Source organism: Hyphomicrobium sp. B1 (assembly GCF_049532635.1).
GTDB lineage: Bacteria > Pseudomonadota > Alphaproteobacteria > Rhizobiales > Hyphomicrobiaceae > Hyphomicrobium_B.
On sequence record NZ_CP134871.1, the window covers coordinates 570,966 to 775,000 of the forward strand.

Here is a 204,035-nt window from a genome sequence, read left to right on the forward strand (position 1 = left end):
CTTAAGCTCGGCATCCGAAGCGAGCGGCGAAACGTGCAGCACCTCGTACGGGCTGTCGGCATCGAAGACGAAGCCGCGGCGCACGCAGCGGAACTCCCCTTTGCTCAAGCCGAAGATCTCGGCGACGCGCTCAAGGTACTTGTCTTCGCCGGGGTGCAAAACGCCGTCTGCGCTCGCGATATGGAAGAGGCTTTCAAGCACCGAGACCTTGATCTCGGGCTGGCCTTCGAGAATGTGCGCGATCTGCGAGGCGTACGTCTCGTATCCGGCCACATCCCGGCTCGCGAGTTCATAGAGCTTGCGTACGTGCGCGCACTCGCTTTCCGGCACCTGGAATTGGCGCTTGAACGCTTCCGCTTCAATCGGCAGCGAAACGCCGTCCGCCTTGCTCATCTTGGCCGCCAGCGCCACCACCGCGATCGTAAATGCAACGCGTGATTGTCCAGGCGTCTGCGCGCCGTCGAAGCCGAACGCCTCCTTGAGGTGTTCAAGCGCCGAGCGCAAGCCTCCACCATACGCAACAACTGCGTTTTTCAAAAATTGCCAGGCCATGATCGTCCGTGATTTTCGCCTCGAACAAGCCCGTCCGCCGTGACGGCCCTAGCGTTCAGCATAGCCGAGCCGGTACGGTAACTCCCCTAAAATATCAGCAACATGGGCGGAAAATGGGGAATTTCTGCTATGCAGACGGGGCGCGTCGCCACGCCCCGATCGTCAGGCCGCTGGCCCGTTTTCTGCACGCCGCGATTTAAGAAACGCCTCGAACGCGGCAGCGTCGGCCGCACGCCGCAACCCATCGAGATACTTGCGGAATTCCTCCGCCTCAGCCTCGAGCTTCCGCAAAGTCGCGCGCCGATAATCATCGAACGCCTCATTTCCGAAACGCGCCGGCCGTGTTGCCTCCGGCCTCTCCATCATGCGAGAGGCGCTGCCGCGCCGCCGCCTGCGGAACGCCTTCGTCAGAATCACCGCTGCAAACGCCAGGAAGAGAAAGCCGACGACATGAAACAGAACGAAAAACGGCAAGAAGATCAGATGGTGAAGATGAAACATCGAGTCCGCTCCGCGTGGTTGGGCACACCGAATGAAAAGCCGGAAAAGATGAAGCAGGGCGGCCACGACAGCCACCCTGCCTTATGTCATGGAAATCAAGTCGTGGGACTGGTACCGGGTTCCTGTCCAGGTTCCGGACGATCGCGCCTTTCAGCCATGAACTGGTCGAACTCGGACTTGTCCTTGGCCTGCCGTAAACGCTCCAGAAATTCCCGGAATTCGCGCTCTTCGTCTTCGAGCCGTTTCAGCGTTGCTTCGCGATAATCGTCGAAGGCCTTGTTACCGCTGGAATAACCGCCGCCTCTAGGTCCATGGCCGAAAGCGCCGAATTTCTCTTCCATTCGGCATCGCGCCCGCTCGAAACGTTCCGCCATCCGATTTTCCCAGCGTTCGCGACCCCGACCACCGTGCCATCCGCAGTTCATGCGTCCACTCCAAAGCATATAGGCCAGGATGACAGCCCCAACCGGCCAGAAGACGATGAACCCCAGAACCATCGCGGCAAGCCACGCGGGCCTGCCGAAGTCATCGAGTGTCTGCACCACTTGCGTCATTGCCACCCTCTCCTCATTCAGGATGTAAATGTATTTTACATTCACATACGTGGGACGGCAAGGGGTGAGTTCAAGGGCTGGCCGCAGCTATCAAGTAAAAAAAGGTTCGCGACAGGCTCACCGGCCGCCGCGCATCCGCTTCATCACTTCGATGGCGATCTCGTTCTTGAACGCATAGGGATCGACCGCGACCCCCAGGATCGTCTGGCAATGCGGGCAAACGTAGCTCGCCCCGCTGAAGGTATTGCCCGCCATATTGGTGATGCCGATCTGCTCGGCACGAACGTTGCCAACGACGTTTTGACATTTCGGGCATTTGCCGGGCATTGCGAACTCCTGAAGACGTTTTTAAAAATCGCATTCAAAAAATCAGACACGTCTGAGAAACGAGGATCAGACGACGGCGATTCAGCCGTTACCGAGTATGCGGATCATCGCGGGAGCGGCAATGATCCCAAGGGGGAAACCGCGCAGCTTTAAGCGGGCTATCAACCGCTGTTTGCTTTTCTAATGCCCAGCCCGTCGAGATAGATCAGGACGGCAGCATCAAGCAGGTCTTCGGGCGTCATCGGGATCGGCCGGCGCGCCTCGTCGCCACGGGCAAAGAGCGAGGCAATCCCGTGCGCCTCAGCCCAAATGTGAAGCGCCATCATCATCACCGGCGGCCGATTGGCCTCCGGCATCGTCGCGACCAGGGCCGCACATCCGTCCTTCAGCACATCAAACGCCCGCTCCCCTGCCACATGCAGATCAGGAAAAGCGGCGAACGAAAGACCTGATTCGAACATCGCCGAATATTGCGCCGGTTCCTGCCGCGCGAAATCGAGATACGCCTTGCCAACGCGCTCGAATGCCTTGAACGGATCAGGCGCACCGCCCGCCCAGGCTTGCCGCAGCTTCGCTTCGAACTGCTCGAACGCATGCCGCGCGACATCTGCCATCAGCGCGTCGCGGTCGCGATAATGCCGATAGGGTGCCGCGGGGCTCACGCCAGCCGCCCGCGCCGCTTCGGCAAACGTAAATCCGGACGGCCCCTTTGCCGCGATCAAATCAAGCGCCGCCTTCATCAAGGCTTCGCGCAAGTTGCCGTGGTGGTAGCCGCGCCGGTGGCCGCGCGGTGGCGGATCGTGATCCCAAGTCATGGGGCGCTTCTAGCGGATTTGCGCGCACTCTGCACGCGGACCCTACTTGCAGATATGCATCAACCCGTCGCGGCCGTGGTGCGCCAGGTCGAGATGAAAATGATTGCTGTGCAGACTGTTGTAGTTCGGACCGAGCACTGTCGTGAAATAAGCGCACGATCCGTCATGCACGACCCTCAGAAAGGCTTGTTCCGCCCGCGACCCATTCCAGCCGCGCTGGACGCTGATCGTCGTGCCGTCGGCGAGCGTGAAACCGCCGACGTCGATGGCATTCGCATAGGCATGCTCCGAGATCATCGCCCCTTCGACGTTGTTCATTGGCCGGCAGGAATAAGAGGCGAGCACTTTGATGCCGACAAGCTCCTGCCGGAATTGATAACGCGCCGCCGGTTCGACGACTTCCTTCACCCAGCGGTCGAGCTGCGGAATCATCGGACAGCGCAATGCCGCCGGCGGATTGAACGCGACCCGGCCGTTGTCCGCCGCCGACATCTCGAATGGTTCGACAGCGCCGCAAACGCTAGGACCACCCAGCGCCGAGCGCGCTCGCACGAATGCCGTCTGCCGCACCACGCCGGATGCCAAACAGGCGCGCTCTTCTGGTGTGCGCCACGGATCGTCTCGGACTTGAAAGCTCGGCCCTGTCGTTCCGCAGCCCCAAAGCAGACCGAGCCCTGAAATCATCAGGACGGCCGTGGGCACAAGAACTCGGATACGACGCGGAACCATGACGGCGAGTAAGCGGCGTTAACGTTAACGGCCGGTTAAGGAAGTGTGAGATCCACCCGGAAAACAGTTATATCGCTGGCTTTTCAGACGGATTTTGGCCGCCGGCTTGACGATGAAAAGACAGACTGCGGCGGTCCGGAGGCGGCGCCGTCATGTGGCAGTCAAGTCGCACAAAGTTGCAGCGCCAAAGTTATCCACAGTTAAAGCCGCGCCGACACACGCCTGAAATCGCCGCGTCATTGAGCAAGGCTATTTCGCAAGCGCTCCCGGAGGCGCTACCGGCCTCGAACTCGTATCGCGTGCGAGACCGGAATGAGTGCCGTCCCCGCGTCTTCGATCGGACTAGTACCGCGTACCGGTCCGAAGACGCACCATCGGGACAGATAAGCGCTTGCCGAAGCCACTCGCCTCGGCAGGAGCGTGTGCCCTGAGGACCTTCGAATCGGCCTAAGCGATCAATCCCCCGTGCCGGTCCGGTTCATCGGTCCCCAGGGCCACCGTTTCCCTCGAAAAATGCCAGCGCCTCGGACTTGAACGATCGGTCGCCGACGGCCCGATTGTGATCCTTGCCCGGAATTGTATAGGCCCTCGCACCGGAAATGAGCTTGGCAAGCTCCTCCGCCGATCCGCCAATGACGTCCTCGTCTCCCACGGCAACCAGTACCGGAACCGAGATTTCCCCGATCATCTCCGCCGTGATCGGCGCACGCGACGACCGTATGCACGCCGCCAGCGCCTGCAGATCGCTCTTCGTCTGCTCGGCAAAAGCGCGGAACGTTCGCGCCGTCGGGTTGGTCACGTCCGCGATGCTCGGCGCTTCGAGCGCCCGCGCGATGGGACCGGTCCCGGCCATTCCACGCACCATGTTGATGCCAAGTCCGCCGAACACGACGCGCGCCACCCGATCGGCATGCGTCAACGCCAGAAACGCTGAAATCCGCGCGCCCATCGAATATCCGATGACGTTCGCTGTCCTCACGCCGACATGGTCAAGCAACCGCCGCGCATCTTCCGCCATCAGCGGCGCACCATAATCGACAAGCTCGTAAAGCTTCTGACTTTGCCCATGACCGCGGTTATCAAGCGCGATGACGCGATATCCGGCGCGCGTCAGAAATGTCACCCAGCCGGTGTTGACCCAGTTGGTCTCAACGTTCGACGCAAAGCCATGGATGAGCAGAACCGGGGGTTTGTCGCCGCCGCCTCCGGTGTCGAGAAATGCGATGTCGACCCCGTCGCTGTCGAAATGGTCCATGCTGCCGCACTCAATTGCCCGAAAGTTTTTTATGTCCCCTACCATCCCCGCCGCCACGAGGATATGGTGCGGCCAAACATCTCCCATCGCGGAAGGATGAAGCATGGCCGGAGCCGTAATCCCGCACTTCGCCAACGACGTTGGCGCCGAGCGAATCTTTGTCGGCGTGAAAGAGTTCAACTGCATGGGCGCCCGGCCGCCTTTTGATCATCCACACGTCTACCTAGACATGGGACAGGACAATCAGATTCTGTGCCCCTACTGCTCGACGCTGTACATCTACGATCCGCGCCTGAAAGCGACCGAGAGCGATCCCAAAGATAGCCTCGTCGCAGACGCCGCTTGAACTCTAGACACGTTTCGGAATTCGCGTGACCGGCTCCCAACGCCCGAGCGCCCTGATCGCCGGTGGTGGCATTGGCGGCCTCGCGACCGCCCTCGCGCTCGCCCAGCGCGGCATCGACGTTCGCGTTTGTGAACGCCGCGCTGAATTTCCCGAAGAAGGCGCCGGCATCCAGATCGGCCCCAACGGCACGCGCATTCTGCAACAGCTCGGCGTCGCGGAATTTCTGGAAGACAAGGTCGCGAGCCCCGACACGCTCGTTGTCCATGATGGTGCGTCTGGCCGCGAGCTGACGCGCTTACCGCTCGGTTCGTGGCTTGCCAAGCGCCATGGTGCTCCATACTGGACCGCGCATCGCCGCGATTTGCATTCCGCGCTGCGAACGCGCGCCGAAAGCGAGCCGCGCATCACGCTATCGCGCGCGACTGAAATTACCTCTTGCCGTGACGAGCCGAATGGTATCGCCGCGGTCGATGCATTAGGCGAAGTGTTGAGCGCTTCGCTTCTCGTCGCGGCGGACGGGCTGTGGTCCACGCTCCGCCGCGGCATCGCAGGCGAATCGGCCGTTCCGACGCCCGTCGGCAAAACCGCCTTTCGCAGCGTCACGACAGCGGAAAACATGCCGCCCGAACTTGCGCGCAACGCCGTCCATATCTGGCTGTCGCCGGGCGCACACGCAGTGCATTATCCCGTCACCGGCGGACGCGACGTCGCCATCGTCGTCATCGCCGACGATCCGGCGTTGAGCGAAGACTGGGACGCACCTGCCGCCACCGACGCCGTCAAAGACAAAATGAAATCCTTCGCGCCGTCGCTTCGGTCGCTGGCGTATAGCACGCAGACTTGGCGGCAATGGTCGCTCTATCGTCTGCCACCCCTCACACATTGGACGTCGGGCCGCGCGGCACTCCTCGGCGATGCCGCGCATCCGATGCTGCCGTTTCTCGCGCAAGGCGCCGTCATGGCACTCGAAGACGCTGTCGCGCTGGCGTCGTCCATCGCGGCTTCGAACAGTGAACTCGAACATGCGCTTCAGAACTACGAACAAGCCCGCCGCCCGCGCGTTAGCAAAGTTGTCGAGGCTTCCATCCGCAACGGGCGCATCTATCATATGCATGGCCCAACAGCACTCGCCCGCAACGCGGTCATGAAACTGCGGCCGCCCGAGCGCGTCATGGCAGGCTTTGATTGGCTCTACGGCTGGACCTCGAAATCATGCTGAGCCGCCTGAAATCTTTTCTCGCGCGACGCGCCGATATCGTCACGCTCGGCGCTCAAGGCCTGATCATCGACGACGCCTCGCGCGTACTTCTCATTCGTCACGGCTATCGTCCCGGCTGGCACTTTCCTGGCGGCGGCATCGAGCATGGCGAAGACGTCGAAACCGCGCTCGCACGAGAGGTGCTGGAGGAAACCGGCATTACCATCACCGCACCGCCGCGTCTGATCGGCATCTATTCCCACTTCGATGATTACCCCGGCGATCACATCATTCTTTTTCTTATTCGTCATTGGCAGCGCGACGTCATGCCCGAAGCCAACGCCGAAATCGCCGAACAGCGTTTCTGCACCCTCGACGATCTGCCCGAACGGCTGTCGCCCGGCACGGAACGGCGGCTGAGGGAAGTTTTCGGCGGAACAGAACAATCACTCAAGTGGTAGTCCGTTCGGCCGCACTATCGCGTCAGCGCTATCAAGGCTAGAAGATCGTCCTTCGATCTACCCGGGGCGTCCTTTAAGCGAAATCCATGGCTTACCTCAGCGGCATCATCACGAGTTTTCTCGTTGCCTTTCCCGCCTTGTTCTCGATCGTCAATCCGCTCGGCGGCGCGCTGATCTACAGCCAGATCACGCTCGGTCGCCCGCATCCCGAACGTGTCTCATTGGCGTGGCGTGTCGCGACCTATGCTGCCATCGTCATGCTCGTCTCGCTGCTCGTCGGCGCAACGTTGATGAGCTTTTTCGGCGTCGGCATCGATGCTCTACGCGTCGCGGGTGGCACCGTCGTCGCTGTCTCCGGCTGGCGCATGCTCTACAATCCGCAAGAGACCGAAGACCGCAAGCAGGACCATGCGTCCGGCACCAACAGGGCCGCCGCATGGGGCAGCGACGTTGCGTTCTTTCCGTTGACCATGCCGTTCACCACGGGACCCGGCACGATCTCGGTTGCGATTGCGTTGAGCGCCAACCGGCCACGCGAAGCCGCCGAGCTGCTGCCGTTCTTCGCCGGCACCTGCGGGGCAGCTATCGCCGTCGCGCTGACAGTGGGCGCCTGCTATGCCTACGCCGACCGCCTTGTCTCACTGCTTGGCCCAGGCCGCGCCCGCATCCTGACGCGGCTCTCAGCGTTTCTGCTGCTCTGCATCGGCGTGCAAATTCTGATGACCGGCATCCAGGGCGCTCTGCAGGCGACCCTCACCTCAGTTCATTGAGGAACGTCAGCCGGCCTGCCGCGCCATCTCGGCGACGCGCTCGGCGGCTTCCTGCATCGTCGCGCCTCGGAGCAGCAATCCGAACCACGCGAAAAGCTCGCGCGAGTTGGCATTGTCCGCGACCCGCCACTCGGGATGCCATTGCACCGCGAGGATTCGCTCACCCGTCTTCGGCCGAATGCCCTCGACGACGCCATCAGGGCTCGTCGCCTCGACGGCGAGCTTGCTGCCGAGATCGCGGATGCCCTGAAAGTGGACCGAATTGACGGTGATCGACGGCGCGCCCATCACGCGTTCCAGCACGCCCTCTGGCGCTAGATCAACAGGATGCTCAAACGCGAACATATCCGCAAACGCCACGTCGGGCGCCGCATGATGAACCTGCTCGCGTCCGGCGGCACCGAGGTCCGGCCTGAGCGTCGCGCCATAGGCAACCGCGACTTCCTGAAAGCCGCGGCAGATGCCGAGCACCGGCCGGTTCTGCTCCGCCGATTCAGCGATCAGCCGGAACGACATCGCATCGCGGCCGGGATCGAACGGCCCTTCACCTGCATCAGCGCTGCCATAGAGCTTCGGCGCGACGTTCGACGGGCTTCCTGTCAGCATGACGCCGTCCAGACGACTAAGGATCGAAGTCGCATCCATGATGTCCGGCAGCGACGGCACCAGCACGAGATCCGCCTCCATAAAAGGCGCGACCTTGAGATACCGCTCGGCAACGCCCTGAAACGGATCATCCGGATTGCGCTGGCAGCAAATGACACCGACGAGAGGGCGCTTGGACATGGAATGAACCTTGAAGAATGGCGCGATGTGCCGCCCATATGGCATCGCGGAGCGTCGGCGGCAATGGACGGCGAAATATCTTGATCCGCGTCAAGACCAAATAAAACCAATTCATCGGCTATATTCCATATCGCTTCGACGACACCTATGGTGACGCGGAATTAGGAGTGCCGATCAGGAGCGCAACGTGTCGAGCGGTTTGAAATTCGACTGGGAAGACCCTCTTCTTTTGGAAGATCAGCTATCGGAAGACGAGAAGCTGATCCGCGACACGGCCCGCGCGTTCGCCCAAGATAAGCTGCAGCCACACGTCATCGAAACCTACGCTGAGGAAAAGAGCGATCCCGGCATCTTCCACGAGATGGGCGCGCTCGGTCTGCTCGGCCCGACGCTTCCCGCAGACTACGGCGGCTCAGATTCGAACTACGTCTCCTACGGACTGATTGCGCGCGAGGTCGAGCGCGTTGATTCCGGCTACCGTTCGATGATGAGCGTGCAGTCCTCGCTCGTCATGCATCCGATCTATGGCTATGGCAGCGAGGCGCAGCGCACAAAATATCTGCCCAAACTCGCCAGCGGCGAATGGATCGGCTGCTTCGGGCTGACCGAACCCGACGCCGGTTCCGATCCCGGCGGCATGCGCACGCGCGCGGAGAAGATCGACGGCGGTTACCGCCTCTCAGGCGCGAAGATGTGGATCACCAACGCGCCGATCGCCGACGTCTTTGTCGTCTGGGCAAAATCTCAGGCGCACGGCGACAAGATCAAAGGCTTCGTCCTCGAAAAAGGCATGAAAGGCCTGTCCGCGCCGAAGATCGCCGGCAAGCTATCGCTGCGCACCTCCATCACCGGCGAGATCGTCATGGACGGCGTCGAAGTCTCCGACGAGGCGCTGCTGCCGAACGCGGAAGGCTTGGCCGGCCCGTTCGGCTGCTTGAACCGTGCCCGCTACGGCATCGCCTGGGGCGTGCTTGGCGCCGCCGAGTTCTGCTTCCACGCGGCACGGCAATACACGCTCGACCGCAAGCAGTTTAACCGCCCGCTCGCGGCGACGCAGCTCGTCCAGAAGAAGCTCGCCGACATGGAGACCGAAATCACGCTCGGCCTGCAGGCGGCGCTGCGCGTCGGCCGCTTGCTCGACGATGGCAAGTTTGCGCCCGAAATGATCTCGCTGATCAAGCGCAACAACTGCGGCAAGGCCCTGGACATCGCCCGCATGGCCCGCGACATGCACGGCGGCAACGGCATTTCGGAAGAGTTCCAGGTCATGCGTCACATGCTGAACCTCGAAACGGTCAACACGTACGAAGGCACGCACGACATTCACGCTCTGATCCTCGGTCGCGCCATCACCGGACTGCAGGCCTTCGCATGACGACGTCTGAAAGTCCGAAACCGCTCGCGGGCCTACGCGTGCTGGAACTTGCCCGCGTGCTCGCCGGCCCCTGGGCCGGACAGACGCTTGCCGACCTCGGGGCCTCCGTCATCAAGGTCGAACGGCCCGACGGTGGCGACGATACCCGAGCCTGGGGGCCGCCCTTCATCGCCGATGACGATGGTCCCGGATCGGCGGCCTACTTCCACGCGACGAACCGCGGCAAGCGATCAATCGCGCTCGACTACGATAGCCCCGAAGGCCGTGAAGCGGCGGTCGCGCTCGCCAAACAGGCCGACGTCATCATCGAGAACTTCAAGGTCGGCGGCCTTGCCAAATACGATCTCGACTATCCGGCGATCAAAGCCATCAACCCCGGCGTCGTCTATTGCTCGATCACCGGCTTCGGCCAGACCGGGCCGTATGCCCCGCGCGCAGGATATGACTTCATCGTCCAGGGCATGGGCGGCATCATGGATCTGACCGGCGCGCCGGACGGCGAGCCTCAGAAGATCGGCGTGGCATTTGCCGACATCTTCACCGGCATCTACGGCACCATCGGCATCCTTGCGGCCCTTAACCGCCGCAATGCGACAGGCGAAGGCGCACACGTCGACATGGCGCTGCTCGATACGCAAGTCTCAGTACTGGCCAACCAGGCCATGAACTATCTGGCGTCCGGAACGCCGCCGCGCCGCCTCGGCAATGCGCACCCCAACATCGTGCCTTATCAGGTGTTCGAAACGGCCGATGGGCCGATCATCATCGCCGCCGGCAACGACGGCCAGTTCACGCGCGTCTGCGATCTGCTCGGACTCAAAAGCCTCGCTGCCGACGAGCGCTTCAAGACCAATGCCCGCCGCGTCACCAACCGTGCCGAGCTGATCCCGCTTATCGCCGTTGAAATTGCAAAACGGACCGCAAGCGACCTGCTTGCGGCTCTGGAAGCCGTCGGCGTTCCGGCCGGTCCGGTCAACCGGCTCGACCAGGTCTTTGCCGACCCTCATGTTGTTGCGCGTGGACTACGCCAAGATCTTCATCGGCCCGGCGCGCCCCCTGTGCCCACCGTCCGCAGCCCCATCGTGATCGACGGAAAGGCGTGCTTCTCCACAATCGCAAGTCCGACACTCGGCGAGCATACCGATGTCATTATCGAGCGGCTCCGAACGAAGAACGATCCGTGGAGTGAGGAATAGGCGTTCAGCTCTTAGAGCGTAGCCGAGTGCTTGTCGTGAATGTCGTTGAACACGACTTGCGGCCCCGTAATGTCGGCATAGCTTTCTGCCGGAAGCGGCTTGCCGAAGAGGTAGCCCTGAATTTCGTCACAACCGATAAGGCGCAACATCGCCAGCTGTTCCTGAGACTCAACGCCTTCGGCCACCACACACAGCCCCATCGCGCGCCCAAGCCCGATGACCGAATTGACGATCGCGGCCGCGTCTGAATTGTTGATCATGTCTCTAACGAAGCTGCGATCGACCTTGATGCGGTCGAACGGAAATGCCCTCAGCGTGCTGAGCGATGAATACCCGGTGCCGAAATCGTCCATCGCAACGCTGACGCCCAACCGCTTCAAGCGGCGCAAGATCGATGAAGCGGCGGCGAGATCCTGAATGAAGAGGCTTTCCGTCACCTCGATTTCGAGACGAGAGGGTTCAAGCCCCGTCTCGGCCAGCACATCGGTCACGAGTTGCACGAAATCGCTGCGCATGATCTGTGCCGCAGACACGTTTATCGCAACCCGAAACTTTTCACGCCATTGCGCCGCTTCCCGACAGGCTTCTCGTAATACAAATTCGCCTATCTCATGAATGGCGCCATTGGCCTCCGCGACCGGGATGAAACGATCCGGCGAGATCAGACCTGCGTCAGGATGCGCCCAGCGCACGAGAACCTCGAAAGCTGTGACCGATCCAGTTTTCGCATCGACCTGAGGTTGAAAGACAAGCGAGAGTTCCTGTCTCTCGACGGCAAGGCCTACATCGCGTTCAAGCGACCGACGTTGACGCCGCTCGTACTCCATTTGCGGCTCGAACAATGCAAAGCGCGCACCGTTCCGTTTGGCGCGCAACAACGCCATCTCGGCGCGTTCGAGCAATTCGTCCTGATCTTCGCCGTCCTGCGGAAAACTAGCCACGCCAGCGCGCACATCGATCATGAACTCTTCGCCGCGCTCGACCCGATAGCGTCCGCGCAGACCCGAAACGATGGCTTCGGCGAATTGCTTGGAATCGGAATCGTCTGACGCCTTGGTTTTCACGACGACGAACTCATCTCCACCCATCCGCACGATGAGATCACAATCCAATGCCACAGAGCGCAGCACCTGGGCGACCTTGATCAGCGCCATGTCGCCGACGACACGGCCGTGAAGATCGTTGATTGCGCGGAATTCAGAGATATCGATATGATACACGGCAACGGCGCGCCGCATCTCGCTCGCCCGCTGCAGAATAATGCCAAGCCTATTCTTGAGCGTGACGCGATTTCCAAGTCCGGTCAGTGGATCGAAGAACGCCAGATTATTGAGCCGCTTCCTAGCCTCGGAATTTTCGATGGCCATCGCGCAGAACTTGACGCATTCGCCCGCAATCTGACGTTCGAATAAATTGACGCCGCGCTTTTCCCGAAAATAGAAAGCGAAGGCACCAAGAACGCGTCCATCGGCAGCCTCAATCGGACACGACCAGCATGCCTGCAGATCGAAAGGCAAAGCATGCGATTTATAGGGCGCCCACAGCGGATCCTTCTCGATATCGCGAACCTCAACGGCGCGGCGCAAATAAATGGCAGTTCCGCAAGATCCGACAGTCGGCCCAACACGAACGCCCTCAATCTCTCTCGCATAGGAATCGGGAACGGAAGGACCGGCGATAAACGTCAGCCGCTCGTCGTCCACGCCTGATATCGAGCAGATGACGCCCGGCGCCAGCGCCTCGACGCCGAGACAGAAAGTTGTCAGGACATTTTCAAGCGAATCGCCCAGCGCAATTCCGACAAGAATTTCCTGCTGGAGAGCGTGCAGCCGCTCTCCAACATGTATTTGGTCCGGAACTCTTACCTGCCCGGTCATTGCCCGCCGGCTATCACTCGTTAAATGCGCGAACGCGCATAGAGAAAAACTGCTCGAATATCGTCCAATAGAAAATGCAGCGAAAGAGTTTAAGAAACTAAAACTGGGGCGCGAAACAAGAATGTCGTCCGAATAGTGAGCGATTATATAATAAGTTCTTCAATATGACCGCATCTGTAAAAATCGCATACTTGGACCGCGCACTGATCCGATCTGCCCGGAAACGGCGGTAAGCTGGAAATTAACCGTTGGCCCCACCACGCTGCCGTTCGGCGGTGCAAAAACGTCCTGCCGGAGACAGATCCGGCGCACAGGTAAGCGCATGGCCGCCCTTGAGCACAAAGCTAGGAGGTGGGCAGCGTTCACCACCGTCAGTATCTTGCCCGATCCCGTACCTTAATTGCCATTTTGTCAGTCGACGAACCGCCAAATTCGTGGCTTGGATCCGCCTAGTCGCAATATTGCCAAACTAACTCCGTGTCTCTGACCACAGCGTGCGTTTGAAAGGCAACGATTGAAACCTAACTGCCATCCAAAGTTGCCTTCCACCGACGAAGGGCTTGGCCCTGCGACAAAGTTGAAATAACCGTCGGGCCGCCGATATAAGCCCTCGCAACATCCAATCATCCAACCCTCATCTGGTCTCTGAACAACATGCCTTTCACGCTCGACCGTCGACACGTTTTAGCCGGCGCTCTCACGACCACGGTTGCGGGATGGACGACCTCGGCCAGAAGCGACACACCTGTCGGTGCAGCCAACCTTGGCGCGCCGCAGCCGTTTTCCTTCGATGCCCTGAAGCAGCAGGCGAAGACGCTCTCGAAATCGCCGTACGTTCCGCCGCCGCAGCCCGACAAGTCCGATCCCTTGCGCGACATGACGTTCGATACGTTCGCTCAGGCCGTGTTCAAACCTGACATGGAGCTTTGGCATGGCGTCCCGGGCGCCCAGACCGTGCGATTGTTTCCGCAGGGCCGCTTCTACGCCGAGCCCGTTCGCATCTACGTGCTCGAAAACGGCTCGGCGCGGGAAGTTGTCTATAGTCCCGACTATTTCGATATGCCGGCCGATCATCCGCTGCGCAAACTGAAGAACGCCGGTTTCGCGGGGTTCCGCCTGATGAGCCGCGGCGGCGTCAGCGATTGGCTCGCCTATCTCGGCGCGTCCTACTTCCGTTCCTCCGATCCAAACGATCAATACGGCGGCTCGGCGCGCGGACTTGCCATCAACACCGGCAAACCGGAGGAATTCCCCCGCTTCACGAGCTTCTGGCTCGAACAGAACGGCAGCGGCATGACGATCTATGCGCTGCTCGAAAGCCAGAGCGTGACGGGTGCCTATCGCATGGACAGTCGACGGATCGAAGGCGGCCAAGGCGGCGCGCTGCAGGACATCGAGTGCGAACTCTATTTCCGCGCCCCTGTTGACATGCTCGGCATCGCACCGCTCACCGGCATGTTCTGGTATGGCGAAAACTCCGGTTTTACACGCGGCGACTGGCGGCCTGAAGTCCACGACTGCGATGGACTGTCGATGTGGACCGGCCGCGGCGAACGCATCTGGCGCCCACTCTCCAATCCGCCGCGCATCGTGACGAACAGCTTCGTCGACGAAAATCCGAAGGGCTTCGGATTGATCCAGCGCGACCGCAATTTCGAAAACTACCAGGACGACAGCTTGTTCTACGATCGGCGGCCGAGCATGTGGGTTGAACCCCTGTCGGGCTGGGGCAAAGGCTCCGTCAACCTCGTCCAGCTGCCGACGACCAACGAAACCGAAGACAACATGGTCGCCTTCTGGACGCCGGCGGAGCCCGTGGTTGCCGGCTCGGTCATCAACTCGCGCTATCGCTTGTTCTGGGGCATCGATTCCCCGCCGGTCGGTGATGTCGCGCGTATCGTGGCGACCCGGATCGGAATAGGTGGTCTCGGCGGCCGCGACCTTGACCTGCGCCATATCAAGCGAAATGCCAAGAAATTCATGATCGATGTCGAAGGCAAGACGCTTGACGATGAGACTCGCTATGGCGGCACCAAAACCGTGGTGACGACGAGCCACGGCACGCTGAGCGGCATCGAGGCCTTCCCTGTTGTCGGCACCAACCGCTGGCGCATGATGTTCGACCTTAGTGACCTGAACGGCCAGCCTGCGGATCTCCGCGCCTATCTTGCGAAGGACGGCGAAGCCCTGAGCGAAACCTGGATCTATCAGGCCTTCCCCTAAGCGAGGTCTCCGGCCAGCGATTAGTGTTGTAGCAGCCGCACAGCCCAAAGCTGTGCGGTGCAATCCATTTTTGACCTGGCGCAGATCGCCGGGAGGCGTCTTGCGCCGTGATTTTGCTGCGACAGAGCGCCTTTTTGAGGCACACTCCTGCCCAATCCCTGAGCGCTAAAATGCTGAAAACGCTTTGGATATACCGTTTACGCATAACGGTTATTCCGCCACCAAGCGTTGCAGAAAAAGCCCATTTCGCAGATGCAAAAGAATTGCCGGGGCGGCGATTGATGGAAAAGGTGCGATGGGCAAACCCGAATTCATTGGCAAGAAGTCGAAAGCCGCTGGCGGCTGGGGCGCACTGAAAAGCTGCGGGAAAAAACTTCTCGCAAGCGGCGCGCCGCTGTCCGGCGCCGTCACGATGCTGAAGGCCAACCAGCCCGACGGTTTCGATTGCCCGGGTTGCGCATGGGGCGATCCTGAGCACGGCTCATCGTTTGAGTTCTGCGAGAACGGCGTCAAGGCCGTGGCCTGGGAATCGACGGACAAGCGCGTCCATCCCGACTTCTTCAAAAGCCACACCGTCACCGAGCTTCGCACCTGGACCGACTACGAAGTCGAACGCGCCGGCCGCCTGACCAACCCGATGCGTTACGACCGCGCAACCGACCGCTACGTTCAAGTCACCTGGGACGAGGCTTTCTCGGAAATTGGTCAGGTCCTGCGGAGCCTCGACAGTCCCGACCGCGCCGAGTTCTACACCTCCGGTCGCGCATCCAACGAAGCCGCCTATATTTATCAGCTCTTCGTCCGCCTCTACGGCACGAACAATTTCCCCGATTGCTCCAACATGTGCCACGAGGCGAGTGGCGTAGCGCTTGAGCAAGCCGTCGGCATCGGCAAGGGCTCCGTTCTGCTTGAAGACTTCGAGAAGGCCGACGCGATCTTCGTCATTGGGCAAAACCCCGGCACCAATCACCCGCGCATGCTGGGTGATCTCCGTCGTGCCGCGCTACGCGGCGCCAAGATCGCGGTCTTCAATCCGGTCCGCGAAAAAGGCCTTGAGCGCTTCGCCGACCCACAAGACAAGCTCGAAATGATCACCGGCGGCAGCACTGCGATCGCCAATGAATATTATCAGGTCCGTCTCGGCGGCGACATGGCCGCCATCCGCGGTATCGCCAAAGCCGTGTTGGCAGCCGATGACGCCGCAATTGCCGCCGGGCACGCCTCGCTTCTCGATCGCGCATTTCTGAAGCAGCACACAACCAGCTTCGACGCCTATCGCGCCGCCGTCGATGCGACGACGTGGGAACATATCGAAGATCAGTCCGGCATGTCGCGCGAGCAGCTCGAAGGCCTGGCGAAAATCTATATCGAATCCAATCGCACGATCTGCACATGGGCGATGGGTGTCACCCAGCACCGCCACTCGGTGCAGACGATCCGCGAGATTGCAAATTTCCTGTTCCTTCGCGGCAATGTCGGTCGCCCCGGCACCGGCCTTTGCCCTGTGCGCGGCCACTCTAATGTGCAGGGCGACCGCACGGTCGGCATCAACGAAAAGCCGTCGAAGGCTTTCCTTGACGCGATGGAAAAAGAATTCCGCGTGCCGATGCCCCGCAATCCCGGCCATAACGTTCTGGCCGCCATCGGCGCGATGCTCGACGGCACGGCGCAAGCGTTCATCGGCCTCGGCGGCAACTTCGCCCGCGCGACGCCTGACAGCCCGTTGATCGCCAAAGCGCTGATGAACCAGAAGCTGACAGTCAATATCGCAACCAAGCTCAATCATGGCCACCTGCTGCCGGGCGAAGTGAGCTATGTGCTCCCTTGCCTCGGCCGCACCGAGATCGACCGCAACTCCGATGGCGTCGCGCAGATCGTGACGGTCGAAGATTCGATGAGCATGGTGCATGGCTCGGGCGGCATCAACAAACCGGCTTCGCCAGAGCTGAAGTCTGAAATCGCCATCATTGCGGGTATCGCCGAAGCGACCGTCGGCTCCGAGATCGTCGACTGGAAAGGCCTCGCCCACCATTACGATCGCATCCGCGATCTGATCGCGCGAACCATTCCTGGCTTCCACGACTTCAACACGCGCGTTCGCAAGCCACGCGGCTTCCGCCTGCCGAACGGCCCAGCCGAACGCATCTGGAATACGCACTCGGGCAAGGCGACGTTCTCGGACTGCGAGCTTCCCGTAAAGACCGAGCATCAGCGCGCGCTCGGCGAGCACGGGACGTTCGTGCTTCAGACGTTCCGCTCTCACGACCAATATAACACCACGGTGTACGGCCTCGATGACCGCTATCGCGGCATCTACGGTGAGCGCCGCGTCGTATTCGTCAACCCGGACGACCTCGCCGAGATCGGCGCCAATGCCGGTGATCGCGTCGATATCATCGGCCTGCACGACGATGGCGTCGAACGCATCGCCGAAAGCTTCCGAGTCGTGCCCTATCAGCTGCCGCGCGGCTCCGTCGCCGGGTACTATCCGGAATTGAACGTGCTCGTACCGATTTCAACGGCGGGTGAACTCAGCGATACACCGACGTCAAAATCGGTTCTCGTGACCTTCCGGCTGTCCGAGCAAGCTCAGGCCGCATGAGCTCTGCGCCTGAAAGCGAACTCACCGAAGACGATTTTCTCGAGGCCGTCTCTGCCATCCGCTTTATCGCGCCCGATCTTTCACCGATTGGCGCGGCGATGCTGGCTGCAATTCATTTCGGCATCGCCAACGACAGTCGCGCCTTTTCACTGAAGCTCGGCGTCGAGCATGCTCTGACGCTTCGCGAAGTCACGGCACTATCGAGCCCCGAGCTTGGACTTTTGAATATCGTCAGTCGTAGTGAGCGCACACAACGCACGCACTTTGCGTTGACTGACAAAAGCAATCAGCTCATTGCGCGCGCATTCGCTTCAAATTGAACGAATGCCGCGCCGATATCGCTCGCGACAATGTGATGATCTCTGAAACGCACTTTCTCTCACACTGCGGAAATGCACGCATTCTTGCGATGAACACCGACCAATCGGCATATGCTCTCCAGCAATGCGTATAGAGCTGATGGCTTCAGTGTCTTCGATCTGACGTGAGCATGTGCTACGGTGTTGCGTGTGGGGGAAGAAAGTTCGGGAGTGAACCGATGGACTCTTCTCGCGCGTACCTGCCAGACGCACTCGATCGCATGACGATCGTCCTCCAACGCGCCGCCAAAGAGCTCAATCTCGCTGGCTTACCGTCTTCAGAAAAAGAGCGACTGGCTGTCTGCATTCTCTCAGTCGGCAACACATATACCGACGTCAATCGCCTGCTCGAAAAATCGGTCCGCATTTATCTTCGCGCGCGCACGGCGAGCATCACGCAGCGACGTCAGCCTGCTGAAGTGACGGCATTCTTCTAATCTTGTGTCGGCGCCAAACTCGGAATCACGTCGTTATCGGCATCCGTTTGCGTTACGACGCCGTTTCGTTCCGACAAACTCTTGTCGTTGTCGATGCTGTAGCCGACCGCAAACAGCATCCCGAGCACAAAAACGGCCAATAGCCAAGGGAACGGGCCGTGCTCCGTTACACCGTCTAAGCTGCGTTGCGTTGATCGAGGCGTTCGGACCATACGTCCTCCGGAACGTTTCTTTCGTTTTCTCCGAACCCGCCATCATCGTCGAAGTTCCACGCTTTCAATATTTGCCACGCAGCTCCAGAGCGCTCCAAATCACCACGGTCGAGCGAATTGGATTATTTCGGACTGAGCCGGGCTCAGTGCCCGCTCCACGGCATGATCGGAACCGTCGAAATGGCGTTGTACGGCGAGCCATCGACCAACCGGTCGCTGATCGCGACGTAAACCAGCGTGTTGCGCTTTTTGTCGATAGCTCGGTAAACGTGCGTGTGCTTGAAGAACAGTGACGTGCTTTCCGAATAGACTTTCTCTTCGTCGGCGAGCTTCGCAATGTCGACGGTGATCGGGCCGACTTGGCGGCAAGCGATAGAAAATCTCGACGGATCTTCAGCGATTCCGAACGTGCCCTTGAGACCGCCCGTCCTAGCCTGACTGATGTGGCAGGCCACGCCAGGAACTTTAGGATCGTCAAAAGCGCTGATGCAGACTTTGTCGTTGGCGCCGATCAGCCGGAACGTCGTGCTGATGCAGGCGATGTCATCCGCCCTGGCGCCCGGAGCGTTGGCCATCCAAAGCCCGAGAGCTGCCGCCAACCAAGTATATCGCATCGAATATCTCCATTCCGATCGTTCGTCGAAGAATGGAGAAGTGGCCATTACCCAAGAAACGCGCAAGGCCGAGGCGCGCTTGGGCGCGCCGTTAGCCCGCAGCGATCAAGCGCTCAAGCTCGGCAAGATAAACCTGATCGACCTCGCGCATTTCGCTCGTCAGGTTTTCATTGTGAAGCCGCTCCTCGGCCTCAGCCTTTTGCAGCCTGAGCAGATCCAGCAATCCCATTCCCGCCTCCATGGTAGCTTCCAAAAAGGCTACACCGAACCATGCTCTGCGCGAAGAAAAGCGCAGAGCATGCAGGATTTATGTTGTGGATTGTCGATTCGCTCTAAACGCGGATACGCGCCTGATACCGCTACTTTCGTTGCTTGAGATAGCGCGCCGGAACTTCGCCCGCATCGACGAGCGCCTGCACGCATTCGGTGGAGAGCACGCGGCGATTGCTCTCGAAGCAACGGCGAAGCTCTGCGCTTCCCTGCTTGTACTTCGCACAGAGGCTTCCATAGTCTGCCGAACAGGCATCCTTGACCTTCTGTGAATAGGCCAGGGCCGATGTGCTCACGAGGCCGACCGCACCTGCGGCAATTACAAGGTTCAGCGCGATTTTACTTTTCTTCATTGCGTCCTTCCCAACAACTTGCCCCTCAACTTTCTTAACCCGAATTGCCAATGCCACGACATTGGTTTCCACGTTATGCATTTTGCACGGATGGAGGCTAATGTGGCACTTCGCGCCATGAACCTGCGATGAACCCGCATTGTCTCGGCCGCATCTTGCAACCCATTTCAAGATAACCATATTTTTGCCGCGATGAACCTTCGCGTTTGCTGGCCGCCAGAAAGCCCTTAAAGTCGTTGGGATGAGCGGTTGTACTGGATTTGGTTCGCAAATCTTCGGGACAGGGTCGCGATGACGGACGGACTGAGCGTTGGTTGGCGTTGGAAATCGCTACGCAGCGGCATCTGCGGCGGCGCCGTATTGGCTATGTCGCTGCTTTCGAATTCCGCTGCCTACGCCGTTAGCGATCGCGTCAAAAGTGCCTGCCGAAACGACTATTTTCAACATTGCAGCCAATACATGGTCGGCAGTGAAGAGCTTCGCCAATGCATGCGCAAGGTCGGCGAAGACCTCTCAACACCATGCCTTGTAGCCCTCGTTCAGGACGGCGAGATCACCAAGCAGGACGTTGAACGCCACAACGCCGCAAAGACTGCGGTCGAGAAGACCGGAACAGCGAAGACTGGGCCCACCAAAAAGACCAGGGTCGGCCAGGCGGCAAACGAAGCGATGGAAGACCCCAAGGCCGCGGCAGCCAAGGCAACAGCCGCTCAGACCGCCAAAACGCATAAGACGGCCGCCAAGAAAAAACATGCCAAGAAGACGGACGCGGAGAGCGCCGCGAAACCAAAGAGCACAACTGAGCCAGCCGTGACGTCGGCCAAAACCCACCACTCCGGGAAGAAAACCAAATCGGCGAAATCGACGAAGGCAGCCAAGACGACCACCAAAAAACCGATCTCTGGCAAAAATGCGAAGGCGACCGCGGCTAAGCCTGCCGCAACCGCGAAGGCGAAAACTGCCGCGAAGACCGCCACGAAAAAGGCTTCGCACTCCAAAAAGACCGCCAATGCCGCTCACGCCAAAACCAAGTCCGCAAAGACGGCAAGCAGCGCCGGGACAGCCGTTAAAGCCAAGAAAACCTCAAAGAAAAAGAGCACGGCCAAACACGCAACAAAACCTGTTGAGGCGACGGCGCCTTAAGGACTTTGACAAAGCGCAAACGACCGCCGCGCAGGACAGGCGATCGTAGTCAGGCACTCCGCCCTTCAGGCCAGCCCAATGGGAGAATTCATGTCAGGCCATTTCCACGCTGTCGTTTGGATCGATCACCACGAAGCCCGCGTTTTCCACTTCAGCGCTTCAGAGGCCGATACCATCGTTGTCCATCCCAAGGATCCTGTCCGCCACATCCATCACAAGGCGAATTCCATCGGCAGCGGCCACGCGAGCGAAGATCAGGAATTTCTGCAAAATGTCACGAATGCGCTCGCAGATGCCGGAGCCATTCTCGTCACCGGCCCGGCCAACGAAAAGAACGTCCTTGTAAACCATATCGCACAGCACGCACCTGCGCTGAAGGCAAAGATCCAAGGCGTCGAAACGCTCGGCCATCCCACGGACGGTGAGGTGCTGGCGTTGGCACGCAAATTCTTCTGGGAAGACCACCAGGAACCGCCCCGCGTCAGCTAATTACGATGGGTCGAGCCTCCTATAGCGGCTTGCTTCGCGGCATTGCTAAAACGCCCGATTAACGGCGGCGCGGATAGCGACAGATCGCGGATAGCGCGCTAGATTTCCCCTCCAACGAGCAAAAACGTCGACGGACCGATCCCTAAGGGAAAAAGTATCTATGTCGAACAAAGACCCGATGAGCTGGATGTTGTCCGAGGCCGTCGAATCCCTCGCCCGCGCCGAACGCATGCATCGCCAGTTTTTCCGGCTGCAGCCTTCGGGGCCAGCGAACGAACCTTCGTGGGAACCGCCTATTGACGTTCTGGAGACCGAAACCGAAATCCTGGTGTTCGTGGCGTTGCCGGGCGTCGATCCCGACAACGTCACAGCCGCCATCGACAACGGCGTTCTTGTCGTCTCGGGACGCCGTGTTCTGCCGCGCGAGCTTCGCGACGCAATCATCCACCGCCTCGAACTGCCGCAGGGCCGCTTCGAGCGCCGCCTTCAATTGCCGGCGGGCCGCTACGTCGTGCAGCAGTTCGTACAAAATGGCTGCCTTGTCTTTTCGCTGACCAAGGCCGGTTGAGGGATTCCCAATGAAGACACTCGGTGAGACGAACCCACCCACCTCGGAAGGCTCTGCGCCTTCGAGTCAGGGCGCTACGCCGAACATTGCACTACCGTCGGACGCACTCATCCTCGTGCCGGTTCGCAAGCTTGTGCTTTTTCCGGGCCTCATTCTGCCGATCACCGTCGGTCGCGCGAAATCCATTTCCGCAGTTCAGCAGGCCGTGCGTGAGGAACGCCAGATCGGCATCGTCCTGCAACGCGATCCGGAAAACGATGATCCCGGCCCCGACGATCTGCACCGTGTCGGCACACTTGCCAACATCGTCCGCTACATCGCGGCGCCCGACGGAACGCATCACATCGTCGTCCAAGGCGTGCAGCGCATTCGCATCCTGGATTTCCTTCCCGGCACCCCGTTCCCGGTGGCTCGCGTCGTCAACATTCCCGAGCCCGAAACGCGCTCGACGGAAATCGAAGCGCGCTTCCGCAATTTGCAGGCCCAGGCGCTCGAAGCCGTTCAGCTTCTGCCGCAGGCGCCGCCGGAACTGATCGCGACGATCCAGAACGCGACATCCCCGGCCACCCTCGCCGATCTCGCGGCAGGCTACATGGACATCCCATCCGAGCAGAAGCAGTCCATCCTCGAAACTGTCGACCTCTCGACGCGCATAGACCGCGTCTCGGCGCTCCTTGCCGAGCGCATCGAAGTCATGCGTCTCACCCAGGAAATCGGCCGCCAGACCAAAGCTGCTTTCGACGAGCGTCAGCGCGAAGCCGTGCTGCGCGAGCAGATGGCCGCCATTCAGCGCCAGCTTGGCGAAGGCGACGGCAAATCGCAGGAGGTCGCCGAGCTGACGGAGGCCATCGCCAAAGCGAAAATGCCTCCCGAAGTCGAGAGCCAGGCCAAGAAGGAACTCGCACGCTATCAGCGCATGCCGGAAGCGGCAGGCGAAGCAGGCATGATCCGTACCTATCTCGACTGGCTGATCGAATTGCCGTGGAGCTTGCCGGAAGTAAAGCCGATCGACATCGCCGAAGCCCGGCGCATCCTCGATCAAGATCACTTCGGCCTCGAAAAGATCAAGACGCGCATCATCGAATATCTCGCGGTACGTAAGCTGGCCCCTCAGGGCAAGGCTCCGATCCTGTGCTTCGTTGGTCCCCCAGGCGTCGGCAAGACGTCACTCGGCCAGTCGATCGCGCGCGCCATGGGCCGCCCGTTCGTACGCGTCAGCCTCGGCGGCGTTCACGATGAAGCCGAAATCCGTGGCCATCGCCGCACGTATGTCGGCGCGCTGCCGGGCAACATCATTCAAGGCATCAAGAAAGCCGGGGCGCGCAATTGCGTCATGATGCTCGACGAAATCGACAAGATGGGCCGCGGCATCCAGGGCGATCCGTCAGCCGCGATGCTGGAGGTCCTCGATCCTGAACAGAACAGCACCTTCCGCGACAACTATCTCGGCGTGCCGTTCGACTTGAGCCGCGTCGTTTTCATCGCAACGGCGAACATGCTGGACACAATTCCTGGCCCGCTGCGCGACCGCATGGAGATCATCAGCCTTGCCGGCTATACGGAAACGGAGAAGTTGCAGATCGCCCGCCGCTATCTCGTAAAGCGCCAGCTCGAAGCCAACGGCCTGAAGCCTGAGCAGGCCGACATCGACGACGATGCAATCGCCGCCATCATTCGGGGTTACACGCGCGAGGCCGGCGTCCGCAATCTCGAACGCGATATCGGTCAGGTGTTCCGCCACGCCGCCGTGCAGATCGCGGAAGGCAGCACCCAGCATGTCCATATCGGCGTCGCGGACGTCAGCGCGACGCTTGGACAGCCACGCTTCGAGAACGAAGTCGCCATGCGCACCAGCGTTCCGGGCGTCGCGACAGGCCTAGCCTGGACACCCGTCGGCGGCGACATCCTCTTCATCGAAGCGACCCGCGCACCCGGCAAAGGCGGCCTGATCCTGACCGGCCAGCTCGGAGACGTCATGCGTGAAAGCGCCCAGGCGGCGATGACGCTCGTCAAGAGCCGCGCGACCTCGCTCGGTATCGATCCCGCCATTTTCGAACGAAACGATATCCATGTGCACGTCCCCGCCGGGGCTACGCCAAAGGACGGCCCGAGCGCGGGCGTCGCGATGTTCATGGCGCTCGTCTCGCTGCTGACGAACCGCACGATCCGCAGCGACACCGCAATGACTGGCGAAATCTCGCTGCGCGGGCTCGTGTTGCCGGTCGGCGGCATCAAGGAGAAAGTTGTTGCAGCAGCCGCGGCCGGCATCACCCGCGTGATGCTACCCGCGCGCAATCGCCGAGACTACGACGACATCCCGGAGGATGCCCGCAAGCACCTGGAGTTCATCTGGCTCGAACGCGTCGACGATGCTGTAGCTGCAGCGCTCGAAAGCGCGCCTTCCGAGAAAGTGGAAAGCTGATACTGCCGCTCGCCAAGCGATAGGGAATTGCAATTGCGGCCAAGCTCTAGCAACCATACGGCAAATGAGCGAAACCGCACTTTCCAAAAGAGTTGTCTACGCCGCCCTGATCGGCAATCTACTGGTCGCCGCCACAAAATTTGTTGCTGCGGCGGTGACCGGTAGCTCGTCGATGCTGAGCGAAGCGGTTCATTCGCTGGTCGACACCGGCAACGAAGCTCTGCTGCTCTATGGCTATTTCCGCTCCAGTCGCCGCCCCGACGACACACATCCACTAGGGTATGGCCGCGAACTATATTTCTGGAGCTTCATCGTCTCGTTGCTGCTGTTCGCGATCGGCGCCGGCGTGTCCATCTACGAAGGCATCGATCATATCATCGAGCCGAATCCCATCACCAATCCTGGCGTCAACTATATCGTATTGGCGATCTCGGCGGTCTTCGAGGGTACGTCTTGGTGGATTGCGCTGAAGCGCTTCGGTAAGCTGAAGGGCCGGCGCGGATACTGGGAAACGGTGCGCGACAGCAAAGATCCACCCTCGTTCATGGTGCTGTTCGAAGACACTGCAGCGCTCATCGGCATTGCAATTGCGGCGGCCGGAAACTTCGCCGCACAGCATTGGGATATTTCCTGGGTCGATGGCGCAGCGTCGATTCTCATCGGCATCGTTCTCGCCATCGCCGCCACCGTCCTTGCACGCGAGAACAAGGCGCTCCTTATCGGCGAACGCGCCAGCGATGAAGTGATCAGTTCGATCCTCTCCCTCGCGATCAGTGAACAGAGCGTCGACGGCGCCAATAACGTCTTCGCGCTGCATTTGGCGCCCGATCAGATTCTGGTCGCACTGAGCCTAGAATTCTCCGACGAACTTCGCACGCCTCAAATCGAAGCCGCCGTCGTCCGTCTCGAAGAGCGAATTCGCGCCATGCACCCGGAGGTCATATCGCTCTTCATCAAGCCGCAGACGCGCCGCACGTTCGAAAAAATGCGCGCAGAATTCTACGGCAATAGCGAGGAAACCGGCTGACGGCGCAACAGCGGAAACGGCGGCGACGTCGACCTTTAAACAGCCAAAACCTTGCGATCGCGGGACTGCGTGCGGTGTGCGTAACGCGAATCGAGGCGGCGACGTAACGCTTCTGTATGTTCCCAGTGATCCCAACCCTTCGCGGGTGCCTGCCAAGCTACCGGTCCAGCCAATCCGCCTCCTTCATGAAACGAGGACACGAACCGTGAAAGCTTTTATTATCCTCGCCCTCGCAGTCTCTTTCTTGGCGGCCGATGCCGCGCAGGGGGCTCCCTTGGAATCGACGTCCGCTTCGACGACTTATCACCGCGTTGCGATCGACGGCATCGGCATATTCTATCGCGAGGCCGGCCCGAAGAACGCACCGGCGATCGTTCTGCTGCATGGCTTTCCGTCGTCCTCTCGCGAGTTCGACACGCTCATTCCTCTGCTCGCGACGCGCTATCATGTGATCGCACCGGATTTTCCGGGCTTCGGCCAGAGCGACGCGCCCCCACCGTCAGCTTATGCTTACACGTTCGATCATCTAGCGAACACGATGGACGCGTTCCTCGATCAACTCGATATCAAGACATACTCGTTCTATCTCCACGATTATGGTGGACCTGTAGGATTCCGCATCATGCTCGCGCATTCGGAGCACATAAAGTCGCTCATCATCCAGAACGCAAACGTCTACAAGGAAGGTCTGGGAACCAAGTGGGCGACTATCGCAAAGTACTGGTCCGATCCGAAATCCCACCCCGAGGTATTTGAAGCATTCGTTTCGCGGACAGCGACCGAGCAGCGCCACACCTTAGGCACATCGCATCCGGAGCGTTACAATCCGGATACGTGGACGGACGAGTACGCTCATCTCTCAAAACCCGGACAGCACGCCATACAATCCGCGCTTCTCTACGATTATCGCACGAACGTCACATCCTATCCGGAATGGCAAGCGTGGCTGCGGGCGCACAAGCCGCCGACGCTGGTGGTGTGGGGACGGAATGATCCCTCGTTCATTGCGCCGGGTGCCGAAGCATTCAAGCGCGACCTACCCGATGCCGAAATACATTTGCTTGATGCAGGACACTTCGCGCTGGACGAGAAAAATGACGACATCGCTCGTCTGATACTCCAATTCCTGGCGAAACGTGTCGACCGGGCCGCGCCCTAAGAAGCGGCGGCACCCTCCGGGCGGCAAGTAACAAACCGATCCCAATGCACGTAGTGCTCGATGGCAGGGCAGTCATGCTTGCCGCGATCTCTCATGTTCGCTCAGCTTTCCAAGAATTCAACCCGGAGCATCCGATGACCCCCCGCATCGCAATCATATTAACCGGCGTCTTGATCGCCGCAGGAAGCAGCGTCGCGCAGGCAAAGCCTCACGCCAAGAATCCCGATAAGGCACAGATCGTCGCCGTAGATCGCTTCAGCGCCAAGGCGGCGCATTTGCAATTGCGCACCTCAACCAATGGCATCCCGGGCCCCAATAAGCCCGTCGATTTCGACAAAGGCCCTTTCATTACCACCGGACTGTCACCGACCAAGGGCAAGCCGGTGCGCTATTACAATTTCGATGTCCAGAATCTGACCCCTGCTCCCGTTTATGTCTTCTATCGCAAGGGTGAGAAAAGCCCGATCTCAGGTCAGCTCGACATCATCGATAATCTGCCGGGAGAAAAGGGCTATAACGATTTCCGCCAGGTCTACAAAGTCTCGGTTCCATCCGATTATGTGGTGAATTCAATCACCGATAAAACTCAATTGCGCCAGTCCGGTTACACGATCGAGAAAACCGATACCCTGTTCAACATGCCTGTGGTTCCCGACAAATCGGTTGCGCGACAACGTCTGAACGGTGAGAGCGCCGAACTGCAGCGCGCCTGGTACAAGGGCAAAGTTGCGAAGTATTTCGCTTTCAACGAAGCGCCGCTTTCTGTGGCTGGGGCGGACGTCCCCATTTCGCCGATCTACGTAACTTTCAATGTCAATCCCAATGAGCCGAAGGGCGGTCCAGGTTCGGGTTTCCGCAGCGAACCCAACTCCCCGCAAACCCACAACGTCCCTGCCACGCTTCCGGGCGAAGAAGGTTATTCGCCGCTGTGGTCGGTCAACGTCTACGACAATTCCGATTGGTCGAAAGTCAGCAATCTGGATACCGCGCAGAACGCCAAATTGCTCGGCCCAGGCGTTGCAAACGTCAATTGCCCGATCGTTTTCGTCACCCCTTGAGGTGACAAGAATGCGGAGCCCCCCGGGGCCTCTGACACTCCCGCACTTCGCCGCGCGTGAGCCGCGTTACCGGCCACGCCGGCGAATTGGCCTTATAAGCTGACCGCGGGATGACGGCATCGTCGTCCCGAGGTCAACAGAAGTCGAGATGGTTCACGCCGTGCGCGGAGCTTGCTGCGCAGAAACCAACGGGCGAGCGAAACGGCTCGCAATGACGGACAGAATCAACAACCCAACAAACGAAAGGGCGTTGACTTCAAACACTCTGGCGACGGTTGCGACAGAGAAGGCATCATCCGAACTTCCGAGCGGGATGCCTGCGACGTAGAGCGCCAGCTCATAGGCCGCGAAAGCCAGCAAGAACGAGACGGCCAGAAGCACCGGCCAAGCGCGGGTCATCCCAGTTGCAAGCCGAGCAGCAGCGAATGCACCGATCGTTGCGACGCCGATCGCCGCGCCCCAGGCATACGACTCGAACGTGTCCGGATAGCTCAGGAACGCATAACCGACGATCTGGTTGGTGAGCCATGCCGTGACGACGAGCGCCAATCCCGTGCGGGCATCCATTCGTGTCGCCGCCAGCGCTGCAATAGCGGCGAGCGGCGCGGCGCAGGCGAACGCGAAGCTGCCGCCAACGCTCAAAGCTGCGATGAGCGCCACCCAAATGGCACTCAGGGCAAGCGATGAGGAAAACGTTTGATCGTCAAATCGGGAACCAAATTTCATTGTCATGTCCTTCTGAAATCGTTCTCTGGCGGACGAAAGCGCCGGGACGGGAGGCTATCCGTAAATACCATAGCCGTCGCCCGCCAGAGAAGCGCTTAGTTCGTAAACCTGATACCGCCATAGGCGCCGATGCCGGTCGCCAGGAAGCCGTCAGGAATCTCGTAGTGCTCGTCGAAAAGGTTATCGATGCGGCCGTAGATGCTCATATTGTCGGTCAGCTTGTAGTCGGCCGCGACGTTGACCACCGTGAAGCTCGGCAAGATCTCGTTCTCGAATGTCGCGCGATTGATGTCGAGCGAGTCACCGTAGTAGAGCACCGCCCCCGTCAGGAGCAGCTTGTCCGTCGGCGCCCATCCGAGAGAGACGCTCGCCTTGTTGTGCGGGCGGCGCAGAAGCCATCCGCCCGTATCTTCGTTGGTTGCCTGCGTGTAGGTATAATCCGCACGGATACGAAGATCCTTCGTCAAATCCGCTGAAATAAACGCTTCGACGCCATCCGTTTTCGCGTTACCGACATTGGCATACGTTGAAACGAAGGTCGTTGGATCGTAAGTGCTCTCGATCAGATCCGTGATGTCGTTCCGGAAGTAGGTCGCGCCAAACTGTGCGCGGCCACCGAAAATTGCTTGCTCGAAGCCGACATCGTAACCGGTATTTTCCTCCGGTTTGAGATCAGGGTTTCCATAGAAAAAGTAAGCGGGATAATCCTGAAACCGCTGGCTGAGGCTCGGGGCTTTGAAGCCCGTGCCAATGCTGCCCTTGATCTTGGTTCCTGTGCTCTCGATCACATAGGCCGGCGCGACACGCCACGTCGTGTGACCGCCGAAGTTCTCGTTATCATCGTAGCGCACGTTCGCCGCGACGAAGAGATTGCGAATGACCTCAGCCTGAAGCTCCGTATAGACACCGTTGTTCCACTCCTCGGCGAATGTGCGCTGGCCCTCATAGGAAGAACCACCGCCCGAAAAGACCTCATTGATCTGGCGGCCATCAAATTGCTCGATCTGATGTTCGGCGCCTGTAACCAGCGTATAGCCCGGCGCGAGGTTCCAAACATTGCGCCAATCGTACTTAACCCGGTCACCCTGATAGTAGCTGTTGCCCGTGAGGTTGACGTGGTCGATATTATCGGTATGAGAGTTGGAATAATTGATGCCGAAATAGTTCGTCAGATTGCTGAACGTGCGCCAGACTACTTCGCTGCGCGAGTAAAAATCATCGACGTCGGAACCCGATTGATATGGCGCCGGATAGGATGTGTTTGTGAACGGATCGTAGGCGTCACCCGTGTAATGCAGCGTGCCGTCGGTGTATCGGGCGACGAGATTGACCGTCACATCCTTGGTGATATCGACACCGACTTTCGATGAGTAGGTCCAGTTATCGTATCGGTTCGAATGACGCTGCTCTCCCGGAAGAAGTAAATTCTCGGGCGTCACGGGGATGTCGTCGGCGCGAAAATGCGAGACATTGAAGTAGTAGTTGTACTTGTTCGTGCCACCGCTAATGCTCGCAGCCTGATTGAACGTCCCAAAAGAGCCGCCCTCTATCATTGCGGTCGCCTTCGGCGGACCATAGCCCCTCTTCGTGTAAATCAGGATCACGCCACCGAGCGCATCCGCGCCGTAAAGACCACTCTGCGGACCGCGCAAAACTTCAACGCGTTCGATATCCATGGCGAGCATCTGGCCCAGATCGAACGTGCGATTGGGTGTGGTCGGATCGCTGACGTCGATGCCGTCGATCAGAATCTTCGTGTGATTGGAGTTCGTTCCGCGCATGAACACCGACGTCTGACCGCCAGGACCGCCGGTCTGCACGATGTTAAGACCGGGAACCATCTTCAAAACGTCAGGCAGCGTGCGGCGCTGTTGAGCCGCGATTTCTTTTGCGGTGATAACTGTGACGGAACTTCCGATCTGATCGACGGGCTCGGGCGTACCCGTTGGAGACACCGCGATGTCAGAGGAATCGACGGTCGTCGAAGAATCGCTGGAATTCGAAGCGGCCGGCGTTGAAACCTGTTGGGCCGCTGCCGGCGCCTTGACCTTTTTGGACGGCGCATCGCTGTCGTCGTCTGCCATGACGTTGACCGCCGGCAACTTGGTATTCGGCGAAGCTGGAACTTGCGCGCTCGCTTCCTGAGCTAAAATTCCAACTGTTGCAAAGGCGAACGCTATCCGCATTTTTCGCCGTCTTGACACACGCAGCATGAGACCCCCGGTCGCTGAAATCGGGGTGAGTTTCCAATTCGATCTGCAGATGTGCGGGATACGAGCGCGCAGACGCTGCGACGCGGCTCTTGAAAGCTGCGTCCCATGAATATCTGCACACTTGAAAGTTTTTATCCGCTCAGCATAACGACCTGCACGACCGAAGTGGTTGCCCACCGGTTGACATACAGCCGCCGCTACGGGTTTCCGCTCTACCGCGCCCTGCGCACGGGAGATGGGCAGCTTGTGCCGGCAGGTCTCCTGACTTGCGGCTCAGGCGTCTTCTCCGGCCTTCCCGAGGATCTCTATTGCGAGATCTTCAGTGGCTTTAGTCGGAGCCGACTCGCCGCTTACAGTTGCGAGGGCAGTCTCGGCATTGGCGCAAGAAGCGCCGCACCGCGTTCCCTTTTCATGACCGCTCAGCTTTCGCCGAGGGCCAACCGTCACGCCAACGATAAAGAAATAAGTCGGCCGAGCTGTCAATCCGGGATTTAAAGAAATTCAGCAGCACGCGTTTTGCGGATTTGCAATGCATTTGCCGCTGCCTTCCGGGAATCGGACAAATTCAGCATACGGATGTATCTCCCTGGATATTTTTCAAGGATGATTACGACCGGCGAGGATTGGCTTTTCTTTCTTCGCAACCTTTCGAGATCAGTGCTTCGACCATCACACGCGCACTGGATGAATAGCACGACCCTCCACTCCAAAGACACGCTCGTAGCGTTTCATTTCCGCAGACTCTCCCGTAGCTTTCGCGGAATTGTCAGACAGCTTGACCGCCGGTTTGCCATTGACGCGCGTGACCTTGCAGACAAGCGAGATCGCATCAAGACCAGGAGCGCCGTCCGGATCGCAGCCGCGAAAATCATTGGTGAGATTGGTGCCCCAGCCGAAGCTGGTTCGCACCCGCCCGTGAAAATGACGATACGTGTCTTCGATACTGTCGATATCCATACCGTCGGAGAAGATTAGTAGTTTTCCGCGCGGATCGACACCGTGCGCCTTCCACCACGCGATAATCTGTTCTCCGCCCTCGATCGGAGGCGCGCTGTCCGGGCGAAAGCCAGTCCATCCTGCAAGCCAATCGGGCGCACGCGCCAGAAAGGCTTTGGTTCCGAAAGTATCGGGCAACGCGATCAGCAGATTCCCGCGGTATTCCTGCCGCCATTGCTCCAAGACGCGATAGGGCGCCTTCGCCAAGTCCTCGTCACTATCTGCAAGAGCCGCTTCCACCATCGGCAATTCGTGAGCGTTGGTGCCGATAGCTTCTAAGTCGGCATCCATTGCAAGCAGCACGTTCGACGTTCCGATGAAGTGTCCGTCCAGCCCTTCTTTCAGTGCTTCGACGCACCAACGTTGCCATAGAAATCCGTGCCGACGCCGCGTGCCGAAGTCGGAAACGACAACGTCCGGCAGAGCGCGCAGCCGCTCCACCTTCTGCCAGAGCTTCGCCTTGGCGCGCGCGTAGAGCACATCGAGCGCAAAGCGACCCTTGGCGCGCATCGCGGCGCGCGACCTGAGTTCGTTGACGATCGCCAGCGCCGGAATTTCCCACATGGTCGTGTGGGTCCAAGGCCCTGCGAAATCGAGTTCATACTGACCATCGACTTTGCGAAGCTCATAATCCGGCAACTGAAAATCGGCGAGCCACGCGATGAAGTCCGCACCGAACATCTGCGTTTCGCCGTAAAAGCTGTTACCGGCGAGCCAGATGAGCTCCTTCTTGGTGAAACGTAGGGCACGTGCATGATCGAGCTGAGCACGCAACTCGCCCTCATCGAGGACGTCGGCAAGACGCACATCCTTCGAGCGGTTTATGAGCGAGAAAGTCACCCGCACTTCCGGGTGGACCTTGCGGATCATTTGCAGCATCAGCAATTTGTAGAAATCGGTATCGAGTAAACTGCGGATGATCGGATCGAGCCGAAAATTGTGATTGTAGGTACGCGTCGCAATGTCGGTGACGGTCATGATGTCAATCTAAGATGATGCGCTAAATGATGAGCTACAGCAAACGCCAAAGTTATCAGCAGCAATAGTGGATAAGCCCTGAAGCGCCATACCTCCAACAGTTCTATTTGCACATGGCATTGTGAAGCCGGTTCATCAGATCTACGGCATCCGTCACGGTATCTGGAGAGACCGCAGCCTCAAGAACCTCCTCAATCCGCATCACCTCAGCATTTGCCGCCTCGGCCTTCAGACGCCCTTTGGGCGTTAAACGCGCAAGCTGCCGGCGACCATGATGAGCGTCCTGTCGGCGCTCCACGAGCTTCCATCCTTCCAGCTTCGCCAAAACGCCCTGCATCGATTGCGGCGTTATGAATGCGCGCTCCGCAAGATCCGCGTTGGTCTGGTCCGGCCTCGCATTCAATTGGGCGAGCACCGCATATTGCGCAGGATTGAGCCCAAGGGGCTTTAAAGCCTCCTCCAAACGGCGATGCAGGGCATGCTGAGCAAGCTTCAGCCGGTAACCCAGCAGCGGGGTCATGTCCTTGTTCATTGCAATATCAGCCGCCTTATATTATATCAGGTGACTGATATTATCACCGCACGCCAAGGAGGCAACGATGAGCAGACTGACTGGACCCGATTTTATCGCCATCCAAACCGAAGACCTTCAAGCTGCCCGAGCCTTCTATGGCGACAAGTTGGGCCTGCCCCTGTTGCAAGAGACGCCCGAAGCGGTCGTCTTCAACAGCAAGCCTGTTCCGTTTGCGGTCCGAAAGCCGCTGATGGATCTGGAAGCCGCTCAAGGAAAATTGGGCTGGGGCATTGCGCTATGGTTCGCCTGCGATGATGCCGACGCGCTGCACGAAGAATTAGAGGCAGCAGGAACACCCATCATCTTCTCGCCGAAGGACGGCCCATTCGGAAGGTATTTCGCGTTCCGCGATCCATTTGGCTACACGATCACGGCGCATACCGCATGACACGCTAATGGATAGGCATTGCAAATCGCGAAAGCAGACTTCGACAAATTCGAGGCGCGGCGGAAACGTGATCTCAAGATTCCAGATGCAGCGGAAAGCAATTTCCACCGGCCCCAGCCCATACCCAATCGATTAAAGAGGGAAATCTGCGGCACAAGCATCAGTCGTTCGCAAGGGTAGTCAAAACTGGCGGTGCGGACGGTCTGACGCGAACTCGTGTCTCGCAAACCAAATTCCCTGCGTTTTAAGCGAAGCAGCGAACTTAGCGCGCGATCAGACATCTAAGCCGAATGCGGAGCCACAGTACTGCGCCCATCCGTTGCTGTCCGCATTCGGATTACGAGTGGGCGGCATAGCTAAAGGATCGAAGCCTCGTCACGACCCTTAGCGGTCATCACGCTAACTCGGAACCCCGTCGCTTGTTTTGCGATCAACAGAGAAAGCAGACACCGCCCCTTGCTCGCTCCGGTCCGAAAGCTGAGCAATTCTCCACATGGCGGGGCCAAGCGCACCTCACCTTATCTCATAAGGAGGAACTCGACGATCGCGACAGCGATAAGCAATGCGGAAATGCATTTCCAAAGAAGAATCGGATTGCGCCTGAACAGCGGCACCGCATTTCGTGGCGGCAACACATTCAGCATCCCTGTTTCAAGCTGGTAGATCAGCTCTTCCACGTCTGCAAAGCGGTCGTCTCGGCGCAGGGAAATCGCTTTCATGATTGCGGCCTCCAATCGCGCCGGCATCTCAGGACGGTATTGAGAAGCGGGGATGGGCGGCCCAAAAAGAGGCGTAGTAAATGGTGCGGTCTCTCCATACGGATAATGCCCCGTGAAGAGGCGATAGATCGTGACGCCGAGAGAAAATTGGTCGGAGATGGCATCGCCAAGCTCTCCTTTGAAGAGTTCGGGAGCCATATAACTCGCGGTTCCGGGCACTTCATTTTCCGGAAGTTCTTTAAAATTTGGTACGCGTGCGATGCCGAGGTCGATGAGTTTGAGCCCTCCGTCACTCGTCAAAATGACGTTTCCAGGCTTGATATCGCGATGTGCGATGCCACGCCGATGAAGCGAGGCAACTCCGCGGGATAATTTTAGTGCGATCGCAACCGCATCGCGGAGGGGCACCTGCTCTTCGGAAATTTTAGTCTCGAGGCTTTTGCCCGCATAGAAGGGCATCGCTATATAGAGCCGGCTTTGACTGCCTTCGGGCAAGGCTAGTGTGCGTCCCACATAGGGACTTTCGACTTGCCGCCCAAGAAAGCCCTCGCGCAGGAAGGCAAGCCTTGCACCATCCTCCGACAGTAACATCGTTTTTGGAAATTTCAGGACGATCCGATTTTCCCGATCTCTAGCGACGAAGATACGAGCGTATGCCGCGTCGGAGAGAAGATGTTCGAGACGGTAACCGTCGATTGTTTCTCCTTCTTCCGGAGGCGGCAGAATCGCGAGGCTATCCATTTCCGCCGCCAACGCATCAAAATCAACCGATGGCAGCGCAATGAAATCGACGACCAATGCGGTCACATTGTCCTGCGATCCGGCAGCGAGCGCTGCGGCTGTGATCGCGTCCGCGTCAGCCTGGGAACTTTTTCGAGCGCAAAGCAATCGAGCGATCTCTTGCTGCGTGAGGACCCCGTGTACGCCGTCGCTCGTGAGGAGGAGCCGATCGTGATCGTCAAGTGACTGCCGAATGAAGTCTAGCCGCAACACCGGTTCAAGCCCCAGCGCGCGCAACAGAACTGCCCTATCATCGCTACTGATCGAAACATGATCTTCGGTCAAGAGCGCCAACGCAGCACCACGCAAATGCCAAGCCCGACTATCGCCGATATGCAAAACAAGTGCCTCTCGACCGCGAAGGACGACGCCCGTGAAGGTCGTTGCGGCGCCCTTCATCGTGGGTGTTCGAGCCTGAGCGTTCAGCCATCGATTGAAGCCATCCATGGTCTTTGTCGCCGCCGAAGCCACACTGCCCAGAGGATTTTGCGAACGAAACCCATCGAAGAAATTTTGAACGGCAAGTTCGGCGGCGATACGACCCCCTTTGCTGCCGCCGACGCCATCGGCGAGAGCCACGAGCACGCCCTGAAGTGCGCGCTCCTCCTCAGAACCAAGATCGGCGGCGGCAAAATCCTGATTGTCGAGGCGGGCACCACAGTGGCTGGAGAAACCTATGCTGACCTCTGTGCTCGTGCGGCGCGCCATCACAATTTCCCGATTAACGTTTCGTTTCGGCGAGTGCCGCACCCATTCGCGCTGTCGCGGCGGCCAGTTCCTTGACGTCGAGGCTCGCAAAACCCAACCGAAGCGCGCCGACCGCTTGTCCGGTGGACGAGAATGCATCCGGCATTTGAATATGGAGCTGCTTCTCCCGGCACCGCGCGACCAGACGCTTCAAGTCAATACCATCGAAGCGAACCCAAAAGGCGAGACCACCGTCAGGCACGTTGAATCTTGCTCTCCCTCGAAGGACCCCATTCAGGCCATCAGCAAACTTAGCCCGCCGCTCGATATAATGGCGAAGCATTTTGCGCGTGTGGCGATGGATTTCGCCCGCTTCGATCAGCTCCGTGATTGCTGCCTCCATCGCCGGATCGCCCTGCCGGTCGATCATCATGACTTCTCCCGCCATCCGATCAATAAGTGACCTGGGCGCACAAACGTATCCGAGCCGCAAACTCGGACTCAGGAGCTTCGAAAGCGACCCGATATAAATGACATGCCCGGCAGTGTCGAAGCTTGCCAGCGGTAGCATCGGCTGATGGCTGAAATGAAATTCATGCTCGTAGTCATCTTCGATGATCGCGAAGCCGAACTGAGCCGCCAACAGAATAAGCCGCATCCGCCGCTCGGGCGTCATGCAAACCGTCGTTGGAAAGTGATGATGCGGCGTCACGTAGACCGCGCGCACACGCTTCCTGCGGCACACCCGCTCAAGATCCTCCACATCGATACCATCATCATCAACATGGACCGTCGCGATTTCCGCGCCCACGCGCCGAAACGCTTCCCGTGCGGGAGGATAGCTCAACGTCTCAACGACGACCGTATCTCCAGGGTTAATGAGCGTCTGCGCTGCGAGAAAAATACCCATCTGACTTCCTCGCGTCAGACAGATGTTGTCGGAGCCAGCCGCCAAGCCCCGGTCCGCCGTCAGCATCGCCGCGAGCGCAGATCTGAGGCCCTCCGATCCCCGAGGATCACCATAGCCCAACCGGCGGAGTTGCAGCGTTGAGCGTAAGCCGTTTCTATAGGCGCGCGCCACGGCTTCGATTGGCACGTGACGTATTTCGGGTGCGCCGTCATTGAAGCTGAGCCATTTCGATGGTGGCAGATCGGCAGCAAGCGTGACTTCCGGTCGAGAGAGCTTGAAAGATGGCTCTAGCGGAATGGTACTGGCGCGCGGCCGCTTGTCGACGCTGACCTTTGCCAGTTGCGGAAGATTTTCCGCAACGAACGTTCCACGACGCAATTCCGTTGAAACCCAACCTTGGGCCTCCAGCTCGGCGTAGGCGTCCATCACCGTTTTTCGATTGATGCCCAGCGTCTCACCGAGTTCACGGCTTCCTGGCAATGGGAAGCCCGGCGCAAGCCGTCCGCGTCTCACATCCTCGATGACGGCGTGAACAATCTGTTGGGAGACGGATTTCTTTCCCCGCGTGAGTGCGAGAGAGAGGTGCCAGGGGCGCAACATTCTGGTCCACTCGCTTTTTAAGATCTGGCTGTGTTGATGGGGCCAGTTGCTAGCATATCCTTTTCGCAGATGCAGCAGGAAAGAGCCGAATGACGGGTCGCGAGAAACACGCGGCACCGAACGATGTCCCTCGCGCTCAATAGGAGATACGGGATGCAACCCACGAACCAGCTGAAGTCGAACTGTCTCAGCTTCACGGAACTATTGGCCCAAGCTGTGGCCTTGATTTCGCCCACCATGACGGCAGCGCTAATCATTCCCGTCATGTACTCGAACACCGGCGACTGGAGCTGGCTTTCCTATGCTCTTGGCACGGTCATGTTGCTGTTCGTTGCCTTCAATCTCAATCAGTTCGCGCGCCGATCGACAGGCTCTGGTTCGATGTACGCTTACATCTGCCGCGGCCTTGGCCTTAATGCTGGCGCCGTCGGAGGATGGTCGCTGCTCTGGGCGTACATGGGCATCACCACCGCAGGTGTGACAGGCTTCACGATCTTCTCGGGCAAACTTCTGGCGATGGCTGGAATCAGTGCGCCACCACTGCTGCTTTCCGCCGTTTGCGTCGCCACCGCCTGGTTCCTGGCATGGAAGAACGTGCAGCTTTCGGCGATCATGATGCTCGTCTGCGAAGGCGCCTCGATGGCCCTGATCGGCTTGCTCTGCTTCATTGTCCTCTCCCAGCATCACTTTGCAATCGACAGAGCTCAGTTCGCGACGTCGACCTTCCCAGCATCTAGCATGGGCCTCGGCGTGGTAGTGGCGATCTTCAGCCTTGTCGGCTTCGAGTGTGCAACGGCTTTTGGCGATGAAGCCAAAGATCCGCTGAAAACGATCCCTCGCGCGGTCGTCATGAGCTTGCTGATTTCCGGCGCCTTCTTTGTCTTCGTCACCTACGTCATGGTGCTCGGAACGCGTGGATACTCGACGTCTCTTGATAAGCTCGACGCGCCCCTGAACGTTCTCGCCGATCTCGCACGCGTGGGCGCTCTTCAAGTTCCGCTTTCGCTGGGCGCGATGATCAGCTTCTTTGCGCTCGCGCTATCTTGCCTCAATGCCGGATCACGCATCCTCTACACGATGGGTCGCCACGGCATACTTCCGCCCGTTACCGCGACGTCGCACAAAACGAATGAAACACCGCATGTCGCTGTGACCGCGCTCGCTGGCATCGCCTTCCTCATCCCCGTCGCGGCGACGGCCGGTGGAATCGCGATGCTTGATCTCTTCAATTATGCTGGCACATGCGCAGCATTTGGTTTCCTCGTGCCCTATGCGCTGATAACGATCGCCGCACCCGTCTATCTGAAAGCCATCGGCCAACTTCAAACGAAAGATGTGGCGGTTTGTATAGTCGCGTTGATGCTGCTCGCGATCCCGACTGTCGGAAGTGTCTATCCTGTGCCGGCCGCGCCCGTAGACAGCTTCCCATATCTTTTCCTCGCCTATCTCGCGATCGGCCTTGTCTGGATCCTAGCCTTCCACCGCCGCAAACCCTCGGCCGCTGCAGATATCATCAGCGACCTCAAGAGCAATCACGACCGCTTCGTTCCTGGCAGCGGCCCGGCCCTCAATGCTCCCTGACGCCGACGTGAGAGGCCGAGCCGCCGGCCTCTCTCACTTTACCGCGCGATCGAAGGAGAGAAAATAAATGTCCGATACACTTACGCTTTCAAAAAGCGAGTTGGTCTCGATAGCCCACCAAAGAATGGGCACCGAACTGGCCGTCGGCGATTACTCGACGAGGCAGAAGCTCGCGCTTACCTGCCGCATTCTTTTTGACGGTGGCCACGATTCAGGCCTTGCTGGCCAGATCACGGCGCGTGCCGAGGAGCCCGGCACTTATTACACACAGCCCTTCGGGCACGGTTTCGACGAGATCACCGAAGACAATCTTCTTCGGGTCAATGAGAATCTCGAGACCGTCGACGGTCGAGGAATGCCAAATCCAGCCAATCGGTTCCATACCTGGATTTATCGCGAGCATCCGCGCGTCAACTGCATAATCCACACGCATCCGTTCTATTGCTCCGCGCTTTCCATGCTCGAAATTCCTTTGGTGATTTCGCACATGGATACGTGTCCGCTCTACGAGGACTGCGCGTTCCTCGAGAAGTGGCCGGGTATCCCTGTTGGTAATGAAGAAGGGATCATCATATCGGGAGCGTTGGGGGAAAAGCGCGCCATCTTGCTTTCTCACCATGGAATGCTCGTTACCGGCTCCACAGTCGAGGAAGCTTGTGTGCTCGCGTTGCTGATGGAGCGAGCAGCAAAGCTTCAGCTAACTGCAATGCCCGTCTCGGACATCAAGCCTGTCCCCGAGCTTTTGGCCCGCGAGGCGCATGACTGGATTTCGACGCCCAAGCGCTATTCCGTCGCTTTCAATTATTACGTCCGCCGCGCCCTCAAGAACCACGCGGACGCCATCAGAGCCACAGCCTAAATCACCGTCAAAAAGAGGTTTATCATGGCACCGAAATTCAAGGGCATCATCGCTTATCCGATTACGCCTTTCACGAGCAATGAAGGCATCGACGCTGCGGCGCTCAAGGCATCGATCGACATGATGATCGCAGATGGCGTGCACGCGATTGCGCCATTGGGAAGCACAGGCGAAAGCGCCTACCTCACCGATAGTGAATGGGACGAGACGGCTGAGACGGCGATCAATCAGGTGGGAAAGAGAGTTCCGGTTGTTGTCGGCATTTCCGATCTTACGACGCGCAACGCCGTACGCCGGGCGAAATTTGCCGAGCAAGCCGGTGCAGACGCGGTTATGGTGCTTCCGATTTCATATTGGAAGCTCAACGAGCAAGAGATCTTCGCGCATTACGCCGCGATCGCGCAGAGCATCAGCATCCCGATCATGCTTTACAACAATCCAGCAACTAGCGGCATCGATATGCGGCCGCCCTTCATCGCCAAAATGGTGAAGGAGATCGACAATATCACGATGGTCAAAGAAAGCACCGGCGACATCCAACGGATGCATCAGCTCTACAAGCTCTCCGACGGTCAGATCCCATTTTACAATGGTAGCAATCCGCTTGCGTTCGAGGCTTTCGTTGCCGGAGCTACCGGTTGGTGCACCGCGGCGCCCAATCTCATTCCAAAGCTCAATCTCGAACTTTACAGTGCGATACAGGCGGGCGATCTCCCGGGGGCGCGCAAGGTGTTTTACGACCAGTTGCCGCTGCTGGAGTTTATTGTCGGCAACGGAGGATTGCCGCCGACGATCAAAGCGGGCCTCAAGATCAAAGGTCTTGATGCCGGCAAGCCGCGGAGCCCATTGAAGCCTCTTTCGGACGAGAACGTAGCGATCCTTTCGAATCTCATGCGCACGCTCAGCGCCGACCCTTACAAGGCGGCGGCGTAGGCGCAGGGTTTGTGCGAAGGATCTGACGGTTGAAAAACTCGTCATCTTCGGCAACGGCATGGCACCGGGGCGGATGCTCGAGCATTTGCTCGAAGCCGCGCCGGATCGCCATGCCGTGAAGATCTTCAACGCAGAGCTGCGCATCACAAGTGGTTGTTGCACTGGGTCATGCCGGTGGCCACAACCATGCGCCTCCTGACGAAGTCGATTTCGGGTAAAAGCGCTTGAGAACCTGATGGTGTCGAAGGCGCTGTTCGACCCCACCGCGACTGACGAAATGGTGGACTACTACGAAAACCGGATCGGGCCGCATATAGTCGCGAAAATCGTTGCGACAGCGTGGAACAATGCAGCATTCAAACATCGTCTGCTCACCGAGCCTTTGCTTGTCGTCTCAGGGAATGCTTAGATACTTGCCAGTGGTGCTGGCTCGGTTTCGGGTCAGGGCGGCGGGCCTGCCCACCGCAGCTACTGAGCCGCCTTTTGATCCTGCTCCATTGGGGTAAGTTTGTGCAGGTCTATTCCTAATCAGACAGCCGACCTCATGACTTATTCTGCTAATGGCCATTCAGCGGAAAGCGGCGCGAATGGCCCGAGAAATCGGTCGTAAGCTGGATCAGCACGTCGGCGGATCCACCTATGGTGGCGTGACCTGACTATCGCGAATGTCGGGGGGCATGTCATGGTTCTGCATGGTCGAGCAAGCCGCGAGAGAAAGCGGCGCGACCAATAAAAAAAGCAGCGCAATTCGTGTCATATTTTCGCCTTTGCATTCTCCGCTGTGTAGCCTTTGACGATCCCGTCGTACGCAATCCGTCCTTCAGTTCTTGACCGCCGCCGCTACCAAGCCCCGCATGCCAAAGGGCAGCCTGATCGTTTCGATGAAGATGTTCCGATCGTCGAAGCCGCCCTGGCGAAGGGTGCGGTTTAGGTCGGCGGCGTCATAGAGCCTGTGGGTGTCAGAGCCTGAGAACTTCCACTTGCGCATCGTTGCGCGGTCAGTGACGTAGATCACGACGCGTCCTCTGGGCTGCAACACCCGATAGATCTCGGCAATCTCCTTGCCCTCAATGCCGAAGAAATAGGCGACGTTGATCGCGATCACCTTGCTGATGCTGTCATCAGCATAAGGAAGATCGTCAAAATGACCGAGACGTAGATGCACTCGGCCGTGGGAAATTTCTTGACGGCTGGCGCGCTTGGCGATGTCGAGCATCTCGGGCGAATGATCGATTCCGAGCACTTTTCCCCGCATGGCTTGTCGTGCCAAGCTGACGATGCCACGGCCCGGGCCAAAACCAAGTTCGAGCACTGTATCGTGGGGCTGAACGTCGAGCGCTGCAATGGCGCACCTGTGTGGTGCGCCATTAATGAGTGCCATTAGCCGACCAGCAAACCGACCGTAGCGCCCGCTAGGCGTGCGAAGTTGCTTGCCGAGGCCGGCCCAGATCGAGACCATGTGCATGGCGGTCCTTTTTCTTCAATGCATGCAAAGTCCGCCCGTCACGAGCGTTCTTTTTCCTGCACTTTGGCGAGGAGGCCTTGCATTACCTTCGGGAAATACGTGTTCCAGATGGGCCGCTCCGGATGCGCCGGAGATGACAGCCCTTGTTTCAGCTCATACTCAGCTGCCTTGTATTCTCCCTGCTCGTACAGGAAGTCAGCATAGAAATAGTGGGCGTCTCTCCCGTTTGGGGCGTTCTTGACCGCTTCCTCCAGATAAGCGCGGGCCTTGTCTTTGTCGCCCCAACCGAAGGGAAAACCGGGCACGCGATAATAGAGGACGCCGAGGCTGGTGGGTGCACCGGCGTCGGCGGCCTTGGGATTCAAGCTTTCAGCTTTAAGAAGCACGTCGCGCGCCTTCGAGGCGAGGTTGAGAGCGCCGATGCCCCACGTGAGCGAAGCGCGTTCGCTGGTAACGATGCCGTCCCAAATCAAGGCCTCTGGCTGATCGGGATACCGCTGCGCGAGCTCATCGGCCTTAGCTCCAATCGCATCCATATTCCGCTGGCGCTCGTCATTCGACTTGCTCAAATATTTGACGCGCGCCCAGTCATTGGCAACGGCTAGAACGTCCTCGTCGAAGCGACTTTTTGCTGCTGGAGCGGACTTGGCATGCGATACGAATCCGCTGGCGATCACTGCGGTGATGGCAGCGGCAGCGATCGTGAGGTGATTGTTAGCCAGTTTCATGAGTTTCCTCATTGGTTGCTTGTTTTTGAGTCTGCGGCTGACTTGCGATTTTCACGTGCTTCCACTGCTCCGCAATCCGACCTCAAGCGTCGTAGGGGATCCGTTCTGGCTCATTAAGAACGCACGCACGCGCGTGTCCGCCATCTGTGCCTCCAGCGAGCGATCGACGAGTTGCGGGAACAGTCTCTGCACAAGTACGAACAGACGCTCGGGCCCCTTCGCATAGACGCTGTCCGCATCACGTGCGACGGCAGCCCAGACATCTCGCGCGACCTTAGCAGGATCATCGACGCGCATCCGCAGCGGGCCCATGAGCCGTGCGAAGTTTCTAGATGCATCCGTTTTTGTTGCGCGCGGCGCCGCATAAGTGATGCCGACGCCGAACTCCTTGAACTCGCGCCGCAGTGCAATCGAAAGCCCGCGAAGGCCGAATTTAGACGCCGAATAGGCCCCAAACAGTGGGTAGGCAATGTCACCGAACATGGACCCGATGTTGACAACTCGCGAGGGAGCTCCACGATGAAGCAACGGCAGCAGCTCACGAATAAGAGCTGCTGGCGCGATTACATTTGTCTTCATCAGACGCTCCAGTTCGGCGTCGCTGGTACTCGCGAGCGGCCCGACGGCTAGCACGCCAGCGTTGTTGACAAGAACGTCGAGCCGACCCCACCAATGCGCGATGTAGTTTTTCAAGGCGATGCGAATTTCCGGATCCGTGATGTCGCCGGGAAGCACCAGGTGATTGCGTTGCTGGCTCATCATCTCGAGCGTTCCATGCAATGCGTCGGCGCGGCGGCCGATTAATGCCACCGTCAGACCTCGCCGAGCCGCTTCGACAGCAAGCTGGCGGCCGATACCCGAACCCGCGCCAGTTATGACGGCTAGCTTACCCTTAAGCTGCATCGCGGAGGCCCGGATGACGCAGAGATAGCTCACGGAAGATGTCGCCGTAGAGCCTGTAAATAATCTTTGATGTCGAGATGATGACGGGACGCGCCTCAGCTGAAATCCCGTCGACAAGGCTTTTGAAAAAGGCGACGTGCTGAATGTCAAGCGCACCGTGCGAGCGAAGGTAGGAGAAGCCTGACTCGTCCGGAGGAGCAAGTGAGCGCTGAATGGCGTCAGCGGCTTTGTCGGCCAGCATCGTCGACATGCCCTCCAGCACATGCACGCTGCCGAGCATTGCATAGGGGCTGATCCACTCGATCGCATAGTAGGTGTAGCCGACCATGATCTGGCATGCCTGTCCCGGCGTACCACATCTCACCGCTTCGACATCGCCACCGAATGCGCGAATATCATCGAGTATCCACTTCTCATGCCCGCGCTCTTCCTCCATGTATTCGACGAGTGCATCCTGGTAGGTCTCGTCGTGCGTGCGCGCAGAAGCGAGCGCCAACAGTGGAAAGGTGTGCTTCACGTGGTGATAGGCCTGCGTGAGAAAGTCGACGTAGAGTTCGCGGGACGCTCCTTTCTGCATGGCCGTCTGAATGAGCGGTATGGACAGGAAGGCCTGACGGTCAGGTGCTGTCTCGGCTTGCAACGTGTCGTAAAAGCTCATGCGCTCATCTCCTCTTCTTGCGTAACAGGACGCCGCTCGGCGGCGGCTTTGATCTCGGCGTAGGCGTCAGGCAGTAACGCGCGGCGGAATCGGTCGTTGGGTGTGAGAAGGTTGCGCCGAACTGCATCGTTGCGAGCGAGCAGGACGAAATCGCGCGGTATCGCGTACACAGGGGCGTCGCGGCAGATATTGGAGAGCGCCAACAGCACTTCTGCTTTGCTGACAGTGGCGAACCAATCTGCACTTCGAGAACTCGGAACTATGAGTACGCTCAAATATGGCTCGCCGTGACCCAGCACGGCGCACGCGGCAATTCGCTCGTCCGTCGTTATCAGTGCCTCGATCCATTCGGGGCTCACATTGCGGCCGAACGAAGTGACGATAAGGTTGTCCTTGCGGCCGGAGATCCGGAGATAGCCATCGGCGTCGAGCATACCCAGATCACCGGTCCGCCAAGGATGGGCCGCATCGCAGCCATTCTGATAACCCTGCATGATCGTCGGCCCGTCGACGACGATCTCGCCGTCTTCGATGCTGATGTTCAAACCTGGCAGTGGCTGTCCCACCGTCCCGGGTCTGCGCTTGCCGGGGCGGTTGACTGCGACGACGGAACAGCATTCGGAAAGACCGTAGCCTTCATGCGCGGGGATGCCTTTGCTCCAGGCCTTATTGGCCATGGCTGTCGCAACCGGGGCACCGCCGATCGCAACAAAACGCAGACTAGTCGGTGCCTTTTGGCCGCTTGCATCGAGCTCCGCCACCCATGTGGCGAGAAGCTCGGGCACGAGGACGGAAGTTGTCGGATCATGCTTGGCAAAGGTCGCGCTCAGTCCTTGCGGCTGGCCTCGTGCCACCGAGGCGGTCATGGCCCGATCGAAGCGCGTGCGTGCCTTGGCGAACAACGGCACGCAGATCGCGCATATCGTCTCGAGAAGGAGGGGAAGCGGCAGCACAGAAAGATACAAGTCGTCTTGCGTGGCGCATGTCGCTTGCACCAACATGGCTGCCGAGCGCTCGATCTGGGACAAGGCGAGCCGCACGCCCTTTGGGCGCCCAGTGCTTCCTGATGTGTAGATGATTTGTCCGCCACCATGGCGAAGCTCCGGCGGAGAGGCCCGCCGCCCGTTTGTCACCGGCACAACCTCGACACCGAGCTGGCGTGCCGCATCGACCGCGTTCGGAGTCGCGATGACGTGCGAAACGCTGCAGTCGGCAAGAATGTGCTTCTGCTGTGCAGAGCTGAAGAATGCAGGGATCGGGACGATTATTTTGCCTGCGACCCAACCTGCGAGTTGCGCGACGACCGCGTCGTTTGAGTTTTCCCCCAAAAGTCCCAGGTGGTGGGGAAACGACTCCAGATTGGCCGCGCATTCAGCGACACGGGCTGAAAGATCAGCGTGTGTTAGCGAGCCAGAGTCATCGGAAAAAGCCGGAGAGGCATCTTGGTCGATAGCGTTGCGGCGCAGTGCGGAGATGATATCAAGCATGGACCACCGTGCTCGTCTGCTTGTTGAGATAGATTTGCGCCGCAGAGCGGCTGACAGCACAAACGAGCGGCGCGCCGTCGTAATAGGATCCCCACACTTGGGGATTTTGGGCGCGCTGCTTGTAAGCATCTCCTAAGGCGATGTGCGGTAGCCCGAGAGCGCTGAGGAGACTGCGTAGGCGCTTGGTGGCGGTGAAGAAGGCCCAGTCGAAGCCAGCGGTATCACCATACGAAACGATGTAGCGAAGAAATTGTGCGGCCCGCGCCGGTGCACGGCTGGCGAGGCCGGAAACCTCGAAGATGCTTTCGCGATTTACAGCTGCCCCAGAAGCTCGTGCGAGAAGTATCTCGATCGGTTCATCAAGATAGCACTCGGAAAAAAAATCGCTCTCAGCAAAGCGCAGTCCCGAAGCGCACAGCCAATTACCATCGCGCCCGAGCAAAGCAAGGAGTGTAGGTGAGAATTCTGGAACGGAAGCCCCGTAATGCCTACGATAAACATCAGCAATGAAGTGCTCAACCTCGGACCGACGAGCATGGCTCTGCGTCACGACAATGATCTGCACCGAATCGCTCCCCTCGTTGTTGCGACCGGCCATGACCATCGAGGTAAGCGCTTACGGCGTGCTTACAGCCTTCAAGAAATCACAATGAAAAGTTGGGTCCGCTGTTTAGTTCGAAGGCGAGGGGACAGCCTCTCGATGAAGGCGATACGAGGCAACGGCAGTGAAGTAAGATGGGATTTCAATTTACAAAATTACGAAAAGCGAACGTCTGTTGTCCGCGCCACATCTTTTGGCGGTAGGAAGCGCAATGTGAACACCGCGCCTCCTCCTGGGGCATCGCCTACGGACACGGATCCGCCAAGAGCGGCAACAGTGCGTGCAACGATATCGAGGCCCAACCCGGCACCGCCGCCTCGGTCTCGCGTACCTTGCCAGAAGCGCTTAAATATGCGCTCGCGCTCTTCCACCTTAACACCAGGCCCGTGATCAATTACCTCGAGCGCGGGAGGGTAAGAAACGACCATCACGACAGACGTGCCAGGGGCAGTGAAGCGAATTGCGTTCTCGACCAAATTGCGCACGGCAGACGCCAGCATATCGTGGCAACCATTCACCTCAACCTTCATCGGACAAGGTAAAACCTCCAGGCACTTGCCGCATTTGATGGCCATCGGCCCAAGTTGCAAAACGACTTCTTCGACAATCGAGTTGAGATCCGTCACATCAGTTGCGTCCAACACGACGACATCCAGCCGAGCCGAATCGAGCAGCTGATTGACGAGGCGTTCGGCAGCCCTGATCTCCTCCTTGAGAGACTCAATTTCGGGCGAATTGGGAAGAATGCCGACGTGGGCTTTGATCACCGCAATGGGCGTTCTCAGTTCATGCGCAGCATCAGCGATGAAATGTTGCTGAGAATGGAATGCGATTTCAAGCCGGTCGAGAGCCCTGTTTACAGAACTCACGAGCGCGTCCACCTCACGTGGAAGTCCTTCATTTGACAACCTAGTCGAAACAGCGCTCGGGCCAATGGATTCGGCCTGCAAAGCGGCGATCCGTAACGGCCGCAAACCGATCCGGGCAACAAGAAGATTTGTTAGCAGGAGGAAGATGACGAAGGGCAGCCAGATCCATCCGATATCGACGACAAAGTTTTGTAGCAAGGAGTCAAAGGCTGCCTCACCTTGTGGTAATGCGATTTGAATCCAAACTGGCTTTGATCCAAACATCCCTTTGAGGGTAAAACCATACAGTCGTCCTTTTCGCCTATCGGCCGCGGAGACGAAGAAATCGCGGGTATTTTGGCCGTCGATCGGAGCCAGCGGCGCGTTGACACCAGTTGAGGCAGCCAGAAGAACTCCGTTTTCGCTAACGATGGCGAACTTGCCATTCCCGTTTCGGAAGTCGCCTGTCAGGAAATCCGAAAGTTGAAGCGGCCTCCCTTCGGCCGCACGCTGAAGAAGGTTTTTTATAGCACGCGCGTCGTTCTGAAGCGTGCGATCCCTAAATTCAGAATTCGTCGAGACAAATCTCTCGTAAATCAGCCAGCTCGTGGCCGTTGCGGCAAGTAGCGAAACTGTAACAAGGCCGACGATCAATCGCAGCCAGATCGAGGGTGCTGCTTTCGAACTCTGCATGCCTAGTTCGTGGAATTTGATAAAATATACCCAACTCCGCGCAATGTGTGGATATGGACATTGGCGTTGGCATCGCTCATGCGTTTGCGTAAACGATGGATGAGAACTTCGATTGCGTTAGATGAAAGCTCCTCGTCGAAGCTGTAGAGCGCTTCCTCGATTGCGGTCTTGGGAACGACCCGCCCCGCGCGTCGGAGCAAAAGCTCGAGCGCACTGCATTCGCGTTTTCCAACTTCGACCCCGACGCCATCGACGAGTACTTCTCGCGTGCTCGTATTGAGCGAGATATTGCCGTGAGAGAGATGCGTCCCGATGGTATGGTTCGGCCGCCTCAGCAATGCGCGCACGCGCGCAACGAGTTCATCGACCTCGAACGGTTTGCGCATATAGTCGTCTGCGCCAGAATCGAGCCCCTGCACCAAATCGCGTAAAGCGTCTCGGGCAGTTAGAACGAGAATGGGAACTTGATTGACTTGCTTTCTAACGGCGCCAAGCCAAGTAAGGCCGTCGATATCAGGTAATCCAAGATCGAGAATAACTGCGTCATAGGATGTTGTCGCGATCGCGGCATCACCATCCGCGCCCGTTCCTACGGCATCGACGGCAAATCCTTGAGCGCGAAGTGCTGTTCCTATGTATTCAGCAATTCGCACATTATCTTCTACGATCAACAAGCGCATGCATTTCCCCGAATCCCCGAATGCATTCACGTCCGCGACTTCGGGTTCGGCCCCCTTTCCGGCCCAACAGAAGTGCGATGACGTCAGTGCCTGATGAACCCGCGGAGGGGATGCAAATGCGGCCCTTAAAATACAGAATTGTTATTCTTGGGCGCTTTCCTGCACGCGTCTGACACAAGTCACAATTATAAAAAAGATGAGCTTAGGTGAGCCTCTCCAACTTTGTCTCATTGGCGATATTTCAGATCCAGGCATCCAAAAATTCCGCACTCGTTTGTGATCTGTCCGTTGCCGGCTTGGTTCGATTCAAAAAAATCTATCGTTTCGACGCGAAGCGTTTCCGAACAACTGCGTCGGCAGAATACCCATTGTCCTCCGGGCAGCTGCACTTGCCATCCCAGTTTATCCTGTCTGATCGGAGCAGTGATCGTTCCATTGCCGTATCTGCTAACGGCACTGACGCTGTCGCCAATTTCAGTACCGTGAACCGGAGTGGACAACAGAAGCGAATAAAAACTCGCTCGGATGAAGTGCCGACGATTTTTCCCGAAGTTCATATTGTGCGCGAACAAGACATGAAGGTTTGGCGGCAACCGATGACGAGTGAAGCTAGTAAGTGCTTAACACAATCTGCTTCGCGCGCTGTAGCGGAGCGATCACAGGCAAAGTCCAGTCACTTGCGGCTCTTCTCGTACAAAGATGGTGACGCTTGTCGTCACCAATTTTTACTGCGCGACGTAAGCAAGTCGTAATGTTCGCAGCTCACAATGTGCTGTCGAGTCCGTCCGCGACGTGCTCTCATCCCGATCTTTTCCGACATGCACCGGTACCGCTGCAGTGAAGCGGACATAGTCAGCCCTGTTCTCGCATCACGTAAGACGCGTGTAATCAGGGCTCGACATCAAAACCCGTCATAGGAAAGCGTCCGACGACGCCACTTGGTCAATCGGAATTGCCGACCCTTTCGGCTCAAGTACAGCACTTGCCGCTTTGTTCGTAACTGGTGGTGGCATTGCGACCAGCGGGACTTATGAGCGATGGCGAACTTCTCGCGTTATGGGGCAGCGAGTTTCTTTTCTAGACACGAAGAGACTTCGCTCCACCATCCGCATCGCTCGTTCTGAATCTGCAAGCGGACATCCGGTCTGTTCTTGAGTGAGGAGCAGACGTGCGCAGGCGCCGTCCGATGCCCGCCTCCTCTGCATTGCGACAACAGGAGCAACAGAAGGTGTGAACTTGTGGGGAAATTCACCGCCTGTCCTAGTGAGACCATTGAGATAACGCCGTTGGACCTAATTCAGGCATACGAGATCTCAGTCGATTATGTTCTATCTCAATCGTGCCTATCCCGCTCTGCCGCTCAGGGGCGCTACCGACCAACTCTGCGCGACAAACCAAAAAGTCCTTGCCAACGGGGTGCCGTCCACACATGGGACCTTCTGGCCGAAAGTCTTACGTGGCAGGCTAACCAATATTCGAAGCGCGCCAACCTGCCTCTGGCGTTTACGCCGAATACCGGCTAGGCACGCTAAATAACGACATTCTTGACGAAGTGCGCCTGCCACTCGAACAGAGCCAGGTGGGCTTTCTCCATTTGAAAAGTCTTCACAATCATGACCTTCCCGTCGGTTCACTCCGCGCTCGGGCGCGCTCTTTCCGCGCGCGGCTACTCCGCACCGACCGCCGTGCAATTAGCGGTTCTCGAAGCCAACACGGTAGGGCGCGATTTGCTGGTCTCGGCGCAAACCGGCTCAGGAAAAACGGTCGCCTTCGGACTTGCGATGGCGTCGACACTGCTTGGAGAAGCGGAACGCCTCCCGCAAGCCGCTGAGCCGCTGGCGTTGATCATCGCGCCGACGCGTGAGCTTGCGATGCAAGTGCAGCGCGAACTCGACTGGCTCTATGCAGACACCGGGGCGCGTGTTGTGACCTGCGTCGGGGGCATGGACGCACGTGCGGAAGCCCGCCAACTCGGCTTCGGCGCCCATATCGTGGTCGGCACGCCCGGACGTCTGCGGGACCATTTAGAACGACGGCGGCTTGACCTGACAAAACTCGCAGCCGTTGTGCTCGACGAGGCCGATGAGATGCTCGATCTCGGATTTCGCGAGGATCTGGAATTCATTCTCGACGCAACCCCTGAAGGGCGCCAGACGCTCCTGTTCTCGGCCACCATGCCGCGCGAGATCGAAGCACTGGCGCGCCGCTACCAGCGCGACGCCGTTCGCATCGAAACGGTGAAGCGCAACGAGCAGCATGCCGACATCGAGTATCGCGCCATTCGCGTGGTTCCGGGCGATATTGAAAACGCCATCGTCAACGTGCTTCGGTTTCACGAGGCCGGCGCCGCGATTGTGTTCTGTTCGACGCGCGAAGCTGTAAAGCGGACGCACGCGCGTCTGGTGGAACGAGGCTTCTCTGCGGTCGCCCTATCCGGAGAGTTGACGCAGAACGAGCGCACGCATGCGCTGCAAGCGCTGCGCGATGGCCGCGCGCGCGTTCTCGTCGCGACGGATGTGGCGGCGCGCGGGCTCGACTTGCCGGCTCTCTCGCTCGTCATTCACGCCGATCTGCCCAATGATGCAGAGACACTTCTTCACCGCTCGGGTCGCACGGGGCGGGCCGGCAACAAGGGCCTGTGTGTGTTGATTGTCCCGTTCAACCGCCGGCGTAAGGCAGATGCGCTGCTGGCCGGTGCGAAGCTCAAGGTCACGTGGGGCCCGGCACCGACCGCTGAGGAGATCCGCGCACGAGATCAGGAGCGCTTTCTGGCCAGCTCTATCTTCACCGCTTCCGCGACGGACGAGGATCTGAAGCTTGCGCAATCCCTTCAGTCTAGCCGCACGGCAGAAGAGATTGCTCTCGCGTTGGTCCGCATCCACCGAGCCCAGCTGCCCGCGCCGGAAGATCTTACTGAGGATACGGGCCCGCCGCGGCGGCGCGATGATCATGCGCGAGTACCTCGGGAGCGGGTCGAGGATAGAAAAGTACGCAGCCAAGGGCCGCAAGGCCGAGAGGAGCGCGCGAGGGCGCGCCCGAGAGACGGCCGCTCCACGCACGCCGTTCGTGATCAGGGCCTTGAGATGGTCTGGTTCCGGATCGATATAGGCCGCGAGCGTAATGCCGAGCCCCGCTGGCTGCTGCCGCTTCTCTGCCGCGCCGGCAATGTGACGAAATCCGAGATCGGTTCTATCAAGATCTTCGACCGCGACACGCGCTTCCAGATCGCCGCCAATTCCGCAGACACGTTCGCGGATGCCGCGCGCACCATGAAGCCTAACGAGGGGCGGATTTCGCGCATCGGCGCCACCATGGGTGACGACGCTGGTACGCACGGCGATCCGCCCCTCGCTGCCCGGCAGCAGAAAGACGACGAAGCCAGAGCCGCAACCTTGTCTGATCCTCAAACGGGTCGGCACGCGAAGACGCCATGGCGGGATCGAAACAAAGAAAAAGCTGGCGCGCATCCTCATCGAAAGCGTGACGCGCAGAAAACTCATCCCAAGGGCACCGGGCCTCACCCAGGTTCATCAAAATCAAGCGGCGAATATAAGCCTGTGCCAAAATACGCTCATGGGAAGAAGCAGCAGAAGAAGCATCGCCCGGCTTCATAGCGATTTCCGAACTTGAACAAGTCAATTCAGGGCTTGAACACGTGATCGAGCATCCGAAGATTCGACCTATCTCGTCTCACAGCGAACGTGGTCGGCGGGGCTCCCGCATCGCCGATCGCTGCCACTCCACGCGACAGCTATTGGGACCGACCGTCGGCTCTGCCGAGACGCCGACGCCTCCTGGCTCTGCTTTCCCGGAGGTGAAGCGATCCGTTAGCTTCACTCGAGCGGCCGCGTTACGGGCAATAAGCGCCCGATGCATCTTTGCGGATAGTGCTCGACATAACTGCGAGGTTCGAGCCGCAAGAACAGATTCAAAACGAGGCCACGTCTAGTGCCTAGTTTAGAAGCAAAGCCAGGGGCCTAAGCAGGCCGCAGGCGTCCCGCCCTTACAGGCCATCTGCGAGGAGTAACACTCAATCATCGCCCCTGATTTGCAGGTGGTTTTCACTGGCCCCTTCGGTATAAGCCCTTTCCCGGCGATCGTATTCTTAAGTGCGTTGTGAGAGAACAGCACCGCCAAATCGTGGGTGAAGTTATCGCCAATGGCGGCGACCCTCGTACATTCGGCCGCCTGAGCCGTCGCCGAAAGTGCGCACACCATAATCGCGGCCACGAAGCCTAACTTGAAAACCTGCATTGCAACCCCCCGGTCCGGACAAATCACCTCTAACGCTAGTCGAGTGCTCGGCAGTTGCCAAGTAAAGGACTGTTGCTGTCACAGATATTTTCCGCAATGCGACTCTCCACACACACGCCATGGCCATCCATGCGTGTCCGATTTGGGTCAAAAACGTTGACCACTAACCAAGCTACGAAAGTTTTAGCCAGAATCCGGTTGTCGAGTAAGGCGTAGGTGTTGCCGCGGAGCATGTTCATTTGTCTCTCTAGAAAGGAGACAAATCATGGAACAGGAACATACCCGAAAGCCAGTGACCCGAGTGCGACTACTTAGAATCTGACCTTCATTCCACCGTAAGCCGCAAGCGGTGTCGCCGGGACGATCGTGCGCGGGTCCGTGAAATCTATGGTTCCGAGCGATGCTGCGGTTGCGTCATCGAGCGTGAAGTAGTTGCCGTACGTTCCGTACTGATGATCGAAAATGTTATTCACGATCGCATAGAGCTGTATGTTTTGCGTGACGTCGTAGGACGTATGAAGATTGACGACGGCATACCCAGCTAACGGCTTATTCAAGTTCGCCTCGTCGCCGAAGAAAATCTGATCGGACGCGGCCGTCAAATCGCCGCCGAACTTCCACTGGTGCGTCAGCCAGTAGTCGAAACCCGCCTTGAACCTGTGCTGCGGGATACCCGGCATACGATCACCCGGATGCACGGTCGTTATGAAATCGTCGCCGTTCGATGGGTTCTGAGGGTTGTTGGGCGAATTGACGTCGAACGTGCTCTCAAAGCGCGCATCGGTGAAGTTATAGTTGGCGAAGAGATACAAACGATCGTTGCGATAATCGATGCTGGCATCGAGCCCTTCGCGAAGCGTGTTGCCCGCGTTCTGAAAGTAGCTTCGGCCGGCGATCGACGACGCCACATTTATAATGTCGTCGCTATTCATGGCGTGAAAGAAGCCAAGTGTCCAAGTGACTTTTTGATTGTCGCCGAAGCTGGTGATCTCACCGCGGAGGCCCGCTTCCGCGGTGCGCGAGACGACCTGCTTTAACGGAGGATCAGAGGTCAGGAAGCTCGAAATAAGACAGGGATTGTTGGGATCTGCGCAGGCAAGCTCAGCCGCGACCGGCGCGCGGTTGGCTTCTGAATATCCGCTGTAGAGCGATAACCCTGGAAGAAGTTGATAGGTACCTCCGGCCATCGGATTGAAACGCTGGTAGACGTTGTTACCGTTAAGATCGGGAGCCAGCCCCGTGTTGTCCTTGAGACGGATATCGGCGTAGTTGAAGCGGCCGCCGGCCGTCAGCGAGAGCCGGTCAGTTACATCAAAGGTGTCGGAAAAGAAGACGCCGTAATAGGTGTTGGTCGTCGTGATATCGACCGGCGCTATATCCGAGTTGGCGACGATCTGGCCGTCGCCGGTTACCGTGAAATTGGGACCGATACTTCCGATCTCGGCGCTGGTCTGATAGCCGACGCGGCCATGATCGATGCTGCCGCCCAACAAAAATTGATTCTTATGGCCGAAGATCTTCGCCTTCTGCACGCCCTGCAATGACGCCCCGTAACTTTCGGCCTGTTGCGATGTACGATCAATTTCGCCGACGTAATTGTCGCCGCCAGCCGGCGTTAACACCGGGTTGCCGTTTTGATCGACGAGCTGAACGGTCGTGCCGTCGAGATTGTCAAAGCAGAGCACGCTTGCATCGCCCGCGCAGGGCGCCGCTTCGGAACCGTTGGCATCGACATGATGCTGATTAAACCGACGATAGTAGCCGACGCCCGAGACCTTCAACGTATCCGTGACATTCACAGAGCCGTTGACCGATCCCATCGCCATGTCGTTCTGCGTCGTCTGCGGATTTGTGTAGACGGCGCTGTAGCTTTCATCCAGCAGCTGGACCGGGGAGGCTGTAACGGCCCCAACGAAGTTGTCGGCGCCAGTGAAGTTGGCATGGAGCTCGGCATCGTGGTTCTTGAACCCGATATCGGCGAACGTGCGGCGGATATCGGATGGTGAGAACTGCCGCCAACCGCCGTCGTGAATATCTTCGACCGCGATATAGGCTGCGTAATTGCCGACTTGCTGCCCTGCCTGTACCGACCCTTGTATGCGTCCGAACGAACCGCCGCGGATGTCGGTCTCGACGCCCTGAAAATTAAATCCGTCCTTCATCGATATGCTGATGGAGCCACCGAGCGCATTGAGGCCGAACGCCGGATTGTTGCTCATCACGGCAATATCGGAAATGGCAATCGACGGCAGGAAGTCCCAGTTGACGACGTCGCCGAATGCCTCGTTGATGCGGACGCCATTTTCGTACACCGCCAAGCCCTGAGGCACGCCATCGAGAGGCGAGGCTTCAAAGCCGTGGAATTGGACATTCGTCTGGAACTCATTGCCCTGCAAGTCATTCACGATGACGCCGGGGATGCGCGATTGGAGCACGTCCTGCACTGCCATCGCGCCGCCGCGCGTCACGTCGGAGGATGAAACCGTACCGACGGACCCCGGAACCTTCGCGATCGGAAGTTCGCTGCCGCCCACGGGCGACATCTTCACCTGCGTGGGCTCGGCAACCGAGAAGTCCTTTTCAACCGGTGCCGTCGGTGGCGTCACCGGGGCCTGGGCAACGGAAGCTTTCTTCGGCTTCGCAGTCTGCTGGACCTTTCGCGGTGGCGGAGCTTTTGCCTGCTGCTGGATGACCTCTACTTCCGGAAGCTGCTGCGTGTTCGCGGCCGGAGGCGTGGTCGTAGTCCCGCTCGCGGCGGGTGGGGGCTGCGTGGTGGGTGCTTGCGTCACCGTGGCGGGGGGTGGGGTTGGAGCTATATCCGTGCTGCCGCCGGTCTGCTGCGCGAAGACACTGTCGACGCCCCCCGTCAACAGAAGAGCAGCTGCGAGCGCGGCCAGGCGATAGATCGGCAGCATTCCAATTTCCCCCGGTGCGATCTCTTGGAGTCGGCTTTTTCCCGCCGATTCACCCCTCGTCGGAGGAAATCTTCCTTCCTGAAAGCGGTCAAACGATCTGGCAGCAATTGCATCTTTTTCCTGAAGGAGGTTGTAAGGACGCAACCGTTCGAGCGAGAAAAGGGAAATGTCGAATTCAAATTATCCCGATTTAAGCAGTGGTCTCGATAGGAATTCGATATGCACCTGCGTGTTTCTTGACCCGGGCGCGCGGCGAACGAGAAAATGATCTGCTCCGAAACGGAGACGTTCCAACCTTAGAGCGGGGGAAACCGGCTATGCTGATCCGGTGGATGCTGACATCGAAGACCCCACTCCTTTCCGACACTCAGCGGTACCACCTGAAAGCCGACAAGAAACTTTCGGCACGACGGCCTCGCAATTCCGGTCCGAAACCCGTCTCTCAGTCGCGCGCCGACGGCGTGCACGCGCTAAGTCTCCGACGGCGCCCAGGAATTTGCGACGACCGTAGAGATACGAATTTTCCTATTTGTATTCAATAATTTATGGCGGAGAGGGAGGGATTCGAACCCCCGGTACCCTTGCGAGTACTCCGCATTTCGAGTGCGGCGCGATCGACCACTCTGCCACCTCTCCGGAAGCCGTGGCGCCTGACGGCGAAGTGGGGCTTTTAGCGGCGCTCGCTTCCGGACGCAAGCGGCTCAGACCGCCGCATGCCATTCAAGGTCGAGGGATTGCGTCGCAGGGCCATCCGCCTCGTAGCCACGCGCCAGGAGACGGCCGGTCTTGGCATCAGCAACCATCGCCAACCGCGTCTTGGCGTTGAGCACCGGCGAGGCAAGCCACGCGAAGCCATCATCGAATGTCGGCGGAACACTCTTAAGGGCTCGGCGCCGCTCAAAGCTGCTGTCACCGCGCGGCCGTCCCCTCCAGCCCGCCTCGCTCCAATGGTTGGCGGCGACCGCATCGACACCTTTACGCACACGCGCCTCATGCTCCGTTCGTTCGATGACGACGGTCTCGTCAGGTGCCAGCCCCGCAAGCGTGAAGATGCCGGGCGTGGAAATCAGCGCATCCGTCAGCATCCGGCGCGCCTCGGCGAAGTCTCGTGCCTCTTCCGCAACCCGGCGCAGCAGGTGCGCAGGTGTTGGAAAGGGCATTTTCCACACGCGACGTCGATTGACGGCCCAATCGACGTAAAAAAGCCCCGTCGGATCACGCATCGGCGCCTGGTTCAGCGCCGCCGAGAACCGGCCCGGCGCCATCACCTGCAGCACGCCGGTGTATCCCGGCCAGGTGAGAACGGCGAACGGCCCGGCGGACGAACCCACGACTTTTGCGCAAACGAGGTTCGCGCCAAGCCCCGGCGTCTGCCAATCGAGCACTCGGATCAAACGCGCCGAACGGCCATCCGCCGACGACGCCGCTCGGCAGGTGCAGCCCCACTCATAGTTGATCGAAAAGAAATAGGCGCCTGGTCGGCCCAGCGCTTCGGCAATGGCGTCGATCTCGGACAAATGCACATTGTTCGCGCGAACGAGCCACGCCCGCGACACCCCGTCGAGGCCCGCCAATAATCGCTTCGGATAGCGCCGCGTCGCCACATCGAGCAGCGCATGTGTTTTTTCTACTGAGGCACGCAGCGTTGCCAGCGGAAAATCCAGCCCGGTTTCGATCACAGGTATCGCCGGCAGGACATCGCTCTGCGGTCGCGTGCAGACAGACGAAACAGGAACGGCCATCATCACCTCTGGTGACAATCCCAGGAGCCCCTAAAAATGGGCGACCCGAGCGGCATTTACGATGTGTTATCAAAAAGAAATTGGCCGGCTGAAACGCCGCACGGCCGTTGACAATAGCCCTCACATCGACAATAAAGCCCGCCACCCGTGGGCCAGGAAAACTGCCCGCGTTGAACGCGCTGCCCGAGGCTCCTTGCTGGCTCTAGCTGGCAACATATTGAAAGTTCACCGTTTTCGGTGACGCCATAGGGCGCGGCAACAGGCCTGAAAGGCCGAAAGGACAAGAGCCATGTACGCTGTCATCAAGACAGGCGGCAAGCAATACCGCGTTTCCAAAGACGACGTCGTAACGATCGAACGTGTAGCTGGCGATGCCGGCGCTACCGTTGAATTCGGTGAAGTTTTGATGGTCGGCTCGGGTGCCGACGTCACCATCGGCGCGCCGTTCGTATCGGGCGCCAAAGTGGTCGCCGAACTCGTGAAGCAGTCGCGCGGGCCGAAGCTGATCGCCTTCAAGAAGCGCCGCCGCAAGAACTCTCGCCGCAAGAAGGGCCACCGTCAGGACCTTTCTGTCGTGCGCATTACCGACATCGCAGGCGCGTAACGAGCCGCCGCTCCATTCGAGGATTTTGAAATGGCACAAAAGAAAGCAGGCGGTTCGACACGTAACGGCCGCGATTCAGAAAGCAAACGCCTTGGCATCAAACGCTACGGCGGCGAATACGTGATTCCGGGTAACATCCTCTGCCGCCAGCGTGGCACGCAGTGGCATCCGGGTTCGGGTGTCGGCATGGGCACCGATCACACGATCTTTGCCGTCGAGGAAGGCACCGTCGAATTCGCCACCAAGCGCAACGGCCGCACCTATATTTCGGTGAAGCCGGTCAAAGCGATCGCCGCGGAATAATCCGCTTTCGATCGAAAAGCTCGGTTGTACGGACTACGGGGATGGCTCTGCCATCCCCTTTTGCCTTTTCAGAGCTCCCCTCATATCGTCAACGGATTGCCCCACAAGCCCAAGGCCCCTTCGCCTTTGATCGGACGTCATGAAAACCGCCCGTCTCACTCTCCGGACTGTTGTCCATGGTGATGCCGCCCGCATCGCCGTGCTGGCCGGTGACTGGGACGTCGCAAGTATGACAGGGCGCATTCCGTTTCCCTATTCCGAGGAAGCCGCCAATCACTGGGTCGATGGCGTCGCCGAGCATGAAGAAGTGTTCGGTATTGACCTCAACGGTGAGCTGATCGGCATCTGCGGCTTCACGCTCGACGACAACGGCGACGCCGAGCTCGGCTATTGGATCGGCAAGCCCTACTGGGGCCAAGGATACGCCACCGAAGCCGCACGCGCCGTGATGGCGCATGGCTTCGCGAAATCCGGCGTTCGCCGCTTCATCTGCAAACATCTAACCGGCAACGAGGCGTCGGCGCGCGTCATTCGCAAACTCGGCTTCCGCCCCACCGGCACCTCCACGGGCTGGTGCGAGGCGCGCCAATGTGAACTTCCGGCGCTGACGTATGAACGCCGGCGTCCGTGGACCATGGCCATTCGAGCGCGCGCATCATGAAATTTCTGGATCAGGCAAAAATCTACATTCGATCGGGCGCAGGCGGAAACGGCTGCATCGCCTTTCGTCGCGAGAAATTCATCGAGTTCGGTGGTCCGAACGGCGGTGATGGCGGCAAGGGCGGCGACGTCTGGGTCGAATGCGTGCAGAACCTCAATACGCTGATCGACTACCGCTATCAGCAGCATTTTTTCGCCCAGAACGGCACGCCCGGCATGGGTCAGAACCGCGCCGGACCGAACGGCAAGGACATGATCGTCAAGGTGCCCCCCGGCACGCAGGTTTTCGCTGAGGACGGCGAAACGCTCCTTGCCGATCTCACCCATCCGGGCGAGCGCGTACGCCTGGCAAAGGGTGGCAACGGCGGCTTCGGGAACGCGCACTTCAAAAGCGCGACGAACCAGGCGCCGCGCCACGCCAATCCCGGCCAGCCGGGCGAAGAGCTGACGATCTGGCTCAAGCTGAAACTTATCGCCGACGCCGGTCTCGTGGGCCTGCCGAATGCAGGCAAATCGACATTCCTCGCGGCCGTCTCGGCGGCCAAGCCGAAGATCGCCGACTATCCGTTCACGACGCTGCATCCCAACCTCGGCGTCGTCCGTGCGGGCGATACCGATTTCGTGCTCGCCGACATTCCAGGCTTGATCGAAGGCGCCCACGATGGTGCCGGATTGGGCGATCGCTTCCTTGGACACATCGAGCGCTGCCGCGTGCTTCTCCATTTGGTCGATGCGACCTCCGAAGACGTCGCGGCCGACTACAAAACCGTCCGCCGCGAGCTTAAGGCCTATGGCGAGGGCATCGAAAAAAAGAAAGAGATCGTCGCGCTGTCGAAGTGCGATGCGCTTGACGAAGCCACACTCGCAGAACGCCGCGAGATTTTGAAGAAGGCCGCCCGCAAGACGCCGCTGATGCTGTCGGCGGTCTCCGGCCAAGGTGTCAAAGATGCTCTCTATGCGCTCGTCCGCGAGATCACGCGCGCAAATGAGACAGACGATGAAGCTGACGGCGACGAGGCCGGTCCCTGGCAACCCTAATCGCCATGATGTCATCCTCGGCAGGCCGAGGATGACATCATGCAGATCACTCGCTGATGAGTAGATCCTCAGACTGTCCGGAGGATAACATTCTGCGGCGTTCTCAGACATCGCAGAGGCTACAACGCAGCCCTTGAGCCAAAACGATCGCCTTGCCGCCCGCTGCCAACTCGCTCACAATAGCGGCCTCGCATCCAGCAATTCCCAACATCAGGAAGTCTCGAAATGACCCACTCCGCGCGCACACCGGTCTGGACATGGGTCGTGCCTGTGCTTGGGCTTCTACTTTTCATCGAAGCCACTGCTACGAGCTATGGCGAGGATTTCTCGACGCACACTCTCGGTATCGTCAACACAATCCTCCTCGTCCCGATGCTCATCGGCGTTGTGTTTGCGGCCGTCTACCACGCGGAGGAAGTCGCCCACATTATGGGTGAGCCAGTCGGCACACTCGTCCTGACAGTCGCCGTCACGATCATCGAGTTGGCGCTAATCATCTCATTGATGCTCACCGGCAAGGCGACGCCGACGCTCGTGCGAGAAACCGTCTTCGCCGTCATCATGATCGTAACGACCGGCCTCGTCGGGCTTTGCATCGTCGTTGGAGGTCTTCGCTTCCGAGAACAGGCCTTCGACGTGACGTCGGCGAAGATCTACCTCGCTATGCTGATCGTTCTGGCGACGCTCACGCTCATCCTGCCGAACTACACGACGACGGTTCCAGGAGGGCTCTATTCGGAAAGCCAGCTTAGCTACATCAGCATCGTGACGATCGCGCTCTATCTGGTGTTCCTATATACGCAGACCGTTCTGCATCGTGGCTATTTCGTCGGCGAGCATCCCCATACCGCGACGGAGTCGTCGGGTCCGGCGGAGGGTAAGCTCGCGCTCTCGGCGTTCTTCCTTTGTGTTGCATTGGCGGCCGTCGTTCTCTTGGCAAAGCTCGTAGCGATCATCATCAACGTCGGCGTCTCGAAGCTCGAGGCACCATCGAGCATCAGCGGCGTCATCATCGCCCTTATCGTGCTGCTGCCGGAATCGATTGCGGCGGTGAAGTCTGCCCGAAACAATCAACTTCAAAAGAGCTTGAACCTCGCACTTGGCTCGTCACTGGCGACAATCGGGCTGACGATTCCGGCTATCGCGGCCGCCAACCTCTTTCTGCACACGCCCCTGGTCCTCGGTCTCGAACCGGGAGACCTGGCGCTCATCGTCATGACGCTGGCGGCCAGCATCCTGACGTTTGGAACCGGCCGCACCAACGTCCTGTTCGGCTTTCTTCACCTTGTGATCTTTGGGACGTTCCTGTTTCTCTCCTTCGTGCCGTAAAGAGGCGTTTAGCGACGTTTTCGCGGCATATTTGGTAAAATTCCACCCGGCATTGCCGATATGCGAGCCCTTCCTCTTGCCGGAATGACGACATTTGCAGATAAGGCACGCCCAAGCTTACCTACTTTGACACCGTTTCCGAGATGACAATGGCCGGCATGACCGCTTCCAACGCTACGACGCCGACCGCACGGCCCGAATGGGCCGAGGCGCAGCGCATTGTCGTCAAGATCGGCTCGGCGCTGCTGACGGACCGGACAACCGGCGGCCTGAAAGCCGAATGGCTCAATTCGTTGATGGATGACGTCGCCGCCCTTTCGCGCGCGGGCAAGGAAGTCATCCTAGTCTCGTCGGGCTCGATCGCACTCGGCCGCCATGCATTGGGGCTGCCGAAAGGTCCGCTGGCGCTCGAACAGAGCCAAGCGGCCGCCGCCGTCGGCCAGATCAGCCTCGCCCACGCCTATCGCGAGCTTGCCGGAGCCCGCGGCCTGACGGCTGCCCAAGTGTTGCTGACGCTCGGCGATACTGAAGAGCGCCGCCGCTATTTGAACGCCCGCAACACCATTGAAGTCCTGCTGAACCTCAAGGCCATCCCAGTCGTCAACGAGAACGACACCGTCGCCACCACGGAAATCCGCTACGGCGACAATGATCGGCTGTCCGCCCGTGTCGCATCGATGGTGTCCGCTGATTGCTTGGTGCTGCTGTCGGATATCGACGGCCTCTACACCGCACCGCCGAACGAAGATTCGGACGCCAAGCATATTCCGCTCGTCACCGAGATTACGCCGGAGATCGAAGCGATGGCGGGTGACGCCGGAACCGAGCTGTCGAAAGGCGGCATGAAGACCAAGATCACCGCCGGCAAGATCGCGCTCGCCGCGGGCACCAACATGGTCATCACGACAGGCAAGATTCATCATCCGCTGCGCGCCATTTCCGAAGGCGCGCGTGTGACGTGGTTTATTGCCAAATCCGATCCCGTGACGGCCCGTAAGCGCTGGATTTCCGGCCAGCTCGTGCCCAACGGCCAGATTTTCCTGGATCTCGGCGCCGAGAAAGCCTTGTTGACAGGCAAAAGCCTCCTGCCTGCTGGCGTAACGCGCATCGACGGCGCATTCGACAGGGGCGATGCCGTTATTATACGGTCCGCCGACGGCCGTGAGCTTGGGCGCGGCCTGATTGCCTATGCGGCCGCCGATGCCCGGCGTATCATGGGCAAGCATTCGAGTGAGATTGCCACGATCCTGGGCTACGAAGGGCGCACCACCCTCATCCATCGGGATGACATGGCGCTGACGAGGACTTGAGCGATGAACAAACCGGAGCGCATCGAAAACGAAACCGCAGCGATCATGCGCGGCATCGGCGAAGCTGCGAAAGCTGCGAGCCGCCGCCTCGCCATCGCCACGCCGGAAGAAAAGAACACGGCTCTGAAGGCCGCGGCCAAAGCGTTGCGCGCTGCCGTTCCGAAAATCCTTGAGGCCAATGCCAAGGATGTCGAAGCCGCGAAAGCCGCCAACCGCCTCGCATCCTACATCGACCGCCTCGAACTCAACGAGAAGCGCATCGAAGGCGTCGCCAAGGGTATGGAAGAGATCGCGGAGTTGCCCGATCCCGTCGGCACCGTTCTGGCGGAATGGACTCGGCCGAACGGCCTGAAATTCCAGCGCGTGCGTGTTCCGCTTGGCACCATCGGCATCATTTATGAGAGCCGCCCGAACGTAACGGCTGACGCCGGTGCGCTTTCGCTCAAGGCGGGCAATGCCTCGATCCTGCGTGGCGGCTCCGACAGCCACCATTCGAGTATCGCCATTCACGCTTGCCTCGTCGAGGGCCTGCGCGCGGCCGGACTGCCCGAAGCCGCGATCCAACTCGTGCCGACGACCGACCGCGAAGCCGTCGGCATGATGCTGCGCGGCCTCGAAGGCGCCGTTGACGTCATCGTACCCCGCGGCGGCAAAAGCCTCGTCGAGCGAGTGCAGACGGAAGCGCGTGTGCCGGTCTTCGCGCATCTCGAAGGCATCTGCCACACCTACGTCGACAAGGCCGCGAACATGGACATTGCGGTACCGCTCGTCGTCAACGCCAAGATGCGCCGCATCGGCGTCTGCGGCGCGACTGAGTGTCTGCTGATCGACAAGAACGCGACGTCTGATATCGTCACGCCGCTGGTGAAAGCCTTGCTGGAAGCGGGGTGCGAAGTCCGCGGCGACGCTGCGATCCAGAAAACCGATGCGCGCGTGAAGCCCGTTGCGCCCGACGACTTCGGCAAAGAGTTTCTGGATGCGATCATCGCCGTGAAGCTGGTCGACGGGGTCGAAGGCGCCATCGACCATATCGCACGCTATAGCTCGCAGCATACCGACGCCATCATCACCGAAGATGCTGCCGCAGCCGAACGGTTCCTCAACGAGGTCGACTCGGCAATCGTTCTGGTCAACGCCTCGACCCAGTTCGCCGATGGCGGCGAGTTCGGCTTTGGCGGCGAGATCGGCATCGCGACCGGCAAGATGCACGCGCGCGGCCCGGTCGGCGTCGAACAGCTGACGAGCTTCAAGTACAAGGTGCGCGGCACCGGCCAGATCCGGCCGAAGTGACGTATGTGGAATGAGGCACGTCTGAGTTGACGCGAAAGATTCCGCCGCAAAGCTTTGGCTCCCTTCGCGTCCACACCCCTCTCTGCCTTCCCGGGCAGCGTATCGGGATCATGGGAGGGACGTTCAATCCACCCCACGACGGTCACCGCATCGCTGCGGAGGCCGCCGTGAAACGGCTTGTCCTCGACCAGTTATGGTGGCTGATCACGCCCGGCAATCCGCTCAAATCCCACGACGGCCTGTCGGGACTCGACAGCCGCATGGAACTCGTCGAGGTCTTCGCTCACGGCCCGCGCATGAAGATCACCGGTTTCGAGCGCGAACTCGGCACCCGCTACACGGCGGGCACCCTGTCGTTCCTCCGTCACCGCTTCCCGGCCGTTCGCTTCGTCTGGGTCATGGGCGCCGATAACCTCGCCTCGTTCCACCGATGGCAGCATTGGCGCGAGATCGCCCAGACCATGCCGATTGCCGTCGTCGACCGGCCCGGATGGCGACACGCTGGCCTCGCCTCCCCCGCCGCCCAGTGGCTGAAACGCTACCGGCTTCCGGAGTCCGAAGCCGCTTCTCTGGCCGACCGCCAGCCCCCCGCCTGGATGCTGCTGACCATCCGGCTTTCCGGGCTTTCCTCCACCGCCCTGCGCAGAGCAGCACCCCACTCTGCGCGTGAAAACGCCTAAGCCTATGACTTTTATGACACTTTTAAGACGGCCTAGAGCGCATTTCCAATTGCGGCTCAGGCCGACGCCCTTTAGTATCAGCGGTGTCCGGAATTGTCCGGGCCGTAGTGACATGCGGGACCAACCAGCAAAGGACGCTCGCCGCTTGATCCGACCCACAACCGAGGCCGCTCGCAAGAGTTCCTCAATTGCCCCGTCCGCCGCCAAGGCGCCGGACACGGCAGCCCTGCTCGATGACATCGTCAATTGGCTTGACGAGGCTAAGGCAGAAGAAATCGTTTCCATCCCCCTCGAAGGCAAGTCAGCGCTCGGCGACTTCATGGTCGTCGCGTCGGGCCGTAACGACCGGCACGTCGGCGCCATTGCCGAGCAGCTGCGCGAGAAGCTGAAGGCGCGCGGCGAAGCCCGGGTTCGCGTCGAAGGCCTGAACGCCTGCGACTGGGTGCTGATCGACACGGGCGATATCATCGTCCACGTCTTCCGCCCCGAGGTCCGCGAATTCTACAACCTCGAAAAGATGTGGCAGGCGGAGATTCCGCCGGACGCATCGCGTGGCGATAGCTCGCAGCACTAGGCGCGAGACCCGAGAAGCATTTTGTTGAAACGCGGCTGAACCCTTCGGCCGCGGAGCCTCCCCTTGATGCGCATCGCCATTTCCGCGGTCGGCAAATTGAAAGACGCCGAGGAGCGCGCCATCGTCGAGCGCTATGCCAAACGGCTGAACGGCGCCGGTAAGCCGCTTGGCCTCGGCCCAATCGACATTCGCGAATATCCCGAAAGCCGCGCCGCCGACGTCGCCGAGCGCAAGCGTGACGAGGCTGCGAGATTGCTGCGCGATGTCGGGCCGGGCGACATCGCGGTCGCTCTTGAGCCGACCGGAAAATCGCTTACCAGCGAAGCCTTCGCTGCCTTCCTGCGTGAGACGCGCGACGGCGGTGCGAAGTCCTGCGTCTTCCTCATTGGCGGTCCGGACGGCCACGGCGAAGCAGTCTTAAGTGCAGCCACCCTGAAACTCTCCCTCGGCGCGTTGACGCTTCCCCACGGCCTTGCGCGTGTTGTATTGGCTGAGCAGCTTTATCGTGCCGCCACGATCCTCGCGGGTCATCCTTATCATCGCGCATGACGACAATGGCCGACGCAACGCCGTCCCCGACCAAATACAGCTTTCCACCCATCGTCCCCGACGGCGCGCGCCTTCTCATCCTGGGCACGCTGCCTGGCGAAGAATCCCTTCGCCTACAGCAATACTACGGCTTCTCGCGCAACCATTTCTGGGCGCTGATCGCAGCGCTCTCAGGTCAGCCGCTGCCCACGACTTATCCTGAAAAAACGGCGCTGCTTCACGTTAACAAGTGGGCGCTCTGGGATGTGCTCGAAGGCGCCGAGCGCATCGGCAGCTCGGATGCGGCCATTCGCAACCCGACAGTGAATGCCTTCGGCGATTTCTTTGCCGTGTATCCCGCAATAACCACGGTTGCGTTCAACGGCCAGAAAGCCCGCGACCTTTTTCGTCGCTACATCGTAAAGCCGGGCCTCGTTCGACAAGACCGCTTCACCGCAATCGAATTGCCGTCATCGAGCCCGCTCTACACCATTCCCTTCGAAGAAAAGCTGAAGCTCTGGCAGGCTAGGCTGGAAGCTTTCCTACCGGCCCAAAATCAAAACCGCCGCGCGAAATAATCAATCGCAAACTGCGGTAGAAACCGGCGCATCGCCGCCGCCAAGTAAGTTGGCGTCGTCACATAGTAATGCCGCCGCGGCCTGGAACTTTCGACCGCATGGATCAGCTTCTTCGTTACCGCTTCTGGTTCGAGCTTGAACGTTTGCTGTCCGCCGGCCTGCATGGCTTCGAGCCGCGTACGATAAACGTCGCGATGGGGAGAATTGTCGATATCAACCGTCGCCAGCAATCGGTCCACCGAATGCTCGACAAAGCGCGTCCGGATCGGCCCCGGCTCGATCAGCGACACATGAATGCCTGCCCCCTCTAGTTCAAGCCGCAACGACGTCGTCAGCGCTTCAAGCGCAAATTTTGATGCGCAATAAGCGCCGCGATAAGGCGCGACGATCATGCCGAGCACCGACGAGCAATTGACGATCCGCCCCGCGCCGTTCTTGCGCATCGCCGGAATGAGCCGCCGCGTCAGATCGTGCGTGCCGACGACGTTTACTTCGAACTGCTCGCGCAGAAGCTTCGGCGTCAGATCTTCCACCGCTCCCGGCTGACCGAACGCAGCGTTGTTGAACAGCGCATCGAGTTTGCCGCGCGTCATCTCCAAGGCACGAATGGCGCACGTTGCGATCGACTGTGAGTCGGCAAGTTCGAGCGGCAGCACTTCGACGTTCAGGAAGTTCTTCAAACGCGCGAGATCATCTGGCTTTCGCGCCGTCGCGATAACACGCCACCCGCGCTCACGCATGGTCCGCGCTGCATCAAGCCCGATGCCGGACGAGCATCCGGTAATGAGAATAGATCGTGTCATTGGACTCCAGTGATCGAGGCCATTCGTTCGCGCCTTCCGGCCGGCTCTTCGGAGAAGAGTTGGAAGGCGCAAACAAAATACTGGAGGTTTGCCTTAGCACGAGCCGAAGCGCCGCGTCTTTCCCCGAGAGCCGGGTTATGCCGCATATGTTTTGAGCTTGATCCCGTGCGCGCGTGTCACCCGCCTCGAATCACTTCCGGAACTTCACGAGATCGTGGCCATCTTCGGCTTTGAGAGTCAGCGTATCATCCTGCACGGTGAAAGACCGCGCCGCTTCGAGCGCGGCGAAATACTGCGCCTCGATCTCCGATTTGCCCTCGCACATCATCTTCGTCGCAGCAAGCGGCCCGATCTGGATGGCATCGTCCTCAATAGTGATCGGGCCTTTGAAGCGATTGCAGCCGCCCGTGCCCGACACGCGGTCCGTCGTGTAGGCAAGCGTCGGTCCATCGACCGGCTTGCCACCAAGTTCCGTCGCGACCCACGTTGCGGTCAGCGGCCCATCATCGTCCTCTTGCGCCATGGCCTGCGCTCCGAGCGCAAACCAGAGCACACCGGCGAGGATTGTTATGATGTACCGCATACCGACGGCTTCCCTCGCTGCCCCACTCAGTTTGCGCCTTCGAGCAGACGCCGCGCGATAACCTGCGCCTGAATCTCGGCCGCACCTTCGAAGATGTTCAGAATGCGCGCATCGCAAAGCACGCGGCTGATCGGATATTCGAGAGCGAAACCGTTGCCGCCGTGAATCTGCAGCGCGTTATCCGCGTTGGCCCAAGCGACACGCGCGCCGAGCAGCTTCGCCATGCCCGCTTCAAGATCGCAGCGCCGGCCGGCATCCTTCTGGCGCGCCGAGAAATAGGTGAGCTGCCGCGCGATCATCGTTTCGACCGCCATCATCACGACCTTGTTGCGCACGCGCGGGAACGAATAGATCGGCTTACCGAACTGCACGCGTTCCAGCGCATACTTGAGGCCGAGGTCCATCGCGCACTGCGCCACGCCGACCGCACGCGCCGCCGTCTGGATGCGCGCACCCTCGAACGTGTTCATGAGCTGCTTGAAGCCCTGTCCCTCGACGCCACCGAGCAAGTTTTCCGCCGGGACCTCGAAGCTGTCGAAGGAGATGTCGTATTCCTTCATGCCGCGATAGCCGAGAACTTCGATCTCGCCACCCGTCATGCCCTTGGCCGGGAACGGCTCGTCGTCTGAACCGCGCGGCTTCTCGGCGAGGAACATCGACAGGCCCTTGTAACCCGCCTCATTCGGATTGGTGCGCGTCAGCACGGTCATGATGTCAGCGCGGACGGGATGCGTGATCCACGTCTTCTGGCCTGTGATCTTGTAAACGTCGCCGTCCTTCACAGCGCGCGTCTTGAGCGACGCGAGATCGGAGCCCGTGTTCGGTTCGGTGAAAACGGCCGTCGGCAGCATTTCGCCGGACGCGATCTTCGGCAGATACTTCTCTTTCTGCTCTGGCGTGCCGTTGTGCAAAATAAGCTCGCCGGCGATTTCTGCGCGCGTACCGAGCGAACCGACGCCGATGTAGCCGCGCGACAGCTCTTCCGAAGCGACGCACATCGATTCCTTGCCGAGCGCCATGCCGCCGAATTCTTCCGGTAGCGCCAGACCGAAAACGCCAAGCTCCGCCAGCTTCGCGATCACTTCGAGCGGAATGTATTCGTTCTTGAGGTGCCACTCGTGTGCGTGCGGAATGACTTCCTCAAGGCTGAACTTGCGCATCAGATCCTGGATCTGCGCGTGCGTCTCATCAAGGCCCGTATCACCGAAGGTCATGGCTTCGGGCTGCGCCGCGATCAGCTCGGCAAGGCGGGCCTTCACACTTTCCGCACCACCTTCCGCGACGAGATCCGCAACCGAATCCTCGTAACGGCGAAGCTCTGCCTTCGGCACGCCCAGCGCATCAGCGCGGGCGATTTCGAGCTGGCTCATCGGGATGCCGTTCGCGATCTGCGCCGCGTATTCGCCAAAAGCTGCGATCAGCAATAGTTGCTCGAACTCGCCGAACCGGCCTTCCTCCTGGAGGCGGGCCGCCCAGTCGTGCATCTGGCGCAGACCTTCGACCGTCGTCGCCAGCCACGCCAGACCGTGCGCGGCATGTTGCGCCTGATCAACGCCGCCCTCTTCCTGAATTTTTATCCTGACACCGGCTTTGGCGGCCTGCAGGATCTTGTCCGCCGACGCCACGGCTTCGCCGCACCGCTCAATAAGCTTGACGGGACCGGCGGCGAGAAGATTTTCTCCAGCCTTCATGGGCGTCACGGACATTCGTTTCTCCTGAGGAATACCTATATGCCCGGGGCAATGCCGGGCCAAATCTGATGCGCTGCGCGACCAATTCACCGCTCGGGAATGATTAGTCAACTGGTCATCGACCGCAACAAATGCTCTCGCGACCTATCCGCGCGAAAATGCGTCGCGGCCCACCTCCCCGAAAGCATTACGAACCGCACCGGCCTTTCCGTGTTTACGATATCGAGCCCGTCCTTTGGACTGTGTCCAAATTGCCGACGTCTCGCTAGACCCGCACTCACAGCCGGAAATTGACCTGTGGACCGGAGTTGGCCGAAACACTAGGTTCCGCGCCACAAAATCAAGGCGTCCCGGGAGAAGAGACACCATATGAAGCGCATGCGCAGATTGGTCGAAGCCCTTTATCGGGTTTACGAGCATTCGGGCTTCGCGATGGCCGGCGCAGTCGCGTTCTCGTTCGTCGTCTCGATCTTTCCGTTCTGCATCTTTCTCGGCGCCTTATCAGGCTATTTCGGCGGCCGTGAGTTGGCACAGGACGCGATCAATCAGCTGTTTGCAATTCTGCCCGCCCCTGTCGCCCAGGGCATCGCCCCTCAGATCGAAGCCGTGATGGGCACGCGGCGTATCGATCTTGCCACCGTCAGCGGTTTCCTGGCGCTGTTTTTCGCAACAAGCGCCGTCGAAACGCTGCGCGCGGCTTTGAACGGCGCCTACCGGGTCCGCGAAAAACGCCCCTATCCGTTATGCCTGCTCATCAGCATGCTGTTCGTTTTCGTTAACGGCATCTCGACGCTGGTGCTTACCTGGGCGGTCGTCGTCGGCCCGAGCGTCTTCGGCCCCGCGATCGCGTCGCACCTGCCCGACAACTGGGTCCGAATTCTCGTCGATTCGAGCGACATCGGACCGGTCATTCGCTACGGCCTCTCAGGTGCCGTGATGGCCGCGCAGCTCTTTGCGTTGCATTTACTGCTGGCGGCAGGCCAGCGGCGGATGGCCGATGTCTGGCCCGGAATCGCGCTGACGATCGTACTCTGGCTGGCGCTGGCAGGACTATGGTCGAACTATCTCGAAATCACGAACTACTCTCTGTTCTACGCCGGTCTTTCCCAGCTCATGATCGCGCTGATCTTTTTCCAATTCACGGCCATCACGATCCTGCTCGGTGCCGAATTCAACCGCGGAATCATGGAAATGAAGCGCATGCGCCGGGAAGCTGCCGAACGCGCCGCCTTCCGCGCCGACGCCTCGCGACAAGCGCCAGCGCAACAAAAATCCTGATAGGGCACAAATGCAAAAGGGCCCCTCACCGGCAAGTCCGGTAAGGGGCCCTCGATATTAGATCGTGAGTAAAATCAGGCTGACTTCGGCCCGGCCTCGATGACATCTTCAAGCGTGCGAAGACCCGTCGTCGGCGCCTGGACAAGCACCGCCATGTTGCCCGGCTTGTGCTCGTTCCTCATCATGCGCATGTGCGCCTTGGGGATCTGCTCCCACGAGAACACTTCCGACATACACGGGTCGATGCGCCTCTCGATGACGAGACGGTTGGCCTGGCTTGCCTGCATCAGGTTGGCGAAGTGCGAACCTTGCACGCGCTTCTGGTGCATCCAGAGATAACGCGCATCCATCGTCAGATTATAACCGGTGGTGCCGGCGCAAATCACGACCATGCCGCCGCGCTTCACGACCTGCACCGAGACCGGAATCGTCGTCTCGCCGGGATGCTCGAACACGCAGTCGACGTTGACGCCTTTGCCCGTGATGTCCCAGATCGCCTTGCCGAACTTGCGCATCTCCTTCAGCCACTCGTGATACTCAGGCGAGTTCACTTTCGGCAGCTGTCCCCAGCACTTGAAGTCCTTGCGGTTGATGACGCCTTTTGCACCGAGCTGCATGACGAAGTCGCGCTTGTCGTCATCGGACACGACGCCGATGGCGTTGGCGCCCGACGTCGCACACAGCTGCACCGCGAATGCGCCAAGACCGCCGGCAGCACCCCACACCAGCACGTTATGGCCGGGCCGCAGGACATGCGGACGATGGCCGAACAGCATGCGGTAAGCGGTTGCGAGCGTCAGCGTGTAGCAGGCGCTTTCTTCCCACGTCAGATGCTTCGGACGTTCGAGAAGCTGGCGGTCCTGCACGCGGCAAAATTGCGCAAACGAACCGTCCGGCGTCTCGTAGCCCCAGATACGCTGCGACGTCGAAAACATCGGATCGCCGCCGTTGCATTCTTCATCGTCGCCGTCGTCTTGGTTGCAGTGAACCACAACCTCGTCCCCGACCTTCCAGCGCTTCACCTTTGAGCCAACGGCCCAAACGATGCCCGAAGCATCCGATCCAGCAATGTGGTAAGGCTGCTTGTGGACGTCGAACATTGAGATCGGCACGCCCAGCGATGCCCACACGCCGTTGTAGTTGACGCCGGCCGCCATAACGAGGACGAGCACGTCGTGGCTATCGAGTTCCCACGTCGGCACCACCTCAACCTGCATCGCCTTGTCGGGCTCGCCCTGACGCTCCTTGCGGATCGTCCAGGCGTACATGTTTTTGGGAACATGTCCGAGCGGGGGAATTTCCCCGATTTCATATAGGTCTTTCTTAATTCCTGCCGTCACCGAAGCATCGGATACTTCGCTTTTGGCTGCCAAGTTCTGGCTCGACATTGGTGTTGCGTCTCCCGACCTTGTCCCCGCGACGAGGGCCGTTATGGCTCGTCTTCTTCGCGTTTGCCCCCTGCTCTCCGCGCGGGGATCGCAGTATGAAGCACGTTTTTGCGCTGCAATGAAGAGGGTTAGTCCGCAGTTAATATTCGCTCAATTCCTCTTTAACGGGAGAACGATATTTTAGCTGCCTATTCCGCCCTATATGGGCCTCTAGGACGCACGCAATGCAAGACTTTTGGTGGCAGCTCCAGGACGTCGATTCCTTCACTGTCTATATTTCCCTCGCATTTGCGGGCGCCGTCTGTCTGTTTATTCACGAGATTGTCGGCTCGCCAACGCTCGCTTGGCTCTCCACGCCCATTCTAGCGGCTGGAGGCATCCTCGCCCCTACCCTTCTGGCCCAACAGTTGATTACCCTTTCGTACGATAAGACCGTCAACACCGCGATCTCGGTGGCGATCGGGACGCTGGCCGCATTGTTTCTTATTCTCATGGGCAACTGGCTTTGGGCGCTTTTCACCGAATACCGCGTGAGCCGGACGAAGCTCGTCGCCATCCCATCCAGGCCGCCGCGCATCCGCCGCTAGGCTGATTGCATCGCCGCCGACAAAACCGCCGCAACCCGAAAACGCGGCGAACTGCCGATTTTGCTGTATCGCCGCAATCGGTTACTTTAGGTCTTTTCCAGTGTCTTTGACCCGAGCCTAAGGGGCACCCTTTCGATGTCGGATAAAATCGTGCGCGACAAGCCGTGGCTGTTCCGGACCTACGCCGGACACTCGACCGCTGCGAAGTCGAACGCGCTCTATAAGAAAAACTTGGCAAAGGGCCAGACGGGCCTCTCGATTGCTTTCGATCTCCCGACTCAGACCGGCTACGATTCCGACCATGAGCTTGCCCGTGGCGAAGTCGGCAAGGTCGGCGTCCCAGTCTCGCATCTGGGAGATATGCGCACCCTGTTCGCCGATATCCCCATCGAGCAGATGAACACCTCGATGACGATCAACGCCACGGCGGCTTGGCTGCTGTCGCTCTACATCGCCACAGCCGACGAGCAGGGTGCCGACCGCAGGAAGCTGCAGGGCACCATTCAGAACGACATCATCAAGGAATACCTGTCGCGCGGCACCTACGTCTTCCCGCCGGAGCCGTCGCTGCGTCTCATCAAGGACACGATTGTTTACTCCTACCAGCACGTGCCGAAGTGGAACCCGACGAACGTCTGCTCCTACCATCTGCAGGAAGCAGGGGCCACGCCGGTGCAGGAACTCGCCTACGCGTTGGCGACCGGCATCGCTGTTCTCGACACCGTGAAGGCTTCCGGCGAGGTGCCCGAGAAAGACTTCGGCACCGTCGTCGGGCGCGTCTCCTTCTTCGTGAATGCCGGCCTCAAGTTCATCACCGAAGTCTGCAAAATGCGGGCGTTTAACGAACTTTGGGATGAAATCACGCGCGACCGCTACGGCGTCACGGACCCCAAGAACCGCATGTTCCGTTATGGCGTGCAGGTGAACTCATTGGGCCTGACTGAGCCGCAAGCCGAAAACAACGTCTATCGCATTTTGATCGCGGCGCTCGGCGTTACGCTCTCCAAGAACGCGCGCTGCCGCGCCCTTCAGCTTCCGGCATGGAACGAGGCGCTCGGCCTTCCGCGGCCATGGGATCAGCAGTGGTCACTGCGCATGCAGCAGGTCCTCGCCTACGAGACCGACCTGCTTGAATTCGGAGACATCTTCGATGGCTCGGCTGAGATCAAGCGCAAAGTCGACGCCTTAAAAGAAGAGGCGAAGAACGAACTCCAGACGATTGAACGCATGGGCGGCGCCATCGCCTCCATCGATTACATGAAGCGCAATCTCGTCGAGAGCAACACCGCTCGGCTGTCCGCCATCGAGTCAGGCGAACAGGTTTTGGTCGGCGTCAACAAGTGGACCGAGACAGAACCTTCTCCGCTTGGCGCAGGTGAGGGAGCGATCCTCGTCGTCGATCCAGCCGTCGAGATCGATCAGGTCGAACGCCTGAAGTCTTGGCGCGCGTCGCGCGACGACAAGGCCGTCGCCAAAGCACTCGCAGATCTCGAAGCCGCCGCGAAAGAGGGGCGCAACATCATGGAGCCCTCGATCGCTGCCGCCAAGGCCGGCGTGACGACGGGCGAATGGGGCGGCCTGTTGCGCAAAATATTTGGCGAGTACCGCGCTCCGACCGGCGTCTCGCAAGCTGCCGTCGCGCGCGATAGCGCCGCCTTGGAAGAGGTGCGAAAATCGGTCGATGCAGCCTCCGAGAAGCTGGGCCGCCGCCTGAAGTTCCTCGTCGGCAAGCCCGGCCTCGACGGCCACTCGAACGGCGCCGAGCAGATCGCCGTCCGCGCCCGCGACGTCGGTATGGAAGTCGTCTACGAGGGTATTCGCCTCACCCCAAGCCAGATTGTTCGCGCCGCAGTCGATGAGTCGGTTCACGTCGTCGGCCTGTCGATCCTCTCCGGCTCGCACGTCCCGCTCGTCAAAGACGTGATGGATCGCATGCGCAAGGAAGGCTTGGAAGACGTCCCGGTCGTTGTCGGCGGCATCATCCCGCCGGAAGACGAAAAGACGCTAAAGGCCTTTGGGGTCGCTGCCGTCTATACGCCCAAGGACTTCCAGCTGAACGACATCATGGCCGATATCGTGAAGCTCGTGGATCGCTACGCGAAGGCAGCCTGACGACGGAGGCTCATTGTCCTCTCCCGGATCCGGTCGCCCGCCGCGGCGACCGGCGCGGAACGCGTGTCGCCGCAGCCCCTGAAAAGAATTGATGAAGACCTGGGTCGTCCTCTTCCTGATCTTGCTTGCCGCAGGCATCGCCTGGGGCCTCGCCCGTGATCTGTTTTCGCGAGAGAAAGGGGCGCTCACCGGCACCGTCGTCGCCGTCGACCGAGGGAATCCGGTGCCGAAATGGTTCCCAGCCACCCCGCCGCGGTTCAAAGTGCGGCTGCCGGACGGCCGTATGATCGACGTGGCGACCAAAAATCCCCAAAGCTTTCCCGTCGGCGCGGACATATCCATCACGGAGTGGATGACACCCTGGGGCCAGGTCTGGTACACGCAGCGCGATTAAGGGAGGGGCCCTTGCGCGAAGAAACTAGAAAGCGTCTTGAACGAGCACTCTGGATCGACCGCGCCAAAATGGCCGCCATCGGCCTCGGCATCATCGCGGTGATCGGCTTGGCATTCAGCTACGAAGAGCTGGATCTCAAGGTCGACAATAAGGACATCGGTGGCACAGTCACGGACCTGGAGCCCCTGGTTTCCAAGCAGAATTCGGCTGACGGCGAAAATGTCATCGTCCGCCTGGACGACGGCCAGCTCGTCCGCGTGCTCGCCTATAAATCCCGTAACCTCAAGATCGGCGACAAAATCCAGGTCGTCGAGCACCACCACGCTACGGGCCGGGTGACGCATACCCTCAGATAACCGCTTGCCCTGCGTTGACGTGGCGACAACGGCCGTTATAAGTCGCCGCTTCGCCCCGTTTCCGGGGCGGCTTGCCTCAGTGGCGGAACGGTAGACGCGGCAGACTCAAAATCTGCTATCCGCAAGGGTGTGGGGGTTCGAGTCCCTCCTGGGGCACCAATTCCGCGTGTGTTAACGTGTGCTGACGTTGACAAAACCGCAAAAAACCCCTTAGAATCTGGTCTATATTCGTTTGCTGGCGTGTGCTTACGTTTGTCGGCATTGGCTGAAAATGTTGGCATCCGTGTTGGTACTTGGCGTCGATACCAACAAATACGGAGACGGTTGATGCCCCTCACAGATACCGCAATACGCAATGCGAAACCGGGCGAGACGCCTTTCAAAATCAGCGACGGCGGCGGCCTGCACCTTATCGTAAAACCGAATGGCGCCCGGCTCTGGCGCATGGCCTATCGGTTCGCTGGCAAGCAGAAAACGCTCGCACTCGGTGCCTATCCGGCGGTGTCGCTCCAGAAGGCCCGCAATGAGCGCGAGAACGCCAGGAAGCTGCTGGCTGACGGTGTGGACCCGAGCGTCAAAAAACGCCGTGACAGGCTCACCGCGAAACTCTCGGCAAACACGACGCTCAAGAGTGTCGCTCTTGAATGGCTGGATAATCGGCGGCAGGCTATCAATTCCGATTATGCCGACGCGATCCTCCGTCGACTCGAGACCGACATTTTCCCAGCACTTGGTACCCGCCCGATCGCCGATATCGACGCACAGGAGTTGCTGCAAGTCCTCCGCCGTGTCGAGAAGCGTGGCGCCTTAGAGCAGGTGCGAAAGCTCCGGCAGACCGTTGGCCAGGTCGTTCGCTACGCTATCCTTACTGGCCGCGCCAGGCATGATTTCACGACGGCGCTGAATGGTGCCCTGAGGCCGAAGGGCCGCGAGCGGCACCACACGGCCATGTCGCGCGAAGACCTGCCGGCGTTTCTCCGTGCTCTCGACACCTATGACGGCGATCCTCGGACGGCGATCGCTCTTCGACTCGTTGTACTGACGATGACCCGCACGACCGAACTCAGGGCCTCGCAGTGGTCTGAGTTCGAGAACCTCGACGGATCAGAGCCGCTTTGGCGTATCCCCGCCCAGCGCATGAAGATGAAAACCGAGCATCTCGTGCCGCTTCCGCCGCAAGCGGTAAACGCTCTGCAAGAGCTTCGGGCACTGCCTGGCTCGAACAACAGCCCGTGCCTATTTCCATCGCCGTCGCGCGAAGGATTTATGTCCAACAATACGATGCTCTTCGGGCTTTATCGGCTTGGCTATCATTCGCGCGCGACCGTTCACGGGTTTCGCGGTCTCGCGTCGACAATCCTCAACGAGATGGGCTTCAATTCGGATTGGATCGAACGGCAGCTCGCGCATGACGAGCGGGACCAGGTGCGAGGTGCCTACAACGCCGCGCAATATCTTCCTGGCCGTCGCGCCATGTTGCAACACTGGGCGGAATGGCTCGACGAAGCCAAGAGATCGAACAAAACAACTGCAAGGGACGTGCGTCAGGCCGCGGAATGATTGGTAGAATTGAGAGGCGGACGGCATGACCAAAATCTGGGAGATTTTTTTTCTCGACAGATGCGAGGAAGGGAGATCACGTCGAAGAGCCTCGCAGAGATCATCTGCCTCTCGGACGTTGTGAAAATCACAACATCACGTTAGCTGATGTTGTGATTTTCACAACATCGTAGATTAAAACCCCAATAATTACTGCACAAACTAAACGTGTTTTCAGCGCCAAGTCGCGCCGGACGTTGATTCAAAATCGCAAAAACATCTGATTATACGAGCGATCTCAAATCGGTTTCACATATGTCCATGTTTGTTTTGGACGGACGGAGCCGAAACGTGAAAAACGAGATCGCCTACACACTAGAGGATTTCGCGGCAGCCCTCGGCCGGAAACGGTGGTGGGTACACGAACAAATCAAGCGGCAGGGGCTGCCGTATTTCAAAATCGGTCGGAATACGTATATCCGCCGCGCCGACGCGGATAAATGGCTCGAACAGTTTCCCGTTAAATGCGGTCTCGATGTCGAGACCGCGCCAAAAAAATCGGCAGGCTGAGCGTTATCGCGCCGAGCCTGCCGATTTGCGTTTGTTCCTGCGTTCCGCCGTGCCTGCCAGGGCACATTCAAACCGCGAGGGACCACCATTTCATGCATCGCAATTTTACCCGTTCGCCGGGTATTTCGCAATGGCTCCTGCTGATCGGAGACCGTTGCGATGGAATGCAATCCCCAGGGTTCCAAACAATGTATCGCGTGTGACGTCACGAAACCGCGAACCGCCTTTCTCCCATCGAGATACACAACCGACGGGCTGACGCCGAGATGCCGGCAGTGCGTGCTCGCAGCGTCGGCGCGCATGCGCGAGGAGCGCGAACATCGGCGAGTAGCGGCCTCGCCTCGCGTCGCAGGGGAATAAGCGATGGAGACGGATCTGCCGTTTCGACTGACGCTCCCGTTGCCGCCCAGCGCAAACGCGTTGTTCGCGAACATCCGCGGCCACGGTCGAGTGCGAACCTATGCCTATCGCAAATGGAGCGACGTCGCGGGATGGACGATACGCGTCGAGCGCCCGCGCAAATTTCTAGGGCCGGTGTCGATCGAGATCCGCGCCGGCATACCGCGTCGCCGGCGCGATCTCGACAATTTGGCGAAGCCGGTCATCGACGCGCTCGTCTCGTTTGACGTCATTGTCGACGACAGCGATCAGATCGTTCGCGCGGTTACGTTGGCGTGGGACAGCAACGTCGAGCCCGAAAAAATTTTGCTGGTGGTGCGCGCGGCATGAGCGTTCGGGTGATAACCGCCGTTTTCGATAGAAAACTGGGCACCGGAAACCGCAAATTGGTTGCGTTGAAACTGGCTGACCACGCTAGCGACGATGGATCCGGAATTTATCCATCGAAACGTCGCGTAGCGGCCGAATCCGATCTCTCACTCCCGACGGTCAAACGTATCATAAATCAGTTTTTGGAAGAGGGCCTGTTAGAGATAGTGACCCAGGGGGGGCGCGGCCCGCATTCGACTACCGAGTACGCGTTAAATCTGTCGAAACTGGCGGCCCTACCGCCCTCGTTCGATCCCGCGTCTAAGGGGGTCACCGTGACCCCCTTAACTGATGCCCACGCGCCTCGCCCTAGGGGTTCACGCAGACCCATTAAGGGGGTCACGGTGACCCCGGATGAGGATCATAGCTTGACCCCCAAACCGTCAGTCAACCGTCAACAACCGTCATTGACTAGGATAGAGAAAAAAAATTCGGCTTCGGCCGGGACTGACCAGGTTCGGTTTTCAGAGGATGTCATCCGTGAAATCGAGACCCTAGGGGTCGACGTCGAATCGCTGATCGAGCGATTCGAGCATAAAACTGCCACGCAGAGGATCCGGGATCCGAACGCGTACCTGTTACGGATGGCGCGTGACGAGGTCGCAAAACGGAACGGTGTCACGGTCGAACAGGTGAAACAATCCACGTCGCGTGGCCGCGCCATGCGGATCGCTGCGGCAGTGGACGCAACCGCAGCGTTTAGCGTTCCGAGCGACGCGGCAGTTGCCAGGGCCAGGCAGCGAGGCCGGCTCCGAGTCGACGAGACCATCGCCGACATGAAAATTAAAAGGTTTGCGTCGCAGGCGGACGCCGATCGGGCATTCGAGTCGGCATTGGAACGGGCCCTCTGGCAGCGGGCAGGTGCATCAACGTCAGCACATAGCTGAACGATTCAGCGATCCGCCCACAGACAAATAAGCCCCGACAGTTTGTAGAGCAGAGAAGAAATGCTATCGGCCGATATATCGGTGGGAGGGCGACGATGAGGATTAGGGCATTTCTGCTGCTGGCAGGGGTCGTCCTGATGGGTGGCTGCAGTCGCGATGCGCGGCTTTATCCCGCCAACCTTCAGGCTGGCTCACAGACGCTTCACGCACGGTTCACTGACTCCGGCATGGGCAGCGGACCGATCGAACTTGCGATGCCTGACGGCGAAGTTCTAAAAGGCGAATTCACCACGACTGACACATCGAATTACGGCTTCGGCTCCGCGGGGCTCTGGGGCAGCACGAAGCCGCATATAACGACGGCCTCGACATCTGCCGTACCTGGGAGCATGCCCGGTGTAGCGAACCTGGTGGGTCCTCAAGGGACAACTGCACACTGCGAGTATCTCGTAAATTCTCTCGCCGGCAGCGGCTCAGGTACCTGCACCACGAACAAGGGCGCCGAATACCAGCTTCAGTTTTGATGAACCCACCAGTTCGCCCTGCGGCTCGACCGCGCGAAGCAGATGAGACCGAAGTCGCTATTTTTTCCTCTTGAGATTGGCGCGCATCTCGCGGAGCGCTTCCACAAGCGGCTTCGTCGGATCCAGGACACTCGCGGTCGGAGGCCTCCGTTGAGGCAGCCGAAGCGGCTTTGTCTTTGGCCTCGGTTCTGCCTTGGGACGGCCGGCGGCAATCCACCGCTCGAAGGCGTCGATATCGAAAAGAATTGCCCCGCCCGATTCGGGTTGCGATGCAAACGGAACCCGCTTCGCCAGGTTCTGGAAGTACCTAATCGACAGCCCGGTCCTGGCTGCCAATTCGCTCGTCGTTTCGTAAACTTTGCGCTCTCGATCGGGAAGCTTGCGCTTGCCAGCCATAGCTCACCCGCGTTTGCGCGACGATAATTTTCCCTTCGCCTCTACATGCGCCTCGAGTACCATTTCAACGTAAGGTGCAAGTTGGCGCCGATCGGACTTGGCAAGCTCATCGAGCGCTGCCTTCAGACTCGGTCTGATGCGCAACGAGAGCGGAGCGCTCCGCAATTCTTTTTCATCAGCCATAAATGTACGTCCATGTACGTTGACAACGTACACTTCGTAGCATACAAACAACCGGTATGCAATCGCATGCTGACCCCGCAGTTGTTCGAGCAACCGCGGGGTCGTAACTCAATCCAGAGGGATAAGCTCATGGACCAAGCTTCTAATGATAACACATCCGCCCGAACGACGAAAACACCTGCCGTACATCGCCGGGCGGCACTTCAGTTGCTTGCCTCCGCGCCCGTCGCCGCTGCCGCCTGCAGCAGCACGATGGCGACGCCTGCGCTTGCAGAAACCCCGACGGCAATCGCCCTACATTTCGCGATCTGGGCACGTCGACGGGAAAAGCTTCGACGCCTAGAGAGGACTGTGGACGTCTGCCTTCGCAACTACCAGTCAGTCGCGCCTAGGTGGCCGGAAGCACTCAAGTTCAGTGAGCAGAATACCGGCTGGAGATTCTACTCTCGTCGTTGCGAGACCGTGATGCGCGACGACGGACAAGGCAATGCCACCAGGTATCTCGGATCAAAGGCGATCGCGCATGCCATTGACCGCCTGCTGCGCATGGCGGACGCCAATGCACCAATCGTGCTAGAAGCGCGCGAGGCTTTGCTTCTCGCAAAAAAGATCGAGGACGCCGAAGACGAGGCAGGACGGCTTTCTAGCCTCGACGAGTTCGAGCGCGAATTAGAAGCGGAAGCGACGACAGTCGGAGACATCGGCGGCGCGATCCTCGCAATCGAGCCCAAAAACGCGGAAGATCTTCGAATGCAGGCTCGCGTGCTCCGTGACGCCGATCGCGGAATGCCGAAGGACGAAGCAACGATCCGATTTTTAAATTTTGTGATGACGTCACGCTTCGACATTTAGCGTCAACAGCGGCGGCCGGCATTCGCCCTCGGCCGCCGATCTCTGGGCGGCCCGCGTGGCCGCCCCTTCTTTCACCGGTTCAGGATGCGAACGTGATCGATCGCACATTGCCCTTGCCGATGTAAATCTGGTCTCCGTCGCTTAATGTGCAAATCACCGGGTCACCGGACTGAATGCTTCGAACTATGAGCCCAGGGCGCCGAAAAATTTGGTAGAACGACGGCAACGGCGCGCCGACGACCAGAACAAGATCGGAATCTTCCTCTTTTTGATCGCTGTGTCGGTGCTCGACGCGCGTAATCTTTTCGTTCATGGAATGCCTCCCGCTCCAATAAGCATACCATGATGCCGGAGCGGTGTCTCGGAGGCGGCCGCGAACCAGCCTTCGCCGCCGTCGCATTTATCGCGGCGGGGCGACGCTGGGCGGCGCCGCGAAGTCTTAATTTTCTCTACCTTTCTGAGCGGCGCCAGGAGGGTCATCGATCGGCGTCCCTGCGAAGATTTCGTTCGCCATGCTTCTCCCACGAGCTGACTCGCTGGGGATATCTCCGACGGAAACGCTCGACGCCTGCAATCGTCAAACCCAAGAGTGCTTGTTTGCTCCAAATTAGCGGTGAGCTGCTCGATTCGATCTTGCCATTGGCGGCAACGGAAAACAGACAATGCTGACTGACATATTTGCAAAGAGATATTCGAAAGTCTTCCTCTGGCAGACATTTACCGAGGTCGAGCGGCGTTTGCTCGTTCAGAGTGTCCAGATCGTAGTCGAGTTGATGCCCTATCCGAGCGATCCGAAGAAAGCCAGCGAGGCCACCAGATCATTCTGGCTGAACCTCGATACAGCGATTTCTCGAGAACTCGGCATGCTGAATCTGTCGCCACGCTTTGCCAGCAACGGCTACGAATGGTCACCGTTGATGATCTGCCAAAATTGGGCTTACGGGTCTATCGGCGCTGAAGATCCCGACGAGTACATGAAGCAACGGCTCAGCCTGGTCGAACTCGGACTACGAAATTTCGGGCAGAACGTAGCTGCTGAGAATGCAACTTTGGAGAAGCGGATCCAAGACTGTCTCGCAGAAAAGGTATACGGGGGCACTCGAATACGAATGCCCGCAGACTCAGCTAATTGGATGAAGGTAGAAAATCGCAAATTGAACGATAGGTTTTCCGCAGCAGTAGATGAACTGAATGCCCGCTTTAGAGAAGCGCGAGCACGTCTTCACTTCCACAATGGCTTTATTCAGCTGACCGACGACGATCTGCATATTGCCCAAATCGAAGAACCGTTTTGGAAGCTCGTGATCGACAAGAAGTGGGAAAACGTCGATCACGATATGAAGGAAGCTATCGACCTCTACGGTAATGGAGGCAGGGATCCTGCTTGGTACGCTGCGAGAGCCCTTGAGAGCGCGATCAAGATCATCTCGAATACCAATGGCTGGACACGCGGCACCGAGAAGGGTGCCGCCCACTACGTCGACAACTTGGTATCTAAAGGCAACGGGCGTTTTCTCGATGTGTGGGAAGGCGACGTTCTACGAGATTTCTTTGCTAAGGTCCGCAATCCTTTTGGGCACGGTCCTGGCGAGGAGCCTATGCCATCTTTGACGCCAGAACAAACGATCTGGGCGATACGGACCTGCATGGCTTGGGTGACGTCCCTAGTCACGAGGATGAAAACTTGACGACGAACCTCAATCGACTCGGGCTCGCGGTCGCTTTTTTGGTAGCGACCGCGACAGGAGCATATACCGCTCCTTTGACGGTACAGTCATCAGGAGAAGACTTCATCGCGGCCAACCAAGACGAACGTGCGATGTGGGGCTATGCTGCGTCGCGCGCTCTTCACGACGGTCGTGGCGGTACGGAAACGTTTAGTTTCGGCGAAGACTTGACCCAATGTCTCGAAGCCATGCTCACAAAAACGGACAACGACGCCGGAAAACCCATGCAGATGCTTACCGGAACCTCATTGTCCCAACTGACCGCGCTCTGCGCAACCGCCATGCAGGAACGACTCGACGCCGGTCGGCGCTAGCAGGTCCATCGGCTGGCTACCGGCGCATCCCCTTGTCGCCTAACGAAACCGACGCATTTTTGTCGGCCATCTAATTCAGAGCCTTGTTTGCGCTCACTGCGCATTCCGCCACTTCAAGACCTTCCAGTTCTTTCAGCATCTCGACAATCTTGGCCGAGGCCTCAATTCGCTCCGGCGCTTCCTCAAGCCATTTCAAAACCCTCCGCCGATCCTCGATCGACCGGCGACGGCCGGCCTTTTCGTCGGCAATGATCGCGGCGATCTCGGTGCTCGCGGCACATTCGCGGCCGAGCTGATCCAGCAACGTTCTGAGCACCGCGCGAAGCTTAGCCGTGGCGCCGTAGTCTAGTTTTTCCATGTATTTGTCCCTTCATCGTTGGAGAAGGGGTCGAGATCTCGTCCCCACTCGCTGTCTGCTTCCCCTGTCCGCTGAGCTGTCGCCTGCGCTCGGGCCTTTTTTCCGGGTACATGAGCCCCGACAATCGACATTGCGGAACCGATATTTCTGGCCGCTTGAGCACGCGCCGGAAAACTAAGAATCTTGAGTAGCAACTGCCGTCTGCGAGGACTTTTGTCGCCGGCCGTTTCGTCTATGACGACCGCCTCCAGAAACTGCGCAAGATCTGACAGCAGATCCAGTTCATACGCAATCTTCGCCACGGCCGTCAGCGCGTGTGTGGCGACCGTTTCAACGTCGCCATCGCGGGCGGCCGCCAGGAGTGCCTCAAGACCAGCGGAGCTTTTGCCGGGGGTCGCTTTCTCTAGAGGCCCCTGCTCACCGGGTTCGTCCGCAACGCCAGCGCCAATGGGGGGCTGCGGACCAGCCGTGCGGACCCAGCTTTCATTTTTCGCCCGTTTTCGAATCGTCTTTTCATCAACTGAGAAAAAGCGCGCAAGTCCCCGGACTGATTGCTTGTTTTCGCACCAGCGCCGCCGAATTTCCTCCCAGTCAGGAGAATTTTTTTGCTTGGTCCGCATGTTGGTCCGCACCATTGATTTTTGCCCCGAGGAAAAATTTCTGCGCGTGAGCCCCCAAGCGGTGCGGGCCCCAAGATCGTAAACCGCACACCCTCCCCCCCGGAGGGGATGTTGCCAACGCTCAGTGTAAGCCGCGCCGCTCTGCCGGAAGCTCGAGTTGCTCAAGCTTCGCTTTAAGCCTGGCGAGCGACGCGTCGCGCCAGGCTGTCAGACTAGATCTGTGAGCTTCGAGCAGTCGAATGCGATGTTCGGAAGTGACTTCTGGAAGCAGCGTATCAAGTTCATCTTGAAATTCGCGCAGGGCTTTCTCGATCATCCCGTCTAGAATGGCGTCGGACGCTCGGAGCGCTTCTTCTGCCAGCGTTTTCATGCGGCCACCGTTAAAACAGGTTTCGCGTCGACGCCGCGCTTAACAGCGAGTGTCCAACAAGATTTGTCGAACCCAGATTTGCCGCCTGTGGGCGCGTTGCAATGCCATAGGCTACCCGCGTAGGTCACAAACTGGCCTGGCACGTAATTCCGTGATGAAACGTACACGCCGACGTACTCGAGTTTTGGCGCAGCCTCGAGCTGTGCGATGCGCGCTTCGGCCTCTCGCAGCCGCAGGACCAACAGCTCGGCTGTGGCGCTGGTCTCGGCCTTGGTTCTCGCGAACAATGCGCAGAATACCAAGTACAGTTTCTGGCTGAATGGCAGTTCCAGGTTGTCGTCCTCGTAGTCAGCGTTCGAACCGAGGAGGACCTGAATGTAATGATCTACATCGGCCACGGAATTAACATGCAGATGCTTCGGCCACAGAGCCTGAAGGCCCATCGTGAGAAATTCAGACACCCCTGGTTGCATCTCGCATTTTCCCGTGTGGTAATCATCCCGATCGCACGCCCGAAGCGGACGCTTCAGTCTCTTCGTTCCCATCGAAAACTCCGTTTTTGAAAGAGTTGGCGCTTGGCGCGCTGTGTTAGGTCTCAACCACTGAGTGCTACGAGTTCGGTACCGTGCCGCCCCAAGCCACCCCAGTGAGGTAAGCGACGGCCGACGCGCGACGCTTCTTCCAGTTGATGGTACGCTCGCCCTTGAGGCCAACGAGGCCGTTCTGCCAGAGCGAAACGAGCGAAGTGCCCGTGCCGCTGGTGGCGTCCTGAGAGAGAGCGGCGCTCTTCATTTCGAGCGAGGACTCCATGCTGATATCGACAGTCGTCTCGCCTTCGTCGGCTTCGTAGATATCCGAAGCGTTGACGAGAGCGACGATGTCGCCGGCGTAGTCAGATACGATACAAGCGAGACCCTCGAGCACGCCGCCCTTCATCGTCATGCCCGGGAATTCCTTCTGGCCGAGAGCATTGACCATGAGCGAAAGCGCCAGAGCGTTCGTCGACGACATGATGAACACGCCGGTGGAGGGCGTGTTGCTCGCCGTGATGAACTTCTGGAACAGAGCGCGGATGTCGAGTCGGATATGATCTGCTTCGGTGCCGGTAGACACCACAGTGGCGGAACCATTAGTGACCGACGCCGGCTTCACGTTGGCGGTGCCCGCGTTGGCGGGATCGATGAACGACGTGTCGAGGCCAGCCGCGAGTGCATCACGGAGCGCATCGCGGACGATGATGTCTGACGCGGGATTCGATGATTTGATGTTCTCCTTCGTCAAAACCGCGATGTTGCCGATCTTGAGCGGAGCGATCGTGACGCGCTCGAAGTCGAATGCAGTCAAAGGCGCAGGTTTGCCTTCGCCGACCCAATACGAGTTGCCGCCAGCCGTCTGAGAGATCAGCGGCTCACGGAACGGCACCTTGCGGAGCGATGGAACGCTGCCCTGACCGAATTTGCCGAGGATCGTTGCGGGACGCAGATAGGCTGCGAAGTCCGCGAAGCCAGATCCCTCTAATCCAGTGAGATCTGACGCCCAGTTGCCCGAGACGTTCGAGCCCGCGACGACTTCGTTGGCCTTCACGATACCGAAGACGTCGGAATCGGCACCGTACATTCTCTCCGCGACTTTGATCGCGTCTGTGTGCTCGAGGTGAGAGACAGCCTTGACCTTCGCGAAGCGAGCGAAAGTGATGCCTGGCTCGGAAGTAGTTTTCGAATGAAACATTGCGAGATCCCTCTGATCTATGATTTGGAACGCGACAACGCGATCCTCGATCGACCTTTCGATCGGGATTGAACTAAAACGGTGCTTTACGGATTAGTGGCCGCGGGCTGGCCGAGATGTCGAAGCGGTTAGACTAGGTTGCGATTTTTCGCGTCCCTTACCGTCGCGACGATCGTCGGGCGAAGGTCAGTGGCGAGTTTGCTTACCGCGGCTTCCACGCGCTTCAGCGCTGCAGCATCGGCGCCGGGAGCGTTGATGGTGACGGGGATGGTGATCGCCACCCCAGCGCCTCCAGCCGCCGAGGATCCGCGCGGGAGAACAATCTCGCCGCGTTGAAGGATCGCCGGCATTTCGCCAGGCTTGAAGGGTGACGCGCCGGCGATGCCGCCGGTATGATATCGAACGGCACCATTGAACGCTGCGAGAGGTACGCTCCGCGTCGGAACAACGGTGGAACCGACGACGCCGCCAGCGTGGAGAATGCCCGGCAGGATATTTCCACCCAACAGGCCGCCAGCCGAAACGGCGCCGGCGCCCTTGAGCCCGGCGAAGAGTGTATCGAGCGAATTGTCGAGCATCTTCTGCGCGAGGCTATTCAAGGCAATACCCAGCGCCTCGACAGCTGACTTGCCCTGGATGACGTCGGATAGGAAGTCGCTCGCAAAACCCTTCTCGATATCGATCGAACGCTGCAGCTGTTCGTTGAAACGTATCTGCTGGGCGATCGCTTCATTCTGCGCTCCGACAACCTTGCCGTTATCCAGCAGGCCAGCGGACTGCATGCGCGAATAGACAACCTGGTCGATCGACGACCGGCCGAGCTGGTCGTTGGAGAAGGACAGGTCCGTAAGGAGACCTTTGCGGGCCGCATCGACGGCCTGGCGCGCCTTTTCGTCCGCGGTGATGAGCGCCTGCAGCTCTTCCTGCGCCGAGACCGTGGTGCCATTCTTGAAGGCCTCGGCCTTCGCCGCGGCGAGCAGTTGAAATCGCGCGGTAAGCCTCGTCGCGACGTCCACGCTTCGACCGATGACGTCGTTCTGAATTTGGCCTTGCTCGATGTCCTGCGAATTTTGGTACATGCGGTCGCGCACCGCTTCGGACAGATCATGCTGCGATTGCGCCAACGAACGCGCGCGAGCTAATTCAGCTTCAGCTTGCGCATCTGCGGAATTGCCGTATTGCAGAAGTGTACGGCGATACTCGATCTCGGCTTTCTGAGCCGGTGTGCGCGCATTGATGGCGGCAAGATCGATATCGTTGGCCCTGGCATCAAGGCCAAGCTGCGCGGAATTGATGTCAAAGCGTTGCTTGGCAAGGGCAATGTTGGACTTGAGAAAGTCCTGTTCTGATTTGTAGTTCTTCAGAGCATCGTCGCTTACCGCCTGGGTAGCAGCATCGACGTTACCCATGATGCCCCAGTTTTGTCGGTCTGCCTGGATCCTTTTTATCGCAGCATCAATCTCCTGCAACCTCGACAGCGCCGGGTCTGCCTGCCTGATCAGGTTGCCGAAGACGCCCGACTCTTCGATCTGGGCAGCATTGATGGCATCCTGAGTGTCTCGTGCAATTGCCTGCTTGAGCTGCTTCTCGCGCGCCTCCAGTTGCGTGAGATCCGACAGACCGGGGACACTGACGTCCTCTGGGTTAGTGTATTGAAGGCCTGTTACGAGCTGTTGGCGGCTCTGCTTGGAATACTGGAGCTGAGATTGGACATAAGCGAGCTGATCTTGCAGCGAGCCACCACCGTTGGCTTCATTTACGGCTTTTCCGACTGACGTTGCCGCATCTGACGCCGCTTTAGACAAGCTGTCCCAAGCCCTTGCCCAGCCCGTCGTCTTCGCCTCTGCGTCGCCAATCGATCGCGTTAGGCCATCGGTCAGAATTTTTTGAGCGGCGCTTCGATTGCCGGCTTGATCGAGACGCTTTATGGCCTGCGCTTCGGCATCGCTGAAGGCGGCAAGACGCTTATTGAGTTCATCGACACTCTTGCTCGGATCAGCGAGCGCTTGACCGAGATCATTTGCAGAGTCGATGAGAGTTTTGCCGAAGACTAGAGAATAAGCCTTCGTCAGACCTGTGATCTTCTGCGTCGTATCTGCCGACACCCTACCCGTCGCCGCGATGGCGGTGGCGATATCTTCTGCGCTGCTCTCTGAGATACTGCCTGCCGCTGAGACCACCTCTGCGATCCTGTTGATACTGTCGACGGTGATGCCCGAGGCATGTCCGATCCCGGTGAGAGCGAGATCGATCTTGCTCTGGGTATTTGCCCATGAGACGCCGGTGGTCGCGGCGATAGCGATGAAGCCCGCGGCAGCGGCCGTCGCGAGCCGGAACGGCGTGACGAAGCTCCCAATCAACTGGGCGAGGTAGGACAATGATCCTCTGACGCCGCCGGCGCCGGTCTGAAGGATCTGGAAGAACTGGCCGCCCTGCGAAGCGAGAATTCGAAGCGGGCCGACGCCCAGCGCTGCCTGGGTCGCTACGTCGTTCAACTGGAACGATAGGTTCGTGAGCTGGTATGCGGAAAGGGCAGCAGTCTTGCCCGTACCGTCTATCGACGCCGATGCCCCCGACATGCCCTTTATCAGCCGCTCGTTGAGCACGCTCGCGTCCAGCGCTTCCTTGCCATAGAGCGACATGCCGGCGGCGACGTCGACAAGTGCTGCATCGGTCGCTTTGAGCTGCGTGCCGAATTGCGTCATGCCAGAAACCAGGCGCGCATTGGCTTCATTGACCGCCAGAGACTGCTTGCCGACAACGGACATGCCGGTCGAGATCGAAGACAGCGACCGAGCAACAAGCGTCGTCGACGTCGAGATCTGCTGGCTTTTCTGGGAGATCAGTTCGGCGAGCTGCGTATAGCCGGCGCCCAGCGCAGCAGCACTGTCGGCCGTCCGTCCGAATTTCGAATAGATGCCGTCCAAAATCGAGCCGGCCTCGGCGACGGTGATGTTTCCGGTCTCGAGGCCGCGACCAAGCATGCGAATGGCCTGCTCGAACTTCGCCGTGGCGGCATAGCCCTGCACATATTGCTTGGAGAGGCGCTCGAGAACGGCACCGGACTGGCTGATCTTCTGGTAAGTCTGCGTGCTGGTGGCCCCGAGCTTTTCGCTCGAGGCCGTACCGGCAACGTCGGCAGCCACCTTCGCGTTCATGCCGGCCGTGTATTGGCTGGCGTTGAGCGATTGCGTGACGCGTAGCTCGCTGAGTTTAACGGTCATGGCAATATCTCCGATCAACAATCACGTCGACGAGTTTTCGTCGCGGCGGTTTCGGGTTCTCTGGTTTCATCGTCGCCGACGTATTCTGGAGAGATCTCGGATAGTTTGTCGGCGCACCATCCGACCGCAGCTATCACCGGCCGATAACCGGGGTCGCTGAGAACCTCGAGAGCCTTCTCAGGAGAGTACTCGACATCGAGCCCGCGCCAGCCGTGAAGGATGTGCCGGCAGTAGAGTTTTGCCAGTTCCGCGTGCATGGCTTCGGCGGGAACGGGTGCATTGCGGTAGCTGACTGCCACGCGCTTCAGCATCATTGCGTGCGCGGAGTGGAAGGCCTGAGACAGCTTCGACGACACGAGAAATGCGACGCCCGGCCAGTCCGGATATTCGATCCAGTCGCCTTTAGCCTCGCGCTGAAGGTCGACGCTCAGTGATGCAAGCCTAATCGTCATCTGGATTCTCCATCTTGAATTGGGATCACGCTGCAAGATCGCCTAGGCGTTCGGCGAGCCAGCGCCGAACGGCCGCCTCGCTGTAATAGGAACAGCGCCCAAACTTCTTTCGTTGCGGGAACGGATGCTGGCGATCGATCTGGTAGTTTTTGAGCGTCCGCGGAGTGCATCCGATGAGTTCGCACACGGCTCCGACGTGCATGAGCCCGACCAAGCCGGGTGGAACGATTTTCGTAGTCGCTTTCGCCATTGCAATTCTCCATTAAAAAACCCGGCGCAAAGGCCGGGTTGAGCGATCGAAACTCAGAGGCACGAAATGTCGAAATGCATAAGCCACTCTGCCAACGGTAAATTGGCACGCAAAAAAAGCCCGGAAATACGGGGCTTTTGAGAGTAGTTTTTGGGGAGTAGGCGCAGTACGCCGGGAATCACTCTACGCTTTTTTTTCTGCGCCGACTACTGATTTCCGAATTTTGCGCGCGTCGAAACTTACCTCCGTCACCGTGCAAACGAGCCCGCCCCAGCACACATAATCTGCCTATGCTTATTGCTTTGCCTATGCATAAATTATGCATAGGCGTTTGACAGTTGACTAGGCATAAGGCTATACATACGACAATGCATAGGCGAAGGGGCGACCATGGTCATCGTCGGTTTTTTGAATTCGAAAGGCGGCGTCGGCAAGTCGACCTTATGTGCCGCGGTCGCCGTGCGTGCCGCGCAAGAGAGCAAACGGGTCTGCATCGTGGACCTGGATCCACAAGAGTCGGTTGCAGATTGGTGGAAGCGGCGCGGCGCTCCTCAAAACCCCACGTTATTCGTGGGGGCAGATCGCGCTTCGGATGCCGCCGAGGCCCTCGAGCTGACCGGCTGGGATTGGGTGTTTCTTGACGGGCCGCCCGGCGCACTGGCCGTGACCGAAGACGCGATTAAGACGAGCGATTTTGTCGTTATCCCGATGCGCGCCAGCGGGCTCGATCTTTTAGCCTCGCAAGACGCCGTCCGACTGTGCCTAGACAATGCGACGCCGTACTTCATCGTTCTCAATGCATGCCGAGGCGGCAACAAGGACAAGCTGGTCGAAGAGGCCCGCAGCACCCTGTTTTCGAACGACGTCCCGATAGCTCGAGCCCTCGTGTCCCAGCGCGCCGCATTCGTGACGGCGATGACACGCGGAAAGACGGGAGCGGAGAGAGACAGCGCGGCTGCCGACGAGATCGATGCGCTGTGGAAGGAAATTAAAACCGCCGCCCAGAAGGCCGTGAAGTCGAAGCGAGGGGGTGCGTGATGTCAATCGACGAAGAAGCCGAGTTCGCGAGCCTGTTTGAAGCGTCTCGATACGCAACCACGACGAAAATCGAAAAACGCAGTGCGGCCGAGCGGAAGGCTTCCCAGACCGAGGGCCAAAGGTCCCGTGGCGGGCGTGCACGATCGACGCAGATGAACTTCAGGTGCACGCCTGCCTTCAAGGCCCTAGCCAGCGGGCTCGCCGGTACGATGGAGGTCTCAATCGCCGACATGCTCGAGGAAGCCGTCGCCGCGTTGGCAAAGCGCAAAGGGTACAAGGGAGCAGACCAATGATCTTGCGGATGCTCGCCGTCGTCGTTGGCTGCTCGATCGTGGGCGCGATGGCTCATGTCGTGATTGTTGCTTCGGGCGGCTATGCATCACCGAATGCTCCCCTTCAGATCGCCGTCGCTTTAGGCCTATGCACCGGTAGCGTTTGTGTCGGCGCCGGTCTTCGCGACGGCCGTTGGATCCTCGCAACCGTCTTCGTTGTCGCGCTCTTTTCCGGTGAGGCGTACGCAATCCTGACGACCTCGGAAATCACGCTCGCGGCACGCGATGCCGCATCCGCGCCGCTTGCGGATTTAGCTGCGAAGCGAAAGGCGGCGATCGCCGAGCTCGCTGCGGCCGAGGCCGCTAGCCCAGCGCCAGCCGACAACACCCGGCTCAAAGCTGCCGATGCGGCAAAGGTAGCGGCTGAGACTGCGGTCCGGGATAAAGCAGCCGACAAGGGCTGCTTGGCGAACTGCCGCTTGCTTCTGCAATCCGCGGTCGATAGCGCCCAGCGCGAAGTCGCTGGCGCGCGTGAGGAGTTGGAGGGAAAAAACCTGGCAGCCACTCGGCGTCTTGAGGATCGGCGCAGGGCTGCGAAAGCGGCCGTGGCATCCTTACCCGCCGCAAGATCGTCGGCTCCGCTAGCGGACCGCCTGCACGTATCCGAAACGACACTTGATCTCATTATCGCGGCGCTGCGCAGCATCGCTATTAACGGTCTTGGCGCTGCACTGATTGCGTTCGGAGCGCACGGGCGCAAGCGTGAGACCAATATCAATGCTGCGTCGGAGGCTCGCCCAGCCGCCAAAGTTGAGGAAGTGCGCCTTCCCTTCCCCACGCCAACGGCACGAGATCATGCCTTCCGTTTCGCGCGAGACGTGCTCGAGCCCGCGAATGGCATCGACACGCCGATTGCCAATTTGCATCCGGCGTATATGGCCTGGTGTTCGTCGGCGGGGCAATGCCCGTTCCCGGTTCGGACGATCGCCGGCGAACTCGCGGACCTGTTCAAGCGGACCGGGCTCGAGATCGTCGACGTCGCAGGGACTAAGGTCGTCGCCGGCGCGAAGCTCAGAGACTCTGAAGCCCGCACATGCGTGCCGGCGTTGATAATCGGATGAAGCAGAGGAATGTTGGTACATTCGTTGGTATCGTCGAATAAACGCCCAAACCATCACATTGTTTATATTTATAAATAGCCATCTAATGTGCATCCCTCCTGGGCACCATTTTTTGCTGGCACGCTGCCAGGCACCCCTGCGCGCGAGACATTTCGCGGTGCTGAATTCCTTAAGCGATTAGACGCCCGCAGTCGGGCACCGCCGGCCTGGAAAGCCTACCCCTCACGCCGTAACAGCTGATCGACAATTGCTGTCGGAAAAGGTCGGGGTTGAAAACGCGCGGTAACGGCATCGCGATCGTAGCAGGTTGCGACCCACTGTCGAAAATCAAGCCCCCGCGCCTCGCCTTCGGCGCGATAGGCCTTGATGACCTCTCCGAGAATCCCGGCGCGCGAAGTGCGCAAATGGCCGAAGCGAAGCGACAGCTGACGCATCGCGTCATCGGCGCGGCGGCCCTCGATCGCCATGAGATAAACGGCCGCGACGAAACCACTCCGATCCGCGCCCGATTTGCAGTGAACCAGCGCCGGATACTCGATTGATGAAAACAGATCTATCAGCGCGAGCAGATCGTTCCTGTAAGGCGCCTCTCGACCACGAATGCCGACCTTATAAAGTTCGAGACCGAACCGCTCACAGGCTTCTTGCTCAAGGGGCCAAGGCCGGAACGGGAACCCCCCGCGCACACACAGCACCGTGCGAATGCCGCGCCGTTTTTCCCGCCGTAAGTCACCGGGAGTCGGCTGTGCAGAGCGCCACAAGCGCTGATCGACCCGATGCCGGTTGCAATAGCAGAGCCGCAGCAGACCGTGATCGACAAAAACAAGATCGAACCAGGCACGCACCCGATCGGCAAGGGTCAACACCGGTCTGGGAGCAAAGCCCTTCGTTCCGACACCATTTGCTCTATCGACGACTTCGTCCATCAATCTCGCGCCGGGATTTCAGTCGGTTAGTACGTGTAAATCACAACAATGACGCGACGACGATGCCCCCAAACTGCCCAAAGACAGGGCGCATCCGCCGGAGCCATGCATCTATGCCTTTAACCTGGACCAAAGGGCAATTGCAAATCTCCGACGCAGATGCGCGAAGATAAAAAGAGCATGCAATTTCAGCTACATAGGTCCACGTCTCGAACGCGCTACTCTGCATCGAAATGCGCGTCGTCATACTCAGCTAGAACCCCTAGGCAAAAATGGCTATGTCGTCTGTTCACGCCGTAGCGTCACCGGCTCGTGGGCGCCGCTGACCCTCCCGAGACCCAAGAGGGCCAGGAACGTCAGTGTGGCGGCCGCGGTGAGATAAAGGCCGACGGCGTGAACCCCGTATTTCGTCGCCAGCGTCGTCGCGATATAGGGCGCCAGCGACGCACCGAAGATGCCCGCCAGATTGAAGGCCAAAGACGAGCCGGTATAGCGAACTCCCACTGGAAACGGCTCCGACAGCGCCGTCCCCAGCGGCCCATATGTGAATCCCATCAATGCCAAGCCGATGATCATAAACATGATCACGCTGAAGGTCTGCCCCGATCCGAACAGCGTCTCGAACGATAATCCGAAGACACCGATCAGCGCCGTTGTCCAAAGCAGCACTGTCCGGCGGCCAAAGCGATCTGCAAGCCACGCTGAAAGCGGAATGGTCACGGCAAAGAAAATCACACCGAGCATCTGAATGGGCATGAATTCATCGCGCGTGAAGTGAAGCGCGCTGATACCCCAGCTCAGAGCAAAGACGGTCATTAGATAGAACAGCACGAACGTCGCCAGCGCACCGAACGTCCCCATAATCAAAAGCCAGAAATGCTGTGTCAGCACCGTCGCCAGCGGCACGCGCACGCGCTCGTCTTTCTCGAGTGCGCGCTGGAAAGCCGGCGTCTCGGAAATGCGTAGCCGGACATAAAGCCCGACAAAAACCAGCACGGCACTCGCGATAAAGGGGATGCGCCACCCGAACGCCTTGAACTGCTCGTCCGTCAGCGTTTCGGTGATCAGCAGAAAGATGCCAGTCGAGCAGAGAAAGCCGATCGGCGCGCCGAGCTGCGGAAACATGCCGAACCAAGCCTTCTTCGAGTCCGGCGCATTCTCGGTGGCGAGCAGCACCGCACCGCCCCATTCACCGCCAAGCCCGAGCCCTTGAAAGAGGCGGCACGCAGCAAGCAGCAACGGTGCCCAGATACCAGCTTGTGCATAGGTCGGCAGCAAGCCCACCGCGACGGTCGAAAGACCCATGGTGAGAAGCGCCGCGACGAGCGTCGCCTTGCGTCCGATGCGATCGCCGAAATGCCCAAACAGCATGGCGCCGATCGGGCGCGCGAAGAACGCAATGGAAAACGTCGCGAACGATTGCAAAGTCGCGGTCGTCGGATCGGCGTTTGGAAAGAAGAGGTGCGGAAAAACCAGCACCGCCGCCGTGGCATAGATATAAAAGTCAAAAAACTCGATTGCCGTCCCGGCGAGACTGGCCATCAGCACGCGGCGCGTAGAAACCGGTTTCGATCCTGTCAAAGGGCTCACCTGGAGAAAAGCGAATCGGACTGACGGAATATTTCAGCCGACGCCGAGGTCCGCAAGCCGAAGAGGCTTCATCTTGCAATAGATGAACGGCAAATTATGACAGCGCGTCCGCCGTGATAGGCTGCCGGTCACGGTCCTTCCGTAACTGGCATTCGAGCACGGCTTCCCGCTCAGCAAGGTGAAAATCTGTGTCCGCATTCGATATCGGCGCTATTATTCTCATCCTCGCCACCGTCGTCGGTATCATTAACGAGCGTTATTTCCGCATCCCGAGCGTGATCGCGCAATTGCTTGGCTCATTGCTGCTTTCGCTTCTCGTCCTGCTTGCCAGCCACACGATCGAAAATTTCCACATCGCCGCGCTGATCGAAGAACGCATCGGCGGCGCGCACCTGCCGCGCGTCTTGCTGGACGGTCTTCTCGCGTTGCTGCTTTTCGCGTCGAGCTTGCACGCGAACCTTCGCGATCTGCGCATTAACGCCGTTGCTGTATTCAGCCTCGCGACGTTGGGCGTGATGCTCTCGACGGCGATTTTCACATTCTCGTTCTGGGGCGTGTTGCATCTTTGGGGCATGGCAATTCCCCTTGCCTGGTGTTTCCTGCTCGGAGCGATCCTGGCTCCGACCGATGCCATCGCGGTCGAAGGCCTGCTCAAGTCTGCGCCGCTCCCGCCGTCTTTGAAATCGACCATCGTGGGCGAAAGCCTCTTCAATGACGGGACGGCGATCGTATTGTTTCTGTCGGCGCTGGCCGTAATCGCGGGCGACCGAAACGTCTTCGGTCACGGCCGGTTTCTGTCGGCGATGCTGGTCGAAGGCGGCGGCGGCATCTTGCTCGGTTTAGTGACCGGATTTCTCGTTTCGTGGCTGATGACCATCATCAAGGACGACGAGATCGCGATAATCGCCTCTCTCGCATTGGCACTTGGAACTTATCGGCTGGCAACGAGCATGGGATTATCCGGCCCGCTTGCCGTCGTCATTTGCGGCATCGTTCTCGCCAACCGGCCCATGTCGAAAATTGACGACGATGAAAGACAGCGGAAAATCCGCGTTTTCTGGTCACTGGTCGATAGCGTTCTCAACGTGCTCTTGTTTGTCCTGCTCGGCTTTGAGATTCTAGCGATGACCGTATCGCAATTCGCCATCGTCTCGGCGGCAACGGCGATCCCGCTTGCGTTTCTCTCTCGCTTCCTGAGCGTCGGACTTCCGCCGTGGCTCCTGCGACGGAATACGAAAGAGCCGCTGAAAACCCCATTCCTTTTGACCTGGATTGGACTGCGCGGCGCGATTTCGGTCGCGCTGGTTCAAATCGCACCGCAAGGCCCCTACACCGATGACCTGATCGCTGCTTGCTACGCCGTCGTGATTTTCACCATCGTCGTGCAGGGACTTCTGGCGCCGCGCGTCATCGTAGCACTCTACGGAACTCCGTCCGACGGAAAAAGCGAAGCGGCAAAGACTTCGTGACTTGCGGCCTCAACGGATCATATAGACTTTGCGGACGGTCTCGTGGACGGTGCAGACGCCCTTCCAGTCCTGCGGAAAAAATGCAGCCGTTCCCGGTAAAATCTCGATCACTTCGCCATCGTCGCGAACGTACGTGCACCGGCCCGAGAGGAAATGGCAGAACTCATCGCGTGTCACATGGCATTCCCACTTACCCGGCGTGCACACCCAGATTCCGCACTCCGACTCGCCATTCGCGTTCTTATGCAGCAGCTTGCCCGACGTCTGCGATTGCCCTTCGAGCACCGTCGGGATGACACCCCAATCCGCAAGATCGGTAACGTTTTCTGGGTTGCGTATAATCGGTGTGGTCACGGATTTGTCCTTGCTGGATGGATCGTTCAACCGTCGTAGCGGCCGCTTTGAAGCAATGCCTCGATGATCGCCGCGGCTTTCTCCGGGCCGTTTTGTGCGAGCATCTGAGCGCTTGTCTTGGCAAGCTTTGCCTGCATTGCCGGATCGTGCAGGCAGGCGTCAAGCTTGGTCGCCAGTTCTTCGTCGCTCCAATCGTAACGCGGCATCTTGAATCCGTGCCCCGTCTCCTCGACGCGCATGGCGTTATCGTGCCCGTCCCAAACATAGGGCATGATGATAGCGGGCTTCCCGAAATAGAGGCACTCTGTGAACGAGTTGTTGCCACCGTGATGAATGACGGCTTCGACCTGCGGAATGACCGACGGCTGCGGAAACCACTTATCGATGACGACGTTCGGGGGTACGGACTCATATTTGTCCATGTAATCGCCGACGTTGACGAGCGCGCGGTATGGCAGCGTGCCCATCACCCCGATAATCCGCTTCAGGAGTTCGGTGTCGCCCGATCCGAGACTACCGAACGAAACATAAATCAGCGGCTTGTCGTTGTTCGCTGCAAACTCCGGAACCTCGTACGGCTTCTCCTTACGTACACAGCCTTCGAGATACTGAAACTGCGATGGCGTCAGAGGCTCGCTGCGGCTGAACTTTGCGGCTTCCGGATAAAGCAGCAGGTTCATGTAGGGCGAAGCCTCAAAGAACTGGCCAATCGGATACGGCGCTTCGTTGCAGTCCGCCAGAAATGCATTGAAATCGTCATGAATGGGTTTGATCACGTCGTTGAAGTGATCGCGATACCGCTGATGGCCTTCGGTATCGTTCTGCGCACATCCCGAAAGATGCGGAGGAATGGCCGGATCCTCGATCTCGTTTTCCGAGCACGAGATGATCCGCACCCACGGCTTGCCGAACTGCTTGATCGCGGGAAACAGAATCACGTTATCGACGGCGATGAGATCGGGGTTGAGCGTGCTCAAGACGCTGGGCAGATCTTTTTGCGCCCATTTCGCGCTATCGACGATCGCGGTCCAACAATCCTTCACATAGTTATCGATCTGATCGTACGGGGATTTGCGGAAATTCGGGATATGCCCGTTGATGAAATCGATCCAGAACTTGGCCATCTCTTCCGGCGGCATCGGCTCCGACAGATTGACAGGATGGGCTTCAAAACCATACGAGCGATAAACGTCGACGAAACCGGGATCCGACAGAAAAACCGCTTTATATCCACGCGCCTCGATGGCCTGAGCAATACCCACCGAATTAAGCGCCGGCCCGTAGGCGGCCTCTGGAAAGAACGCCACCGTTTTCTGCTCGGCCATCCGCACCCCACTCCCTACCAGCCCGATCACCGGTCGATATCATCAACCGGCGGACCGAGCTTCGGCAAGAGGGAACTGAGCGCTTACGCGCTCAACCGGTGATCGCAGGAATGCCGCGGGCAACGACGTAGACGCCGACCACGGCCACGATCGCGGCGAAACTTTGCGACAGCAGACGCTTCTCTTTCGCCAGCGCCGAGCTGGCTTGCCGTCCGATAAGACCACCAATGACACCGCCGGAAATGAAAAGTCCGACAAGCTGCCAATCGACAAATCCCGACAGCGCATAATTGCCGGCCGTCGTGAAACCGAAAGCTGCGACGCAGAACAGTGATGACCCGATGGCGAAAATCATCGGCATGTTCGTTGCAGCCATGAGCCCTGGAACGATAAGGAAGCCGCCGCCGATCCCAAAGAACCCCGAAACGGCGCCGACCACGACGCCATAACCCAAAAGATAGGGCAACAGTTTCGGCGCGCTTTCAGCGGTCAATTCGACTGTTTCGTTGCCGCCGGAATGTTTCTTCATGAACATCATCCCGGCAATGACAAGCATGAGAATGCCGAAGAACAGCAGCAGCTTTTGGCCGTCGACCTGCTTTCCGAGTTCCGACCCAAGTGCGGCTCCGACGATACCGGCCGCGGCAAATACGATGGCGCACCGCCATTTGACATGATCGTGCCGCGCATGATCGACAAGGCTCGCGACGGCACTTAGGGCCACCGCAACGGCGCTGGTGCCGATCGCCACATGCGGGGACTGCACGCCGACAACGTAGACGAGCAAGGGAACGGCTAGAATCGATCCGCCGCCACCGATCAATCCCAAAACGAATCCGACCAGCGAACCGGAGAAGACGGCTAGAAGATTGTGTTCCATGAATTCACGGCCTTCCCGTTAGGCCATGACTTTGGGCTTTGCCATCCACTCGCGGCCCTTCAGCATGGCCTGCCAGTAGATCGGCGGGAGAATGCGTTCCTTGAGAAGCCAAGCCGCTCGCGATGGTTTGCGACCATCAAGCAGCGCCGATGGGAATGACGGCGAAAGCTTGCCGCCATAAGTGAACTCGGCAAGCACGATCTTTCCGCGTTCTACCGTGAGCGGGCAAGAACCGTACCCATCATAGACGCACTGGCTTTGGCGATACCCCATGTCATGAAGAACGTTTTCGGCGACGACGGGCGCCTGTTTGCGCGCCGCGGCCGCAGTTTTCGCGTTCGGCGTATTGGTGGCGTCGCCGAGACCGAAGATGTTTTTGTACGTCTTATGTCTCAGTGTCGATGGATCGACATCCACCCATCCTGCAGCATCGGCCAGAACACTAGCACGAATGAAATCCGGCGCGATCTGCGGCGGACAGACGTGCATCATGTCGAATGACTTTTCGACTATCTCTTTCGTGCCATCCGGCAAAGCCTTCGCGAAACGCGCGCGCTTCGCCGGACCGTCGACCGAAACTAGATTGTGCCCGAAGTTGAGCTGCACATGGTAGCGCTCAATGTAGTTCATCAAGGCGGGTACATAGTCGGGCACGCCGAACAGCACCGCACCGGCGTTATCAAACTCGATGTTGATCTTGCTGAGGCATCCTGTCCGCAGCCAATGATCGGCCGACAGATACATCGCCTTCTGCGGCGCTCCTGCGCACTTGATCGGCATTGGCGGCTGCGTGAATATCGCCCGCCCCGCCTTCAGCCCTTTGACCAGCTCCCACGTATAAGGAGCAAGGTCGTAGCGGTAGTTCGACGTTACGCCGTTCTTGCCGATCGTCTCCGTCAATCCTTCGATACCGCCCCAGTTGAGCTTCAACCCGGGACAAACGATGAGATGATCGTACCGGATTGCGCGGCAACCTTCGAGCACCACGCTATTGTTGTCCGGATCGAAACCGGCAACCGCGGCCTTGATCCACGTCGCCTTTCGCGGCAGCACGGAACCCATCTTCCGCACGGTTTGCTCAGGCGTAAATACGCCGCCACCAACGAGCGTCCAGCCCGGCTGATAATAGTGAACGTCGGCCGGATCGATGATCGCGATTTTCAGATTGCCCTTACGCGCGAACAAACTTCCCGCAACCGCAGCCCCTGCAGCGCCGCCGCCGACAATGACGATATCGTATTTTTCGACCGGGCCACTCGATGCGATCCGGCCGCCTGTAGCGATGCGACTGGCAACGCCGGACATGTCGTAACCTGCCGCACTCGCCTTCGACAGAATGTCGGCCATCGGCATGCGGCCGGCCTCGGCGAGCGCCCAAAGCGTGGTGCTGCGCGTGCCGGTCCGGCAGTAAGCAAGAATAGGTTTGGGCATATGCGCAAGGGCTGCGCCGAACTCCACGGCATCGGCATCGCTGACCTTGCCGCTTTCGACCGGCACATACCGTGCCGTCAGTCCACTCGCTTTCGCAGCCCGCTCGATTTCGGCAAATGAGGGCTGATCCGACCCTTCGCCATCAGGCCGATTATCAATGATCGACTTGAATCCCATGGCCGCCAGCTCTGCAACATCTCCGGGCAAAATCTGAGGCGAAACCGAGAGATCGTCGGTAAGCTTTTTAGGGGTCATCACGAGGTCCTATGGCGAAAATCGAAAAAGGCGGGGGATTAGAGTTCGTTGATCGGCACCTTGAGCTGTCGTTTGCCGTTGGCGTCGGCATCGGGAAGGTTGCCGCCGCGAATGTTGACCTGAATGGACGGAATGATCAGCTTGGGCAGCGCCAGAGTTTCATCGCGCGCCGTCCTCATCTGGACGAATTCGTCCTCGCTGACACCGTCGTGGACATGAATATTGTGCGCACGCTCTTCCGCGACCGTCGTTTCCCATTTGATGTCGCGGCCATTGGGGCCGTAGTCATGACACATAAACAGGCGCTCTTCCGGCGGCAGAGCCAGAACGCGTTTGATCGAGTGGTAAAGCACCCGTGCGTCACCACCCGGAAAATCAGCCCGCGCCGTGCCACCGTCTGGCATGAAAAGCGTGTCGCCAACGAACGCGGCGTCACCCACGACATGCGTCATGCATGCAGGCGTATGTCCCGGCGTCAGCATCGCGAACGCCACCATTCCGCCGATCGTATAGGTATCGCCGTCTTCGAAAAGGCGATCGAATTGGCTACCATCACGCCGGAACTCGGTGCCGTCGTTGAAGATTTTACCGAATACTTCCTGCACGACCTTGATGTTGGCGCCGATCCCGAGCTTGCCGCCAAGCTTGCCTTGAATGTACGGCGCCGCCGACAGGTGATCGGCATGTGCATGCGTCTCGATCAGCCATTCGACCTTCAGGTTATGATCCTGAACGAAGCGAATGATCTTATCGGCCGACTGATAGCTGATGCGGCCCGCCGCGTAGTCGATATCCATGACACTGTCGAAGATCGCGCAGGCGTCCGACTTCGGATCTTTGACGACATAGCTTACTGTGTTGGTCGCCTCGTCGAAAAAGGCGGTGACCTCCGGCTTGACTGAGAGATCGACGGGGTGGGGGATTTGATCCATCGCTGTGCTCCTCGAACGCCCCTCGCGGCGCTTTGTTATTTGTTCTTGCCGGCTGCCTTGGCGCAGCATCCGCAGGTGCTGACGCCGGCAAGCTGATAGGCCGGACAGAACCGTGCGAGACCGGTCAAAAACGGCACCAGCCCCACAAGGCCCCAAAGCGTTTTCGGTCCGACGAACACAAGGCTCAAAAGGATCAGACCGACGACAATCCGGAGCATCCGATCGAACATCCCGACATTTGGGCTCATAGTAGCCTCCGAAATGAAATTCCAGAGACTGGTCTAATGTTAAAAAAAACTCCGTATGTGATCAAGTCACATAGCAAAATACTAATGCATAGTGGCGAGCTGACGCAGGGCCCCCGGATTGGTCAAGTCAATGCTACCTCTGGATGTGGTGACCCATCCGCGGCGCTGAAATTCGTTCAATTGCCGCCCGATCACCTCGCGCGCCGACCCAAGCTCGGCCGCGAGTTGCTGATGCGTGATTTCGATATGTCCAGCCGCGTCCGCAAGTTGCAGCAAGCGTTGCGCCAGCCGTTCGTCGATCCGTGAGAACGCCACCTCCTCGATGAGCTTGAAGAGCGTCGTGACGTTGACGCTGAAAGCCGTGAATACGAACTTCCGGAAAGCGGCAGAGCGCGCAATGGCTTCGTCAAACGTCGCTCTCGGAATGGCGACGGCCGTCACCGCTGTCTCAGCCACGCCTTCAGCCTGATAGTCCTCATATCCCATCAGGCAGGCCGTGGTCAGCGCACAGCTTTGCCCGGCGGCAACCCGATAGAGCACGATCTCGCGACCGTTCTCAGAGACTTGCTGCACGCGAACCGTCCCTTCGAGCAGCAGCAGATAATTTTCCGGCGATTGTCCCGGCCCGAAGATCCGCGTCCCGGCCGGCAAATCCACGACCATGCTGGTGCGAAGAAGTAAATTCGTGATCTCCGGTTCAAGGGACTTGAGACCCGGAAATTTTGATGTCCACTGATGATCTGCCATAACGAACTCTTCGCGCTGCGCAATAAACGCTGATCATCGGCATATGTCGCGATTGACCGGCGTTGAGCATGACGCACGATAACCAACAAAATTTCGAAAAAAGCCAGCAAGAATAACCGCCCGCTCACACCGAAACGTCTGCAGGCGTAACAGTACTCAATTCCGCAGCGCAAACAGGAACCAGATAGGCCGCCCAGTCGTTCTTTCGACAGGTATTCGGAGGAAAAAACATGACATACGAAGATCCGCAATCCGGACGTGAACGCAATTTAGGTCAAGACGACGTCGGTAATTCGACGGGATCATTGATCGTCGGCATCGTCTTCCTTGCTGCGATCGTCTTTGGCGGTTGGTACTTCTATAACCAAAGCCAGAAAGTCGCCGATACGACCGCAACGCAGCCCGCTACCTCACCGACCGCAGAGAATTCCAACGCGACGATGTCGCCGCAAAGCTCAGGTCCAGGCGTTGAAGGCGCAGCCGGCGGCAAGAACGGCCCGGCAGCGCAGCCTGGAAACAGCAGCTCTTCGACGGGTGCCTCGTCGGGTAACACAGGCGTCGGCGGCGACAACACCAACATCGATAAGTCGACCCTCCCTTCACAGGATGCAACCGGCGTAAAGGGTGACGAAGGTAGCAAGAACGGTCCGGCAGCGAATACGCCCGCTCCGTCAAACAACAGCAACAGCACGACAACTCCGCCAACCAATCCGTAACCGCGGATCGACATGCCGCCATGAGAAGCTCGCCCCGCCGGGGCGAGCTTTTTTCGTTCTAGAACTTCTGCGAAACGCCGACGAAATATCCGCGCCGCGGACCGTACTGCGGCGCGAACACGCCGATGCCTTCGCCATCGCGGATCGTGTAAACCTCATCGAACAGGTTGACGACATCGAAACGCACCGTCGTCGGGCGCCCGAACAAATTCGCGAACTCATGCGAGATTCCGAGGTTGACTTGCGTGTAGGCCGGAACGCTCGCACCGTTCGGAACGTCGTCAGTATCGGTACGCAGCCCACTGCCGTAAATCATGTCGATGCTGAGCCGCGTCCCATCCCACAGGTATGAAAACCCGGCCGACGCCGTAATCGTCTGCGAATGGTCGGTGAAGATGTAATGGTCGGCAATGAACGCCAGATCATCCGGATCGATCAGGAACTGGTTGGAGATGATGTTCTTGCCCTTCTGCTGGCCGATTGCGACATTGCCGTAAGCGCTGAAATTACCCCAATTGTATTTGGTCGTAATTTCGATGCCCTTGTTGACGGCCTTTTCATAGTTGAAGGCATTGAGCACGAGAGCAGCGCCGAACTGCCCGTCATCGAGAAGATCATGCGCTAGCTTGTAGTAGGCATCGACGCCGACTTCGAGCCCGGGAAAAATCGTCTGCGTAATGCCGGCATCGAAGTAGTGCGACCGCTCAGGCTGCACGAGCCCGCATCCGCCTGCCGGACAACTGCTTGCCGCGACAGTCCCATCGAAAAGCGCAATGTTTGTCGGCCCGGATGCCACTTGCGGGGGCGGTGTGAAATACCGGGCATATCCCGCATGCAGCGTTGTTCCTTGGAACGGACGGTATTCCAGACTGACCCGCGGACTCCACTGATTGGCATCCACGTATTCGTACATCTGGTCGAAACGCAGACCGGCATTGAGCGTCAACTTGTCGGTCAAACGAATTTCGTCTTGCGCATAGATACCGATCAACCACCCAAGTTTCGACGTCTCATCGAGCAGCCCATTCTCGACGGAGCCATCGTCGGCGATCACGGATGAATTGCTGATCGCTTTCGTCTGCTCGGCGCTGACTGTGAACCCGGCCCGCAACGTGTTGTACGCATTCAGCCGATACGAGCCGTCGGCTTGCACGCCGTTGAGGAAACTGCGCCGCTGCACGTCCGACGCGATGCCGTTGAAGAACAAGTCACCGGTATCGTCCGGCTTGAAATGGAGATCGCTGTAACGTGAGAAGTACGCGATTTGATAATCGCCGTTCTCGATCTTCTTCTGCAGCGCGATCACATCATAGTAATTCTGCTCGAACTGGTTTTCGTTGAGCAGCGCCGAGTTGAAATAATTCGGAAGACCGCCATTACCTGCAAATGGCGTATCCGTCGGCAGCCCGGGCGTATTCGGAATCTGAAAATTTTGCACCGACACGCCGGATATCCAGCTCAACCGCGTCGAGTCATCGAGCACCGCGGAGACATAGCCGAACCCCTTCTCTTGATCGGTATGATCGTGAATGGCGTCCCGGCTCGACGTCGGGTTTTCAATCCCTTCATCGTTCATCAGATAGCGGCCGGTGAAAAAGTAATCGACCGCTCCGGTGCTGCCGCCATATTCGAGACTGGGCGTAAAGGTGCCGCGACTGCCGCCATAAAAGCCGATCGTGCCGCCCGGCTCCTGCGCGCCCGCCCGCGTCGTGATGTCGACCAGCCCCGTGGTATGCAATCCGTACTGTGCCGGCAAAGCACCGGTCACCAGCGACAGATTGCTGATGAAGCTTGTTTCCAGCACATCGCTGAAGCCCGAAACGCCATCGGGAAGCAGAATGCCGTTGATCCGATATTGCACATTGGCGTGGTCGTTGCGCACATGGAGCTGCCCGCTCGCCGCCGAGTCCTGACTGACACCCGGCGCCTGCAGAAGCGCCTTGCTCACGGGCGTTTCCGTACCTTGCGGCAACGCGCGAAGCGCATCCTCACCGAACGAATACTGGTTCGTTCCGATCTGCGTGAAGATCTCGTTGCGCGCCGCGTTGAAGGCATTGTTCTGAAACACGAGCGGATTCTCGGCGCTTTGCGCTCCGCCAACGGACGGCTCTTGGCTCGGCGCCGATGGTCGCGCGTTTGCATGCGATGGCGGTGTTTTGGCGCGCCGAGCCGTTTTGACTTTTTTAGTCGCCGCCTTGGCGTTCGGCTCAGCCACGACGACGGCAGGAAGCTGCGCTTCCGTCGCATTGTCCGTCGTGCCCGGCGCAGGTGACGCCGTTCCCCCCGTCGTCTGCGCCGATGCGCTCGAAGCATGGATGACGCTCACACCCGAACACAGAGCGAGCATAAGCCCGCGCACTCTCGAAATAGCCATACCGGATCTTTCGTATTGTATGTTATAATATCCGATATAGAAAAGCGCGAGGCCAAACATGCAAGCGCGCGTGCCGTCGCGCCCTCCGAATCTGCGATTGCATGTTGTTGTGAAGCCACAAGCGGAGACGTGAGGCTTCAAGCAAAAAAATGCCGCCCGCTGAGACAGCAGGCGGCATAGAGACGATACAAAATCAGCGAGACGATAAGCGCGCGTGATTTACGGTTTCGCAGCGGGCGTTTCGACAGACGCTTGCGCCGGAGCAGCGGCGGGCACCTCGGATGCAAGGCCCAGCGCGCCGCGAACGCATTTCGTCGCTTCGGGTAACATGGTCCGGAACTGCGCATCGTCGGAGAACTCTTCTTCCGCCACGGCCATGCCGAGCAGCTTTCCAGCTTCGATGTCGCTGCGATAATGCACGCCCGCAATCATCCGGCTGTGACCGTAATCCGCAGCCCGCGCCAGAAAGACGGCACGCTTTTCCGGCACCATATATGCGAGGACTGCGCCGAGCGCCGTACCGGCCGTCGTGTGCCCCGATGGATAGGATGGGCTATACTTGTTGCTGGACTCCAACGGCTTCAGATCGTTGTTTGGAAGATTGAACGGCCGCGTCCGGCAGAATGAATTCTTGGCATGCTCAGCCGCGGATTTCGTCCGCTCCATCAGCCGATCAAAGATCGGATGGCAAGCCTCAAGTGCCGCACCATCGAACTTGATATCAGCGCCCTCGATAAAACGCGCGAGCGAAATTTTATAATCGGCGTGTGCATGGTCTGCCTGCGCCTCTGTTCGATTTTGCTGCAATGTCTGCAGTTCTTCGAGTTCCACTTTCGTCTGTGCGCAGCTATCACAGGGTGGCGGCGACAATAATTTGACGAGCGGATCTGTCGTCGGCTTGGGGCAGGATGCCTCCTCTGCCGAGAGCGCAATCGGCATCGAGATGCATGCGACAAGCACCGCGCAAAAAATCGTGGTTTTCCGAAACATCGTGCCGAGCCTCTTTAATTGTAAGCTACGCATGGTCGCGCATTGGAATACCCCCCCAATGGGCCGCGAGCGTTAAAGACCTATGACACCCATCCTTCACGAGTGCGAAGCGAGATAAAGTGTCCCAATCCCCGTTTCGCAATAGCCGTTGGATGACGGACGCCGATCCATCGCCCGCCCCGAGCAAGCCTGCGGCGTCCGATAGCAAGCCGAGCTCGGCCCCGCCTCCCTCGGTCGCACGCGCCCCGCGATTATCGTGAGCATCAATATCGCAGCGATCGTCGGTCTCTCGTTCTGGTATTTGGCTCAGCCGCAACCGGTCCTCGTGCAGGGCGAGGCTGCCGCTATTCTTCATGTCGGCGTCGCGTGGCCGCGCGAGGTGATCCCCGCGGCGCTCAAATCCTTCAGCTTCATCTTCCCGAGCACGTCGGCCATCGACGTCTAGTACGCGTCAACCAGATGGGTGCGACGCCGCATGAACTGTCCCATGACTGGCTACAGCTCTGGATTCTCGTCGCCGTTTACGCGGCACTGACGGCCCTGTCCGGTTGGCTTCCGGGCCGCCGCTCGGCTCGGCTTACGAACGGGCAACGATGATGAAAACCCGCATTCTCCTGCTCGGATTGGTCACGCTGCGCGCAGCGGGCGGCATCTATTGTCTCCACCGCGAGCCACCGGCCGAGATCGCAACGCCCATCGGCATCGTGCGCGAAACCGAAATCAGGATCGCTCCCGAAGGCATTGCCCGGCTGGACTCGATCCTCGTGAAGCCCGGCCAGCAGATCCACAAGGGTGACGTGCTCGCGGGAAGCTCCTACCTCTCGGTGAATTCGCCGTGTGGCGCGCGGCTCGGGCCGTCAACGATCACGACCTGAACAGCTTCCTGGTACGGATCGACCCAATCAAACCGGCCGAAGGCATCGAGCCCGGCATGAGCGCCTGGATCGAGAACGCTTCGCCGCCGCGCAGCTAAATATCCGCCGCGAAAAAATCCAAATGACCGCATGTGATGCAAATGAGCCGCGATTCCACCGAAATCGACCAACGTTCATTATTTGTCATGAACACCGTTTCTTGCGCTGTGGCACCCTCTCCGCTTGCTATTCACATTGAGGAGTGAAGCCGATGCGCAAGATCACTGTTTTGACATTTGCCGCTCTCGCCGCTGCGACGTTCTCCGCCGCTCCGGCCAGCGCTCATTCGCACTCATGCTTTAAAAAATATTCGATGGGCGAGGCGCTCACCGAAGACACAGCCAAGTTCCAGGCTGACGAAGCTCTTCTTCAAGCCACAGACTGGGGCGTTTGGGCAGTTTGGATGACGGGCGCGGGAACACCGGGTTACACGTTCAGCCCGCGCAAATACCATTGCTCGCAGGGCGGCTTTGGGTGGACCTGCCATGCACAGGCGACACTCTGCAAACTCTGAGATTTCGACGAAGCAAGGCGAAGGCGGCGGCAAGCGGGCGCCCCTTCGCGATCATTTCGATGCATTAGTCCAAGTAGTGTCCACTTCGCCAATGGCGTTATTTGCGCTTCCGCCGCGCCGCATCCGTTTTGATGGGCTTATGGCGCAAAAATCCGGATAAACCCGAAGGGTCGTCAGAACTGGTTGAAACGGCGAAGATGATCGCGCCGACGACGACCAGTCCAAGCATTAGGGCGCCAAGGTCTACGAGCGAAAAAAAATCTGCCGTCATCACACATCATCCGCAATCGCGATAAAGCGCGATGGTTCGCATGATGTCCCGCCCCCGGCTGTTCCTTGCGGAACAACCCGTCGGCATCGTCCGCCCAACGTCAGTGCGCCGAGATAAGCATTTGGCGATGCGCGCAATCTATGACAGTAAGGGAGATGGCCGTCGGCCGACATTCTCAATAAGATCTTATTTGCACTCGACAATTCCGGAAGAACCGCATGTCATCCGCCCCCGTCGCATCGCCGCTGTCCAAACTCCGGGCCGCGGCCCTCGCCTGCCTCGTGCTGTCTGGAACCGCGGGACAGGCGCTCGCCCAGTGCGGCAACGGCCCCAGCGGTTTCAACGCGTGGCTACAAAAATTCCGCCAGCAAGCCGCAGCGCAAGGCATCAAATCCAGCACGGTGGTGTCGGCGTTATCGGGCGTGACGTACGATCCGACCGTAATCCACCTGGACCGCTCACAGCACTCATTCAAGCTGAGCTTCAAACAATTCTACGCCCGCCGCGTCAGCAACGCGATGATCCGGCACGGCCGCGCGCTGATGCAGCGCCATCGCGCCCTCTTCGATCGCATCGAAAAACGGTTCGGCGTGCCTGCGCCCGTTATCGTTGCGATCTGGGGACTGGAAACGAACTACGGCGCCAACCTTGGCGCCCGCTATTCGATCATCCGTTCGCTTGCAACGCTTGCCTATGATTGCCGCCGCACCGAATTCTTCACCGGCCAGTTGCTCGACGCCCTGCGGATCGTTGAAGAAGGCGACCTGACACCATCGCAATTGCGCGGCGGGTGGGCGGGCGAAATCGGCCAGACGCAATTCCTGCCGACGCCCTACATCCGCTACGCCGTCGATTTCGACGGCGACGGCCGCAAGGATCTGATCCACAGCGTACCGGACGTTCTGGCCTCGACCGCCAACTTCCTTGCCGGGCACGGCTGGCAGCGCGGCGCAGGCTGGCAGCCCGGATCGCCGAACTATGGCGTCATCGCCGAGTGGAACAAAGCCGACGTCTACGACCGCACGATCGCGGCCATGGCCGACCAGATCGCCGGCCGTTGAGACGCCGGATAACGTCACGTCGCCCAGCGGCGGAAGATCACCGAAGCGTTGACCCCGCCGAACCCGAAGCCGTTCGAGAGCACGTATTCAACGTCGCTCTTGCGCGCTTCCGGTCCAATCAGATCAAGGCCTTGCGCTTCCGGATCGGGATCGGTGAGGTTGAGCGTCGGCGGCAAGACGCCGTCACGTAGGGCCAGAACCGAGAAGACCGCTTCAAGTCCGCCCGCTGCCCCGAGTAAGTGCCCCGTCGCTGACTTCGTCGATGAAATCGCAGCGCCGGGACCATTTCCGAAAAGCGCACGCATAGCTGCGACCTCCCCGCCGTCTCCCACCTGAGTCGACGTCGCATGCGCGTTGAGATACCCGATGTCGCCTGGCGCGATACCCGCCATCGCCAGCGCCGCCCGCATGGCGCGCAGTGCGCCGTTTCCATCCGGCGGCCCGGACGTCAAATGGTAGGCATCGGCGCTTGTCCCATAACCCACCAGTTCGGCAAGCGGCTTGGCCCCACGCGCCAGCGCATGCTCCTCTGTCTCGATCACGAGCATGCCTGCGCCTTCGCCCATGACGAAACCGTCGCGCGCCGCATCGAACGGCCGCGAGGCTTTCTCCGGCGTATCGTTGAAGCCGGTCGATAACGCCCGCGCCGCTGCAAACGCGCCCAGCGCCACACGATTGATGCATGCTTCCGCGCCACCGCACAGCGCGATATCGGCTTCGCCGCTGCGGATCATGCGCATGCCGTCGCCGATCGCCTGTACGCCCGCAGCGCATGCCGTGACAGGCGCACCGAGCGGCCCCTTCAAACCGAACATGATCGAAACGTTGCCAGCCGCGAGGTTGACGAGAAACGCCGGGACCGTGAACGGCGAGAGCTTTTTTGCGCCCCGTTGATCGACCGTATGAACCGCATCGGTGATGGTGAGAAACCCGCCGATGCCTGAGCCGATTACCGTCGCCGTCCGCTCGCGCGATGTTTCATTGTCCGGCGCCCACCCCGCCTGCGCCAACGCTTGGCGCGAGGCTTCAACGGCGAATTGAATGAAGCGATCCATCTTTCTCCGGTCTTTCACCGGCACGGCCTTCGCGACGTCGAAACCGTTGGGATCTTCGCTGATGTCAGGAACGACGCCCGCAACCTTGCAATCGACATCGGGAACGATGGCATCGTCGAGCCGCCGGATTCCCGATTGGCCGGCGACGAGGCGCTGCCACGTCGTCTCGACGGTCGCTCCAAGAGGCGAGACGACGCCCAAACCGGTCACGACGATCCGCGGACTTGTCTTTCGATCTGCCAAACTGCGTTCCCCTTCCGATCCAAATTTTGCTGGGCGGCCCTTCCGTGTTCGGGGCCGCCCGCGGCAACGCGCAGATACATGATATATGCAATTTAAAATGACAAGCGAACGATATGCATCGGCCACAGGAGAACGTCAAATTCGGACGCGATTAGGCCCTCCAACTCCGCCCTGCCGTCAAGCCCCCTGTTGCAAGCTTGCAGCGCTATCCCAGTAGGCGTGCTGAACGCCAGCATTTTGCGCAACAAAGTGCGCTCCGGCACTATGCGGCCGCCGTCCCAAGCCCTAGAAAAAATCCATTCCAGTCACCGCAATTGCGCGCGTCCAGCTCGATTGCGGCTTTTACTATCTACCGCGCCCGCTGATGACCCTCATCGTCATAGTCGGGCCGGACACGTCGATATGTCAGCGTCTGTTTTGTAAGCAGAGTATCGTAAGAGTGGGTAGCGTTCGGACCATACTGGCCAGCCTGTTTACGGCTCTCGGCGGCTTTTTCCTCCTCGCCATGACGGTGGGGGTGGGCTTTGCCCTCTATCTCGCAACCGCGCCTGATAGCGTCTCGGCCCCGGCCGACGCTGATGCCGTCGCCGACCGCCCTCTCGTCCGCGCCCAGCTGTCACAATCGCCGAACCTTATCCGCGAAGCCGCGATGTCGGTGCCGCGCCCGGTCGGCCTTCCCGCCCCCGCGGTCGATCGCGCCGCCCTCATTCGCAAACTCCAGAAAGCCCTGGCCCGTGCCGAATGCTATGACGGCCCGATCAGTGGCGTCTGGAGCGATGCGTCGAAAGACGCTATGCGCGGCTTCCTCAAAACCGTGAACGCCGAACTGCCGGTCGGCGCACCGGACGCAGCGCTCGCCGCTTTGATCGACTCCAACGCGGCTGCGATCTGCCGTCCCGAACGCACAATCGAAACTGGTGCTCTGGGTTCGGCGTTGCAGGCATCTGCTGCTGAGGCCAACGCCGTGCTGCAAGGTTCAAAGATGCGTGCAGCTAATGGCGCCGCGGAAGATCGTCACACCACGCCCGCACCCTCTCTGCTCGGCCGCGCCTTGGCGCCGGCTGGAATGCTGACGCCAACGGCCATGGCTGCATCGGAAGATAAGCCAGCATCATCCAGCACGCCTCGCGCCGCCGCGCCGGAAGTGACCGCCAGCAACGATGTATCGCCGACCGATGATACGTCCGCTCCGGCTTCCACACTCCATTTCGAAGGCGACAGCCCGCTTCCGGCCGCGCAATCCGTCGATCCACAACCGTCCGAGATGACGCCGCAGCCCGAGCCTCGCAAGGCAACATCGGTAAAGACGAAAAAAACCAAGACAGCGCGGCGCCGTCCTGCCAAATATGAGGACGTCGAAACGACGATCAGCAAGGGCTTCAATTCCTTGCAGCAGTCGCTCTCGTCGATGTTCTAGCAATTCCCAACGGAGCAAAGAATGATGCCGAGACGCGCCATACTTCCGATGGTGACGGCGATAGCGCTCGCAAGTGCCTCAGGCGCGGCTTGGGCTGGTGATTACGCCCCTCTCAACTGTCACAAAGCCAGCTCCCCCGCAGAAAAAACGATCTGCAGCTCATATCCGCTCGGCCAAAGCGAAGCCCGCATGGCGACGCTGTTTTCGGTCGCGACATCGCTCGTCGCCATGGGCCAGCGTGGCGACATCCAGGATGCCCAGCGCAACTGGCTCGCGTCGCGAGACGCTTGCGGCAAAGACGTTGGTTGCCTCGACGCCGCCTACCAGCGGCGCATCGGCGCACTCAATAACGTAATTGCGAATATTGCTTCCCGCGGACCGTATTGAGCCTTCCCTAACGGCTCCCCATATGTCGGGCGGAACGTGACCGGCGGCCCAGCGTTCCGCCCTGGAAACCCGCTGCGTGCCCGCATGCACGTGCGCCGATTGGAGAAACTTCCATGTTGAAGTCCAATGCCGCACTGTTCGTCTTTCTCACAGGCTCATTCATGATCGCAGCCGCGACAAGCGCTAGCGCCATCGAATGTCGGGAAGACTATCAGATCGTGAACGGCCAACCGATCTCGACACCCTATTGCCGCGACGGCTACCTTGCTCAGGTGGCCCGCGAATACGGTTTCAAAGCCTCGGCCAGCGCCATTCGAAACAATCCATCGCGCAAGGAAGAAGTTTGCCGCTTCATCGGCAACGACATCCGCGTTCAGACCGCGTGCTCGGAGGTGCTGCCGACACCGAGGGACTCGCGTTGAGGTAAACAAGCGCCGCGATCATTGGCTCGATAGAATTCGACCGGTTATCGCGACGCTTTGTTCATGCGTTGTGTCGAATGCCGTTGCCAACCAATCCTCATACGTCCCGGACCGGGCGCGACCCTCCGACCTGAACCGCTCACTTAGAAACGAAAGGCAGGCAGCAATGTCATCGAGCACAATCGTCAAAAACCACTCCGGAGTCTTCAAGATCGGCGGCGACATGCCGGTCAACCGCCTAGGCTTCGGCGCAATGCGCATCACCGGCAACGGCATTTGGGGTGAACCCTCCGACAAGGACGAATGCCTGCGCACGCTTCGCAAGCTTCCTGAACTCGATATCGATTTCATCGACACCGCCGACAGCTACGGCCCCGAAGTCAGCGAGCGCCTGATCCGTGAAGCGCTCCATCCCTACAAGGGCATCAAGATCGCAACGAAGGCCGGCCTTGCCCGCACCGGTCCTAACATCTGGATCCCGCTAGGCCGCCCCGAATACCTTCGCCAGCAGGTTGTTCTCAGCCTTCGTCGGTTGGGCGTCGAACGCCTCGATCTCTGGCAGTTGCACCGTATCGACCCGACGGTGCCGCAGAACGAACAGTTCGATGCGATCAAAGCGATGCAGGCTGAAGGTCTGATCTGGCATGTCGGCTTGAGTGAGGTCGGCGTGAAAGAGATCGAAGCGGCGCAGAAATTCTTCAAAGTCGCGACGGTGCAAAACCGCTATAACCTCGCCGACCGCGCCAGCGAAGACGTGCTGGACTTTTGCGAAAAGCATGGCATCGGCTTCATTCCTTGGTTTCCGCTTGCGGCCGGTGATCTCGCCAAGCCAGGCTCACGCCTCGAAGCAATCGCGAAAAATCACGACGCCGGACCAAGCCAGATCGCACTCGCGTGGCTGCTGAAGCGCAGCCCTGTCATGCTTCCGATTCCCGGCACCTCGAAGGTCAAGCACCTTGAGGAAAACATGATCGGCGCCAACATCAAACTGAGTGACGCGGAATTCGCCGAACTCAGCGTGCTCTCTAAGCCGAAGTCATAACGCCCGGTTTCACTGGCGGAGAGCTGGCAAATGAGGTTGCCAGCTCTTTCATCAAGGCGCGCACTTCCGGATGCTGATTGACGTCCCAATCCGCGAGCATCTTTTCTAGATTGTCCTGCCGCTGTCGCAGCAGCCGCGCGTAAAGTTGTTGCCCCGTCTCAGTTAACTCGACAAAGCCGCCCGGCGCCTCGCGGGCCATGCCGGCCTCCTCGAGACGGTGAAAAACCCGCGGCTGCCGCGTTTCCTTAGGCCCCAGCCGCTGGCGAAGCTCGGCCTTATCTGCCCGGCCGCCGATTTCGCCAAGCCGCGCCAGAAGCCAGAATTCATCCGGCTGTAGCGCGACATCGAACCGCTTCGCTGCCTGCTCATAGTAGCGCCAACGGTTTTCTTTCGCCGTAATGCGTTCGACGATCCGCGCCAGCTCTTCAAGCGACGTCGCATCGCGCGGCATTTGCAGCGGATCGTTCTGCGGCTCCACAGCGAGCGTCGCCCTGAGCGGCACTTCCTTGATTAGGAACGATAGCAAAAACGCGACGAACGCCGTTGCGGCGGCTGTTCGGAAAACCGGATGCAGCGCCGCGACGAACAATTCGTTGTACGTCGCTTTCAATTCGGCGGAGAGCGCGCCGATTGCGGTCGGATCGCTCATCGTGTCGGCAAGCTGCGGCGCGTGGGCTGCAATTTCCCGGTTCAACGCAAAACCGAAAATCGCACCAAAGAGCGCGGCTCCGACGGAGCCGCCAATCGATCGGAATAGCGTCGTCCCTGACGTCGCGACACCAAGCTGCTCGTAGGCGACAGCATTCTGCACCGCCATCACCAAGATCTGCATGACCATGCCGAGCCCTAGGCCGAGCAGCACCATATAGACCGACGCCGTCGACGCCGAGGTATCGACCGTAATGGACGATAGCAGCACCAGCGCTACCGTCATCACGCCGGTTCCCATGATCGGAAACATCTTGTAGCGGCCGATCCGGCTGATGATCTGCCCGCTCGTGATCGAACTGACGAATACGCCAAGCATCATCGGCGTCAGATGCAGGCCCGCGCTCGTCGGATCGAGCCCTTTGACGATCTGCAGGTAAAGCGGCAGCAGCGTGATCGAACCAAACAGCGCCAGTCCGACAATAAACCCGATCGCCGCGGCGACAACGAAAGCGCGATTGGCGAACAGGGTCAGCGGTAGCAATGGGTCCGCAACGCGCGTCTCAATGTAAATGAATGACGCCAGCGACACGAGACCGAGAAGCGAAAAGGCAACGAGACTGACCGGCGCTTCCGATGCCAGCGTCGCCCCGAGGCTCGTGACGATAACGATCGACGTCAACGTCAAGGCCAGCAGCATGGCGCCAGGATAATCGATCTGGATCTTCGACGGCTTCCGATGCGGCCGGAAAGTCCTATTGATCACGGCGAGTGCCAGGATGCCGAATGGCAAGTTGATCAGAAAGATCCAGCGCCACGACGCATTGCCGACGATGAACCCGCCAATCAGTGGACCGAGCACAGTCGACAACCCGAACACACCGCCGAAAAATCCTTGATAGCGCCCGCGCTCGCGCGGCGGCACGACGTCGCCGATGACCGCCATCGCCGTCACGATCAATCCGCCGCCGCCGAGGCCCTGCACAATGCGGAATGCGATCAGCTCGGGCAGGTTCTGCGCCACACCGCACAACGCCGAACCGACGAGGAAGATCAGGATCGCGACCTGCAGCACGATCCGCCGTCCGAACAGGTCGCCAAGCTTGCCATAGAGCGGCACGACGATCGTCGTCGCAAGCAGATAGGCCGTGACGATCCACGACAGATGCGACAGCCCGCCGATCTCACGCACGATCGTCGGCAGCGCCGTCGAAACGATGGTCTGATCGAGAGATGCGAGCAATAACACCAGCGCCAGAGCCGAAAAAATCGCGATCCGCTCGCGCGCGCCGGTGTCGGGCACAGACTGTTGTCTGGAATTGGAAATTGCCATGTGCCGAACATCACCCCTGCATTTTCCGCGCATGCCATTGCGATGCGCCGCGATCTCGCCGATCAAGCCCGGCAAATTCAAATTGAGACCAAGCGTGTCATCACGCCTCACAGCCAACGAAAAAAGCCAGGGTATGTCCCACGAGGTGGGGAACGCGCCGATGCCGTGCTGGTATCCCACAAAAGGGCATATTAAACTTGGGGGCCGTGAATTGCTGAATCTCGATCACAGAGCAAGCTTTCCCTAAAGTAGCGCCGCATAAGCAACACAACTTGTCATAAGCTTCGCGCCGTCCGGGCCGTCGGTTGGCCCGTTCGTGCGAATATGTTAGCCCAGCCTAAGAAATATTGAGGACCGTATGCGCTCACTGACGACGGCCATCGTAGCAGCAGTGCTGATGTGGCTGGCGGCTTCACCCGCCGCAGCCGGCCCCGCTCTGCTGTTCGAGCCTTCGACGGGAAAGATTCTGTACGCCGAAGATATCGACGACATCTGGCATCCCGCGTCTCTCACAAAACTGATGACGGCCTACGTCGCGTTCGAAGCGGTCAAGAACGGAGAGATTCATCTCGACGACAAAATTCCCTGCTCATTGCCCGCAACGCTTCAGCCGCCGAGCAAGGTCGGCCTGCAAGTCGGCCAGACGCTGACCGTCAAGCAGGCATTGCAGGCGGTGATCATCAAGTCTGCCAATGACGTAACGGTGATGCTGGCGGAAGCAATCTCAGGCAGCGAAGCGAAATTCATCGACCGCATGAACGCGACGGCGAAACGCCTCGGCATGACGCACACGAGCTACGTCAACACCAATGGCTTGCCTGATCCCGGACAGCTAACCAGCGCCCGGGATATCGCCAAGATCGCGCGCGCCGTGACCAGCGAGTACCCTCAGTACGCCAGCTACTGGGCCATGCCTGCCATGCACATCGGCAAGCGCCGCCTCGGCAGCCATAACGCGTTGCTCAAAACATTCCCCGGCGCCGACGGGCTGAAAACCGGCTTCACCTGCGATTCCGGCTACAACGTCGTTGCCGCCGCGACCCGCGACGATCACCGGCTGATGGCCGTCCTTCTTGGCGAGTCCTCCGGCAACGAACGCGCCATCCGCGCCGCGGCCATGCTCGAATACGGTTTCCAGAACTACGACTGGAAGCAGCTCTTCAATACCTCGACCATCGACAACTACCCGATGGACCCGAATTATAAGACGGTGCAATCCGTCCGCGATTCGGTCGCGGCATGGGGCTGTCACCCCCAACGCAGCCATACCGCCGGACACAAGCACAAGTCGAAGCGCAAGCTTGCAGCCGCCAAGAAGAGAGCCGCCGAAAAGGCCGCTGCCGCTGCGAATGCTGAACCTGCGGCGTTGAAGGGACCGGTTGATCCAACGCCGAGCGCTCCCGCAGCGAGCGGCGATGCGCCGAGTGCTGCTGCCGCGACGGCCGATTAACCGCAATCGCACTCGCGCAGTCTAGACCAGTAGCTCCAGCGGCCTGTCGTCAAAGGGGCATCCGGGAGGCTGAGCCGAATCCGGCGGCGATGCCTGATCGGAATTGTCGCCGTCGTCGCCATTCCCTCCATCGTCATCCGGCGACTGGGCGCTATCGTCTCCCGAAGAACCGTCGTCAGGCGAAGCTTGCGACGGTGGTTGCGCCGAATTGGCATCGGGTGCGCCATCGTCCGGCGCAACGTCTTGCGCGAGTTCCATTCCGGCACACCCGCGCAAAACAGGACACTCGCGGGCCATTACGGGCGAAGCGGTAACGAAAACAGCGATCGCAACAGCGATCAGCGCCGATGCCTCGGAAACGTTATTCATACGACTTTCGCCCTAGCTTTCCGGTCTATGCGCCCGAAATCAATCAAAAGCTGTTCAGTTTAACCTACCTTTAGGACGTACGGAAAGCATCCGCACGCAACATGGCTCCAAACTTGCTTTTCCCGAGTCGTCAGTTTTCCAACTACGACTTGAATAGGAATTTGCGATGACTTGGCCTGCCCGGGCGACTTTGAACAAAGAAATGGATTTCACGCCGCCGCCCCAGGACCTAGGCGCAATGGCCGAGGTCCTCGAAGGCAAACACGGATTGTATGCGGCGGGGATAGCCGAATTCTTCGCGCTGTATCACGGCCAGAAAGGCGATGTGGGACGCGCATGGGCCTGGACCGGCGTCGCCGAGCTTGTCCGCACGCGCGAACGCGAACGTCTCGACGAGATGTAACTCAATTTTCTGCGTCGGCGGCCGGCGCGCAGACGCGTATCGCCGACGCCAAAATAAAACTCCTACATCGGCGCGGCGATAACGAGGGTCCAGAACGACTTGAACTCGGTATGCGGATCCTGCACCAGCGCAATACCCATGCTGGTCGCATCCGGCGTCAGCAGGTTCTTGTTGTGGCCGGGGCTTTCTTCCCAACCCTTCATCACTTCGTTGAAGTTGATCTGGCCCGTGCCGACGTTCTCCGCCGTCAAGCGCGCTTTATAGCCCGTGCGCTTCACGCGGTCCCACGGATTGGAGCCGTCAGACCCGTAATGCGAAATGCGATCCCACTTCGCGAGATCGCGCGAATGCGCCTTCGCCGCCTCGGTGAGTTCCGCATTGAGTTTTAACGGCTTCAGCCCGTACTTCTTGCGATAGGCATTGATGACGTCGCGCGCCATCTCGGCGCTGAGCGCGGTGTGCGAATAGTCGCGATTGGAAAGAACGCCCGGCTCCGCCCGTTCGTAGGTTCCAGCCGGCGCCTTATCCAGCATCGCGACCTGCGTGCCGCGCGACGTCGAAGGCTCGCCGCCAAGTCCGACGCTCTTGGGCGCCGACAGATACGACGACGGCGACACAGAAGACGTCGTTTCGGGTTCCGTAAATCCTGACGAGATAGAAGACGAGCCGAGGCTACAACCGGCGAGTGCGGTTACGAGCCCGGCGGTGAGCGCAACGCGATACATTCTGGCAACTCCCGGCACGAAACGTGCGGCTGACGTCAGCATTGCCGGAAATCCGTTAACTGGGCGTTAACGCTAATGAAATGCGACTCGCAGCATTTGGCGCGACGCCGCGACGCCTGAGAGCCAATCATGACACCGGAACCCTCAACGAAACTCTGTCCCGCCCCGCCTCAATGATCGCGCCAACAAGGTGTCGCGATTTTGACCGCCGCACGGCGAAAGGCTGGCGCAGCAAGCGCTTGTGAGTATTTGCGCCGACCTTCCCTCACTGTGGGTCTTTGTCGACCGGCTCTTGGAAGTGCTGGACCAATCATCAAAGTTGTCGCGACAGCGCATTTGATTCGCGCCAGGAGAGACCTTTCGATGACTGCAGCCATCGAACATTCGGAGCTGAAGACCGACGACGAGCCATCGCCGCTCCTCACGGTCCGAGATCTCTTGCTACTGCGCATCGCGGTCGGCAGTGCAACGCGCGCCGATCTGCAACGAGACGTTGCGCCATTGCTGGCATCGAAGATTTCCGGCCTGGAATTCCGCCGCTCCGCCGAACTGGCGCTCAGCACGCTCGCCGGCGCTCAGCTCGTCTCAGAGGCGAAGGGCGGCCGGCTGACCGCCACCGACAAGGGACGCCAGGTTGCAGAGGCGAGCTTCGCCGCATCCCGCACCTTCCCTGCGACCTGGAGCGACGCCAAGACGTCGCTCGTCCTCGCTGCGCTCGCAGCCAGCGACACGCCATCGATCCGTAAGGGCTTGGCCCGGCCCGAGGGCCTCGCCGCGCTCATCGTGCAACGGCACTTCGGCAAGACGACAGCGCGCGTTCTCTCGCCCGCCGATCTCCGTTCCGAGCTGGCTATCATCGCGCTCGAACGCGCCTTCGGAAACAAGATCAAGACCGGCTTCGGCAAGAGCGCGGGCCTGCCCGCCAAAGCCGGACGCCTGCTCGCCGGTCAGCTTTTCCGCTCGCCACGCGAAATCTCGACCGACGGCAAGCTCGTCATCCAGCTTGCATGTGAAATTGTCAGCGCCCGCGAAGGCAGCCTTGCGGCGCTCGAACTTGCGCTGCTTCGCACCCTTCTCGCGCCGAAGGAGGAAAATGCCCGCGCCGAGACGTCGCGTCCGCCGCAACAGCGTGCCGAACCGCCGAAACGTCCTCCCGTGCGCACGCCACCTCCGCTCCCCGCCAACGATCGTTTGCCGCTCGACGAAACCCAGCCGCCGCCTGAACCGCGAGTTGTCTCGCCACCCGACATGCAGGAATTTTGTCAGGCTGTTGTTGATGCGGCACGTCCTGTCGCGGAGGGCTGGCCAGGCAACCGGAAGGCGTTTATCTCTTTGGTATGGAAGGCGATTCGCAACGCACGACCCGACTGGGGTTTATCCGAGATTGCGTTCAAAGGAATGCTCGCGGAAGCCCATCGCTCTGGCCGGCTTGAACTAGCGACCGCTGATCTCAAAGACGGTCGCGATCTCAAATCGCTCGAGGATTCCAAGATCCTCTACAAGAACACCGTCTGGCACTTTGTGCGCGTTCAAGATTGAAGGCATTTCGATTAGATCAATGGGTGTTGAAGGCGCTTCCCTCAAACAGTCGACGTTCGCCCCCTCGCTCGCGCCTGACAAGCTGAGCGAGGCATTCGAGCATTCGATCACCTGGGAAGACGATCTTTGGCGCGCTGACCCGGTCGACGTACCGGAAATTCACGCCAAGGCGCGCCAGAAATTCAACGATCTGCTGACGGCCGTCACCTCGGGCCGCGGCTATCACATGCAGGATCGCATCCTGTTGTTTCACGGCCAGTCGGGCGCCGGAAAAACCCATCTTCTGCGCGCACTCAGAACGGACTCGCATCGCACGGGCCAAAGCTATTTCGGCTACGCGCAGATGACGCCCGACGTGCAGAACTACGCCGATTTCTATCTGCGGCGCCTCGTGCACTCGCTGGAAAAACCCTACGATCCGGATCGCTTCGGCGAATCCGCCCTGTCGCGGCTGACGAACCGGATGGTGCTCGATTCCGAGGTGATCTCTTCCGAAGACCTCGACAAGCTCCGCGACGACACGCTCGACGACAAGCAACTCGCACAGCTCATTCTGCGTCTCGCCGACCAGATCGTCGCCTGCGAAAAGTTCCAAACCCAGGAACTCGACATCAACATCGTGCGCGCGCTTCTCTATCTGCAGCGCCGCGATCCGCGCATCGACCAGCGCGTGCGCCAATATCTCAACGGCCGTAATCTGACGGCGATTGCGCACGAAGCCGTCAGCGCGCTCGACCCGAACGACGGCGAGGATCGCGCTTTCGAGATCATCAAGGCGCTCGGCGCACTCGTCTGGACGGTCGACCGCGCCGCGCTCGTCTTCTGCATCGATCAGGTCGAAGACCTGCGCTTCTTCGACAACGCCGAAGATCGTTTTCAGCGCGCAGTGCGTGATCTCATCCAGATCGCCAACCGGCTGACGAACGCCATCATCATCATTTCGTGCCTTGAAGATTTCTACGGCGAGGTGCGCAGCCTCGTTGCGCAGTCCTACATCGACCGCATCGAGAAATCCGGTCCCGTCCTGCTGCGCGAAAGCCGGACGCCGGAAGAAGCGCGCCTCATAATATCGAAGCGTCTTGCCTATCATTCCGAGGTCAACGGCGACGGCTTGAGCTTCCCGGATGCCTCGCAATTCTTCGGCCCGCAGTTCTTCGAAGAGTTCGGCGGCCTGTCGACGCGTCGCCTGTTGGAGCACGCCCAATCGCGCCTGCGCGAAGCGACCTCGACCGAAGGCGATGACCGCGAGCCGGAACCCGAGCGTCCGTCCTTCATCTCGACACTGGCGCAAGCGCTTGGTCAGGCAATCGGCTTCAACGACGAACCCGATGCGCCGGGTTCATTGTCGGCCGTCCAATTCCGCGAAATGTGGGAACGCTTCGCCAACGAGAGCGAAGCCGAAATGCCCGCCGATGAGGGCGAACTCGTCGATATATTGTCCGGCGCCCTGCAGCTCGCACGCGAAGAATGGAATAGGGCGATCGAGATCACGACTAAGAGGCTGGAACTCGGCGACGAGCTGCCTGCGCTAGATCTCACCGTGCGTCACCGCACCGGATTTGCCAACGACGTGCGCATTTTCATCTGCAACGGGAAAACTCAGGGCGGCGCCTTGAAGCGCCAGCTCGACAAAGTGCTGACATCGATGCAGGGCAAGCCCTGCTTCATGCTCCGCGCGAGCGACTTCCCCCCGAACTCGAAAAACCAGACGGCCCAGGCGCTCCGGAAATTCCGCGAAAATGGCGGCCGTCAGCTTCTCGTGCCGATCCCCGAGTGGGAACGCATGATGACGGTACGAGAGTTCACCGCGCATCATCGCGGCGATGCGAGCATGACGCAATGGCTGGAAGGCGCAAAGCCATTGTCCAGCCTGATCTCGATCACGCACCTTTTGCGTCTCGATCTGCTCGGCCGCCCGGTGCCCCGCCTCGTCGCCAAAGAGATGGACGACCCGCAGTCGTCGCTCGACGGCTTCGACATGCTGTCCAACGAACAGGCGCGCGGCGCGAACCCGAACGGCAACGACTCTGGTCTTCCCGCCAACGATGACGACCTTCCGATGTCTGTCATCCTCGACGAAGACGGCAGCTACGGCGCGAGCATTCTCGCAGGCCGCGAAAACGGCATGCGCGGGCCGCGTCCCGTGACACTCAACAAGAGCGTTCTAAAACGCCACGCGGCGTTCCTTGGTGGCTCCGGTTCCGGTAAGACGACCCTGGCGCTCTCAATCATCGAGCAGCTTTTGCTTCGCGGCATTCCCGCGGTCCTGATCGACCGCAAAGGCGACCTTGCGAGCTACGCCAACCCCGAAGTCTGGCGTTCGAGCGAAAACGAAACGCCGGACCGTCGCTCGGAGCGCGAGAAACTCGCCGACGCGATTGACGTCGCCGTTTACACTCCGGGTCGCGCATCCGGCCGGCCGATCTCGATTACATTGCTTCCGAACGGTATCAACGAGTTGCCCGATCACGAGCAGCAGTTGCTGGCAAACCTGTCGGCCGCCGCTCTCGGCGAAATGCTGCATCTGAAGAATTCCGCGACCCACCAGAAGCAGTCCGGCGTGCTCGCCGTGGCGCTGCGCATCTTAGGCTCGCTGTCGACCAACGAAGTGACGCTCGCCGACCTGATCCATCTGCTCGAAGACGAGCATCCGGAGTTAACCGACCAGACCCAGCGCATGGATCCGTCGGGCAAGCTGCGCCGCGATCTTGTCGCTCAGTTGGACTCGCTGCGCCTGCGCAACGCCGCGCTCTTCGAAGGCGGCGGCGAAAGCCTGCGCATGGAAAGCCTGCTTGGCCTCGGCCGTTATCAACGCCCGAACCGCACACGCCTGTCAGTCATTTACACGGGCTTCCTGGGCGACAACGAAAACATCCTGTTCTGGGTCTCGCAGTTCCTGTCGGAAGCGCTGCGCTTCTGTCAGCGCAACCCGAACGACGAACTGCAGGCCGTCGTCATGTTCGACGAAGCCGACCTTTACATTCCCGCCAACGCAAAGCCTGCGACCGCAGAGCCTCTGCAAAGCTTGCTGAAACGTGCCCGTTCCGCCGGTCTTGGTTTGATGCTCGCCACTCAGTCGCCGGGCGACCTCGATTATAAGAGCCGCGACCAGATCACGAGCTGGTTCATCGGCCGCGTTCGCGAAGACACCGCCCTTCGCAAGCTCAAGGCCGCCTTCCAGTCGGAATCGGGCCTCGACCCAGCCTTGGCGCTGCCGGGCCAAACCGTCGGTGAATTCCACCTTGTTCAGGAAGGTCTCGTCCGGCCGATCAAGGCCCAGCGCTCGCTGATCGGCGCCGAACAAGTGCCCTTCGACCGGATCGAGCAATTGGCCGCCGAAACCCGCGGCACGGACGAGCGGCAGCTACGCCTGTTCGACGTTAGATAAATTCAATTCGCGTTTCAAAACATGACACAGCGTGTGATGTTGCGCGGCCAGAGTTTGCCGCCGCGAGTGCGAACATGACCGCATGATGACCTGGCAAGACGCTGATATATCAGCATAAAACAAAATTATCGCCGATTAGAAAACGATGCGCTGACCTATGGGTTAAGCATCAATCGCTATGTGATCTCTGATCTACTACGGCGACTGCAAAATCGAGGCAGGCCCTGTCAAGTTTTTTTGCAAGGCTGTATCCTGATAAAGCTGGGAAGAGGGGTTTATGCCCGGCAGCGCTGATCGGGGGCGGCTCCTTTCAGTGGAATTGAGATGCGGCAACCGAGGGGGCAAACCGGTTGGATCATCGCTTAGGGCCGCGCGTAACAGTGGAGAGAACTTAAAAGTTCGAGTGCGGGGTAAAGAGTTATGGTGGCGAAACCATTCGTGATGATGGTCGTTGCGGCCCTCATCGGTCCGGCCGTTGGCGTCGGCCTTTTCATTCTTATGAACAACTTCTGATCCGGCGAGCCGTCAGGCTTGCCGATCAACAAGTCATATCACTCGCTTGCAGCTATCGGCTGCCAGCGCAGGCCATATATTTGCCGTCTCCGGGCGCCGAAACCGCCCCGAGTCCGTTGAGTTGACGCCGCAAAGGTCAACTAACAATCCGTGCTGAGCCGCCGCCCGTCCCCGGCGACGGCATTAGCGCGGCTTTGCGACACCGATGTTACGTCTTCTGCGGCATCTGACCGCCCTCGCGGACTTCTGCCTCTGGGCACCGCGTTGGATTGCGCGTTGGCTGATGATGGCGGTGGCGTTCAACCCGAAGCTTGGGCCGCTCCGTCACGTCTTCACAGCCGCGATCGTCTACGTCTTCTTCGCGCTGCTCCTAGTCTATATCGCAGCGCCCATCCGAGGCTACCTCGGAGATGTATCTATGCACGACAAACTCGGCTACGACGCCGAGCGCTGGCTCGCGACAGCGATCTATGACCCAAAGGGTAACTTCGTCGGCACCTTTGATCCGCGCCTCGATAGCCTGCGAGATGTGAACTATACCGACAGCGCCATCGCGCTCGGCGATTACGTCGCAAACCCCGATCACAAATCGATCCCCGTGCGCACAGTGCCGGAACAATACTGGCGCTGCCTCTCGTACCACGAAGATCGTTATCTCGGCGGTCCGCTCAATCCGTTCGGCATCGACCTTCTCGGCGTCCTGAAAATTCCGGTGACCGCCGTCACGCGAACGATCGCGTCTGGCCGCCCTTCTCTCGGCGTCGGCGGCTCGACACTGCCGATGCAGTTCGCCCGCGTCATCTACAAGACCCCGCCGAGCGCCGACGAAAGCGGCATCGACAAACTCAGGCGCAAGTTCGGGGAATGGTGGCTCGCGCCCGTCATCTACCGCGACCTCACGCGCGGCGGTGACGACACGCTGCTGAAGCAATGGGCCGCGAACCACATCTGGCTCGCCCAGCGAACCGGCGGCCAGCCTCTTCACGGCGTCGAAGTCACGAGCCAGGTCGTGTTCGGCAAGGAAGCAAAAGACCTCTCGACTGCCGAGCAGTTCGTGCTCGCCTCAGCCGTCAACAAGCCGATCATTCTGCTTGAAGGTAGCGACCGTTTGAATGCCGTCCGCCTCGACCGCTGGCGCTACATCACAGAGGTGCGTGCCCGCACCTGCGCCGAAAAGCTCATCACCGACGAAGCCGAACAGCGCAAAGTCGTCTTCGAGCTGATGGCCCTGGCGGGCGGGCCGCCCGATCCGAAAGTCAAACCAAAACTCGAAGCCGCCCTCGAACGCTTCGCGCCGCATGAAATGAAACGCGCCGAAGCCAATCCGATGATCCGCGCCAACCTGCTGCTGCCCGCTGCACGCTTCGGCATCCGCGAAGAGATGAAGCAGCGTTACGGCTTCGCCTGGCGCGACTACATCCGCGGCGTAACGACGACTTTCGACATCGGCGACAACCTCGCCTTCCGCGATAAGATTGATGCGGAACTCTCCGTTCTGGACACAAAATGGGCCTCCCGCATCGACCCGGCCTTCACGCTCGATCCGAAAAAGGTAACCGCGGACAAGACGCTTCCGAACGTCATCGTCGTCGCGGCCGACGGCAACGGCAACATCGTCCGCTATTACGAATCCGGCGAGACCGCGGCCTACTTCGGCTCGCTCCCAGCCCGCCGCTCCGATACCGGCTTTTACGATCCATCACTCGAAAGCCGACAGGTCGCTTCGACCGGCAAGATGATCCTGGCCGTCGCGCTCGCCAACCAGGGCCGCGATGGACCCGGCAGTCTCTACACCGATCCGCAAGCGCCCGCGCAAGGACTTGATACATGCGCTAAAGGCGGGAGCACCGGCAGCCGCAAAGCCATCGTCGCGTTTGCATGCTCACTCAATGCGCCGCTGATCACTCGCGGCGCGCAACTTGGACAAACGCCGATTAAACGGCTGATCGACGGCTTCGGTTTCACGATGCCACCCGCCGCCGCGCTCGGCGGCACGCCGCCATCAACCGCCGTCGTCCTCGGACAGGTCGCAGCCGCCCCGCGCCGCGTCCACTTCATGTCGAGCCTCATTCTCGCGTCTCTCATCGGCCGCAACACGCAGCCGATCCATCCGCCGACACTCATTGCGTCTTATGATTACACGCAGAAAGGCCAAGGCGGCGCCGGCATAGCGGCCGAGGCGAGTCCTGCGATCATCCCGAAAGCCTTGATCCGCCCGGGCGCCACCGGCTTGATCCGCGCGCTTCTCGAAGCCCCGCTTTGCTATCAGACCGGCGGACAATCCTACGGCACGCTGAGAAGCCTCAGCAAATGGTGCGCGCGACGCCGTGGCGACCTCCGAGTGCACTTCGCGAAAACCGGAACCTCCGTCACGCTGGACCCCGACGCGACGGTCGACACCTGGGCCTCGGGCGGATTGCAATTCACGAACGGCGCCGCTTATTCGTATGTCGTACTCGTCGGGACCGGAAACGCATCGCGCCCCTGGGCTCGCCATTTGCACGCGGCCCAGATCGCAGCACCCCTGCTCGACGTCTTGCTTCACGACCTCGAAGACGACGCCAAATCTCACCCGCGCCGCGACTTCCTCCCGCGACGGCGCGGAGTGCCGGTCGCAGCTACGCGAACACCGACAAAAGAAATAGCTGACGCTGCGCCGGCTCACGGCCCATGAAAACTTTCGCGCCTGATTGGCGGAACCAACTAGCGATATTCGACGCCGGTCAGCGCTTCAGAGAAGGCCCATAACCTCGATGCGACGACGCCATCTTTCGCGCGATCGGGCACGGCTGCCAGCCCCGGATAGCCCCGCAGTTCGTTCCAGCCATTGGGCCCATAGTAGGAGCCGCCTTCAGCCAATGGCGATGTCGCAGCATAGAGCGTCGGCAACGCACCTTGCGCCGCCGGCTGAAATAAAAACCAGGCAAGCGACCGTAGGAGGCCCGCGGCGCTGAATCTTCCCGCCCCGTTCGGCAACAGCTCGGTCCGCGAGATACCTGGATGCGCCGCGATGCTGGAGATCCCCCAACCCTGCGCTAGGCTGCGCCGTTCGAATTCAAATGCATACATAAGGCAGGCGAGCTTCGACTGGCTGTAGGCCGACATCGGCTTGTAGCGCCCCTTCGCCTGAAAGTCCTCGAAATCGATGCGGCCGTCGCGCGCTGCCAAACTCGAAAGCGAAACGACGCGCGGCTTGTTACCTTTTTTCAAGAGCGGCAGAAGATGGCCAGTAAGTGCGAAATGACCAATATAGTTGGTGCCAATCTGAAGTTCGAACCCGTCGGAGGTTTCGCGCCGTTGCGGTGGCATCATCACCCCGGCATTATTGATCAGTAGGTCGAGGCTGTCGCGTTGCGCCCGCAAGCGACTGCCGAAGTCGGCGATGGATCGCAGGTCGCCAAGATCCAAAAGTTCAAAACGAACGTTTGCAGCAGGAATGTCCTCGCGTATCCTTTTGACAGCCTGTTCGCCCTTCTCTGGGTTGCGTCCGGCGATGATCACCTCGCCGCTAGCTCCTGCGAGTGCTAGGGCATCCTCAAATCCGAGTCCGCCGGCACCCGTGACGATAGCTGAGCGACCCTGTTGAGAAGGCATATCGGTAACGGTCCAACGTTGCACTGATCTTTGCCTTTCTCGAAATCAAAACTGCACTGAGTGCAAAAGATATTGCACCGAGTGCAAATTTACAAGAAGGTTGGGAATTGTCCGACGACAAAAAAAAGGAAGCCGCTCCGCAGGATACTGGAATTCGAGAGCGCAAGCGGCTCGAGACGAGGCAGCGCATCGCAGAGACGGCGCTCGCGCTGTTCGTAAAAAACGGTTACGACGAGACCACCCTGGACGATATTGCGGAAGCGGCCGAGATTTCCCGGCGCACCGTTTTTTCGTATTTTTCGTCGAAAGAAGACATTCTTCTGGCGTGGCAGTCGGGCATTGCGGAAACGTTGCGGACCGCGGTGCTGGCGGAAACCACGGATCAGGAACCATTCGATGCCGTTGCCAACGCGATGCTGAAGCTCGCGTCCGCTTACAACTCGGACGACAACATTGTCATTGATCGGCTTTTGCGTTCCACGGAAACCCTGCGCGCGAGCAAGCAGGTAAAATATATCAAACAGGAAGAAGCGATTTTCCAAGCTTTGATAACGCTATGGCCCCAGCCAGGAAGACAGCAGGCCCTCAGGCTCGTCGCAATGGCATCGGTCGGAGCTCTTCGGCTTGCGACCGAAGCTTGGGCTGCAGACAACGGTGCACACCCCGTCTCCAAATATCTTCGAAGAGCTTTCTCCAACTTGAAGGCCGAGATTTAGCGTTCGCGTCATATCAGCATGCAAACTCACTCTGCCATTCATCGACGCGCTGAAAAACGGCCGGAAGTCCGACATTGCTCAGCCGCAGTTTAACCATCAAAAACGCCGACTGGCCGCGGAGTCTTGACGCCTCTCTTGGGTAGGGTTGGCAGACATGAACCGGAAAGGCGCGGAACGCGGAGGCGAGGCAGGCTCACTGCGCCTCTATGCAGACGCACGCGCCGAAGCAGACACGCAGCAAAAGCCTCCCCGCGACTGGAAGCGCGCCATCCTCATTGTCGGACTCGGCGCGCTGTCCTGGGTCGCAACCTACGTCGGCATGCTCGAACTGATCGAAGCCAACATGGGCGATCTGCCGATCGTCCATCGCGTCATCGTCGGCTTCTCGGTGGCGATGCTGATGACGATGATCGTCTGGCTGCTCGACCAGCTTTTTCGCCCGCATCCCTTCGTCACGAAACTTTCCTATGCCGGCGGCTATATCTTCCTGTCGCTGATCTCGATCGGATTCGGCTTTGGGTTTTACTGGAAGGTTCTCGAAAGCCGCGGTGAGGCGACGCGCTCGGCCGAAAGCGCCGTCTCCGAAGTCCAGAACGCGCTGCACGGCGCCGAGACACGGCTCGAACAATTGCAGGCGACGCTGACCCAGCTCACCCAGGTCTCGACAGAGAAGGCACAACTCGAACAGACGAAAGGCACCTCATGTCCAAACTCGAAACCGGGCGACGGACCGCGCCGGAAGATGCGCGAAGACGATGCTCAGCGTTTCTCCTTCGCCTCCGACTTTGTGAAGGGTCGGATCGGCGCCGTGAAAACGGATATGGAAGCACTGAACGGCGACTTGACGAAAATCGTCTCGGCCGACGCCTCTACGTTCGATCCCAAGACGGGAACGCGTAATGAGTTCATGCGCGCGCTTGGACGCAAGCTTGACCTGACGGCGACGGGCTTCAACGCCTTCCGCACCGATCCGCAGCTTCGCCAGATCCGTTCCGATCTCGCCGACCGCGCCGAGCGTACGACCTTCAGCGACGGCCGGAACGGCACCGTCACCTGCCCCGATCCGCAATTGCAGATGGCGCTCCGCGGCGTTGTCAAAGCCATCGATCAACTGCCTGAACTGCGGAAGCCCGAGATCGCGACCGTCGAAGGCTCGGAAGCGACCATCGAAGCCTTCCGCCGGCTGACGACGACCTTCTACGGCCTGCTGTCGTTCAAGATGCCGCCGTCCGCCGACCAACTGCGCGAACTGCAAAAGAAGGCGATACAATCAGTTGAGAACCCTGCCGAAATGCGCAACGCCGACGATCAGGCGGCGGGCTTGTCGAAGCGCGACTATGTTCCGCTTGCAGTCGCGCTGTTCGTCGATCTTTGTCTCTTCCTCGTCTCGATGGGCAAGCGCCCCGGCGGCCGTCTCGACGGTCTCGTGCCGAAGATGCAAGCCGCCGAGCGCGGTCCGGTGATCGAAATCCTGTCGCGCTTCAACGACATTCACCGCGACAAGCAGATCCGCGAAAACTTCGAGCTGTTCCGCCATGTCGTCTTCGACATGAATGGCGATTACTACGTTGCCGTGCCGCTCGATGCGCCGCCGCGTCTCAATCCGGCCGAACGCGAGAACCTGCGCGTCGAGGCCCAGCTTCTGGCCAACTTGTTCGCGAGCTTCGAGCGCGAAAAGATTTTCAAGCGCACGCTGCTGCCGACGACCGGCAGCGTCCAGAAGCGGCTGGCGCGCCAGGGCTCGAAATTTGCGAACTCGGACTCGTTCCGCGTCTATAAGTTCACGAACGGTGCGTGGTCCGATATCATCCTCGGCGCCGTCATGGGCGCCGCCCGCCGCGCCGAACGCAACGAGTTGCGCCGCCACGACATCGACGAGCATGATGCCGCGCCGTCATCGCCCGTGCCGTCGGCGCCATCGCCGGAAACAAAGCACACGCCCAACGCCGCCCAGCAAATTGAAACGGACGCGTTCGAACCGGACGAACCAGCGCCACGTCCAAAATTCGACGCCGACATTCGCAGCGCGAGACCCAACAGCGCCATCGACCCGGAACACGCAGCGCGCTTCGGCCCCTATGCCGGTATCTACCGCCCGGAACCGGAATTCTCGCCGCCGCAAGCGCCGCGCATCAGACGCCCTGCGCCTAAACCCGATCCGGAAGCGGATGTCACCGTCAATGCCGCCAACAGCAACACCAGCCGCGCCACGCCGAGCGAGCCACCGCCGTTGCCCGAACCCCGCCCGGCGACCGTCGTGACAATTCCTCGGTCCGTCGAACCGCGCGCCAGCGTCACCCTCCAGCGCGAAACCGCAACATTTTCCGTTCCCGTCAGCGAGGCCGTTATGCCGGATTCGTTGAAAGCCGCTATGCATGCCTTCGATAAGCAAAGGCAGGTCGTGTTAACCGATGCGGACGACGATCAGCCCGATCGCGCCACCCCTCCGAATCACGGCCGGATCGTCGCATTTCATTCGGAAGATCAGCTCTCGGACGACGATCGCGCCTTTATTCGCCGCATCGCCCCACCCGCCGCCGAATGAAAAAGCGTTGGATAGAAAACGGGATAACGATGTTCGCCTTAAAAGGAACCGAGCCGCAACGCTTGTTTAACATTCTTCTTGGCTTAATGGGGTCGCCGGATGCCCAGCGGGGGCCAGTTCGATCTCCGAACATGACCGGCTCGAAATGGGAAAGAATAAATGCGCATCGCTTCACCTTCGCGGCCAATGATGATGTCTCGAACGGATAAGGAAGCACGGCTCAAGGACTTCATCGGCGAGGCCTTCACTGCCCGCGGTGGAGATCCGGCACGTGAAATTTGCCTGACGCTCTTTGTCCGCAACCCGGATAGCCCGGCCGCGCGCGCGCTTCATGCCGCCTGGTCCGATGGCCTGATCGCAGGCGCACGCATTCTCCTTGTCGTTGGCGACACCACCGTCGAAGAACCATCGTCACCGTCACTCCTCGACGTCGCAGATGTGGAATATCGTGTTCTCGGCGAGGCGAGCTTCGCACCGGCCCACGAACAGCTCACCGTCGGCTCGAGCCGCGTCTGGATCGGCGATTGCCTCCGCCGCGATCCCACCAAGCGCGACGCCTTCGAGCTTTACCACGGCGATGATGCGACGAACGCCGTCTTCGCGCTCGCCTCGTTTGAGAAGCTCTGGAAGCGTGCCCGTCCGCGGAAACTGCCGCGCACCGAAGCGCTCTCGCCGGAAATCATCGCCGCCCAGTCGGACGACGCCAACGCGCTCCCGCTGCGCCCGCGTCATTAACGAAGGGGCCATCGGCGACACCGCAGATCTTTAATGCCATCTTCGGCTTCGTGCCGAAGGTGGCATTTGCGTTTTTACGCCTTCGACTTCGCCCCCGAAGGGACAAGGCGAACACCTTTCAAAAATTCCCCAAACCGAAACTTATCCCCGCCCCTCGGCGCGGTGATAAATTGCTTGCCTGAGCCAACGCAGGAAAAAGGCCGCAAGAACGCGCAAGCACCGGAAATTCCTAATTATCGCCGCGCTTCGGCCTTTGGACCTTGTTGGTCTTTTGCTTGAAACGCCAACTGGCGATACTCCACCAGAGCTTCGTTGAGCGCGTGAGACCGCGTGCTCGCGCACTCGGACGTCGAGGCTTTCACACAGGATGCCACCCCCATGATTTTCCTCGCGCGCCTTGCAGCGGTTTTCACGCTCGTGCTGGCGACCTTCGCAACCGCCAGCGCCGATCCCAAACCGTTCCTGCATCAGGGCATCGCCGCCGATGCCAAACGCTATGAGGCCTATCTCAAGGCCAACTGGAAACCGGACGGCAAAACGCCCGCCGCGCTGAAAGCTCAGGCCGAAAAAGACTTTGCGAGCGATCCGCGGGCCGCCTCTCGCGCGCTCGCCAATGTCGTCTCGGCAAACGCTCAGGACTCTGCTGCCTGGACGCGCCTCGCCGAAGCGCTTCTCGCCATTCCGCCTGATCCCAATAATACGAGCGAACGCTACGATCTCGCGATCTATGCCTCCGGCGCGGCTTACACCGGCTACCAGCGCGCAACCGATAAGAACGAGAAAGCCCACGCGCTTTACGTGCTCGGGCGCACGCTCGAGGCCCGCTCCTATTGGCGTCCCGCGATCGACGCGCTGAGCCTCAGCCTCGCGCTCGCCGACGACCAGACCACACGCGAAATGTATGACAAGCTGCGCGGCCAGTACGGCTTCCGCATGACCGATTACAAGACCGATAATGACGCGACGCCACCGCGCCTCTGCCTGCAGTTCTCTGAAGACCTGTCGCGCACGCAGACCGACGTCGCGAAATTCATTTCCGTCGGCGGCAAAGACCCGCAAAACCTCGTGCAGGACGGCAAGCAGCTTTGCCTCGAAGGCCTGAAGTACGGCGAACGCTATCAGGTTCAGATCCGTGCCGGACTGCCGTCCGACATCGGCGAGAAACTGCTGAAAACCTCCGACATCGCCGTCTACATTCCCGACCGCACGCCGTACGTCCGCTTCGGCGGCAAAGCCTATGTGCTGCCCTCACGCGGCCAGCAGGGCATTCCAGTAACGACGACGAACACCAGCAAGATCGACGTCGAAGTTTATCGCATCGGCGACCGTAACCTCGCGACGACGCTGCAAAACGGCGACATGGCGCGCCAGCTTTCGAGCTACGACGTCGACAACATTCGCGATCGTTCGGGCATCAAGGTCTACGAAGGCCAGATGGACATTGCCTCCAAGCTCAACGAGGACGTGACGACCGCCGTGCCCGTGACCGACGCCACCGGCAAGCTCGAACCGGGTGTCTACGTCATGGTCGCCAAGCCCTCCGAAAAGCAAAAGCAGGAGAGCTATGAACGCGCGACGCAGTGGTTCATCGTTTCCGACCTCGGCCTCACCGCGTTCAGCGGCAATGACGGCGTGCACGCGTTCGTCCGTTCGCTGAGCGACGCCATCGCTGTCGGCGGCACGTCTGTGAAGCTGATTGCGAAAAACAATGAGGTGCTTGCGACTGCCACGACCGACGAGCATGGCTACGCCAAGTTCGACGCCGCGATCACCAAAGGCGAAGGCGGCTCGGCGCCCGCAATCCTCGTCGCACAGAAAGGCGAAGGCGAATACGCTTTCCTCGATCTGACGCTCAACGCCTTCGATCTCTCCGACCGCGGCGTGCAGGGCCGCGATCCGTCCGGCCCCGTCGATGCCTACGTCTATACCGAGCGCGGCGTCTATCGCGGCGGCGAGGACGTGAACGTCACGGCGCTCGTGCGCGATCAGTTCGGCAAATCGTCATCCGTCCCGGCAACGCTGATGGTCTTCCGCCCCGATGGCGTTGAGCAGACGCGCTTCCTGATGAACGATCAGGGTCTCGGCGGCCGCGCGCACGTCGTGCATCTCGCCAAGACCGCAATGACCGGCACCTGGCGTGCGAAGCTCTATACCGATCCGAAATCAGAGCCGATCGCGGAGCGGTCATTCCTCGTCGAAGATTTCGTCCCCGAACGCCTCGACATGACGCTCTCATCGAAAATCAAGGCGCTCGCGCCGGATGAAAACCAAGCGATTGACGCCGATGGCCGCTATCTCTACGGCCCGCCCGCCGCTGGGCTCGGCCTCGAAGGCGAAGTCGTCGTCAAGGCATCGAACGGAGACGTTCCCGGTTATACCGGCTATATCTTCGGCCAAGCTGACGAGTTCGTAACGCCGGTACGTCAGGCGCTGCCGTCGAACCTCGCTATGGATCAGAACGGCAAGGCGTCGATCCCGATCACGCTGCCGCAGATGCCAAAAACACCGAAGCCGCTGGAAGCTTCTATCTCCGTAAAGCTGCGCGAAGACGGTGGCCGCACCATCGAGCGCAACATCACGCTGCCCGTCGATCTGAAACTCGAACGCGTTGGCATCAAGCCGCTGTTCGACAACCTCACCGCGCCAGAAGACCAGCCCGCCGAATTCAACGTCGTGCTGCTCGGCTCCGACGGTAAAGCCGAAGCGTCGAGCAACCTCACCTGGACACTGACGCGCCTCGATACGACGTGGCAGTGGTATCGCCGCGATGGCACGTGGACCTATGACGCCGTCACCGTAAAGCGCAAAATCGGCAGCGGCCCTCTCTCCGTCACCGCGGACGGCGCTGCCAAGATCTCGCAGCCGATCCAGTGGGGACGCTACCGCCTCGACGTCGCGTCAAACGATGCCGATGGCCCAGCCTCGAGCATCATCTTCAACGCCGGTTGGTACACATCGGGCGACTCAGTTGATTCACCCGAGCAGCTCGACGTCGCGCTGGATAAAGACAACTACAAAGCCGGCGACACCGCGAAGCTGCGCATCGCCTCGAAGCTGGGCGGCAAAGCGCTCGTCGCCGTGCTCGGCACCGGTCTCGACCTGATGAAAGAGGTCGATATCGCCAAGGGTGGCGGCGAAGTCGAAATCCCCGTCGATAGCAACTGGGGTCCGGGTGTCTACGCCACCGCGATCCTCTATCGCCCAATGGACGAAGCCGCAAAGCGTATGCCGAGCCGCGCCATCGGCATCCGCTGGCTGCCGATTGACCAGAGCAGCAAGCAGCTCAAAGTTGCCGTGACACTTCCGGACAAGGTGAAGTCCGGCGCACACGTCGACGTGCCGCTGAAGGTCGAGGGCCTCGCACCCGGCGAAGACGCCCGCGTCGTCGTCGCCGCCGTCGATCTCGGCATTCTAAATCTCACCCGCTTCGAAACGCCCGCCCCGGAGAAGTGGTTCGGTCAGCAGCAGAAGCTGTCATTCGAAATCCGCGACTTCTACGGCAAGCTGATCGACGGTATGCGCGCTGACCGTGGCAAGCTCCGCTCAGGCGGCGACGGCACCGCGGCGCTGCAAGGCAATCCGACGGTCGAAACGGTCGTCTCGCTCTATTCTGGCATCGTACAGGTGAAGGACGACGGCACTGCGAGCGTGTCGTTCGATCTGCCGGACTTCAACGGCACCGTCCGCTTCATGGCGGTTGCCTGGAGCAAGGATAAGGTCGGCCATGGCTCGGGCGATTTGATCGTCCGCGACGCCGTTGCGCTGACGGCCGCCGTGCCGCGCTTCATGACGCTTGGCGACGAGGTCGATCTCGGCTTCTCGATCCACAACGTCGATGGGCCGGCCGCGCCGTACAAACTCACGCTGTCGCAAAAAACCGGCGACGACCGCAACGAAACGCTCTCTCCCGTTGCCGACAAGACGGCCGACTTGAAGCAGGGCGAACGCATCATGCAGCGTGTTGTCTTCAAGCCGACCGAGCTTGGTGAGATTACGCTGAAGGCTGTCGTCACCGGCCCGAACGATATCGCCGTCAAGCGGGAGATGACGTTCAATGTCTTCCCGCCCGCAGGCGACATCAAGCGCACGACGATTTCGTCGCTGAAGCCCGGCGGCAAGCTCGTCGTCTCGTCCGACATCGCTTACGATCTGATCCCGTCACGCACGCGGATCAACATGTCGGTCGGACCGGCCGCGCGTCTCGACGTGCCGACGCTTCTCGCCCAGCTCGACCGCTATCCCTACGGCTGCGCCGAGCAGACGGTATCGCGTGCGATGCCGCTTGTCGTCGCCAATGCGGTCGCGGCTCAAATTGGGATCGCACAGGACAAAGAGCTGAAGGAGCGCGTGCAGAAAGCCATCGGCCGCGTCTTCGAAATGCAGGACTCGACCGGCGCGTTCGGCGTCTGGGGTCCGTACAGCACCGACCTGTGGCTGACGGCCTACGTCACCGACTTCCTGACGCGTGCGAAAGAAGCGAGCTACGACGTGCCGCGCGAGAACTTCAATCGCGCCCTCGACCGGCTGCAGAACTTCATCGCTTATGCATCCGACTTCGAGAAGGGCGGCGAAGACCGAGCCTATGCGCTCTATGTTCTCGCCCGCAACGCCCGCGCGCCCATCGGCGATCTTCGTTACTACGCCGACGAGCGCATCGACCGCTTCTCGACGCCGCTGGCAAAAGCGCAAATCGGCGCCGCGCTCGCGATGATGGGCGACAAGGAACGCGCTGAGCGCACGTTCTCGGCGGCTCTCGCCGCAATGCCCGATACGCCCGATAGCGGCTATCGCAGCGACTACGGCTCGACGCTGCGTGACGGCGCAGCTCTCGTCACGCTCGCCGCCGAAACCGGCATCGCGCGGGAAGAGCAGCCGAAGCTCGCCACCGTCATCGCCAAGGCCTACGAGACGCGCACGTACACATCCACGCAGGAACAAGCCTGGATGCTGCTCGCCGCGAAGGCTCTGAACGATGAGGTGAAAGCGACGACGCTCGCCGTGGACGGTAAACCGGTGAACGGCCCGTTGCTGAAGGGTCTGACGCCCGCCGAATTGAAGAATGGCGCGCTGACGATCACCAACAACGGCGACACCGCCGTCGATGCCGTCATCTCGGTTCTCGGCGCGGCACTCACGCCCGAGCCGCCGGTCTCGAAAGGCTTCAAGATCGAACGCGAGGCCTACACGGTCGATGGCAAGAAGATCGATCTCGCAAGCCTGACCGGCGGCAAGGCGAACGTGAAGCAAAACGACCGCTTCGTCATGGTCGTGAAGGTCACGTCCGACGATCCGGCGGGCCGCGTGATGGTCGTAGATCGCTTGCCCGCGGGCTTCGAGATCGAAAACCCGCATCTCGTCGAAAGCGGCGCGATCGCGAACCTTTCGTGGTTGAAATCGACGGCAGCGCCCGAGCACACCGAGTTCCGCGACGATCGTTTCGTTGCGGCCTTCAACTTCGGAGCCGTGGCTTCGTCTTCCGGCAGCGAGAATGGCGACACTAGCGACAACACGGTCACGCAGCCCGACGGCACGTCGCAAGCGAAGCCAGCGCCGACAACGGCAATGCTTGCCTACATCGTTCGCGCCGTGACGCCCGGTACGTTCGTTTATCCGGCGGCAACTGTGGAAGACATGTACCGGCCGGAGCGTTACGCCCGCTCCGCAGCCGGCACGCTCACCGTCTCGCTGAAGGAGTGACGAGACGTGCGGCTGGGGCTTCGTTTGACATCGCTTAGAAGCAAGATCTCCTCTCTCCATTTCTTGAATGGAGGGAGGAGCACGCTGAGACGCATCGCGATTGCGGGGATTGTGGTCCTCGCAGTCGCCTCGGGCGGCGCCTACGGGCTCTATCTCAAAGCCTTCGCCGATGCCGGACCGCTGCCGCTCGAAAACGCGAAGGCCGTCTCGACCACCGTCGTCGACCGCGATGACCGCTTGCTTCGCGCCTTCACCACGACCGACGGCATGTGGCGCCTGCCGCTCGACCCGAAAGACGTCGATCCGCACTATCTGAAAATGCTCTTCGCCTTCGAAGACAAGCGCTTCTATTTCCACCACGGCATCGACAGCAAAGCCGTCGTCCGCGCGGCGCTGCAGATGCTGCGTCATGGCCGCATTGTCTCGGGCGGCTCGACGCTGACGATGCAGGTCGCACGCCTGCTCGATGGCCGCCACGAACGCACCGCCAGCGGCAAGCTTCGTCAGATGGCCCGCGCCATCGAACTCGAACGCGCGCTGTCAAAACGCGAAATTTTAAAACTCTATCTTCGTCTCGCCCCGTTTGGCGGTAACCTCGAAGGCGTTCGCGCAGCATCCCTCGCCTACTTCGGCAAGGAACCGAAACATTTATCGTTGGGCGAATGCGCGCTGCTCGTCGCCCTGCCGCAGTCGCCCGAGGTCCGCCGTCTCGACCGCAACCCGAAAGCCGCGCTGCACGCCCGCAATCGCGTGCTGAATCGCGCCGTTGCCGCACACGTCATCACTGCCGCAGAAGCCGAGCGCGCCAAGGCCGAACGCATCCCGTCAGCGCGTTACGCGTTCCCTCTGCTCGCGCCACATCTGTCGGAAAGCGAAGTCGCCGCGCATCCGACCGAAAGCGTCATCAAACTGACGCTTGACCGCAATCTGCAGGCAAGCCTCGAACAACTCGCGCAGGATCATGCCCGATTGATCGGCGACAACGTCTCAACCGCCATCATCGTCGCCAACCACCAGACCGGCGAAATTCTCGCCGAGGTCGGCTCCGCCGATTATTTCGACAAGGACCGCCACGGCGCAGTCGATATGGCGACCGCCGTACGCTCGCCCGGCTCGACGCTGAAGCCGTTCATCTACAGCCTCGCCTTCGAAGCCGGTCTCGCGCATCCCGAAACGCTCATCGAAGACCGGCCCGTCCGCTTCGGCTCCTACGCGCCGAAAAATTTCGACGAGGGTTATCACGGCACCGTTTCAATCCGCGAAGCGCTTGAACAATCGTTCAACGTCCCAGCCGTCCGCGTGCTCGCGCGCGTTGGACCGGGCAAGCTCGTCGGCCGCTTCCGACGCGCCGGCGTCGAAGCCCGCTTTCCGGACAAATCCGAGCCGACGCTGGCGATGGCGCTCGGCGGCACGGGACTGACGCTCGAAGACATGACACAACTCTATGCGGCCCTCGCGCGCGGCGGTGACAGCATCATGCTGACGCATCGCTGGAGCGAGCGCGGCAAGGTCTGGGCAACGTCGCACCTGAAGCCGCTCGTCAATGCGCACCGCCTGATGTCGCCACTCGCCGCCTGGTACGTCACCGATATTCTGAAGGACGCGCCGCCCCCGCTCAACGCCAAGGGGGGACGCTTCGCCTACAAGACCGGCACATCCTACGGTTATCGCGACGCCTGGGCGATCGGCTACGACGGCAAATATGTGATCGCAGCCTGGGTCGGCCGGCCGGACAATTCGAGCATTCCCGGCCTCGTCGGCCGCAGCGCCGCCGCGCCGATGTTGTTCGACGCGTTCGAGCGCGTTCCCGGCGGCCGCACGCCGTTGCGCGGCGCGCCTGCGAACGCCATCCGCGCGACGAACGCCGAGCTTCCCGCCCCGCTGAAACGCTGGCGCGATCCCGGCGACGATCCGGTCGCCGGAAAATTTCTCGAACCGCCGGTGCTGATCTCTTTCCCGCCCGATCAATCGGAAATCGCCGAATCCGATCTCGACGGCGATCCGCTGATCTTGAAAGCCGACGGCGGCGCGCTGCCACTGACATGGCTCATCGACGGCAAGCCCATTCCGTCCGACACCCACACGCGCGAAGCCACATGGCAACCCACCGAAGGCTTCGCCAAGCTGACCGTCATCGACGCAAACGGCCGCACCGACCGCTCCGCAATTCGTGTACGATGACGGCAACTAGCCCTGGTTTCTGCCGCCGCGAGCGGATTTGCAACCGCCGTTCACGCTCGCCCATCAACGAGGAGAGACGAGCTAAGTCAGAATTCGTGCGTAGATGAGCGACACGCACGAACGCTCGACGTGATGTTTAATGCGAGGCAGGTACCAAAAGTCCCATTTGGAACCGGAACGCCGATGGTGCAGAGTGCGCTGCGTATTCCATTTTTGACGCTTCGCGCATTCTGGATTTCAAACGCCCTATGATGTGTTGCCATTCCTTTTTCCGCAGCTTCGCGCTCGCCTTCACCCTGATCGCAGTCGCCATTGCAAATGGCGGCTGCAACGACGCGCAGCACGATGCGTCGTCGGCGCGGCCGCTGCCCGCACTTGGCGCCAAGGTTGATGAAACATCCGTCTCGGGCATCTCATCGGGCGCCTATATGGCGGGTCAATTCCAGATGGCGCACGCCAAGCGCGTCGTCGGCGCAGCCATCATCGCAGGCGGCCCTTACGGCTGCTCCGAGAGCATCTTTGCCAACACCATGCCAGGCACCGGCACGGCAATCTTGAATCTCAGCAAGGCCGTCAACGGCTGCATGCTGAACCTGCTCGGCATCTGGGGCGTCTCCGATCCCGAAGACCTCGCGAAGAAAGCCGAAGAACGCGCCGCCAAAGGCGAGATCGATCCGATCGCAGACGTCGTCCGCGACCGCATCTATCTCTTCACCGGCACGTCCGATCGCACCGTCGCCCCCGCGATCGTCAGGCACGCGGCGGAATTCTACGAAAAGCTCGGCGTGCCGAAAGCCAACATCGACCTTGTCTCCGATCTGCCTGCGGGTCACGCATTCGTCACCGACGATGAAGGCAGCGCCTGCAGCGTTTCCGGCGAACCCTACGTCGTCAACTGCGGTTATGATCAGGCTGGCGCGCTGTTGAAATTCATCTACGGCGATCTCCAGCCCCGCGCGACGACGCTCTCCGGCAACTTCTTTGACTTCGATCAGCGTCCATTCGTAAGTGACGACAACAGCGCCGAGCTTGCGGAAACCGGCGTCGTCTACGTGCCGAAGTCCTGCACCGAGACGCCCGGCTGCCGCGTCCACATCGCCTTTCACGGCTGCGCCCAGAATCGCGAGGCGGTCGGCGACACGTTCGTCAAAGAATCGGGCTTTGCGCGATGGGCCGACACCAACCGCTTCATCGTGCTTTTTCCACAGGTGGCGGATTCGGCCGCCAACCCCCAAGGCTGTTGGGATTGGTGGGGTTATACCGGGCCGCAGTATTTAACTCGTGACGCGCCGCAGATTGCCGCAGTGAATCGTATGCTAGATGCCTTGCAAGCGCCCGGCGGAGGCGCATAAAGCCTACCAGCAACAAACGTCGGGCAACCAATAAGACCGGCGCATCAGGGGCACGGCAAACGGGGGGATTTTCAATGCTCGCACGCGAACGCCTTTTGGCACCCTTGTGGCCAGCACCCGGATCGGTTCGCCGGCCTTCGACATCCACAATCGTCCGAGCCATAGAGCTGACGGCAGCCGCCGCAGCGATGGGACTGCTCGTGATGGCAGCAGCGCTCCCGAACGATTCCGACACGCGTGCCGCCGCGACCAACCCGCCGGTCTCGACCGCCCAGCATCCCGGCCGCGAAAGCGACTTCGGCGCCTACCTCGGCGCGCCCTATCACTATCCGAGCGATTTTCATTACGTGAGACCCGGCAACTCTGATCTGACGATCAAGAAGATCGACTGGTTCACACTGCCGTTCGAAAACCCGCTTTACTACGGCGTGCGCATCCAGCGCTGGTTCAGCGGCCGCTTCGGCACGATGCTTGACTTCACGCACTCGAAAGTCCACGCGCCGTTCGACGACCAGCAGTTCGACATGGAAGGCACCTTTGACGGCAAGCCGGTGCCGCCAAAAGGGCGCGTTGGCGATTACTTCAAGAAACTTGAATGGACGCACGGCCACAACATGCTGACGCTCAACGGCCTGATGCGTCTGCCGTCGCTCGGCATCTTCTCGCCCTACTTCGGCGCGGGCGCAGGTCTGTCGTTCCCGCATTCGGAAATCTATCCGAAGAACGCACCATCGCGGACCTACGAATACCAGTACACCGGTCCCGTCGCCCAGGCGCTGTTCGGCATCGAGCTGCGGCTCAAGACCGGCTCGGTCTTCATCGAATACAAATTCACGAGCGCCGATTATTGGGGACCGCTAACGGGCCGCGACGGCACCTGGTTCCCGATCGACATGTGGCGCCAGTTCTCGCGCTGGTGGTCGGGCGAGCCGACGAAAGACGGCTGGGCGGGCGCCAAACTGACGAGCCATCAGGTGATCGGTGGTTTCCTCACGCGCTTCGTGCCGAAACCGGCAACGCCCTAAGACACGCGAACGCTGCGGGACCGGGGAGCAGCTTTGGCTTTTCCGGTCTTACGGCTTTTGATTGAAGTTGCTGTCTGCATTGATTTGAGGGCCGCCTGGAACGTCTTGAGTTCGGCGGCAAGCCAAGTTTCGAATGCCATCGCCGCATCCGAAATCTTCGCACCGGATCGGCGCACGAGATAATAGCCAAACCGCGTCGCCCTGATATCGAGCGGCCGAACAAGCCGGCCGGCGATGAGCGCATCACCCGCCTGGATTTGATCGGCGAGCGCCAAACCTTGCCCGGCTTCGGCTGCAGCAATGATGAGGTCGCCATTAAGTGTCGGCCCGGACGGCGTTACCTCGTCCGCGACGCCTGCCGCCGAAAGCCACGCGTCCCAGCATTCCTTCGCCGTCTCCTGAATGAGAAGACTGCCGTCCAGATCGGAGGCGACAAACAATGGATTATCGCGCAAGAATTGAGGACTGCAGACCAGCGTCAGTTCAGAGAGCGCGAGTGGCTTGCTTTCGAGTCCTTCCCAGGCCCCGCCGCCCCAGCGGATGCCGAGGTCGACGTCCTCTTTGGAGAAATTGACGAGACGGGGCGTTGCATCAAGAACGATGTCGATATTCGGGTTCTGCGCCGTAAAGGCACCGAGCCGCGGCACCAACCAGAGCGCGGCGAAAGCCGGATCGGATGTGACCATCAAACGCTTGCGTCGCCGCGACGGCCGCGCGAACTGACTGACCGCCGAAGCAAGAAGATCGAACCCTTTTGTAAGTTCGAGCGCCAGCGACCGGCCGACTTCCGTCAGCTCCACGCCGCGTCCCGTGCGTTCGAACAGTGGCGTGCGAAATTCCGCTTCGAGCGCGCGCACGTGACGGCTGATCGCAGCGTGCGTGACGTTGAGTTCGGAAGCCGCACGCGAAAAGCTCGACAGCCGCGCCGCGGCCTCGAACGCTTTGAGCGCATTCAGCGGTGGTAATCGTCGAGCCATGGCTGATGTAACAAAAACTTACACGTTATGTAAAGTAACGCCGTTTGTCCTGCGCGCGGAGGAAGCGCACCGTTCTCTCAGTGAATTCAAGAACGGAGGACGCAATGATGCGCGTGATCGAACACCTGATCGCAACTATCGAAGCGCTGATTTATCCCGACCGCCGCCCCTTCGATGACGAACCGCGATCCTGACAGAACGGAGTCGGCGTGTGATGCCTTTCGTCAACCCTGCTCTATGCGGGCACAGCGTTGTCCGTCGTCCCCTTCTTCTGCGGCTCGGCCGCTGTCGTAGGAGCCGCTGCTCCGCTGGTCTCATCGGTGTAATCGGGATAGAGCTTTTTCGTGAGAATTGCATAAGCGGCTTTAGCGTCGGTGACACCTTGATCAACGTCCGCTGCTCCGTTCATCGTTAGTACGCTGACAGCTTGCTCCATCGCATCAAGCTTAGCGCCGTCTTTATCGGGCTGAACTTCATCGGCTGCGGCGGCCGCATCATAATCGGCCTGCTTTTGCGCGATCTCTCCTTTAAAGATCTCGGCGGCCATGTTCGAACGGACGCAATGGTCACCGGAGGCGGCGGGATATCGCCATACCGGGAAGGAGTAACGGAAAACGAAAACTCTTCCTCAGGAAAGAGTTTGCGATGCGCATTGATGACGTCGCGCAATGCGAGTTGCCTAGCGGCGTCCACCGATATCCTTTTGTGATCCTCATTCAGCGCTTTGGCGGTCTCCTCCTTGACCTTATCGCTGAACTCCTTTTGCAGGTCATGATCGGAAAAGACATCCATCAAGCTTTGCCAAACATCATCCGAGCTGGCGCTGAACCCTCCGCCGGCAAGAAATGCGAAGACTTCCTTATTCTGGGGCTGAGGTGCAAGGGACGCACCTAACGCGGCCTTCGCGGCCAACGCCACGCTGGATTTGATGTACGTTGACTTGTCATTGGAGGAAGACGGCGAGTCTGGCTTGCCCTGCAAAAGTTGCAGTGCCACTACGCGGGTGTTGTAGCTGGACGTGGGACCGATCGCTGTCACGGCAACCCTCCACCGAATCGCGAGGCATAGGACATTTGGCATAGACCGCGTTAACGCTCGCTTAATCACACGCGAGCGGCCCGCCAATCGTTCTTGCTGCACAAACGCCTCGCCTCACGAAGCGCCGACGCGGAGAAAGCCGCTAAAACCGCTTCAGCAGCCGGTCGATGTATTCGAGTTCATCCTCGGGACGCGTATTCTGACCGGCGCGCTTGCGCAGCTCTTCGAGGATCTCACGCGCCCGCTGGGCGTCGATCGCATCCGGCACCTTCACCGAATTGCCGAAGTCCGGACCTTGCGCCCGCTGCGGCCGTCCAAACGGATCGCGCGGTGAGGAACCGCCTCGGCCCAGCCGCTGCTGCGCATTCTTCTGCATCTGCTCAGCCATCTGCTGCGCGCTCTGGCGCATCTGGTCGAGCGCTTGGCCTTGCTGGTTCGCGGCTTCGTCGAGATCGCCCTGCTTCAGGGCATCCTGAGCCTTGCCCATCGCATCCTGCGCATTGCCAAGCTTGTCGGGATCGCCGGCGCCCATCTGCTCAAGATCCTTCTTGAGCTGATCGAGTTCGTTGCGCAGTTGCGCCTGCCGGTCCTGCAAGCTGCCCTTGCCGCGCCGCTGTTGCTGCCCGCCAGACTGTCCCTGCTGGCCCTGCGGACCTTGCCCCTGGTCGGCGCCGCCTTCTTGATCGCCCTGCATGCCGTTGTCGCCGCGCTGCTGGCCCTGGCCCTGCTTGCCCTTGGAGCCGGTCCGCGGCTGACCGTCCTGACCTTGCTGGTCTTCCTGCGAGCCGCCCTGCCCTTCCTGGCGGCGACGCTCGCTGAACGTATCGTCCATCAGCTGCTGCTGCTTGCCGGTGAGATCGCTCAGCTGATTGAGCTTCTTCATCATCTGCTCGGCGCGCTGTTGCTGCGCGCGTGCTTCCGGCGTGTTGGCCGCCTGCAGGCGATCCATCAGCTCGCGCAGCTCTGAGAGCATCCGCTCGGCATCTTCGCGTGACCCTTCCCGCGCGCTCTTTTCAAGATCCTTCATCATCTGATCGAGATCTTGCTGGCCGAGTTGCTGGCTCTGATCGTCTGGCGGATTGCCTTGAGACGGATTGTCCTTTTCCGCCTGCTTCTGCATCTCGTTGAGATAGTCGTTGAGCCGCTTTCGCAGCTCCGCCATCGCGTCTTGAATTTCCTTGTCGTCGCCTTTCTCGATGGCATCCGACAAACGATCCTGAGCGTCCTTCAACGCCCGCTCGGCCTGCGAAAGATCGCCGTCTTCGATCTTCAGCGCGATCTGCCAAAGCTCCGAGACCGACGAATTGATCGCCTCGCGCGAGTCCTCGCGGTCGAGCCGATGAAAGACCGACCGAAGCCCCAGATAGACGCCGTTGTCGGTAATGAATCCTTCAGGCTCCATCGTCAGCGCATCGAGCGCACGCACGACCATCGGCCGGTTGCGCGAATCGTCCATGAGTTTGCCGCGCTGCTCCACAACGGCGCGCGCCAGCGGATTTTTGAAACGGCGCGACGGCAGCACGACTTCGATCGTCTTGCTGCGCCCGATTTGACCGCCGACATCCGTCGCTTCCAGCCACAGCTTGACGCGTTGCCCTGCAAGCGGGTTCTCAGCCACGTCGAGCAGCGTCGACGTATCGACCGTCTTGGCGCCCGGACGAGGAATGCGCAGGCTCAGCACCGGCGGCCGTTCGAGCGGCAGTCGCGGCCCGGTGAGCGCGGGCGGCTGCGCCCACGCCTTCGACGGATCGACGGGCTTGGGCGGAATTTTCTGCACCTTCACTTCGGCACTTTGAATGCCGTAATCGTCGTCCGCCTTGTAGGTCACGCGCATCGAGCCACGCGGAGTGCCGCTAATCGGCTTCGTCATTGCGATCTTCGGCGGCGCATCGACGATGACGTCGAACGTCCACAACCCAAGCTCTTGTGACCCCGCAAGCGCCCGCACCCGCGCCGACTTGCGGATCTCGTAACGAACCTCGGCGACATTGGCCATGTCGCTGTTCTTCGGTGCGTCGGCCTTCGGCTTCTCGGGCTTGACGGTCAGCGGCTCGGTCGCGCCATCCGCGAGGACTTCGAGCGAGACGCCTTTGGAATCGAAGCCGACGCCTCTCAGCGTCAGCAGGCTATGATCGGGCACCTCGAAAAACTTGCCCTGCTCCGGTGTTTGCTCATCGGCCTGCTTCGAACCATCAGCCAGCAACACCGGCGGTAAGCCGGTGTAGGGCGGCGGAGTGACCCAGGCATCGAGACGCGCAGGCGGACCATGCTCGTTCGTGCCGAAGCGGAACGCAGCCGCAAGCCGGTCTCCGAGGCTGCCGGTCGCCATCACCGCGACGGGGATCAGTAGCAGCAGCAATAGCCCGCGGACGGCCCACGGATCGAACCGATCCGTGCGCGGCGCAGGATTACCGACCTTCAGCCGCTGAATGGCTTTCGCCAGCCGCTGCCGGTGTGCCTGCCACAGCGCCGAGGTGTTGGCGTTTTCGGCACCCGAGGTCAGCGTATCTTCGTAAGAGGTCGCGGGCCGATGCGGCACGCCCGAACGGCGCTCGATGCGCCGGATCGCTTCATCGCGCGTCGGCCACGGAATGCGCACCGCGTAGATCACCGCGGCGACTGCAGCGACTGCGAAAGCGCCCAGCAAAATCTTATGCGGCAGAGGATCGAGGTTCGGCCACAACCCCAGGAACGACAGCATCGCGAACAGCATCGCAATGCCGAACACAAGCCATAGGCGCGGCCAAAGGCGTTCAAAGAACAACGCCAGCGCGCTGAGACGAACTTTACGCGCGAAAGAACGCGACATTTCGGGACCGGGGTCCCTGCTTTGGGGCTCTGGCATTAACTCAAGCTATCACGAGGACCAGTCTTGGCACGTTAACAAAATGCAACTTGAACGTCCGATAGCAGGTTCTGCCTTTCCAGCTCGGCATCTTTCGCCAAATCCTCCACGCCACATCTTCGCACAGCGCAGCTCCACCGATGGTTGCGCGAAGCGTGTCAATACGCCTCCCTAAAAATGTGCGACAATCAGCAACCATAGATTGACGGCTTTTTTAAAGTGCGTATCCAGATTTCAGTCAGACGCTCACTGATGTTCAGCTGCCGGATCAATAGGAGCTATTGTGCTCATTCAATTCATTAGCAAAGCAGGGACGGCCGTTCGCTCGTGCCTAACCACTGCGATCGAGAATGAGCATATTTGGCCTGCGTTTCAACCGATAGTCGACATCCGGTCCGGCCACTTACGGGGGTTCGAGGTCCTTGCCCGTTGGACGGATCCGCTGGCTGGCGAGATTAGCCCCGTCGACTTCATCCCAGTACTGGAACAGCGCGATCTGATTGACCGTCTGTTTAACCATCTTGTGCGGACCGCGTGTCCTGTCGCCGCGACATGGCCTGGTCAGTTCTTCCTGGCCTTCAACATTTCACCGAAACAGTTGATTGGCGAAGCGTTGCCGCTGGAGCTTTCGGAAACCGTTCGCGCCACCGGCTTTCCCCTAGAGCGCTTCCAAATCGAAATCACGGAAAGTTCGCTCATCTCCGACGTGGAAGGAGCCTACGCGCGCTTGCGCGAGCTCGACGACATGGGGATCAAAGTTGCACTCGATGATTTCGGCACCGGGTATTCAAGCCTCGCGCGGCTTGAGGCCTTCCCTTTTCGCAAGTTGAAGATAGACGCTTGCTTCGTCCGAGCATTAGACCGGGACAGCAGCAAACGTCGCATCGCAGCGGCCATTATTGGGCTCGGCCAGAGTCTCGGCATCACCGTCGTGGCGGAAGGGGTCGAAACTCGCCAAGAGGAAGCGGTATTGCGAGACTTGGGCTGCGACCTCGGACAGGGGTGGCTCTACGGCAAACCGCAGACGAAAGACGAAGCGAGACGTACGCTCGAAATGGTTGGCACTGTCGAACACACGGCCCCGCCACTCGACGTTTCGCCGTTTCAGCAATTGCACCAACTCGCCACACTCTACAAGCAAGCACCCGTCGGATTGTGTTTCCTCGACCTGAACCATCGGCATGTGCGCGTAAACGACAGGTTCGCAAGCATCCATAACATGACGGGCAGCGAGCTTGAGGGGAAAACCATCTCGGACGTCATGAGCGGACCGACCTTGGCAACGGTGAAACGCATCCTCAATCAGTCTCTTCTCAGCGACGAACCGATCACAGAAAATTACGTCCACGGCGACAGGCACCTTCGCGTGATATGCACGAGGGTTGTCGATCTCACCGGCGAGGTTATCGGCTTTTCCGGCGTTTCCCTCGACACCGAAGCGCCTTTGGAGAGCTGCCAACGCGTGCTGGAAGGCGCAGTCGCGTTTAGAAAACATCCGCCCGTGCTTCGAAGGTGCCCAGGCTGCAGCTCGGGCTCGCAATCCCAATTCAATGTTGGGACTAGCTGATCGCCAGCCTTTACCGGTCGGTCGAGAGCCAAGGCGGCAGGTGATCCGCGCCGATCAGATCGTCATAGCTCGGGCGAGGCCGGACGACCGCATACTTGTCGCCATCAACCAGCACTTCCGGAATGAGCAAGCGGCTGTTGTAGGTCGACGACATCACCGCGCCATAGGCCCCCGCGGTCATCACAGAAATCAGGTCGCCGGTCTCGAAAGGGGGCAGCGCGCGGTCTTCGGCGAGATAATCGCCTGTCTCGCATACCGGCCCGACGATATCCTGCTGGATGGGCGCAAGTTCGCTGCGGGCTTCGGCGACTGGCCAGATATCGTGATAAGCCTCGTAGAGTGTCGGGCGGATCAGATCGTTCATCGCCGCATCGACGATCGTGAACGTCTTGTCGGTACCTTCCTTGACGTAGCTGACTTTCGTCACGAGCACGCCGGCGTTGCCGACAATCATGCGCCCCGGCTCCATCACGATCTTGAGGCCGAGCGGCCCAAGCGTCTCCTTGACGACAGCCGCGTATTCGTCGGGCGTCGGCGGAATGTCGTTGGCGCCGCGATAAGGCACGCCGAGGCCGCCGCCAATATCGAGATGCTCCAGGCCCAAGCCATCGCCCTTGAGATCGCGCGCCAGATCGGCCATCAGCCGGAACGCATCGCGGAACGGCGCAAGATTGGTGATCTGGCTGCCGATGTGCATATGAATGCCGGAAATCTTGATGCCCGGAAGCTTCGCCGCCTCGGCATAAAGCCGTCGCGCATCGGCATAGGGCACGCCGAATTTGTTCTCGGCCTTGCCCGTCGAAATCTTCGCATGCGTCTTGGCATCGACGTCCGGATTGACGCGAATGGCGATCGACGCCGTCCGGCCCATCGCCGTCGCAACCTCGCTCAGCGCCTTGAGTTCCGGCTCGCTCTCGACGTTGAAACCGAGAATGCCTTCTTCCAGCGCATAGGCCATCTCGCCCCGCGTCTTTCCGACGCCCGCGAAAATGATCTTCGACGCCGGAACGCCCGCGGCGCGTGCGCGACGAAGCTCGCCTTCCGACACGACGTCCATGCCCGCACCGAGCCGTGCCATCGTCTTCAGCACGGCCTGGTTGGAATTGGCTTTGACCGCAAAACAGATCAGCGCGTTCTGCCCTTTGAACGCTTTCGACAAAACTTCGTAATGGCGCACCAGCGTCGCCGTCGAATAGCAGTAGAAGGGCGTGCCAACCTCGTCGGCGATGCGTGCGAGGCTCACATCCTCCGCGTGAAGGAGGCCGGACTTGTATTGAAAATGATGCATGGAAGCGCTTCTAGCGGATGAGAAACGTCCGCTTCACCGGAAAATGCAGGAAAGGTCAAGACGGCCCTAAAAAACGCGCCTATCGCAGTAGCGGATCGAGGATGAAGTTTTCGTGCGGTTTCGGGGGCGCGTCCGAATTCTTGCCAGGGTCGGCGGCATCCGCCGATTTGGCCTCGCCCGCAGCCTTCGCGCCCGGCGGCGGCTCCAGCGGTCCTTTGACGCCGCAGCCGGCCAAACCCGCAGCCACGGCACCAAGCAGCACCATGGTCCCCCAGGTCCTCATGCAGCGCAAAAGCGCAGCCATGCCCAAATTCACTCCAAAACCCCTCAGCCCGCAAAGCCTGCGGGCAACCCTTCCTGGTACTTAGCCCTTCTGCCGGGCCTTTTCCAACCGCCGAAGCCACTGGCGCGCCATTTTGGCGACGTTCTGTGGCGCGGTTCCCCCATAACTGGTCCGGCTTTTCACCGAGTTTTCCACAGACAGCACCGAGAATACGGCTTTTGTGATGCGCGGCTCGACCTTTTGCATCTCTTCGAGCGAAAGCTGTTCGAGATCAACGCCTTTGGTCTCAGCCGCCTTGACGATCGAGCCGGTGACGTGGTGCGCGTCCCGGAACGGCATCTTGAGTTCACGAACAAGCCAATCGGCAAGATCGGTAGCCGTCGAATAGCCGCGACCGGCAGCCGCCCGCATGGCCTCTGCGTTTGGTTCGAGGTCAGAGATCATGCCCGCCATCGCCGCCATGACGAGACGCAGGCTCGACAGCGCGTCGAACGTCGTCTCCTTGTCTTCCTGCATGTCCTTCGAATAGGCGAGCGGCAGCCCCTTCATCACGATGACGAGGCCCTGGAACGCCGAAGCGATGCGCCCAACCTTGGCGCGCGCCAGCTCGGCCGCATCCGGATTGCGCTTCTGCGGCATGATCGACGAGCCCGTCGTGAAGCGGTCGGAAAGCTTCACGAAGCCGAACTGCGGCGTCATCCAGATCACGAATTCTTCTGCAAGCCGCGAGAAATGCACCGCTGTAATGGTGGCGGCCGCCAGCGTCTCCATCGCGAAATCGCGGTCCGACACGCCGTCGAGCGAGTTGGCCATCGGCCGGTCGAAGCCCAGCGACTCGGCTGTCATTTCACGGTCGATGGGGAATGACGTTCCCGCCAGCGCCGCAGACCCAAGCGGACTTTCATTGAGGCGTTTGCGCGCATCGGCAAAGCGGCCGCGATCGCGCGCGATCATTTCGACGTAGGCCAGAAGATGATGACCGAACGTCACAGGCTGCGCGGGTTGCAGATGCGTGAAGCCGGGCATGACGGTCGCCGCATGCGCTTCCGCCTTCTCCGCCAGCGCCTGCTGGACCGCGGCAAGCGCCACGTCGATGCCGTCAATCGCATCGCGCACAAAGAGCCGGAAATCGGTCGCAACCTGGTCGTTGCGCGAGCGCGCCGTATGCAACCGCCCCGCCGCTGCGCCGATGAGATCCTTAAGACGGCTCTCGACGTTCATGTGCACGTCTTCGAGCGCACGCGAAAACGTGAACGTCCCGGCATCGATCTCCGCCTTGATCTTGTCCAGACCCTTTGCAATCTCGCGCGCGTCGGCCTTCGTGATGATGCCCGCTTCCGCTAGCATCTCCGCATGCGCCTTCGAGCCGCGAATGTCTTGCGGGGCAAGCGCCTTGTCGAAGCCGATCGAGGCATTTATCTCCTGCATGATCTCCGCGGGAGACATTGCAAAACGGCCACCCCACATGGCATTGGCGGGCTTGTCGGTCACGAACGGCTCCGTATCAGAGAAACGAACAAGGTTAGCAGATGGCAGCGAACAGCAAGGCACGGCCGCAGAAAGCACTTTGGATCGTGGCGCTGTCGGCGCTTGCCGGGTTCGGCGCCGTATACGTCATCGGGGGCTGGTTCGACAACAAAGCGACGGAGATTTCTAGTGCCGCAGCCCAAGATTCATCCGCTCCGGCCGTCGGTGCGTCGGGCAACTCGTCCTTCAAGCTCGGCGAGATGGCGGCATTTGTGACGAAGAAGCCGCCCGAAGCGCTCCCCGACATCACCTTCGAGGACGCCGCCGGGAAGGAAGTTCACCTGTCGAGCTTCAAGGGCAAGACGATCCTGTTGAACCTCTGGGCAACGTGGTGCGGGCCTTGCCGCGAAGAAATGCCCGCGCTGAACAAGCTGCAAAAGGAAATGGGCAGCGACAAATTCGAGGTCGTGACGCTCAGCCTCGACCGCGGCGGCTACGAAGCCTCCCGCAAATTCCTCGACGAGCTGAAAGCCACCGACGTGCACCTCTACGCCGATCCGACGGCGAAACAGGGCATGGCCCTGAAGCTGATCGGCATGCCGACGACGATCCTGATCAACAAAGACGGCTTGGAAGTCGGTCGCCTAGCGGGCTCGGCGAAATGGGATTCCGCGGACGCCAAGAAGCTCATCGAAACCGCGATCAATTAAGCCCGCACAGCTCGGGTTCATCCCACCGCTCTTGCAAACAGCGGCCTTACCGAAAGCAATTGTCATCCTCGGCTTTATGCCGAGGATTCATGTTCCCGCCCGGGCAATTGCTCAATCAATCCTCGGGACAAGCCCGAGGACGACGCCAGTTCCTTGAAGATTACTTCTTCTTCGCCGCCTTGACCTTCTGCGTCAGGGCCGAAGCCGCCGCCGACTTTGCTTCCTTGCTGGCCGTCTTGCTCTTCAAGATTTTAGCTGCCGAGGAAGCCACCTTGGCGCTGGTCGTTTCCGTGCTGCCCTTCTGCGTCAGCGCCGAAGCCGCAACCGCCTTTTCCGCCTTCGTCGCCGTCTTGCTCTTCAAAACCTTCGAGGCAGCCGACGCGACTTTCTTGCTCGTGCTTTCCGATTTCGCCATGGACATCGCTTCCTTGTTGCAGCGGCCGCAGAGGCGCGGTCCGACGAGGGCGAACCATGCCAGATTCGATATGCGGGCGGAATCACACCGAAGCCCGAACGCAACCGATTTTCAGCACCTTTCGCACGGATGCTCCGTGAGCGGCCTCTCGGGTCAGCCAGGAATAGACAAGCCGAGGGTCAGGCAGAAATTGACACCCCACGTCCAAGAGGCGACAAGGCGCGTCGCGAATGACGATAGCCAGCCCTTGGAGAAGACTTCCCATGACGAACGATGCGCTGAAATCCACCATTGAAGCGGCATGGGAGGCCCGTGACGGCATTTCGTTCGACACAAAAGGCGAAGTCCGCGACGCCGTCGAAACGGCTCTGACCCTGCTGGATAACGGCCAGGCCCGCGTCGCCGAGAAGGTGAACGGCGCATGGACCGTCAACCAGTGGCTGAAAAAGGCCGTTCTTTTGTCCTTCCGCCTCAATGACATGGAAATGATCTCGGGCGGCCCGGCCGGCAGCTTCTTCTGGGACAAGGTGCCGCCGAAGTTCGCGGGCTGGACCGAAGCTGATTTCCGCAAGGGCGGTTTCCGCGTCCTGCCCGGCGCCGTCGTCCGCCGCTCGGCCTACATCGCGCCGGGCGCGGTCGTGCTGCCCGCCTTTATCAATCTCGGCGCCTACGTCGATAGCGGCACCATGGTCGACACCTGGGCGACGGTCGGAAGCTGCGCGCAGATCGGTAAGAACTGCCACATTTCAGGCGGCGCCGGCATCGGCGGTGTTCTGGAACCGCTCCAGGCCGGTCCGGTCGTGATCGAAGACAATTGCTTCATCGGCGCCCGCGCTGAGGTGGCCGAAGGCGTCGAAGTCGGCGAAGGCTCCGTGCTGTCGATGGGCGTCTACCTCGGCGCTTCGACGACGATCATCGACCGCGCCACGGGTGAAAAATTCTTCGGCAAGGTGCCGCCCTATTCCGTCGTCGTCTCGGGAACGATGCCGGGCAAGCCGCTGCCCAACGGCGCGCCGGGCCCGAACCTCTACTGTGCCGTCATCGTCAAGCGCGTCGATGCTAAGACCCGCTCGAAGACCAGCATCAACGAACTCTTGCGGGATTGATCGTGACGCCACGCAGCTATCGAGCCCTCGACCCCGCGAAAATCGTGGAAACGCTCGAAAGGCTCGAGCTGCGCATCTCGTCTCGATTTCCCGGATCGGGCCTGTCGCGGGTTTGCGACAGCCTGATCGACGTTGCAAAACAAACATCGCAACGCATCGAATACGTCTCGCGCCCGAACTGGGTGCTGCGCCTGCTTTTGATTGTCATGATCGGCGCAGCGCTGGCGATGTTGCTTTACTTCACATCGCAGATTTCTGCCCTCAAAGGCACCGACGAACTGTCAGAAGCGGTGCAGGGTCTGGACGCCCTGTTTAATCTCGTTGTGCTCTTGGGCGGCGGCGCCTTCTTCGTCTCGACGCTCGAAACCCGCTGGAAGCGCACCCGAGCCTTGAGTGCACTGCACGAGCTTCGCTCCATCGTGCACGTCATCGACATGCACCAATTGACCAAAGACCCGAGCGCCATGGGCGCAGTACGAACAGAACCCTCGCCCGTCCGCAACCTGACGCCCATCGAACTTGTGCGCTATCTAGACTATTGTTCCGAGATGCTGTCGCTGACCGCGAAATGCTCCGCTCTCTATGCCGAACGGCTGAGTGACTCCGTCATCGTCGATACGGTAGGCGATCTGGAACGGCTGACATCGGAACTGTCGAATAAGATTTGGCAAAAAATTACGATCATCGAAACGCTCTACGGCCGCGACGTACCATTGCCATCGATTGAACAGACCTCTAGAAATCCCGGCTTATCATGACCCTCGTTCCGACAGATCCCGTAGCACTCGCGCAGGCTCTCATTCGCTGCGAAAGCGTCACGCCCGACGAAGCCGGCGCTTTGACGCTGCTGCAAAACGTGCTGGAGCCGGCCGGTTTCACGTGCCACCGTCTCGTGTTCTCGGAACCCGGCACGCCCGACGTCGATAACCTCTATGCGCGCCTGGGTACCGGCAGACCGCATCTTTCGTTTGCGGGCCATACCGACGTTGTCCCCGTCGGCAACGAAGCGGCCTGGACGGTCCCCCCATTCGCCGGAGAAGTGCGCGACGGTATTCTCTACGGCCGCGGCGCCGTCGATATGAAAGGCTGCGTGGCAGCGTTTCTCGCCGCGGCCATGAAGTACATCCATCACTATAACGGCCTGCCGCGCGGCTCGCTCTCGTTCATCATCACGGGCGACGAAGAAGGCCCGTCGATCAACGGCACGATGAAAATTCTCGACTGGCTGAAAGCACGTGACGAAGTCGTCGATGCCTGCCTCGTCGGCGAACCGTCAAACCCGAAAGCTTTAGGCGATGAAATCCGCATCGGTCGGCGCGGCTCGCTGACGATCGATCTCATCGTGCACGGCAAGCAGGGCCACTCGGCCTATCCGCAGCTCGCGGACAATCCGGTGCCGAAGCTCGCGCGCATCATCGACCGGCTGTCGACCACGAAACTCGACGACGGCACCGAAAACTTCCAACCGTCGAACTTGCAGGTGACGGTCATCTCCGTGCCAAACACGGCGACGAACGTCATCCCCGGCCGCGCGGTGGCGCGCGCGAATATTCGCTATAACGACGCCTGGACGCGCCCCAAGATCGAAGACTGGGTCAGCAAGACGGTCGCCGCCGCAGCAAAAGAAGTCGACGCCAAATACGATCTTGAATTTTCCGGTACCGGCGACGTCTTCCTGACGAAGCCCGGTCCGCTCGTTTCCACACTGAAAGACGCGGTCAAATCCGTCACCGGCCGGACGCCCGCGCTGACGACCGGCGGCGGCACGTCGGATGCGCGCTTCATCAAAGATATTTGCCCCGTGGTCGAGTTCGGCCTCGTCAACGCCACGATCCATCAGGTCGACGAGCATACAAGCATCTCTGATCTAGAGACCCTGACGACGATCTACGAACGCTTCATTACAAATTATTTCCGCAACGGTTGAAGCTTTCTCTGCGCCCACGGCTCCCCTGCGGGGGGGCTGGTTGTGTGAAACACTTCCCAACGTCATCCCGGCGCAGGCCGGGATCCAGTCAACTCGCAACGCTGGCCATTTTGAAACTTTTGTGGGTGCCGACCTTCGTCGGCATGACGGTGGTACACAGCGCGAAATGCGCGTCGCCACTGAACGCAGCACTACCTGACCGTGCCCGCGCCAACAAAACTTCCGTTTCGGGCGGCCGGCGCGGAACGCGTGTCGCTCGACCGCCGTCGACTGTTTCAACATGCCCGCGCCGGCGGCCGGCTCCGCGAAGCGGAGTCGTCAGCGCCAAACAAAAAAGGCCGCCGTGGCTCCGGCGGCCTTTTCGAATTTCAACCCCGCTGATGCCGAGTCTTAGATCGACTCTTTCAGCTCTTTCGCGGCGCGGAAAGCGATCTTCTTCGAAGCCTTGATCTTGATAGCTTCGCCCGTTGCCGGGTTGCGGCCCATACGTGCCGGGCGCTTGCGAACCTGGAGAACACCGAGGCCACCGATACGGATGCGCGCGCCCTTCTTGAGGTTCTTCGCGATCTGAGCAACGAGATCTTCGAGCAGCGCAACCGACTGCTTCTTCGGAATCTCATGCGTTTCCGCGAGCGTCGCGGCCATGTGCTTCAACGTGACGGTATCGATCTTAGCCTTAGCCGGCGCTTTGGCTGGTGCTTTCTTTGCTGGCGCTGCTGCCTTTGCCATTGTCATCCCTCTTGATGCGAATGCGAATCGCTTTCAGTTCGAACACTACATCGACAAAGTCCAAAAACACGCTGTTTTAGGGCCTTTTTCGAATGAGGTCGGCGAAAAGAGCAGCATTTGTTGCCCGAAAGCAAGCGCGACATAGCGCTTGGACGCAAAAAAAACGCCAAAATGCGGGATTTTGGCGTCTGAAGGGATGAACGACAGGGGAAAGTAGGGACGAAAGATCAGAAGGTCAGCACGCTTCCGCCGGTTACATCGACCGTCTGACCGGTGATCCAACGCGACTTCGGACTGGCCAGAAAGGCGACGACATCGGCGACGTCTTCGGGCTGACCGATACGTTTCAGTGCCTGCTTCCCGATTGCAAATGCCTGCCCCTCGGGATTGCTGACAAAGTCGGCGGCCATATCCGTATTGATGACGCCCGGCGCCACGGTATTGACGGTAATGCCTCGCGGTCCGAGTTCCACCGCCAAGGATTTCGCCAGATTGTCGAGAGGAGCTTTGAGCATCGAATAGGCTGCAACCGCCGGAAGCGGCGTGCGGACGACACCGGAAGATGTCGAGATGATGCGCCCGTTGTCTTTGAGACGTTTGACCGCTTCTTGCGTGATAAAGAACAGAGATTTGACGTTGACGTTGTAGATCTCATCGAAAACGTCTTCGGTCGTCTCGTTGAAACCGACGAACGGCGCAATGCCCGCATTGTTGACGAGGATATCGAACCTGGTGTCGCCCGTGCGCTGCTTCAACTCCTGATCGACGCCGGCGAACAACGCCTGCGCTGCGCCCTTCTTCGTCAGATCGGCACCGACTGCGAAGGCATCCCCGCCGCTGGCCTTGATCTTTGCGACGACTTCATCGGCCCCAGCTTTGCTTTTTCCATAATGGACGGCAACCAGCGCGCCTTCGGCCGCGAGCGTTTCGGCAATGCTGCGCCCAATGCCACGGCTGGCGCCAGTGACGACTGCGATCTTTCCGGCAAGAGATTTGGACATGTTCTTCTCGCGTTTTTTCTCAAACGATCTGTCCTTCTAAGGTTGGCCGGCCCATTCGACTGGCGCCCCGGACGATGCAGGAGATAATGCCCTTATGCGGTAGTTCAAGATCTCCGAACTATTGAAATCTCACATTCTCGTGGTTATCTTTTTGATTATGCAGAGGCCCTTTGTTCATCCCGCAGTTGAAGACGTGACGCTTGAGAGCGTGCTCTATGCGCTCGCCGATCCGACACGCCTCGAAATCGTGAAAACGCTGGCGACCGGCGGTTGTGCCATGAACTGTTCCAAGGCCGCGCCGGCCGATTTGCCGAAATCGACGCAGTCGCATCATTTCCAGGTGCTGCGCGAAGCGGGCCTGATCCGCTCCGAGCGTCGCGGCACCGAAGTCGTCAATTCGCTGCGTTGCGCAGAACTCGACAAGCGTTTTCCGGGCGTTATCGCCTCGATCCTCAAAGCCAGCGAGAAATCAAAGAAGCGCTAAAACGGCCCGTCGTCTGACAGCAACTCTTTGGCGGACGCGCGGCGATACCTATCTCCAGAGCGGACATTACGGTCCGCTAGGGAGAGAAAGATGAGCTACGTCGACGGTTTTGTCGTGCCGGTCCCATTCGAGCGATTGAAAGACTATCGCAAACTGTCGAAACGAGCCGGCAAGGTTTGGCGCGAGCACGGCGCGCTCGCCTACGTCGAATGCGTCGGCGATGACGTCCCGCCCGGCAAGCACACGTCGTTTACGAAGGCCGTCAAACTGAAGGACGGCGAGGTCGTCGTCTTTTCCTGGATCGTCTTCAATTCGCGCGCGCACCGCGACGCCGTGAACAAGAAGGTGATGAGCGATCCGCGCTTCGCCACCCTGATGAAAGTCACACCCTTCGACGGCAAACGCCTGATCTACGGCGGCTTCAAACCGATCATCGAGATGTAAGCGCTTTCGCCGACGCATCCGCGTCAACAAAGAACCTGCGATTGGCGGCCGGCTTGGCAAAGCCAAGTCGCCAATCGCAATCAACGAATCCTACTTAAAATGCTTCGAGAGCTTTAGGCCTTGGCCTTGATAGTTCGACTTGAGGCCCTGCCCGTAGAGCGTCGCGGGCGTCTCGATCATGCGCTCGTAGATCAGCCTGCCAATGATCTGCCCGTCTTCAAGAATGAACGGCACCTTGTGCGAACGTACTTCCAGCACGACGCGTGATCCGTTGCCGCCCGCCGCGGCATGCCCGAAGCCTGGGTCCATGAAACCCGCATAATGCACACGAAACTCGCCGACGAGCGGGTTGAACGGCACCATCTCGGCCGCGTGTGTCGGCGGCACATGCACAGCTTCTTTCGATGCCAGAATATAGAACTGATCTGGATCAAGGATCAGCCGGTGCTTATCCTTGACGTGGATCGGATCCCAATAGTCTTCGATCGGATAAGCGCCGACGCGATCGACATCGACGACACCCGTGTGCCGCCGCGCGCGAAACCCAACCAAACCGTCTCCGTGACCTGAAAGATCGACGGTCAGCGCGATGCCGCCTGCAATATCCGCGTCCTGCGCCGAAACCAATCGTTCCTTGGCGTGAAGCTCGCGCAGTACCTCGTCGCTGTCGGCGGCGGGCCCGTTGCGAAAGCGGATCTGAGACAGCCGCGATCCCTTACGCACCACGATGGGAAACGTCTGCGGACAGATCTCGGCATAAAGCGGCCCGTGATACCCGCGCGGAATCTGATCGAACGCGCCGACGCCGTCGGCAATCACGCGAGTAAAAACATCAAGTCTTCCGGTCGAACTTTTGGGATTTGCCGAGGCCTCGATGTCGGCGGGCAACGCCAGCGTTTCGAGCAGCGGCACGATATAGACGCAGCCCGTTTCGAGAACCGCACCCTGACTGAGGCTAATCGTGTGCAACGCCAATTCGTCGAGCTTGCCCTGCACCTTGCCGCCCGGACGCGGCAGAAAACTCGCACGCACGCGATAGGCAACCGCACCCAGCCGAAGATCGAGGCTCGCGGGCTGCACTTGACCTTCGGCAGGCGGCTCCGCCAGCACGACTTCGCCGTCTGCAATCATGTGCGAAATCGCCTGCGACGGCAGAATGCCGACCACGCGCTCCCGCCGTTTTTGCACTGCCGTAGATTTTTCTGCTTTGGTCATTCGTTTCGGCTCAGCCCCTTCGCACCCCGTCTAGAGCAGCCGCAAGTCTTCGCCAAGGGCAGCAATCTTCACCATACACGCTTTGCAGGCCCCTCAAGGCCACCTCTTGACGCAACCAGCCACGAGAGGTAAGCCCGACCCCGATTTCGTGGTCCTTTGGCCGGCCGGCTTGCAGCCACGTTAAATAAATCGCTAAAGAGGCCGTGCGCGCACCCGGTTTCCCGCGCCCGGCTTTTATCAGCCGGCAGCTCGGAACCGGGATTTTTATTGCGCGAAAGGCCAAGCCCATGGCGAATGACGAGAAGTTCCCGAACAACAATCCGGCCTGGAGGCCTGAGACGGCGCTCGTGCATGCGGGCATCACCCGCTCGCACTGGGGCGAGACGTCCGAAGGCCTGTTTCTGACGCAGGGCTTCGTCTACGACAGCGCCGAGCAGGCCGAGGCCCGCTTCAAGCAGGAAGATCCAGGCTATCAATACACGCGCTTCGGCAATCCGACGATTTCGATGTTCGAAGATCGCCTGAAGATCTTCGAAGGCGCCGAGGAATGCCGCGCCACCGCGACCGGCATGGCCGCCGTCACCGCCGCGATCCTGTCTTACGTCAAAACCGGCGATCACATCGTCGCCGCCCGCGCGCTGTTCGGATCGTGCCGTTACATCGTCGAAACACTGTGTCCGCGTTTCGGCATCGAGGCGACGCTGATCGACGGCAAGGACCTCGACGCGTGGAAGGCAGCCATTCGCCCGAATACCAAGATGTTCTTCTTCGAGACGCCGTCGAACCCGACGCTCGAACTCGTCGATATCGCCGGCGTCTGCAAAATCGCCCGCGACAACGGCATCTTCACGATCGTGGACAATGTTTTTGCAACCCCGATGCTGCAACGGCCGTTGGCGCTCGGCGCCGATATCGTCGTCTACTCCACGACGAAGCACATCGACGGCCAGGGCCGCTGCCTCGGCGGCGCCGTGCTCGGCAAGACCGACTTTGTCGGCAAGTATGTCCAGGAATGGTTGCGCCAGACCGGCCCATCGATGAGCCCGTTCAACGCCTGGGTCATGCTGAAAGGCCTTGAAACACTGCCGATCCGCGTGAAAGCCCAATGCGAAACGGCAGCCAAGATCGCCGACGTACTGACCGGCCTCAAAGGCGTGACGCGTGTGATTTACCCTGGCCGCGCCGACCATCCGCAGGCGGCGCTTGCAGCCAAGCAGATGCCGGGCGGCGGCCAGATGGTCGCCTTCGAGGTCGAAGGCGGTAAAGCCGGTGCATTCCGGTGCCTTAACGCGCTACGCATCATCCGCATTTCCAACAATCTCGGCGACGCCAAGAGCCTCGTTACGCATCCGGCCACAACGACGCATTTCCGCCTGACGCCCGACCAGCGCTCGGAACTCGGCATTAGTGATGGTATGATCCGTCTTTCGATCGGACTTGAAGCCGCTGAAGATTTGGCGGACGATCTCGCAAATGCGATGAAGACGATGACGGGGTGACGGGAGCCATGAGTAAAAGTACGCCGACAACGCCGACAAAACGGCAGGCCGCTGACGACTTTCACGCCTACGAATCGACGACGCGCGGCATTCGCATCCGCGTCGAGCCGAAGTACATGGAAGAGCAGTCCTCTCCCGAGGACAGCCATTTCGTCTGGTCCTACGCCGTCGAAATCTCCAATGACGGCAACGAGACCGTGCAGCTTCGCTCGCGCATGTGGCGGATCACCGACGCGCACGGCCGCACCGAGGAAGTGCGCGGCGCCGGCGTCGTCGGCCAGACGCCGGTCATCGAACCAGGCAAGGCATTTCACTACACGTCGGGCTGCCCGCTCAAGACGCCGCAAGGTATCATGGTCGGCAGCTATCAGATGACAGACGAGGCTGGCCAGCTTTTCGAAGTGGCCATTCCGGCGTTCTCGCTCGATAGCCCCTATACCCGACGCAGCATGAACTGACCGGCCATCAGCCGATGAGCGCAGCAAAAGGCAAAAGCTTCACACCCGTCGAATTGCTCGCGCGCCTCGTGGCCTTCGATACGACGAGTTCGAAGAACAATCTCGGGCTGATCGCTTTCGTCGAAGATTATCTAGCAGGCCACGGCGTCGCCTCGCGTCGCATCGTCAGCGACGACGGACAGAAATCATCGCTCTACGCGACCATCGGACCGGACGACGAAGGCGGCGTTGCGCTGTCGGGCCACACCGACGTCGTGCCGGTCGATGGCCAGACTTGGACCAGCAATCCGTTCACACTGCGATCCGAAGGCGGCAAGCTCTACGGCCGCGGCTCCGCCGATATGAAGGGCTTTATCGCTTCCGCACTTGCCGCCGTTCCGAGCTACAAGGCGCGCAAGCTCAAAAAGCCGATCCACTTGGCATTTTCTTACGATGAAGAAATCGGTTGCATCGGCGTCCGCCCGATGATCGCCGAACTCGGCAAGGATCTTCCCAAACCCCGTATGGTCATCGTCGGCGAACCGACGAGCATGCAGGTTGTCGATGCGCACAAAGGGCCGGTGCGCTGGCAGGTCGACGTCAAAGGCCGCGCTGCGCATTCGAGCATGGCGCATCTCGGCGTCAATGCCGTCACCTACGCCACGCGCCTCATCGGCGAGCTCGAGCGCATGGAGCAAGAGCTGAAGCAGCGCGTGATCGACATCCGCTTTGAGCCGCCTTATTCGACGCTTCAAGTCACCAAGATCGACGGCGGCACCGCAACGAATATCGTGCCGGTCGGTTGCACGTTCGTTTTCGATATTCGCGCACTGCCGGGCCTCGATCCGGACGAGATCGAAACGCGCCTGCGCCGTTTCGCGGAAAAGCGCTGTCTTCCCGAAATGCACGAAATCGCACCGGAAGCCGACATCCGTATTGAACGCGTCAATGCCGTTCCCCCGTTCGGCGCCGAGCGAAAATCCGAGGTCGTCGCGCTCGCGTTGAAGCTCACCGGACAAAACGAAACCTACGGCGTCTCCTACGGCACCGAGGCCGGTCTCTTTCAGGAGGCAGGCGCTCCCGCCGTCGTCTGCGGCCCGGGCGACATCGCGCAGGCCCACACCGCCGACGAGTGGATTGCCGAAAGCCAGATTGCGAAATGCATGGATTTTCTCGACCGCCTCGGCGACTGGGCCGAGACGTGATCGCCCTCAAACCGTGCTTTTTCGCTCCAATTGAGGCATAAACCGAAAAGTACAAGCGTCTTCAAAGACTTAAGATCCGCCAAGATGTGTGGCACACATGCGACAGCTCATGCGACAAGTTGAGCGAACACACGACTTTTTTCCGCTAGCGCCGTGCTTCCGACCCACTGTTCGGCGTACCAATCAGCCAAGCCGCCGAGCATTGCAATTTAAGAGACGCGCCCATGTCGAAACGCATCTACCTGCTCACCGCATCCGCGTGCGCGATTTCAGCGGCGATCGCCCTGGGCGGCTGTTCCACGGCCTCGCTCCCGAGTGTCGGCTCGATCAACCCGTTCGGCAGCGGCAACACGATTTCCGAAGTCGACCGCGCTTATCTTCAGGCGGCCGGAAGCTGGGACCAGAATCACGATAGCGTTGTCACCTGTGACGAGTGGAAGTCCTACGCCGAGGATCTGTTCAACGGCGCCGACGCCAACCACGACGATTTTCTCGACGTCACCGAATGGCAGAACCTGACGAACGTCGACAAGATGTTCGTGACGGCCGACCTCAAATACTTCGACGCCAACGGCGACGGCAAAGTCTCGCGCCAGGAATTCGTTGACAAGCCGAACCCGGCTTTCGTCCTGATGGACAAGTCCGGAACCTGCAAGCTCGACGCCAACCAGATCGCCAGCGCCCGTTCGAAGACCGAGTACGACCTGTCTGGAACGAAGCCGCAAAACAGCGACCCGCGTGAACAGGGCGGCCAGGTCGGTCAGGCAGCAAACGGCGCTCTTCCGGGACAATAACGCCAGCGCGGGTGTGGCGGGGCGACGAGCTAGCCCCCGCTCTCCCGCAGTTCGTCCGGCGAAAAGACGTAACGCCTCGTGCAGAATTCGCACGTGACGACGATCTTGCCGTTGTCATCCAGCATGTCCGACAGCTCGGCCGCACCGAACGCCGAGAGCACGTTCTCGACCTTTTCCCGGCTGCACCGGCAGAACGCCGAAAGCGGAATAACCCGCTCGACCGCCACGGCTTCTTCGTGGAACAGCCGCAACAACAGTCGCTCGACAGAAAGCCCAGGATCGAGCAGCTCATGATCTTCAACCGTCGCCGCCAGCATTTCGACGCGATTCCAGTCGTCGTCGCTCAGGCCCTCGCTCTCGTCCGATGCGCCGAGGCTCTGCACCATCAATCCGCCTGCCCGCCGATGCCAGCGCGACTGAGGATGTGCCTCCTGTCGCGATCCGACGTACTGCTCTGCGACAGCCGAGCGAATGAAAGTCGGCAGATTTTCGCGCTGCTGAAAGTAGGCCGCGACCGTACCCGACAGCGGCGCGTGCTCGAACGCCAGCACGCCCTGATAGCGCTCTTCGCCTGGCCCGGAATCGAGCGTGATCGCCAGATGTCCATCGCCGAACGCCGCCGCGATATCGGATCGCGTCGCACCTTGCGTGAAGGCCTTAAGTTTCTCGGCATCGTACCGCGCATAGCCGCGCAGCTTTCCGCTCGCTGCGTAATCCGCAACGAGAATGGACACCGCCCCGTCTGACCGCATCATCAAATTGAGATTGCCGCCTTGCGGCAGCACAGATCCGCACAGTGCCGCAAGCGCCAGCGCTTCCGACAGCGCTCGTCCCGGCAGATCGGGCATCGCGTGCGGCGTGACGATCGCATCTAATGAGGCGCCGAGCCGAACGAGACGCCCGCGAATATTCGAATTCTGCGTGCGAAACGCGACGACGACATCATCTGCCGGAATGGAAGGCGGCGCTGGCGGTGCATCAACCGGCATCGGCAGAACCCTCCATCAGGCGCCGAAGCACCACGCCAGAATGGCCTTCTGAGCATGCAGACGGTTTTCGGCTTCGTCGAAAATCACCGACTGCGGACCCTCAAGCACCGCTTCCGAAACCTCATGGCCCCGATAGGCGGGCAGGCAATGCATGAAGATCGCGTTCTTCGCTGCCTTGCTCATCAGCTTTTCATCAACCGCGTAGGGCGCCAGCATCTTCTTGCGCTTCGCCGCATCCGACTGACCCATCGAAACCCAGGTATCGGTCACGACGCAATCGACGCCTTTCACAGCACGATCCGGGTCCGTCCCGATCTCGACGTCACCCTTCTCGCGTGTGACCCACTCGACGGCTTCATCTTCCGGGAACAGCGCCTTCGGACACGCCAGCCGCAGCTTGAAGCCGAAGCGGACCGCCGCATGCATCCACGACACGGCAACGTTGTTGCCGTCGCCGACCCAGGCGACTGTCTTGCCCTTGATCGGCCCCAGGTGCTCCTCGAACGTCTGGATATCGGCCATCACCTGACACGGATGGCTCTTTTCCGTCAGACCATTGATGACCGGGATCGTCGCATATTTCGCAAGCTCCGCCAGCGTCGCGTGCGCGTTGGCGCGGATCATGATGCCGTCGACATACCGCGACAACACCCGCGCCGTGTCGGCGACCGACTCCCCGCGCCCAAGCTGCAAATCGGTGTGATTGAGAACCAGTCCGCCACCGCCGAGCTGACGCATAGCGACATCGAACGAAACGCGGGTCCGCGTCGATGGCTTCTCGAAGATCATCGCCAGCACGAGATCCTCGATGCCCTTCGGCCGCAGCTCCTTCGGAACGCGCTTGCCCGCTTTCTTCATCGCGTGCGCTGCGTCGATGATCTTACGCAGCGTCTTGCCGTCGAGATCTGAGATATCGAGGAAGTGCCGAGGAGACTGTTTGGAGGTCATAAATTCGGGAGCTTTCTCCAGCTCTTCTACCAAGCCGGACATCAGGACGTTTCACCAGCCACGCGGCCGAGCGCGCGGGAAAGAGCGAGCAACCCATCGGAAATATCCTGATCGGTCGCGATGAGAGGCGGCAGCACGCGCACGCAGTTGTCGCCCGCGCCGACGAGCAGCAGTTTTTCAGCGTTGGCGGCTTTCACCACTTGCGGCGGCGTGACGTGCGACTTGAGCTTCAGCCCCATGAGCAGGCCGGCGCCACGCACCTCTTCGATAAGATCGGCGTGCTGATCCTTGAGCCCTTCAAGACCCTGTTTCAGCCGCAGCGTCTTATCCCGCACGGCTTCGAGGAAAGCGGGTTCGGAGACAATGTCGATGACGGTCGAGGCGACCGCCATGCCGAGCGGATTGCCGCCGAAGGTCGAACCGTGTGTGCCGGGCGTCATGCCCTTTGCTGCTTCCGCCGTCGCCAGCACCGCGCCGACCGGAAAGCCACCGCCGAAGCCTTTAGCAACCGCCATCACGTCCGGCGTAATGCCTGCCCATTCGTGTGCGAAGAGCTTGCCAGTACGGCCCATGCCGGTCTGGACTTCGTCCAGCACGAGCAGCAGACCATGCTTGTCGCAAAGCTCGCGAACGGCTTTCAAAAATTCCGGCGTCGCCGGGCGAACGCCGCCCTCACCCTGGATCGGCTCCAGCATGATCGCGGCGGTTTCCGGCCCGATTACCGCTTCGACAGCCGCGATATCGCCGAGATCGACATGGTCGAAGCCCTCGACCATCGGCCCGAAACCTTCGAGATATTTTTCATTGCCCGCGGCAGCCAGCGTCGCCAGCGTCCGCCCATGGAAGGCGCCGCGGAACGCAATGATCCGCTGCCGTTCGGGCTGGCCAGAAACATAATGATAGCGGCGCGCCACCTTGATCGCGCCTTCGCACGCTTCCGCCCCGGAATTGCAGAAGAAAACCGTGTCGGCGAACGTCAGCCGCGTCAGCTTCTCGGCAACCGTCTCCTGGCCTTCGACGCGATAAAGGTTCGACGTATGCCAGAGCTTTTCCGCCTGGGCTTTCAACGCCGCGACGAGTTGCGGATGCGCATGCCCCAGCGCGTTGACGGCGACGCCGGAGCCGAAATCGAGATAGCGCTCCCCGGTGTCGGATGTCAGCCAACAGCCTTCGCCGCGAACGAAAATCACGTCCTGGCGAGCATATGTGCCCATCACAGCGGACGATGGGCCGCTGGAAACAGCTGTGTCTGAAGCGCTACGGGGAGCTTTCCCCAACGCAGCAGAGGAACTTCCCATGGCGCGTGGATAACCCTGAGCAGAAAATCAAAAAGCCGCCAAATTCGGCGGCTCGATCACAACCCCTGATACCTCCTGATGGCTTCGCTGTCAATAAAAGCTCTGTCGCGCCGCCCGCGATCCCGAACCCAAAGTTCAACGCCAGATGCCTATGGTTGAATCGCCCCCCGCCATGCACGGAAATCTGACATATCCCCTGCTGCGAATCGTCTGTGGCCTCCTCGCAACTTTTCCCTGTCAATACCCCTAATGTGAAAGCTCCGGCTTGTAGGCGGGATTCAGCATGTTGTAATCTCACCTAGTCAGGCCACGAGATATGGCGGCGCCAGTCGCTAAATCATCGGTTGTGTATCGGCTCTGACCGCGCTTTGGGCAATCTGCCAGTTGGCGGCCGCCCGCGTCTCTCGCGCGTTTCTGTTCTGCGTCTTCTCAAGTTTTTGCGTTTGTAACCGGTTTGGGACCGTCGTCCTTCGCCGCGCGTCGCGTTCGTTTGCGCACGCTTGGCATGGGCTCGATTTCGGCCGGGGTAACCGCGGGCACCGGGGGGTGTTCCGCCGCTGATGCGGCTCGAGAGGGAGCAATCGACGCTATGTGGACTGATGAGCGCGTGGACCTTTTAAAAAGACTCTGGTCTGAAGGACTGAGCGCCAGCCAGATCGCCGGACGCCTCGGCAGCGTAACGCGCAACGCTGTCATCGGCAAAGTCCATCGCCTGGGCCTTTCCGGCCGCGCCACCACCTCGCGGATGAAATCACACCGCCCGCGCACGCGCTTGGCGAACGTGAAACGGCCCGTCAACAAACCGCGCTTCGCACAAGTCGGCAATCCGGCCGTGCGCGCCCTCTATGTAGACGCCGAAACTTACGTGGCGCCTGCGGAGGAGATCGAGATTCCGGTCGCCGAGCGTAAAACCATTCAGACGCTGAGCGAATGCAGCTGCCGCTGGCCGATCGGCGATCCTCAATCTGCCGATTTCCATTTCTGCGGCAAGCCGAAGGTGCCCGCGCTGCCCTATTGCGAGGTGCATGCTCGCCGCGCGTTCCAGCCGGTCGCTCCGCGTCGCCGCGAACGCACCGAGATCGAAGCGCCTGTTGCGGTCAGCCTTCCGGCGCCTGCCATCGCTGGTACCGATCCAAAACAGAGATCCTGACGGGATTGCCCGCCGGCCGGCTGGGGGGCAGGCTTGGCGGAAGAAGCGGAAAGCCAGCAGTCGCGGGGGTGGCTGCTGGCTTTCCCATTTTAGAAAGCGATTGACCATCGCAAGTCCCACGCGACACCGCCTTGAAGCGGCATGCTAGGCTCGCCATTGTTATGTGCCGGAGATGGTAAATGGCGAAGAACAAGCACAAAGACAAAAAACTCGAAAGACTAGAAGACGAGCCGTTGCCCGACGAGGCCGCCACCGCGATCTCCGTGCATAACGGCGGCATCGACGAGCCGTTGGAGCACGCGTCGCCTTTGCCGAAAGGCTTCTCGCTGTCCGATCCGAAGCTTCCAAAGGAAATCGAAGACGCCGCCATGCGTTCGGGCGGCTATCCCTATGACAAGCGCATGAAGCGCGAGGACTACGAAGAGCGGCTTCTTGCGCTCCAGATCGAGCTGATGAAGCTGCAAAGGTACAATCTCAAGGTCGGCAATCGCATTCTGTGCCTCTACGAAGGCCGCGACGGCTCCGGCAAAGGCTCGTGCATCAAAGCATTCAACGAGCACATGAACCCGCGCAACACGCGCACCGTCGCTCTGCCCAAGCCCACCGAAACCGAACGCGGACAACTCTATTTCCAGCGCTACGCCGTGCATCTGCCGACGGCGGGCGAAGTCGTGCTGTTCGACCGCTCCTGGTACAATCGCGCCGGCGTCGAGCGCGTGATGGGCTTCTGCACCGAAGACCAGCTCGCCGTTTTCCTCCGCGAGGCGCCCGAATTCGAAGGCCTGCTCGTCCGCGACGGCATCAAGCTCTTCAAGTTTTATCTCACCATCGGCCGCGAAATGCAGATCGAGCGCTTCCACGACCGCGCGCAAGATCCATTGAAACAGTGGAAGCTGTCGCCGGTCGATATGGCCTCGCTCAACCGCTACGACGATTACACTCGCGCCGAGGTCGAGATGTTCCGCTTCACGCACACCGCGATTGCACCCTGGGTCGTCGTTCGCGCCAACGACCAGCGCCGCGCCCGCCTCGAAACCATCCGTCATGTGCTGCTGGCCATCGACTACGAAGACCGCGATCTCGACGCCATCGGCAAGCACGACCCGCAGATCATCGGCTCCGGCCCGGAGTTCTTCCACCCGCAAGTCGAGAAGGCATCAGATTGAAGTGTATTTGTCATCCTCGGCTTTACGCCGTGGACGATAGCTGTGCGCCTACCGCACCAGCAGGATCGGCGCGCGCGCGACGACGGACACACGCGACAGCTCGCGTCCGTCTGCAATGGCCGCCCCGCCGAACACGGCGATGACGAGGCTCGGCCGCAACCGCGCAACGACTTCCGTCAGCGCTTCGGGCACGCCGAACGTCGGCCCGACCTCTTCGAACACGACCGGCACATGGAATTCGAGCGCGATCAGCCGCGACTGCGCTTCGATCTCGGCATAAGACTCGGCCGTATCGGCGCCGATGACGACATGCACCGGCCCGCGCGGACCCGACAGCCGCTCGGCCGCCCGCAGCATCGACGTCAAACGTTCGGCATCTTCGACGATCACGACCACGCGCGGCTGTTTCGTTCGCTGCGGTCCGCAGAGCAGAAAGCCGGTCGCACCGCTGACGTTCGCAAGCAAAGTCCCGATGACGTTATCGCTGCCCGACACCGGCATCCGCCCCAGCGCAACGATATTCCAAGGGCCGCGTTCAACGCACATTTCGGAAATCCGGTCGACGGCATCGCCGCTGGCCAAAGCATGCCGCACCCGAACGCCGTGCGCCGCGCCGACATTGTCGACCGCCCGGCGGCACCGCGTCACCAGAAGCTCGAAGCGGTGATCATGCTCGGAGAAATCGCGTCGACCTGAGGCACCGGAAGGCGCGATAACGCGGATCGGCACATCCTCGGTCAAGCCGCTGCTGGCATCCGCAATGACGACTGTTTCGATCTCGGCGCCATAAGCTGCCGCGAGGCGCACCGGAGCCTCAAGCCGCGACGCCGGATATTCGGCTTCCGGATCGAGCCAGAGCACGACCCGCCCGCTCAGTTCCGATGCTTCGGCGACGTGGGCGATCACGGCGTATCGCCATCGGCGCGGCGGGCGAGCGCTGCGCTGAGATCGGCCACGCGAATTTGCGACGCCGAGTGATCTGCCGCGATGGCATCCGCCTCTTGCAGCAGATGCAGAAGCTGAATGCCGGCAAGCGACACGCGCCCGCCGCCGCGGCGAACGGCATCCTTATAGATGAGCGGGGCAACACCGGCGTTAATCGGGCGAAGACCGTGATCGACCGCCAACCGCGCTGCGCCTTTCGCAAAATCGTCTTCGCTGAGCTCCGACATCGGCACCGTGTCTGCGAGCTTTGCGACGTGCGGAAAATATCGCGCAATACCGGGCTCAATGGCTTCGAGCTTCGACCACGACTGCGCATCCGAGACCAGCACGACGGTCGCAGCAAACGGCATCGGATCAATCTTTACGCCGACGCCCGGCGCACTGAGTGGAGAAATTTGCTTGCTGCGGATTGCGGCGCTGAGAGCCAGCCAAGCCGCCGGATCGGCAGCAAGCCGCCACGCCTCGACGATGACGATTCCCGACCCGGCGCGCATCAAGTGGCCGGGAAGAAGAACGGGAAACCCCAGCGCATCGCGGCTGACTTCGCCGAGCAGATCGGTTGCCGACGCCTGCCGCGCAATGACGACTTTACTCGGCACCGTCGGATCGACGAGTTGCACGTCCTCGGAATCGAGAAAAATGACCGGCGAGAAAGTCTCGGTTCCTGCATGGCGTGTGGCCGCCGAAAGAAACGCCTCTTCGATGGCATCGAGCGCCGCGCCGATGGAAAGCCCGTCGGCATAAGCGCGCCGAACGGCAGCCAATCCCGGACGCAATGTCCTCAGCGCCGCTTGACGAATGAGTACATCATGCTTCTCGCTGGCTTCGAATTCGGCGTCCGGCAACGTCGCGACAATCGACTGCAACTCATCTTCGAGCACTGTGATCTTCGCTTCGACGTTGCGTTTCAAAGCTTCCGGCAGCGCCCGAAAAACATCCGAGCGCACGACGCGCCCTTCATGCATCGGCGCCAGCACGTAACCGTCGAGAGATTTAACAACCGCAATATTCTGCGCTTCAGCGCGGCGACGAATGGATTCGACTGCGCGCTCGCTGCGATAGCGCATGTCTTCTTCGAGGAGATCGAGACTGATGCGGTGCTCTTCGCTTTTTAGATAACGTCCAAACGCCGCGCACGCTTTGTCCAGCGTAATTCTCGTATCACGCCGGAACCGCGCGCCTTCGCCCGGCGGCAACTCGAAGCCTTTAGCTCGCGACGGCGCGTTGGGATCCACCACGAAGATCCAGTCGGCGGCAGGCGCACGGTCCACTTCGGTGCCGAGCGCTTCTGCGAGTTCCAATCGGCCGGTTCCCGGCTCGCCCAGAATGAGAAGATGTTCGCCGCGACCGGCGCCGAGCGCCGCGCGAATTTTGCCGATGGCTCGCTTCTGTCCGAAGAAATGCGTCTGCTCGACCGGCTTGATCTGCGCCAGATCGCGCGCGGGCATCTCTGAGACGGAGCGCTGTTCCTTTGCCGCGCCACGCTCGCCGGTGGGCGCAACATCCGCGAGGCGATCAGCAAGCCGACTGGTCACGAGCGTCACCACATTGGTTGATGCTTCGGCCTCGATGGTATCAACTGTGTCCACCGCGGCCTCCGCCGCGGGCTGCTCCGCTGCTGCCGGCTTGACGGTAGTGATCGGTGGCGGCGTTTCCGCTTCGATTGTAACCGGCGCCTCGGCCTTCTTCTCCGATCTGTTGCGCCAGAAGACCATTCGCACGCTCTCCCCCCTGGGACCCTAGCCCCTCGAACGACGTTTTGGACGACCAAGAGGCCGCCCCCGCTGCCAGCTTGTCTGCAACAGTCGCACGGTCATAATGGCGGGACCATGACCGACGGTTCCTCTTCCTCAACGAATCCTTTTCAGCCTGTCCCGAATACGGACAGCGCGGCTACCGAGGTCGTGCGCAACTACGAGCGGGCACGCGCAATCCTGCGCGGGACGCAGCGTCTGCTGCGCACACTCAACTTCGAAAGTTTGCACGAGATCACACTCGGCAACGGCCGTCGCGCCGACGTTCTCGCTATCGGACGCAACGGCGAGATTTGGATCGTAGAGATCAAGTCGAGCATTGCCGACTTCCGCGCCGACCAGAAATGGCCGGAGTACCGTGAGTACTGCGATGCGCTGCTCTTTGCGGTGGCGCCCGATTTTCCATCGGAGATCCTACCGCCCGATACTGGGCTTATTCTCGCCGACGCCTATGCTGGAGATTTGGTGCGTCCGCCGCCATCGCATCCGCTTACGGCCGCGCGGCGGAAGGCGTTAACGATAGCGATCGCGCGCACGGCGTCGATGCGTCTGCTGGCGCAGATCGACCCCGGCCTCGCGATCGAATAAGTCGTGAGAGGTAGCAGTTGCGAAAGCAGCGCGCTTACTTCGGCGCGCGTTTCGCCAAAATCCGCTGCAATGTGCGGCGATGCATGTTGAGCCGGCGTGCCGTCTCCGAGACGTTGCGATTGCAAAGCTCATAGACGCGCTGAATATGTTCCCAGCGCACGCGATCAGCCGACATCGGGTTTTCCGGCGGCGGCGCTTTCGCGTCCGTCGGTGCCAGAAGTGCGTCCGTCACGTCGTCAGCATCGGCAGGCTTCGCGAGATAGTCGACAGCGCCGAGTTTCACAGCCGAAACGGCCGTCGCGATGTTGCCGTAACCCGTCAGCACGATAGCGCGCGAGTCGGGACGAGCCTTCGCCAGTTCGGCAATGACGTCGAGGCCCGAACCATCCTCAAGGCGCATATCGACAACGGCGAAAGCCGGAGCCTTCTCGCGGATCAGATCGACGCCTTCCGCAACCGAGTGGCCAAAGCGGACTTCGAAGCCGCGAAGCTCCATTGCGCGCGCCAGACGTTGCAAGAAGGACCGGTCGTCATCGACGATGACCAACGAACGGTCGGCCGGCAATTCATCCTGCTTAAAAGACAGGTCTTCGGTAACCAAGGGAGCCTCCCGCATCACGGTTTATCCGTTAGCTTTTTTCATGACAGGCCATATTTCTTATGCGGCCTAAAGGGCTAACGTCCCTTAAGCAAGCAAAAAGCAACCCGAAAGGTTACTTCGCGGGCAATAAAAGATAGGGCTTTAGCGGCAAATTGCCAGTCTAGGCCGCATTTAGAGGCATACCACGCCGTCCCGGCCAATTGAAGGCCCCCGGCGGCAGCTCGAACGCCGTTCTTGGCCACGAAATCTGGATGTTAGCCCCCCGGCGGGGAGGCGACAGGTTCGAAAACGTCACCGTTGCCCCCGACCGCTCCAGCAACGTCTTGGCGATGAAAAGCCCAAGCCCGAGGCCTGAATGGCCGTGCTCGCCTTTATCCTCATAACGTCGAGAAGTGACGTAGGGCTCGCCGATCGAGTCCATCATTTCCGGCGCGAAGCCCGGACCATCGTCCGTGATCGTGAAGTAAACGTGCGAGCCGTTCCAGCGCGCCGACAGTTGCACCTCCGACTGCGCAAAGCTCACGGCGTTCTCAATCAGGTTGCCGAGGCCGTAGATCACGCCGGGACGCCTGTGGGCGACCGGTTCGATCCGCACTTCGTCATCGAGTCCGGGCAGCGGATTGGCGGAGATGATGATGCGCTTGCCCGCGGACCGATGCGCCGCCGAAGCTTCTTCGAGAAGCTCGACAACGGTCAGGCTCGCATGCATCGGATCCTGCTCGTCGGGCTTGCGCGTCAGCTTCTGCAGAATTTCACGGCACCGCCGCGCCTGGCTGTGCAAGAGCTGAAGATCTTCGCGATATGGGCTGTCCTTGCCGAGCTCGTATTCGAGCTCCTTCGAAACCAGAACGATCGTCGACAGCGGCGTACCGAGTTCATGGGCCGCTGCAGCCGCCAGACCATCGAGCGCGTGCAGGCGCTGTTCGCTCGCGAGAACCATGTCAGTTGCGGCAAGCGCCACCGACATCTGCCGCGATTCCTTGTTCAATCGCCATGTGAAAAAGGCCATGAAGCCCATCGTCGAGATCAGCGCGATCAACGCACCGACCTTGTAATCTCGTGGCAGATCGAACCGCATGCCCTGGTACCACGGCAACGGATAGTGATGGCTGATGAGCAGCGTTCCGGCGGCGATCACCATCGCGCCGAGAAAAAGCGTGTAACGTGGCGGCAGCGTCGCCGATGCGACCGTGATCGGCGCAACCAGCAAAACCGCGAAGGGATTCTGGATCCCGCCCGTCAGATACAAAAGCGCTGCGAGCTGCAACACATCGTAAACGAGCAGCGCAAAGGCGAAATGTGTCGTCAAACGATGGCGCGCCGGATAGCGAATGGACAGGAACACGTTGAGCCATGCCGACGCCGCAATCAGCACGAGACAACTGCCGATATTCAAAGGAAAACCGTAAAGCAGTGTCACGGCGGAGATCGCGCCGAGCTGCCCCAGCACCGCCACCCATCTCAGGCGAACGCTAGTGACGAGCCGCAATTGACTCTCGCGCTCGTTGACGATGCCTTTCAGAAGCTGCCCCGCAGGAGGGCCATCCATTGACGTGCTCATAAACGCAATGATCCAATGTTGAATGTCGTGACTTCACGTCGCACGGTCGTCACGTATGCGCTCGCGCTATGAACGCAACTGCAGAATATTTAGCATTGCTAGAAGCGCGGTTGTAGCCCATGTCAGGGTTACCCCACTCGCCCGGATGGGGCTTGGCCCATCGTGAAACCATAAAGGTCCCGCGAAAAGTATCCGAGCCGCGATGAGAGCGATGCCTGCCGCATGCAGCACTATCTTGTCGCCGCCGTTGAGTTCATAGAGAGCCATGAGCAGCGCACAGAGGGGAATGTTTTCGACGGTGTTGCCGTGTATGCGGACCATGCGCTTCAACACGTTCTGTCCACCATCACCGAGCATCACGCCGTATCGGAAACGGTGCACCGTAACGTTGATCCCCATTGCAACGATAATGAGAGCCAGGATGCCGGAGTAGAGGGCTGTAAACGCAACGGGCATGTCGAGACCTTTGCTTGCGGGTTGCGAGCGAAGGGCCGCCCCATCGATGCGGCGACTTCGGCGCCTGATAACATTTCTAGCCAATGCGAGTTGGAGACATCAAGATTATGAATCGCACGACGATAGCTCTCGCCTTTGCCGGCTTGCTGACCGGCACGGCGCTCGGATTTATTGCACTCAGAAGTCCGAGTTCGACGATCGAAGGTCAGTCGACCGTCTCCGGGCGCCCCTCCGTCGGCGGACCGTTCAGCTTGATCGACAACACCGGCAAGCGCGTAACCGACAAGGACTACCTCGGCCGCTACATGCTGGTGTTCTTCGGTTACACAAACTGCCCGGACATCTGCCCCGCAGGCCTGCAAGTGATGTCCGCCGCACTCGACAAGCTCGGCAAGCGCGCCGACGACATCGTGCCGATCTTCATCACACTGGACCCTGCTCAGGATACGCCCGAGAAGATGGCGACATACGTTAAGGCGTTCAGTCCGCGTCTTGTTGGTCTCACCGGGACAGAAAGCGAAATCGCAGCGACTGCGAAGGCTTATCGCGTCTATTATCAGAAAGTCGCCGATGAAAAGGATCCCAAGAGCTACACCATCGATCACTCCGCGATCTTTTATTTGATGGGGAAAGATGGAAAACTGCTCGCGCCGATCCCGCATACGAACGATGTCGATCAGCTCGTTGCTTCGTTGGACAGGGCACTTCCGCAGTGAGCAAGCGGCGATTCGTTCCTGAGACCCGCGGGCCACACTTTCACATGCTGGAACGTCCCTGTGACATTGCATCTGGAGCGACGACGAGAACCTTGATAGGTCATCATCGTGCTGTATTGATCGACCATTCGCGATCGGCACTTCGTTGCATCACTTGGATGCGCGTCGGCTTTAGGGGGCAGAGCGCATGAGGATCATGAACGGACGGCGCGCCATCGACTTGAGTTCCAAAACACGATCCGTCCGCCTCGAAGACATCGGTGCGCAGTTGGAAGTGCGTCGTCATCCCGGCGCCCGGCGTCTTACGCTCCGCGTAAGTCGCACGCGCCGCGCCGTGATCGTCACGCTGCCACTGCAATGCGATCTCGACGAAGCGGGCACCTTCCTCAATCGCCACATCGATTGGGTTCGCGCCCGCCTCGACAGCTTGCCGAACCATGTGCCGTTCGAACACGCCGCCGCCATGCCGCTGCGCGGCGTTCCGCACACGATTACCTTCTCAGGCCAGAAGCGCTCACGTGTCATCGCCATCGACAAGCGCGGCACACATCCATCGATCGTCGTTCCTGGCGACGAAGACTTGGCGCCCAACCGTTTGACGCGCTGGCTTTTCGAGGAAGCCAAACGCGATCTCGCAGCGAGCGTCGAAAAACACACGCGTCCGCTATCGCTCCAGGCCAAGCGCATTGCGATCCGCGATCAAACGAGCCGCTGGGGTTCCTGCTCGACGACTGGCGCGTTGTCTTTCTCGTGGCGCCTGATCCTCGCGCCCCCGTTCGTGCTCGATTACGTTGCCGCGCACGAGGTGGCCCATCTCATCGAGATGAATCACGGCCCGCGCTTCTGGGCGCTCGTCAAAAAGATCTGTCCGGATTTTGAAAGCGCCAAGCAATGGTTACAGGTGCTCGGTCCCGATCTTCACCGCTATGGCCCTGCCCACTGTCGCGGACACTGACAGCGCATCCCGGCGTCACCACCAATTGCTGAATGGAAAGGCGCCGCTTTGCGGCGTCGACGAGTCCGGCGCTGCGACTTGCGCAGCGTGGCTGCTGCCATTCGCCGGCGATGACGCCAGAGCTTTCTCGATGAAGTCTTCGCCGATGCTGTTGGCCGGATGCGCTGCATTCGGCGCCGCGAGCGATACCGAAGTCGCCGAATAGGGCTGCTGTACGAGGGCGCCCGGACGTCGCTGCCATGGCAGAATTTCCGGCGCTTCGACCACACGCGGCAGCCGGTTCGCAAGTCCGCCCCATGTCGCCGCCTCGACCTGGGGGTTCGCGACAACGGTTCCCGGCAACAACAGCGGCGGCAAGCCTTCGTCGGCAACCCGCATCACCTGCCGCCAAATCTCGGCAGGCAGACTGCCGCCCGTCGCGCGGTTCATCGACTTGCCGTTATCATTGCCAACCCAGACGCCTGCAGCAAACTGGGCCGTGTATCCCATGAACCAGGCATCGCGGAAATCCTGCGTCGTGCCGGTCTTGCCCGCCGCAGGCCGATCGGGAAGCGCGGCGCGCCGTCCGGTGCCGTAATCGACGGCCGCATTCAGGATGTCGTTCAGCGCGCCGATCCGGTCCGCCTCTGGGATTCGCGCGTTCTGCGGCGGCTCGTATTCGTAGAGCACACGGCCGCGGCTCGTCGTGATCCGCGTGATGACGTGCGGCGTGACCGCGTATCCGCCATTCGAGAACGCCGCGTAAGCACCTGCCATTTCAAGCAGCGTCACTTCCGACGTCCCGAGCGCGAGCGACGGTCCGTCATGCAGCTCCGATTTGATGCCGAGCCGCTGCGCCAGATCGACGGCCGTGCCGCGCCCGATCGCCTGATTGAGGCGCACCGCAACGGTGTTGATCGACTGCGCAATCGCGCGTCGGATCGGAACCGGCCCTGCGTACTTCCCGTCGTCGTTCTTCGGCGACCACCCGCCGATCGTGATCGGCGCATCATTGACGATCGTGTCCGGCGACATGCCCTTATTTAACGCAGCGAGATAGATGAACGGCTTGAACGCCGACCCCGGCTGTCGCTTGCCCCTGATGACGCGATTGAACTGGCTGCCGGCATAATCGCGGCCACCGACCATCACACGCACGCCGCCGCTGCCGTCGAGCAGCGTCATCGCCGCTTGGCTCGCGCCGTAGGCCTCGCCCTTCCGTGCCAGCGTATCCGCAACGATCTCTTGCGCGCGCCGCTGAAGCTTTTTATCGACGGTCGTCTCGACGATCAGATCAGCCTGCTCGTCCTCGCTGACCGCTGCTGGCAACTGATCGAGAACCCAATCGACGACATAGCCGGCGTCTGCCGCCGTCTGCTCGATCTTCTGTTCGTTGAACACCAGCGTCTGCGCCAGCGCCTGCGTCTCCTGCGCTTCAGAGATGAAGCCGGCATCAAACATCTTGGTAATGACAACGCGCGCCCGCGCGCGGGCAGCGCCAGGGCTCGCCGACGGCGAATATTTCGAAGGCGCCTTCAGCAGCCCGGCAATCATCGCCGCTTCCGGGATCGTCAGTTCGCTCGCAGGCTTATTGAAATAGCGTTCGCTTGCCGCCTCCACGCCATATGCGCCGCTGCCAAAATAGACTTGGTTTAGGTAGAGTTCCAAAATCTCCGGCTTCGTCAAACGAACCTCGAGCCACAGCGCCAGGCCAAGCTCGGCGATCTTGCGTGACAGCGTTCGGTCTTGCGTCAGAAACAAATTCTTCGCGAGCTGCTGCGTCAGCGTCGAACCGCCTTGCGCGAACCGCCCGGCGCGCAGGTTCGCAAACATCGCCCGCAGCATGCCGGCCGGATCGACACCGTAATGATCGAAAAAGCGCCGGTCTTCTGTTGCAACGACTGCCGCAGGCAACGCTTTGGCCATTTTTTCGAGCGAGATGTATTCATGCGGCGCACCACGCACGGCGAGCACCGTTCCGTCGCGCGCCAGGATCCGGATGAGCGGTGCATGGCCGGAGGCGCGCAGCGCCAGCGGGTCCGGAAAAACAACGGTGTAATAGACCATCATAAACGCGAAGGTCAGCATCAACAGACCGGTGCCCAGAACCGCACCGCCGATTGCGACGCGATATTTCAGCGTCAGCCGAGGTGCGCGTTTCTGTTTCGGTCGCGAAGCCGCTTGCACAGCCTGAACAGGCTTGTCGGCCCCGCCCGCACCGAACGCCCGCGTCGCAACGGACTGAAAAGACGCCGGAAGCGTCGGCTCGGGAGCCGCAGCTGGCTTGCGCCGCGGTCCGAACAGAATCCTGCGGACCAGCCGCAACACAAAACCCAGAGCTGCTGCGATGGCACGCAACACCGTCAATTCCTTTGAAGGCGGAGCCCCCTCCCCTGCACTGCGTCGGTGGCCCCAGTCCGACGCAGATCGTCTGTGAAACTGTTACAGAGGGTTGGCTAAAGCCGCGTTAAGTTCGCATTGCGAGCTCTCAGTGCCGAAACATCCGAACGCGGACGGCCAAGTTGTAGGCACGCAAAATTTCCGCATACGGACGAGCGAGCGAAATGCCCAGTGGCGCGTGGCGTTCCGGGCCGTCATACTCTTACGAACTGTTAAGGAGAGGTGATGTCGGCTGCGGGAAATCTGGCGAACTACAAAGATGCGCTTCTGGTTTTGGGCACGGCTGGTGTCGTCGTGCCGCTATTGCATCGCTATGGCGTCAGTACGGTTCTCGCTTTCCTCCTCTCAGGCGCGTTCCTCAGTCCCGGCGGCCTCGGCGCGCTGACACCCTACATTCCGCATCTCGATTGGCTGACGATCACCGATCCCGAACGACTCGCAAAATTTGCCGAGTGGGGCGTCGTCTTTCTGCTCTTCATCATCGGCCTTGAGCTGTCGTTTGAACGCCTTTCAACGATGCGTCGCCTAGTCTTCGGCCTCGGCGCATCGCAAGTCGTTGTTTCGGCGGCCCTAATCGGACTGGTCGCCTACCTGTTGGGTCAACCGCCGGTCATCGCCCTCGTCATCGGCGCCGCGCTCTGCCTGTCGTCGACCGCGATCGTCATCGAAATGCTCGCGAACCAGAAGCGGCTCGCAACCTCCGTCGGCCGAACGAGCTTCTCGATCCTGTTGTTCCAAGACCTCGCTGTCGTTCCGATCCTGATCTTGATCAGCATATTGGAGCCCGGCAACAAAGGCTCGCTTCTCGCCGGCATCCTGATGGCCGTCGTGCAAGCTGCTGCAGCGCTCGTCGCGATCGTCGGCGTCGGCCGCTACGTTCTTCAGCCGCTATTCCGCGTCGTCGCGCAGACGCACAACGAAGACCTGTTCATCGCCACCACGCTCTTCGTTGCCGTCAGCACCGCATTCGTCACCGCCGCGGCAGGTTTGTCTCTTGCACTCGGCGCATTCGTCGCCGGCTTGCTGTTAGCCGAAACCGAATATCGCCGCGCCGTGCAGACGACAGTCGAACCGATCAAATCGCTACTGCTCGGCGTCTTCTTCTTTTCGGTCGGCTCGCAACTCGATCTGAAAGCCATGGTTGCGGCGCCCGGAGCTATTTTTGCAGCGACTGTCGGACTACTCACCCTGCAAGCCGTGATCATCTACGGCCTCTCGCGCCTCTTTGGCGTTGCCCGCGGCGCAGCCCTCGAAACAGCGGCACTGCTGGCGCCCGGCGGCGAATTCGCGTTCGTCATCCTGACGCTCGCGTTGGAATCGCACCTCGTCACCCGCGAATTGACGAGCATCCTGCTAACGTCCGTGTCGCTGACGATGGCGCTGATCCCGGCTTGCGCCAAGCTCGGCCGCTGGCTGGCGAAACGCAACGCCCCCCCTGCTGCCGTCGATCCAGCCCTCACCGTGACGCCCGCCGGCGAAGGTAACATCAAAGCGCTCGTCGTCGGCTACGGCCGCGTCGGTCAACTGATCGGCGACCTGCTGGCCGAGCACAAAATTCGCTATATCGCCGTCGACCGCGCGCCGAGCCTCGTCGCCAACGCCCGGCGCGAAGGCAAGCCGGTCTATTTCGGCGACGTCCGCAACGTCGAATTTCTTGAACATTGCGGTCTCGACACCGCGAAGGCCGCGATTATCACCATCCACACGCAGCCGGAGATCGACGCCATCGTGAAGGCGCTGCGGACGCGCCACCCGAACCTGCTCATCGTCTCGCGCGCCAAGGACGCAAACCACGCTCGCCACCTCTACGAGATTGGCGTCAACGACGCCGTGCCCGAGACGATCGAAGCAAGTCTTCAGCTATCGGAATCGGCGCTCGTCGGCCTCGGAATTCCGACCGGACTCGTCATCGCATCGATCCACGAAAAACGCGACGAGTTCCGCGCCGAACTCCAAGGCGCCGCCAAGAAAGCAGGCACCGAAACTCACGCCCTTCCCGGCCGCAAAAGGGTCTAGCCGCATGTCATCCTCGGCCTTGTCACGAGGATCCATCAGGCACCCGCGCAGAATGAACGATCTAGCCCGTCACCGATTGAGCCAGTTCGCGGGCGTAGTCTCCCACCCCTCGAAGCGTTCGGCAACGTTTCGAATGATTGCGTGGTGGTCCTGACTATCTTCGATCGTAAACAGGCGAGATTTGCGATCAACTTTTTCGATATTGCCGCTGACATATTCGACGAAATCGTCGGTCAATGAAAACTCGCCCTCTTGAAAGGTTTGAGAAGAACACTGCCGCTTCCCTGGAAAGACAACTTGAATGCAGTTTTCGACGACCAGTTTCGAACCGTTCAGGGAAAGTGACGTTTCAAAACCCACATAACTTTCCGCAACCCCGATACGGTAGAAAAAAGGCCCATAAGTCTCCGCCGACGCGGAAACACTGCAGATCAAAACCAGGAGTAAAAATCCGAGTGTCCCGGCCGATGCGAGTGAGCGACACCTCCACTCACACATCAAGGTTCGAAACGTTGAGCGCGTTTTCCTGGATGAAGTCGCGGCGCGGCTCGACGACATCGCCCATCAGCTTGGCGAAAATTTCGTCGGCTTCCGCCAGATCGCCGACCTTCACCTGCAAGAGCGTACGGACGTCCGGGTCGAGGGTCGTCTCCCAGAGTTGCTCCGGATTCATCTCGCCAAGGCCTTTGTAGCGCTGCAGATCGAGCCCCTTGCGGCCTGTCTCGTAAACGGCTTCGAGCAGCGAGCGCGGCCCAGTGATGACATCCGTCTTGTCCTTGCGCTTGAGCTTCGCAGGCGTCTCGTAAACTTCGACGAGATGCGCGTGCCGCTCGTTAATGCGTCGCGCATCGAGCGAGCCGAGCAACGCCCGGTCGAGGAAGTGCACTTCCGTCACGCCGCGCACTTCGCGCTTGAAGACATAGCCGTCGTTGCCGTAACGGCCTTCCCAGCCTGTTTCCATCTCTTCCGAAATCGCATCGAGCCGCTTCGCGACATGTTCCGCGATCGCGTTTGCCTTTTCGGCCGACGGCGTATTCAGGAGCGAGGCATCAAACGCGCCGCCGATCGCGCCCTGCTCGGCCACGTCGCGGTTATAGCGATGATGCAGCCCATTGATACCGCCCGCAATCTGCCGAGCTTGCTCGACGATATCGCGCAGATCGCGGCCTGCGCGCTCCGCGCCATCGCCCGTGACGAGAACTGCGTCGGCGAGGCCTTGATCGATCAGATAATCTTCCAGCGCGCGTTGATCCTTGAGATACGAATGCGACTTGCCCTTCGCCACTTTGTAGAGCGGCGGCTGCGCGATGTAGACATGCCCCTTGTCGACAAGCTCCGGCATCTGACGATAGAAGAACGTCAACAACAGCGTTCGGATGTGCGCGCCGTCAACGTCGGCGTCGGTCATGATGATGACCTTGTGATAGCGCAGCTTATCGAGCTTGAACTCGTCGCGTCCGATGCCGGTGCCCAGCGCCCCGATGATGTTCGTCACCTGCTCCGACGACAGCATCTTGTCGGTACGCGCGCGCTCGACGTTCAGGATTTTACCTCGGATCGGCAGCACCGCCTGGAACTCGCGCTTGCGGCCCTGTTTCGCAGAGCCACCGGCCGAGTCGCCCTCGACGATGAAAAGCTCGGTCTTGGACGCGTCGCGATCCTGGCATTCCGCGAGACCGCCCGGTAACCGCAAACCATCAAGCGCACCCTTTCGCCGCGTGAGATCGCGTGCCTTGCGCGCCGCTTCGCGTGCCAACGCTGCTTCGACGATCTTGCCGACGATGACCTTCGCTTCTTTCGGATGCTCTTCGAACCAGGCGCCGAGCTGATCGCCAACCGCCGCCTCAACGACCGGGCGAACCTCCGATGAGACAAGCTTGTCTTTCGTCTGCGAAGAAAACTTCGGATCCGGCACCTTGACCGAGAGCACGCACGTCAAACCCTCTCGCGCATCGTCGCCCGAGAGGTTGACCTTCTCTTTCTTCGCAATGCCTGACTCTTCGGCGTATTTGTTGACGATACGCGTCAACGCTCCGCGGAAACCGGCGAGATGCGTGCCGCCGTCGCGCTGCGGGATGTTGTTCGTGAAGCAGAGCACGGTCTCGTGATAGCTGTCATTCCACCACAGCGCCGCCTCAACGGTAATCCCGTCTTTCTCGGCATTAATCAGGATTGGCTCACTGAGCGCCGACGTCTTCGAGCGGTCGAGATAGCGCACGAACGCAGCCGTGCCGCCGTCGTACATGAATTCCTCACGCTTCACGTCGGCGTGGCGCGCGTCGGTCAACACGATCTTCGCGCCGGAGTTGAGAAACGCCAGTTCGCGCAGGCGATGCTCCAGCGTCGCGAAATCGAATTCCGTCACGTTGTGGAACGTCTCGGTGCTCGGCAGGAACGAGACTTCCGTGCCGCGCTCCTCGCCCGCATCGCCGACGACCTTCAACGGCGCAACAGCGTTGCCGTTGTGAAATTCGATGAAGTGCTCTTTGCCGTCGCGCCAGACACGACACTTGAGCCACGTCGACAGCGCGTTGACGACCGACACGCCGACGCCGTGCAGACCGCCCGACACCTTGTAAGAGTTCTGGTCGAACTTGCCGCCCGCATGCAGCTCGGTGAAAACGATTTCCGTCGCCGAGCGCTTCGGATCGTGATCGTCGTCGCGCTTGATGCCGGTCGGAATACCGCGGCCATCGTCGCGCACCGTGCACGAGCCGTCGGGGTTCAGCGTCACCATGCACGACTTCGCATGACCGGCGAGAACCTCGTCGATTCCGTTGTCGACCACCTCGTAGATCATGTGATGCAGACCCGAACCGTCATCGGTGTCGCCGATGTACATGCCGGGGCGTTTTCTGACCGCGTCGAGCCCCTTCAGCATCTTGATGCTGTCTTCGCCGTAGTCGTCAGCCTCAGGGGTTTTCTTGAGCGGTTGCGCGTTCATTTTTTGGCTTTCTCAGCAGGCGGATATTCGATCGTTTTGTATAGCACAAATCGCCTCGAAAATCCGCACGAAATCGACAGAATTTGAGGCCAAAAAACCTTTGTTTTTCAGCATTTTGGATGTGGCTGTTTGTCCCTCTTGAAGTCACTACGGAAGGGCTTCGATTTTTCCCTCGTTCACGCCCCAGAATCGGGCCTTTCCGGCAAGCGCCGAAAAGGCATCCGCGTCCGTGCCCGTCATCCAGGCTTGGGCTCCGAGCCTCAGGATTTCATCGAAAAGCGCAGCCCTGCGGTGAACGTCCAAGTGTGCCGTGATTTCATCGAGCAGCAGGATCGGCGCAGCGCCTTCCTGCCGCTCCGTCAACAGCTCAGCGTGCGCCAGAACGAGGCCGAGCAGCAGCGCTTTCTGCTCGCCCGTCGAGGAATGCCGCGCTTCGAGTGCTTTCGGCCCATGCTCGACGATAAGATCCGACCGGTGCGGCCCATCGAGCGTCCGCCCAGCGCCACGGTCGCGTTCGCGCGTGTCGCGCAATGTCTTGGCATACAAATCTTCCGCTTCGACGGCCGACATACCGCTCAGGTCGTCTTCGATCGTCCCTTCGAGCCGGAATGCCGACCAAGGAAACGCCGAGTTCGGATCACGCGCCCGCCGCTTCTCGACGATGGCGCGCATGGCAGCGACCGCTTCGAGCCGCGCCGCCGCGACCGCAATGCCCGTCTCGGCCATCACTTGCTCGAAACCCGAAAGCTGCGCGTTGTCGCGCACGCCATCTGCGAGCAGCCGGTTGCGGCTCGTCATGGCGCGCTCGAAGCGCCCTGCGATCGTCCGGTAGCCGTGATCGAAACACAGGATCAGGCGGTCGAGAAATCGCCGCCGCTCGGACGCCGCGCCCGTAAACAGCCCGTCCATCGCGGGCGTCACCCACACGATTTCGAGATAATCGGCGAGAATACCCGAGCCCGACTGCGCCACGCCATCGATCCGCACGATGCGGCCCGTGCGCTCGCCACGCGAATTTGCACCGGGCACTAAACCCGTACCGAGATCAGCAGGTCCGGCAAGTGTATGCGCCCGCGCGGCGACTGCGAACCCGCCGTCGCCCGCCGCCCGAGCGAGATCGACGAACGGCACACGCCTCAGCCCCTGTCCCGGTGAGAGCAACGATAACGCTTCGAGAAGATTGGTCTTGCCCGACCCGTTCGCGCCGACGATCACCTGCGGCCCAGCATCCGTCGTCACACTCGCCGACGCGTAGCTGCGAAAATTCGCGAGCTGCAGCCGCTCGACCCAGAGTGCGTTAGGGATGGATGCCATGTGCAGCGCTTATCATTGCCTGCGAGATTCTCAAATAAGCTCGATCATCCCCTCTCCCCGTCCTCACGGGGAGAGGGCTAGGGTGAGGGGCAGCACCGCTTCCGTCTGCATGTAGGAAAGTTATGCGCAGCACCCAACCATGGAAATTCAATCGCTCCCGCATCTTGCGATCGAATGCGACTTCCGCCGAAGCGAAATTGTGGTTTCACCTACGCGATCGCCGTCTCTGCGGTTTTAAATTTGTGCGCCAGTTTCCGATTGGAGACTATTTTGCCGACTTTGCATGCCGTGAGATGCACGTAGTCGTGGAGATCGATGGCGGCACGCACGGAACTCCATCTGAGATCGCCAAGGATCGCACGCGCGAAGAAGAATTGGTGGCGCTCGGTTACAAAATTGTTCGCATCAACAATGCCGACATCTACAAAAACATCGACGGCGTGTTGGATCAGCTCCTTGCAGCCTTGCAAGAGCGAAGCTAGGTCGGCCCCTCACCCTGCACCCTCTCCCCATTGAGTGCAGAAATGGGGAGAGGGAATTCCCCTCAAACCCGCATCGGCATTAGCACGTAGAGCGCGCTGGCGTCGCTGCTGTCGCGCACCATCGTCGGCGAACCGGGATCGGCGAGCAGGAACCGCGCATCCTCGCCTTCGAGCTGATCGGCGATGTCGAGCAGATAGCGAGCGTTGAAACCGATCTCCAGCGGCCCAGCGCTGTAGCCGACCGGAATTTCTTCCGTCGCGCTGCCGCCTTCCGGATTGTTCACCGTCAGGATCAGCTTGTCCTTGCCGACATTGAGCTTCACCGCACGCCCGCGCTCGCTTGCAATTGTCGACACGCGATCGACGGCGCTCTTGAACGACGCGTTCGGGACCTTCATTTCCTTGTCGTTGTTGTGCGGAATGACGCGGCCGTAATCGGGGAACGTACCGTCGATCAGCTTCGACGTCAGCACGACCGAGCCAATCTCGAACCGCACCTTCGTCTGCGACACGCCGACCTTCACCTTCGCGCTCGAATCTTCGAGCAGGCGTGTCAACTCGTGCACCGTTTTGCGCGGAATGATGACGCCCGGCATCCCCTCCGCGCCTTTCGGCAGCGGCAATTCCACCTGCGCCAGGCGATGACCGTCGGTCGCGACAGCACGCAGCGTTTTCGTGCCGTCCGTCTCAGCCGGATGCAGATAGATGCCGTTGAGATAGTAGCGCGTCTCTTCCGTCGAAATCGCGAATTTCGTCTTGTCGATGAGCCGCTTCAAGTCACCGGCTTCCATCGTGAACTCGTGCCCGATCTCGCCGACTGCAAGATCCGGAAAATCATCGGCCGACAGCGTCTGCAAGCTGAAACGCGAATGTCCCGACGTGATCGTCAGACGTTCTTTATCGCCGTCGCGCTTGATCTCGATCTCGGCACCATCCGGCAACTTGCGCACGATGTCGTGCAGCACATGCGCCGGAACCGTCAGCGTGCCGGGCCCCGAAACCTTGGCGCCGACGCTCTCGCTCACCTCGCGTTCGAGATCCGTCGCCTTGAACATCAGCGCGTCGCCCGCGGCCTTAAGCATAATGTTCGACAAGATCGGGATCGTCGTCCGCCGTTCGACGACGCTTGTGACGTGGCTGAGCGCCTTCAAGAGTTCCCCACGTTCGATCTCGAGACGCATATTTATCCTCAGCTATGGAAGTGTGCATGGAAGCGCGGTCGAAGCCCGCCGCAGCATCTCACGCAAAAGAACGAATTTGGCGCGGACCGCGCCGCTGGGCGGAATCGCCCGTGGAGCCGGATCAGACCCGAAAGAAGCTAGTTTTTCAAGTAAGATGTATGGGTCAGCGCACAATCTGCGTGATACCGCCAATTACGGGCTTATCCCACACGCGGCAAGGCCGGCACTCCAGGGGGATGAAATGCCGGCCCCGCGTCGCATCAGGCCGCAAGGGGTGAAGTTGCGGTCAGTGGTTGAGAAGCCGTTTCAGCTCCTCAAGCTCGTCTCCGAGGTTCGGATTCTTGCTGATTTCGCCCTCGATCTTGCGGATCGCGTGCAAAACGGTGGTGTGGTCGCGGCCGCCGAACCGCCGTCCGATTTCCGGCAGCGAACGCGCTGTCAGATGCTTGGCCAGGTACATGCCGATCTGGCGCGGCCAAACGACGGAACGATGACGGCGCTGCGACAGCAGATCGCCCTTCGACACGCCGTAATGTCGGGAAATAATCCGCAGGATATCCTCGATCTTGATCCGGCGCGGCTCAAGGTTCTGCACGAGGTCACGGATGACCGTCTCGGCAATGTCGAGCGTGATCGGCGTGCGCATGTACTGCCACGTCGCGTAAAGGCGCGTGACCGCCCCTTCGAGCTCGCGGCCGTTCTCCGTCAGGCGCAGCGCCAGGAGATCGACGACATCGCGCGACAGCGAGAATGACGGGTCGGCCGCTTTCTTCTCGGCCAGACGCTTGTCCAGCACCTTGAGGCGAAGCTCATGATCGAGAGACTGAAGCTCGGTGACGAGACCACGCTGCAGTCGCGACCGCATACGCTCGTTCAGCCGTTCGATCTGGTTCGGCGCCCGCGCCGAAGCAACGACGACCTGCTTACCGCCGTCGAGCAGTGCATTGATGATGTGATCGAACTCTTGCTCGGTCCGCTCGCCTTGCAGGAATTCGAGGTCGTCGATCAGCAACATGTTGATGTTGCGGAAGCGCTCCTTGAACGCCAGCGGATCAGACGACCGCAGCGCTTCGACGAACTGATAGCGGAAGCGTTCGGCCGTAAGATACAGCACCTGTGCATTCGGCGCCCGCTTCTTCACTTCCCAAGCGATGGCATGAAGAAGGTGGCTCTTGCCGAGGCCGACCGCCGAATGGATGTAAAGAGGATTGTAGCCAGGCGCACCCGTTAGGACCGTTTCCGCAACCTGCGTGGCGCCCGCATGCGCCATCCGGTTCGACGCCCCGACGACGAAGCTTTCAAATGTATAGCGCGGATCGAGCGGCGAACCTTCAAGGCCGCCCGCAGACGTCCGCTGGACGGGCAGAACCGGAGCCCGCAGCGGTGCTGCCGGACGCGGCGTCTCGACGTGCGCGATGGGTCCTGGAATGGCAGCGCTGGTGTGCGCGGCGTCTCCGATACGAGCATCCGCCGGCCGCTGCGGAACCGCACCGGGCTGCCGCCAGACGACTTCGACGCGCTCGGCCGTTGCGAATTCAACGCGCGAGCAGCGCAGCAAGTGCTCGGAATAGTGTTCTTGAATCCAGTTGCGCACAAACTTGACCGGCACCGAAACCTTGACGATCCGTCCATCGAAGCTTTCGAATTCCAGGCTCTTGAACCAGCTCGAATAGACCTCATCTCCGAGCTGAACCTTGAGCATGGCGCGGACCTTGTGACCACGGCCCTCTACCGCAACCGTCGGCGTCTCGGCGCTGTGCTCATTACCTTGAGACTCTGCCTTTTGTGCTGCCTGCATAGTGATGTACTCCCGCTGATAACGCGGGACGCCTGAAAGCGTCCCCCCTCATCACCGTCCGGCATTACCCTCTGCCTTCCGGTGCCGTGCCTTCCGTGTGACGTCTTGCTACCCTTGCAGCCAGTTGAGACCGGCGAATTTCCAGCCTGCGATTTGGCTCCGGTGTTGGGCAGCGTCTAACGGTCCCTCAAAGCCCTCCATGACGTTTCGACACCTCGAATATCCCGCTCCGGCGATTGCCTCGGCAGCCATCCGGCTGCGCCCGCCCGAACGGCAGATAAAAAAAATCTCAGTATTCTTCTCGACTCCCTTGGCAGCCAACGCCGCCGTCAATCGTTCGATAAAGTCCGGAGCGATCCGGCTGTCAGGGAACGTCTGCCATTCGATCAGCATGACGTCCTTGTTGATCTTCGAAAGGTCGGGCACACCCACAAAAGCCCATTCGGCACGCGTCCGAACATCAACAAGAACAGTCTTCGGATCGCCTTCGAGACGCTTCCAAGTTTCGAGAACGGACACGTCCTCGACGCCAGAAGCCTCAACTTTTTCCACGAATTCCCCTCACGCCTTACACAAGTACTGATAAAGACCCGCGAGAATATCCCCAGCCAGAACCAGAGAATACCCAACTATTCCTGGGCTAGCCAAAGCAACGCCCAAGTTGAAACGCAGGTCTTTATCTATTTTGGCGATACAGTCCGGGTCATCAAAGCTTGAAAGACCCGAATGCTACGCTCGCCGAACTTACCAGTGCGAACGACCGCTTTACCCCGCTGCCATCCACTAGAAATTTACTATCCCTTAACCCTCTTTTCGACAAGCACCCCAGCGCAGCCATTGGGGCGATTGAGGCGTACCAAAAGTTGTCCACAGGTACTGGTGAAAACGCGAGTCACATCGCAACCTCTGTGCATAAACCATCTGACTCTATTCGCATTTTTTCCACTGACACACTCTGGGTTGCATCGCCGCCACGACCGTCACCCAGACGTCATTTTCTCTTGCCGTCCGACTCCGCCTCGAAAGAGCGCCAAACTTATCCGGCATCAGAACATCCCGTCCAATGGGCCGGATTCCGGGCGATTAATGACGATAAAAAAACAGCGGGCCCGTTGGCGGGCCCGCTCTTTACCGTAGCGAATATGCAACAGGGAGAAAAATTGGCTCCCCTTATTCACAAGTGCGTTATGCGCTCATGGCCTTGACACGCTGAGCAAGCCTGGAAACCTTCCGGGCTGCGGTCTTCTTGTGCATGACGCCCTTCTGTGCGGTGCGCACGAGAAGCGGTTCAGCGGCCGAAAGCGCAGCAAGTGCCTTGGCTTGGTCGCCCGACTTGATAGCTTCCTCGACCGAGCGAACCTCGGACTTGACGCGCGAACGGCGCGACTTGTTGACTTCGGTGCGGCGGATCATCTGGCGCGTGGCTTTCTTTGCCGACGACGTATTTGCCATTGGGTGTCCTTACGTTTGCTGCGAATGCGCCGTCGCATTCGCAAAATGCTAAGCGCGGCAATGGGTTGAAGATATTGATCGTCGGCCCGGGATTTTCGCTCCAGGCACGGTTTGCGGCGGATATACCCGCCTAACGGCCGCCGGTCAATGAAGCGCACCCGGAAAAGCACGAATCCGTCACAAAAGCCGCCACCGACGGCCGGTCGCAGCGCTTTGCGCCGCCATTTGCGCTAAGTCCATCCCGACTTACATGCTTTTGATCCAGAATTGGGAGACCGCCAGAGAATGTTGTCCATGACCGGTTGGCTGTTTTCTCTCGCGGCTACTGTTTGCGCGACTGTCCTGGCCGCCTCCGCAGAACAGCCGACCCTGCAGATGGCGGCCGTCGCGGTTATCTGCGTTGCCTTCGCCCTGATTGCCATCCGTGATCACCAGAAGCTGAGGAACACCGGCGCGCCGATGAGCGCCATCGCCAGTTCGACGGCGCGATATCTGGCTCTGGTCTGGGCTTGGGCCGCGCTCGCGATCCTGATCACGTACCTCTTCGTTATGGATAAGCACTGGGCCGAGTGGTGGCAGTTTTTCATCGGCTTTCTGTTTGCTGCCGTCGCCACCATCGGCTTCGCCGTCCTTCTCGATCGGGACCGCTCCGCCGGACGCGACGACGCCATGCTGGTGAAGATGGGACGTCTTCTGCTTCAGTTTCAGGTGATCGGCATGGCGGCCGGCGTCATCAGCCTGTTCGTCGATCACAAGTTTCCGCGCGCCGCGACCCACGCCGATTGGGCGGGATGCAACATCTTCTTCTTTGGTGCGCTCGCCATTGCAGCTATCAGCTTGGACGCCCTGCGCTCACGCATGTAGGTTCGAGAGCAGGCCACCGCGCCGTCCAAAAGGGGGAGCTTCCGACACCATGACCTTGCGCCCATCGCTGCCTTGGCTGGCAGTGACACTCGCCGCAGCTCTCATCGCCATGTATCTCGCCTGCCGTCTGATGAAGATCGCGGACTCGGCAGTCGCCGCCGCGGTTTTCTCAGCTGTCATGGTCATGGCCGCGCTGCGAACGAATGCTCCGATCTGGCAGCGCCCGGCAACCGGATCGGCCGTTGCCACGCAGCGCGAAGCGATGCGCGCGAACGTCTTTCTGATTGCCTTGGCATTCCTGTGGTGTGGCGTGGCGTTCTACGCCATCTATCTGGGTACGCACGTACGTTGGCAGCACGGCTGGGAATACGGTACGGCTTGCATGCTCTTTGCAGCCGCCTACGGCTATTACTTGAAGCGGCTTTCAAACCCGAATGACCCGCTCGCGCAAACATCGTCGCTCGACCGCATGGCGAAAATCGCAGGCTATCAGGCGATCTTGATTGCCATCGGCCTTGTCTGGCTGATAGCTGCCGGCAAACTCGCCATCACGCATAAAGGTGACTGGGCCGCGAACCAGCTTTTCCTCGGCGGCGGCTTCGCCGTGATGTGCATCAGTGTCATCCTGATCAAGACGAACGCCGCACTGTGCGAGCGCTCCGCCACCTCAACGGCAAGCTGACACCATTTCAGCGCTGACACCGCCGGCAATAAAACGTCGCGCGCCCGGCATGCACCGCGCGACGGATTTCGCCGCCGCATCCAGGGGTCGGACACGTGCCGCCTTCCCGGTCGTAAACGGCAAACCGTTCTTGGAATGCTCCCTTCTTGCCGTCGGCACTGCGGTAATCTCGCAGTGTCGAACCGCCCGCTGCGATGGCCCGTTGCAGAACATCCTTGATCGCGATGACGAGCTTCTCGGCCTTATCTATACCTCCGCGACGGTTCGCCAACGTTGCCGCAACACGATCGGGCGATAGCCCCGCCTGAAACAGCGCCTCGGACGCGTAGATGTTGCCGAGCCCCGCCACGACATGCTGATCCATCAGGAATGCTTTGAGATTGACCTTCTTGCCCAGCGCTCGCCGCGCCAGATATTCGGCCGTCAATTCATCGCTCAGCGGCTCCGCCCCGAGCTTGCGAAACAGCGCATGCTCCGGCCGCTCCGCGTGCGGCATCATGACCATGAATCCGAACCGCCTGGGATCGTTGTAGATCACCTGCGTGCCGTCGGAGAGATGCAGCACAACGTGATCGTGCGCCGGATCAGGCCCCGTCTCGTGGATGTAGTCCCCCGGCCGGTCGATGAAGTCCTTATGGATGACGGAAAACCGCCCGGTCATGCCCAGATGCATGACGAGATCCTCACCGCTCGAAAGCGTCGCAATCAGATATTTCGCACGCCGCTCCAGCCCGACGATGTCTTGCCCCGCCAACCGCTCGCCGAACCGTTCCGGCAGCGGAAAACGCAAATCCGGCCGCCGCGCATCAATCCGCGCAACCCGGCTGCCGACCAGCACCGGCGCCAGCCCCCGCCTCACGGTTTCGACCTCGGGGAGTTCGGGCATGGGAGAAATGTCACCTGAAATTGACGATGAGACGCGCCGACGATAGCGCTGCCGCCCGTGAGCGGCTATGGTCCCGGATATGGATCAAAACTCAGAAACCGCAAGCCAGAGCACCGCGTCGTTCGGCTTCCGCACCGTACCCGAGACCGAACGCCAGGGGCTCGTCAACAAGGTCTTCGCGTCGGTCGCCGATCGCTACGACCTGATGAACGACTTGATGTCCGGTGGCCTGCATCGCCTCTGGAAGCGCGAACTCATCACGATGCTGAACGCGCCGCGCAGTGCCACGCCGTTCAAGCTTTTGGACGTTGCCGGCGGCACCGGCGACATTTCCATCCGCTACGCTAAAGATTCAGGGCCGAACGCCACCGCCGTCATCTGCGACATCAGCCCCGAGATGCTCGACGTCGGCCGCCGCCGCATCTCTGACGCAGGACTTGAGAACCGCATCACCTGCGTCGAGGGCAACGCCGAAGAGTTGCCTTTCGAGAACGCGAGCTTCGACGCCTATACGATTGCGTTCGGCATTCGCAATGTGACCCACATCGACAACGCGCTTGCCGAAGCCTACCGCGTGCTGAAGCCCGGCGGACGCTTCCTGTGTCTGGAATTTTCCGAATGCCGCGTGCCGTTGCTCGATCGCGCCTACGACTTCCACTCGTTTGAGGTCATTCCGCGTCTCGGGCAGCTGGCTGCGGGCGATTCGGAATCCTATCGCTATCTCGTCGAAAGCATCCGCCGCTTCCCCAAGCAGGAAGCCTTCGCCGACATGATTCGTAACGCTGGTTTCTCGCGCGTCGCCTATCGCAACCTGACCGGCGGCATCGCCGCGATTCACGGCGGCTGGAAGATCTGATCGGCCACAGCGTGAACTACGTTTTTTGCCCTTCAGCGTAAGTTCAATTGACGCTGGCGGCAGCGATTCATAGCTTTCCCTCTCGGGGACGAAGGAATGACTTTCTTCTATTCGAGGAGGTGGGACTCATGAAATCGAAGCTATTGATCGGCGTCGCTGCTGCGGCGCTTGTTTCGCTGGGCGCCGGCGTCGCGAACGCTGGCTGCATGACGAAGGGCGCAGTCGCCACGTCAACGTCGGCCGATTCGGCGAAATGGTTCGCGATGGAGACGATGGTCCAGAACGTCAGCTGGGGTCTCTGGCCGGGTTTCCTGGCGAACGGCCAGGTCGCCGGCTACAAGGTCGTCAACAAAAAGTATCGCTGCAGCCCGAACGGCGGCATGGTCACCTGTCACGGCCGCGCAACGTTCTGCAAGCTATAGGTCGAGCTGAGCATTTGCTCGAAAGTAGCGCCCGCGGCAATCCGCCGGGCGCTATTTTTTTGTCCGCAAGTTGTATGGCGTCCCAGCCGCAATGGCCCTGGCTGCGGCAGTTACGAATGCCGTCCCGGCTTAACCGTTTTTACCCCTCCGAGCGGCTACACTTGACCCGACGAGGTTGCGGCGCAATGTGCCGAGGCCGAGCGAAACCACGGCCTGCGCCCCCAGAGAATTCAGGACGACGAAATCACCACCATGCCCGGAGCGCTTCTTAACTCCCTACGACTCGCGCGCGCCGGTTTTGTGCTTGCGCAATATGGCGTCCGCTTCGTTCCGAAGGGCATGCCGGTACCGCTGCCACTGAAACTTGCGCGCATCGCCACATTGCCGGTGACGCTTGTGGCATCGGCCTTCCGCAAAGGCGAGCCGCAATCCGCCCGCGTCGCAACGGCATTGGCGAAGCTCGGTCCGAGCTATGTGAAGCTCGGCCAGTTTCTCGCCACCCGCGCCGATGTCATCGGACCTGAGCTTTCCGACGATCTGCGCCAGCTTCAAGACAAAGCCGAACCGTTCTCGATGGCGGAAGCTCGCGAAGCCGTTGAACGCGCGCTCGGCGGCAAGCTCGAAGATCATTTCGTCGAATTCGGACCGCCCGTCGCTGCCGCTTCAATCGCCCAGGTCCACAAAGCCTACGTCCTCGACAACGGCGTGAAGAAGGCCGTTGCCGTCAAGATTCTGCGGCCTAACATTGAGAAGCGTTTCTATCGCGACCTCGACAGCTATTATTTCGCCGCGCGGATGATCGAACGCATGTATCCGCCCGCGCGCCGCCTGAAACCGGTTGCCGTTGTCGATAATCTGAAGCACACGACCGACCTCGAGATGGATTTGCGCCTCGAAGCCGCAGCCATCTCCGAGATGGCGTCAAACATCAAAGAGGACGAAGGCTTCCGCGTTCCCGATATCGACTGGAAACGCACGGCCAAACGCGTTCTGACGATCGAATGGATCGACGGGACGCCGATCGCACAACGCGACGTTCTCAAGGCCAAGGGCTTCGACACTGCCGCTCTCGGCATGACCGTGCTGCGCTCATTTCTTCGTCACGCCATGCGCGACGGTTTCTTTCACGCCGATATGCATCAGGGGAATTTGTTCGTCGATGCCAACGGCAAGGTCGTCGCCGTCGACTTCGGCATCATGGGCCGCTTGGGTCTGCCCGAGCGCCGCTTCCTCGCAGAAATCCTGCACGGCCTCATCACGCGCGATTACTACCGCGCCGCCGCCATCCACTTCGAAGCGGGCTACGTGCCCCCGCATCACAGCGTCGAAGAATTCGCCCAGGCGATGCGCGCCATCGGCGAACCGATCCAAGGCCGCACGGCAGAAGAAATTTCGATGGCCGACCTTTTGGGCCAGCTCTTCGCCTATACCGAAGTCTTCGACATGCAGACACGTCCAGAGCTGATCCTGCTGCAAAAGAGCATGGTCATCGTCGAAGGCGTCGCACGCGATCTCGATCCGTCGTTGAACGTCTGGGTTGCCGCCGAACCGGTGGCGAAGGAATGGATGGAATCCAATCTCTCGCCTCTCGGCCGCTTGCGCGAAGCGGGCCGTGGCGTTGAAACAATCGGCGATGTCTTGATGAAGACTCCGGCGCTTCTGCAGAATGTTGCGCAGGCTATCAACGGCATGTCCCAAATGGCCAATGCGGGACTTCGTCTCGACGATGAAACTATCGATAAAATCGCCTCGCGCTCGCGACGCAGCCGGACAGCCGACATCGCACTTTGGATCGCAGCCGTCAGCCTAGCGATCATTATGATCAAAATGATCAGCGTATTGTAGGCCAGACAACAGTCTTCATTAGCGGCGCAGACATTATCGCGTTGCTTTGCGCGGCCCGACAAGATGCGTCCCGTGCGCGATAGCTGCCGTTGCTCGCATCGTCGCCGCGATATAAATGACTTCCGCAATTTCTGCTTCCGTCACACCGGCATTCTCTGCGTTGGTGCGATGGACTTCGAGGCTGTACGGACACTGAGTTGCGATGGCGACGCCAAGCGCGATCAATTCCTTATAGCGTCGTGGAATGGCACCCGCCGCCATGGCAGCGCGATCGAAGTTTTCGAACGCCGACATCGTCGTCGACGATAGATTTCTTAGATGAGGCAGATTCGAAAGATTGGCGATGTCGTACATGGTAGGTGCTCCCTCCCGCAGGTGTCGTCGAGCGATTTCGATCTGCCGCCGAGACTCGTGACGTTCGCGTCCAGGGTCAAGCAATCCCTCCACTGTCAAATTTGAAGGAGACGAAAATGTCTGAAAGCAGACCGCCGTTCCCGCCCTTCACGCGCGAAAACGCCATTCAGAAAGTCCGCGGCGCCGAAGACGGCTGGAATAGCCGCGATCCGCAGAAGGTCGCGCTGGCCTATTCGGTCGATAGCGTTTGGCGAAACCGCGCCGAGTTTCCGGTCGGCCGTCAGCAGATCATCGAATTCCTGACGCGGAAGTGGAACCGCGAACTCGACTATCGCCTCATCAAGGAACTCTGGGCATTTACCGGCGATCGCATCGCCGTACGCTTTGCTTATGAATATCGCGACGACAGCAACCAGTGGTACCGCGCCTACGGCAACGAAAACTGGGAATTCGGCCCCGACGGCCTGATGCACCATCGTTATGCTTGCATCAACGACCTGCGCATTTCCGAGAGCGAGAGAAAATTCCATTGGCCACTCGGACGCCGCCCCGACGATCATCCGGGATTGTCGGATCTTGGTCTTTAGCCGATGAAATAAAAAAGGCGCCGCGAGGGGCGCCTTTTTTTCTATGCGCTCTGACTGACCGGTTTCGCCGGCGCTCGCCAGATGTAGCTCAAAGAGAAAATCGCCGCCGCCGTTGCGACATACGCGATGAGCTGCATCCCCGTCGGCCGATCCATGTAACCAACCAGAATGCTCAAGACCCGCCCCGGCCAACTGTTTTCCGACAGAATGGACGAGCTGTCCCAGACCGTTGAATCGAACGCATTCAACAGGCCTGCATTCGACAGCTGCTTGACCGCGGAGGCTGCAAGCCCCGCAGCCAGCAATGTGATGAGAACGCCGGTAAACGCAAACATCTGCCGGATCGGAATGGCCGCGAGCCCAAAATAAAGCACCATCGACACGACAGCGCCAAGCAGCAGCCCGATACCCGATCCGATCAGAAGTTCGAAACCGGTATCCTTGCCCTGCATGATGATGCCGGTCATGAACAGCACGACCTCGCTGCCTTCACGCATGACCGCCACGGCAACAGCCGCGCCGAGCGCAAACAGCGATTGCCGTCCGGCAGAAACATCGCTGCCCAGCTGCCGCAACTGCTGCGTCATCTCGCGAGCATGATGCGCCATCCAGGCGACGTGCCACCCGAGCATGACGACCGCAAACAGCAGGATCGCCGCGACAAAAATTTCCTGACCGCGGCCGTCGAAAGCGTCTGAGATCCGCGAGGCAAACATCGCAACGATGATTGAGCCTGCGATCCCTGCGAGGACTCCGAGCGATACCGCACCGTTACGGCTATGAACGCCGCGCGATGCCGCGAGCACCACGCCGATGATCAGGCCCGCTTCGAGAACTTCGCGAAAGACAATGATGAGAGCCGCAAGCATCGCCGCCTACTCCGCAACGATGTGGCCGAGCGCGCTATCCTGGTGAAATTCACCGAAGAACATGAAGGTGCCAGGCTTTAGCGGCTTCACGCGAATGACCGCTGAGCTGTTGCCGGCAATGATCTTCTCGAAGCCGAGGTCGTGGCTTTCGAATTCTTCCGGCGTCGCGTCGAGGTTCTTCACCGTGATCTTGATCGGCTTGCCGATCGGCAGCTTCAGCGCATCCGGCTCGAACTTATGATCTTTGATTGAGATCTCGACCTCGTGCGTATCCTCCGCGTGGGCAGCGACGGCGCCCACCGCGACACCGCCGACGGCGAGAACAGAACCAAGAAGAATGGAAGAAAATGACGAATGACGCACGGCATGTGCGAAACGTGAAATACTCATCTCTGCTCCTAATAGGTCAGGATTCAAGGTCCCGAGATCAGGTCCGCCGTCAACTGAGCGAACGCCACTAGAAGAGTCAAGAACATTGATCTCCGCTTGGGCAGAACCGGTTGGACGGACTGGAGGAAACGCCAAAAATTCCCTCATTTTTCGTCTTGCCATTTTTTGGCCAGGACAGTGCGGTGCATATGCAGCGCGGGAAACGACATTCTCTGGAAGATTTGAGGATCGGCCAATGTATGCCCGCGCGTCTTATTCCGCTGACGAATTTCCCTCGTTCATGATCGCCGAAAGCGATGCTGATTTCGCGTCGCAAGACTTCTACGCCGGTGAGCCGGTTTGCCCGCAACCGTCACGACGCCTGGAAATCGTTCCCTATACGTATCTTTTCCTTCTTATCGCCGCCACCGTTGGATGCGCCTTCGCCACCGATGCTGAGACGCGACAAGAATGGACTTCGAAATTTGAACGCATCGCATCGTCGTTGGCGACGTCAGAACAAGCGCCCTCAGTGCCATTGCCGACGAAAGAGATCGCATCCGCCGACACGCCAGGCTCGACGCCACTTGCCCCTCCTACTCCCGTTCCGCCGCCTGCAGCGATCGCGCCGCCGAGTCTGCCCCTGCCTGAGGTCACCGTCGCCGCTGCACCAGGTGATACGAACGACGACGAAGCGGATGCAAAAACACCAGCAAAACCGCATCTATATGATGCCTATGCCCCGCCACGGCCATCGAACGATCCGTTACGCAAGAAGGCCGAAACCGCCGGCTTGCACCCTGATCTATCGCGCGCGGTTCTCGCACGTCTGACATCGACGGATTATCGCAACGCGGCTTACGCGATCGGCAAAGCGATCAAAACGGTGCCGAACAACGGCGAGTTCGTCTGGCCGCACAAACGCAAAGCCGGACTAGCGGTCTTCACCGTGCATTTCGTCCAGGGCGCGGGACGCGACTGCCGCCGCTATGTCGTAACGGTGACGAAGGATCGCTGGACATCGACCGCGCTCCCGATGGAGAAATGCGGTGTCAAAGTCGCAATCCGCGGCGGCAAAGAAAATGCGATCGAATGATCGCAAAACCGCACGCGACTACGGTCCCTGCAGGCCGAACGCGACGCGAAGCTTTTTCTGCAGCGTCGAATCTTTCGAGTTATCGCCCGCTTTGCCGCTCTTTGGGCCGTCATACGTCGCATAAACAAAATCGCGGACCGCAGGATTGCGATCGTATTGATGGATCGCGGCCGGCACACCGCCTTGCGCTGTCACCAGCAGTCCGTCTTTGACCGATAGAAAATTCGTGTTGTGTCCGGAGAGGGTTGCGACTGCTCCATCGTATGGCATTACGACAGACGACGGCACGAGATTGACGCGTGCAATGACGTTAGTCGTCGCCTGATCGACGCCTGAACGCATGTGATGACGCCGGCGAACCATTTGCCCAAGCAAAAGCTTCTCCCAGCAATACATCAGCGTGACGCCGTGCCGCCCCAGAACGGTGCCGCTGCAGATCACTTCGTGATGTTTGATTTGATCGTAGACCGGCAGCCCAAAAGTTCGCCGGATCGCATTGCCGTTCCAGCCAGCGGATTCCAGAGAAAAACCTTTGCCCTCTTCGAAAAAAATCATCGGGGCATCAGGCAGCGCTTCGAAAATATCACCCTGGAAAACGACGTCGCGCGTGTCGGCCAAAAATACGCGTTCGACCTGCCCCGAGAGCGCTTGCAGCACGGCGACATAATCGGTCACGCGCGCAAAATTCATATGAGGCCGCCCCAGGCTCGATGAAACATCTTCGAGGACACAGTCGACGCCCTCCGCATCGAGCGCATTTCCGAGCTCCGGATCGTTGTTGATGACCAGGACGATCCGGCAGTCATGAAACTTTCGCGCAGAACGGACAAAGGGCCGCAAGTCGGAAATGCTGTAGTTGCGCGCGATCCCGAGGATCAGATTCGTGCCGGAGCCGTGCTTGAGTTCAATGCGCGGCCGAGGTCTGACAAGTTGCGATCGGAGCCAACGCGCATAGAGCTTCGACCAGATATATTGCAGCATATCGCGCGCCTCAAAATTTCGCCGGCCCAGCTACCCGCGCTTTTTTAATTTCGAATTTTTAGTCGCTCGAGCTACTCGCGCAAAGAGAAAGTCATTTTGCGAAACGCGCGACGCAATCCGAGATCACCCGGAACGAAAAAAGCTCCGCCGGCACAAGGCGCAGCGGAGCTTTTTTTTCAAATCGGGCTCAGGACTTCTGTAACTTGACGAAGCTGTCCAAGATCACCTTGTCGCCGACGTTGTCGAAGCTGATCGCCAACTGGTTTTTGGAAACTTCCGCAACTTCACCGTCGCCAAACGAAGCGTGAGTGACGCGGTTCCCGACGGTGAAAGGGCTGACGTATTCCATCACGACCGGCTGAGCGGGCACCTTCTTTGCACGAGAGACTTTCGGCTTGGCGCCGGGAGCAATTTTTCTTGAGGTAACAGCCATGGGGGTTCTTTTTCCTTTTTACAGGACCACCCTAGCACGCGCGCCAAGCCCTGGCGTCAAACGACTCGCCGCAGCTTCGATCTGTCCGCTTCCGAAAAAAATGCAAACGCAAAAACGCGCCGCTGGCTCAAGGCACAGCGGCGCGTTCTTAAATTCGATAGAGGGCACTGATTGACTTCGTTATTCGAAAATTCACATGACGTCTCTGCAGACCTGGCAACGACCTACTCTCCCGCGTCTTAAGACGAAGTACCATCGGCGCAGGGGCGTTTCACGGCCGAGTTCGGAATGGGATCGGGTGCAGCCACCCCGCCATAATCACCAGGTCGGCGGAGACGTCATATGACTTCTGTTTCTGGTCTATTTTCTGAGCCCTACGCTCATCGTTCGGCGCTCGTGAGAGCGCGCCTCTGCTTGAAACCGTTTCGCGATTTCGAGCAAACGATGAGCATTGCTAAATGAGAGCAATCAAGCCAATCGAGTTATTAGTACCGGTAAGCTACACGCCTTGCAGCGCTTCCACACCCGGCCTATCAACGTGGTGGTCTTCCACGACTCTCGAGGGAGAACTCGTTTTGAGGTGGGTTTCCCGCTTAGATGCCTTCAGCGGTTATCCCTTCCACACATAGCTACCCTGCTGTGCCGTTGGCACGACAACAGGTCCACCAGAGGTGTGTCCAACCCGGTCCTCTCGTACTAAGGTCAGATCCTCTCAATTCTCCTACACCTACGGCAGATAGGGACCGAACTGTCTCGCGACGTTCTGAACCCAGCTCACGTACCACTTTAAATGGCGAACAGCCATACCCTTGGGACCTGCTCCAGCCCCAGGATGTGATGAGCCGACATCGAGGTGCCAAACGACGCCGTCGATATGGACTCTTGGGCGTCATCAGCCTGTTATCCCCGGCGTACCTTTTATCCGTTGAGCGATGGCCCTCTCACAAAGAACCACCGGATCACTATGGCCGTCTTTCGACTCTGCTCGACTTGTCAGTCTCGCAGTCAGGCGGGCTTATGCCATTGCACTCGACGGTTGATTTCCGACCAACCTGAGCCCACCTTCGCACGCCTCCGTTACGATTTAGGAGGCGACCGCCCCAGTCAAACTGCCCACCATGCGCTGTCCCGGATCCGGATAACGGACCGCGGTTAGACAACCATAATCACTAGGGTGGTATTTCACATTTCGGCTCCGCCCGAGCTAGCGCCCAGGTTTCATAGCCTACCACCTATCCTACACAAGCAGTCACGATTGCCAGTGCAAAGTTGCAGTAAAGGTGCACGGGGTCTTTCCGTCTAACCGCAGGAACCCCGCATCTTCACGGGGAATTCAATTTCACTGAGTGTGTGCTGGAGACAGTGGGGAAGTCGTTACGCCATTCGTGCAGGTCGGAACTTACCCGACAAGGAATTTCGCTACCTTAGGACCGTTATAGTTACGGCCGCCGTTTACTGGGGCTTCGATTCAAGGCGTGAACCTCTCCTCTTAACCTTCCAGCACCGGGCAGGCGTCAGGCCATATACGTCGTCGTTGGACTTAGCATAGCCCTGTGTTTTAGGTAAACAGTCGCCACCCCCTAGTTTGTGCCCTACCCCTCCGGTTGCCCGAAGAGATAGCCTGCTTCTCCCGAAGTTACGCAGGTAATTTGCCGAGTTCCTTCAGCACACTTCGCTCAAGCTCCTTGGTATTCTCTACCAGTCCACCTGTGTCGGTTTCGGGTACGGTCTATGTGGGGGCTATTTCCAGGGACACATTCGCTGCCTCGGCAATCCAATAAGCCTCAACAACTTGCTGCATCCGTCACACACCCACTGGCCCACGAATATTAACGTGGTTCCCATCGACTACGGCTTTCGCCCTCGCCTTAGGGGCCGGCTAACCCTGCGCAGATTAACTTTACGCAGGAACCCTTGGACTTTCGGAGGAAGTGTTTCTCACACTTCTTTCGTTACTCATGTCTGCATTCGCACTTCCGATACCTCCAGGAGCCCTCACGGGTCTCCCTTCACAGGCTTACGGAACGCTCCGCTACCGCGTACATTGCTGTACACCCGCGTCTTCGGTACACTGCTTTAGCCCCGTTACATTTTCGGCGCATGAACCCTTGTTTAGACCAGTGAGCTGTTACGCTTTCTTTAAATGATGGCTGCTTCTAAGCCAACATCCTGGTTGTTATGGGGTTCGCACATCCTTTCACACTTAGCAGTGATTTGGGGACCTTAGACGGCGATCAGGGTTGTTTCCCTCTTCACGACGGACGTTAGCACCCGCCGTGTGTCTCCCGGATAGTACTTCGAGGTATTCGGAGTTTACTTAGGTTTGGTAACCCTGTAGGGGCCCCTAGCCCATGTAGTGCTCTACCCCCTCGAGTATTCGTCCGAGGCTCTACCTAAATAGATTTCGCGGAGAACCAGCTATTTCCTGCCTTGATTGGCCTTTCACCCCTATCCACAGTTCATCCGAGGCTTTTTCAACAGACACCGGTTCGGTCCTCCAGTGGGTGTTACCCCACTTTCAACCTGACCATGGATAGATCGACAGGTTTCGGGTCTAATCCGACGAACTGAACGCCCTGTTCAGACTCGCTTTCGCTACGCCTACAGCTATCGCCTTAAGCTTGCTCGTCAGACTAAGTCGCAGACCCATTATACAAAAGGTACGTCGTCACCCTTGCGGGCTCCGACTGTTTGTAGGCATCCGGTTTCAGGTACTATTTCACTCCCCTCGTCGGGGTGCTTTTCACCTTTCCCTCACGGTACTGGTGCACTATCGGTCGGTAAGGAGTACTTAGGCTTGGAGGGTGATCCCCCCATGTTCAAACAGGATTGCACGTGTCCCGTTCTACTCGAGGATAAAGCTTTGCATTACCTGTACGGGGCTGTCACCCGCTGAGGCCCAACTTTCCAGATGGTTCCAGTTGTCTTAGCTTTATCACTGGCCTAGTCCGCTTTCGCTCGCCACTACTCGCGGAGTCTCGGTTGATGTCCTTTCCTCCAGGTACTGAGATGTTTC

193 protein-coding genes, 2 tRNA genes, 2 rRNA genes, 2 pseudogenes and 2 riboswitches (2 of these 201 cut by a window edge) are annotated in these 204,035 nt (G+C 59.9%); of the genes and pseudogenes, 103 read left to right on the plus strand and 96 right to left on the minus strand.

Annotated elements, in window-relative coordinates; genetic code table 11:
* The 7 genes from RLW55_RS02785 to RLW55_RS02815 all read right to left on the minus strand — a co-directional run.
* Window positions 1-552: the 5' portion of a TerB family tellurite resistance protein gene (locus RLW55_RS02785; protein ID WP_409561945.1), read on the minus strand. The gene continues 177 nt to the left of window position 1, outside the view; 552 of the gene's 729 nt are visible here — the first part of the coding sequence; the start codon lies at window positions 550-552; its stop codon lies beyond the left edge, outside the window.
* Window positions 553-714: 162 nt separating this feature from the next.
* A complete protein-coding gene (locus RLW55_RS02790; RefSeq protein ID WP_423415498.1) occupies window positions 715-1,053 on the minus strand; it encodes a DUF2852 domain-containing protein in 339 nt (112 codons plus the stop codon).
* A 95-nt stretch (window positions 1,054-1,148) separates the two neighbouring features.
* Window positions 1,149-1,607 carry a DUF2852 domain-containing protein gene (locus tag RLW55_RS02795; protein WP_409561943.1) on the minus strand — a complete coding sequence of 153 codons (459 nt, stop codon included), beginning with the start codon at window positions 1,605-1,607 and terminating at the stop codon, window positions 1,149-1,151.
* Window positions 1,608-1,724: 117 nt separating this feature from the next.
* Window positions 1,725-1,934, minus strand: coding sequence for a hypothetical protein (locus RLW55_RS02800; RefSeq protein WP_423415499.1), 210 nt, complete (start codon window positions 1,932-1,934; stop codon window positions 1,725-1,727).
* Window positions 1,935-2,095: 161 nt separating this feature from the next.
* On the minus strand, window positions 2,096-2,749 hold the full coding sequence (locus RLW55_RS02805; protein ID WP_423415500.1) for a TetR/AcrR family transcriptional regulator: 654 nt from the start codon (window positions 2,747-2,749) through the stop codon (window positions 2,096-2,098).
* A gap of 42 nt (window positions 2,750-2,791) precedes the next feature.
* Window positions 2,792-3,451 carry an extensin family protein gene (locus RLW55_RS02810; protein WP_409561942.1) on the minus strand — a complete coding sequence of 220 codons (660 nt, stop codon included), beginning with the start codon at window positions 3,449-3,451 and terminating at the stop codon, window positions 2,792-2,794.
* Window positions 3,452-3,956: 505 nt separating this feature from the next.
* Complete coding sequence (locus tag RLW55_RS02815; protein WP_409561941.1) at window positions 3,957-4,733, minus strand: alpha/beta fold hydrolase; 777 nt, start codon at window positions 4,731-4,733, stop codon at window positions 3,957-3,959.
* A 103-nt stretch (window positions 4,734-4,836) separates the two neighbouring features.
* On the opposite strand from RLW55_RS02815, the gene RLW55_RS02820 reads away from it, so the two are divergent.
* From RLW55_RS02820 to RLW55_RS02835, 4 genes are all read left to right on the plus strand, one after another.
* On the plus strand, window positions 4,837-5,079 hold the full coding sequence (locus tag RLW55_RS02820) for a zinc-finger domain-containing protein (RefSeq protein WP_013945954.1): 243 nt from the start codon (window positions 4,837-4,839) through the stop codon (window positions 5,077-5,079).
* A gap of 25 nt (window positions 5,080-5,104) precedes the next feature.
* On the plus strand, window positions 5,105-6,298 hold the full coding sequence (locus tag RLW55_RS02825; protein WP_423415501.1) for an FAD-dependent monooxygenase: 1,194 nt from the start codon (window positions 5,105-5,107) through the stop codon (window positions 6,296-6,298).
* Entirely contained in the window at window positions 6,292-6,738 is a 447-nt protein-coding gene (locus RLW55_RS02830) for an NUDIX domain-containing protein (RefSeq protein ID WP_423415502.1), read from the plus strand. Before RLW55_RS02825 ends, RLW55_RS02830 begins: the two co-directional genes overlap by 7 nt.
* Before the next feature lie 86 nt (window positions 6,739-6,824).
* Window positions 6,825-7,508 carry a MarC family protein gene (locus RLW55_RS02835; protein WP_013945951.1) on the plus strand — a complete coding sequence of 228 codons (684 nt, stop codon included), beginning with the start codon at window positions 6,825-6,827 and terminating at the stop codon, window positions 7,506-7,508.
* Between the two features lie 6 nt (window positions 7,509-7,514).
* On the opposite strand, the gene RLW55_RS02840 is transcribed toward RLW55_RS02835, so the two are convergent.
* Window positions 7,515-8,294 carry a gamma-glutamyl-gamma-aminobutyrate hydrolase family protein gene (locus RLW55_RS02840; RefSeq protein WP_423415503.1) on the minus strand — a complete coding sequence of 260 codons (780 nt, stop codon included), beginning with the start codon at window positions 8,292-8,294 and terminating at the stop codon, window positions 7,515-7,517.
* A 187-nt stretch (window positions 8,295-8,481) separates the two neighbouring features.
* Between RLW55_RS02840 and RLW55_RS02845 the strand changes: the two genes are divergently transcribed.
* Together RLW55_RS02845 and RLW55_RS02850 are read left to right on the plus strand one after the other, a co-directional pair.
* A complete protein-coding gene (locus RLW55_RS02845) occupies window positions 8,482-9,669 on the plus strand; it encodes an acyl-CoA dehydrogenase (RefSeq protein ID WP_423415504.1) in 1,188 nt (395 codons plus the stop codon).
* Complete coding sequence (locus tag RLW55_RS02850) at window positions 9,666-10,865, plus strand: CaiB/BaiF CoA transferase family protein (RefSeq protein WP_423415505.1); 1,200 nt, start codon at window positions 9,666-9,668, stop codon at window positions 10,863-10,865. Before RLW55_RS02845 ends, RLW55_RS02850 begins: the two co-directional genes overlap by 4 nt.
* Window positions 10,866-10,876: 11 nt before the next feature.
* Here RLW55_RS02850 and RLW55_RS02855 read toward each other — a convergent pair whose 3' ends face one another.
* Window positions 10,877-12,742, minus strand: a complete 1,866-nt coding sequence (locus tag RLW55_RS02855) for a bifunctional diguanylate cyclase/phosphodiesterase (RefSeq protein WP_423415506.1) — start codon at window positions 12,740-12,742, stop codon at window positions 10,877-10,879.
* Between the two features lie 654 nt (window positions 12,743-13,396).
* On the opposite strand from RLW55_RS02855, the gene RLW55_RS02860 reads away from it, so the two are divergent.
* The 4 genes from RLW55_RS02860 to RLW55_RS02875 all read left to right on the plus strand — a co-directional run bounded on the left by RLW55_RS02860 (window position 13,397) and on the right by RLW55_RS02875 (window position 18,363).
* Entirely contained in the window at window positions 13,397-14,965 is a 1,569-nt protein-coding gene (locus tag RLW55_RS02860; protein ID WP_013945944.1) for a glucan biosynthesis protein, read from the plus strand.
* A gap of 295 nt (window positions 14,966-15,260) precedes the next feature.
* Complete coding sequence (locus RLW55_RS02865) at window positions 15,261-17,567, plus strand: FdhF/YdeP family oxidoreductase (RefSeq protein WP_423415507.1); 2,307 nt, start codon at window positions 15,261-15,263, stop codon at window positions 17,565-17,567.
* Window positions 17,564-17,887, plus strand: a complete 324-nt coding sequence (locus RLW55_RS02870) for a hypothetical protein (RefSeq protein ID WP_414461557.1) — start codon at window positions 17,564-17,566, stop codon at window positions 17,885-17,887. Before RLW55_RS02865 ends, RLW55_RS02870 begins: the two co-directional genes overlap by 4 nt.
* A 218-nt stretch (window positions 17,888-18,105) precedes the next feature.
* Window positions 18,106-18,363: a hypothetical protein gene (locus RLW55_RS02875; RefSeq protein ID WP_414461556.1), complete on the plus strand. Its 258-nt coding sequence runs from the start codon at window positions 18,106-18,108 to the stop codon at window positions 18,361-18,363.
* A gap of 355 nt (window positions 18,364-18,718) precedes the next feature.
* On the opposite strand, the gene RLW55_RS02880 is transcribed toward RLW55_RS02875, so the two are convergent.
* Entirely contained in the window at window positions 18,719-19,189 is a 471-nt protein-coding gene (locus RLW55_RS02880) for a CreA family protein (RefSeq protein ID WP_414461555.1), read from the minus strand.
* Between the two features lie 40 nt (window positions 19,190-19,229).
* On the opposite strand from RLW55_RS02880, the gene RLW55_RS02885 reads away from it, so the two are divergent.
* On the plus strand, window positions 19,230-19,565 hold the full coding sequence (locus RLW55_RS02885) for a hypothetical protein (RefSeq protein WP_423415508.1): 336 nt from the start codon (window positions 19,230-19,232) through the stop codon (window positions 19,563-19,565).
* On the opposite strand, the gene RLW55_RS02890 is transcribed toward RLW55_RS02885, so the two are convergent.
* Window positions 19,549-19,812 (minus strand): hypothetical protein, encoded by a 264-nt coding sequence (locus RLW55_RS02890; RefSeq protein WP_029670784.1) that lies wholly within the window; start codon window positions 19,810-19,812, stop codon window positions 19,549-19,551. The two genes, RLW55_RS02885 and RLW55_RS02890, sit on opposite strands and share 17 nt — an antisense overlap.
* 291 nt (window positions 19,813-20,103) lie before the next feature.
* On the opposite strand from RLW55_RS02890, the gene RLW55_RS02895 reads away from it, so the two are divergent.
* The 7 genes from RLW55_RS02895 to RLW55_RS02925 all read left to right on the plus strand — a co-directional run bounded on the left by RLW55_RS02895 (window position 20,104) and on the right by RLW55_RS02925 (window position 27,678).
* The gene (locus RLW55_RS02895) at window positions 20,104-20,955 is read left to right on the plus strand and encodes a hypothetical protein (protein WP_423415509.1); all 852 of its coding nucleotides are present in this window, start codon (window positions 20,104-20,106) and stop codon (window positions 20,953-20,955) included.
* Between the two features lie 90 nt (window positions 20,956-21,045).
* Window positions 21,046-21,444, plus strand: a complete 399-nt coding sequence (locus tag RLW55_RS02900; RefSeq protein ID WP_013945934.1) for a hypothetical protein — start codon at window positions 21,046-21,048, stop codon at window positions 21,442-21,444.
* Between the two features lie 160 nt (window positions 21,445-21,604).
* Window positions 21,605-22,012 carry an Hsp20/alpha crystallin family protein gene (locus RLW55_RS02905; protein ID WP_423415510.1) on the plus strand — a complete coding sequence of 136 codons (408 nt, stop codon included), beginning with the start codon at window positions 21,605-21,607 and terminating at the stop codon, window positions 22,010-22,012.
* A 10-nt stretch (window positions 22,013-22,022) separates the two neighbouring features.
* Window positions 22,023-24,434: an endopeptidase La gene (gene lon / locus RLW55_RS02910; RefSeq protein ID WP_423415511.1), complete on the plus strand. Its 2,412-nt coding sequence runs from the start codon at window positions 22,023-22,025 to the stop codon at window positions 24,432-24,434.
* Between the two features lie 64 nt (window positions 24,435-24,498).
* Window positions 24,499-25,461 carry a cation diffusion facilitator family transporter gene (locus RLW55_RS02915; protein WP_423415512.1) on the plus strand — a complete coding sequence of 321 codons (963 nt, stop codon included), beginning with the start codon at window positions 24,499-24,501 and terminating at the stop codon, window positions 25,459-25,461.
* Between the two features lie 274 nt (window positions 25,462-25,735).
* A complete protein-coding gene (locus RLW55_RS02920; RefSeq protein WP_423415513.1) occupies window positions 25,736-26,620 on the plus strand; it encodes an alpha/beta fold hydrolase in 885 nt (294 codons plus the stop codon).
* A 134-nt stretch (window positions 26,621-26,754) separates the two neighbouring features.
* Entirely contained in the window at window positions 26,755-27,678 is a 924-nt protein-coding gene (locus tag RLW55_RS02925; protein WP_423415514.1) for a hypothetical protein, read from the plus strand.
* Between the two features lie 153 nt (window positions 27,679-27,831).
* Here the strand turns inward: RLW55_RS02925 and RLW55_RS02930 are convergent, their stop codons facing one another.
* The 4 genes from RLW55_RS02930 to RLW55_RS02945 all read right to left on the minus strand — a co-directional run bounded on the left by RLW55_RS02930 (window position 27,832) and on the right by RLW55_RS02945 (window position 33,123).
* Complete coding sequence (locus RLW55_RS02930) at window positions 27,832-28,404, minus strand: hypothetical protein (RefSeq protein ID WP_423415515.1); 573 nt, start codon at window positions 28,402-28,404, stop codon at window positions 27,832-27,834.
* A gap of 95 nt (window positions 28,405-28,499) precedes the next feature.
* Window positions 28,500-30,590, minus strand: coding sequence for a TonB-dependent receptor plug domain-containing protein (locus RLW55_RS02935; RefSeq protein WP_423415516.1), 2,091 nt, complete (start codon window positions 30,588-30,590; stop codon window positions 28,500-28,502).
* A gap of 261 nt (window positions 30,591-30,851) precedes the next feature.
* Window positions 30,852-31,077: riboswitch (cobalamin riboswitch) on the minus strand.
* Window positions 31,078-31,286: 209 nt separating this feature from the next.
* Window positions 31,287-32,591, minus strand: coding sequence for a nicotinate phosphoribosyltransferase (pncB, locus tag RLW55_RS02940; RefSeq protein ID WP_423415517.1), 1,305 nt, complete (start codon window positions 32,589-32,591; stop codon window positions 31,287-31,289).
* Between the two features lie 103 nt (window positions 32,592-32,694).
* Window positions 32,695-33,123 (minus strand): MarR family winged helix-turn-helix transcriptional regulator, encoded by a 429-nt coding sequence (locus RLW55_RS02945; protein ID WP_013945925.1) that lies wholly within the window; start codon window positions 33,121-33,123, stop codon window positions 32,695-32,697.
* 67 nt (window positions 33,124-33,190) lie between these two features.
* Here RLW55_RS02945 and RLW55_RS02950 point away from each other — a divergent pair, with 67 nt between their 5' ends.
* On the plus strand, window positions 33,191-33,553 hold the full coding sequence (locus RLW55_RS02950) for a VOC family protein (RefSeq protein ID WP_013945924.1): 363 nt from the start codon (window positions 33,191-33,193) through the stop codon (window positions 33,551-33,553).
* A 518-nt stretch (window positions 33,554-34,071) separates the two neighbouring features.
* Here the strand turns inward: RLW55_RS02950 and RLW55_RS02955 are convergent.
* From RLW55_RS02955 to RLW55_RS02965, 3 genes and pseudogenes are all read right to left on the minus strand, one after another.
* On the minus strand, window positions 34,072-35,079 hold the full coding sequence (locus RLW55_RS02955) for a serine/threonine-protein kinase (protein WP_423416371.1): 1,008 nt from the start codon (window positions 35,077-35,079) through the stop codon (window positions 34,072-34,074).
* 135 nt (window positions 35,080-35,214) lie between these two features.
* Window positions 35,215-35,760: pseudogene (locus tag RLW55_RS02960) on the minus strand (PP2C family protein-serine/threonine phosphatase); the annotation flags it as partial.
* A gap of 13 nt (window positions 35,761-35,773) precedes the next feature.
* A complete protein-coding gene (locus tag RLW55_RS02965; protein ID WP_423415518.1) occupies window positions 35,774-37,249 on the minus strand; it encodes a PLP-dependent aminotransferase family protein in 1,476 nt (491 codons plus the stop codon).
* Between the two features lie 153 nt (window positions 37,250-37,402).
* On the opposite strand from RLW55_RS02965, the gene RLW55_RS02970 reads away from it, so the two are divergent.
* The 4 genes from RLW55_RS02970 (at window position 37,403) to RLW55_RS02985 (ending at window position 41,031) form a co-directional block, all read left to right on the plus strand.
* Window positions 37,403-38,830 (plus strand): APC family permease, encoded by a 1,428-nt coding sequence (locus RLW55_RS02970; RefSeq protein ID WP_423415519.1) that lies wholly within the window; start codon window positions 37,403-37,405, stop codon window positions 38,828-38,830.
* Between the two features lie 67 nt (window positions 38,831-38,897).
* On the plus strand, window positions 38,898-39,689 hold the full coding sequence (locus RLW55_RS02975) for an aldolase (RefSeq protein WP_423415520.1): 792 nt from the start codon (window positions 38,898-38,900) through the stop codon (window positions 39,687-39,689).
* A 24-nt stretch (window positions 39,690-39,713) separates the two neighbouring features.
* Window positions 39,714-40,622: a dihydrodipicolinate synthase family protein gene (locus RLW55_RS02980; RefSeq protein WP_423415521.1), complete on the plus strand. Its 909-nt coding sequence runs from the start codon at window positions 39,714-39,716 to the stop codon at window positions 40,620-40,622.
* Between the two features lie 235 nt (window positions 40,623-40,857).
* Window positions 40,858-41,031, plus strand: coding sequence for a nitrile hydratase subunit alpha (locus RLW55_RS02985; RefSeq protein WP_423415522.1), 174 nt, complete (start codon window positions 40,858-40,860; stop codon window positions 41,029-41,031).
* Between the two features lie 411 nt (window positions 41,032-41,442).
* Here RLW55_RS02985 and RLW55_RS02990 read toward each other — a convergent pair whose 3' ends face one another.
* From RLW55_RS02990 to RLW55_RS03025, 8 genes are all read right to left on the minus strand, one after another.
* Window positions 41,443-42,087 (minus strand): class I SAM-dependent methyltransferase, encoded by a 645-nt coding sequence (locus RLW55_RS02990; RefSeq protein ID WP_423415523.1) that lies wholly within the window; start codon window positions 42,085-42,087, stop codon window positions 41,443-41,445.
* A gap of 38 nt (window positions 42,088-42,125) precedes the next feature.
* On the minus strand, window positions 42,126-42,815 hold the full coding sequence (locus tag RLW55_RS02995) for a tetratricopeptide repeat protein (protein ID WP_423415524.1): 690 nt from the start codon (window positions 42,813-42,815) through the stop codon (window positions 42,126-42,128).
* 51 nt (window positions 42,816-42,866) lie between these two features.
* The gene (locus RLW55_RS03000) at window positions 42,867-43,751 is read right to left on the minus strand and encodes an SDR family NAD(P)-dependent oxidoreductase (RefSeq protein WP_423415525.1); all 885 of its coding nucleotides are present in this window, start codon (window positions 43,749-43,751) and stop codon (window positions 42,867-42,869) included.
* Entirely contained in the window at window positions 43,708-44,376 is a 669-nt protein-coding gene (locus RLW55_RS03005) for a TenA family transcriptional regulator (protein ID WP_423415526.1), read from the minus strand. The genes RLW55_RS03000 and RLW55_RS03005 overlap by 44 nt, the downstream gene beginning before the upstream one ends.
* Window positions 44,373-45,863 (minus strand): AMP-binding protein, encoded by a 1,491-nt coding sequence (locus RLW55_RS03010; RefSeq protein WP_423415527.1) that lies wholly within the window; start codon window positions 45,861-45,863, stop codon window positions 44,373-44,375. Before RLW55_RS03010 ends, RLW55_RS03005 begins: the two co-directional genes overlap by 4 nt.
* On the minus strand, window positions 45,856-46,467 hold the full coding sequence (locus RLW55_RS03015) for a thermostable hemolysin (RefSeq protein ID WP_423415528.1): 612 nt from the start codon (window positions 46,465-46,467) through the stop codon (window positions 45,856-45,858). The genes RLW55_RS03010 and RLW55_RS03015 overlap by 8 nt, the downstream gene beginning before the upstream one ends.
* A 152-nt stretch (window positions 46,468-46,619) precedes the next feature.
* Window positions 46,620-48,005 (minus strand): sensor histidine kinase, encoded by a 1,386-nt coding sequence (locus tag RLW55_RS03020; RefSeq protein ID WP_409561908.1) that lies wholly within the window; start codon window positions 48,003-48,005, stop codon window positions 46,620-46,622.
* Window positions 48,006-48,007: 2 nt separating this feature from the next.
* Window positions 48,008-48,685 carry a response regulator gene (locus RLW55_RS03025; protein WP_409561907.1) on the minus strand — a complete coding sequence of 226 codons (678 nt, stop codon included), beginning with the start codon at window positions 48,683-48,685 and terminating at the stop codon, window positions 48,008-48,010.
* Between the two features lie 206 nt (window positions 48,686-48,891).
* On the opposite strand from RLW55_RS03025, the gene RLW55_RS03030 reads away from it, so the two are divergent.
* The 3 genes from RLW55_RS03030 to RLW55_RS03040 all read left to right on the plus strand — a co-directional run bounded on the left by RLW55_RS03030 (window position 48,892) and on the right by RLW55_RS03040 (window position 52,299).
* The gene (locus RLW55_RS03030; protein WP_423415529.1) at window positions 48,892-49,437 is read left to right on the plus strand and encodes a hypothetical protein; all 546 of its coding nucleotides are present in this window, start codon (window positions 48,892-48,894) and stop codon (window positions 49,435-49,437) included.
* 148 nt (window positions 49,438-49,585) lie between these two features.
* Window positions 49,586-49,840, plus strand: a complete 255-nt coding sequence (locus tag RLW55_RS03035) for an FAD:protein FMN transferase (RefSeq protein ID WP_423416372.1) — start codon at window positions 49,586-49,588, stop codon at window positions 49,838-49,840.
* Window positions 49,841-50,298: 458 nt separating this feature from the next.
* Entirely contained in the window at window positions 50,299-52,299 is a 2,001-nt protein-coding gene (locus RLW55_RS03040) for a DEAD/DEAH box helicase (RefSeq protein ID WP_423415530.1), read from the plus strand.
* 343 nt (window positions 52,300-52,642) lie between these two features.
* Here RLW55_RS03040 and RLW55_RS03045 read toward each other — a convergent pair whose 3' ends face one another.
* The 4 genes from RLW55_RS03045 to RLW55_RS03060 form a co-directional block, all read right to left on the minus strand.
* Window positions 52,643-52,939, minus strand: coding sequence for a hypothetical protein (locus tag RLW55_RS03045; protein ID WP_423415531.1), 297 nt, complete (start codon window positions 52,937-52,939; stop codon window positions 52,643-52,645).
* Window positions 52,940-53,250: 311 nt separating this feature from the next.
* A complete protein-coding gene (locus RLW55_RS03050; protein ID WP_423415532.1) occupies window positions 53,251-55,854 on the minus strand; it encodes a TonB-dependent receptor domain-containing protein in 2,604 nt (867 codons plus the stop codon).
* Window positions 55,855-56,400: 546 nt separating this feature from the next.
* Window positions 56,401-56,490: transfer RNA gene (locus tag RLW55_RS03055), tRNA-Ser, on the minus strand.
* Window positions 56,491-56,555: 65 nt separating this feature from the next.
* Window positions 56,556-57,614 carry a hypothetical protein gene (locus RLW55_RS03060; RefSeq protein WP_423415533.1) on the minus strand — a complete coding sequence of 353 codons (1,059 nt, stop codon included), beginning with the start codon at window positions 57,612-57,614 and terminating at the stop codon, window positions 56,556-56,558.
* Window positions 57,615-57,885: 271 nt separating this feature from the next.
* Here RLW55_RS03060 and rplU point away from each other — a divergent pair, with 271 nt between their 5' ends.
* From rplU to RLW55_RS03115, 11 genes are all read left to right on the plus strand, one after another.
* Entirely contained in the window at window positions 57,886-58,200 is a 315-nt protein-coding gene (gene rplU / locus RLW55_RS03065; protein WP_013945767.1) for a 50S ribosomal protein L21, read from the plus strand.
* A gap of 30 nt (window positions 58,201-58,230) precedes the next feature.
* Entirely contained in the window at window positions 58,231-58,503 is a 273-nt protein-coding gene (gene rpmA / locus RLW55_RS03070; RefSeq protein ID WP_013945766.1) for a 50S ribosomal protein L27, read from the plus strand.
* Window positions 58,504-58,642: 139 nt separating this feature from the next.
* Complete coding sequence (locus tag RLW55_RS03075; protein WP_409561901.1) at window positions 58,643-59,164, plus strand: GNAT family N-acetyltransferase; 522 nt, start codon at window positions 58,643-58,645, stop codon at window positions 59,162-59,164.
* Window positions 59,161-60,201: a GTPase ObgE gene (gene obgE / locus RLW55_RS03080; RefSeq protein ID WP_013945764.1), complete on the plus strand. Its 1,041-nt coding sequence runs from the start codon at window positions 59,161-59,163 to the stop codon at window positions 60,199-60,201. The genes RLW55_RS03075 and obgE overlap by 4 nt, the downstream gene beginning before the upstream one ends.
* 225 nt (window positions 60,202-60,426) lie before the next feature.
* The gene (locus RLW55_RS03085) at window positions 60,427-61,530 is read left to right on the plus strand and encodes a calcium:proton antiporter (protein WP_423415534.1); all 1,104 of its coding nucleotides are present in this window, start codon (window positions 60,427-60,429) and stop codon (window positions 61,528-61,530) included.
* Window positions 61,531-61,679: 149 nt separating this feature from the next.
* Entirely contained in the window at window positions 61,680-62,840 is a 1,161-nt protein-coding gene (proB, locus tag RLW55_RS03090) for a glutamate 5-kinase (protein ID WP_423415535.1), read from the plus strand.
* Between the two features lie 3 nt (window positions 62,841-62,843).
* Complete coding sequence (locus tag RLW55_RS03095; RefSeq protein WP_414461526.1) at window positions 62,844-64,130, plus strand: glutamate-5-semialdehyde dehydrogenase; 1,287 nt, start codon at window positions 62,844-62,846, stop codon at window positions 64,128-64,130.
* 26 nt (window positions 64,131-64,156) lie between these two features.
* Window positions 64,157-64,810, plus strand: coding sequence for a nicotinate-nucleotide adenylyltransferase (locus RLW55_RS03100; protein WP_423415536.1), 654 nt, complete (start codon window positions 64,157-64,159; stop codon window positions 64,808-64,810).
* 112 nt (window positions 64,811-64,922) lie between these two features.
* Entirely contained in the window at window positions 64,923-65,384 is a 462-nt protein-coding gene (rsfS, locus tag RLW55_RS03105; RefSeq protein ID WP_013945759.1) for a ribosome silencing factor, read from the plus strand.
* A 66-nt stretch (window positions 65,385-65,450) separates the two neighbouring features.
* A complete protein-coding gene (gene rlmH / locus RLW55_RS03110; protein ID WP_423415537.1) occupies window positions 65,451-65,933 on the plus strand; it encodes a 23S rRNA (pseudouridine(1915)-N(3))-methyltransferase RlmH in 483 nt (160 codons plus the stop codon).
* 5 nt (window positions 65,934-65,938) lie between these two features.
* On the plus strand, window positions 65,939-66,490 hold the full coding sequence (locus RLW55_RS03115; RefSeq protein ID WP_423415538.1) for a DNA-deoxyinosine glycosylase: 552 nt from the start codon (window positions 65,939-65,941) through the stop codon (window positions 66,488-66,490).
* On the opposite strand, the gene RLW55_RS03120 is transcribed toward RLW55_RS03115, so the two are convergent.
* The 3 genes from RLW55_RS03120 to RLW55_RS03130 form a co-directional block, all read right to left on the minus strand.
* Window positions 66,469-67,293 (minus strand): SDR family NAD(P)-dependent oxidoreductase, encoded by an 825-nt coding sequence (locus tag RLW55_RS03120; protein ID WP_423415539.1) that lies wholly within the window; start codon window positions 67,291-67,293, stop codon window positions 66,469-66,471. The two genes, RLW55_RS03115 and RLW55_RS03120, sit on opposite strands and share 22 nt — an antisense overlap.
* Window positions 67,294-67,483: 190 nt before the next feature.
* Complete coding sequence (locus RLW55_RS03125) at window positions 67,484-67,876, minus strand: META domain-containing protein (protein ID WP_423415540.1); 393 nt, start codon at window positions 67,874-67,876, stop codon at window positions 67,484-67,486.
* A 26-nt stretch (window positions 67,877-67,902) separates the two neighbouring features.
* Complete coding sequence (locus RLW55_RS03130) at window positions 67,903-69,582, minus strand: acyl-CoA dehydrogenase family protein (protein ID WP_423415541.1); 1,680 nt, start codon at window positions 69,580-69,582, stop codon at window positions 67,903-67,905.
* A 354-nt stretch (window positions 69,583-69,936) separates the two neighbouring features.
* Between RLW55_RS03130 and RLW55_RS03135 the strand changes: the two genes are divergently transcribed.
* Complete coding sequence (locus RLW55_RS03135) at window positions 69,937-70,845, plus strand: YihY/virulence factor BrkB family protein (RefSeq protein WP_409561891.1); 909 nt, start codon at window positions 69,937-69,939, stop codon at window positions 70,843-70,845.
* A 74-nt stretch (window positions 70,846-70,919) separates the two neighbouring features.
* Here the strand turns inward: RLW55_RS03135 and ccrA are convergent, their stop codons facing one another.
* Complete coding sequence (ccrA, locus tag RLW55_RS03140; RefSeq protein ID WP_013945752.1) at window positions 70,920-72,233, minus strand: crotonyl-CoA carboxylase/reductase; 1,314 nt, start codon at window positions 72,231-72,233, stop codon at window positions 70,920-70,922.
* 224 nt (window positions 72,234-72,457) lie between these two features.
* Here ccrA and RLW55_RS03145 point away from each other — a divergent pair, with 224 nt between their 5' ends.
* From RLW55_RS03145 to RLW55_RS03195, 11 genes and pseudogenes are all read left to right on the plus strand, one after another.
* On the plus strand, window positions 72,458-72,820 hold the full coding sequence (locus RLW55_RS03145) for a hypothetical protein (protein ID WP_013945750.1): 363 nt from the start codon (window positions 72,458-72,460) through the stop codon (window positions 72,818-72,820).
* Window positions 72,821-72,955: 135 nt separating this feature from the next.
* Entirely contained in the window at window positions 72,956-74,932 is a 1,977-nt protein-coding gene (locus tag RLW55_RS03150; RefSeq protein WP_409561889.1) for a methylmalonyl-CoA mutase family protein, read from the plus strand.
* Between the two features lie 91 nt (window positions 74,933-75,023).
* Window positions 75,024-75,326 carry a hypothetical protein gene (locus RLW55_RS03155; protein ID WP_409561888.1) on the plus strand — a complete coding sequence of 101 codons (303 nt, stop codon included), beginning with the start codon at window positions 75,024-75,026 and terminating at the stop codon, window positions 75,324-75,326.
* Between the two features lie 11 nt (window positions 75,327-75,337).
* Window positions 75,338-75,682 (plus strand): hypothetical protein, encoded by a 345-nt coding sequence (locus RLW55_RS03160; RefSeq protein WP_409561887.1) that lies wholly within the window; start codon window positions 75,338-75,340, stop codon window positions 75,680-75,682.
* Between the two features lie 73 nt (window positions 75,683-75,755).
* A tRNA-Leu gene (locus RLW55_RS03165) sits at window positions 75,756-75,841 on the plus strand.
* A gap of 168 nt (window positions 75,842-76,009) precedes the next feature.
* Window positions 76,010-77,242, plus strand: coding sequence for a tyrosine-type recombinase/integrase (locus RLW55_RS03170; RefSeq protein ID WP_423415542.1), 1,233 nt, complete (start codon window positions 76,010-76,012; stop codon window positions 77,240-77,242).
* Between the two features lie 330 nt (window positions 77,243-77,572).
* Complete coding sequence (locus tag RLW55_RS03175) at window positions 77,573-77,791, plus strand: helix-turn-helix domain-containing protein (protein WP_423415543.1); 219 nt, start codon at window positions 77,573-77,575, stop codon at window positions 77,789-77,791.
* Window positions 77,792-78,154: 363 nt separating this feature from the next.
* On the plus strand, window positions 78,155-78,520 hold the full coding sequence (locus RLW55_RS03180; RefSeq protein ID WP_423415544.1) for a RusA family crossover junction endodeoxyribonuclease: 366 nt from the start codon (window positions 78,155-78,157) through the stop codon (window positions 78,518-78,520).
* A pseudogene (locus RLW55_RS03185) lies at window positions 78,517-78,687 on the plus strand (helix-turn-helix domain-containing protein); the annotation flags it as partial. The gene RLW55_RS03180 and the pseudogene RLW55_RS03185, both read left to right, overlap by 4 nt.
* A 240-nt stretch (window positions 78,688-78,927) precedes the next feature.
* Entirely contained in the window at window positions 78,928-79,446 is a 519-nt protein-coding gene (locus RLW55_RS03190) for a hypothetical protein (protein WP_423416443.1), read from the plus strand.
* A 95-nt stretch (window positions 79,447-79,541) separates the two neighbouring features.
* Window positions 79,542-79,970 (plus strand): hypothetical protein, encoded by a 429-nt coding sequence (locus RLW55_RS03195; protein ID WP_423415545.1) that lies wholly within the window; start codon window positions 79,542-79,544, stop codon window positions 79,968-79,970.
* Window positions 79,971-80,027: 57 nt separating this feature from the next.
* On the opposite strand, the gene RLW55_RS03200 is transcribed toward RLW55_RS03195, so the two are convergent.
* On the minus strand, window positions 80,028-80,366 hold the full coding sequence (locus tag RLW55_RS03200; protein ID WP_423415546.1) for a hypothetical protein: 339 nt from the start codon (window positions 80,364-80,366) through the stop codon (window positions 80,028-80,030).
* Window positions 80,367-80,678: 312 nt separating this feature from the next.
* Between RLW55_RS03200 and RLW55_RS03205 the strand changes: the two genes are divergently transcribed.
* Window positions 80,679-81,401 carry a hypothetical protein gene (locus RLW55_RS03205; RefSeq protein ID WP_423415547.1) on the plus strand — a complete coding sequence of 241 codons (723 nt, stop codon included), beginning with the start codon at window positions 80,679-80,681 and terminating at the stop codon, window positions 81,399-81,401.
* Window positions 81,402-81,480: 79 nt separating this feature from the next.
* On the opposite strand, the gene RLW55_RS03210 is transcribed toward RLW55_RS03205, so the two are convergent.
* Entirely contained in the window at window positions 81,481-81,714 is a 234-nt protein-coding gene (locus RLW55_RS03210; protein WP_423415548.1) for a hypothetical protein, read from the minus strand.
* A 349-nt stretch (window positions 81,715-82,063) separates the two neighbouring features.
* Here RLW55_RS03210 and RLW55_RS03215 point away from each other — a divergent pair, with 349 nt between their 5' ends.
* Complete coding sequence (locus RLW55_RS03215) at window positions 82,064-83,089, plus strand: AbiJ-NTD4 domain-containing protein (protein ID WP_423415549.1); 1,026 nt, start codon at window positions 82,064-82,066, stop codon at window positions 83,087-83,089.
* A complete protein-coding gene (locus RLW55_RS03220; protein ID WP_423415550.1) occupies window positions 83,086-83,442 on the plus strand; it encodes a hypothetical protein in 357 nt (118 codons plus the stop codon). Before RLW55_RS03215 ends, RLW55_RS03220 begins: the two co-directional genes overlap by 4 nt.
* 70 nt (window positions 83,443-83,512) lie before the next feature.
* Here RLW55_RS03220 and RLW55_RS03225 read toward each other — a convergent pair whose 3' ends face one another.
* From RLW55_RS03225 to RLW55_RS03260, 8 genes are all read right to left on the minus strand, one after another.
* On the minus strand, window positions 83,513-83,800 hold the full coding sequence (locus RLW55_RS03225; RefSeq protein WP_423415551.1) for a hypothetical protein: 288 nt from the start codon (window positions 83,798-83,800) through the stop codon (window positions 83,513-83,515).
* Window positions 83,788-84,435 (minus strand): hypothetical protein, encoded by a 648-nt coding sequence (locus RLW55_RS03230; RefSeq protein WP_423415552.1) that lies wholly within the window; start codon window positions 84,433-84,435, stop codon window positions 83,788-83,790. Before RLW55_RS03230 ends, RLW55_RS03225 begins: the two co-directional genes overlap by 13 nt.
* A gap of 106 nt (window positions 84,436-84,541) precedes the next feature.
* The gene (locus RLW55_RS03235) at window positions 84,542-84,790 is read right to left on the minus strand and encodes a hypothetical protein (RefSeq protein WP_423415553.1); all 249 of its coding nucleotides are present in this window, start codon (window positions 84,788-84,790) and stop codon (window positions 84,542-84,544) included.
* The gene (locus tag RLW55_RS03240; RefSeq protein ID WP_423415554.1) at window positions 84,787-85,335 is read right to left on the minus strand and encodes a hypothetical protein; all 549 of its coding nucleotides are present in this window, start codon (window positions 85,333-85,335) and stop codon (window positions 84,787-84,789) included. The genes RLW55_RS03235 and RLW55_RS03240 overlap by 4 nt, the downstream gene beginning before the upstream one ends.
* 64 nt (window positions 85,336-85,399) lie before the next feature.
* The gene (locus RLW55_RS03245; protein WP_423415555.1) at window positions 85,400-86,518 is read right to left on the minus strand and encodes a phage major capsid protein; all 1,119 of its coding nucleotides are present in this window, start codon (window positions 86,516-86,518) and stop codon (window positions 85,400-85,402) included.
* A 128-nt stretch (window positions 86,519-86,646) separates the two neighbouring features.
* Entirely contained in the window at window positions 86,647-89,742 is a 3,096-nt protein-coding gene (locus RLW55_RS03250; RefSeq protein ID WP_423415556.1) for a phage tail length tape measure family protein, read from the minus strand.
* 14 nt (window positions 89,743-89,756) lie between these two features.
* Window positions 89,757-90,194, minus strand: coding sequence for a hypothetical protein (locus RLW55_RS03255; RefSeq protein ID WP_423415557.1), 438 nt, complete (start codon window positions 90,192-90,194; stop codon window positions 89,757-89,759).
* A 25-nt stretch (window positions 90,195-90,219) separates the two neighbouring features.
* Window positions 90,220-90,444, minus strand: coding sequence for a helix-turn-helix transcriptional regulator (locus RLW55_RS03260; protein WP_423415558.1), 225 nt, complete (start codon window positions 90,442-90,444; stop codon window positions 90,220-90,222).
* 390 nt (window positions 90,445-90,834) lie between these two features.
* Between RLW55_RS03260 and RLW55_RS03265 the strand changes: the two genes are divergently transcribed.
* The 3 genes from RLW55_RS03265 to RLW55_RS03275 are packed head-to-tail and all read left to right on the plus strand — an operon-like array spanning window position 90,835 to window position 92,875.
* Complete coding sequence (locus tag RLW55_RS03265) at window positions 90,835-91,482, plus strand: AAA family ATPase (RefSeq protein ID WP_423415559.1); 648 nt, start codon at window positions 90,835-90,837, stop codon at window positions 91,480-91,482.
* Window positions 91,482-91,775 carry a hypothetical protein gene (locus tag RLW55_RS03270; RefSeq protein ID WP_423415560.1) on the plus strand — a complete coding sequence of 98 codons (294 nt, stop codon included), beginning with the start codon at window positions 91,482-91,484 and terminating at the stop codon, window positions 91,773-91,775. Before RLW55_RS03265 ends, RLW55_RS03270 begins: the two co-directional genes overlap by 1 nt.
* Window positions 91,772-92,875, plus strand: coding sequence for a hypothetical protein (locus tag RLW55_RS03275; protein WP_423415561.1), 1,104 nt, complete (start codon window positions 91,772-91,774; stop codon window positions 92,873-92,875). The genes RLW55_RS03270 and RLW55_RS03275 overlap by 4 nt, the downstream gene beginning before the upstream one ends.
* 215 nt (window positions 92,876-93,090) lie before the next feature.
* Here RLW55_RS03275 and RLW55_RS03280 read toward each other — a convergent pair whose 3' ends face one another.
* On the minus strand, window positions 93,091-93,801 hold the full coding sequence (locus RLW55_RS03280) for a tyrosine-protein phosphatase (protein WP_423415562.1): 711 nt from the start codon (window positions 93,799-93,801) through the stop codon (window positions 93,091-93,093).
* 276 nt (window positions 93,802-94,077) lie between these two features.
* Complete coding sequence (locus RLW55_RS03285; RefSeq protein ID WP_423416373.1) at window positions 94,078-95,343, minus strand: MFS transporter; 1,266 nt, start codon at window positions 95,341-95,343, stop codon at window positions 94,078-94,080.
* A gap of 236 nt (window positions 95,344-95,579) precedes the next feature.
* Between RLW55_RS03285 and RLW55_RS03290 the strand changes: the two genes are divergently transcribed.
* Complete coding sequence (locus RLW55_RS03290) at window positions 95,580-96,860, plus strand: cation:proton antiporter (RefSeq protein WP_409561885.1); 1,281 nt, start codon at window positions 95,580-95,582, stop codon at window positions 96,858-96,860.
* Window positions 96,861-96,869: 9 nt separating this feature from the next.
* On the opposite strand, the gene RLW55_RS03295 is transcribed toward RLW55_RS03290, so the two are convergent.
* The 7 genes from RLW55_RS03295 to RLW55_RS03325 all read right to left on the minus strand — a co-directional run bounded on the left by RLW55_RS03295 (window position 96,870) and on the right by RLW55_RS03325 (window position 103,032).
* Window positions 96,870-97,214: a cupin domain-containing protein gene (locus RLW55_RS03295; protein ID WP_423415563.1), complete on the minus strand. Its 345-nt coding sequence runs from the start codon at window positions 97,212-97,214 to the stop codon at window positions 96,870-96,872.
* Window positions 97,215-97,240: 26 nt separating this feature from the next.
* On the minus strand, window positions 97,241-98,539 hold the full coding sequence (locus RLW55_RS03300; protein ID WP_423415564.1) for a glycosyltransferase: 1,299 nt from the start codon (window positions 98,537-98,539) through the stop codon (window positions 97,241-97,243).
* A 91-nt stretch (window positions 98,540-98,630) separates the two neighbouring features.
* Complete coding sequence (locus tag RLW55_RS03305; RefSeq protein WP_423415565.1) at window positions 98,631-99,419, minus strand: sulfite exporter TauE/SafE family protein; 789 nt, start codon at window positions 99,417-99,419, stop codon at window positions 98,631-98,633.
* 18 nt (window positions 99,420-99,437) lie between these two features.
* On the minus strand, window positions 99,438-101,105 hold the full coding sequence (locus tag RLW55_RS03310) for a TIGR01244 family sulfur transferase (protein WP_423415566.1): 1,668 nt from the start codon (window positions 101,103-101,105) through the stop codon (window positions 99,438-99,440).
* Window positions 101,106-101,143: 38 nt separating this feature from the next.
* Complete coding sequence (locus RLW55_RS03315; protein WP_423415567.1) at window positions 101,144-102,037, minus strand: MBL fold metallo-hydrolase; 894 nt, start codon at window positions 102,035-102,037, stop codon at window positions 101,144-101,146.
* 35 nt (window positions 102,038-102,072) lie between these two features.
* On the minus strand, window positions 102,073-102,285 hold the full coding sequence (locus RLW55_RS03320; protein ID WP_409561879.1) for a YgaP family membrane protein: 213 nt from the start codon (window positions 102,283-102,285) through the stop codon (window positions 102,073-102,075).
* Window positions 102,286-102,366: 81 nt separating this feature from the next.
* Window positions 102,367-103,032, minus strand: a complete 666-nt coding sequence (locus tag RLW55_RS03325; protein WP_423415568.1) for a Crp/Fnr family transcriptional regulator — start codon at window positions 103,030-103,032, stop codon at window positions 102,367-102,369.
* Between the two features lie 230 nt (window positions 103,033-103,262).
* On the opposite strand from RLW55_RS03325, the gene RLW55_RS03330 reads away from it, so the two are divergent.
* The gene (locus RLW55_RS03330; RefSeq protein WP_423415569.1) at window positions 103,263-103,748 is read left to right on the plus strand and encodes a hypothetical protein; all 486 of its coding nucleotides are present in this window, start codon (window positions 103,263-103,265) and stop codon (window positions 103,746-103,748) included.
* Window positions 103,749-103,806: 58 nt separating this feature from the next.
* On the opposite strand, the gene RLW55_RS03335 is transcribed toward RLW55_RS03330, so the two are convergent.
* Together RLW55_RS03335 and RLW55_RS03340 are read right to left on the minus strand one after the other, a co-directional pair.
* The gene (locus RLW55_RS03335) at window positions 103,807-106,122 is read right to left on the minus strand and encodes a TonB-dependent receptor domain-containing protein (protein ID WP_423415570.1); all 2,316 of its coding nucleotides are present in this window, start codon (window positions 106,120-106,122) and stop codon (window positions 103,807-103,809) included.
* 219 nt (window positions 106,123-106,341) lie between these two features.
* Window positions 106,342-107,112 carry a phosphatase PAP2 family protein gene (locus tag RLW55_RS03340; RefSeq protein WP_414461511.1) on the minus strand — a complete coding sequence of 257 codons (771 nt, stop codon included), beginning with the start codon at window positions 107,110-107,112 and terminating at the stop codon, window positions 106,342-106,344.
* Between the two features lie 256 nt (window positions 107,113-107,368).
* On the opposite strand from RLW55_RS03340, the gene RLW55_RS03345 reads away from it, so the two are divergent.
* The 3 genes from RLW55_RS03345 to RLW55_RS03355 all read left to right on the plus strand — a co-directional run bounded on the left by RLW55_RS03345 (window position 107,369) and on the right by RLW55_RS03355 (window position 108,540).
* A complete protein-coding gene (locus RLW55_RS03345; RefSeq protein ID WP_423415571.1) occupies window positions 107,369-107,557 on the plus strand; it encodes a hypothetical protein in 189 nt (62 codons plus the stop codon).
* Between the two features lie 148 nt (window positions 107,558-107,705).
* A complete protein-coding gene (locus tag RLW55_RS03350) occupies window positions 107,706-107,987 on the plus strand; it encodes a hypothetical protein (RefSeq protein WP_423415572.1) in 282 nt (93 codons plus the stop codon).
* A gap of 250 nt (window positions 107,988-108,237) precedes the next feature.
* Entirely contained in the window at window positions 108,238-108,540 is a 303-nt protein-coding gene (locus tag RLW55_RS03355; RefSeq protein WP_409561872.1) for a hypothetical protein, read from the plus strand.
* 97 nt (window positions 108,541-108,637) lie between these two features.
* On the opposite strand, the gene RLW55_RS03360 is transcribed toward RLW55_RS03355, so the two are convergent.
* Window positions 108,638-108,811 (minus strand): hypothetical protein, encoded by a 174-nt coding sequence (locus RLW55_RS03360; RefSeq protein ID WP_414461508.1) that lies wholly within the window; start codon window positions 108,809-108,811, stop codon window positions 108,638-108,640.
* Between the two features lie 218 nt (window positions 108,812-109,029).
* Here RLW55_RS03360 and RLW55_RS03365 point away from each other — a divergent pair, with 218 nt between their 5' ends.
* Window positions 109,030-109,872 (plus strand): lytic murein transglycosylase, encoded by an 843-nt coding sequence (locus RLW55_RS03365; RefSeq protein WP_409561870.1) that lies wholly within the window; start codon window positions 109,030-109,032, stop codon window positions 109,870-109,872.
* Window positions 109,873-109,886: 14 nt separating this feature from the next.
* On the opposite strand, the gene fabF is transcribed toward RLW55_RS03365, so the two are convergent.
* On the minus strand, window positions 109,887-111,170 hold the full coding sequence (fabF, locus tag RLW55_RS03370; protein WP_423415573.1) for a beta-ketoacyl-ACP synthase II: 1,284 nt from the start codon (window positions 111,168-111,170) through the stop codon (window positions 109,887-109,889).
* A 439-nt stretch (window positions 111,171-111,609) separates the two neighbouring features.
* Here fabF and RLW55_RS03375 point away from each other — a divergent pair, with 439 nt between their 5' ends.
* The 4 genes from RLW55_RS03375 to RLW55_RS03390 all read left to right on the plus strand — a co-directional run bounded on the left by RLW55_RS03375 (window position 111,610) and on the right by RLW55_RS03390 (window position 114,438).
* A complete protein-coding gene (locus tag RLW55_RS03375; RefSeq protein WP_414461506.1) occupies window positions 111,610-112,587 on the plus strand; it encodes a hypothetical protein in 978 nt (325 codons plus the stop codon).
* A gap of 21 nt (window positions 112,588-112,608) precedes the next feature.
* Window positions 112,609-112,974, plus strand: a complete 366-nt coding sequence (locus RLW55_RS03380) for a lysozyme inhibitor LprI family protein (protein WP_409561867.1) — start codon at window positions 112,609-112,611, stop codon at window positions 112,972-112,974.
* Window positions 112,975-113,087: 113 nt separating this feature from the next.
* Window positions 113,088-113,396 (plus strand): hypothetical protein, encoded by a 309-nt coding sequence (locus RLW55_RS03385; RefSeq protein WP_423415574.1) that lies wholly within the window; start codon window positions 113,088-113,090, stop codon window positions 113,394-113,396.
* A 166-nt stretch (window positions 113,397-113,562) separates the two neighbouring features.
* Window positions 113,563-114,438: an aldo/keto reductase gene (locus RLW55_RS03390; protein ID WP_423415575.1), complete on the plus strand. Its 876-nt coding sequence runs from the start codon at window positions 113,563-113,565 to the stop codon at window positions 114,436-114,438.
* On the opposite strand, the gene RLW55_RS03395 is transcribed toward RLW55_RS03390, so the two are convergent.
* Window positions 114,422-116,419, minus strand: a complete 1,998-nt coding sequence (locus tag RLW55_RS03395) for a DHA2 family efflux MFS transporter permease subunit (protein ID WP_423415576.1) — start codon at window positions 116,417-116,419, stop codon at window positions 114,422-114,424. The two genes, RLW55_RS03390 and RLW55_RS03395, sit on opposite strands and share 17 nt — an antisense overlap.
* Between RLW55_RS03395 and RLW55_RS03400 the strand changes: the two genes are divergently transcribed.
* Window positions 116,420-116,614 (plus strand): hypothetical protein, encoded by a 195-nt coding sequence (locus tag RLW55_RS03400; protein WP_423415577.1) that lies wholly within the window; start codon window positions 116,420-116,422, stop codon window positions 116,612-116,614. It begins immediately after the preceding gene.
* A 163-nt stretch (window positions 116,615-116,777) separates the two neighbouring features.
* Window positions 116,778-117,869, plus strand: coding sequence for a D-alanyl-D-alanine carboxypeptidase family protein (locus tag RLW55_RS03405; protein ID WP_423415578.1), 1,092 nt, complete (start codon window positions 116,778-116,780; stop codon window positions 117,867-117,869).
* Between the two features lie 21 nt (window positions 117,870-117,890).
* Here the strand turns inward: RLW55_RS03405 and RLW55_RS03410 are convergent, their stop codons facing one another.
* The gene (locus RLW55_RS03410) at window positions 117,891-118,238 is read right to left on the minus strand and encodes a hypothetical protein (RefSeq protein WP_414461500.1); all 348 of its coding nucleotides are present in this window, start codon (window positions 118,236-118,238) and stop codon (window positions 117,891-117,893) included.
* Between the two features lie 166 nt (window positions 118,239-118,404).
* Between RLW55_RS03410 and RLW55_RS03415 the strand changes: the two genes are divergently transcribed.
* Window positions 118,405-118,641, plus strand: a complete 237-nt coding sequence (locus RLW55_RS03415) for a hypothetical protein (RefSeq protein ID WP_409561862.1) — start codon at window positions 118,405-118,407, stop codon at window positions 118,639-118,641.
* A gap of 62 nt (window positions 118,642-118,703) precedes the next feature.
* Here RLW55_RS03415 and RLW55_RS03420 read toward each other — a convergent pair whose 3' ends face one another.
* Window positions 118,704-119,408: a CAP domain-containing protein gene (locus RLW55_RS03420; RefSeq protein WP_409561861.1), complete on the minus strand. Its 705-nt coding sequence runs from the start codon at window positions 119,406-119,408 to the stop codon at window positions 118,704-118,706.
* Between the two features lie 321 nt (window positions 119,409-119,729).
* Between RLW55_RS03420 and RLW55_RS03425 the strand changes: the two genes are divergently transcribed.
* The 3 genes from RLW55_RS03425 (at window position 119,730) to RLW55_RS03435 (ending at window position 127,480) form a co-directional block, all read left to right on the plus strand.
* Complete coding sequence (locus tag RLW55_RS03425; RefSeq protein ID WP_423415579.1) at window positions 119,730-120,905, plus strand: hypothetical protein; 1,176 nt, start codon at window positions 119,730-119,732, stop codon at window positions 120,903-120,905.
* Window positions 120,906-120,924: 19 nt separating this feature from the next.
* Complete coding sequence (locus RLW55_RS03430; RefSeq protein ID WP_423415580.1) at window positions 120,925-124,293, plus strand: ATP-binding protein; 3,369 nt, start codon at window positions 120,925-120,927, stop codon at window positions 124,291-124,293.
* A 718-nt stretch (window positions 124,294-125,011) separates the two neighbouring features.
* Window positions 125,012-127,480, plus strand: a complete 2,469-nt coding sequence (locus RLW55_RS03435) for a transglycosylase domain-containing protein (RefSeq protein ID WP_423415581.1) — start codon at window positions 125,012-125,014, stop codon at window positions 127,478-127,480.
* Window positions 127,481-127,509: 29 nt separating this feature from the next.
* On the opposite strand, the gene RLW55_RS03440 is transcribed toward RLW55_RS03435, so the two are convergent.
* Window positions 127,510-128,424 (minus strand): SDR family oxidoreductase, encoded by a 915-nt coding sequence (locus RLW55_RS03440; RefSeq protein ID WP_423415582.1) that lies wholly within the window; start codon window positions 128,422-128,424, stop codon window positions 127,510-127,512.
* An 83-nt stretch (window positions 128,425-128,507) separates the two neighbouring features.
* Here RLW55_RS03440 and RLW55_RS03445 point away from each other — a divergent pair, with 83 nt between their 5' ends.
* The 7 genes from RLW55_RS03445 (at window position 128,508) to RLW55_RS03475 (ending at window position 142,651) form a co-directional block, all read left to right on the plus strand.
* Window positions 128,508-129,116, plus strand: a complete 609-nt coding sequence (locus tag RLW55_RS03445) for a TetR/AcrR family transcriptional regulator (protein ID WP_423415583.1) — start codon at window positions 128,508-128,510, stop codon at window positions 129,114-129,116.
* A 154-nt stretch (window positions 129,117-129,270) separates the two neighbouring features.
* Window positions 129,271-131,661, plus strand: coding sequence for a hypothetical protein (locus tag RLW55_RS03450; protein WP_423415584.1), 2,391 nt, complete (start codon window positions 129,271-129,273; stop codon window positions 131,659-131,661).
* Window positions 131,662-131,820: 159 nt separating this feature from the next.
* Entirely contained in the window at window positions 131,821-132,396 is a 576-nt protein-coding gene (locus tag RLW55_RS03455) for a hypothetical protein (protein ID WP_423415585.1), read from the plus strand.
* Window positions 132,397-132,774: 378 nt separating this feature from the next.
* Window positions 132,775-138,093, plus strand: a complete 5,319-nt coding sequence (locus RLW55_RS03460; protein WP_423415586.1) for an alpha-2-macroglobulin family protein — start codon at window positions 132,775-132,777, stop codon at window positions 138,091-138,093.
* A gap of 111 nt (window positions 138,094-138,204) precedes the next feature.
* Window positions 138,205-140,274 (plus strand): penicillin-binding protein 1C, encoded by a 2,070-nt coding sequence (gene pbpC, locus RLW55_RS03465; RefSeq protein ID WP_423415587.1) that lies wholly within the window; start codon window positions 138,205-138,207, stop codon window positions 140,272-140,274.
* Window positions 140,275-140,522: 248 nt separating this feature from the next.
* Window positions 140,523-141,626, plus strand: coding sequence for a poly(3-hydroxybutyrate) depolymerase (locus tag RLW55_RS03470; protein ID WP_423415588.1), 1,104 nt, complete (start codon window positions 140,523-140,525; stop codon window positions 141,624-141,626).
* A 74-nt stretch (window positions 141,627-141,700) separates the two neighbouring features.
* Complete coding sequence (locus RLW55_RS03475; RefSeq protein ID WP_423415589.1) at window positions 141,701-142,651, plus strand: hypothetical protein; 951 nt, start codon at window positions 141,701-141,703, stop codon at window positions 142,649-142,651.
* Here the strand turns inward: RLW55_RS03475 and RLW55_RS03480 are convergent.
* The 4 genes from RLW55_RS03480 to RLW55_RS03495 all read right to left on the minus strand — a co-directional run bounded on the left by RLW55_RS03480 (window position 142,648) and on the right by RLW55_RS03495 (window position 147,475).
* A complete protein-coding gene (locus RLW55_RS03480) occupies window positions 142,648-143,628 on the minus strand; it encodes a LysR substrate-binding domain-containing protein (RefSeq protein ID WP_423415590.1) in 981 nt (326 codons plus the stop codon). The two genes, RLW55_RS03475 and RLW55_RS03480, sit on opposite strands and share 4 nt — an antisense overlap.
* Before the next feature lie 235 nt (window positions 143,629-143,863).
* Window positions 143,864-144,037, minus strand: coding sequence for a hypothetical protein (locus tag RLW55_RS03485; RefSeq protein WP_423415591.1), 174 nt, complete (start codon window positions 144,035-144,037; stop codon window positions 143,864-143,866).
* Window positions 144,038-144,039: 2 nt separating this feature from the next.
* Window positions 144,040-144,666, minus strand: coding sequence for a hypothetical protein (locus RLW55_RS03490; protein WP_423415592.1), 627 nt, complete (start codon window positions 144,664-144,666; stop codon window positions 144,040-144,042).
* Between the two features lie 142 nt (window positions 144,667-144,808).
* Window positions 144,809-147,475 carry a TIGR02302 family protein gene (locus RLW55_RS03495; protein WP_423415593.1) on the minus strand — a complete coding sequence of 889 codons (2,667 nt, stop codon included), beginning with the start codon at window positions 147,473-147,475 and terminating at the stop codon, window positions 144,809-144,811.
* 319 nt (window positions 147,476-147,794) lie between these two features.
* Between RLW55_RS03495 and RLW55_RS03500 the strand changes: the two genes are divergently transcribed.
* Complete coding sequence (locus RLW55_RS03500) at window positions 147,795-149,078, plus strand: EAL domain-containing protein (protein WP_423415594.1); 1,284 nt, start codon at window positions 147,795-147,797, stop codon at window positions 149,076-149,078.
* Between the two features lie 10 nt (window positions 149,079-149,088).
* On the opposite strand, the gene lysA is transcribed toward RLW55_RS03500, so the two are convergent.
* The 3 genes from lysA to argH form a co-directional block, all read right to left on the minus strand.
* Window positions 149,089-150,366, minus strand: coding sequence for a diaminopimelate decarboxylase (gene lysA / locus RLW55_RS03505; RefSeq protein ID WP_423415595.1), 1,278 nt, complete (start codon window positions 150,364-150,366; stop codon window positions 149,089-149,091).
* A 79-nt stretch (window positions 150,367-150,445) separates the two neighbouring features.
* A complete protein-coding gene (gene lptM, locus RLW55_RS03510) occupies window positions 150,446-150,670 on the minus strand; it encodes an LPS translocon maturation chaperone LptM (protein ID WP_423415596.1) in 225 nt (74 codons plus the stop codon).
* Between the two features lie 60 nt (window positions 150,671-150,730).
* Window positions 150,731-152,140: an argininosuccinate lyase gene (gene argH, locus RLW55_RS03515; RefSeq protein ID WP_423415597.1), complete on the minus strand. Its 1,410-nt coding sequence runs from the start codon at window positions 152,138-152,140 to the stop codon at window positions 150,731-150,733.
* Window positions 152,141-152,178: 38 nt separating this feature from the next.
* Between argH and RLW55_RS03520 the strand changes: the two genes are divergently transcribed.
* On the plus strand, window positions 152,179-152,826 hold the full coding sequence (locus RLW55_RS03520) for a TlpA family protein disulfide reductase (RefSeq protein ID WP_013945698.1): 648 nt from the start codon (window positions 152,179-152,181) through the stop codon (window positions 152,824-152,826).
* Window positions 152,827-152,986: 160 nt separating this feature from the next.
* Here RLW55_RS03520 and RLW55_RS03525 read toward each other — a convergent pair whose 3' ends face one another.
* On the minus strand, window positions 152,987-153,241 hold the full coding sequence (locus tag RLW55_RS03525; RefSeq protein WP_013945697.1) for a hypothetical protein: 255 nt from the start codon (window positions 153,239-153,241) through the stop codon (window positions 152,987-152,989).
* 263 nt (window positions 153,242-153,504) lie between these two features.
* On the opposite strand from RLW55_RS03525, the gene dapD reads away from it, so the two are divergent.
* From dapD to dapE, 3 genes are read left to right on the plus strand one after another with little or no spacing between them, the layout of a single operon-like run.
* Entirely contained in the window at window positions 153,505-154,347 is an 843-nt protein-coding gene (gene dapD, locus RLW55_RS03530) for a 2,3,4,5-tetrahydropyridine-2,6-dicarboxylate N-succinyltransferase (protein WP_414461481.1), read from the plus strand.
* 2 nt (window positions 154,348-154,349) lie between these two features.
* Window positions 154,350-155,105: a hypothetical protein gene (locus RLW55_RS03535; RefSeq protein ID WP_423415598.1), complete on the plus strand. Its 756-nt coding sequence runs from the start codon at window positions 154,350-154,352 to the stop codon at window positions 155,103-155,105.
* A complete protein-coding gene (gene dapE, locus RLW55_RS03540; RefSeq protein WP_409561840.1) occupies window positions 155,102-156,274 on the plus strand; it encodes a succinyl-diaminopimelate desuccinylase in 1,173 nt (390 codons plus the stop codon). The genes RLW55_RS03535 and dapE overlap by 4 nt, the downstream gene beginning before the upstream one ends.
* A 390-nt stretch (window positions 156,275-156,664) precedes the next feature.
* Here the strand turns inward: dapE and RLW55_RS03545 are convergent, their stop codons facing one another.
* The gene (locus RLW55_RS03545) at window positions 156,665-157,003 is read right to left on the minus strand and encodes an HU family DNA-binding protein (protein ID WP_013945692.1); all 339 of its coding nucleotides are present in this window, start codon (window positions 157,001-157,003) and stop codon (window positions 156,665-156,667) included.
* Between the two features lie 227 nt (window positions 157,004-157,230).
* Window positions 157,231-158,004 carry an SDR family NAD(P)-dependent oxidoreductase gene (locus RLW55_RS03550; RefSeq protein ID WP_409561839.1) on the minus strand — a complete coding sequence of 258 codons (774 nt, stop codon included), beginning with the start codon at window positions 158,002-158,004 and terminating at the stop codon, window positions 157,231-157,233.
* A 157-nt stretch (window positions 158,005-158,161) separates the two neighbouring features.
* Between RLW55_RS03550 and RLW55_RS03555 the strand changes: the two genes are divergently transcribed.
* Together RLW55_RS03555 and RLW55_RS03560 are read left to right on the plus strand one after the other, a co-directional pair.
* On the plus strand, window positions 158,162-158,488 hold the full coding sequence (locus RLW55_RS03555; protein ID WP_013945689.1) for an ArsR/SmtB family transcription factor: 327 nt from the start codon (window positions 158,162-158,164) through the stop codon (window positions 158,486-158,488).
* 90 nt (window positions 158,489-158,578) lie between these two features.
* Window positions 158,579-158,932 carry a DUF1428 domain-containing protein gene (locus RLW55_RS03560; RefSeq protein WP_013945688.1) on the plus strand — a complete coding sequence of 118 codons (354 nt, stop codon included), beginning with the start codon at window positions 158,579-158,581 and terminating at the stop codon, window positions 158,930-158,932.
* Window positions 158,933-159,022: 90 nt separating this feature from the next.
* Here the strand turns inward: RLW55_RS03560 and RLW55_RS03565 are convergent, their stop codons facing one another.
* Window positions 159,023-160,147 carry a 2'-deoxycytidine 5'-triphosphate deaminase gene (locus tag RLW55_RS03565; protein ID WP_423415599.1) on the minus strand — a complete coding sequence of 375 codons (1,125 nt, stop codon included), beginning with the start codon at window positions 160,145-160,147 and terminating at the stop codon, window positions 159,023-159,025.
* 138 nt (window positions 160,148-160,285) lie between these two features.
* Window positions 160,286-160,364: riboswitch (SAM riboswitch) on the plus strand.
* A 70-nt stretch (window positions 160,365-160,434) separates the two neighbouring features.
* On the opposite strand from RLW55_RS03565, the gene metZ reads away from it, so the two are divergent.
* The 4 genes from metZ (at window position 160,435) to RLW55_RS03585 (ending at window position 164,082) form a co-directional block, all read left to right on the plus strand.
* Complete coding sequence (gene metZ / locus RLW55_RS03570; RefSeq protein WP_409561836.1) at window positions 160,435-161,646, plus strand: O-succinylhomoserine sulfhydrylase; 1,212 nt, start codon at window positions 160,435-160,437, stop codon at window positions 161,644-161,646.
* A gap of 8 nt (window positions 161,647-161,654) precedes the next feature.
* Window positions 161,655-162,104, plus strand: coding sequence for a Co2+/Mg2+ efflux protein ApaG (gene apaG, locus RLW55_RS03575; protein ID WP_024275115.1), 450 nt, complete (start codon window positions 161,655-161,657; stop codon window positions 162,102-162,104).
* Window positions 162,105-162,118: 14 nt separating this feature from the next.
* The gene (gene argE / locus RLW55_RS03580) at window positions 162,119-163,288 is read left to right on the plus strand and encodes an acetylornithine deacetylase (protein WP_423415600.1); all 1,170 of its coding nucleotides are present in this window, start codon (window positions 162,119-162,121) and stop codon (window positions 163,286-163,288) included.
* A 224-nt stretch (window positions 163,289-163,512) separates the two neighbouring features.
* Window positions 163,513-164,082, plus strand: a complete 570-nt coding sequence (locus RLW55_RS03585) for a histidine kinase (RefSeq protein ID WP_409561834.1) — start codon at window positions 163,513-163,515, stop codon at window positions 164,080-164,082.
* Window positions 164,083-164,111: 29 nt separating this feature from the next.
* Here the strand turns inward: RLW55_RS03585 and RLW55_RS03590 are convergent, their stop codons facing one another.
* Genes RLW55_RS03590 through RLW55_RS03600 form a run of 3 tightly spaced genes read right to left on the minus strand, consistent with a single transcriptional unit; the run spans window position 164,112 to window position 167,233 of the window.
* Window positions 164,112-165,071: an Hsp33 family molecular chaperone HslO gene (locus RLW55_RS03590; RefSeq protein ID WP_423415601.1), complete on the minus strand. Its 960-nt coding sequence runs from the start codon at window positions 165,069-165,071 to the stop codon at window positions 164,112-164,114.
* 15 nt (window positions 165,072-165,086) lie between these two features.
* Window positions 165,087-166,061 (minus strand): ornithine carbamoyltransferase, encoded by a 975-nt coding sequence (argF, locus tag RLW55_RS03595; RefSeq protein ID WP_013945680.1) that lies wholly within the window; start codon window positions 166,059-166,061, stop codon window positions 165,087-165,089.
* Window positions 166,061-167,233, minus strand: coding sequence for an aspartate aminotransferase family protein (locus RLW55_RS03600; RefSeq protein ID WP_414461472.1), 1,173 nt, complete (start codon window positions 167,231-167,233; stop codon window positions 166,061-166,063). The genes argF and RLW55_RS03600 overlap by 1 nt, the downstream gene beginning before the upstream one ends.
* Before the next feature lie 673 nt (window positions 167,234-167,906).
* On the opposite strand from RLW55_RS03600, the gene RLW55_RS03605 reads away from it, so the two are divergent.
* Together RLW55_RS03605 and ppk2 are read left to right on the plus strand one after the other, a co-directional pair.
* A complete protein-coding gene (locus RLW55_RS03605; RefSeq protein ID WP_409561830.1) occupies window positions 167,907-168,467 on the plus strand; it encodes a GcrA family cell cycle regulator in 561 nt (186 codons plus the stop codon).
* Window positions 168,468-168,646: 179 nt separating this feature from the next.
* A complete protein-coding gene (ppk2, locus tag RLW55_RS03610; protein ID WP_423415602.1) occupies window positions 168,647-169,633 on the plus strand; it encodes a polyphosphate kinase 2 in 987 nt (328 codons plus the stop codon).
* Between the two features lie 48 nt (window positions 169,634-169,681).
* On the opposite strand, the gene RLW55_RS03615 is transcribed toward ppk2, so the two are convergent.
* Together RLW55_RS03615 and RLW55_RS03620 are read right to left on the minus strand one after the other, a co-directional pair.
* Complete coding sequence (locus RLW55_RS03615) at window positions 169,682-170,539, minus strand: hypothetical protein (RefSeq protein ID WP_409561828.1); 858 nt, start codon at window positions 170,537-170,539, stop codon at window positions 169,682-169,684.
* Window positions 170,536-172,293, minus strand: a complete 1,758-nt coding sequence (locus tag RLW55_RS03620; RefSeq protein WP_423415603.1) for an AAA family ATPase — start codon at window positions 172,291-172,293, stop codon at window positions 170,536-170,538. The genes RLW55_RS03615 and RLW55_RS03620 overlap by 4 nt, the downstream gene beginning before the upstream one ends.
* Window positions 172,294-172,407: 114 nt before the next feature.
* Here RLW55_RS03620 and RLW55_RS03625 point away from each other — a divergent pair, with 114 nt between their 5' ends.
* Entirely contained in the window at window positions 172,408-172,920 is a 513-nt protein-coding gene (locus RLW55_RS03625) for an MmcB family DNA repair protein (RefSeq protein WP_409561826.1), read from the plus strand.
* A gap of 34 nt (window positions 172,921-172,954) precedes the next feature.
* Here the strand turns inward: RLW55_RS03625 and RLW55_RS03630 are convergent, their stop codons facing one another.
* From RLW55_RS03630 to RLW55_RS03640, 3 genes are all read right to left on the minus strand, one after another.
* Entirely contained in the window at window positions 172,955-173,536 is a 582-nt protein-coding gene (locus RLW55_RS03630) for an ActR/PrrA/RegA family redox response regulator transcription factor (RefSeq protein WP_013945670.1), read from the minus strand.
* A gap of 145 nt (window positions 173,537-173,681) precedes the next feature.
* On the minus strand, window positions 173,682-175,070 hold the full coding sequence (locus RLW55_RS03635; RefSeq protein ID WP_409561825.1) for an ActS/PrrB/RegB family redox-sensitive histidine kinase: 1,389 nt from the start codon (window positions 175,068-175,070) through the stop codon (window positions 173,682-173,684).
* Window positions 175,071-175,148: 78 nt separating this feature from the next.
* Window positions 175,149-175,538 (minus strand): MAPEG family protein, encoded by a 390-nt coding sequence (locus RLW55_RS03640; RefSeq protein ID WP_423415604.1) that lies wholly within the window; start codon window positions 175,536-175,538, stop codon window positions 175,149-175,151.
* 107 nt (window positions 175,539-175,645) lie between these two features.
* On the opposite strand from RLW55_RS03640, the gene RLW55_RS03645 reads away from it, so the two are divergent.
* Window positions 175,646-176,254: an SCO family protein gene (locus RLW55_RS03645; RefSeq protein ID WP_013945667.1), complete on the plus strand. Its 609-nt coding sequence runs from the start codon at window positions 175,646-175,648 to the stop codon at window positions 176,252-176,254.
* Between the two features lie 187 nt (window positions 176,255-176,441).
* Window positions 176,442-177,209, plus strand: a complete 768-nt coding sequence (locus tag RLW55_RS03650) for a M48 family metallopeptidase (protein ID WP_409561823.1) — start codon at window positions 176,442-176,444, stop codon at window positions 177,207-177,209.
* A gap of 15 nt (window positions 177,210-177,224) precedes the next feature.
* Here RLW55_RS03650 and RLW55_RS03655 read toward each other — a convergent pair whose 3' ends face one another.
* The gene (locus tag RLW55_RS03655) at window positions 177,225-179,549 is read right to left on the minus strand and encodes a transglycosylase domain-containing protein (protein WP_423415605.1); all 2,325 of its coding nucleotides are present in this window, start codon (window positions 179,547-179,549) and stop codon (window positions 177,225-177,227) included.
* Window positions 179,550-179,813: 264 nt separating this feature from the next.
* On the opposite strand from RLW55_RS03655, the gene RLW55_RS03660 reads away from it, so the two are divergent.
* Entirely contained in the window at window positions 179,814-181,604 is a 1,791-nt protein-coding gene (locus RLW55_RS03660; RefSeq protein ID WP_409561821.1) for a cation:proton antiporter, read from the plus strand.
* 69 nt (window positions 181,605-181,673) lie between these two features.
* Here the strand turns inward: RLW55_RS03660 and RLW55_RS03665 are convergent, their stop codons facing one another.
* The 3 genes from RLW55_RS03665 to recF all read right to left on the minus strand — a co-directional run bounded on the left by RLW55_RS03665 (window position 181,674) and on the right by recF (window position 185,862).
* Entirely contained in the window at window positions 181,674-181,964 is a 291-nt protein-coding gene (locus RLW55_RS03665) for a hypothetical protein (protein ID WP_423415606.1), read from the minus strand.
* A 130-nt stretch (window positions 181,965-182,094) separates the two neighbouring features.
* Window positions 182,095-184,548 carry a DNA topoisomerase (ATP-hydrolyzing) subunit B gene (gene gyrB, locus RLW55_RS03670; RefSeq protein ID WP_423415607.1) on the minus strand — a complete coding sequence of 818 codons (2,454 nt, stop codon included), beginning with the start codon at window positions 184,546-184,548 and terminating at the stop codon, window positions 182,095-182,097.
* A gap of 147 nt (window positions 184,549-184,695) precedes the next feature.
* Window positions 184,696-185,862 carry a DNA replication/repair protein RecF gene (gene recF, locus RLW55_RS03675; RefSeq protein ID WP_423415608.1) on the minus strand — a complete coding sequence of 389 codons (1,167 nt, stop codon included), beginning with the start codon at window positions 185,860-185,862 and terminating at the stop codon, window positions 184,696-184,698.
* Window positions 185,863-185,984: 122 nt separating this feature from the next.
* Between recF and RLW55_RS03680 the strand changes: the two genes are divergently transcribed.
* Entirely contained in the window at window positions 185,985-186,344 is a 360-nt protein-coding gene (locus RLW55_RS03680; RefSeq protein WP_423415609.1) for an endonuclease domain-containing protein, read from the plus strand.
* 62 nt (window positions 186,345-186,406) lie between these two features.
* Here the strand turns inward: RLW55_RS03680 and dnaN are convergent, their stop codons facing one another.
* The 4 genes from dnaN to rpsT form a co-directional block, all read right to left on the minus strand.
* The gene (dnaN, locus tag RLW55_RS03685; RefSeq protein WP_423415610.1) at window positions 186,407-187,525 is read right to left on the minus strand and encodes a DNA polymerase III subunit beta; all 1,119 of its coding nucleotides are present in this window, start codon (window positions 187,523-187,525) and stop codon (window positions 186,407-186,409) included.
* Between the two features lie 286 nt (window positions 187,526-187,811).
* The gene (gene dnaA, locus RLW55_RS03690; protein ID WP_423416374.1) at window positions 187,812-189,227 is read right to left on the minus strand and encodes a chromosomal replication initiator protein DnaA; all 1,416 of its coding nucleotides are present in this window, start codon (window positions 189,225-189,227) and stop codon (window positions 187,812-187,814) included.
* Between the two features lie 204 nt (window positions 189,228-189,431).
* Complete coding sequence (locus RLW55_RS03695; protein ID WP_013950544.1) at window positions 189,432-189,875, minus strand: rhodanese-like domain-containing protein; 444 nt, start codon at window positions 189,873-189,875, stop codon at window positions 189,432-189,434.
* Between the two features lie 633 nt (window positions 189,876-190,508).
* On the minus strand, window positions 190,509-190,775 hold the full coding sequence (gene rpsT / locus RLW55_RS03700) for a 30S ribosomal protein S20 (RefSeq protein WP_414464566.1): 267 nt from the start codon (window positions 190,773-190,775) through the stop codon (window positions 190,509-190,511).
* A 294-nt stretch (window positions 190,776-191,069) separates the two neighbouring features.
* On the opposite strand from rpsT, the gene RLW55_RS03705 reads away from it, so the two are divergent.
* On the plus strand, window positions 191,070-191,639 hold the full coding sequence (locus tag RLW55_RS03705; RefSeq protein ID WP_423415611.1) for a hypothetical protein: 570 nt from the start codon (window positions 191,070-191,072) through the stop codon (window positions 191,637-191,639).
* Between the two features lie 49 nt (window positions 191,640-191,688).
* The gene (locus tag RLW55_RS03710) at window positions 191,689-192,321 is read left to right on the plus strand and encodes a hypothetical protein (RefSeq protein ID WP_409561813.1); all 633 of its coding nucleotides are present in this window, start codon (window positions 191,689-191,691) and stop codon (window positions 192,319-192,321) included.
* Window positions 192,322-192,328: 7 nt separating this feature from the next.
* Here the strand turns inward: RLW55_RS03710 and mutM are convergent, their stop codons facing one another.
* The gene (gene mutM / locus RLW55_RS03715) at window positions 192,329-193,207 is read right to left on the minus strand and encodes a bifunctional DNA-formamidopyrimidine glycosylase/DNA-(apurinic or apyrimidinic site) lyase (protein ID WP_414464565.1); all 879 of its coding nucleotides are present in this window, start codon (window positions 193,205-193,207) and stop codon (window positions 192,329-192,331) included.
* 79 nt (window positions 193,208-193,286) lie between these two features.
* On the opposite strand from mutM, the gene ubiE reads away from it, so the two are divergent.
* The 3 genes from ubiE (at window position 193,287) to ubiB (ending at window position 196,330) form a co-directional block, all read left to right on the plus strand.
* Window positions 193,287-194,063, plus strand: a complete 777-nt coding sequence (ubiE, locus tag RLW55_RS03720; RefSeq protein WP_423415612.1) for a bifunctional demethylmenaquinone methyltransferase/2-methoxy-6-polyprenyl-1,4-benzoquinol methylase UbiE — start codon at window positions 193,287-193,289, stop codon at window positions 194,061-194,063.
* Window positions 194,064-194,191: 128 nt separating this feature from the next.
* On the plus strand, window positions 194,192-194,485 hold the full coding sequence (locus RLW55_RS03725; RefSeq protein WP_409561810.1) for a hypothetical protein: 294 nt from the start codon (window positions 194,192-194,194) through the stop codon (window positions 194,483-194,485).
* 252 nt (window positions 194,486-194,737) lie between these two features.
* Window positions 194,738-196,330 carry a 2-polyprenylphenol 6-hydroxylase gene (gene ubiB / locus RLW55_RS03730; protein WP_423415613.1) on the plus strand — a complete coding sequence of 531 codons (1,593 nt, stop codon included), beginning with the start codon at window positions 194,738-194,740 and terminating at the stop codon, window positions 196,328-196,330.
* Between the two features lie 33 nt (window positions 196,331-196,363).
* Here the strand turns inward: ubiB and RLW55_RS03735 are convergent, their stop codons facing one another.
* Entirely contained in the window at window positions 196,364-196,684 is a 321-nt protein-coding gene (locus tag RLW55_RS03735; RefSeq protein ID WP_013950534.1) for a carboxymuconolactone decarboxylase family protein, read from the minus strand.
* Window positions 196,685-196,800: 116 nt separating this feature from the next.
* Here RLW55_RS03735 and RLW55_RS03740 point away from each other — a divergent pair, with 116 nt between their 5' ends.
* Window positions 196,801-197,271 (plus strand): DUF1348 family protein, encoded by a 471-nt coding sequence (locus RLW55_RS03740; protein ID WP_423415614.1) that lies wholly within the window; start codon window positions 196,801-196,803, stop codon window positions 197,269-197,271.
* Window positions 197,272-197,312: 41 nt separating this feature from the next.
* Here RLW55_RS03740 and RLW55_RS03745 read toward each other — a convergent pair whose 3' ends face one another.
* Window positions 197,313-198,140 (minus strand): FTR1 family iron permease, encoded by an 828-nt coding sequence (locus RLW55_RS03745; protein ID WP_409561808.1) that lies wholly within the window; start codon window positions 198,138-198,140, stop codon window positions 197,313-197,315.
* Window positions 198,141-198,146: 6 nt separating this feature from the next.
* A complete protein-coding gene (locus tag RLW55_RS03750; RefSeq protein WP_423415615.1) occupies window positions 198,147-198,530 on the minus strand; it encodes a cupredoxin domain-containing protein in 384 nt (127 codons plus the stop codon).
* A 235-nt stretch (window positions 198,531-198,765) separates the two neighbouring features.
* Here RLW55_RS03750 and RLW55_RS03755 point away from each other — a divergent pair, with 235 nt between their 5' ends.
* Window positions 198,766-199,605 carry a hypothetical protein gene (locus RLW55_RS03755; protein WP_423415616.1) on the plus strand — a complete coding sequence of 280 codons (840 nt, stop codon included), beginning with the start codon at window positions 198,766-198,768 and terminating at the stop codon, window positions 199,603-199,605.
* 18 nt (window positions 199,606-199,623) lie between these two features.
* Here RLW55_RS03755 and RLW55_RS03760 read toward each other — a convergent pair whose 3' ends face one another.
* The 4 genes from RLW55_RS03760 to RLW55_RS03775 form a co-directional block, all read right to left on the minus strand.
* Entirely contained in the window at window positions 199,624-200,586 is a 963-nt protein-coding gene (locus RLW55_RS03760; RefSeq protein ID WP_423415617.1) for a hypothetical protein, read from the minus strand.
* Between the two features lie 187 nt (window positions 200,587-200,773).
* Window positions 200,774-201,019 (minus strand): hypothetical protein, encoded by a 246-nt coding sequence (locus RLW55_RS03765; protein WP_423415618.1) that lies wholly within the window; start codon window positions 201,017-201,019, stop codon window positions 200,774-200,776.
* Between the two features lie 211 nt (window positions 201,020-201,230).
* A 5S ribosomal RNA gene (gene rrf / locus RLW55_RS03770) occupies window positions 201,231-201,345 on the minus strand.
* Between the two features lie 138 nt (window positions 201,346-201,483).
* Window positions 201,484-204,035: ribosomal RNA gene (locus tag RLW55_RS03775) — 23S ribosomal RNA — on the minus strand; it runs 241 nt beyond the window's last position.

Bases quoted from the DNA above. Each gene is read 5' to 3' on its own strand.
- rpmA (WP_013945766.1), top strand. From the start codon at position 58,231: ATGGCACAAAAGAAAGCAGGCGGTTCGACACGTAACGGCCGCGATTCA.
- RLW55_RS03590 (WP_423415601.1), bottom strand. From the start codon at position 165,071: ATGCCGGTTGATGCACCGCCAGCGCCGCCTTCCATTCCGGCAGATGAT.
- RLW55_RS03450 (WP_423415584.1), top strand. From the start codon at position 129,271: ATGAACCGGAAAGGCGCGGAACGCGGAGGCGAGGCAGGCTCACTGCGC.
- RLW55_RS03470 (WP_423415588.1), top strand. From the start codon at position 140,523: ATGATGTGTTGCCATTCCTTTTTCCGCAGCTTCGCGCTCGCCTTCACC.
- RLW55_RS03600 (WP_414461472.1), bottom strand. From the start codon at position 167,233: ATGGGCACATATGCTCGCCAGGACGTGATTTTCGTTCGCGGCGAAGGC.
- RLW55_RS03155 (WP_409561888.1), top strand. From the start codon at position 75,024: ATGAAGACCTGGGTCGTCCTCTTCCTGATCTTGCTTGCCGCAGGCATC.
- RLW55_RS02950 (WP_013945924.1), top strand. From the start codon at position 33,191: ATGAGCAGACTGACTGGACCCGATTTTATCGCCATCCAAACCGAAGAC.
- RLW55_RS02975 (WP_423415520.1), top strand. From the start codon at position 38,898: ATGTCCGATACACTTACGCTTTCAAAAAGCGAGTTGGTCTCGATAGCC.
- RLW55_RS03135 (WP_409561891.1), top strand. From the start codon at position 69,937: ATGAAGCGCATGCGCAGATTGGTCGAAGCCCTTTATCGGGTTTACGAG.
- gyrB (WP_423415607.1), bottom strand. From the start codon at position 184,548: ATGAACGCGCAACCGCTCAAGAAAACCCCTGAGGCTGACGACTACGGC.
- RLW55_RS02905 (WP_423415510.1), top strand. From the start codon at position 21,605: ATGTCGAACAAAGACCCGATGAGCTGGATGTTGTCCGAGGCCGTCGAA.
- RLW55_RS03620 (WP_423415603.1), bottom strand. From the start codon at position 172,293: ATGGTCTTCTGGCGCAACAGATCGGAGAAGAAGGCCGAGGCGCCGGTT.
- RLW55_RS03130 (WP_423415541.1), bottom strand. From the start codon at position 69,582: ATGTCCGTGACGCCCATGAAGGCTGGAGAAAATCTTCTCGCCGCCGGT.
- RLW55_RS02840 (WP_423415503.1), bottom strand. From the start codon at position 8,294: ATGTCCAAGCGCCCTCTCGTCGGTGTCATTTGCTGCCAGCGCAATCCG.
- RLW55_RS03125 (WP_423415540.1), bottom strand. From the start codon at position 67,876: ATGCGGTACATCATAACAATCCTCGCCGGTGTGCTCTGGTTTGCGCTC.
- RLW55_RS03020 (WP_409561908.1), bottom strand. From the start codon at position 48,005: ATGCAGAGTTCGAAAGCAGCACCCTCGATCTGGCTGCGATTGATCGTC.
- RLW55_RS03215 (WP_423415549.1), top strand. From the start codon at position 82,064: ATGCTGACTGACATATTTGCAAAGAGATATTCGAAAGTCTTCCTCTGG.
- RLW55_RS03455 (WP_423415585.1), top strand. From the start codon at position 131,821: ATGCGCATCGCTTCACCTTCGCGGCCAATGATGATGTCTCGAACGGAT.
- RLW55_RS02800 (WP_423415499.1), bottom strand. From the start codon at position 1,934: ATGCCCGGCAAATGCCCGAAATGTCAAAACGTCGTTGGCAACGTTCGT.
- RLW55_RS03270 (WP_423415560.1), top strand. From the start codon at position 91,482: ATGTCAATCGACGAAGAAGCCGAGTTCGCGAGCCTGTTTGAAGCGTCT.
- RLW55_RS03045 (WP_423415531.1), bottom strand. From the start codon at position 52,939: ATGCAGGTTTTCAAGTTAGGCTTCGTGGCCGCGATTATGGTGTGCGCA.
- RLW55_RS03525 (WP_013945697.1), bottom strand. From the start codon at position 153,241: ATGGCGAAATCGGAAAGCACGAGCAAGAAAGTCGCGTCGGCTGCCTCG.
- RLW55_RS03310 (WP_423415566.1), bottom strand. From the start codon at position 101,105: ATGACCCCTAAAAAGCTTACCGACGATCTCTCGGTTTCGCCTCAGATT.
- RLW55_RS03200 (WP_423415546.1), bottom strand. From the start codon at position 80,366: ATGGCTGGCAAGCGCAAGCTTCCCGATCGAGAGCGCAAAGTTTACGAA.
- RLW55_RS03565 (WP_423415599.1), bottom strand. From the start codon at position 160,147: ATGACCAAAGCAGAAAAATCTACGGCAGTGCAAAAACGGCGGGAGCGC.
- RLW55_RS02930 (WP_423415515.1), bottom strand. From the start codon at position 28,404: ATGAAATTTGGTTCCCGATTTGACGATCAAACGTTTTCCTCATCGCTT.
- RLW55_RS03320 (WP_409561879.1), bottom strand. From the start codon at position 102,285: ATGAGCCCAAATGTCGGGATGTTCGATCGGATGCTCCGGATTGTCGTC.
- RLW55_RS03075 (WP_409561901.1), top strand. From the start codon at position 58,643: ATGAAAACCGCCCGTCTCACTCTCCGGACTGTTGTCCATGGTGATGCC.
- RLW55_RS03120 (WP_423415539.1), bottom strand. From the start codon at position 67,293: ATGACACGATCTATTCTCATTACCGGATGCTCGTCCGGCATCGGGCTT.
- RLW55_RS03560 (WP_013945688.1), top strand. From the start codon at position 158,579: ATGAGCTACGTCGACGGTTTTGTCGTGCCGGTCCCATTCGAGCGATTG.
- RLW55_RS02795 (WP_409561943.1), bottom strand. From the start codon at position 1,607: ATGACGCAAGTGGTGCAGACACTCGATGACTTCGGCAGGCCCGCGTGG.
- lptM (WP_423415596.1), bottom strand. From the start codon at position 150,670: ATGGCTGCGCTTTTGCGCTGCATGAGGACCTGGGGGACCATGGTGCTG.
- RLW55_RS02860 (WP_013945944.1), top strand. From the start codon at position 13,397: ATGCCTTTCACGCTCGACCGTCGACACGTTTTAGCCGGCGCTCTCACG.
- RLW55_RS03340 (WP_414461511.1), bottom strand. From the start codon at position 107,112: ATGTTTCGGAAAACCACGATTTTTTGCGCGGTGCTTGTCGCATGCATC.
- RLW55_RS02890 (WP_029670784.1), bottom strand. From the start codon at position 19,812: ATGAAGAAAAGTAAAATCGCGCTGAACCTTGTAATTGCCGCAGGTGCG.
- RLW55_RS02985 (WP_423415522.1), top strand. From the start codon at position 40,858: ATGGTGTCGAAGGCGCTGTTCGACCCCACCGCGACTGACGAAATGGTG.
- RLW55_RS03095 (WP_414461526.1), top strand. From the start codon at position 62,844: ATGAACAAACCGGAGCGCATCGAAAACGAAACCGCAGCGATCATGCGC.
- RLW55_RS03425 (WP_423415579.1), top strand. From the start codon at position 119,730: ATGACTGCAGCCATCGAACATTCGGAGCTGAAGACCGACGACGAGCCA.
- RLW55_RS03210 (WP_423415548.1), bottom strand. From the start codon at position 81,714: ATGAACGAAAAGATTACGCGCGTCGAGCACCGACACAGCGATCAAAAA.
- lysA (WP_423415595.1), bottom strand. From the start codon at position 150,366: ATGCATCATTTTCAATACAAGTCCGGCCTCCTTCACGCGGAGGATGTG.
- RLW55_RS03475 (WP_423415589.1), top strand. From the start codon at position 141,701: ATGCTCGCACGCGAACGCCTTTTGGCACCCTTGTGGCCAGCACCCGGA.
- ubiE (WP_423415612.1), top strand. From the start codon at position 193,287: ATGGATCAAAACTCAGAAACCGCAAGCCAGAGCACCGCGTCGTTCGGC.
- RLW55_RS03605 (WP_409561830.1), top strand. From the start codon at position 167,907: ATGTGGACTGATGAGCGCGTGGACCTTTTAAAAAGACTCTGGTCTGAA.
- RLW55_RS02835 (WP_013945951.1), top strand. From the start codon at position 6,825: ATGGCTTACCTCAGCGGCATCATCACGAGTTTTCTCGTTGCCTTTCCC.
- RLW55_RS03660 (WP_409561821.1), top strand. From the start codon at position 179,814: ATGTCGGCTGCGGGAAATCTGGCGAACTACAAAGATGCGCTTCTGGTT.
- RLW55_RS03495 (WP_423415593.1), bottom strand. From the start codon at position 147,475: ATGTCGCGTTCTTTCGCGCGTAAAGTTCGTCTCAGCGCGCTGGCGTTG.
- RLW55_RS02805 (WP_423415500.1), bottom strand. From the start codon at position 2,749: ATGACTTGGGATCACGATCCGCCACCGCGCGGCCACCGGCGCGGCTAC.
- RLW55_RS03150 (WP_409561889.1), top strand. From the start codon at position 72,956: ATGTCGGATAAAATCGTGCGCGACAAGCCGTGGCTGTTCCGGACCTAC.
- RLW55_RS03745 (WP_409561808.1), bottom strand. From the start codon at position 198,140: ATGCTTGCGGCTCTCATCATTGTCTTTCGCGAAGTTCTCGAAGCGGGC.
- apaG (WP_024275115.1), top strand. From the start codon at position 161,655: ATGAGTAAAAGTACGCCGACAACGCCGACAAAACGGCAGGCCGCTGAC.
- RLW55_RS03480 (WP_423415590.1), bottom strand. From the start codon at position 143,628: ATGGCTCGACGATTACCACCGCTGAATGCGCTCAAAGCGTTCGAGGCC.
- argE (WP_423415600.1), top strand. From the start codon at position 162,119: ATGAGCGCAGCAAAAGGCAAAAGCTTCACACCCGTCGAATTGCTCGCG.
- RLW55_RS02995 (WP_423415524.1), bottom strand. From the start codon at position 42,815: ATGAAACTGGCTAACAATCACCTCACGATCGCTGCCGCTGCCATCACC.
- RLW55_RS03285 (WP_423416373.1), bottom strand. From the start codon at position 95,343: ATGGCCAGTCTCGCCGGGACGGCAATCGAGTTTTTTGACTTTTATATC.
- RLW55_RS03180 (WP_423415544.1), top strand. From the start codon at position 78,155: ATGGAGACGGATCTGCCGTTTCGACTGACGCTCCCGTTGCCGCCCAGC.
- RLW55_RS02815 (WP_409561941.1), bottom strand. From the start codon at position 4,733: ATGGACCATTTCGACAGCGACGGGGTCGACATCGCATTTCTCGACACC.
- obgE (WP_013945764.1), top strand. From the start codon at position 59,161: ATGAAATTTCTGGATCAGGCAAAAATCTACATTCGATCGGGCGCAGGC.
- RLW55_RS02970 (WP_423415519.1), top strand. From the start codon at position 37,403: ATGCAACCCACGAACCAGCTGAAGTCGAACTGTCTCAGCTTCACGGAA.
- RLW55_RS03420 (WP_409561861.1), bottom strand. From the start codon at position 119,408: ATGCTGACGTCAGCCGCACGTTTCGTGCCGGGAGTTGCCAGAATGTAT.
- RLW55_RS03355 (WP_409561872.1), top strand. From the start codon at position 108,238: ATGCGCAAGATCACTGTTTTGACATTTGCCGCTCTCGCCGCTGCGACG.
- RLW55_RS03725 (WP_409561810.1), top strand. From the start codon at position 194,192: ATGAAATCGAAGCTATTGATCGGCGTCGCTGCTGCGGCGCTTGTTTCG.
- RLW55_RS03305 (WP_423415565.1), bottom strand. From the start codon at position 99,419: ATGGAACACAATCTTCTAGCCGTCTTCTCCGGTTCGCTGGTCGGATTC.
- RLW55_RS03650 (WP_409561823.1), top strand. From the start codon at position 176,442: ATGAGGATCATGAACGGACGGCGCGCCATCGACTTGAGTTCCAAAACA.
- RLW55_RS03230 (WP_423415552.1), bottom strand. From the start codon at position 84,435: ATGGTGCGGACCAACATGCGGACCAAGCAAAAAAATTCTCCTGACTGG.
- RLW55_RS03740 (WP_423415614.1), top strand. From the start codon at position 196,801: ATGTCTGAAAGCAGACCGCCGTTCCCGCCCTTCACGCGCGAAAACGCC.
- rlmH (WP_423415537.1), top strand. From the start codon at position 65,451: ATGCGCATCGCCATTTCCGCGGTCGGCAAATTGAAAGACGCCGAGGAG.
- RLW55_RS03015 (WP_423415528.1), bottom strand. From the start codon at position 46,467: ATGGTCATGGCCGGTCGCAACAACGAGGGGAGCGATTCGGTGCAGATC.
- RLW55_RS03755 (WP_423415616.1), top strand. From the start codon at position 198,766: ATGTATGCCCGCGCGTCTTATTCCGCTGACGAATTTCCCTCGTTCATG.
- RLW55_RS02870 (WP_414461557.1), top strand. From the start codon at position 17,564: ATGAGCTCTGCGCCTGAAAGCGAACTCACCGAAGACGATTTTCTCGAG.
- ubiB (WP_423415613.1), top strand. From the start codon at position 194,738: ATGCCCGGAGCGCTTCTTAACTCCCTACGACTCGCGCGCGCCGGTTTT.
- RLW55_RS03645 (WP_013945667.1), top strand. From the start codon at position 175,646: ATGAATCGCACGACGATAGCTCTCGCCTTTGCCGGCTTGCTGACCGGC.
- RLW55_RS02790 (WP_423415498.1), bottom strand. From the start codon at position 1,053: ATGTTTCATCTTCACCATCTGATCTTCTTGCCGTTTTTCGTTCTGTTT.
- RLW55_RS02900 (WP_013945934.1), top strand. From the start codon at position 21,046: ATGTCAGGCCATTTCCACGCTGTCGTTTGGATCGATCACCACGAAGCC.
- RLW55_RS02855 (WP_423415506.1), bottom strand. From the start codon at position 12,742: ATGACCGGGCAGGTAAGAGTTCCGGACCAAATACATGTTGGAGAGCGG.
- lon (WP_423415511.1), top strand. From the start codon at position 22,023: ATGAAGACACTCGGTGAGACGAACCCACCCACCTCGGAAGGCTCTGCG.
- RLW55_RS03010 (WP_423415527.1), bottom strand. From the start codon at position 45,863: ATGCTTGATATCATCTCCGCACTGCGCCGCAACGCTATCGACCAAGAT.
- RLW55_RS02875 (WP_414461556.1), top strand. From the start codon at position 18,106: ATGGACTCTTCTCGCGCGTACCTGCCAGACGCACTCGATCGCATGACG.
- RLW55_RS03145 (WP_013945750.1), top strand. From the start codon at position 72,458: ATGCAAGACTTTTGGTGGCAGCTCCAGGACGTCGATTCCTTCACTGTC.
- RLW55_RS03005 (WP_423415526.1), bottom strand. From the start codon at position 44,376: ATGAGCTTTTACGACACGTTGCAAGCCGAGACAGCACCTGACCGTCAG.
- RLW55_RS03680 (WP_423415609.1), top strand. From the start codon at position 185,985: ATGCGCAGCACCCAACCATGGAAATTCAATCGCTCCCGCATCTTGCGA.
- RLW55_RS02915 (WP_423415512.1), top strand. From the start codon at position 24,499: ATGAGCGAAACCGCACTTTCCAAAAGAGTTGTCTACGCCGCCCTGATC.
- RLW55_RS03520 (WP_013945698.1), top strand. From the start codon at position 152,179: ATGGCAGCGAACAGCAAGGCACGGCCGCAGAAAGCACTTTGGATCGTG.
- RLW55_RS03280 (WP_423415562.1), bottom strand. From the start codon at position 93,801: ATGGACGAAGTCGTCGATAGAGCAAATGGTGTCGGAACGAAGGGCTTT.
- RLW55_RS02935 (WP_423415516.1), bottom strand. From the start codon at position 30,590: ATGCGGATAGCGTTCGCCTTTGCAACAGTTGGAATTTTAGCTCAGGAA.
- RLW55_RS03085 (WP_423415534.1), top strand. From the start codon at position 60,427: ATGACCCACTCCGCGCGCACACCGGTCTGGACATGGGTCGTGCCTGTG.
- RLW55_RS03705 (WP_423415611.1), top strand. From the start codon at position 191,070: ATGACCGGTTGGCTGTTTTCTCTCGCGGCTACTGTTTGCGCGACTGTC.
- RLW55_RS03430 (WP_423415580.1), top strand. From the start codon at position 120,925: ATGGGTGTTGAAGGCGCTTCCCTCAAACAGTCGACGTTCGCCCCCTCG.
- RLW55_RS03250 (WP_423415556.1), bottom strand. From the start codon at position 89,742: ATGACCGTTAAACTCAGCGAGCTACGCGTCACGCAATCGCTCAACGCC.
- RLW55_RS03040 (WP_423415530.1), top strand. From the start codon at position 50,299: ATGACCTTCCCGTCGGTTCACTCCGCGCTCGGGCGCGCTCTTTCCGCG.
- RLW55_RS03335 (WP_423415570.1), bottom strand. From the start codon at position 106,122: ATGGCTATTTCGAGAGTGCGCGGGCTTATGCTCGCTCTGTGTTCGGGT.
- RLW55_RS03115 (WP_423415538.1), top strand. From the start codon at position 65,939: ATGGCCGACGCAACGCCGTCCCCGACCAAATACAGCTTTCCACCCATC.
- RLW55_RS02850 (WP_423415505.1), top strand. From the start codon at position 9,666: ATGACGACGTCTGAAAGTCCGAAACCGCTCGCGGGCCTACGCGTGCTG.
- RLW55_RS03360 (WP_414461508.1), bottom strand. From the start codon at position 108,811: ATGACGGCAGATTTTTTTTCGCTCGTAGACCTTGGCGCCCTAATGCTT.
- RLW55_RS03195 (WP_423415545.1), top strand. From the start codon at position 79,542: ATGAGGATTAGGGCATTTCTGCTGCTGGCAGGGGTCGTCCTGATGGGT.
- RLW55_RS03260 (WP_423415558.1), bottom strand. From the start codon at position 90,444: ATGGCGAAAGCGACTACGAAAATCGTTCCACCCGGCTTGGTCGGGCTC.
- dnaN (WP_423415610.1), bottom strand. From the start codon at position 187,525: ATGCGTCTCGAGATCGAACGTGGGGAACTCTTGAAGGCGCTCAGCCAC.
- RLW55_RS03050 (WP_423415532.1), bottom strand. From the start codon at position 55,854: ATGCTGCCGATCTATCGCCTGGCCGCGCTCGCAGCTGCTCTTCTGTTG.
- RLW55_RS03380 (WP_409561867.1), top strand. From the start codon at position 112,609: ATGATGCCGAGACGCGCCATACTTCCGATGGTGACGGCGATAGCGCTC.
- RLW55_RS03410 (WP_414461500.1), bottom strand. From the start codon at position 118,238: ATGAATAACGTTTCCGAGGCATCGGCGCTGATCGCTGTTGCGATCGCT.
- ccrA (WP_013945752.1), bottom strand. From the start codon at position 72,233: ATGTCGAGCCAGAACTTGGCAGCCAAAAGCGAAGTATCCGATGCTTCG.
- RLW55_RS03750 (WP_423415615.1), bottom strand. From the start codon at position 198,530: ATGAGTATTTCACGTTTCGCACATGCCGTGCGTCATTCGTCATTTTCT.
- rpsT (WP_414464566.1), bottom strand. From the start codon at position 190,775: ATGGCAAATACGTCGTCGGCAAAGAAAGCCACGCGCCAGATGATCCGC.
- RLW55_RS03235 (WP_423415553.1), bottom strand. From the start codon at position 84,790: ATGAAAACGCTGGCAGAAGAAGCGCTCCGAGCGTCCGACGCCATTCTA.
- rplU (WP_013945767.1), top strand. From the start codon at position 57,886: ATGTACGCTGTCATCAAGACAGGCGGCAAGCAATACCGCGTTTCCAAA.
- dnaA (WP_423416374.1), bottom strand. From the start codon at position 189,227: ATGCTCAAGGTTCAGCTCGGAGATGAGGTCTATTCGAGCTGGTTCAAG.
- RLW55_RS03255 (WP_423415557.1), bottom strand. From the start codon at position 90,194: ATGACGATTAGGCTTGCATCACTGAGCGTCGACCTTCAGCGCGAGGCT.
- RLW55_RS03765 (WP_423415618.1), bottom strand. From the start codon at position 201,019: ATGGCTGTTACCTCAAGAAAAATTGCTCCCGGCGCCAAGCCGAAAGTC.
- RLW55_RS03760 (WP_423415617.1), bottom strand. From the start codon at position 200,586: ATGCTGCAATATATCTGGTCGAAGCTCTATGCGCGTTGGCTCCGATCG.
- RLW55_RS03630 (WP_013945670.1), bottom strand. From the start codon at position 173,536: ATGCGGGAGGCTCCCTTGGTTACCGAAGACCTGTCTTTTAAGCAGGAT.
- rsfS (WP_013945759.1), top strand. From the start codon at position 64,923: ATGCGGGACCAACCAGCAAAGGACGCTCGCCGCTTGATCCGACCCACA.
- ppk2 (WP_423415602.1), top strand. From the start codon at position 168,647: ATGGCGAAGAACAAGCACAAAGACAAAAAACTCGAAAGACTAGAAGAC.
- RLW55_RS03710 (WP_409561813.1), top strand. From the start codon at position 191,689: ATGACCTTGCGCCCATCGCTGCCTTGGCTGGCAGTGACACTCGCCGCA.
- argF (WP_013945680.1), bottom strand. From the start codon at position 166,061: ATGTCCGGCTTGGTAGAAGAGCTGGAGAAAGCTCCCGAATTTATGACC.
- RLW55_RS03265 (WP_423415559.1), top strand. From the start codon at position 90,835: ATGGTCATCGTCGGTTTTTTGAATTCGAAAGGCGGCGTCGGCAAGTCG.
- RLW55_RS03405 (WP_423415578.1), top strand. From the start codon at position 116,778: ATGCGCTCACTGACGACGGCCATCGTAGCAGCAGTGCTGATGTGGCTG.
- RLW55_RS03435 (WP_423415581.1), top strand. From the start codon at position 125,012: ATGTTACGTCTTCTGCGGCATCTGACCGCCCTCGCGGACTTCTGCCTC.
- RLW55_RS03390 (WP_423415575.1), top strand. From the start codon at position 113,563: ATGTCATCGAGCACAATCGTCAAAAACCACTCCGGAGTCTTCAAGATC.
- RLW55_RS02820 (WP_013945954.1), top strand. From the start codon at position 4,837: ATGGCCGGAGCCGTAATCCCGCACTTCGCCAACGACGTTGGCGCCGAG.
- RLW55_RS03460 (WP_423415586.1), top strand. From the start codon at position 132,775: ATGATTTTCCTCGCGCGCCTTGCAGCGGTTTTCACGCTCGTGCTGGCG.
- RLW55_RS03240 (WP_423415554.1), bottom strand. From the start codon at position 85,335: ATGGGAACGAAGAGACTGAAGCGTCCGCTTCGGGCGTGCGATCGGGAT.
- RLW55_RS03275 (WP_423415561.1), top strand. From the start codon at position 91,772: ATGATCTTGCGGATGCTCGCCGTCGTCGTTGGCTGCTCGATCGTGGGC.
- RLW55_RS03625 (WP_409561826.1), top strand. From the start codon at position 172,408: ATGACCGACGGTTCCTCTTCCTCAACGAATCCTTTTCAGCCTGTCCCG.
- recF (WP_423415608.1), bottom strand. From the start codon at position 185,862: ATGGCATCCATCCCTAACGCACTCTGGGTCGAGCGGCTGCAGCTCGCG.
- RLW55_RS02925 (WP_423415514.1), top strand. From the start codon at position 26,755: ATGACCCCCCGCATCGCAATCATATTAACCGGCGTCTTGATCGCCGCA.
- RLW55_RS03330 (WP_423415569.1), top strand. From the start codon at position 103,263: ATGACATACGAAGATCCGCAATCCGGACGTGAACGCAATTTAGGTCAA.
- RLW55_RS03315 (WP_423415567.1), bottom strand. From the start codon at position 102,037: ATGGATCAAATCCCCCACCCCGTCGATCTCTCAGTCAAGCCGGAGGTC.
- RLW55_RS03545 (WP_013945692.1), bottom strand. From the start codon at position 157,003: ATGGCAAAGGCAGCAGCGCCAGCAAAGAAAGCACCAGCCAAAGCGCCG.
- proB (WP_423415535.1), top strand. From the start codon at position 61,680: ATGGCCGGCATGACCGCTTCCAACGCTACGACGCCGACCGCACGGCCC.
- RLW55_RS03025 (WP_409561907.1), bottom strand. From the start codon at position 48,685: ATGCGCTTGTTGATCGTAGAAGATAATGTGCGAATTGCTGAATACATA.
- RLW55_RS03485 (WP_423415591.1), bottom strand. From the start codon at position 144,037: ATGAACGGAGCAGCGGACGTTGATCAAGGTGTCACCGACGCTAAAGCC.
- RLW55_RS03555 (WP_013945689.1), top strand. From the start codon at position 158,162: ATGCAGAGGCCCTTTGTTCATCCCGCAGTTGAAGACGTGACGCTTGAG.
- RLW55_RS03395 (WP_423415576.1), bottom strand. From the start codon at position 116,419: ATGGCAATTTCCAATTCCAGACAACAGTCTGTGCCCGACACCGGCGCG.
- RLW55_RS02990 (WP_423415523.1), bottom strand. From the start codon at position 42,087: ATGCACATGGTCTCGATCTGGGCCGGCCTCGGCAAGCAACTTCGCACG.
- RLW55_RS03245 (WP_423415555.1), bottom strand. From the start codon at position 86,518: ATGTTTCATTCGAAAACTACTTCCGAGCCAGGCATCACTTTCGCTCGC.
- RLW55_RS03585 (WP_409561834.1), top strand. From the start codon at position 163,513: ATGTCGAAACGCATCTACCTGCTCACCGCATCCGCGTGCGCGATTTCA.
- RLW55_RS03415 (WP_409561862.1), top strand. From the start codon at position 118,405: ATGACTTGGCCTGCCCGGGCGACTTTGAACAAAGAAATGGATTTCACG.
- RLW55_RS03205 (WP_423415547.1), top strand. From the start codon at position 80,679: ATGGACCAAGCTTCTAATGATAACACATCCGCCCGAACGACGAAAACA.
- RLW55_RS03365 (WP_409561870.1), top strand. From the start codon at position 109,030: ATGTCATCCGCCCCCGTCGCATCGCCGCTGTCCAAACTCCGGGCCGCG.
- RLW55_RS02880 (WP_414461555.1), bottom strand. From the start codon at position 19,189: ATGCGATATACTTGGTTGGCGGCAGCTCTCGGGCTTTGGATGGCCAAC.
- dapD (WP_414461481.1), top strand. From the start codon at position 153,505: ATGACGAACGATGCGCTGAAATCCACCATTGAAGCGGCATGGGAGGCC.
- RLW55_RS03640 (WP_423415604.1), bottom strand. From the start codon at position 175,538: ATGCCCGTTGCGTTTACAGCCCTCTACTCCGGCATCCTGGCTCTCATT.
- mutM (WP_414464565.1), bottom strand. From the start codon at position 193,207: ATGCCCGAACTCCCCGAGGTCGAAACCGTGAGGCGGGGGCTGGCGCCG.
- RLW55_RS02895 (WP_423415509.1), top strand. From the start codon at position 20,104: ATGACGGACGGACTGAGCGTTGGTTGGCGTTGGAAATCGCTACGCAGC.
- RLW55_RS02965 (WP_423415518.1), bottom strand. From the start codon at position 37,249: ATGTTGCGCCCCTGGCACCTCTCTCTCGCACTCACGCGGGGAAAGAAA.
- dapE (WP_409561840.1), top strand. From the start codon at position 155,102: ATGACCCTCGTTCCGACAGATCCCGTAGCACTCGCGCAGGCTCTCATT.
- RLW55_RS03170 (WP_423415542.1), top strand. From the start codon at position 76,010: ATGCCCCTCACAGATACCGCAATACGCAATGCGAAACCGGGCGAGACG.
- RLW55_RS03635 (WP_409561825.1), bottom strand. From the start codon at position 175,070: ATGGATGGCCCTCCTGCGGGGCAGCTTCTGAAAGGCATCGTCAACGAG.
- RLW55_RS02830 (WP_423415502.1), top strand. From the start codon at position 6,292: ATGCTGAGCCGCCTGAAATCTTTTCTCGCGCGACGCGCCGATATCGTC.
- RLW55_RS03385 (WP_423415574.1), top strand. From the start codon at position 113,088: ATGTTGAAGTCCAATGCCGCACTGTTCGTCTTTCTCACAGGCTCATTC.
- RLW55_RS02945 (WP_013945925.1), bottom strand. From the start codon at position 33,123: ATGAACAAGGACATGACCCCGCTGCTGGGTTACCGGCTGAAGCTTGCT.
- RLW55_RS03225 (WP_423415551.1), bottom strand. From the start codon at position 83,800: ATGGAAAAACTAGACTACGGCGCCACGGCTAAGCTTCGCGCGGTGCTC.
- RLW55_RS03735 (WP_013950534.1), bottom strand. From the start codon at position 196,684: ATGTACGACATCGCCAATCTTTCGAATCTGCCTCATCTAAGAAATCTA.
- pncB (WP_423415517.1), bottom strand. From the start codon at position 32,591: ATGACCGTCACCGACATTGCGACGCGTACCTACAATCACAATTTTCGG.
- RLW55_RS03325 (WP_423415568.1), bottom strand. From the start codon at position 103,032: ATGGCAGATCATCAGTGGACATCAAAATTTCCGGGTCTCAAGTCCCTT.
- RLW55_RS02980 (WP_423415521.1), top strand. From the start codon at position 39,714: ATGGCACCGAAATTCAAGGGCATCATCGCTTATCCGATTACGCCTTTC.
- RLW55_RS03350 (WP_423415572.1), top strand. From the start codon at position 107,706: ATGATGAAAACCCGCATTCTCCTGCTCGGATTGGTCACGCTGCGCGCA.
- RLW55_RS02865 (WP_423415507.1), top strand. From the start codon at position 15,261: ATGGGCAAACCCGAATTCATTGGCAAGAAGTCGAAAGCCGCTGGCGGC.
- RLW55_RS03550 (WP_409561839.1), bottom strand. From the start codon at position 158,004: ATGTCCAAATCTCTTGCCGGAAAGATCGCAGTCGTCACTGGCGCCAGC.
- RLW55_RS03300 (WP_423415564.1), bottom strand. From the start codon at position 98,539: ATGGCCGAGCAGAAAACGGTGGCGTTCTTTCCAGAGGCCGCCTACGGG.
- metZ (WP_409561836.1), top strand. From the start codon at position 160,435: ATGGCGAATGACGAGAAGTTCCCGAACAACAATCCGGCCTGGAGGCCT.